The organism is Methylobacterium sp. Leaf361 (genome assembly GCF_001424445.1).
GTDB lineage: Bacteria > Pseudomonadota > Alphaproteobacteria > Rhizobiales > Beijerinckiaceae > Methylobacterium.
This window is the reverse complement of sequence record NZ_LMPY01000023.1, coordinates 391,632-610,630: the sequence shown is the minus strand read 5'-3', so window position 1 is coordinate 610,630 and position 218,999 is coordinate 391,632. Positions and strand designations below refer to the sequence as shown.

Below are 218,999 nucleotides of genomic sequence, written 5' to 3'. Positions count from 1 at the left end.
CTCGCTCGGCGACCACCTGGTCGAGCTGCTCGACGCCGCCATCGACCCGACCCAGGTCGCACCGACCATCCCGTGGTCCTACGCCAGCTTCCCGGAGGCCCTGCGCCGCACGGTCGACAAGGAGATCGACCTCGGCCTGGCCCCGCCGGAGCTGAAGGAGATGATCAACGAGATGCGCCGGCTCAACCGCGAGCGGGACATGCTGGAGCGCGACGACAATGATCACGACCGCCTCGCGGCCGTGCTCCTCTCCCTGACCGGCACCGACCTCAAGTCGGTCGCCAAGGACCCGACCCAGGGCGTCAAGACCGCCTGGAAGGAGTTCACGGCCAAGTATCCGCTGTTCGTCACCCTGCTGAACGCACTGTTCCAGTACCACTACACCAAGTGCGACGGCGACGTGCAGCGTAAGTTCGACCACTACTTTAGTCTCATCAACAAGTAGTCGTCCGCCAACGCACTGATCCTACGGGGTCAGTGCGCCTGCAATACATCGTCCGTTTCGTACCAACGGCCAGCCATATTGGATATGATCATGACCAACGCTGTTCGTCTTCCCTACACCATCTCGAACCAGTCGCTGACCTTCTTCGTGAAGGGCAAGCCGTACTCGCTGACCCGCGAGCACGAGCGCTACGCCGAGGCCAAGCAGCTCCTGCTCGCCCCGGGCGAGCACGACGCCGAGCACCTGATGGCGCTGGTCGACGTCCGCAAGGCGCTGCTGCGCGACAGCTTCGGCGCCATCACGTTCATCGGCCAGGACATCGTGTTCAAGGGCCAGGTGCTCACCGGCCTCTGGGTCGAGCGCATCCTGGAGTTCCAGAAGGCCGGCGAGCCCTTCGCCCCGCTCTGGAACGCGCTCGGGTCGCTCGTGCAGAACCCGACGCAGGCCGCCATCGAGCGCCTGCCGGTGTTCTTGGAGAAGTCGCAGCTCGGCTTCCTGGAGGACGGCCGGTTCGTCGCCTACAAGGCCGTGCGCGGCGACTACATGGACATCCACACCGGCAACTCGTTCCGCAACATGATCGGCGACACGCCGCACATGCCGCGCGACCGGGTCAACTCCGACCCGAACGCCTGCTGCTCGACCGGCCTGCATGTCGGCACGCCCGACTACGTGAAGGACTTCGGCCTCGGCGCCGATGGCCGCCGGGGGATGCTGATCGCCGTGTGGCCGCACGACGTCGTCTCCGTGCCCTACTCCTACGACGGCACCAAGATGCGGATCTGCGCCTACGAGGTGATCGACGAGCTGGACGAGGAGTACGCGGCCACCATCCTCGGCCGCCCGGTCCTCACGCCCCGCTCGCAGATGCCGGCGCCGAACGACGCCACCCTCGACGAGGTCGATCAGGACGAGGGTGTCGACGACACCGTCGAGGAGGAGGACGAGAACCAGATCGAGCTGCTGCCCGAGGAGGACGACGAAGACGCCGTCATCCATCAGCCCGGCACGGTGGTCGAGTACGTCGAGTTCGATGCCGTCCTCTACGGCGTCGTGGGCGACGCGGACCAAGTCCGCGGCCTCGATGGCGACCTGATCGAGCCGGATCGGATCAACCGGGTGCTGAAGGACCACGAGATCACGGCCGCCGCTCTGGTCTGCGAGGGTGCGCAGATCCGGGTCGAGAACGACCCCGTCATCAAGGACGGCGACTACACCGTGGTCGGCTACTCCGAGGATGACGACCACAACCAGATCGACACCGACAGCTGGTTCTGGCGGGTCGAGCTGCGCGATGTCGATGGCGGCGTGGCGGTGATCAACCGCGCCATCGTGGCCGTGACCGTCCGCGGTGAGCGGCTGTGGCCGCGCACCGTCGCCGAGCAGGTCGAGTTCCCGGTCGAGCCCGAGGCCCCGGCACTCGAAGCCAAGGTCGGCGACCGCATCGAGACCGTGGACGGCGGCTGGCCGCCGGCCGGCATCTACGAGGTCGCCCAGGTCGACGAGGGCGCCGAGTTCCGCCTGATCGTCCAGACCGAGCACGACGGCCTGCAGGGCGTCCTGAACCGCTACGTCAAGCGCATCGTCCGCGACTGACCGGCACCGCACCCCGCCTCTGGGCGGGGTGCTCGTACTAGCACTCCGAAACAGCCAAGCTTGGGAGAAGTTTGATGAGGATCACCGCACAGGCGGTCGCCTTCAGCTCCGTCGTGGGCTCCAGCATCACGCTGCACAACGAGGCCGGCGCCGTCGTCGGCATGCTCGGGCTGATGAACGCCACGCAGGCGCGGACGCCCGAGGAGATGACGGCGTTCGCCGAGCGCATCGCGGCGGCGATCAACGCCGGCCAGGCCGAGCGCCAGGTCCGGCACTTCAAGAACGGCCGCACCTACGACGTGATCGCCGAGAAGGCGCTGTTCCAGGTCTCCTACAAGACCGAGGAGATGGGCCGCGCCAACACCCGGGCCATCCACGATGGCCAGCCCGTCACCGTCTACCGCAACGAGCACGGCACCTTCGTCCGCTTCCCGGACGAGATGGTACCGCCGCGCTTCAAAGAGATTTGAACGTCAAGGGCGAAGTGCTTTGATCATGCTGTTGATTTTTGTCTGGGCTGCGAGATTAGACCCGTGCGCATACGGCATTTCTTTAGTTGCGTAAAAGCAATGCTCGCCCTCGCTGCTGCCGTTAAGACCTCTATCTGTCATACCTTGCGTGTTATCAATAATTGCCTTTAACTCGACTAAATCTTTTAGATCAACTGGCTTAAATAAAATTGCGAGCAAAGAGGGAAGCATGGACAATAAGAGAAGACATATGCCAGCAGTCCTAAAATAGATGATTTGCCGACGATCAAAATTGATCGAAATATTTTTCAGCTCAAGCTTGAAATCGGCGCCAGCTACTAGAAGGACAAAGGCCAGGAATGCTAACAACTTATCTATTTTATCGAAATAGATGACAAGCTGCTTAATAAGCTCAACGTGATCCATCAGTTCAATCACCTCTAGTTTAGGTGAAAGGACCTATAGGACTGAAATTGGCGGGAGACGACAGATGAAAAATGCTCCGATCTACATTGTTATGAACCGGCACATTATTGCCGCAAATCGCAAGCTTCCCGCTGACCAGCGCCAGCCCGCGGTCCGGGTCACCCGCGGCAAGCATGGCCAGCCCTACTACTACGACGAGGTCATCTTCCACGGCCCGTCGCAGCTCCTGAACGGCAACGGTGAGCCCGTCATGCCGTGCGGGGCTACCATCGCCATCATGACCGAGGGCGCAGTCACGCTGAAGGCCCGCGGCCGTGAGGACGTCCACCTCGCGGCATGCCAGCCGCTCGATATCGCCGCCTGACGCATGTCCACCACCCGCGGTCCGAAACGTACCGCCAGCCCATGAGGATCACCATGTTCTTCCACTTCCGCCGTGCCTCCCAGAACCGCAAGCTCGGACCGATGCCCGCCGTGATGGCTTCCGCCGCGACCTGCCCCGCCTCCTGCGGCCTCCGCGGCGCCGGCTGCTACGCCGAGCACGGGCCCGGCTCGATCTTCTGGCGCAACCTGACCGCCGGCACCGCCGTCAATCAGGTCACGCTCGACCAGCTCTGCCACCTGATCCGCGCCCTGCCGAAGAAGATCCGCTGGCGCTACGGCACGGCCGGCGACCTGCCGCCGGCCCACGACGACGTGCTCAAGCTAGCTCGGGCCAACGGCGGTCGCGAGGCGATTGTCTTTACCCATGGCCGACAGTACGAAACGTACCGTCAGGCCAGGAAGTTGGGCTTCCACGTCAACTGCTCCACCGACAGCGCGGCCGAGGCCGACCGCCTGCTCGACGAGGCACCGGACATGAGCGTCGTGACGGTCCTGCCGTCCGACGCCGGTCGAGGCCGCCACCGCACACCGGCCGGCCGCGAGATCGCGGTCTGCCCGGCCACCTACGCCGAGCGGGTGACCTGCTCGACCTGCAACCTCTGCTCTCGCGCCCGACCCCGAGGGGTAATCGTCGGCTTCCCGGCCCACGGCACGCGCAAGCGCATGATCGACCGGAGGCTCGCCCAGTCATGACGCCCAGCATCGCCAAGGTGCAGGCCCTCATTCTTGAGGGCCTGTCCCTCAAGGAGGTCCAGGAGGCGCTGCCGAACCTGAAGCCGACCAGCGTCCGCACCTACTACGGCACGGCCAACTCCGCGCTGAGCCCAGAGCAGCGCCTGCAGCGGGACAAGGCCCGAGCGGGCCGGCCGCAGCAGCGCGCGACCTACCACAAGAAGTTCCAGCAGCGCGAGGTGCTGGGGCCCGTGCATATCCGCATCGGCCGCAAGCTTCTGGCTGCTCGCCTCGCCGAAAGTCTCACACACGGTCAGTTCAGCGACCGCTACAAGTTCGCTAATCGCGTCGTTCTCGCCGCGATGGAGCAGGGATACCATGACTTCACAGTCTCAGAGGTCAGCGCCATAGCCGATATCGTGGACATGAATGTGGAAGAACTTCTCACACCGCCGAGTTTCGGAGCACTCCCCGAATGATCTTGCACACCAAGCCGTTCTTCAACCTGCTGCGCATCCACCACAAGCTGCCGCTCGCCCACCGCGCGGCCGACCTGACCGGCCGGCTCAGCACCATGGCCGATCCGGCGACCGGCGAGCGCATGCGGGTCGATCCCCTCACCCGCCGCTGCCTCGGGCTGTTCCTCGCCCGCCGGCTGCAGCCGTCCACCTCGAACCAGCAGGAAGTCGGATGATCCGGGCACCGGGCTACGGCCTGCACCGACACGACAACTTCGTCTTCCTGCACGAGCAGGACGGAGGCCGGTGCCTCATGCCTCGCCTCGCCGGGCTCGATAGCCCGTTCGAGGTCGAGAACCGCTGGTGGCTCCCCTGCCCTCACAAGTTCGGGGAGCCCGAGGCGGGCCCCGCGCTGGCGCACTCGTTCGTGCGGACCATGAGCCCGGCCCAGACCGGCGGGCTCTATCACGTCCGCCCGGCCGACGTGCGCTGGCTGTGGCGCCTGTCGGCGATGATCGGCGGCGCCCAGCGCGTCGTCGAGCCGTTCGGCTTCGTGAAGCGCCCACGCGCCCGGCGCGCCGCGCAGCTGCTGACGCTCACGAACGCCGCGCCGCAGTGCTTCATCGACATCGAGCCGTCCGACTACGTCGACCTGGAGACGCTCGCGCAGCTCCCACGCACCCGCAACCTGATCCTCTGCGGACCGATCCGGCTGCCGGGCGCGATCACCCTGAACCCTGACGGGCTCGACTGGGACCACGACTGGGCGGCCGAGGGCCGGCGCCAGCTCTACCACTTCATGAGGAGGCAGCCATGAACAACTTCCAGGCCCGATGCCAGGAATGGCTCGACGTCGTCACGGCGGGCGACCCAACCGACACGCCCGAGCGGATCGCCCGCTTCTTCGAGGAGGCGACCGAGTGGGTGCAGTCGCTCGGGATGACCCAGGCCGACGCGGAACAGGTCCTCCGCTACGTCTTCAGCCGACCGGCCGGCGATCCTCCGCAGGAGGCCGGCGGCATGCTCACCACCGCGGCCGTGCTCGCCCAGCACGTCGACCTCGATCTGCTGAGCTGCGGCGAGGCTGAGCTGGCCCGGGTGTGGGATCCGGCGGTGATCGAGAAGATCCGCGGGAAGCGCTTGCGCCGCCACGGCCGCGGGCCGCTGCCCGGCACCGAGGGCGACCTGGTGCCGGGGAGCTGAGCCGGACCAAGCTGTCTCCAAGCTAGAGCATCATCTAGTATTTGTAGCCACCGCGGCAGAGAAATGAAACAAAACAGCTTTATCGCCCGCCTTGTTCCATATGGTGGTGTTCAGTCCCCAAAATATGCGGTGAAGTATCCTGTCGTTGGCCTTGTCAGCGTAGCGCTCGTACGTGCCACGCCTTGTGTTTAGGACGACATATTCTCCCAAAAGTATCTTTTTAGGTGGAAACCAAAAGAAGTGCCGTTCTTTGTTGGACGGTTTGTCGTCGTGAACATAGGTACTATCGCAGATACCGTACTTAGATAGATCTGGAATGTCCGCATCAGCTCTGAGCATAACGTGCTCGGTTGCATTGTTGCCGTGATTAAAAATCTTGATTACACGCAGGTCCATTATTCACTCCCTAGCTACCGAGGGTTGTAGCATGCCAGATCGAGAACTTCGACCTGACCAGATCCAGGACCTGGGCCGCCTGTTCTTCCAGGAGCGGAAGTGCATCCACGGCGGCGAGCCCGGCACTGGCAAGACGCCGACCATCTGCGTCCTGCAGCGGGCTCGCTGGGACAAGCACGGCCATAAGAGCGTGTGGCTGATGCCCATGAAGCTGCTCGACAAGAACTTCGACGAGGCCATGCTCTGGGGCGAGTGGCAGATCGGCGACGTCGCCATCGTGGACGGCTCGCCGGAGGAGTGCTTCCAGGCCCTGAACAGCGGCGCGAAGCTGCTGCTCATGGGCTACAAGCGGTTCGAGATGTGCGCCGAGGACATCTCGCTCGACTACAAGGCCATCGACATCGACGAGTGGCACAAGGCTTTCGGGGGCCACGAGAGCAAGCGCACCCAGGCGCTGTACCGCTGGTGCCAGCGGCGCGGCGAGGACCTGTGGTTCGTGCCGATGACCGGCACGGCCTACAATGGCCGGCCGAGCACGGTCTACCCGGCGCTGCAGATCATCGAGCCCCGCTACTACGGGACGCCCGAGGCCTTCAGCATGATGCACGACATCGTGGATCCGTGGACCGGCAAGGTCACCGGCCACTGCAACCTCGACCGACTGGAGGCGATCCTCTCGAAGCACTCCATCAAGCGCCTCTGGACGGACGTCCACGGGCCCGAGGAGATCGTGGTCGAGGTGTCCCGCACGCCGATGAATGAGCGCCAGCGCGCCGCCTACGACCGCTTCCGCGACGAGGCGATCCTGGAGCTGGAGAACTTCTTCATCGACGGCACCAAGCCCGGCGTCGCCTTCACTCGGGCGCGCCAGATCATGGAGCACCCGAACGTCTTCCCGAACCTGATGGAGGGCGGGATCGGCACGGTGGACATCTGTCGCGGGGAGACGCCCGGCAAGCTCTCGGAGTTCATCGACGACTGCGAAAAGATGACCGGGCTCGGCCGGCCGATGCTGGCCTACGCGGCGCTCGTCCCGCAGCAGAAGCAGATGTTCGAGCACGCCGTCCGGCTCGGCCGGCGCGCCGGCATCATCAACGGCGAGGTGTCCCCGGCGCAGGCCGCCAAGATCGACCGTGGCTTCCGGTCCGGCGAGCTGGATACAATCATTGGCTCACCGCAGGTCGCGGACTGTGGGTACAACTGGCAGTTCTGTGGTGCAAAGGAAGTCCAGGACGTGTTCTTCGTCTCGATGGACTACCAGGACACTGCGTTCTTCCAGGCCTACAAGCGCGCGATGCGTCAGGCCCGGCGGTCTGCACTTCGCATCAAGGTCTACACCTATCTCGACAGCATCGACCAGCACATCATGCGTCTGACCAAGCGGAAGTCGCAGGATGCCACGCAGGTCGAGCGCGGTCGTGTCGCTTTGCCCTGGTAGCTTGGTCCGAAACGGACAGAATGCCGCGGCCTCACCAATCGCGGTAGACGGGCTGGACAACTAGCAGATCCCCGTCTATCTCGATGTCTGTCGGTACGAAACGTACCGGCAAGTTCCAGTCCGCAACGCAATCGAAGTTAGGAATTTCACATGACCGACGCCATCGCCCGCGCTCTCGCCGCCGCCGAGACCGCCGCCGCCGAGACCCCCACCCAGACTGCCAGTGTTCCTGCCGCCGCGCCCGCCGCGAGCGTCCCGGCCGCTGCTCCGGCCGCCCCGCGCTCCCTGATGCAGTTCATGGAGAGCGCCTCCATGAACGTGGAGGTCTACCTCTCGGTCTCCGACCTCGGCATCCGGTTCGGCAAGGACAAGCAGCTCCACGACGCCGTGGAGGTCGAGATGGCCTTCAAGGACGCCAAGGCCGGCTTCGTCCTGCGCGTGAACACCCCCTCGGGCGTGCAGTACCTCACCTCGTGGGACGGTGTGACCGAGGCCCGGTCGCGCCAGAACTGGTCCGCCGTGATCGCGGACGCGAAGAAGATGGACGGCAACTCCTACCCGTCCGATCTGATCGAGCTGCCGGTCCGGCTGCTCTCCGACTACTCCCGCAAGGAGGGTGGCCCGCTCGCCGCCGGCACCGTCGTCGGCCTCTCGCTCTCGTACATGAACGCCAAGGCGTTCGGCGCCTTCTTGAAGGAGCAGTTCCCGAAGGTCGGCACCGACACCCCGTTCAAGGTCCGGCTGATCGCCGTGCCGAAGAAGGGCTCGGGCCAGGACTACGGCGTGTTCGGCTACGAGGTGATCGACGAGGCCGGCGCCAAGGGCGGCAAGAAGGCTGCCTAAGCCCGACCGGCGGCTGACGCCGCCCTGACTGACAGCCCGTGTCTCGCCCGAGGCACGGGCTTTTTTGTCCGTCCGTTTCGTACCGAGGTGCCGCCGTGAACGAGAACCAGAAGCCATCCACCATCATCGTCGACCGCGAGACCTTCTCGCGCCTCTGCAGCGAGGCCTCCATCAACCGCCGGCCGCTCGCCCGGCACCTGTTCAGCGTGGCGAAGTACCTGGGCGTCGGAGCCCTGGTCCACGCCTGGCTGATCGGCCCGCGCTTCGAGGTCGAGAGCCTCTGGAGCTGGGCCTACCTGCTCGCCTGGCCCGTGCCGCTGACCGGCTGGGTGCTCACGAAGCTGGGCATCTTCTTCCTCTACGCCTTCGTCATCAGCGCGATCTGCGCGCTCCTGTGGTGGGCCGCCGTTGAGATCGCCGAGCGTCGGGGCGCCGCGCGCCGCCGCCGCGACCCGCGCTTCCGGCAGCCGCCGCGCAGCTGGGACGCCCGCCAATGATCCACATCTACGACGGCATGGCGGTCCTGCGCCGCCGCTTCGACACCGACCACCTCGGCCGCGGGCCGCGGACGGTGTTCACCGAGATGCTATCCCTCCCGGCCGCGGACGTGGCCGTGTGGGTCTTCGAGGGCGCCGGCTCGATCAAGGCCCGGCGCGAGATCTTCCCGGGCTACAAGGACCGGCCCTCGTCCCTGATGGACGGCGTGCGGTCGCTGATCGACCTGACCCGGGATGCCCTGCGCCACACCCGGGCGATCCAGGTGGCGGTCCCGGGCCGCGAGGCGGACGACGTCATCGCCCACCTCTGCCACACCTACGGCACCACCCAGGACGTCCGGGTCCACACCATCGACCGCGATCTCCTGGCGCTGCAGCAGGACCGCGTCCTGGTCGACGTGAAGCCGCTCAAGGTGGTGCTCGATCCGGCCGACCACTCCAAGGACGTGACGGTCCCGCCGGCCCGCATCCGCCTCTACAAGGCGCTGTGCGGCGACCCCTCGGACAAGATCCCGGGGATGAAGGGCTTCGGCCCCAAGGCCTTCGTGGCCTGCGACTACGCCGCCCTGCAGCTCGCCATGGACGCGCTCGTCGCCGGCCAGCCCGACGACACCCTGTTCGTCGCCGCGGGCGTGAAGGAGGCCATGGCCGCTCGGATGTGTCTGCCCGAGCAGGCCGAGCTGCTGCGCGCCTTCTGGCAGATCGTCGGCTTCCTGCCGATGCCGGACGACTGGCACCGCTACCTCGCCTCCGGGACCGAGGACGCCGCTGCGGGCGACGCGATCCTGCGCCGCTTCATGCACTGAGGAGGTCCCGATGAACGCCCACTCCCCCGTGGCCGTCGAGCCGCAAACCGTCCTGGTCGATGCCCGCAACCCGGAGGTGATCGCCGAGATCGCCGAGCTGATCCAGCGCTCCGAGTTCATCGGCTTCGATCTGGAGACCGAGGACAGCAACCGCCACGACGGCATCAACCGTTACTGCAAATATAACGACGAGGGCTTCAAGTCTAAGACCAGTCGAACCGTCTTCGACTGGCGCCGAACCATCATCTGTGGTGCCTCGTTCTACTCGGAAGAGCAGCCCGACCGGGCCTACTACATCAACTTCGGCCACGCCGACGTCGAGAACCGGCTGCCGATTGACGTCCTGGGCGACCTCCTGGGCTGCCTGCCCGAGGGCAGCTACTTCATCGCCCACAACTCGGCGTTCGAGCAGACGGTCTGCAAGGCCGTGCTCGACTTCGATTTCCGGCCCGGCTCGATCATCTGCACCATGACGCAGGCGGTCTCGGCCTACGGCCCGGACACCTACAGCATGGACGCCTGGCGGGCCGCCGGCCAGGGCGCCATCGGCACCCTCGTCGACCAGCTCATCCGCGCCTCGACCACCGGCTGGAACAAGGAGACCGGCGAGATGTCGCCGGCCCTCTCCGAGCTGGTGTTCAAGATCATCGGCAAGTCCTCGAAGGCCGCGTTCTCCTGGAACGGCTTCGTCAGCTCCATCGCCTACGGCTACGGCCTGAAGCAGGCGGTGAAGAGCCACTTCGGCGTCCAGATGCGGACGTTCGAGGAGACCCTGGACGGCGAGGCCCACATGGGCCTGGTGACCGGTGAGCAGGTCGCGGCCTACGGTGCCGACGACGCCTACTGGGCGGTGCGCCTGTTCCGGCACCTCCTCACCTACATGATCCGCAACGGCGGGACCCAGCTGGTCAACACGTTCTTCACCCAGGAGAACGTGATGCCGGCGGTGTTCGCCAGCATCGCCATCGGCGGCATGCGGGTGAACGCGCCGGCGATCCGGCAGCGCACCGAGACCGAGCGCGCGGTCGCGGCGCAGATCCTCCGGGAGATGAAGGCCGCCGCGCAGCACTTCACCTGGCCCGAGGGGCCGAACGAGAAGCTGCTGCGGTACGAGAAGTGGTACGGCCCCAATAAGGACGGGGTCATGGGCTGGCCCAAGTACCGCGAGCGCGTGCAGGCCTGGCTCGACGCGCCGGACAGCGACGACGACTACCAGCAGCTGCTGCAGGTCCGCGGGCCGGTGACGAACGGCTGGGCGGCCGAGAACGGCGTCAACGAGAAGACGCTCACGGGCGTGAACCTCGCCCACTACATGCCGGTCCGCACGGTCCTCTACGACCTGCTAGGCTGCCACGTCGTGATCTCGAAGGGCAAGGTGGCCTCGGACGGCGAGGCCCGCGGGCGCATCGTCGACCGGCTGAAGGACGGCAAGCACCTCTCGAAGGCCGAGCTGATCGACGCCTTCAACGGCATCCAGTCCGAGCTGGCGATCCGCATGCAGGCCGGCGGTGAGGACGCGCTGGCGGCCAAGGTGGTGTTCGACGAGAACGACGCTCGGTGGGCCCGCATCGAGGCGGCCGAGAAGCCGGCGCGCGAGGACCTGGAGCCGTTCGCAGTCTACCACAACCGCCACGCGCTCCAGGTGATCGACTGCCTGAACCGGCTGTCGGGCGTCGAGCAGCGCATGAAGCTGTTCCTCACCCCCTACGGCATGCTCACCGACCCCGAGACCGGGCGCATGTACCCGTCCGTCACGTCGCTGCTCGCGACACGCCGGATGGCGGGCTCGAACCCGAACCCGATGCAGCTCGGCAAGCGCGGCGAGGCCGCCTACGTCCGCGGCTTCTACCTCGGTGACCACGACGACCACCTCATCGTGTCGCTCGACTGGTCGGGCGTGGAGCTGGTGGAGATCGGCGAGTTCTCCGGCGACCCGGAGTTCTTCAAGGCCTTCGGCCAGATCCCGCACCAGGATCTGCACGCCGGCACCGCGACCGCGCTCCTGACGCTCGACTGCCCCGGCATGAACCTCGGACTGTTCAAGACGCTCAAGGGCATGTCGAGCTGGCCGGAGTGGCTGGAGGCGCACAAGGGCGAAGCCGACCGGCTGCCGCGCCTGATGACCAACCTGAAGGGCGAGCTGCTCGTGGCCGAGAAGGCCTACGGCTACTGGCGGACCGTCTTCGGGAAGGAGGCCAACTTCAACTACTTCTACTCCGGCTGGCTCGCCACCATCGGCGAGCGCGCGGGGTGGTCGCAGCAGAAGACGGCCGACGCGACCGAGGCCTACCGGGCCCAGTTCCCGGTGGCCGAGGCCTGGCGCGTCCAGCAGATCTCGGACGTGAACATGGCCGGGTTCGTCACGCTGCCGGACGGGCATCGCTACTGGCGCTACGAGGCGACCAACCTCTGGGCCCAGGACTGGTGCGACAAGTTCCTGCTGCAGACGCTCGGCAGCGAGAACTTCAACGCCGTGATGCGCTGGATCATGCGGAAGATCCAGAAGCGGGCCGGCAACCAGACGGTGAACGCCCTCATTCAGGGGACGTGCGCCACGCTGGCGAAGCGCTCCATCGTCCGCACGATCCAGCACTTCCGCTCGCTCGGCTGGACCGACCGCGAGTTCCGGTTCCTCGTCCCCATCCACGATGAGCTGGTCTGGTCGGTCCACCAGGACCTGGTGGTGCCGTTCGTCCGCGACGCGCACCGGATCATGGTCGACCACGGCGACATCTTCAAACGGTGCAAGCTCGACAGCTCGCCGGCCATCGGCGTCACCTTCGAGCCCTGGAACGGCAAGAAGGCCTTCGGCGGCCAGATCGAGCTGTTCGAGCCGGACGCCGCGGTCGTCGGCGAGGAGCGCGCCGGCAAGCGCCTGAACGACCAGGGGATCCTGGACGTGGTCGCATACCTCAAGGAGGCCCGCATCCGTATGCGGGAGGCCGCATGACCTGGCCGCATACGCAACGCCTGTTCGACGACGCCGTCATCCTCGCCCGCGAGGCCACGATGAAGGCGATGCCGGACCGGCTCTACCCATCGTCCGGTGATCGGGCGGCCCTCGCCGCCGCCCAGATCACCGCGACCGCCACCATCTTCGCGGCCCTCGTCGAGGCTGACCTCGCCGCGCAGATCCGATCCATCAGGGAGCAGCACGATGCACGGACCCAAGATCTACAAGCGTGACGCCAGCGGCGGCATCCGCGTCTGGCAGTACCAGGTCGACCAGGTGAGCGGCTGCTGGCGCTCGCAGAGTGGCCTGCTCGATGGCCAGCTGGTGACGTCCGGCTGGACGACCTGCGTGCCGAAGAGCCGCGACACGGCCGCCGCGCAGGCGCTGTTCGAGGCCGAGGCCGAGATGGGCAAGAAGCTCGATAAGGACTACGCGCTGACCATCGAGGGCGTGGACGAGCCCCGCGACTGCGGCGGCAAGGTCATGCTGGCGCACAAGTTCGAGGGCTTCCCCGTGTTCTCGGGCGCGGTGTTCTCGCAGCCGAAGCTCGACGGCATGCGCTGCAAGGTGAACCGCCACGGCATGTGGAGCCGGACCGGCAAGCCGATCCTGTCGTGCCCGCACATCTTCGCCAGCCTGGCGCCGGCCTTCATCAACACGCCGGACCTGGAGATCGACGGCGAACTCTACAATCACGAGCTGCGGGACAACTTCAACAAGCTGATGTCGGTCCTGCGGAAGTCGAAGCCCACGGACGCAGACATCGCCGAGGCGGCTTCTGTTGCCCAGTTCCATGTGTACGATCTGTACCGTCCCGGGAAGAACTTCGGTGACCGCTATCGCGCGCTGGAACTGTTCGTCGACAACCTCGGCGCGCCGGAGATCGTGCTGGTGCCGACCGTCGAGGTGAGCGGCATCGAGCAGCTCGACACCGCCTACGGCTCCTACCTGGCCGCCGGCTACGAGGGCCAGATCATCCGCCTCGATGCCGAGTACGAGCGCAAGCGCTCGAAGAACCTGCTGAAGCGGAAGGAGTTCGAGACTGCCGAGTTCCCGCTGATCGCCATCGAGGAGGGCAACGGCAACTGGGCCGGGCTCGCCAAGAAGGTCCGCTTCCGCCTGCCGGACGGTCGCGAGTGCGGCGGCGGCATCCGCGGGACGGCCGAGCAGGCCAAGGAGCTGCTGGCCCGGCCGAAGCCGAAGGTGGTGACGATCCGGTACTTCACGCCGACCCTGGACGGCATGCCGCGCTTCCCCGTGGCCATCGACTTCGACCGGCCGGATCAGGTGGCGGACGCGGCCTGATTTGCCCCCGGCGCACGGTACGTTTCGGACCGTGCGCCACCATATCTTGTGACCCTATCCAACCCCCAGAGCATCATGTTGACTAATCAGCTCCCATCGGTGCGCGCTCAGTTCGTGCATCGCCGTACCTACCTGCGTCCGCTGGACGAGGACGGTGTCCTGTTCGAGACCGTGGACCAGGCCATGGACCGCGTTGTCGGGCACCAGCGCTGGCTGTGGGAGACCCAGCTGCAGCGCGCCCTCAACGAGGCCGAGCTGGACGAGCTGTCCGAGCTGCGCGCCCTGATGGAGGCCAAGCGCGTCTCGGCGTCGGGCCGCGTGAAGTGGATGGGCGGCACCGCCCTCGTACGCGAGCGCGCCGCGGGCGCCTTCAACTGCTCGTTCTCGGTCGCCTACACCCCGGCCGACCTGGTCGACATCTTCTGGCTCCTGCTGAACGGCTGCGGCGTCGGCTTCAAGCCGGTGACCGGCCTGCTCTCGGGCTTCCCCAGCTCGATCAAGACCGTGACGGTGGTGCCGAGCACGCGCACCGACCGCGGCGGCCAGGAGCACAGCTCCGAGCACATCGACATGGCGGCCGGCACCTGGCGCATCGTCTTCGGCGACAGCGCCAAGGGCTGGGCCAAGGCCATCGGCATGCTGTTCGGCGAGAAGCCGCGCGTCTCCGAGCTGGTGCTCGACTTCAGCGAGCTGCGCCCCGGCGGGAAGCGCCTGCGCGGCTACGGCTGGATCTCTTCAGGCTGGGAGCCGCTGGCCAAGGCCATGGCCGCCATCGCGGCGATCATGCAGGCCGCCGCGCACCGGACGCTGACCAAGGGCGAGCTGATCGACGTGATCAACTGGCTCGGCACCGTGCTGTCGTCGCGCCGCTCGGCGCAGATCTGCCTCATCGAGACCGAGGCGACCACCTGGGAGGAGCTGCTGGCCGAGCTGGGCTGGTACGTCGACTTCAAGACGGATCGCTGGGAGCGCGGCCAGGGCCAGCGCGAGCAGTCGAACAACTCCATCGGTTTCATGAAGAAGCCCACGGCCGAGGTGATCGAGCAGCTGCTGCGCCGGATCCTGCCGACCGGCGAGCCCGGCTTCGTGAACGTCGAGCACGCCCGTCGGCGCGCCCCGGAGATGGAGGGGCTCAACCCCTGCGCCGAGATCCTCCTGTCCAACAAGGGCTTCTGCAACCTGATGCAGACCGTCTGGCACCGCTTCAACGGTGACCTGAAGGGCCTGATGCGGGCGCAGTACCTCGCCGGCCGGGCGAACTACCGCCAGACCTGCGTCTCGATGCGCGACGGCGTCCTGCAGCTGCAGTGGAACGACATGCAGAAGCTGCTGCGCCTGTGCGGCGTGTCGCCGACCGGCGCCGTCGCCTGGGAGGGCATCGAGAGCCCCGAGATGCTGGAGGCCGTCCGCGACGCGGCGATCTCCGGCGCCGACAGCATGGCCGACGACTTCGGCACGCCGCGCGCGCGGCGCGTCACCCAGGTGCAGCCAGCCGGCACGTCGTCCAAAGCCCTCGGGCTGGAGGGCGACGAGGTCCACGAAGGCGCGCACCTGTCCCTGTCCCGGTGGATCTTCAACTGGGTCAACTTCCCCGGCAACGACCCGATGCTGGAGAACTTCCGGGCCGCCGGCTACGACCTGAAGCAGAACCCGAACGACCCCACCGGCATGCTGGTGTGCTGGCCGGTCGAGTACCCGGCATCGGCGAAGTTCACCGAGGTGGTGACCGAGGACGGTCAGCACCTGGAGGTGAACCAGGAGCCGGCCGTGAGCCAGCTGGAGCGCTACCGGCTGCTCATGAACCACTACGTGCAGCACAACTGCTCGATCACCGTCAGCTTCGACGAGGCCGAGATCCCGGCCATGGTCGACTGGTTCATGGAGCACTGGGACGAGTACGTCGGGGTGAGCTTCCTGAAGCGCAACAACCCGCTGGCGACCGCCGAGGAGCTGGGCTTCAAGTACCTCCCGCAGGAGTGTGTCTCCCGCGAACGGTACGAAGCGTACGTCGCCAGGCTCTCGCCCATCGACATCGACGCGGACAAGTCCGCCGAGCTGTTGGAGGTCGAGGACTGCTCGACCGGCGCCTGCCCGGTCCGGTGACCGCATGACGATCCCGGAGATCATGCGCCGCCTTCGCGAGAAGGCGGCCGAGAGCGGCGACGCAGAACTGGAGCAGCTCGCAGACGAGCTGCGCCGCCGGCCCCCGGTCCGCCGGGCGCCCGTCACCTCGAAGAAGGTGACCCCGGAGCTGCGTATCGAGATCCATCGGTACGCGACGGACAATCCCAAAGAGAGCTACGCCGCCATCGGGCGCCGCTTCGGCGTCAACGGTGGGCGGGTCTCCGAGATCATGGCAGGGTTCCGCGAATGACGTGTAAGATCGAAGCCAAGGTGCTGCGCCGCTCGGTCGGCGAGGACGCACCGCCGCTCACCACCTTCCAGCTCCGCTACCCGCTGCAGATCCACGCGGAGCTGATGACCCACCGGGTGTTCTCCCGGAACGCCCGGTCCAGCCGGGCCGTGCCGACCGCGCGTATGCTGGAGGAGGTGCGGACCAATCCGTTCGTGCCCCGCTACTGGGGCGCCAACCAGAAGGGCATGCAGGCCGGCGCCGAGCATGACGCCCAGGTCCTCTCCAACGGCCGGTGGCAGTGCCGCGAGCGGGCGTGGCTCGATGCGCGGGACGCCGCCGCCCAGGTGGCCGAGGCCTTCGCAGAGGCCGGCTACCACAAGCAGACCGCCAACCGGCTCCTCGCCCCGTTCCTGCACATCGACGTGGTGCTCACCACCGTCGACCTGTCGAACTGGAACGCGCTCCGGGACGACAAGGCGGCCGAGCCCCACATCCGGGACCTGGCGGTGGCGATGAAGGAGGCCGTCGAGGACTTCGGCCCGGCGCAGATACTGGACCCGGGCCAGTGGCACCTCCCCTACGTCACCAAGCCCGGGGAGCGGCCCACCTTCCACGGCCCGCAGCACCGCCGGGTGAAGCAGTCGGTGACCCGCTGCGCGCAGGTCAGCTACACGCCGTTCCACGAGGCGAAGCTGACGCCCGAGGAGGAGGAGGCGCGCCACGATGCGCTCGTCGCCGCCCGGCCGATGCACGCCTCGCCGGCCGAGCACCAGGCGACGCCGGACCGGATCATCGGCCGTGACGCTGACGGTGAGCCGGTGTGGGAGCACCCGAAGCTCCACGGCAACCTGACCGGCTGGATCCAGTACCGGAAGACCCTCGCGGGTGAGCGCGCTCTGGCCAAGTAGTGTCGAAATCTTCAAGCCGACACTGGGACATCAACCGAGTATGCGGTTTGCAACCACATACTCGGTAATAACATAGATGGTGCTAGCGATCTGCGCAAAGCACAGCGCTGTGCGCCCCAATATCACTGCTCGATCAGCGCCACATACTCGGCCGAGAGCTTTAATTGATAACCAGTCTCCAAAAGGAAGCATCTGAGGTTTAATGCCCCACCATATTATCGGTGCGACGAAAGCGAGCAGAGCGGCGATGTAAGCAACGGTAGCGAGATTTAGCCGTAACAGTGATCCACCGAAATGCCACCAAACTGCAAATACACCAGCGTTGAATGCAATAACTGAAGCAAGCAGAAATATATTGACCGAAAATTTGGTCAGTTCATTTGCTTTTTCCGGCTCAGATTTTGAGCGAATTAAGATCGCGTCGGTGAATGCCTTGTTTGTAGATATTATCAAGGTCGCGACGGATATGAGTGAAGCCCAAATCATGCTTTATAGATCCTTATTACCATCGCGCTTAGTCAGATTGCCTATCGGCAGTAAATCAACTCCATAGTTGGGAACGTTGGACTATCAACGTTAGAATTATGCTGAAGGCCACTTAAGGATACCGACCGCATCTCACAGGTGATGTGAAAGGTCTGACCGGGCACCAATCTGCGCTTGCGTGCGTGCTAGTAGTTCGGTACGAAACGTACCGTCATGAAGAACACCGGCAAACCAACCGAGGCCCGCTTCGAGGCGTCCATCGCGGCGCTGGGCAAGGCGGGCTACTTCTACCGGATCAAGGACGCCGCCGCGGTGCGGGGCCTGACCGGCCGGGTCGGCGCCGGCATGGACGCTACCCCATCGGACTACATCTGCGCGGTGAAGGGTCAGACCTTCTTCTGCGAAGTCAAGTCGACCCAGCACCCAACCCTGTTCGAGTTCAAGCTCCTCAAGAAGGGGCAGAATGCTCACGGCGCCCGCATCGTTGCGGCCGGCGGCGGATACTTGGTGCTGGTCCACCGCCTGGAGACCGACGACTGGTATCTACTCGCCATGTCTCGGATCCGGGCTCACCAGAATGACACCGGCCGCAAGTCGCTGAGCTGGGACGAGATGAGGTGCTTCCAATGTACGACGGAGCAGACCCCCGCGGGAAGCCGCCCACTGTGGTGAAGGAAGAGCTGGTCCAGATCGGGCCGAACGAGGTGGCCATCGAGCGTGAGCACCGCACGGCCTTCCAGCCGCAGCCCGGCGCGCCGATGTTCGACTACATGATCGACGTGGAGACCACCGGGACCAACCCGGAGGAGAACGCGCTGATCCAGATCGCTGCCGTGCGCTTCAACCGGCACACGAAGGAGATCGACCCGAAGTTCTTCGACCGGGCCCTGCAGGTCCCGCCCGGCCGCTATTGGGCCGAGGACACCCGCGACTGGTGGATGAACCAGCCGGACGTGCTGCGCGGCATCCTCTCGCGCGCCGAGCCGCCGCAGATCGTCATCAAGGCGTTCTGGGACTGGGTCGCCGAAGGTTCGAGCCTGTGTCCCAGAGCATTTTGGGGCAAGCCAACCACGTTCGACTTCAACTTCATCGGCTCGTACTTCCGACAGTACGGCCTGATGCAGCCGTTTCACTATCGCGAGGCCATCGACCTGAACAGTTATCTGCTGGGCCGGGGACACGAGAACCGTCGCGAGTTCTGGAAAACCATCGAGCCGGTCGGGGACGCGCACAACGCGCTGCACGACTGCCTCTACCAGATCCGGGCCATCTTCAATGCGTGACGATGAGATCTACCGCCTCGGCGACCCGCACCTGGGTCGCCGTTTCCTCAAGGGCGTGCCGCTCGACCGCCGGGGCGAGCGCGAGAACCTGGTCCGCCTCGACCTGAACCGGCACCTGTCGGTCGACGGGCTCAAGGCGCACATCACCATGGGCGACCTGTTCGACAAGCCGCAGGTCTCCTACGAGGACCTGGCCTTCGCCGCCACCGCCTACACCACGGCGGCGCAGCTGAACCCGGGCACCACCTACTACATCCTCCAGGGCAATCACGACGACAGCCGGGACCTCGGCGAGGTCACCGCCTGGGACATCTTCTGCCGGCTGATGCTGGTGCTGCCGAACGTGAAGCCGGTCACCGACGTCCTCGTCGGTCCGCACTTCACTCTGTTCCCCTGGGATCCGGTCGAGCCGGCCGAGGCCATGGTGGAGAAGGCGGCCTGGCTCATGCGCGAGCAGGGCTGCACCGTCGCCTACGGCCACTGGGACGTCGATCCCCGGACGTCCGGCCACAACCTGATCCCGACGAAGGCGCTCGCTGCCGCCGGGATCACCCGGGCCTACACCGGCCACGTCCACCTCCCCACCACCTTCACCCGGGACGGCGTCCTGGTGGACGTCGTGGGCTCGATGCAGCCCTACGCGCAGGGCGAGGACGGCGGCCAGGGCCATATCCGATATGCCACCCTGACGCTGGCCGAGCTGGAGGCTGCCGGCGACCTGTCGAACACCGTCGTCCGGCTGCAGCTCGCGCCCGGTGAGCAGTTCGACGGCGAGCCGCCGGCCTGCCTGTCCTGGAACATCGAGCGGGTGAAGGGCGAGGACGACGAGGCCCCCGCCGACATCTCGATGGAGGGCTTCGACACCAGCGCAGCCGCGCGCGAGGCGCTCGATGCCCACGACATCATCCCAGAGGTCCGCGCTCAGATCGACGAGCGCCTTTCCGAGGTGTTCGGTCGTGACGGGTAACTTCTACCAGGTCGGACTGGGCCTCCTGATGAAGGACGTCCAGTTCACTCAAGACGAGCTGGCCATGCTGGCCTTCCTCTGCAAGCACGCCGCTCGTGGAGACGCAGAGTTCGAGGCTGCGCTCGACGTGATCCACAATGATCTGGCCGCGACCAAGGCGTTGAACCGTCTGAAGGACACGTTCCGCTCGCTTGGCAAGGCCCCTATTCTGCAGGCGCACTATGATCGAGCAAATCGCGTTTACGGTTAGGTTCCCGCCGACCGACCACTTCCCCCTCGGCCGGCACTTCGACCGCACCATCGACTTCAAGGCCGGCATGACCGGCATCGTCGGCCCGAACGAGGTCGGCAAGTCGCTGTGCCTAGAGATGATCGAGTTCCTGCTCTTCGGGAACAAGGCGCTCCGTGGCGCGGCGGCCGACTACAAGCACCTGAAGGCCTCCGGCACCGTCCTGATCCGGGGCGAGCGCTACTACATCGAGCGCACGGCGAAGAACGCCTCGCTCGGCACCGAGACCGGGCCGCTCGCGGTCGGCACCAAGCCGGTCAACGCCCTGCTGCTGAAGATCCTGGGCTACGGCCTGGACGTGTTCCGGGTAGCGAACGTCGCGAACCAGGGCGACGCCGAGCGCCTGTCGAAGATGCTGCCGACCGAGCGCAAGGCCATGGTCGACAAGCTGATCGGCGCCGACCAGATCGAGGCCATCGCCAGCTGGTGCGGCGAGCAGGCGCTGGGCCTGTCGCGCGAGATCGCCGGCCTGGAGGCGGGCCTGGGCGCGGAGCCGGTGAAGCCGGTGCAGCCGGAGGGCTACTGGCCGGCCGGCGAGCTGCACGAGCTGGTGCGCCAGCTCCGGGACGCCGCCGACGCGGTGGTCCGGGCCGAGGCGTTCCTGGCCAACGAGCCGGTGGTGCCGGTGGTGGGCCCGGCGCCCACCGACATCCCGCTGGCGACCCTGGAGAAGGCCGACCAGATCCTCGGTCTGCGCACCTACGACTTTAACCTGGCCGACGCCGAGCTGGCCGCAGTGGCGATGGAGCGGTGGGAACGCCGGCAGCGGTTCGTCGAGCGCTACTTCCCCCGGCCGGCGCTCACCCGCGAGCAAGCGGCGGCCGAGCAGCAGGCGCAGGGTCTGATCCGCGATCTGAAGCGCCTCAAGCAGACGCCGGAGATCCTGTGCCCCTGCGGGAAGCCGTTCACCACGGCCGATGCGGAGATCGCCCGGGTGGCGGCCGAGCTGGGCGGCCTCGACCGCCCGGATCCGGGCTTCGACCTCGACACCGAGCTGGCTGCCCTGAAGCGCTGGACCTCGGAGGTTCTGGCCCAATGGGAGGAGCTGGAGGGCGTCCAGCCGGCGGCCGAGCTAGTCCACGACCCGCGCGAGGCCAAGGGCGCCGTCCACGTCGATGACGTGCAGAAGGCGCTCCGCGAGTTGGGCGTGGACGGCAAGAGCCGGATGGAGATCCAGGCCCTGGCCGGCGAGCTGCGGGCCTACCAGGCGGTGTGCGCCGCCCGGGACGGCTGTGCGGCCCGCCATGCGGCCTGGGAGGCCGAGGCGGCCTCGGTGCGGGACACGCTGGCCGCCGCGCGCGCCGTCGCCTCCGCGGACCGGCTGGCGCAGGCTGAGACCCTGCTGGCAGCCGTGCAGGTCTACGACGCCCAGCTGGCGACCTACCAGCGCTCCTTCGCCGACTGGGCGCAGGGCCGCGACCGGCTCACCGATCTCCGGCGCGAGCTGGAGAGCTGGCGCAACGGCAAGCAGGCCATGAACGACCTGCGTGCCGACACCAAGACGTACCTCGTGCCCGCGCTCTCGCGCGTCGCCTCGCATCTGCTCAACCAGATGACCGGCGGTGCGCGCGGCCGGATCGCGGTCGACGAGGACTTCGAGATCCAGGTGGACGGGCAGCCGCTCAACACCCTGTCGGGCTCCGGCAAGGTGTGCGCGAACCTGGCTGTCCGCCTGGGCCTTGGCCGCATCCTGACCAACGGCGTCTTCCCCGTCTTCATGGGGGACGAGATGGACGCGTCCATGGACAACGACCGGGCCGGCCACCTCCACGACGCCCTGTGCGCCCTGGAGGGCAAGCTCAGCCAGATCCTGGTCATCACCCACAAGCGCCCCGCCTGCTCGCGGGTCATCACGCTGGAGAACTGAGGTGGTAAACCGTCAACTTCGGGCGATGGGCCTGCGCATCCGCGCAGCCGACGCCCCACCAGTGGACGACGGCGTCCGCCGGCCGACAGGCCGGCCGGCGCCGGCCCGGCCCGGCTGGGAAGACTTCCTGGTCGCGGTGAAGCCGGTCGGCGATCCCTGGCCACCAGCGGTGCGCGCTCGGATCCAGCAGGCCCGTGCCCGCTACGAGGCCGGCACCCACGAGATGGTGACCTGCACCACGAAGGACGGCTGGACCCAGCTCTACAGCCGTCCGCGTCGGGTGCCTGCCGGCCCCCGGCCGTATTTCACGGAGGCGCGGTCGTGATCCAGGTCGCCACACCCGCCCCCGCGTGCCCGTTCCCGGGCCCCCAGGTCTACTTCGGCTCCGGTCGGCGCATCGACGCCTACCACTTCGAGGCCGACGACCTGCCGCCGCCACTGATCGGCCGCGCCCTGTCCCGCCTGAACCGCTACGGTGGTGCCGGCGAGCGCGCCGTCAACGTCGCCCAGCACTCGCTCCTCCTGTCCCACCTTGTCGGTGACTGCCTGCACCGGAAGCGCGCCGCGCTCATGCACGACGTGCCGGAGATGTGGACCGGGGAGATCCCGCGGCCGATCAAGCGGATGTGCCCCGGCATCGAGGCGGCCGACGCCTGCATGATCGCCCGGATCAGCGTCGTGTACGGCATCCCCATGTGGGCGTTCGAGGCGATCAAGGACGCCGACACAGCCATCTCGTTCGACGAGCGCCTGTTCATGTTCGAGCACATGGACCCCGCCGACCGGGAGATCGCCGAGGAGAACAAGCTCGGCATCCACATCGTGCCCGTGACCCCGGAGATCGCCGCGGTGTCGTGGACGCGGCGCTTCTACCAGCTCTTCAAAGAGGACCTCATCTGATGGCCGACGAACCAGAGTTCATGATCCGCAAGCTGCCAGGACCGGACGACGCGCCGAGCTGCGGCCCGGATCCCGCGCTGGAGCGCATCCAGGAGCTGACCGCGCCGGCTGGACCCATCACCCAGGAGCACGCCGAGAAGATCATGGAGGGCATTGCTGTGCCCGCAGTTGACGGTACGGACCGTACCGTCGATGGCATGGACCGCTTCAACTCCGGCAAGCACCGCATGACGCTCATCCCGGCGAGCCTCGGCCGGTACACGGCGGCGGTGCTCGAATACGGGGCGATCAAGTACAACGCCAACAACTGGCGCAAGGGCGGCAGCTGGACGTCGGCCATCGACAGTCTCCAGCGCCACGTCGATGCGTTCCGGGAGGGCGAAGACTGTGACCCGGAGAGCGCTCTACCTCACCTGGCTCACATCGCCTTCAATGTGATGATCCTGATCGAGTTCTTCGACAAGAGCCGGGGCCAGGACGACCGCTTCCGCTACCCCGACCAGCCGCCGGGGCAGCAGCTCCCCGTCCGCGATCTCACCTTCAACCAGCCGCCGGAGAAGAAGTCGTGACGTCGATCAAGCTGAAGCGGCTCACCGAGACCGCGATCATCCCGACCTACGGGTCCGACCAGGCGGCCGGCATGGATCTCCATGCCGACATCCCGGCGCCGGTCCGCATCGAGGCCGGTGGCCGGGCGCTGATCCCCACCGGGATCGCCATCGCGCTGCCGGTGGGGCTCGCCCTGCTGGTCTGCCCGCGGTCCGGGCTGTCGGCCAAGAGCGGCGTGACGGTCCACAACGGGCCGGGCGTCATCGACGCCGACTACCGGGGTGGCATCGGCGTGATCCTGCACGCGACCGAGCGCGCCTTCGTGGTCAACCCGGGCGACCGGGTCGCGCAGGGCGTGATCGTGCCGGTGGCGCGGGCCGTGTTCGAGGAGGTCGACAGCCTCGACGAGACGGCGCGAGGCACCGGCGGCTTCGGCTCGACCGGCGTGGGGAGGGCCGCGTGATGAAGCTCTCTCAGCGCTACCGGGTCGACCAGCTGATGAAGGAGCGCGAGCGGCTGCGCACCAGCATCGCCGCCGCGCTCGGGGACGAGGACATCAAGGTGCAGATCCAGGGGAGCGAGGCGCAGGGCGCGGTCCGGCAGGCATGCCTGCGCGCCATCAGCCAGCTCTACAACGACCAGCTCGTGGTAAACACCAAGGCGCTGGAAGACCTCGGGGTCGACGCGGACGACGGGCCGGTTCATCCGGCCAAGCCGGACCGCGGTGTGATGGTGGAGGACCGGCGGCGATGAAGCTCGAAAACCTGTACGCGGTGAACCAGCTCACCAAGGAGCGCAGCGACGTCGTGTCGAAGCTGAGCGCCGTACGGAACCCGGACACCCGCTACTTCAACGTCCACTTCCACGGCATGGCCCAGGAGCAGGCCATCGCGGAGGCGGCGGCAGCCGGGCTGGTCCCCTACTTCGAGGATCGACTGTCCGAACTGGACCGTCAGCTCACAGCCCTTGGTGTGATCATCGAGGAGTGAGACAGGGGCCGGCGGGTGACCGCCGGCCTCTCGCGTTTCAGCTGTCGAGGTGGTCCGGCTCCAGCTGCGAGTTGACGGCCTTGGTGAGCCACTCTGCCGTCGCTTGCTGCACCGTGCTGCCTACGAGGCGGTTGTTGGCGTCGAAGACGAAGCCACCCTCGTGGCGCCATGGCAGCGGATGCTGGTCAGCGCCGGCAGGCGGCTTCGGCATCGGCTTGGCGCCTCGGAACGGGATGATCTTGGCACTCTCACTCATGCCGGCGTTCTAGCCGTCACGGTCCGTTTCGTCCAATCGCGCCTGCCGGTCGGCGACCCAGGCGACTACCGAGCAGGCGACGATCACCACGACCCAGACGGTGGGTTCTGTGAGGGTCCCGAACATCAGACCTTGTTCGAGATCATGCCGATCTGCATCGCCGCAGTCGACACGGTCTGCTCCCACACCTGGTAGTCCGTGTAGATGAACATCCGCAGCTTATCGCCGGCCGTGCATTTCGCGATCCGCGCGTAGCTGGCGGTGTAGCGCGAGGCGTTCGGCCGGAAGGTCCAGAGGAAGTGGGGGCCGTCGCCCTGCGCGGTGTGGACGCCGAACCCGAACTCGTACTGCTTGCCGCTTCCGTCCGGCGGGCGGAAGGAGGCGTTGATCAGGTAGAGCCCCGTCTCCGGGACCACGTACCAGTTGCTGGGCCCGTCGAAGAGGTTCTCCGCATCCGCCGTCTTCTGGTTCATCGGGACGCGCGGCCAGGCCGTGTTGCCGTCCGTCACGTAGGGCTTCACGCCCTGGCCCGACACGTCGCAGAAGTGCGTCTGCGGAAGGATCGCAGGGATCGCCCAGCCGAAGGAGTTGGCCGCATCGCTGGCCCGGATCAGCATCATGCCGCCCGCCCCTCCCGGGGGGAGGAGGCGGGGTGCGATCTTGTTATTGTACTGAGCCTGCATCCGCTGGGAGAACAGGATCAGTCGCTCGGCCAGCGAGGACATCTTACGCCGCGAGCCCCGTCTCGAAGATGGTCACCAGGTCGGTGTCCGGGTTGCCGATCTCCGACTTGGTGTAGGCGTCGGTGATGCCGTAGCCGGAGATGCTGGTGGGCCGGTTCGCGATGGCCGCCCACTCCGGGGTGATGTCGGCCAGCTGGATGTAGCTGCCCGCGGCGGTCTTCGAGCCCGAGCCCGAGTAGACCCACCGGAAGCCGTCCGTTGTGGTGACCACAGTGCCCTGGCCGATGGTGCTCTGCTGCGCGGCCGTCAGCGCGGTCAGATCGCCCGAGGACGCCACCTGGATCTGGGAGGCGATCACCGGCAGGCGGGCCGGGTCGATGGTGCCGGAGGTGATCAGCGAGGCGTCGTGCGCGCTCGGCGGGAAGCTGGCGGGCTTGTTCGAGACGTTGCCCCACGCGACCGCGTCCGCCGAGGCGGCCGACGCCGCCCGGTCGACGGTGCCGTCGCCGTTCGTGTCGTAGGTCGACTTCAGCATGTCGCCGCTGCCGGCGCCGGCCGCCTTGTCGAACAGCTCGTTGATCGCCGCCACCAGGTTGCCCTTGGCGGTCGTCTTCAGGGCGGCGTTCGTGCTCGCGTTGCCGTTGACCAGCGTGCGCAGCGACTTGAACTCGGTGGCGATGCGGGTGGTGAGGTCGGTGAGGCGGGTCGCCAGGCTGGCCATGATAGTCCTCTCAGATGAGCTTGTTGTCGAAGAGCAGGGTGAGGTCGCCGGGATCGGTCTCGGTGCCCTCACCGGGCGGGCCGGCCTGGCCCGGCGGTCCGGGCGGCCCTTCCCGGCCGGGCACGCCGACCTTGGCGACGACGTACTCGACGACCTCGGCGGCCGGCGGTGTCTGACCGGCCGTGGAGCGCGTCACGCGCCTCGTCGTCACCCGCCGCTGGATGCTGGTGGAGACGATCTCAACCACGCTGGGAGACCCCCCGCTTCAGCTCCAGGTTGATGATGTGCGTGACCAGGTCCCGGCCGCCCGTCAGCGTCACCAGCACGTCGCCCGAGTAGTTGCCGGGCGACATGACCTCGAACACCTCGCTCTCTGCCGCCGTCACCAGCTGCTTCTGGGCGGCGTCCACCGTCACCGGCAGCTCGATCCGCCCGCCGCTGGTGCTCAGCAGCGTGCAGATCGCCGTCGCCCCGACCAGGTCATCCATGTCGAGCGGCAGAACGAGGCTCCAGTCCTCGTTCGTGCGATGCACGACGTTCAGGATGAGATAGTCGACAGCGCCGGTCATGATCTTCTCGAAGTTCGATCAGGATATGGTGCCCGACATCTTGTAATGCCAGGCACGAACATCTTCAGAAGATCAGGGCGGCGAAGTGCTCGGCCCGTGCCCCGACTTGCTCTGCGAGGCCTTGACCCCGATGCCGTCGAAGCTGCCCGGCGCCGGCAAGGTGACCGTGTTCTCGGCGAACTTGAAGTTCAGGGTCCAGCTCTCGGCCTCGGACGGCACGACGTAGTCGAGCCACGAGCACCAGCTGTAGGCCTTCGAGTACATCTGGGCGTCGCCGAGCGAGGCCGCCGGGTCGGTCGGGACCGGCAAGATGTACTTGTCGCCCCCGAGCGGCCCGAAGTCCTCCTCGAACGCCTGCTTCACCGGGATCCGCTGGCCGGTCGACGTCTTGATGGTGCGCTTCACCACCACATCGCACTGCTCGCGGCGGTCGACGTGCTGGGCCAGCAGGATCGGGTCGCCGGGCTTGACCTCGGGCGTGAGGTTGACGCGCTCGATCATCGAGAGCGGGTAGCTCTTCTTCGAGATCTTGGTTCCCATCCAGCCGCCGCAGCCGCCGACCATCGCGATGAAGGTCCAGAAGGCGATCTTGTTCACCGTGTGCCTCATGGTTTGACGAGCTTCAGGGCGCTCAAGATCCAGCCCCAGATCTTCTGGAGATGCTCGCCGGCCAGCACGACCGCCGCCAGGCCGGCCAAAAACGATGCCACTGACCATTTGATGACCCTCCCGATGCCAAAGAGAATATTGATCAGCTTCAGGACGGTCTTGAGCCGGGTGAAGTCTTCCGGCTCAAACCGCACCAAGATGTTGATCCCTTGCTTGAGGTTCTTGGCTTCCTCATCGTCGATCCTGATCAGGATCTCTTGCAGCAGGGGATGGACCTGATCGAACTCGATCCGCGGAGACTGGTCGATCCGCGGGCCGAAATGACCGTGCGACAGCAGCTCGATGTCCGGGTCACGCTTCTCGTGAGGGACATCGGGCATGCTGCCGCGCTGGAAGCGCGAGCCCTTGGCCACGGGATCAGCCCTTCTTGACCGGCTTCCCGGGCACGAGGGCTGCCGGAGCCGGGCGCTGGATGACGCCGGCCAGCTTCTCCTTGGTCTGCTGCCAGGCGGTGACGCCCGCCACGGCGCCCGCCGGGATCAGCACGGTGGTGATCGACGCACCGAGGTTCACGACGTGCGTGAGCGCGGTCGGATCCTTGGTGACGATGGTGTTGATCGCCGCCGCGACGCAGACGAAGCCGTAGCTGAGCGTGACCGCCCCGACGCAGTACATATTGAAGGGCCGCGCCCAGCGCTGGAACCGGTCACCGGCCGTGATCTCGGCGCGCAGCGACAGGTTCGCCTGCTCGATCTGGACCTGCTTGGTCTGCTCGACCATCGCCTCCAGCTTCGCCTTGTTGTCCGCCTCGAACTGCACCGCGGCGGCCTGAGCCGCCGGATCTTGCAGCGTGGTCGAGATCGCCTCCGGCGTGGTGTCGGGGGCACCGATGGCCGAGGCCAGCGAGCCGATCAGGTTGCCGGCGATGGCGCCCGGGACGCCACCGATCACCGTGCCGAGGATCGGCGCGCCGATCTTCATGAGCTGGCCGGCGACTGGGCCCCACTCCACGTTCTTCAGCCCATCGAAGTTCATGGCTCAGACCTTTGCTGCTTCGGCCAGGAAGGCGTTGGCGCGCTCCTGGTGTGCTCGGATGAAGTGGAAGGCGACGAACAGCGCGATGCCGACCACGGCGACCGCGATGCCGACCTGCAGCCAGTCGACACCCTGCTGCGCCGCCGCGATGGTGCCCGTGCCGCCGCCGGCCGCCGTGGTGGTGGCGACGGTGGTCCCGGTCTTGACCTTGGTCTGGGACGTGGCGGCCTCGCCCTTCAGGGCGGTGTTCACCGCCACCGGGCTCGCGCCGGCAGCCGCCAGCGCCATCTTGATCGCGCCCGCCTCGATCTTCGCGACGCGGGCCAGCCAGCCCTTGCCGAAGGTCTTGAAGGTCGAGAGGCCCTGGTAGAAGGAGCGGCGCTGGCCGGAGATCGCCTTGATCCGGGTGACCGCGTCCGCGATGGCGGCGGTCGCTGCTGCGAACTTCTTCCCGCGGCTCGGGCCGGAGTTCACCGAGCTGTCGAAGATCGGCAGGTCGACGCCGTCCGGCAGCTGGTCGCAGCCGGCCGTGGTCCAGTATTTCGCGCGGTAGATCTCCGCGGCCTGGTCCTTGGTCAGGTTGGCGATGTCGAGCGTCGGGAACGATGCGGCGGCGATGCCGTACTTGGTGCCCTTCAGGACACCCTTGCCGACCTTGCCCCCGGTCCAGTTGCCGGGGTCCTTCGCGTTGTTGGTGTAGCCGCCCTCACCCTCGAAGATGTAGGGGAGGCAGCGCTCCAGGCGCACCGCGCTACTTGAGGCCGGCATGGATCTTCTCCGGGTCAGCTTCGCCATAGACGGCGGCGTATTCGGCCCGGATCAGCTTCAGCAGCCACTCGCTGGTCGACTTCTTCGCCAGCTTGGCCATGACGGCAGCACGCGCTCGATCAGCGCGGGTTCCGTAGGCCATGATTGCTTGGTTGCGGGGCATGCCCGCATATAGGTGCGTCTGCTAGTAGATTTGATGCCTTCCCCTAAGTCCTAGGGGAAGGTTCACGCGAACATCTTCAGATCAAGTCCCAACTTGTTCAAGATGTTAATCACGTCGGCGGCGCTGGCCGCCGCCTCGATGTCGACGTTGACCTTCATCCGGGCCAGCTCCAGGTCGGCGGACTGCTTGGCCATATCCAATATGGTCGTCGCCAGCTCGGCCGGCGTGACGCCGCGCAGCGCCGCCTCGCCCTCGATCAGCGCCGAGCTGCCGCCGGCCTGCACCGAGGCGGCCTCGGCCGCCTTCATCACGTACATGGCACGCAGGGTGGCCGGCGTGCCGTCTGCCTCGGCCCGGTCGACGAAGTGGCTCCTCGCCAGGTTCTTGGCGGCCTCGCGCAGCGCGGTGAGATCGGGTCCGAAGATCATGGCGTCACCGTCAGGTCGAAGCTGCAGGGCAGGTTCGGGAAGGCCTCGAACGAGATCCGGTAGGTGCCGGTCAGGGTGAAGCCGATCTTGAGGCTGCCGCCCGGGTGCTCGTGCGTGCCGCTCACCGGGCCGTCGAACCGGACGGTGCAGGCCGGCACGCGCGGGATCGAGACCTCGGTCCCCACCGACGCCGTGGCCTGCTCCGGCACGCCGGCCAGCACCGGGCGGTCCACCAGCTTCGGTGTCTTGCCAGTGAGCTTGACGTAGCGCGTGGTGCGGAACTCCTGTTGGTCCCAGCCGGCATCACCGATCAGGATCCGCTCACCGCGGTCCTGCCAGTCCTGGGTGAAGCCGATGGCCTGGTTCACCACCCCCGTGATCCGCCCTGTCTCGTCGTAGACGGCCGCCTCGGCGAGGGTCTTGTAGTCGCGCTCGCCGCTCATTTCGCCAGCTCCGTCACGGACAGGTAGACGCCACCAACGTTCTCGCCGTTCGTGTCGCGCACTCGTAGGATAAACGACCTGATGACGCCAGGCGTCCAGCTGAACACCAGCGTTGTCGGCATCATGAATAGTGAGCTTGCACTGACGTTTGGCTGATAGAGATACGAGAAGATGTTGACGATGCCGTTTAGATTGGCCCAGTTGTTGCCACCGTCGTCAGAGTAGTCGACGTACAGGTTGCCGTTCGTGGCCAGCGCCGGATGTGGCTGGCCGCCGTCGCCTCGCCGGAACGCGAGGATCTGGAAGGAGCTGGTCTCCGAGCGGCTGTCGATGGCGAGCTGTGCTGTCGGACCAGTCGAGGTAGCCGACACGGTCTGAGAAACGGCCTTGCCGGCGATCTTGATCGTGTCGACCGCGAGGTCGCCGATCTTGGCGTTAGTGATCGTGGCGTCGCGGATGAACGCGCCCTCGATCACCGCCTCCTTGTCGGTGACCTTCAGGACGTTCTGCCCGCGGCCGTCGCGCAGGGTGAGGCCGTAAGCGTCGGTCCCGTCGAACACGCCGACGTAGCCCATCGAGAGATGCTCGATGCCGTCGTTGCCGTAGAGGCGGATCAGCTGGTTGGCCGAGTTGATCTGGAAGTTGATGCCGCCCACGAAGATGAAGTCGGCCGTCAGCGTGCCGGCCCCGACCTTCTCGGCGGTGATCGCCCCGGCCTTGATCGCGTTCGCGGTCACGCTCTCGGCGCCAAGGTGCTTCGCCTGGATCGCATTGGCCGCGATCTGGTCAGCCTGGATCGACCCGGTCTGGATCCGGGTGCCGTCGATGATCGTGCCGCCCACTAGCACCGACAGCCCGGTCACGCCCGAGATGGTCGCGATCAGGATGGTCTCGGCGTCGTTCGAGATGTCGGGCCAGTTGTCCTTGCCGGCATGCAGACCGCTGGTCGGCTGGCGCTTGTCCCACCACACGTACCAGAAGCCGCCGTCGATCCCGACGAGGGCCGCCGGGACATCGTACGCCTTGGGCGTGCCATCGTCGGCCGTGATCAGGATCTGGCCGGCTGTCCAGCCGAGCTTGTTGGTGAGCGCGCCGTTGGCGTCCCGCTCAGCGTAGAAGTAGACGCCCACGAGCTGCACGCCGCGCGCACCGATCTTCAGGCTGTTGGCCTGGATCGAGTTGGCGGCGATGGCGCCGCCCTCGATCTTGGACTGGTCGGTGCCGTTCAGCCACGACGCCATGGTGGACGAGCCCACCGTGATCTTGTCGGCCGTGACCGCACCGGCCTTGATCCGGTCGCCCTCGATGGAGCCCGCCTTGATCCGGTCGCCCTCGATGCTCCCGGCCTGGATCCGATCACCCGTGATGGTGCCGGCCACGATCTTGGCGTTCGTGACCGAGCCGTCCGCCAGCTCGTCGCCGGAGATCGCCGGGTTCGTGGCGGTGGCCGGCGCCGAGTAGCCGTCCGCGGTGACGCCCGAGGTGGAGACCGAGCGCAGCCAGAAGGTCCGCTGCGTCTGCACCGGCACCGTGCCGTCGTAGGAGAAGGTGGACCCGGCCGACACCTTGCGCATCGCCGAGCCCGAGGGCGGCGACTGGGCGACGGAGGCGCGGTCGATGGACCACACCTCGATCCAGGCGAGGTCCTTGGCGGCCGGCGCCGTCCACGAGAGCGTGACGCCCTGGTAGGTGCCGGTCGCGACCACGCCGGTCGGGTTGTCGGGCTTGGCCTTGCTCGATGCCGTGGTGATCGAGGCGACCGGCGACCAGTCCGACTGGCCGAAGCCGGACGCGGCCACGGCCCGGACCTTCACCTGGACCGGGATGGCCGGCCGGAGCCCGTGCAGCTCGAAGCTGGCGTCGCTGACCGGGAACTCCAGGAAGCCACCACCGCCCTGCGCCACCGCTACGGTGTAGCGGCCGGCCGGGCCGTCCCAGGTCGCGCGCAGCACAGCCGTCACCGTGCCGTCCGCCGCCGTCTCTGCGTCGGAGGTCAGGGTGGGCTTGGCCGGCACCGGCGGCGGCGCGGCGTCGAACAGGGTGACGGTGGCCTTGCGGGACACCTCCCCGCTCACGTTCAGCCCGGTCTTCCCGTAGGCGTCGTAGCCGGCGATGCGGACGAAGTAGGTGGTCTCGGGGACCGCCGGCAGCGCGATGTTGGTGTTCGGCCCGTCGTAGGCCGGCGGCACCACGGCCGGGTCGTAGCCGGAGGCCGGCTCCATCCACACCAGCACGCCCGCGAAGTCGCCGGGCGGCGCGTCGTAGGAGATGAAGATCGTCTCCGACACGCTGTCGAGCACCGGGGTGATCGCGGGCGGCGCCGGGTGGCTCACCGACAGCTCGACCGGGGTCGAGAGCTGGCCGGTGGTGTCCCGGGCCCGCACGCGCACGGTGAAGGCGCGCAGCGCCTGGCCGTTCTCGGCCAGGTTCTGGGCCAGCGTGTAGGGGAAGACGAGCTGGCCCTGCACGGCCTCGCTGTGGACGACGACGCCGGCCGGGCTCACCACCTCGACCAGGTAGTCCTTCACCAGCGGGTCGGCCGAGGCGCCCCAGGAGAAGCGCGGGTTCACGGCGCGGAAGATCGGCGCCTCGGGCTCGTCAAGGAGCACGAGGTCGGTGGGCGGCACCACGGAGCGCACGGTGGTGCTGTCGGCCACCGTGTAGCTCAGCGTCACCGGGGCGCTCTCGGTGGAGCCGTCCAGGCTCACCGCGGTCACCATCAGGGCGTAGACGGCCGGGGCCGGCGACAGAAGCCGGAAGGTGGTGTCGCCGGGCTCGGCCACGATCTCGGCCGGCTGGCCGTTCACGGACTGCCGGACCCGGTAGCCGCGGATCAGCTTCGTCTCGGAGGCGTCCCAGTTCGCGATCAGGCTGAAGGTGCCGTCCGCCGCGAGGTCGGGCCCGATCCGGGCGTTGGTGACCGGGTAGACGAACTTCGAGAGCGGGCCGGTCTGCAGGCCGGTCAGGTCGCGCAGCTCGACGTCGCCGTCCACGAAGGCCCACTTCAGCCGGTTCACCTCGATGGCGGTGATGTCCAGCTGGTCGGGCTCATCGTCGGCCTGGCTGATCGACGTGATGCGGAACGCCTTCGGCGCGCCGATGGAGAACACGGCGTATTCCGGCAGCGTGTCGGCGAGCGCCTGGGCGAGCACCAGCTCGCTCTGCGCGCCCGGCTGATCGACCTGCAGCGGGTAGGTCACCACGCGCAGGCCGCCGGCCGCGTCCGACACGGTGAACTGGACGCTGTAGCTGATGCCGGCCTCCAGGTAGATCTGGTCGCGCAGCGGCAGCCGCAGGGTGCCGGCCGGCAGCGGCTCCATGTTGCGCACGCGCCCGGAGATGACGTTGGTGGACTGGTCGTCGGCGACCAGGATCACCTGGAACGGCAGCAGGTAGCGGCCGAGCCGGTTCGTCTTGAAGTTGACGATGATCTTCTCGGTCAGCGATGTGGCCAGCCGCAGCCGGCCGCGCTTCACCGCCTCGGCGGCATCCCGGCAGCCGACCGCCACGAACTCCTCGGGGTTGCGCCCGTGGACGTCGATGGCGTTCTGGTCCCACACCCGCACCCGGTCCTCGCGGTACTCCAGACCCGGGTTCTTGAACGACACCTTGAAGTCGTTCTTGCGCTCGGTGATGTCGGTGAGGCTGTAGTTGAAGCTCCCCTCGATGGTGTTCTCGGGCGCGAAGATCGCCACCGCCGGCTGGTCGTCGGCGTCCCAGATCACCGTCGAGAAGCCGTCGCCCCGGTCGACGTACCGACCGCCGGCGATGCCCACGACGTAGTTGATCAGCTCGTTCAGAGACCGAGCTTCCTGAATGTATTCGTTGAACCGGAAGCCGTGCGCGGAACAGTGCTTGCCGAACTCGTAGTAATCCCACTGGTCAGGGACCTCGGGATAGTAGGCGTTCTTGCCGTACCGAGCGTTCTTGATCAGGTTGTACGCATGCCAGGCCGGGTTGTTGGTGTAGGCCATCTTGAACGTGCCGTCCCACAGCCCCGGAAACTCGGACAGCTGGGTGGTCTCGTTGAAGACGTGGTTCGACGGCACCGGGATGATGACGCCCCGGTAGATGCCGGTGAACTCCGGCAGGCTGGTGAAGGTGTCGGTGGCGCGGATCGTCAGGTGCGCGAGCGCCAGGTCCGGGAAGCTGTAGACCTGGGCCACGACCTCCTGGATGCTCTCGAACGTGATGTCCTTGAAGTTGTCCTTCGTGGTCGGCGGATCGAGCCGGGTGACGCGCACGTCGTAGGGCTCGTTGATCCGGGCGACCGGGATCCGGTACTCCTTCGGGTAGTTCGAGCGCGTCAGGCCGGAGATGACCACGTTGCCGGGCGCCGCGATGGGCGTGTCCGGGAAGGTCTGCGTGCCGACCCAGCTGGTGTCGTTGTAGCTGTAGACGATCTCGCCGCTCTCGGGAGTGAGCAGCCAGTCGAACACCGTCACGCTGCCGGCCGGCGGCGCGGCGCCCGAGGGCGAGAACCAGGCGCGCCGGGTGTCGCCGACGTGGTCGGTCCACTGCCAGACCCAGAAGCCGGAGATGATCGAGCTGGTGAGGCCGGTGGGGACCTGCCAGGCCTTGCCGTCCCACGCGCGCGGCGCCCAGTGCTCCTCGGTGGTGATGAACCACATCGCCCCCTGCTCCTTGGCCTGGAGCGGCGGATCGGTCTCGGGCGCGAGGTAGGTCTCGTGCAGGGCGGCGTTGACCAGCGAGCCGGCCCGGACGCTGTCCGGGCGGTAGTTCGAGCCGCCGGAGGTGTCGGGCGGCGGGGGAGGCTCGTTGTCGAACGGGATCTGCCAGACGCTCGACGAGCGCGGCTTCACCTCGATCTTCATCGTCATGCCGTTGGCGAACTCGCCGCCGGTCGTGCTCACGACCAGCAGGCGGTTCACCACGAACCGGATGTCGATGTAGTCGATCTGGGTCTTGTCGCCCTGCGCCACCACCATCTGGTTCTGGGCGCGCATGGGCAGCCCGACGTTCTTCGACGAGGCGAAGCCGCCGAGGTTCGGCCGGATGCTGTCGGCGGGGTTGGTCCCCTTCAGCATCCGCAGCTCGAAGTTGGAGATGTTCGGGGTGCCGGTGCCCTTGTCGAGCAGCGGCACGTCGCCGACGTAGAAGCTCGACGCGCCGTCCTTCAGGCCCTGGATCGGGCCCTCGGACAGGGCGAGGATCAGCTCGACGGTGTCGGCGCCGAACAGGTTGTCGTCGTAGCGGGTGGCCGAGCGCGGCTGCGAACCGGTCAGGCTCTTCCGACCCTTCAGGGGCGCGTTCATCAGATCCCCCCGGTGTCGACAGCGTCGATCTGGAACGACAGGTACTGGCCGCCGATCTTGTCCTCGCCGCAGAGGATCGGGATGCGGGTGCCGATGTCGACGGTGTTGTGTGGCGTGCCCAGGTAGTGGCTCTTCTTCTCCACCTGGTCCTTGTTGTCCCGCTTGGGCGTGTTGAACATCTGCAGGATGCCCCCGAGCACCATGAGGATGCCGAGCTTCAGCAAGATCGGCGCGAACACCTGGCCGATGCCCGGGATGAACGAGGCGGCCACCAGCACGGCGCCGATCAGCACCTGGAAGAAGCCACCATTCTTGCCGCCGTTCAGCTGCGGGAAGATGTGCAGGTCCTGCACCTTGGACGGGGCGATCAGGTCCTCGATGGTCTCGTGACCGGCGACCTTCACCCGGAGCGGGCCAGACACGGCGTTACCGCGGAACCCCGGCAGCTGCCGGGTCACGGCCTTGATCGCCTCGGCGACCGTCGCCGCATGGACCACGATGGGCTCGGGATGGATGCTCTTCAGGCTTCCGTGGAGATGGATGCGTCGCTGCACGGATGACCTGCCCCCGCTCTACGGCGTAGCAGGCAACGCCGTCCGAGCCGATGATATAGTGTTGAAGGTGTGGGTAGTTCAAGAAACTGATAAGATCATCCCGGGTAAGGTTGCAGTCTGTCCCGGTATGTGTGTGCCATGAGGCGGCGGCGAGATCTTCGTACTTCAGGAGGTCATCGCCGGAGATGTCGAAGCCGTTGGCCGGGTCGTGGCACAGGTTCTTGACCTCGACCACCTCGCCGGTCTTCAGGACGAAGCCGCAGCGCTCGGGGGCCAGGAGGTCATCCTCGTACCGGCCAGCCAGATCGGATATGGTCGCCTCAGACATCGAGGCGGCCCTGGCGCGCGTCTTCGAGCTGGTCGCGGATCCGCTGCGGGACCAGGTCCCAGGCGTCGATCTCGGTCTCGGTGAGGAGCTTCGAGCCGTCGACCTGCGGATGCCGGAGCACGGCGACGGTGGTGTCGCGGAACAGCGGCCGGTTGTAGCTCTCGATGCACGACACCTGGCCGGCCAGGTGGTGCAGGATCTTCTCGCCCGGCAGCAGGATCGCGCCGTGGTTGGCGACCGGCGCGCGGATCGCCATCAGGATGACGTCGCCCGGCAGCCGGCTGCGTGGGTGCCCGTGGAACAGGTCGAAGCCCACCTCGTGGTAGAGATCGAGGTAGAGGTTGAGGTGCTTGCCCTCGGCGTCCGGCTCCCACCAGTTGTCTGGTCGAGCGACGTCGGGCACCTGGATGCCGAAGTTCGTCGCGTAGAACTCGCGCATCAGCGAGAAGCAGTCCGCCTCGCCGTGCTTGAACTCCCGCCCCAGGAGGCCCGCCGTCTTCATGGCGAGTAGATGGTACGTTTCGTACCGATCTGCTAGTGGGGATCACAGCGTTGCTCTGTCGACATTGAGGCCCAGCCCACATACGATGCGAGGCACAAACTGAGCCATAAATGTGAGATCTAAATGATGCCGGAGGCAGACGAGCCCGTTCAGTTGAATACCGTGTTTGGTAAAGATAAATATTATGATGATGTTAGATTTAGTTATGAGGCTATACGAGATGTAATGAAGGCATATGGCGAGAAGCTGAAGTCAAGATCTGACGAGGTTCGATATTTTAATGTGAATTTTACTGAGGGCGGGGATGATTTCTCAGTAACTAATCCCCGTCCAGCCCATACCCAGCGGGCGGTTAAGTCAAAGTACTTTACTATTCACGTCTATAGCGAAAGTAGCAAAACATCTTTTTCGTTACGATATCAAAAGAACACACTTCAGTGTTCAATTGGCGGATTTTCCGATGAGAGAGATTTGGACGAATTGTTTTATGTTTTGGATAAAAGATATGCCGAAAGTAAAATCGCGGTTGGAGAAGCTCTGAAAGACGTGACCATTTTTATTGGTCACGGCCGAAGCGGCTTGTGGCGCGATTTAAAGGACCATTTGCAAGACAAGCATCATTTTAAAGTCGAGGCTTATGAGACCGGCGCTCGTGCTGGTTATAATATTCAAGATATATTGAAAGAGATGTCAAGTAGAGCTTCAATGGCTCTTTTGGTTCATACGGGTGAAGACATTGATCGTGAAGGAAAAGAACATGCTCGTGAAAATGTTGTACATGAGACTGGTCTTTTTCAGGGAAAATTAGGTTTCAAGCGTGCGATAGTCTTGTTGGAAGATGGCACGAACGAGTTTAGTAACATAGCGGGATTGCAGCAATTGCGATTTCAAAAGGGAAATATCAAAGAGATCTTTGGGGATGTAATTGCAACCATCAAGCGTGAGTTTGCCCCTCGTTGAATAATAGACGCTTCACAGCGTCACGAACGGGAAGCCCTCACTCGGGAGGAACATGCGCGCGGGGATCAACTGATCCGGGCCGTCCGACAGCGAGCGCAGCTCGAACGAGATGCTCTGGCCCGAGATCAGGTCCTTTACCCGGCCGATGAAGTACATCTCGTTGTTCGAGATCACCACGCCCCGCTCCAGGTGGTCGCGCAGGACCGTGTAGCGCTGTAGCAGCGCGCCGTCGAAGCGGCCCTCGAAGGCGGCCTCGTTGAAGATCCCGACCGGGTTCATCAGGCGCAGCGTCGGCCGGCTCTTCTCCTCCTCGGAGGACCGGGAGTAGCCGGAGAACTGCACGGCCAGGTGGTCCCAGGTCTTCCCGTCCCACTGGGTCGAGGAGCCCATCGGGCCGTCCCGGAAGCGCAGCACCGCGCTCGCGCCGTCCGGCACGTTCATCAGATTGATCTCGTAGAGGATCACCTCGCCGTCAGCTGTGAGCTTCAGACCCTCGTCGACGTGGGAGCTGGGAACGGTCATGGCTGGATCAGCATCTCGATGTCGAAGGCTTCCATCTGGAAGACGCGCCAGCTCACGCCGTTCACGACGCGCCCGCCGATCTCACCCGGGCTGGTCTTGATCGGCTTGGGCATGACCAGGGGCTTGTTGAAGCGGCAGATGATCTGGCCCTGCCTTGGGTGCATGACGTAGAACGGCAGGTACATCCTGTGGAACTTGTAGAAGTCCTCCAGGGCGTGGATGTTGAGCTTTGGCTCGACGGTCGGATCCGGCGCCGCGCCGAACACCGCCTGGAAGGCGAACATGGCCGGGAAATTCAGGTGCAGGATCACCTCGTCCGGGCCGGTGGGCGCCGAGGCGAAGCGATACCCGCGCCCGAACTTGACCGTGGCGCCGGCGGGGTACTCGTCCTGGGGCGTCGAGTACGGGAAGTCGAAGGTCTTCAGTGCCATCTCAGCCTCGCGCCGCCACGCTCTTGATCAGCTGCCGGATCGCCCCGCCCCGCTGGATGTTGTCGCCGATCATGTGGACCACGTCGTTCTGGCTGGGCGGCGGGACCTGCTCGCGGTCGACGACGTAGACGTTCGCCGCCGCCGAGGCGCCGCCGAACCGCTGAGCGGCGTCGACCTTCGGCGCGCGGTTCACCATGGCGCCGCCCAGCGCGTTCACCTGGTCGAGCTGCTCCTGGCCGATGGCGTCCACCGCCGACCGGCGCAGCAGGTACTCGCCCGGCTGCGCCAGGATCATCTTGCTGTCGCGCATGGTCAGCGCCGCGTCCGCGCCCGGCACCGCGCCGCCGCCGGCCATGCGGATCGGGCCGCCCGAGTACATGCCGAACAGCGAGCCGATCCCCGACAGGATGCCGCCGCCGGCGGCCGCGCCGCCGCCCGTGAACAGCGACTGGAAGATCGAGTTCGTCAGGCTCTTCGAGATCTGGCTCATCAGCCCCGACAGGATCGAGGTCGCGAACTGCTTCAGGGCCTCGCCGGCCTTCATCGACCCGTTGAACAGGTTGGTGAAGAAGTTGTCGAAGGCGCCGCCCACCACGTTCAGGCTCTCGGTCAGGGTCTTCTGCGCCTGCACCACCGGGTCGACGACCTGGCCCTTGAAGTCGAGCACGCCCCGGCTCTTCAGGAAGCTGTCCATGGCGCCGGAGGCCGCCTCGCCGTAGGTGCGCTGCGTGCCGGCCTGCTGCCGCGACAGGTTCACGGTCGGCTCCAGGACCTTGTTCCGCTCGCGCAGCTCCAGGATGCGGCGCTGGACCTCGACACCGTCACGGTCGACGTCGAGCCCGGCGTCCTTCATCTGCTTGAGGGTCTCCTCCAGCGCGACGATCTTGGCCTGGTTGCTCTCGTAGGTGCCCTGCAGCTCCTTCTGCTTCTCCAGCTGGTTGATCTCCTCGCGGAGCACGTTGAGCCGGTCGGTGTTGCCGGCGCGGCCCTCGTTCTCGGGACGCTCCAGCTCCTTCTGCTCCGCGCGCAGCTGGGTCAGCCGGTCCTCGTAGGCCTTGAGGCTGTCCTTGCCGATGGTCTCCGCGGTGGCCAGGCCCTGCTGCTGGAACAGGCCGGCGAAGCGCTTGCGGGTCGCATCGGACTGGGCGGCGCGCGCGTCATCGTCCAGGCCCGGCTTGTTGCCGTCCTCCTGCTTCGCGATGTCGAGGAGCTGCTTCAGCGTGCCGTAGGCGTCCCGGCTGGCGCTCATCGCCGCCGCCGGGTCCTGGGCGCGCTTCACCGCCTCCAGCTGGGTGTCGTAGGTCTCGGACAGGGCCTTGTCGGTCCGCTTCAGCTCGGCCAGCTGGCGGGCGCGCTCGTTGGCCTGGGCCTTCTGCTCGTTCTCGGCCTTCTTCCGCTCCTCCTCGGCCGCCGTCTTGTCGTCCGTGGCCTGGCGCATGCGCTTGACCTCGGCGTCGCCCGTGGTGCCGAACGGGTTGCCGATCGCGGCCGAGGCCGCCCGGAACTTCCGCTCGATCAGCGCCACCAGCTCGTCGGCCGTCATGTCGGCCCGGCCACCGTTGCCGGTGATCGCCGCGCGCGCCTTCGAGGCGTCGCCACCGTAGACGCCGGTCAGCGCATCGAGCGCCGAGCCCGAGCCGGCGCGCAGCAGCGCCAGCGAGCCCGCCGCGCCCTGCTGGTGCATCAGGTACAGCTCCTCCGGCGTCGCCTCCCGGCCCATGTTCGAGCGGAAGGTGCCGGCGTTGCGGTCGGTGAACTCCTGGAAGGCCTTGATCTGGGCCGACAGGCCCGTGTCCACGTCCCGGGTGCCGTACATCTTCTGCCAAGTGGACGGCATAAACTGGAAGATGCCGGCCGCGCCCGCCGACGAGCGCCGGGCCCCGGAGATGACGTCGGGCGAGTAGCCGCTCTCGATCTGACCGGCGCCGAGCGCGTACCGGATCCGGTCCTCGCTCGCGCCGGCCGCGCGCAGCTGGTCGACGATGGTCTGCTGCGCCGAGCCGGCGCTGAACGCCACCGTGGGGCCGAGCGTGGACGGCAGCTTCAGGTCCACCTTGTCGGCGTTGATCCGGTTGATGCTCTGGCCGATCTTGGCCACCTCGCCGAGGAGCCGGTTGATCTCCTGCACGGCCGCGCGCATCTGCTCGGGCGTCGAGCGCACGTCATCGCGGACCTTCTCCAGGCCCTTGATCTGCTCCTGCAGCAGGTCGCGCCGCTCGGTCGCCCGGTCGCCCGGTCGGCCTGGAAGGTCAGCATCTGGGTCTGCACCCGGCGGTGGATCTCCGCGTAGGTGACGACCAACTTGTTCAGGTCGGCCTGGCCCTTCTCGGTCAGCTCCCGCTGCTTGTCCTTCAGCTCGGGCGAGTTGGCGATGATCTGGTCGGCGTTGACGCCCTGCTCGATCTTGAACAGCCGCTCGCGCGCGGTGTTGATCACCTCCTGGTAGTGGGTGGCCAGGCCCTGCAGCTCCGGCACCCGGGCCGGGTCCTGCGTGGTCGAGGCCTGCCGCTGCAGCAGCTCCATCTGGGACTGGGCGTTGCGGATCTGGGCGTTCAGGTCGGCCTTGGCGTCGCCGGACACCGCCTGGAACTTCTCGCGGATCTCCTTTGTCGAGCCCTTCAGCAGGGTGTTGAAGCTGTCGATCACGTCGCGGAAGGCGTCATCGACCGCCTTCGGGTCCATGCCGTCCGCCAGGGCGCGCCGCTTCGCCTCCTCGATCTCGGCCAGCTTGGCCTTCACGACGTCGTCGGTGGAGCGGGCAGCACGCTGCATCGCCTCGAAGGCGGGGAAGCCCTGCGCATTCCGGCCGGCCTCGGCCACAGCGCGATCCTGCTGGCCGTAGATGTCGTCGCGCGCGCTGCGGATCGCGCCGAAGTCGGGCGACGCCTGGATGGTCGCCGCCTGGAGCCCGCGGTTTACGCGCTCGGCCTCGATCACGATGGCCTGCTGGCTCTGGACCGAGCCGACCTTCTCGCCGAACTCCTTGATCGCCGTCTCGACGCGCCCGATGGTCTCTTCGAGCTGGCCGAGCATGGTCCGCCGGTCGCTGTCCGAAAGGCTGCCGTCGAGCGACACGTCGGTGCGCGACCGCTGCAGGTTGAGCAACATGGTCGACATCGCCGAGGCGATGGGCGCGGTCTGGGACCGGACGTTGCCGGGCCGCAGCCGGGTCTTGCCGGACAGGATGTCGGCGGCCTGGACGAACTCGGGCCCGAGGTCGCGCATCTGCGCCAGCGGGTCGAGGTCGACCGAGCCGGCGTCGCCGAGGCCGGAGAACTCGCCGCCCGGGATCACGACCCGGCGGGTCCGGTTCTTCTCCTCGCGCGCGGCCTCCAGCTTCGTGAGCTGGTCCATCTTCTCGGTGATGGCGGCGAGCTGCTGCGCGAGCAGGGCCGGCATCTCCTGGTTCAGCTCACCGCGCAGCTTCTGCAGCGCCTGGATCAGCTCGTCGACCGAGGTGCTGCTGCTGTCGACCACGAGGCCGAGATCGGCGAACGCCTTCTGCGCCTCGATCACCGCCGTCTGGCGCAGCAGGCCGTCGCCGTTCAGCTTGTCGCGACGGTCGATCAGCGTGGTGATGGTGCTGTCCAGGCTGCCGGTCTGCTGGGTCAGGGTCTGCTGCCGGCCGGTCAGCTCGTTCTGGATCTTCTGCAGCTCGTCGAGCTTCTGGCTGGCCTTGCCCGCCGCGTCCTGCACCGTGGATAGGTAGTAGACGAGCCCGGACACCGCGGCGATGCCAACGGCGCCGACACCGACCGGCCCCGTGAGGAGCCCGGTCAGGGCGCCCCCGCCGAGCAGACCGCCGGCCAGGTTGATGGCCTTCAGGGCAATCGCGGCGGCGGCCAGCGAGGCGACACCAGCGGTGATCACCGGCAGCACGGGACCGAGCCCGGAGATGTTCGAGGCGAACGTCGCCACGCCACCGGCGGCCAGCTGCAGGATCGCGACGAGCGGCCGGAAGCCGGTGTCCACCGCGCCGAAGATGGCGTTGGTGGCCCGCTGCATGGTGGCCGTCAGGCTCTCGTTGGCCTTGGCGGCGGCGTCGGTCGCCGCGGAGGTGAGCAGGAACTCCTGCTGCAGCTGGGTGATCTTGTCCGACTGGCCGGACAGGGCGGCGAAGGCCGACGCGGCGCGCAGGTCGAGGGCGCGCAGGGCCTCGGACGTGCCGAAGCCCTTGGCGCGCAGGTTCTCCAGCACGCCGGCAAAGCCCTGCGTGCGCAGATCCACGTCGGCCAGGTTGATGCCCAGCTCCTTCAGCACGCCGCGGAGCTTGTCCGTGGGCGCCGAGAACTCGGTGATGAGCTGCCGGATGCCGGTGCCGATGGTCGAGCCCGACTTCACGCCGGCCTGGGCCACCGCGCCGATGGACGCGGTCAGCTCGGAGAAGCTGATGCCGCTGTCGCGCGCGATGTTGGCCGCGTACTGGATGCCCAGCTGCAGCTGGTCCATCGTCAGCTTGGTCTTGTTCAGCGCCGCCACGAAGACGTCGGCGACCTCGGCCGAGCGTCCGGCCTCCAGGTTGTAGGCGCCGAGCACCCCGGTGATCGCCTCGACCGACTGCTGCAGCGTCGAGCCCGAGGCCGCTGCCAGATCGACGACCGGCTTCAGGGACTTCGCCACCTCATTGGCCGACAGGCCGGTCTGGCCGAGCGCCACCGCCACCTGGGTCAGCTCGCCTACGGAGAACTTGCTCGTGGCGGCCACCTCCAGGAGCTTGCCGCGGAAGCCGTCCATCTCGGCGTCGGCGGCCCCGGTGATGGCCTGGAACTGCTTCAGCTCCTCGTCGAACTGGACCACCGCCACGACCGCGCCGCGGATCGCGGCGGCGGCCAGGCCGAAGGTGGCGTAGTTCAGGGCGAGCTTCGACTGGAACGTGAACTGGTCCGCACCGCCGTTGAGGTCGAAGGCGGCGCTGCGCGCCTCGAAGCTCTTGCGGGCAGCCTCCTGCTGGCCCTGCGGGGAGGCGCGGTACTCGGCCCGCGCGTCGGAATACATCTGGGCCTGCTGGCGCCGGTAGGCGGCGTCGATGCCCTGGTTCTCCCGCTCGGCGTCGCGGCGGGTCCGGTTGGCGGCGAGCGTCCGCTGCCGGTCCTCGTAGACCGCATCGGCGCGCATCTTCGCCTCCGACGCCCGGTACTCGGCGTCGGCTGCCTTCCGCTTCTGGTCGAAGTTCCGGTTGTCCCAGGCGGCCTCGGTCTGGAGCCGGGACATGCGCCGGCTGCGCTCGGCGTCCTCGTAGGCCGCCTCGGCCATCAGCTTCGACTGGGCCTGGCTGGCGATCCGGTCACGCTCGGCGTTCTCGCGCTCGGCATCCCGGCGGATCCGGTTGGCGGCCAGCGTCCGCTGCCGGTTCTCCTCGGCCGCGTCCGCGTACATGCGCCGGCCGGCGTCGCGCTCGTCGAGCGTCGCGCCCGTGCCGGCGCGCCGGACAGCCGTCTCCGCGGCCACGCGCGCGTTCACGACGGAGGCATCGAGGTAGCCGGGCACGGACAGCTGGGCGTTCGTGCTCATGGCGCGGTTCGCCGCGAGCTGCACAGACTGCTCGACCTGCTGCGCGGTGCCGGCGATCAGGCGCTCCATGGCCTTGCCGGTGGCGATGCTCAGCCGGGCGGCGATCTGGTCCGCAGTGGTGTTGATGCCCGTGATGGCGTCGGCGACGGCGCGCTCGGTCAGCCGGACCTGGGCAATCTGCCGGCCGTCCGCAACGGTGCCGCCCTCGGCCGCGCGCTGGCCGGCGCCGCGGGCGAGCGACAGCTCGCGCTGGATCTGGACCTCGCGCTGCAGCTCGCGGTTCAGCGAGGCCTGCTGCTGCACCGCGGCGTTGAGCTGCTTCTCCAGGCCGATCTCGCCGGCCGTGCCCTTGGCGGCGGCCAATTTGGTGTTGAGGTCGGCGATGACGCCCGGCAGCTCGCGCGCCGACTTGGCCGTGCGCTCGAACCAGGTCTGCATCTCCTGGGCGGTCCTGAGACCACCCTGGAGCGCGTCGAACGTGCGCCGGAGGCTGGCCTCCAGGTCGTTCGTGCCAATCCCGAGGTCAACGTTCAGATCATCAGCCATTGACCGCTCGGGCAAACGCCATCATCTCGTTGAGCCCGTTCAGGTCCTCAGCCTCCGGCTCGGCCTTCCCGAACAGTTTCCCGGTGACGAAGAGCAAGCTCTCCGTGACCGACATGGCTTTGACCATCTCGTAGCGGATGAAGAGACCAGTCATCCGCCTGAGATCGTCGAGGGTGCGCTTCCAGTAGAGCTTAGGGAGATCGCTGGGCGCGCACCGGAAGACCAGGATCAGGCTGTCTTCCCAGGTAAGCTCGCCGAAGAAGTCAGAGATGATCCGGCTGCCGCTAGCTTGTCCGCCCTCGTCGCGAAGAGTGTCGCGGACTTCGCGAGGCGGCGGACGAAAAAATCCAGGACGTGCTCGCCAGCCCAGTCGAGCAGCTTCTCCGCGGTGTCGAGGTCGAGATCGAGCGGCACGGCCGGCTCGTCCTCATTCTCGGGCAGGATGTTGCCGCGCTTGTCGCGGGGAGCCAGCATCAGGTGCAGGGCGGCCGTCGACACGGTCGAGTTGAAGCTCAGCTCGGGGACGTTCTCGGGGCTCTGCACAAGGGCCGCGATCTCGTTCAGCAGCCCGAAGCTCATGAAGATAGTACGTTGCGTACCAGCAACATCGAGCGTGATGCGGGCTTCTGGCTTCTTATCCTCGGACGGCATCTCGACCCCTCGTTTCGCTGGGGGAGATGTGGGTTCCAGATGTCCAAAAGAAAAGGCCCCGGTTGCCCGGGGCCTGATCTTGTCGCCGACCCGGATTATCGGGTGAAGATCGAGAGCTTCTGGTTGAAGTCGGCCATGTAGCCTTCGTCGTTGGGCGTCGGCACCAGGGGCGTCCACTCGAACGGCATGTTCGAGAAGTTGTCCGAGCTGAAGCCCATCGAGAAGCCCTTGGTGATGCGGCACTTCGGGAAGTGCAGGGTCACCGGGGTGTTGCCGTCGAGCGCGATGCCGATCACGCGGACCGCGAAGTTGTTGTTCGCCTTGCCGGGATCGCTGTCGATCTTGTTCAGCAGGCCGACGCGGGCGTTGGCCGAGAACGACATGCCCTCGGGGACCGGGTAGCCGTCGAACGACAGGGTCGTGGCCGCCACCGCCGAGAGCTTGGCGATGTGGATCTGGTCGTCCTGGTTCTCCTGGATGTAGATCCAGGAGCCGGCCTTCGCGCCCACGATGGCGCTCGCCGACGTGACCTCGGTGGCTGCCGCCGCGACCGGGCCGGAGACGCCCACGGGCTTGGCCATGTCGACCAGGCCGGTCGGGTCCTGCGACAGGCCGTAGGCGAAGTTCTTCGCGGTGTACTCGTACACCTCGGCCGAGCCCGTCATCGGCATGCCGTTCACGACGGACGCCACGATGTCGTTCTGGATGCCCTGCGTAAGGTCGACCTTCGAGGTCGTCACGTCGACCTTGCAGTTCTTCACCAGGCCCACGGAGTGGAGCAGCGGGTTGATCTCGGCCTGCTCCGTCATCGGCGCGATGCAGAGGGTGGCGGTCGAGAAGTGGAAGCGACCACTCTTGGCGGTTCCCGGGTTCATGGCAAGGTCTCCAACAGTGGTCTGCAATCTGTCGCTTGCAATATGATGATGGATCCCCATTTGTCCAAAGACTTCCCCTAAAAATTAGGGGAGCTGGGGAAGATGTTATGCCGCGCGAATACAAGACCTCGGGCGAGAAGCCGATAACCGTGATGGTGAAGCCCGACCTGCACGAGATCCTGAAGCACCGCGCCGAGCAGAACCACCGCTCGGTGACGAAGGAGGTCGTCTACCTGATCGAGACCGCGCTTGGCTGCGCGAGCGAGAACGTGCGGGAGACGATGCACCTCCTCTACAAGGCGGGCGTCGAGTTCACTGAGGAGACCACTGACCAGCCTGCGTCACCCGCGCCGTGACCACCAGCTCGACGGTCGGGCGCATGTCGACCCGGCCCATCGGCGAGGCCGCCACGCCGTCGAAGGCCACGGCCTCGAACCCGGTGGGGGAGCCATCGTCGTTGAACATCGGCCACTTCGAGCGCGCCTGGAGCCGGCGGTAGAAGGCGTCCACGTAGTCGGTCGAGCGGGTCAGGCCCGGGTCCTGGACCGTCATCACCACGACGCCGAACGACAGGTCGTGGAACTGGTCGTTCTCCGTGCAGGAGAAGGCCACCAGGCCGATCAGGTCCGCGTTCGGCAGCTCGGTCGCCTCGGCGTGCGCGTCGAACTCGTAATACTGGGGCTCGCCGGGCATGTCGCGGATCGCATCCACGATCATGCGGACAGTCGAGTTGCGAGCGATCTTATACACGGGTCTTCCCCTTCTTCTTGGACTTGGCCACGGCCGAGCGCAGCGACTTGTCGAGAACGAGCGGCAGCCGGCGGCTGATCCAGTAGACCAGGGTGTTCTGCAGGAAGGGCCGGTGCGAGCCGCGGGGGTTCTCCAGCTTGTAGGCCAGCGGGTGCTTCGGATCGCGGTCCGGCGCGCCGGCCTTCTTCAGGTAGCGGACGAACAGGCTCTCCTCCCGCGCGATGCCGCCGCCGGCCGCGCCCGGGAAGCTCGCGCCGGTCACGCCGGCCTTCTCCCGGCCGGACGCCTGCGCCATCAGGCTCAGCGTCACCGACACGCGCCGCGGTCCCTTCCGCACGACGATCCGGGGATCGACCAGGGCGGCCATGGCCGGGCCGAGGTACTGGGTCAGCAGGGCCTTCAGCGCGCCCGTCTCCACGAAGAAGGTGGTGGGCGCGCCGGCCTTGCGCCGGCGCTTGTTCGCCACAGTCTGCTTCGTGAGGGCTAGCCACTCGGTGGTGGTCTTGCCCTGCAGCCGCTTCGACATGCTGTCGGACGACAGCACCCCGGCGTTCCGGCTGATGTCGTCGAGCGAGATGGTGACGGAGCCCGAGGACGGCGACTTCAGGCGCGTGAACACCCGCGCCGCCTGGCCGGCGAACTTCTCCGCGTCGGCGGTGATCGCCCCGACGATGGCCTTCTCGTCGGCGATCACGGCCTCCATCAGGCGCTCGATCCCCTTCGCCTCGGCGCGCTCGCGCAGCAGCTCGACGGCGCGCGCGGCCACGAAGCCGGGGTCGCCTGTCTTCGAGCCGCCGACCCGGAACAGGAGCTGCAGGTCGGCCGCCATCACTCGATCTCGGCGATGGTGACCCCGAGCGTCGGGTTGATCCGCTTCACGGTCTTGCCGTTGACCTGGTCGCCGAGCTGCAGCGGCGCGGCCGTGATGCAGCGGAGCCGGTCGGTGGCGATCCGGGCGCCGGGGTCCTCGTTCCCGTGGGTGTAGCTCTCGATGCTGACCCAGATCGGGCCCTGCTCCAGGTACGGGCCCTCCGACATCGGCAGGCCGGTGACCGGGTGCTTCACGGCCGTGCTGCGCCGCTGCCAGCTGACCTTGCCGGTCATCTGGAACAGCACGAAGCAGCGCGAGACCACATCGTCCAGCGCGAGCGGCAGCTCCCAGTTCCCGGCCAGCATGACGCGGCCGGCCGGGTCACGGAACAGATCCTTCGCCTGGACCGGCTCGCGCGGCCGGGTGCGGAGCCCCAGGCGCGGCAGCACGAACACGCTGGTCGGCAGCGCGGTCGGGTTGACCGGGAAGATGACGCCGCGGAACCGGGTGGCGGACGGCGGCAGCTTGCGGAGCCAGACCTCGTTCTGGGCCTGGATCCGCGACAGGAGCATCGGCATGGCTTAGCCTCCGGTGCTGGTCGCGGGCGCGGCCCCGGTCACGGGATCGGTGGTGATGGTGGTGAGCGCCAGCAGGGTCGGCAGGGCGTCGGCCGCCGACGTGTCGCCGGTCAGATCCTGCGTGATCTGGCGCAGCTCGTCCGCGGTCGCGGCGACCAGGCCGTCGAAGGCGGCGGCGTCCTTCAGCCGCTCGAACTTCAGCGTCCCGTCCGTCTTCGCCTGGGCGATCCGGTAGCGGAGCGACGGGAACAGGGCGGTGGCCGCCGTCAGCATGACGGCGCGGCTCGCGCGCACCTCCACCAGCGTGCCGGCGCTCAGCGCCGCGTCCAGCCGGTCCTTCCCGACCGCGCTGGCCAGGGTGAGGTAGGCGGTGAACAGGTCGACCTCGTCGTCCCGCAGTTCGTCCTCGTTGAGGGCGAGGTAGGTCCGCACGTCGACCGGCATCACGCCGTAGTTGGGGAGGTCGATGATCCGGTAGCCGGCGCGCGCAGTGTAGCCGCGCCCATCGGCGACCCAGCTCACCAGCGCGGTGCGGCGCTCGAAGTAGCGGTCCGGGGCGATCACGTTGTTGATCGCGAGGACCTGGATGGAGACCCCGGTGGCGTCAGCCTCCGGGGTCAGAGCCTGGTCTACGACGAGTGGGACACCCTGGCCGTCATACAGGCTGTAGGACACAGAGCCGACATCGGGGATCACCAGTCCCTGTGGCGCCTCGAAGTCGACCCAGAGCGTCACGGGGGTTGAAGATACGATGTCCACAGCTCAACCCTACTTCTTGTGCGGGGCGCCCCGGCGGTTGTGCGTGACCTGGGCGGTGGTCTGCGGCTTCGGTGCGGGCTCGGGCCGGCGGGCGCTCTCCTCGTCGACCGGGAAGCGGTCGAGGAAGCTGGCCAGGGCCAGGTCGCGGTCGCCGTCGCTCTCTTCGAGCGTCTTGAGCCACTCAGCATCGGAGGCCTCGTCGTTGAGCTGCGCCGAAACGAGGAGCTGGCCAATCGAGACCTTCTCCTGCGCCCACTGGGACTTCTCGATGACGGTATCGCCGGTCGCGCGGATGTGTTCGTGCTGCTCGGAATGCACGAGCTGGAACGCGCCGGTCGTAGAGACCAGGATCTTCATGGTGTTCGGGCTCCGGCGTCAGGTGGCCCCCGGGTTTTCCCGGGGGCCGGCGGGATCGGCCGACTACTTGGTGTAGTCGTAGATCTCGCGGGTGTCGCCGAAGACCAGCCGGAAGCCCGAGACCTCGGACTTCACGTACGTGATCGACTGCGTCTGGACAGCGCGCTCGCTCTCCGAGATCAGCGACCCCGCCTCGATCAGCTGCTCCAGGGTCTCGCCCTTGCGGAAGCCGAGGAGCTGGCCGGCCGGCATCGTGGTCGAGAGCACGAAGTTGATCTGGCCGTTCAGGATCGGCACGCCGCCGATGCGGAAGCCGGTCGCCGCGAGGTTCTCGGCGTCGGTGCGGGTCGTGGCGTTCGCGGTGGGCAGCGCGAACAGGAACAGCCAGTCGAGGTAGGCGTCCCAGTTGCCGACGACGGTGTCGATGGGCACACCGGCCTTGGCCCGCGCCACGAACCACTGGAGGAGGTTCTTGTAGGCGATCCGCCCCTTCTCCGCGACGCCCGCGCCGTGCAGGTTGTCGAAGGACGACTGCGGCACGACGTTGGCCGGCACGTTGACCGTGTCGCCGTTGATCAGCAGGTCCGTGGCGAGCCCGACCTTCGAGAGGTTCAGCTCACGCTGCATGCGGTTGGCATACGGGGTGAGCAGATCCAGGCGCGAGCGGCGCTGGAACTCGTAGGAGGTGCGGTAGCCGCCACCGATCTTCCACATCTTGACCCGCGTCTCGCTGGTCTTGATGCTGCCGATGCGGAACCGGCCGAACTCGGAGACCGGGCCGAAGACCTTGTAGTCCTCGGGGTTCTCGTCGTTCACGACGGTCGAGATCATCTCGACGCCGTTGATCGTCCGCGTGGAGGCGATCAGGCTCTCCAGGTTCTCGTAGTCGACCTGGCGTGAGGCGAAGCGCACGACGTCGTCGACCACCTCGGGGAACAGCGCACGGGTGCCGGGGCTGTACTCGAAGGTGTCGGAGGCGAGGTCGAGGACCACACCGCTGTCGTAGTCGTTGCCGACCGGCAGGTTGAGGAACTTCAGCGCGGCCTCGTAGCCGTTCAGGCCCTCGTACAGCTCGGGCTTCTCGGCGGCCATCGGGTCGACGGCGAGGCGCAGGAAGTCGCGCATCTCCAGGCCGTAGGAGCGGGCCTCGTTGACGAGCTGCAGGCCGGCGTCGGCCGACGCGCGCTTGTTGTCCCGCACGGCCAGCGCGGCGAGCAGCCCCTCGGGCGCCTTCCGGTTGGCGGTGAGCTGGGTGAGCGGCTTGAGATCCATGTCCCGTACTCCTCGGGGGTCTGTTGGTGGTACGAGACGTACCGTTGAAGATGAGCCTGGTAGTTCTGCCGCCCCGGCCCGCGGTACGATCCGTACCGCTGGCAAAAGGCGTAGTTCTGGTGACCGGCCGGGAAGCTTAGAGCTTCACGACCGAGGCGTACTTCACGCCCTTGACCGTCAGGACCTCGGCGACGAAGGCGCCGACGTCGTCCGCGCCGCCCTTCTTCACGAAGCCGTCGCCGCCGCCGACCGCCGTGTCGCCCTGCGCGAGGGGATCACCGTCGAGGATCGGGACCAGGTCCGTGAACTGGAACTGGGCCGTGATCACGCCGCCCGCGCCGGGGCCGCGGTTCTCGAACACGTCGATGCGCGCGACGCGCGGGCCGATGGCGGTGCCGGCCTCGACCAGCTTCATGCCGCACGGCACGGCCGGATCCGGCTCGACCAGGCGACCCTCCAGCTGGGCCTTCGTGAGCCCGCCCGGGTTGGCGAACGCCATGGTCCGGTTGGACATCTCGTTCTTGATCGAGTGGACGTGGACCTTGGTGTGGAAGGGCGTGCTCATCGCCGGGTCTCCTGTTGCGGTGTCGGGTGGAGCCGGCGATTAGGCGCGGCGCTTGAAGGCGGCGTTGCCGCCCGTGCGGGGCGCGGCGCTGCCGAGCGACAGGCCACCCGAGAGCCGGGCGCCGAGCGCCTTGAGGCTGTCGAGGGCACCGGTCACCTGGGTGACCGCCTTGGCCTCGTCCTCGTCGAGCGTCGCGGTCGGCTGGCCGATCATTGCGAACAGCGGCGACAGGAGCTTGCCCGGGAGCGCCTTGGCGTTGTCGAGCTGGGTCTTGAGGGCGTCACGCTCGGTCGTCAGGTCGGCGACCTGCTTCTGGGCGTCGGAACCCTTCAGGGCGTCCAGCTCGGTCTTCAGCGCGTCACGCTCGGTCTTGAGCGCGTCGCGGGCGGCCTCGGCCGCCGCCTTGGCGCTCTCGGCGTTGGCGAGCTTCGTGGCGTTCTCGGCGACGATGCCGGCGAAATCCTTGGCGTCCATGTCGAACGTGTCCTTCTGGGGCGCCGGGGCCGGCGGCTTCGGGGTCGGTGTGGGCGCAGGCCCGGTGGAAAGTTCGAGGGTCATGGAGGGGACCTCCTGACCCGAAGCGGAGAGCTGCAGCTGGCGGCCCTTGATCCGGGCCCCCTGCGCGCCGCCCTGGCCGACAAGGCTCATCTCGAACCAGCCATCCAGCTCGTCCACGATGACGTGGGCGCCATCGACGCCCATCTTGTTCCCCTTGTCGTCGACCCCGAGCCAGATGTTCTCTAGATCGGCGTCCGGGCCCATGAAGTCGAAGCCGGTCTTGTTGGACTTGGCCGACTTCCCCAGGATCGCGACGCTCACCTGGTCGATGGTGCCCGAGTTGACCTTGGCGATCAGGCTCTCGTGCTCGTTGTCGATCCAGAACAGGGTCAGCAGCTCGGTCGCGCCGTCGACACCCGTCCCTTCGGAGATCGAGCCGTGGAACACCCGCCCGATGGGCAGCTGGTCCCCCTCCGACGACCCGTGCATGATTTGCAGGGGCCGGCTCTCCTTCTGCAGCTCGCCCATCATCTGGGCGAGAAAGTTCGCCGTATGCACCGCGCCCTGGTAGACGGGGTGCTTCTTGCGAACCGGAGCAGTCGAGAGCGCGGCGGCCTCGAACACAGCCACCTTCTCAGGATCGGTGTCGGGTGCAGCTGCTTTCAGCTTCGCTCGCAGATCGTCGTTGAGGGGTAGCTGCTTCACTGCAAGAAGTCCGCTCTTTTCTTGCGAGCAGATAGGAATGATCGCAGATTGCTGCAACAATCGGCGCCGTGCTGTCCCCTAAATCTTAGGGGATGAGCTTCACGGTCTGCGTGTCTCGTTTGAGACATGGTACATGCTGGGTACGCAGCAATCACATCCGATGGGCGCAACAAACACAGTCAACACGATAGATGGATCCGTTAACGTGTAAATATGTCACACATATTTACTTTTTTCGTGGGCGGCTTGCGATTTCGAGTTGGGCCGTGATCTTCTGCCCGCCGATTTGAGGGCGCTGAGCCATGAATTTAGGTAGATCGAGCTTGATTGCTTTGGCCGCTTGCCTGTTTCTCGGACAAGCGGAAGCCAGGCCGAAAGAGCGTACTATAGTCAAGCGGCATACTACCAAGGCTTTGAAGCATCGGCATGGTGTCACGCCTAAGCATGCTGCTGAACGTCAAAAGCCCAAGCGGCCGGTTAGTGGTGATGTGATTGATAGACATACTGGACTACCAGTTCCTGGTGGCAAAGGAGGGTTTGCTACGCTTACCCACCGCATGAGTGGGCTAAACCTTTCGATCCAATCTGAAGATACAGGTATTGATCCTTCTTTTGCTGAAAATCTAGGAGAAGATGCGAAGTTATTTAAGGTTACGCCCCGTGGGTTGGAAGCTGATGCGCTGTCCAGCGGCGATGCGAAAAGAATAATAAAAAACCTAGTTCCGAATGCGTCGCCTTCGAAGGTCGACGCTATAGTGGATGAAACAAAAACATCTCCAATCGGCGGCGGCTACAGTGTTAATGTGAAGTAAAATCAATGAAAATAAGCCAAGTTTTATTTGCGCTTATGGTCGCGCCGTGCAGCTTTTTTCTAAATTCTTGTGGCGTTTCGCCCCCTCAGATTGCTGAAGCTTGGGAGGAGAGGGATATAAATAACAATATGTCTTCTCGTATAAAGCAAAAGATCTTCTGTGAGCTGGTCGACGCGCTGTATAACGTCAATAGCGATTTATCTTATGGCAATGTGCCGATCATTCCGCCGTCTTACTCGGTACAAATGGTTACAACTCTCACAGTTGAGGAGAATACCGGCGTTAACTCAACAGTGACATACAATAATGCGTTACCTAATGGCACTGACGCCGGTATGAATATATCGCAAATGTTTAATCTGGGATTTGGTGGCAATATATCGTCATCGGCGACAAGGATTAACACGGCTTATACATTTTTCATTGTTGGTCGTATTATGGATGTCAGAAATGTCGAAAGATGCCACAATTATTTTGACCCGATAGATACTCGGGGCAGCTCGTTGTTGCTGCAGTCAGATTTAGGTATCTATGACTATTTGAAAAATGAGATTACTGCAGCCCGCGTTCTTCCATCCTCTATTGGGGGAAAAGAGGGTCAAAAACCTGATGTGTTTAGTTACGAAGTAAAATTTATTGTTGTTACGAACGGCAGCATCAATCCGACTTGGAAGCTCGTTAGAGTTTCTGGCGGTGGGAGTGCGCCATTTTTAACTACGGGACGAACTCGAACTCACGATCTAATATTGACCTTTGGCCCAAGTAAAGGTGGTCTGGTTCCATCTGATACTGCGCAACAGCAGGCATTGCTTCAGCAGCAGGGATCAATTATCAATCGTAGCATTCAGGGCCGGTGACACTTATCTGGTGATCACCTCCCCGGCTGAAGCGACCAGCGGGGTGTTGACCAGCCGGCGGGTCTGGCGCCGGTTCGTGGCGGTCGCGCGGGTGCGCGCCGGGCTCGCGGCGCGGCCGACGCTGTCGGTCTTCGGGCTCACGCTCTCGGGCTTCGCGCCGCCGCCCGTGTTCGAGCCCGCGGCGCCGGAGGCGTCGGCCACCTCGGTGAGGAAGCCGGTGCCGGACAGCTCCGGCGCGCCGTCCGGCGGCAGGCGCTTGTAGACCCACAAGTGGTACTCGACGTCGGTGATCAGCCCGTCTGACAGGTCCTGGCGCAGCCGCTGCGAGCGCAGGGTGAGCTGGGGCTCCAGCTCGGTCCAGGGACGCAGCTCGGCCGGGTCGAACTCGACCTTGGCGAAGCCGGCGTAGCCGCCCTGCTGCAGGATGAAGGAGAACATCCGGGACAGGAGGTCGGCCAGGGGCTCGTTCAGCTGGTCGGCGTAGAGCGCGGCCAGACGCGCCTCGACGGAGCCAGTGTTCACGCCGGAGGTCCCGCGGCCGAGGATCGTCGACATGGTCTTCAGCGCCGCCTGGTTCTGGGCGTTGAGGACGTTGATGATCGGCTCGACGTTGAGCGCTAGTCCCGGCGACTTCTCGTTGATGATCTTCAGCTCGATGCTGTCCGAATGGACAATCGACTGGTCGACCGCGATGTTGTCGAACGAGGTCTGGATCTCGGCGAAGCGCGCGTTGATCCAGTCCTGCCGCGCGCCCTCCTGCCCCGGCTGGTTGAAGTTGGCCGGCATGTTCTTGCGGAGGATCTCCTCCAGGACCTTGATCTCGATGCGCGGGTAGCCGTTCACGCGCATGATCCGGTAGAGGTCGTTGATGACCTGCTGCCGGGCTGCCACGGTGTTGATGACCGAGACGAAGGGCGAGTTGGTGTAGATCGCGGTCGGATCGCGCCGGTAGAAGCCGACCATGAAGGCCGGCGTGTCGATGGGGACCGGGTCCGAGCGGCCGGCCACGACTTGGCCGGGCTTGTACTGGCCCGGCTGCTTCTCGGTCCAGCGGATCGAGGCCATGTCGACGTTGCGGATGTTGTCCGGCAGGCCGGCCTTGTCGAAGACCAGCTCGGCCCCGATGGCGCCGCGCATCAGGAGCATGTAGCGCAGCTCCTCGCACTGCCGGTACATGCCCTGCTTCAGCTGGAAGCCCTGCGTGAAGTCGGTCTGGTTCGAGAGCTTGGCGATGAGCTGCTGCAGCTCGCGGCTCTTCTCGACGTCCACGTTCCCGTCGATGTCCTCCACGTAGGCGATCATCTGGGTGTCGGCGAGCGTCAGGTAGCCGTTGACCGTCCCGGACACGTCCGGGTCGGCCTGCATCAGCGTCCGCATCAGCGTCTGGCTGTTGTCGGCCTGACGCGACGTGAAGATGTCGTCGAGGTGATCGCGGTACGTCGGCTGCGTCAGGACCTGGTCCGCCGCAGTCGGGTTGTACGTCGAGGTGATCGAGGAGCCGCCGGCCTTCGCCTTCTTCTTGAAGGGGATGATGGACAGCAGCTTGCCGGAGAGATTGTCGGCCACTAGCGTAATACTCCGGCGTTGTCGGCCCCGCGATACATGGGTCGGCCTGTGGGCAAGAACAACCGAGAGCCGGCGCCGAGGAAGACAGCACTGCGCTGATCGGTGGTGAAGTCGATGCCAGCCTTGAGCCGGACCGCGGTTTGCTGCAGCGCTGCGGCGTGCAGGAAGTGGTCGTCGCCGTTGATCTTGTTCCAGACCGGCGGTTCGTCCGGCGCCTCAATGCGGATCATGTCCCGGAAGTGGGTCTTCACCAGCGAGGCGTAGGGGCCGTAGCCGGCGAGCTGCCAGGAGCGGTTCCGACACTGCTTCGCGACCAGGTCGAGGGCGTTCGTCCGGTTGATCTGGTAGTGGGTGATCTTGTCGAACTCGTCCGTGACCTCCTTCATCGGGGCCGCGGTCTTCGAGGTCGAGTAGGCCATCGGCATGACGATGCCGTTCGTGGCCTCGCGCACCGCCTCGGTGGTGGGGGTGTAGGGGTAGTAGTCCATCGCCCCCTGGACGATCCCGAGGCTCTCGACCCGGCCCTTGATGAACTCGACAATGTCGGCCTGCTGGACCTGGTGGAACTCCAGGATCGCGTGGGGCTTCCCGATCACGACGTGGCAGGTCTGGCCGACGTCGCAGCCGAGGAACAGATCGCCGTTCGCCAGCTCGCCGGGCTCGACCTGCCGGGGGTTCATGATGGCGGTCAGGTCCTCCTCGGAGATCCGGGCGTTGCTGTCGTTGAAGGCCTCGCCGATGACGGTGTTGAACCAGCCGCGCAGGTTGTCCTTGCGCTGGTACTCCAGCAGCTGCCGGAAGATGTACGGGATGGTGATGTTCGAGATCGAGAACGGCCGGACCCGGTAGCCGCGCGCGCGGCGCGATGGGTACTCGGCGACCCACTCGCGCTGGCCGCCGTCCAGGTCGAGCGCGCGCGAGCACCGCTCGCAGCGCACGTAGGTCCCGTCCATGTCGATGGCGTCGACCTCGTCCTGGCCGAGCTTCGACAGGTCCTCGTGGTCCCCGACCAGCCCCGGCAGGCAGAGGAAGCGCGGGTGGAAGATCGGGGTCTGCCAGTGGCCGCAGGCGCAGCGGATCGGGTACTCGTGCTTGTCCGATGCCTGGTAGGCGGCGTCGATCCCGTAGCCGAGGTAGGTCGGCGTCGAGAAGCGCTGCGTGATCTTCCACTTCGAGCCCTGGAGGCGCGACTGGAACAGCGAGCGCATCGCCTGGTCGGCCAGATCGACCTCGTCCTCCATGAGGATGTCGGCCGAGATCGAGGTGGCCTCGCCCTCGGTGGTGCCGGTGATGTAGCCGTAGCTCTCGTCGACCTGATAGAGCGCCTTCTGCCGGACGGGCTTGGCCACCATCGGGCCGTTGAAGATCGGCTCGTTCTCGATCAGCGTCTTGATCCGGGTCTGGGACAGCCGGTCGCGCATCGGCTGGGTCGGCATCGAGAAGATCCCGGCCGTGCCGACGTTGCGCTTCAGGAAGCCGAAGAACTTCCGCATCTGGACCTCGGTGAGGCCGATCTGCGAGAGCTTCATGCACGTCAGGTCGGGGTGCATGTCGTCCACGATCTGACGCTGGAACTCGTAGCCCTTGAAGCTGAATTTCTTCTGGCGCAGCCGCGTGTTCGTGGTGATCCACTCCGACATCGACATGCTGGTGCTGTCGTCGGGGAACCGCTCGTCGAGCCCGCCGATGAAGCCGGTCAGGTGCGGGTTGGTCATGACCGGTGGTCCGGGTGGTTCCACCAGTCGGCCGGGCCGAGCGCCTTCTCCCGGTCCTCGGCGTCCAGCTCCTGCACGGCCTCGGTGAGCGGGCAGCTGTCGGACCAGAGCGGCGGCAGCTGCCGGGGCAGCGGCTCGATGATCCAGGCGATGTGCTGGCCGAGGTGCGCGCGCCGGTAGAGGTCGGCGTCGGCGCGCCGGGCGAACTGCAGCGCGTCCTCGGCGCGCTCGGACCCAGCAACCAACCCCGGGTTGACGGGGCTGGTTTCATCACTCACTTCCATGGGAAGCAGGGCCACAAACCACGGCGCGAGAGGGCTCGCGTCGGGGTGCCTTATGACCCATGGTCCACGGTACGTTTCGGACCGGGCGGTTTTGGCAGCAAGGTCAGACATTTAGCCCAGCCAGTACATCTTCCGTTCCCTCTATGTGGTGATGACGTCGCAAAGAGAAAAGACGGCGAAATCAGGCACATTATCACTAATGTGTCGATATAGCCCGCCTGGAAAACGGATTTGGCAACAACTATGTTCGGTCCCCCACGAGGAATGGCCACGATGACAGACCGGGTGTTTCCCAACCTCCCGCAGACGCTCGGCTTCAGTTTCGAGGCCATTCGCCAGCAGATGGAGGTCGACCCCGGCTTCCTGACCGATCCGGCCTGCCCGTACCCGGACCAGCTCAAGGGCTTCCTGCGCAAGCTCGTGGCCCCGGCGCGCGGCGCCGAGATCGACCCGGAGGACGCGATCTTCCGAGAGGGCCAGGGCCTCGACGACGAGGCCGACAGCCTGATCCGGGAGGTGAAGACGGCGATCAACTCGATGAAGCGCCTCCAGCGGGACATGGAGAGCAGCGACGACATCGGCGAGCGCCTCCAGTTCCTGAAGAATTACTCCTCCCTGATGGACCGCTACCTGGGCATCCAGGAGAAGGCCCACGGTCTCAAGCAGATGTACGAGTTCCAGCGCCTGGTCATCGAGATCATGGAGCAGGTTCTCGACAAAGATGCCCGCCTCGATTTCAAGGAGAGATTGAAAAAGATCAATGCCGGCTGAGCTTTTCTCAGTCCGAGTTCACGGTACGAAACGTACCACTCTGTCCGTATGAGGTTGGAGAAGAGCCAGATGTCTGCCGAGACTACGAAGCCGGTGGAGAATATCTTCGCGGAGCACTGTGAGCGGTTCTGGACCGCCGGCCTCCCAGTGATGCCCCTCCAGCGAGGGGACAAGAAGCCGATCATCATGAACTGGCAGTCCCTGCAGAGCAGGATGCCGAACGAGGCCGAGCGCACCAGCTGGCGCGCCTTCCACCGCCACGCCAACATCGGCCTGCCGCTCGGGCCGCAGTCCGGGCTGGTCGCCATCGACGTCGACACGGACGATCCGACCGTGCTCGGCGTCCTGCAGAAGGTCCTGCCGCCGTCGCCCTGGCGCCGGATCGGCCAGAAGGGCTTCGTGCTGATCTACAAGTACGACGGCCAGCCGATCATCCGCATCAAGCACCGCGATGCCGAGGGCAAGATCCAGTCCCTGGTCGAGATGCTCGGCGCCGGCTCGCAGATCGTGCTGCCGCCCTCGATCCACCCGAAGACCGGGCAGCCCTACTACGCCAACAAGGACCTGCTGGACTGCCTCGCCGACATCCGGTCGCTGCCGCCGAACATCGAGCAGATCCTGCGCGACGCGCTCGGCCAGGCCGGCGTCCAGGTGGGCTCGGCGGCCTTCGGCGCGGTGACGAACTACATCTCGACCGGCAACCGGGACAACTCGCTCGTGTCCATGGCCGGCCTGTTCGCCCGGGACGTGCTCCGCGGCCAGCGCACGCTGCTGGAGGCCTGCCGCGAGATCGAGGTGGCGATCAGCCAGTTCATGCAGAAGACGTACGGGGACAACATCGACCCCCAGAAGGGCCCGCAGAAGCTGATCGAGTTCCTGATCCGCGACGTGACCGGGCCGAAGGCCAAGTCGCTGCCGAAGGGCTGGGACGAGGGCCTGTCGGACGAGCAGCGCTCGGCGTGGCACCTCGACGCCTTCTCGTCGGACAACGAGACCTGGGATGCCGGCGAGATCTTGAACTACTTCAACGCCCACATCGAGAAGGCCGGCGTGAAGGACAGCGCCGAGCAGTTCACGACGGTGGTGAAGCACGTCCTGAACCGGATGGCGGCCTCGAACCTCGAACCCATCGAGGAGGACCAGATCATCAACTACGTGGCCTCGGTGTCCGGCAAGAAGCTGACAGTGGCCGCGGTGCGCCGCCAGCTCGCCGCGCTCCGGCAGGGCGAGATCGCCGGCACGAACCACGCCGAGATTGCCGAGGCGGTGGCCCGGGACCTGGAGGAGCTGGGCGGCGAGATCCGCTTCCACCAGGAGAAGCTGTGGCAGTGGCGCGGCTCCTCGTGGGACGAGATGGACGAGGGCGAGATCCTCAAGCACATCATCAACGAGTACGGCGCCTACAAGACCGCCGTGCGCGCCTCGGACCACGTCGGGATCCTGAAGACGATCCGGGGCAAGAGGAAGGGCGACCTGAAGCGCCGGGCCGAGACGGGCATCAACTTCGTCAACGGCTTCCTGACCGAGGACCTGGAGCTGCGCGAGCACCATCCCGACTACGGGATGACCTACACCCTCCCCTACCCCTACAAGCCCGAGCTGGCCGGCAAATGCACCCGCTGGCAGCAGATGCTGAACGACTACTGGGGCGACGACCCGGACTACAGCGAGAAGGTCACCGCGCTCGGCGAGGTGATGGCGCTGACCATGTTCGGCAAGATGACCGAGGTGCAGCTCGCGGTCTGCCTCTACGGCGTCGCCCACTCGGGGAAGAGCCGGATCATGGAGATCATGCAGGCCATGATGCCGGCCGAGGCGCAGACCTCCCTGCCCCCGACCCTGTGGGGCGACAAGTTCGGACCGGCGCAGCTCGTGGGCAAGCTGCTCAACTTCGCGGGTGAGCTGTCCGAGAAGCAGGTCATCGACAGCGCCAAGTTCAAGCAGATCGTGTCGGGCGAGGTGATCGAGGCGCAGGAGAAGAACAAGCCCATGTTCAACTTCCGCCCCCGGGCGGCGCACTGGTTCGCCTCGAACCACACCCCGAAGAGCCAGGACAGCTCGGACGGCTTCACCCGGCGGTGGCTGTTCCTGGTGTTCACGAAGGCGTTCCCGAAGGACGCCCGCAAGATCAACGACTACGACAAGATCGTGGTGGCCGAGGAGCGCGAGGCCATCGCGGCCTGGGCCGTGGCCCACATGAACCGCCTGCGGGTGGAGAACTTCAAGGTGACGGACCCGCCCTCCTCCATCGAGCAACGCGAGATGCTGGAGAACGAGCTGAACTCCGTCCGGGATTTTATTTGCGGCTTCCGGGAGCACGGCTGGATGCGCCTGGGAGCCGAAGCGAACAAGGACTTCAGCGACCAGCACAACTACACCACATTCACGACCCTCTGGAACGAATATCGGTCGTATTGCGTCAGTCAGAGTGTCTCGCCTGTTGGGTCAAAGGTGCTCGCAAAGCGTATGGCGCAGCTCCAGGGTCAGTTCGGGTTCAAGGTGGACAAGGTTTCTGGTGCGCAGGGCCTTCCGATCTCAGTGTTCCGATACCTCACACTTGTGGCCAATCGAAAAGCCGCAGCGTGATGATCGCGAAGACGGTCTGGGATCGGATCAAGGGCGAGTACGAAGCTGCGAGCTGGAGAGAAAAGCGGTAGGCGATACTTTGCCTGCCCGGTTTTGATGGTCCGAAACGTACCAATGAAGGTTCCCAGGACATGGCCGTCATCGAGAGCACTGCGCGGATCACCCGCAAATACCTAATGAACAAGACGAAACACGAGATCTGCGACCTCGTGTTCGACCTGCTCCGGCAGAACGACCGGCTGGAGGCCGACGTCAAGCGCCTCCGGCTCGCCGCCGGCCCGGCGCCGAAGAAGGGGGCCAGCCGTGGGAAGTGACCTGCCCAACATCGCCGAGGAGCCCGGCTTCCGCCGCCGCATGGAGGCGAAGGAGGACCCGCTCAAGCGCTTCGATCCGGCGAGCGCCTACGCCACCGGCCGGAAGGCATTCGAGCAGATCTTCCGCTCGCCGCTGCCGAGCCCGAGCGCGATCCGGGACAGCCTGGCCAACCGTGTCGGCGCGATCCGGGAGCGCCTCGACCGCGGCGAGCGCGTGGTGATCACGGCCGGCGGGAAGCGGCTCGCCGTGTTCGAGCCGGCGCCCGGGGCGGTGCTCGCCGCCTGCCTGCGCCGGGACTACGCCACCGCCGGCCGCGTCACCGACGAGATGGTGGATGCGGCTCGATCCTTCCTCCCGGGCGTTGACCGGGAGGCCCTGCGGCTCGCCATCGACAGCGCGCTGATCGCAGAAAGCAATCTGAAAGCATCAGGAGAGCACTGAGATGCGTACCCGTGTGATCGACAAGACCGGCGTCGAGATGGCCGGCCCGGACACGCCCGGCCTCGCGGCGGCCGAGGCCCGGGAGGGCAACACCGTGCTGATGGCGGGCTCGGCCGGCGCGGTGAGCCGCGATCAGGCGGGCATCCTGCCGATGCGCGGCATGGAGCTGACGCCCGAGATGGTCGACGCGGCCGTGAATGCGGCGGCCGGGCTCGGCCGTGCCTTGGATCCGAGCGAGGCACGCGCCATCTTGAAGGCCTCGCTGTCGGCGCGTTCGCGCGCCTGAACCCCTTCGTCCGAAACGTACACTGGAGATCACGATGTCCACGAGCTTCAAGCCCCGTTCTCCCTCGGCCCTCAAGAAGGCCGGCGATCCGCGCTGGTCCGCGCGCGTGAAGGACGGGATCGTCCTGGTGAAGGACATGGCCTCCGGTGAGGAGGTCCAGGCCACGGCCTACACGGTAGACGGCGACGCGGTGCGCTTCGCGCTCCCGGGCGACAACGGCCTGCGCCAGGTCCTCCGCGAGGAGCCCGGCTTCGACGCCCTCGTGAAGGTGCTCCAGAAGTCGCCGATGGCGGCCCCGGCCGCCGACACTTCGGTGAAGGGCCCGGCGGCCGGCGCCAAGGCCGCCTGACCTACGGTGGTCTGCCTGATTGCCCGCCACTCGAAAGGGTGGCGGGCTTTTTATTGCCTGAACAAGGCGCGGGCAGCCAACTTCTTGCCGCTTTGTTCAGAAACCTATGGTTGCCTCACGGAGCTGTGATGCCTCTATAGGAACGAAATTTCCGATGTTGGCGCGAAGGAAACTGCCCCTAGCCGTAGTGACGATGGTCTACAATGAGGCCGTTCTGCTGCCGGTCTGGCTGAGACACTACGGCCGCCAGGTTGGATCCAAGCACTGCTACGTGCTCGATGACGGATCCTCGGATGGATCGACGCGCAACATCCCTGCCAGGGTCTTCCACCTCGCGAGAGCGCAACCAGATGAGAACCGCCGGGCGATCATCGCCAACGAGTTCTGCGCGGGGCTGCTCGAAGGCTATCACCATGTCCTGTTTACGGATGTGGACGAGCTGGTCGTGGCCGACCCAGGTCGGGCCCCGACGCTGAAGCATTGGGTCGCCTGGAACCGGAAGCTACCGCCTGTGGTCAGCCCGTTCGGCGTCGATCTCCTTCATGATCATGAGAACGAGCGAGAGATCGACTGGGCAAAGCCGATTTCGAAGCAGCGCAAGCTGATCCGCCCGTTTTCAGCTTTGTGCAAGCCGACACTCGTTTCCGAAAAGCCGAATTGGGGTGCTGGCTTTCATTTCACTCAGCATGTAACAAAGGCATATATCGGAGAACTGTATCTTTTTCACCTCGCATTCTGTGACAACCGGATGCTCGAAGATCGGCAGTTGCGCAGAAATGCTGTGGCAAAGGACAAGCCAGTGATGGACCATCATGGCATACCCCCAAGTGCCTTGTTGCGGCACGTCCAAGGTTATGTCCAGTCTTTGCCTAGGACCGGTTCGAGGCTTGGATCTGGGGAGTTTTTCTTCGAATGTACCAAGCGGATGTTTGCGGCGAACCTCAATAATCGCGAATTGGTGCAGGCGGAAGAGCTTTGGGAGCTTCCGAAACGCTTCCGCGGGGCATTCTGACGAAGATGGGCCGGCACCCTTTCGAATGCCGGCCCCGTAGGTACGGAACGTACCGTGTGCTCCAGGCACAATTCGAGTGTGATCAGACGATGATGTTGCCACCGCCGTCGATCACGGCGCCGGCCAGGAACTGGCCGTTGCCCTGCCGGACGTTGTGGTGGGCGCGGTTCGCGCCACCGTTCGAGGCGTTGTAGACGCAGGCCGAGCCGGCATCGAAGCCGAGGAACTCGTTGTCGTGGACGTTGGTGAACGAGCCACCGCTCTGCATCGCCACGCCCCAGATGCCGATGCCGTTGGCCGGGCCGTCCGCGCGGGTCGGGAAGTGCAGCATGTTGCAGTCGTGGACGTTGATCTGGGTCGAACCGTTCACGTAGACGAAGCCACGCTTCCGGGCCGAGCCGGCGTCCAGGTAGAAAAGGCCGTCCGAGATCTTGAACTGCGCCCAGCTCTCCAGGTCGAAGGCGAGACCGTCACAGTTGATGTGACCGCCCTTCCAGGAGTGGCCCGGCGACTGGTAGCCGGACGCCTGCGCCCGAAGACCGGTCTCGGCGCCCTGGATCACGCAGTCGGTGAACGAGCCGCCCTCGACCGTCTGCTGGCCCGCCGCGCCCGTGCCACCGCTCATCAGGATGCCGGTCTGCACGCCGTAGCAGTTGAAGCCCACGACCGAGAAGTCGCCGACCGCCGATCCGTTCGAGGCCGTGTCTCCGAACAGGTACAGGCCGCGGTTGCCCTTGGACCCGTAGCTCTCGTTCTCGAACGCCACGATCCCGACGCCGTTGATGCGCGCGAAGGCGGGGTTCTGGATGGCCAGGAAGTTCGACGGATCGGACCCTGGTCGGCCTTCGAGCACGACGTCGCGGACGGAGATCGTCTCGAACAGCGAGCCGAGCGGCGCGGCGCCGCGGATGTAGAGCAGCGAGCCCTGGTTGATGTTCGGGGCACCCGACGCGATCATGCTGATGCCTTCGCAGGTCATCGCACGGCCGTTCAGGATCGTGCCGTTCTGCATCCCGCCCGTGAACACGAGGCGTGAGCCCTTGTCCGTGCCGTAGAGCTTGGCGCTCACGCCGTCGTTGTTGATCTGGAAGGTGTCGTTGAGGGTGTAGTCGCCGTGCGGGACGACGAAGGCACCGCCCCCGTTGGCGACCAGCTCGCTGGCCGCTGCCGCGAACGCCGCGGTATTCTGGGCACCGCCAGCGTTCGGGTCGGCACCGTAGTCGATGGGGTTGTACTTGCGCTCGCGGAAATTGATGGCCTCGGGCATGAAAGCTCTCTCTTCTGGACCGCAGGCTCTGTGTCCTGCCCCGACGGTACGAAACGTACAGTCGGGGCAGGACACACCTCCCCCTTTGAGTGGGGAGGTGCGCCTTAGACTTGCGAAGACTTAGTTGTTGTAGATGTAGCCCAGCGGGCCCTCGACGGTCTGACCCTCACAGTTCGCGTCGTTCGACGCGAAGTGGTGGTTGCCGGCGAGGCAGCGGTAGACGGCGTGGGTGTTCGGCTCGTTGTTGTTGAAGAACTCGCCGGTCACGCCGAGATGCTGCTGGCCCTCACAATTGGCGGCCGTCGACAGGAAGTAGTCGCCGCCCGTGAAGCACGAGTAGACCTTGTGCGTGGCCGCGGTCGCAGCGACCAGGGCACGGCCGAGGGTCTGCTCGTAGTTGAAGCCCGGCCCGGCGTAGCCGGACGTCACCTTGTGGATCGAGCCGTTGTAGTAACGGTTGATCGGGGCGAACGGGTTGTCCTTGTTCAGCAGCGAGAAGGTCAGCTTCCAGGTGGTCGGCGACGGATCACCGCCCGAGTGGAAGATCTGGATCGTCGGGAAGAACGGTGTGATGTTCCCTGACGGGTCACGGTTGAAGCCCGGCGAGTGGTTCAGGTAGTAGCCGGTCTGGTCGCTGGAGAGCTGGCCCAGCGGGGTCCACTGGAACGGCTGGCCCGAGAGGAACTGCGAGATGGGCATCTTATAGAGCGCCATCTGGTAGGTCTCACGGTCCGGGTTGTGCGCCGGATCCTTGCAGGGCTCGGCGTTGCAGTTCCGGCCCGGCAGCGACGACATCATGTAGACGTCGCCCGTCGCGTAGTCGTAGGCGAAGTCCGAGTTCGGGCCGACCGTGGTGCCATCGGTGGCACGGCCGGGGACGCGGACGGGCGCCTCGAAGTTCACGCCATCGTTCGTGTGACGCACGAAGATCTGCGCGAAGTTCGGATCCGCCGGCACGGAGGTGTCGGTGGTGATGACGAACAGGCTGGACTGGCCGTCCGCATTGAAGGTCGAGGGCTGGCCCAGGCCGTAGTTGTCCGAGGCATTACCGATCGGCTTCAGGACGCTGTCGCCCTGGTAGTCGACCCAGTTGATCTTGTCGTTCGAGTAGGCGAGGCCGAGCTGGTTGTTGTTGCCGGGCGTGTTGTCGGCGCCCGAGTAGTACATGATGTACTGGTAGTGCTGGCCGTCCTGCGGGTTGGTGAAGTTGCCCTTCACGACGCTCGGATCGCAGGTGTAGCGGCTGTTCCAGGTCTGCCGCGGGTACAGGACCTGGGAGATCGGCGAGAAGCCGCCCGAGGCCGAGTAGGAGCGGTGGTAGATCACGTCGGTCGACGCACCCTGGCCGCACCACCACACGTCGGTCGTGCCGTTCTCCGAGATCACGGAGGGGGCGTAGTTGTAGCCCTGCGGACGGACGTAGTTCTCGAACCACGGCTGGGCGTTGGGGCCCTGCCACTCGGCGACAGCCGGGGACAGAGACAGGACGGCAGACGCCGCCAGAGCCAGGCCGAGGCCCAGCTTGCGAAGGGTGGATCTCACGGGAGCCTCACGATGTAGGTGGTGGAGGGTGGTCTCGGGTTGAGAGGCACACGTCTCCCGTGGTGAGAGGCGCGTGCCCCTCACGATCAAGCCGCGGTCAGCGTGGCGGGGCGGACGGACCGCTCCTTGGCCTTGCCGTCCCCGAGGTCCTCGCGGGTGTCCACGAAGATCGAGAAGCCCTTGGTGCCGGGCTGGCCGGCCTGTCGCACGCCCGTGACCTCGGCGATCACGCGGGTGGGCGAGGTCTTCCCCGGTACGAAGGACACCTTGGTCCCGACTGGGTATCGCTTCTGGGCTTCTTCGAGGGTGAGCTTAGCCACGGTACGTCTCCGACTGCTGCCGTCTGGCGGCTCGCTGAAGATGGTACGAAACGGACCATGGACAAGGGGCAAAAAACATCTTACCCCGGGGCTATCCGAGCTTGTTCATAAGATCTGAGATAGCTATCTGCGACCTCGCTGTGGGATCGCGGAGAGATCCCTGGGAGCAACAAGATGATCTTGGTGGTCGGAAACACAAAAGGTGGCGTCGGCAAGACGACGCTCGCAGTACAAATCGGACTGTCGAGGGCGCGCGCGGGCCGGCGCGTTTGGCTGGTGGATGCCGACGTACAGGGCACGGCCTCGTCCTCGATCCAGTGCCGGGCGGACGCCGAGATCGAGCCGGCGCTCGCCTGCTCCTCCTACTCGGATCCGCGCCAGCTCCGCAGCCAGGTGAAGCAGCAGGGCTCGAACTGGGACGACATCATCATCGACGTGGGCGGCCGGGACACGGGCGCGCTGCGAGCCGCCCTCATGCTCGCCGACGTGGTGCTGGTGCCGTTCGCGCCGATGTCCTTCGACCTCTGGGCGATGGAGGACATGGCGAAGGTGATCGAGGAGGTGAACGCCGAGCGCGACGGCCTGGTCTCGCTCGCGGTGATGAACCAGGCCGAGCCCCGGGCGGCGTCTGTCGACAACGCTGACGCGGCGCAGGCGGTCCGGGAGATCGAGACCTTCACCCTGCTGGAGCCCCGGCTCGTGAAGCGCAAGGCGTTTTCCGCATCGAGCGGGTCCGGGCTGGCGGTTGCCGAACAGAAGCCGGTCGACCCGCGGGCGGTGGCTGAGCTAGATCGGTTGGTGAAAGCTATCTACGAGCAGCAGGAAGGATCGCATTGAGATGGCCCTCAACACGAAGCGCCCGACGCCGCGTACTCCGCGGTCCCAGGCCGAGGAGGATGCCGCGTTCGAGCGCGTGGTGGGAGCCGCGCCTGACGCGCCGCCCAAGCCCAAGCCCGGCCCCAAGGCCGGTTCGAGCTATGGTCTCGGGATCGCGACCAAGAACGCCAGCCGGCGCCAGCTCACGGTGACGTTCCCGGTCGAGGTGCTGGAGCGCCTCAACCGGGTCGCCGAGCGCACGCATCACCAGCGCGCCGGCCTGATCGTGCTCGCGGTCCAGCGCCTGCTGGACGGGGACGATCCGACCTTCTCGGATCGCGGTTGATTGCTGCGTCGCAACGTAAGATCTTAGTGTTCGACGGGCTGCGGTCCAGCCGCTGCACGTCATGTCACTTCGTGACGTTTCCTCCCAAGACTTCGGGCCGCTCCTTCGGGAGTGGCCTTTTTTGTGGTTCCGATCCTGCGGGGTGACCTACAAGCGGGTCATGCAAAGTGCGGGAAGCTGAATTCGATGTTAGGGCCTCCGTGAGACGATGGGCCTATGAGCTACACGGTCAAGTTGGCGATCTTCCCGCCTTGGAAAGCGCCTATCCCTTACGAGACCCTCATCGGAGTGTTTGCTACTGCCGCGGAAGCCGCCGGCGCAGGTGCCAAGGCACTTGAACCCGTCACTGAACGTGAACTCGCCGATCTGGCCTCCAGCATAACACCGAGGTCGCAGCGCGTGGGCGAGGGATGGGCCACAGCAATCGAGGTGCCCGATTGGCCAATCCACGGATACCTAATCTACGACAAGATTGGCGTTGAAGTGCACAACTGGACAACGCTGGATGTCGCCGTGGAGCGCGCCGCCAAGGGCTGACTGGGGTCGGAAGCGGAAAGCCGGCCTTCCGGTGCCTTACGTTCGCGCATTCGCCGCTTTCCAGAGTATCATTCCATACATTTGTTACTGAAGTGCAACATAGCTACTCAAAGCTCAATAACCAAGGTTGCGTACAATCGAATTGTGCTAACAGCCGGTCGTCTCGCAACTGGTGGGGGCACCATGATTGAAAACAGGATAACGGAAACGTGTTCGAGGGCCGATTTTGGCCGTCTCGCGGCCAAAATCGCAAGTGCCTACGTCCGCTACAATAATGTGCCGGCGTCGGAGCTGCCAAATCTGATTGAGAGCACCGCCGATGCTCTTATCAATCTCTTAGAGCCGGATGATCCGATTGCTCTGGCGTCTTCAAAAATCCCGCCTGCTCAGATCCGCGGTTCGATTACGCCTGAGGCACTTATCAGTTTTGAGGACGGCAAAGGCTATAAGACCCTCAAGCGGCACTTGACGGCCGTAGGGCTAACGCCAGAAACCTATCGAGCTAAGTGGGGACTGCCGACCGACTACCCGATGGTGGCCCCTGCCTATGGCATCAAGCGGTCCGCTATAGCCAAGAGCTTGATGCACAACCGATACGGTCGTGAGAAGGCCGCTCTGTAGGTCGGTTCAGCACGAGAACTCGCGCCAGCTCCCACGCGAGCTGGCGCGCTTGCCGCTACGGAGGCGAAACGGACCGCTTGGGAACGGCAGCAGCCCCTCGCTGCGGGCACGGAGCGGCATGCGAGCGCCACTAGGGTTTGATCATGGGAGCGAACCAGGGTTCGCGTTGACGCCAGCCCTGGGCTCGGACGTAGCGGACCCAGCCCACCGGGTCCGGGTAGACGGTGTGGCCGCCGCGCCGGCCACAGCCCGAGCACCGCAGCCGGTGCCCGACCTGGTCCATGTCCAGATCGGGCGGCAGCGGGAGACAGGTGGCGGCCAGCTCCAGCGTGTGACGGCAGCGCGGACACGTCGCCGAAAGCGTCAGGCCGGCGTCACGGACCTCGCCCAGCAGTATCGGTGGAACTGGATCTCGGCCCATGCGGTCAAGCTAGGGCCAGAACGTAAAGTGAACAGACGCGGATCTCCGCCATTCGTGCGCTGAGGTGCGAACTGCCTCCTGTCCAGGCTCACGTACCCGGGCCTCTTCCAGTCATTGACACCATGCTAGGCCTCAAAATAGCCTAACCTACCCTTGGGCGATTATAGGTCAGCGATGTCGAGTGATCCGCTAATCACGATATATCGGAATGAGGGTTGTAACAACGATGATGATCAAAGAACATTTCACGAGTGGGTCCCTGATCTAAAAGAAGTGCCGAATGGTTATTTGGGTAATTGGAGGGATGAAACATCCTCAGTTAAGGTGCATCGCGGTACTTGGGAATTGTTCGAGCATCATAATTACGGCGGTGCTAGGACCGTTTTGACCCCGGGGACCTACAATACCCTTAAAGGAACAGAAGTTGGTGACGGTAGGTTGTCGTCATTGAGATTTATTCCTGGGACTTAAGACTTAAAATCTATTGAAGTGATTATTTGATCTTTGCCAGCTCGGGGAAAGGTCGCATGACAACCCCGGGCTGGTAGCAGGTCAGATTGGTGACGCCGCCGAGGCCGTGGATGGCCGGGCGCAGTCCCGCCGGGGTCCAGACGAAGCCCATGCGGTCGATGCCGGTGTAGCCGCCGAGCGCGTTGCGGGCGTTGTACTCGATGCACACCATGCCGCGCCCGTCCGGGCTCACGAGCGGCGCGCTGATGCCAGTGGAGCGGAGCGAGTAAGGATCCGCCAGCACCGAACGGGCCCAGTCCAGGATCACCGCCTTGTCCGAGGCCATCACCGGCGCTGGCGCGCGCGGAGCGGCCTGTGCGGTGGCAGACAGTACGATCAGGACGAAGAGGCTTCGCATCCGCGCCCCCTATCGCTGATCGGATCGTACCGCAAGCGAGGCCGGATTATGGTAATGATACATTCATTAATGGATGGGTACGTCAACCCGAGGTAGAGGAAATAACCTCCGCGACAGGCCTTGACGATCTTGTTAGAAGGCTCGCCGTTCGCGCACCCCCAGGTTCTGGAGGAAGGGTTCAGCCATGAGCCAAGAAATGACCAAGGCCCAACTGCCACATTTCGAGCAGCCGCGGGTCATCACTCCAGAAGACAACCTCTACTGGTATCACTCTATGCAATTCCCGGACGGAACTAGCGTCAAGGGAAGCTGGACGATCCACGATTTCGATCAGTATATCGGCGGGTTTGACCTCGCAGGAAAGACTTTGCTCGACGTCGGGACTGCCTCGGGCTACCTGGCGTTCCACGCTGAGAAGGCCGGGGCGGTTGTGACAGGGTTGGACGCTTCGTCCACTCACGAGTTTCGGCATTTCCCGTTCGCACAGTCCTTATCGTACCAGGACATCGTCGAGAGCCGGCGGCAGTGGGAGGTCCAGAACCTCAACCCGATCAAGAACTCCTGGTGGTACGCCTGGCACAAATTCAACAGCAAGGCGAAGTGCGTCTACGCGCCGATGGCGCAGCTCTACGAGTGGGAGGCCCAGTCGTTCGACGTCGTGCAGGCAGGCGCCATCGTCGAGCACCTCTCGGACCCGGTCTACGCCATTGGTGCCTGGGCGCGTCTCGCGCGCGAGGCGGTGCTGATCCCGTTCACGGACGTGCTGCCGCTCGCTGAGATGCAGATGCGCCCGATCACGCAGCTCGACACGGGCGCGTTCTGGGTGTGGTGGCACCTGTCTCGGGGCCTGTACGAGAAGCTGTTCGACAACCTGGGCTTCGACGTCCACTTCACGACGGCCCACGCCGATCACCACGACGACGAGAAGGTCGAGACTGAGCACGCCACGCGGCCCTCGATCATCGCGATCCGGCGCGGCTCGGCCTCTGAGCGCACCTTCGACACCTCGAAGCTCGTCGACCCGGTCCGCGTGACGCCCGTGGCGCCCCCTGCCCCCGAACCCGAGGCTCCGAAGCCGCGCAAGAGCGGTCTTCTGAGCGGTCTGCTGCGGAGGTGAGCCCATGCAAGCCAATCCGCAGGCGAAATACGAGCGGTTCAGGGGGATATTGGCCCCTCCCTTGGACAATCACCCGAGTGGGGCCTTCCCGATCACCGCTGGTGACCGGCACTTCGATCTGAGCCAATACCAGAGCGAAAGTGCCGGCGCGAACGTCGATATCTTCGACGATTTGATAAAATCGCACCCGAACGAGCTTTTTCTTGATCTCGGGTGCGGAAAACGAGAGAAAACGTACGATAATTGCCTCTATTTGGAAGTTTATCCGTCAAATTCTGCCGATTTGATAGTCGAACCGGACTGTTATTATCCGATCCGAGACCAAAGTCTGTACGGAATTGGGTGCTTCGCGGTGCTTGAGCACGTCCCCAAGCCGTGGGTGGTGGTCCGGGAGATCCACCGGATGTTGAAGCCGGGCGGTTACGCGATGATCGACTGGCCCTTCCTGCAGCCAGTCCACGGCTACCCGTCGCACTTCTTCAACGCCACGCGCGAGGGCCTGACCACGATCTTCGAGGATGCGGGGTTCACGGTCGATCAGGCCTTCACAGGCGCCCACCAGAGCGCCGCCTTCACGGTGCGCTGGATCCTGCAGATGCTGCTGTACCGGCTGCCGGAGGCTGAGCGGCGCCGGGTGAAGAAGATGCAGCTCCACGAGATCGTCTCGCTGGACCCGATGGGGCCCGAGTGGACGCGCCTGGTGAACGCCCTCCCCGCGGCGGCGCAGTCGGAGCTGGCGTGCGGCAACATGCTGGTCGCCCGCAAGGGTGGCGAGCCCATCGAGGCGGGCGATCCGCCTCTGCTGATGGGCGTCGACGAGGATCCGATGCGGGTCGGCGGCCACCTCCGCTCGATCCTGGATCGGATGCGGGGCCGCCTGTAGGTCTCGCGCTCAAGGCCTGCCCCCGAGCCCGGTGGGTTCCCTGGGCCGGGTCTCGGTGGGCGGGCCTTGAGCAACTGATGGGCCTACCCCGCGGGCCTGGTCTCGGTGGGCGGCGCTTGCCTCGCAAGTATTCGAGTGCTAGTACCCAAATATTGAAATTTTCCGGAAAAACACAGGGGCAATAGTGTTCACCAAGGCCTGAAATATTCCACAGAAAAGGGCCCACCCATCGCACTATTCGCTTGACGGTTGTATTTGTGATTATTTGCAAAATAACCTATTTATTCCTACGATAGGAGTTGACAGGGCACAGGCCCGTCTGTATGGTCTTAATGTGCCCTCATATAGAGGGAGTGAGTGAGGCGGCCGCCTCGCCCAACTAGCCATATCGGATATGGCTCACACCCCCCGCACCGGCCTCCGGTGCCAGCCTACGAGGATGTCATGGCCCTGAACAACGCTGCTGTCGCCGATATCGGTTTCGCTTCGCTCGTCGGTGCGGAAAGCATGAAGCTGCACGCCTATAGTGCCTTCACGCTCCTGTTCATGATGAACTCGGGCACCGACACCAAGGTCATCCGCAAGCACCTGGCCGCCCGCGCCCATGATACGGGGCTGATCGCCGAAAACACCTGGCAGAGCTACGTCAAGGGTGTGGAGACGGCGGCAACCATGTTCCACACCCACGCCACGGATGAGGTGGCGGCCATATTGGATATGGCGGCCGATGAGGCGGTGGACGCGGTTCGCCAGCTTTACGAAGGCCTCAATATCCTGTCCGGGTCGGATATCCGGGCCTGGGCCACGGCGGGCGAGTTCCTGCCGCTCGACAAGGCGGCGGCCAAGGCGGCCAAGGCGGCGGCGGCCAAGGCCAAGGCGCTGGGCCGGGACGCCAGCGCGGCGGCCCTGTTCTTCTCCGGCAACGCGGCGGACAGCAGCGCCATATCCGATATGGCTCCCGCGGCCCCGGTTTCGGCCCTGGACGCGGTTCTCGCCGGGATCGCGGCCCTGACCACGGCCGACGCGATGACGGCCCTGGCGGCCCTCAATGAGCGGATCGGCGCCCTACAGGCGATGGTCGACGCCGCCCCGGCCCCGACCACGGCCCCGGTGCTGGCCGACACCGTCGAGCCGGAGGCCCTGTCGGCCCTGGCCAAGCACTTCGCCAAGCAGGCGGCTTAAAGCCCACACCGGGCGCCCTACGGGGCGCCCACCCACGCTCACGCGCATCGGCGCGCACCGAGGCCCTGTCTCGGTGTGCGCCCATGCGCGCGCTCGTGCGCGCCATGCCGCCCGGCATCCAGCCATATCCAATATGGCGCCCTCCCCACATCACGGAGTTTTCCGATGGCCCACGCCAATCCCGAGTTCGCGCTCGGCCTCATGCGCCATGAGGCGAGCCCGGTGCGCTTCCAGACACGCCCGCCGGCGAGCCTGGTCTCGCTGCGCTACGCGATGCAGGCGCTAATCGCGATCCCGACCGAGGAACGCACGCCCGCGCAGCAGCACCAGATCGACCTCTACTTCACGGTCTCGCGCCAGACGCGCCACGCGACCGCACGCGGGCGCAGTCTCGTGGACGCCATCGCGGAGCCGGTGGGCGGCATGCACGGCGCCGACAAGCGCGCCGAGCGCTTCATCGAGCCCAAGCGCCGCTATCCCGCGGACGTCCAGGCCGGCCGCGAGAAGATCAGGCGCGGCACCCTACCGCGATGACGCACTGGAGCGCGCACTGGCCCACCGGGCCACCATGCGGGCACGCGACAACGCCCGAGATCCGTCTCGGGACCTCACGACCATATCCGATATGGAGGACATCATGGACACGAACGCGGACAAGATCATTTTCCTGGTCGGCACCGTGCTGCTGACCCTGTACGTGGTGCTCGGCGAGGTCCTGGTGCCGGGCGCGCCGGGCATTTTCTAGCGTGTCTCGGGCTCACGGTACGGAACGTACTTCCTAGATGGTAGTTGGTGGGGTATGCGGTCGCCCGTCGCGCCATCTAGGAGCTGCCAGCGCACGCGCAAAACGCGGTCCTGGTCTCGTGATCGGTGCGGGGCACGTAAGTTCTTGTCTTTCTTCTTCTTTTCCCTTCTTCTAGGGTGTAGGAGAAAAACTAGAGCTTATAAATTCCGACCCTAAGTAGCTGGAAATCCGAACATTAGGAACAATGTTATTGTTCTATAAGGGGTAAGAGGCGAACTCGTAAGCCTTAGAATTGGTACGAAACGGACTAGAGGGCCATGACCGACACACCGACACCGCTGAGCCTCACCGAGCTACCAACCAGGATCAGGAATAAGATCCGGCTCGACCACGAAAACGAACGCGAGGCTTGCTGGGAGTGGACAGGCTCATTTCGTGCGCCGACCCGCTACCACAAGGAGTACCCGGTGAAGGAGGACACCTCGCGCTTCCGCCACACCACCGGCTGCATGGTGAACGCACGCGGGACACCGACCGTGTGGGTGAGCGCGCTCGGCTACCCGGTGGCCGCCTATCGTGTGGTCTACGGCCTGGTCCACGGGATCGACCTGAAGGCCGTGCCCAAGCTCGGGCGCTGCCACAACGACCGGTGCGTGAACCCGCACCACACGCAGGACATGGGCGCGGTGCCGGACACCCGCCCGCTGCTGGGCGCCATGCGGGTGCTGGAGCAGTTCACGCCCGGCGAGCCACATCCGCAGCCGCAGCTGGTAGGCGACCCGAACGTCGAGACGCCCCTGGAGACCCTCCAGCGCGTGCGCCCGGCAGCCGAGCAGACCATCGAGAGCGCCGAGGATGAATGCGAGCTGCCGCCCGGCTCGGTCACGCCTGACACATGGGCCGCATATCTCGCCTGGGACGAAGCCAACCCGGATTGACGTGTGCCCGGTTCGGACTGTACGGAACGTACCGAGATGTTCGCCGCGACAGCGCGGACGCGTCATTGGTTCGGTACGTTACGTTCCATTTTGCTGGGACATTATGCAAAATTAGCAGGTGGCCAACTCATCCAGAAGTGGATATGTGACGCCTGTAATATGAGGGAAACGAATGCCAGGACGCTCGCTCGGACGCTCGCTCGGAACCGTGCCGAAGCGCCTGCTCGCCCTCCAGTCGACCGTGGTGGAGAGCGCCCCCGGCATCACCTCGCCCGAGCTGCGGGCCTTCCTCTTCGTCGCGGACAATGAGGGCGCCTGCCAGCGCGACGTCCGCGACTTCCTCGACATCCCTCAGGCGACCGCCAGCCGTGTGGTGGGCAACCTCAAGGCGGGCAACTTCGACCTGATCCACTGCGAGCCGAAGGGCCGCCAGCACGAGCTGCGCCTGTCCCCGAAGGGCCGCCAGCTGCTGGCCCGCCTCGCCTGCCTCCTCGGCTGCTTCTGCGCCACCCCGGCTGCCAACTCGATCCTGAACCAGTTCGAGGTCGGACCGCCGCTATCCAGCTTCTCGCATGCGTACGACGCATGCCGTGATCGGCATGTGTTCAGCTGCGATGTGAGCTGATCCCCAGGTCAGTAGCTGCCCCGGGGTGAAACCTGGGGTTGGCGCAACTAGAACAGAATGAGAACATCGCTGCGCGTCGCGAGCCCGACGTGTGGGCGCACCGAGCCAGTTTGGTAAGGAGGACCATATCCAATATGGGCATGCCACGAACGCACACCGACTTCGGGCCACAGAACGTGGCCAACGTCCTCGACGGTATGCACGCCACGCTGCGGCTGCCGCACGAGTGGAGCCGGCGCGCTGGCTCGCACACCAGCGAGGGGATGCCCTGCGACCCCTGCTCGCCCGCCGCCCGGTCCTGGTGCCTGTCTGGCGCGCTGGACCGCATGCTGGGCCAGATCGTGGACCCGGTCCTGCGGGCTCGCCTCGCCGAGGACACCGAGATCCTCCTCCTCGACACCGCGCGCCGCATCTTCGGCACGCCCTGCCTTGAGAGCCTGCAGCAGCTCAACGACAGCCGCAGCACCAGCCACACCGACGTGCTCGACGTCATCGCAGAGGCTCGCGCCACCCTGCCGGCCTATCGCGCCCGGCCCTCGCAGATCGAGTATTTCACGCCGCGCGCAGTCATCGACTACGCGGCGGCGCTCAGCCGTTCCGTGAACGCCTGACGGCCGTGGAACAGGCTCGGCCACGCCCCCTCGACCCGAGCCCGCAGCGCGTGCTCGTTCAGCACCTCGATCCGGCCTTTGTCGACCTGGCGCAGCACGCCCTCGTTCGTCATGGCCGTGAGCGCTTCCGTCACGGACGGGCGTCTGCAGCCCAGGCGTTTCGAGATGTGGATGTGCGTGAGCGGCAGCGTCTGCTCACGCAGCAGGTTCAACGTCTCCAGCAGGTAGGCCGCGACCCGCTCGGGCACGCCAAGCCGTTGCTGACCGGCGGCTTGCTGCGCCAGCTCTTCCAGAGCCAGCGCCGTGAAATTCAGCAGCAGCTCACGCGAGGCCGGCGAGCTGTCCATCATGCGGCGCGCCGCCGAGATCTGGCAGCGGAGCGCTTGCCCGCCGTGATCCACCACGGTCATGCGCGAGGACAGGCTGTTGGAGATCAGGGCCTGGATGCCAACCATGCCAGCGTCACCGTGCATGGCGACCTGGACAGTGTTGTCCTTGTTCTCGCCGGCCACAGAAGCTGGAGCGGCGCTCGGGCTCCATCCTGTGGGGCTTACAAGGTCGACGCATACGCTGTTGATGGGAAAGTGAAGTAGTGCCGGCCGGGTGCCGCCATGAACCAAGGTCTGGCCCGGTCTAACTGTTACACGCTCGAATACATCTACCCAGCTGTCATCAATCTGTACCAGCGCGGCAACTATCTTATTCGTGTGCCCGCTGTAGTACAGCTCACCTCGATTGTCAGTCATGTCGGTCAGATCCTCGGACCGGCTATTGTGGCAGCGGATGCACGCATGTTAAGCCACTTCACCGACAAAATACTTTTGCTGATACAAAGCTGCAGTCGCAGTCATCGCTCAGCTCTGGTCGGTGATTTACTATCATCTTAGGCAAATATTCCGAGTAACGTGACCGTGAGCACTGGATAAATCGTACCGACGCTCGCCCAACGCAGGCTGTCGATATGGTACGCTGATCCACCATTTTCGTTGCACGAAAGTCAACGCCTTCGGCACATATCCCCGTGCGTGTTCTTGTCCTGTTCTCACTGTGCAGTGCGGAAAAATGCGGCGAAGGCCTCCCAACGTCCACTACCAGACCGTGTCCACGCTAGAACTAGATGGTACGGATCGGACTAACAAGTCAAAAGTCCGGCAACAAGTTCGAGGTCGCATTCCATATCGGATATGGGAGAACAAGCCTATGCAGCAGCCACCCAGAGAGACGTCCCAGCAGCGCGCAGATAGGCTGCTCGCTCAGCACCAAGCCCGCCGGGCCGAGCGGAGCTACCCTCAACCCACCACAGTCGCGCATTCGCACGCCTGACCCGCACGGTCCGAAACGGACCCAGCCGATAAGGAGTACCCCCCTATGGCCCTCGTGATTACCGCGACGCCCGCGACGTTCGACCGCCCCGGCCCTCTCGTCGTCATGACGGTGCTGTTCGGCCACAAGATCGAAGGCCTAGCGTGAACCGGGCCCACAACCTGCCGCTCGTCCACGCCCTCGTGGGCGTGGCCTGGGCCCACGACGAGGCTCAGCTCCAGACGGAGAACCCGAAGGTGATCGAGCGACTGCGTCATGCTTCCAATGAAGTACATGAGTGCGCTATGGCTATAGAGCGCGATCTGCCACTTACCGAGCGTCAATCGAGATTGATAGAAGAACTAAATTCGGAAAAATGACACGATAATCAGCACGAATGTAACTTAAGGCGCTTAGAATTAATTCCCGGGCGCGGGCATTCGGAATGATTGCGAGATTATCGATTGCTACACATTAAAAAATGCCAATGCTCGCTCTCCGACAGTAATCGTGTCGCTAAATTTTGGGTCGCTATCCGGATCGGCAAATTTTAGCAGTTCAATCGCGGGAAAATAAAAGTTTCTAGTTACAAATCTCATAAATTTTGCCGGCGATAGGGGAGCGCTAGCGGGTATTCGACATCCTTTGTATTGTCCTAGTGAAAGATGCGATCTAGGATGATCGAACTCGACAAACTCGCTATCCGAGGCAGAGAAATCAAATCTGACCGGAAACTTGACGAGATAATTAGCAGTAATTTCATTGAAAAGAGTGTCATTGATGTATGATTGCGGATCAGCGTCAAAATTCTCCAAACTCGGAGACGGAAATAACGCAAGTCGGTGGGTTTGAATTGTGTTGCGCTTGAAAGTATATAGCATTTGGATCAATGATCCGTCGACCAGTCTTAGATTGTAGGCGCCCGCCTCTCCGAGAGATTTATATATCTCTGGGTAAGGAAGATTTTTTAAACTGATCGACAAATCTGGAGATCCAGTGATATAAATTTCTTGCTCGTGAGTGCCAACGTTTCGGAGCGCTGGAAAATTTTGATGATCCGACAGGCCGGATCTGATAACCCGGCTCATCACGTCACGAATGTTCTGCAGCGTCTGTTGCGGCGTCATATTAGGACCTCAGTATCGCCGCCAACCGCTTCCGGAGTGAAACAGGTAGGTCCTCTAGTTTAACGTCCCCCTGGTCGATCGCGCTTACAACATCAGTAAGATCCGCAACTTTTTTCGAGAGAGTTTCTTGCTCAATTCTCGTGAGGTCCCTGTTAATAGTTCGCATTTCTTTGCGACGAGCCTCATCGGGATATATAAAATTCAGGCAATAGTTATTGTCTTTAACCCGCTCATATTCTTCGATCAATCGATCCATCTTCGGGCCTACACCAAGAACCCTGACCCAGGCTTTGGATCTTGTGATGGCGGTAAACAGCTGGCTCCTGATGCGCGTTAACTTAGCGGGCAGATATGCGCTGTAACAATCGTGTGCATTGATAATGTAGACCATTCCGGCTTCGTTGCCCTTGGCGCGAAAAATCCCGGTAAAAGTGACTACATCATTTTCGAAAAATACATCCGGAGATCCGGAAACGCCAGCAAGGGAGCTATTGATATTCTTCTCGAATAACGCTCCTCTCGCAGCAGAAACAGCACTTCGAGTTGTCATGGGGTCGGGATTGATTACGATTATGTCATCTGGAGATAGATCGTCGACCGAAAGATTTGCCTGGATGGAGTCGACCAGCCAAGCAGTTTGCTCGTCTGCGCTTTCAAAACGTTTGAAAGAAATTAGATCGTCCAAACTCGAATGATTTTCCAGAAATGGGGGACTTGTTTTCTGAGTGCGAGCTAGTGAAACATACTGATTGTCTTTAAGGTCGCCCTCTTTCACCGAGTAGCCGACGTCTCGCCAAAGATGGGCCTGATCAAATGTGGCGATCAAACCGTCAGGCTGGCGGTAAATCCCAAAGCCTAAGGCGTGAGCAGTCGCGAGAATGGGGCGCGAGTTACGATAGCAGACCCGAAGAATAATATCTTGACGAGGTTGGCCTGGCGCCGCTTCGGCGAATTTTACGTGAGCGCGCCCTTTCTTATCTACTCCAAAAAGCTCTTCTGGAGGTGGTAGGGTCGCGTTATTCAAGCTCTGAAGCTCATCGTACGCATAGACTAATCTTTTAGGTGCTTTGAGTGAATGATAGCATAACTGCAGAAAAGAGGGCGGAAGGTCCTGGGCCTCGTCAACTAATATTGCATCGTATAATTGGATAGGGTTTGGGCTGTGCGTCAAGGCGTTCTTACAGGCGCCGTCGAATTCGCGTTCGCTCCCGAAAGCATCTTTTGCTGCACGAAAATCAAAGTACGGAGTATTGTTGTCCTTCGTAAATTGATAGTACATGCCCGCAGGTGTATTAGGCGAGCCCCAAGAGTGAATGATATCTATCTTTTCCCAATCTGGTTCTTCATTAGTCTGCTCGTAGACGAAATTGGTCACTAGTCTTGTGAACTGATCGCGCAATGACCTTGTATTGAAGGTAATCGCAATTCGCCATTCCGGGTGCTGGGCGTGTAGATATGCCACTTTCAGGGCCAGCACGATAGTCTTACCTGATCCCGCTAAACCCCGAATTCTCTGAACTCCGTCGACAGTCTCAATAACGGCGGCGCTCTGATGAGCGTCGAGATTGGCAATTGAGTCATTCAAACGCTGCAACTTGTCGCCGCGAGTGTCAGGGCGCTTCGCTTCGCGCTTTCTCCTGCCTTTTTTTATGGTCGTTAAGGCTTGTATGGCGGAGGCCATAGCTTCGTAGGAGCTCTCTCCCGTCCATTCAATATTGTTGATAAATTTTAAAATCCTGTTCGATGAAAAAAGAGGATGGTCACCGTCAACAATTTCATCTTCAGAAGATGCAGGTGCGAATGTAACTGTCGTGAGCGTTGGGAGCAGTTGCCTTCTCTTCACAAGCGGCTGATGCTGAATTAGTTTGGACTGAAGCTTCGAAAACATATTGTCTTGACGCGCCGCAAAATCGCCGGCCGACTTTCCTTCGACTATATCAAATAAAACTGCGCCATGGTCGGGGCTTAGAAGCACGGCATCAAACGGAAAGGCACCGTCGGGCGTTCCGAGAACTGGATATCCGATGTACAGAGTGCCGTTGATATCTTGATCACTCTCCACCATCGCGGCCAAATGACGGGCCGACATAGGTTTTGTTGTGCTGCCCCAAACCGTTGTCGCCATAGCCGCTCGAAACTCCGCGTAGTCGCCATTTTATCGCATGGAGATGCAGTTGGCGATCTCGAACGCCTCTCCGCGCTTCCCGCCAGCGCCAGATATCTGGCTTCATAACGGCGTAGGCCGTAAACCGCTATATCGGCTGACAACGGCTCGGTTCGGAATGCCACGTCAAAGGAGAAGGCTGCCGCGCTGTTCGGCTACCTTAAGGCTCCCGCGTCAGGATTGGCCTGACGGGCATAAGTGTGTTGCCCACTCTGATGACCATTTCCTGCAGGCGGCGTATCCCTCAGCGGTAATGCTGGACGCTCTCGGCAGATCCGCCGCGACTGCAGCTGGAGGCCAGCTGAGTACCAATCTCGGAAAGTGAGTACCCCGTGAGTACCCCGACCCCAATCCGGTACTCACCGGGACCGAGGTCCCGCCGGATTATCCAACGGATTGAATGGGATGCTTGGTGGGCGCACTAGGGTTCGAACCTAGGACCCGCTGATTAAGAGTCAGCTGCTCTACCAACTGAGCTATGCGCCCGATCGCTTCTGCGACCGCCCGGTGGCCACCAAGTCCGTCCGGGGTGGCGGGCTGATACCAACGCGGCCGGGGCCTGTCCACCCCCGGCCGCCGCTTTTTCTCATTCCGCCGCCGCATGCTGTGCATGCACGCGCACGGAATGAGCCGACAGCTTGTTCAGCGCCGACAGATACGCCTTCGCCGACGCCACGAGCGTGTCCGGATCGGCTCCGCGCGCGGTGACGCTGCGCTCGCCGTCCCGTAGGCGCACCGAGACCTCGGCCTGCGCGTCCGTCCCGCCGGTCACGGCATGGACCTGATAGAGTTCCAGCTGCGCCTGATGCGGGACCAGCGCCGAGATCGCGTTGAACACCGCGTCCACCGGCCCGTTGCCGTCCGCCTCCTCGATCCGCGTTCCGGTCTCGTCGGCGATCCGCAGCGTGGCGCGCTGCGGTCCGCGGGTGCCGGCGATGACCGACAGCGAGACCAGCCGGATCCGGTCATGGGCCGTGGCGAGGTTCTCGTCGACCAGTGCCTCGATATCCTCGTCGTAGACGTGCTTCTTCCGGTCGGCCAAGGCCTTGAACCGGTCGAAGGCGTCCTGGAACTGGTTGTCCGACAGGTGCAGGCCGAGATCCTCCAGCTTGGAGCGGAACGCCGCCCGGCCGGAGTGCTTGCCCATCACCAGGGAGGTCTTGGTCAGCCCCACGGAGGCCGGCGTCATGATCTCGTAGGTCTCGGCGTTCTTCAGCATGCCGTCCTGGTGAATGCCGCTCTCGTGCGCGAAGGCGTTGCGGCCGACGATCGCCTTGTTGAACTGCACAGGAAAGTTCGTGGCGTGGCTCACGAGCTTCGAGGCTCGGGTCAGCATGGTCGACTCGACGCCGGTCTCGTAGGGCAGCACGTCCGCGCGGGTGCGCAGCGCCATCACGATCTCCTCGAGTGCGGCGTTGCCAGCGCGCTCGCCGATGCCGTTGATCGTGCACTCGACCTGCCGGGCGCCGCCCTCGATGCCGGCCAGGGAATTGGCGATCGCGAGGCCCAGGTCGTTGTGGCAATGGACCGAGAACACGGCCTTGTCGGCGTTCGGCACGCGCGCGCGGACGTTCGCGAACATGTCGCGGTACTCCGACGGCGTGGCGTAGCCGACTGTATCGGGGAGGTTGATGGTCGTAGCGCCGGCCTTGATCGCCGCCTCAACGCAGCGGCACAGGTAGTCGAGCGGCGTGCGGGTCGCGTCCATGGCCGACCACTCCACGTCCTCGACGAGGTCGCGGGCCTGGGCCACGGTCTTGAGGATGATCTCGACGACCTCGTCCTGGCTCTTGCGCATCTGGTGCGCGAGATGGATCGGCGAGGTGGACACGAAGGTGTGGATCCGCGCGCGCTTGGCGTGGCGCACGGCCTCGCCGGCCCGGGCGATGTCGGCGGGGATCGCGCGGGCGAGGCCCGCGATGGTCGCGCGCTTGGTCCTCCGGGCGATCTCCGAGACCGCCTCGAAATCGCCGTTCGACGCGATGGGGAACCCGGCCTCGATGATGTCGACGCCCATCGTGTCGAGCAACTCGGCGACCGCGAGCTTCTCGTCGAAGGTCATGGTGGCGCCGGGGCACTGCTCGCCGTCGCGGAGCGTCGTGTCGAAGATCAGGATCCGGTCGCGGGCGGAAGCGGTGCTGGTCGTAGTCATGGCATTACCCTGTCGCGGGCCGCCCGGCACGTGATGGCGCGGCGCGGCGTGGTGCCCTCGCGGGCGGATTCGCGATTGAAAGAACTCCCCTGAAGGCCCAGGCGCGCGCCCGGACGGCCCTCAGGGGCGGGTAAGCAGAAGCGGAAGAAGGAGCCCGGAGCGGCGCGCACGGGACCGCAGCGCCGTAGAGGCGGCGCGGACGGTCTCGATCGCTGAGCCGGCTCTGGCCAAGGCTCGTCTCTCCTGTCGGCGACCCGCGCGGGACGTTCTCACGGCGCGGTGCCGCCCGTAGGTATCCCCGGATCGACCGGAACACAAGCGAGACCGACGTGTCCGGAGGCGCCGGCCGGGACGGGCGCGGCCGGCGCCTCCGCGAGGATCGCTGCCGCGAGATCGTCGTAGAACAGCATCTGCCCCGCGGCCCAGACCTCGAACTCCGCCAGCAGCGTCGGGTCGAGGCCGTGTCAAAACGCGTTGCTCGTGGCTGGCAGCGTCGCTTGGCAGGATGATGACGGCGGCGCGGTGGGCCGCTTCAGGCTCGAATGGCCTGGATGAGCCAGGCTGCGCCGAACAGGCGGATCATCCGCTTCACGTTGTAGGCAAGAATCGCGAGGCTCATCTCGGTTCTCACGCCTTTCAGGCCCTTCGTCAGGAAGGGCGTGCTGCCCATCCAAGCTTTCAGCGTCCCGAAGACATGCTCGACCGTGGCACGCCGGATCGCCATGGCGTCCGGCATGGCATCGAGCCGCCTCTGCATGGCCTCCAGAACCGCCTCGTGCTTCCAGCGCTTGAAGCGTTTGAACTTCTCGGTGGTACAGCGCGCCCGCATCGCGCAGGCATGACAGGCCTCCAGGTTGCGGTAGTGGTCGATGTCACCGTGTCGATCGGAGCGCGCATTAGACTTTGTCAGCACAGCGCCGGCGGGACAGACGTAGTGATCGGCCGCGGGGTCGTAGACGAAGTCGGCGCGCACGAAGAGCCCCTTCTTGGCTCGACCCGACGTGTCGGCGCGCGGCATGGCCGGCAGGATGCCCGTGCCCTCGCAGGCCAGAACCTCGTTACCGCTGTAGTAGCCGCGATCGGCCAGGACCACGATCTCGCCCGCGTCGATGGCCTGCTTGGCCCAATCGCCCATCGGCACGAGCTGGGTCCGGTCGTGGCCCTCGTTGATGACCTCATGGGCGACGACGAGATGATGCTCGGGGTCAACCGCAATCTGGACGTTGTAGCCGACGATGCCGGTGCCGCGCCCGCTCGTCGCCATCGAGCGGGCGTCCGGGTCGGTCAGCGAGACCTGCCCGTCGTCCGCGATCTCCACCTGCGCCTGAATCTCGCGCAGGAAGGCCATCTGTCGGCGCAGGGCGGCGATCTTCTCACCGATGCGCTGCGTGCGTGCCTCGGGGACGTCGCTGCCCTCCCTGTCCGCCCGGTCGAGCGCCGCGAGGTAGCGGGCGATGCTGGCCTCAACCTGTTCCAGGCGCTTGGCGACCTTGGCCACGGTGTAATTGCGGTCCCGGTTGTTGACCGCCTTGAACTTCGACCCGTCCAAGGCGACGGTCGCCCCGGCGAAGAGCTGCAGATCCCGGCACAGCATCACGAACTGCCGACAGGCCGCCTGGATCGCAGGCCCGTTGTCGCGCCTGAAGTTGGCGATCGTCTTGTGATCGGGCGCCAAGCGACCGGTCAGCCACATCACCTCAATGTTGCGCTGTGCCTCACGCTCAAGTCGCCGGCTCGACGGCACTCGGTTGAGGTAGCCGTAGAGGTAGAGCTTCAGCAGCGTGGCCGGATCATAGGCAGGCCGTCCCGTCGCAGCGGGCTCGAAGCGGGTGAAGCCGAGGGCGCCCAGATCGAGTTCGTCGATGAAGACCTCGATCACCCGAACCGGATTGTCGGCGGTGACGTAGTCATCCAGCGAACTGGGCAACAACCAGGACTGCCGACGGTCCTGCCCTTCGACGAACCGACCCATGCTGGACTCCGCAGGTGAGGCCGCAAGTCTATCTCAGGAGGGACTTTTGACACAGCCTCGGTCGAAGGCGGTCAGGTGGCCGCCGGCGATCCGGATCCATCCCGCGGTCTCGGCCTCGCCGAGCAGGTTGCCGACATGGGCCCGCGACACGTCCAGCCGCTCGGCGAGGCTGCGCAGGCTGAGCGACACCGCCGCCGGCGCGCCGGGCACCGTGGCGGCATAGTGGGCCCCGACCAGGGCCGTGAGCAGCGGGTAGCCGCAGTCCCGTCCGGCGAAATGGAGCACCCGCGGGAACGGCGCGATGAGCGTGCCGTGCCGCAGCACGTGGGCGGCCGAAAGGCGCACCAACTCCCCGAGCCGGTCGGGGCCGTCGAGCATCCCGGCGTGGCCCGGGTCGCGACGGGTCACCGCGTCCATGGCGGCGACGAACAGGCGCCCGCTCCGCGCGATCTCGGTCACCAGGGCCGGTGCCGCCTGCAGGCATTTCACGCGCCCGTCGCCCCGATCCGCCACCGCGGTGACGAATCGCCCGGCCTTCAGGGCCGACACGAAGCCGGCCGTCTGCCTCGGGCTCGATCCCACCATCGCCTGGAGGACCGTCAGGGTGGGACGCGGGCCCCCGTGATGGCGCCACGCGTAGTCGTTGTGGATCAGCATGAACGAGACCACGTAGCGCCCGATCTGATTGAGCAGCTTGTGGCTCGGCCAAACAATCTGCGCCGGTTCGATCATGCCCTGGCAGTAACCGGCGACCGCCGGGCGGAAATCGCGCTCGGATCGAAGCAGAGTGATCCGCGCCCGGAAATGATCGTCCAACATCCGCGCCCCGACTCAGCTGGATCCCGGCCGAAGGGATGCCGCGCACCCGGCCTTCGGTCCAGGATTCCCTGCAAAGTTTGGACTCGGTGGTGAAGAACGCGCCGGGATACGACTCGCAGTGCTTGTCTCAGCGCTGCCGGAGCGAGCGGTCCGCCGGGCCTGGCCGGCGTCAGATGCGAAGGGGACCGTCCACCGTGTGCGATCTGCATCGACCCTCTCTCTCCCGGCGCGGCCTGCTGGCCGCGGCCGCGGCCGGTACCATGATGGGGGCTTCCGCCGGGATCCGGCGGGCCGAGGCGGCCCCGACGGCGCGCGATCGAACGCCATCACGCCCGAGGCGGCCCTCACGCGGCTGCGCGACGGCAACGGCCGCTACGTCGCCAACACGTCGACGAACCGGGACTTCTCGGCCGGTCGCGCCGCGCGGGCCGCGGCGCAGTATCCGATCGCGTGTATCGTCGGCTGCGCCGATGCCCGGGTCGCCCCGGATTTCATCTTCGACCAGGGACCGGGCGATCTGTTCGTCGTCCGCGTCGCCGGCAACTTCGTCACCACCGACGGTCTCGCCAGCCTCGAATACGGCGTGTCGGTCCTGGGCGCGCCGCTGATCCTCGTCCTCGGCCATTCCGATTGCGGGGCGGTGAAGGCGACGATCGACGTCATGAAGACCGACGCGTCGCTCCCCGGTCATCTCGCCGTGCTGATCGAGGCGATTCGCCCGGCGGTGGATCTGGCCGAGAAGGCGCGTGCGCAGGATCCCCTCGCAGAGGCCATCGCCCAGAATGTCCGGCACAGCGTCCGGCGCCTCGAGCAGGCCGGCCCCATCATCGCGGAGGCCGTCGCCGCCGAGCGGGTGAAGGTCGTGGGCGGCTTCTACGACATCGGCACCGGCCGGGTCGTGATCCTCTGACCGCGGTGCCCGATCCGTCCCGGCCTGCGGGCCGGCGCTTCGCCGATGCTTGCCAATGACGGTGCAGCCTCGATAAAGCCCGCCGGCACGTCGAGACCAGAACCGCGAGACCGTCATGGCCAGCTACAAGCTCCTGCTCCTCCCCGGCGACGGGATCGGCCCGGAGGTCGCCGGCGGCATGCAGGTGGTGCTCGACACCCTCAAGGAGACCGGTCTCGCGACCTTCGAGACCGAGACCGACCTCGTCGGCGGCAGCGCCCTCGACGCGCACTGCGTACCCCTGGCGGACGCGACCCTGCAGCGCGCCAAGGACGCGGACGCGATCCTGCTCGGCGCGGTCGGCGGACCGAAATGGGCCGGTGTCGCCTACGAGAACCGCCCCGAAGCCGGCCTGCTGCGCCTGCGCAAGGAGCTCGACCTCTTCGCCAACCTGCGGCCGGCGATCTGCTACCCAGCGCTGGCGGAGGCCTCGGCGCTGAAGCGCGAGCTCGTCGAGGGTCTCGACATCATGATCGTGCGGGAGCTCACCGGCGGCGTCTATTTCGGCCAACCGAAGGAGATCACCACGCTGGAGGACGGCTCCAAGCGGGCGGTCGATACCCAGGTCTACACGACCGCGGAGATCGAGCGGATCGCCCACGTGGCCTTCGATCTCGCGGGCAAGCGCTCGGGCCGAGTCGCCTCGGCCGAGAAGCACAACGTGATGAAGTCGGGCGTCCTGTGGAAGGAGGTCGTCACCAAGGTGCACGCCGAGCACTACGCCGACCTGCAGCTGGAGCACATCCTGGCCGACAACTGCGCCATGCAGCTGGTGCGCCGGCCCAAGCAGTTCGACGTGCTGGTGACCGACAACCTGTTCGGCGACGTGCTCTCCGACATCGCAGCCATGCTCACCGGCTCGCTGGGCATGCTGCCGTCGGCCTCCCTCGGCGCGGTCGACGCGAGCGGCCTGCGCCGCGCGCTCTACGAGCCGGTCCACGGCTCGGCGCCCGACATCGCCGGCCAGGACAAGGCCAACCCGATCGCCATGATCGGCTCGCTCGCCATGTGCCTGCGCTACTCCTTCGGGCTCGGCGACGCGGCCGACGCCCTCGACGGCGCCATCACCGACGCCCTCGCGGGCGGCGCGCGCACCGCCGACATCGCCGGCGAGGGCACGAACCTGATGGGCACGCGCGCCATGGCCAGCGCGGTGGCGGACGCGCTCCGCATCCGGGTCGGCTGAGACACGGCTTCGGCGCGTCGCAGCACCGGGGTCGGTCCCCAGCCGCGTGTTTCGACGCATGGCGGTCGGGCGCGACCTTCGCTATGACGCGCCCATCGAGGATTGGGAGCGTCATGAAGGCCGGAGACGGGGCGTCTGAGCGCGCGAGCGCGGATTTCGGCTTCGAGCGCGTGGCGCTCGACGAGAAGCAGGGGCGCGTCGACAGCGTCTTCCACTCGGTCGCCCGCCGCTACGACATCATGAACGACCTGATGTCGGCGGGCCTGCACCGGGCCTGGAAGGCGCAGCTCGTCTCGATGCTGCGGCCGCCGCAGAACCGCGCCTTCGCGCATCTCGACGTGGCCGGCGGCACCGGCGACGTGGCGTTCCGGGTGCTGGCCGCGGGCGGTCCGCGCACCCGCGTCACCGTCCTCGACATCAACGAGTCGATGCTGCGCGTCGGCGCGGAGCGGGCGCGGGAGCGCAAGGTCGACGAGGCCGGCGACCGGATCGCCTTCGTGACCGGCAACGCCGAGGCCCTGCCGCTGCCGGACGCGTCCTTCGACGCCTACACGATCGCTTTCGGCATCCGGAACGTGCCGCGGATCGAGACGGCGCTGGCCGAGGCGCGGCGGGTGCTGAAGCCCGGCGGGCGCTTCCTCTGCCTGGAATTCTCCGCCGTCGACATCCCGCTGCTCGACCGCATCTACGACGCCTACTCGTTCAACGTGATCCCGCGCATCGGCGCCCGGGTGGCCGGGGACGCCGAGTCCTACCGCTACCTCGTGGAGTCGATCCGGAAGTTCCCGACCCGCGGCGCCTTCGCGGGCATGATTGAGCGCGCGGGCTTCCGGCACGTCACCGACCGGGCGCTGACGGGCGGGATCGTGGCGATCCATTCGGGCTGGAAGGTCTCTTGACCGCCGCCGCGCGCGACGGGAGCCAGCACCGGTGATCAGCGCCGCCGTCAACCTGTTTCGCGGCGCGCGGGTCGGCTTCGTGCTGGCCCGCGAGGGCGCCCTCGCCCTCGTCGACCCCTCTGAGCTGCCCCCGCACCTGCGCCTCGCCCTGCGGATCGGCCGCTCCCTCGAGCGGCCCGGCCTCGACGACGGGGCGGCCCGGCTCTCTGCGGCGATGACGCGCCTCGGCCCGTCCTACGTGAAATTCGGCCAGTTCCTGGCGACGCGGCCCGACATCGTCGGCATGCGCGCGGCCTTCGACTTGGAGAAACTGCAGGACCGGGTGCCGCCCTTCCCGCAGGCGGTCGCGCTTCGTACCGTCGAGGCCGCCCTCGGCAAGCCCGTGAGCGCCCTGTTCGTGTCGTTCAGCGAGCCGATCGCCGCCGCCTCGATCGCGCAGGTCCACAAGGCGATCGTGCAGGATCCCGACGGCACGCAGCGCGCCCTCGCCGTGAAGGTGATGCGGCCTGGCGTCCGCGAGCGCTTCATGCGCGACCTCGAGGTCATGCGCTTCATGGCGCGGGTGGTGAACGCCCTGTCGCCGCAGGCGGAGCGGCTGCGCCCGCGCGAGGTGGTGGAGATCCTCGCGCGCTCGGTGCTGATGGAGATGGATTTCCGCCTGGAGGCGGCGGCCGCCTCCGAGCTCGCCGAGAACACCAAGGACGATCCGGACTTCCGTGTGCCGAGGCCGGAATGGGAGCTGACCGCCCGCGAGGTGTTGTCGGCCGAGTGGATCGAGGGGACCCGCCTGCACAGCGCCGCGGAGCTCGCCGCCCGGGGGCACGATCCGCAGACAATCGGCCGGACCGTCATCCAGAGCTTTCTGCGGCACGCGATCCGCGACGGCTTCTTCCACGCGGACATGCACCAGGGGAATTTGCTGGTCGATGCCGAGGGCCGGCTGGTCGCGGTCGATTTCGGCATCATGGGCCGCCTCGGCCCGAACGAGCGCCGGTTTCTCGCCGAGATCCTGCTGGGCTTCATCCTGCGCGATTACCGCCGGGTGGCGAAGGTCCATTTCGAGGCGGGCTACGTGCCGGCCCACCACTCCGTGGAGGATTTCGCGCAGGCGATCCGCGCCATCGGCGAGCCGATCCACCAGCGCCGGGCCGACGAGATCTCGATGGCCAAGGTCCTGACCCTGCTGTTCGACGTCACGGCCCTGTTCGACATGAGCACCCGCACCGAGCTGGTGATGCTCCAGAAGACCATGGTGGTGGTGGAGGGCGTCGCCCGCTCCCTCGACCCGCGCCTCGATATGTGGACCACGGCCGAGCCGGTCGTGCGCGCCTGGATCGCCCGCAACATGGGGCCGGTCGGCCGGGCGCAGAGCGGCCTGGACGCCCTCAAGGTCGTCTCCGACGTCGTCGGCGACATCCCGGACCTTGCCATGCGGTTGAAGCGCGTGCTGGTCCGCCTCGACGAGGCCGGCACCGGCGATGCCCGCCGGCTGGAGCGCTTCGCCCGCAACGAACGCTACCGCGCGATCTGGTCGACGCTGGCCCTGTGGGGCATCGCCGTCGGCGCGCTGATGCTGGCGTTCCGGGGTCTCTGACGCGGCACCATCCCCGATCCGGGCCCGGGACCGCGCGTCGTCCGCGGGCGCTCAGCCGGGCTCGGGTCCCTGGGCGGGCGCGTCCTCCGTCGCGGGGACCAGGGCACGCAGCTCGCGGGCCAGCTCCTTGAGCCCGGTCGAGCCCTTGGCGAGCACCCGGTCGGCCTGACCGGCCAGACGTCGCCGGTCCTCGGCCGTGATGTCCTTGGCGGTGAGCACGACCACCGGCACGTCGCGGCTGTCAGGCCGGGCCCGTAGCGCCCGGAGGAACGCGAAGCCGTCCATCTCGGGCATCATCAGGTCGAGCAGGATGAGGGACGGACGCTCCGTCTCCAGGGCTGCCAGGGCACGCAGGCCGTTCTCGGCCTCGCGGACCGGGTATCCCTCGCGCCCGAGATAGGCGCAGACGTGCTCGCGGACGTCGGCCTCGTCCTCGACGACGAGGATCGCGCCGTCACCCGAGGCGAGGCGGAAGCGGTCGACGATCTGGCGCAGGCTCCCCCAGTCGATCGGCTTCTGCAGGTAGTCGGTGGCGCCGAGGGAGAAGGCGAGGTTCTGCTCGTCCAGGACCGTCACCATCACGATCGGCGTCGCGCCGATCTCGGGATCGGCCCGGATGGCCCGCAGCACCGCCCATCCGTCCATCTGCGGCATGGTGACGTCGAGGAGCACGGCCCGCGGATGCAGGCTGCGAGCGAGATCGAGCCCGCGCCGCCCGTCCTCGGCGACCGTCACCGAGAAGCCCTCGCGCTCCAGGAAGCGCGCCAGCAGATCGCGGGTGGCGGCGTCGTCGTCGACCACCAGGATCGTCCCGCGGTCGCCGTCTCCCGATGCGGCCAAGTCCGCGTCCTCGGCCGAGGCGGCCTCGAAACGGTCCGGCAGCGTCAGCGTGAAGGTGGTGCCCTGCCCCTCGCAGCTGTCCACGGTGATCGAGCCGCCCAGCATCTCGGCGAAGGCCCGGGTGATCGCGAGGCCGAGCCCGGTGCCGCCGAACCGGCGCGTCGTGGAGGCGTCGGCCTGGGTGAACCGCTCGAAGAGCTTGCCGACCTGCTCCCGCGTCATGCCGATGCCGGTGTCGGTCACGGAGAAGCGCAGCGCACCGTCCGCCCGGGCGACCGCCAGAGTGATCCGGCCGTCCTCGGTGAACTTCGCGGCGTTGCTCAGGAGGTTGATCAGGCACTGCCGCAGCTTGGTCACGTCGGTGTGAGCGCTGCCCAGGCCCGGCTCCAGCTCCAGCGCCAGGGTGTTGCCCTTCTTGGCGACGAGACCCTCGACCGTGACCGCGACCTCCTGCACCACGGCGGCGACCTCGAAATCCTCCGCGTAGATCTCGACCCGGTCGGCCTCGATCTTCGAGATGTCGAGCACGTCGTTGATCAGACCGAGGAGGTGGCGGGCGTTGGTCTCGATCTTCTTCATGTCGGTGACGAGATCGGCCTCGCCGATATCCTCCAGCTCCTCCTGCACCATCTCGGAATAGCCGATCACCGCCGAGAGCGGGGTGCGCAGCTCGTGGCTCATATTGGCCAGGAACTGGCTCTTGGCCGCGTTGGCGGCCTCGGCCGCCACGCGCGCCGCCTCGATCGCGGCCTCGGCCTCCTTGCGCTCGGTGATGTCCGTGTGGGTCCCGACCCACTCCCGCAGGGTGCCGTCGGGTTCGAGGATCGGGACGGCGCGCACGCTCATGTGCCGGTAGGTCCCGGAGGCGGCGCGGATCCGGTGCTCGGTGGCGTAGGGTTCCAGGCTGGTGACAGCGCGGGTCCACGCGGCGCGGGTATGCGCACGGTCCTCCGGGTGGACCGCGTCGAGGAAGCCGAGCCCCGCGTAGGCGGCCTCGTCCTGGCCGGTGAAGCGGGTCCAGGCCGTCTGGCGGCGATGGAGGCTCCCTTCCGGGTTGGCGGTCCAGACGATGGCGGCGCTCGCCTCGATCAGCGAGCGGAAGCGCTCCTCGCTCCGGCGCAGCCGGGCCTCCGCGAGGTGGCGGATGGTCTCGTCGACCACCACGAGGCCGACGCCCTCGACGCTCTGGTCGGCCGCCGCGCTCTCCTCGCCCCGGAGCGGATAGAAGCTCATCGAGAAATGCCGCACGCCGCCCGGCGCCGAGGGGGTCGGCACCGCCACCGGCACGTTCGGCGAGACCAGGCCTTCCGTCAGGGCCGCGGCCAGCTTCGGGGCCAGCTCCTCCCGCAGAGTCGGGAGCATGGCCCAGATCGGCGCGCCGAGATCGGCCCCGAAGCCGCGCTCGCTCATGGTGGCGAGCGCCCGGTTCATGTGCCGGATCTTCAGGTCACGGTCGAGGAAGCCGAGCCCCACCGGCGCGTTGGCCAGCACCCCGTCGAGGAGGCGGGACATCCGCAGGGATTCCTGCCGTCGCACCAGGGCGAGGCGCGCCAGCAGCACGATCGCTCCGAGGGCCGCCGCCGCGGAGAGGAGGAACAGAAGGAGTCCGCGCCACGCTTCGCGCGCCTGGATGGTCGCGAGCTGCTCCAGGGTCGCGGCCTGCCGGGCCGCCGACTCGGCGCGGATCGCGTCCATCAGCTGCTTGCCCTCGCCGGTGCGGACGAGGTCGATGGCGGCGTCGAAGCCCCGGTTCCGCCGCGCCTCCACCACCCGGGCGGCGAAGTCGCGCTTCTGCGCGATCAGCCCGGCGAGCGACGGGCCGCCGGCCCGGACCGACTCCTGCGCGGCGGTGCCGAGGCCGGTCAGCTCCGTGTCGATCTTGGTGAGGGCGGTCGTGTAGGGACGGAGGTAATCCTCGCTGCCGACCAGAACGAAGCCGCGCTCCCCGGTCTCCAGGTCCTTGACCTCGGAGATCAGGCGCTCGATCCCGGCGATCGTCGCGTTCGCCCGGGCGGTCGCGGCCCGGTCGGTCTCGCCGGTCACGTAATTGGCCGTGCCGCTGCCCAGGGCAACGATCAGCAGGATGAAGGCGACGGGCGAACCGAGGAGCCAGCCCAGCGGGCCGGCGCCGCGCCAATTGCGCCGGCGCAGGCCGAAGATCGATCCGGCGCGCGACGGGGCGCTCACGTCTCCACCAGCCCGGTGGTGGCGCCCGACGCCTCGGAATCGGGTCGGCCGTGCGGCTGGCCGAGATATTCCCGCGACCGCATCTCGATGAGGCGCGAGACGGTCCGGTCGAACTCGAAGGCCTCGCGGCCGGTCCGGGCGGTGTAGAGGTCCTGCGCTTCGGCGGCCGCGGAGGCCACGAGCTTCACGTGCCGGTCGTAGAGCGTGTCGACCAGCGTGATGAAGCGCTTGGCCTCGTTCCGCTCCGCCTCGCCCATCACCGGGATCCCGTCGAGGATCACCGTGTGGTAGGCGCGGGCGAGTGCCATGTAGTCGGAGGCGCCGAGGGGCTGGCGACAGAGATCGTCGAAGCCGAACCGGGCCACGCCGGTCGCCTGCTCGGGAACCGCCACGGCCCGGCCGTGGACCGTGACCGTCGCCGGGAGGCCGCGAGCCTTGCCGGTCAGGGCCTTGAAGGCGGCGTCGAGGGCCGCGCGCGCCGCCGCGTCGGCGGGGACATGGTAGACCGCCGCGCCGCCGAGCTTCTCGAGCCGGAAATCCGTCCGGGAGTCGAGGCGGACGACGGTCACGCGTTCCTGGAGGTTCGCCACGAAGGGCAGGAACAGCGCCCGGTTGAGGCCGCCCTCGTAGAGTCGGTCGGGCTCGACGTTCGAGGTCGCGACGACGGTGACGCCGCGCCGGAACAGATGGTTGAACAGGCGACCCAGGATCATCGCGTCGGCGATGTCGGTGACAGTGAACTCGTCGAAGCACAGCAGGGTCGCCTCGTCGGCCAGCTGGTCGGCCACCGGTCCGATCGGGTCGTCGCCCTTGACGGTGCCGGCCTTCAGCGCCTGACGGTAGGCGTGGATCCGCTCGTGCGCGTCGGCCAGGAAGCCGTGGAAATGGACGCGCCGCTTCGGCTCCGGCGCCGCCTCGTGGAAGAGGTCCATCAGCATGGTCTTCCCGCGCCCGACCGAGCCCCAGATGTACAGGCCCTTGATCGCCTCCGCCTCGTCCTTGCGGCGGAACAGCCACCCCAGGGCGCTCGTCTTGCTGGCCCGCTTGCGGCGCTGGAGGTCGACGACCAGCCGGTCGAGGGCGCGCACGAGGTGCGCCTGGGCGGGATCGCGCTCGATGGCGCCGGTGGCGACCAGCGCCTCGTAGCGCTCGTGGACCGGGCCGGGCGAGACCGCACCGGCGAGCGCCGCCGGCGACGGAGCGATGGGCTTGCCGGATCTGTCGTTCACGCCGCCGGTTCCTCGCTGCTGATCGCGGTACCGGTTCGGCACCCCCTGCACCCGCATCGGCGGTCAACGACCCGGGGCCTGTTCCAGTGCCGCGCAAGCTCGGCCTGAATCAAGCCTGCGGCCGAACAGCCGCGGGCAAGCGTCCCATTGAGGCGTCCCATCGAAGACTCCCATCGGTCCCACGCATGGCAGGCCCGCGGCCGGCCGGCCCCGCACTCTGCTGCATTGCACAATGAATACGGGGATGCGACATCCCGGCGGTCTCTTGGGAGGAGCGTCCGGATCACCCCGCGCGGCAGCGCGCACGAACCGGAGCTTCATCATGGCGGTACAAGCCCTCGATGGGCCGACCCACACCATCCGGCGTCTCTGGCCGGCGGACCGCGCGGCGGTCCTCGACTATTTCCTGCGGCTGGATCCGGAGACCCGGGCGAGCCGCTTCATGGGCAATGTCAGCGAGGCCGGAGTCCGGGCCTACGCCGCGCAGGCGCTGACCGCGGAGGGCGTGATGTACGGCGCTTTCGTGGGCGGCGTGCTGCGCGGTCTCGCCGAGCTGCGGCCGATGGGGCCGGGCGCGTCCCGCTACGCCCTGGGGCCGCACGCTGAGGCAGCCTTCGCGGTCGAGCAGACCTTCCGCCGCAAGGGGATCGGGGCCGCCCTGTTCGCCCGGATCGCCCGCGCGGCGCGGCATCGCGGCGTCAAGGATCTCCACGTCCGCTGCCTGTCGGGAAACGGGCCCATGCTGCGGCTCGCGGCCAAGCACGGGGCGGCCCTCCAGCACGAGGGGCGCGAGACCGAGGGCGCCCTGCACCTCGCGCGTCCGACGCCGTTCTCGCTCTGGTACGAGGGGATCGCGGAGGCGTTCGACTTCACCCTGGCGGCGGGCTTCCCGGAGCGGGTGCAGGCCGGGCGCTGAAGGCAGGCTCAGCCGGCGATGTCGCCGACGAGGGCGAAGGTCAGGAGATCCACGGACGTCGCCCCGCCGCGCAGGAGCGCGCGGGCGGCGGCGTTGCCGGTGGCGCCGGTGGTCATGACGTCGTCCATGAGAAGGACCCGGCGCCCGCGGACGCGGTGCTGCTCGGCGGAAGCGACCCGGAAGGCGCCGCTCAGGTTCTCGGCCCGCGCCGCGCGGCTCAGGCCGACCTGGGATCGCGTGGCGCGCACGCGCACCAGGGCCGTGGCGACGCACGGCCGCCCCGCCGCATCCGCGATCGTCCGCGCCAGCAGGGCGGACTGGTTGAAGCGCCGCCGCCACAGGCGTCCGCGATGGAGCGGTACCGGCACGAGGCACTCGGCCTCGGCGATCAGGGTCCGGCCGCTCGCGGCCATCATCCGGGCCATCACGCCGGCGAGATCGAGCCGGTCCTCGTATTTCAGGCGATGGACGAGCCGCCGCGCCACGGAATCGTAGAGGGCGACCGCCCGGGCGCGGCCGAAGACCGGCGGTTCCGCGATGGCCCGGGGCGACACCAGCGGGCCGACCCCGAGGTCGACCGCGAAGGGCGTACCGTAGCGCTGGCACACCGGTTCCTCGATCAGGCGCAGGCTCGACCAGCAGGACGGACAGAGGGCGCCCGGGTCGGCGGTGGCGCCGCCGCAGCCCGCGCAGGTGGGCGGGTAGATCAGGGAGACGACCCCGCGCGGCAGACCGCGCAGGGCCGTGGCGACGGCCTGGACGGCCGTCATGCGCGCGACGCGCTCCCGCAGACCCGGCTTACTGGGCCGAGACGGGGCGCGCCTGCGGCGCCATCTGCTGCCGCTCGACCTGACGGTCGCGAGCGTTGGCGCGGTGGCGGCCGATGGCGCAGCCGGCCGCGGCGCCGACGAGGCCGTGATGGCCGGCGTAGTGACCCGCGATGCCGCCGACGATGGCGCCCTTGATGCAGCCCTTCGCCTCGGCGCCGCCCGCGGCGGCCAGGGTGGTGAGGGCCACGGCGGCCCCGACGAGCATGCGCTTCATGATGTGTGCTCCCTGAGGAATCTCGGCCGTTGGGCCGGTTGCAGCAGGAACAGCGACGCTCCCGAGTCGTTCCAGCATCCTAGCGCAGCTCACGAGACCGTGCGCGGCGACGGTGGCGCGACGCGACCGCAGATGCCATCTGACCCCCGATGGATGCTCCCGCCGCCCTGTTCGACACGCGCCTCGCCCGCCGCCGCCTCGCCCGTGCCGGGCGCCTCGGCTACCCGGGCTTCCTCCTCGACCGCCTCGCCGAGGATCTCGACGACCGGCTCGGCGCCGTCCTGCGCAGCTTCGTCTCGGTTCTCGACCTCGCCACGCCGCGTCCCGTGGCGACCCGGCTGCTCGCCGCCCGCTATCCGGCGGCGCGGCATGTCCGCCTCGCGGCCCTTCCGGAGCCGGGCGGCGACCTGATCGTCGGAGATCCCGAAGCGCTGCCGCTGGCGACCGGGAGCCTGGACCTCGCCGTGTCGCTGCTGGCCCTCCACGCCGTGAACGACCTCCCCGGCACGCTGATCCAGCTGCGCCGCGCCCTCCGTCCGGATGGGCTGTTCGTCGGCTGCCTGCTCGGCGGCGCGACGCTGACGGAGCTGCGCCAGAGCTTCGCCCAGGCCGAGAGCGAGGTCGAGGGTGGGGTCAGCCCCCGCGTGGCGCCCTTCGCGGCGGTGCGCGAGGCCGGCGGCCTGCTGCAGCGGGCGGGCTTCGCGCTGCCGGTGGCCGATACCGACACGCTGACGGTCCGCTACGCCGACCCGTTCGGCCTGATGCGCGACCTGCGGGCCATGGGCATGACCAACGTGCTCACCGAGCGGCGGCGGACGCCGCTGCGGCGGGCGACGTTGCTGCGCATGGCCGAGATCTACGCCGAGCGGTTCTCGGACCCGGACGGTCGCGTGCGGGCGACCTTCGAGGTGCTGTGGCTCTCGGGCTGGGCGCCGCACGAGACGCAGCAGAAGCCCCTGCGGCCCGGGACCGCGAAGACGCGCCTCGCCGACGCGCTCGGGACCGTCGAGTTGAAGCCCGAGGGAGGGAACACGCCATGAAGCTGCCCGGACCGGACCACCCGATCACCGTCGAGCCCGAGTCCCGCCGCGTCCGCGTCGTCGTGGCGGGCGCCGCGGTCGCCGAGACCCGGAACGCCCTGCGGCTGCAGGAGGCTCAGTACCCACCGGTCTTCTACGTGCCGCGAAGCGACATCCGCGCCGATTGTTTCGTCGCCTCGGCGCGGACGAGCCACTGCCCGTACAAGGGCGACGCCCACTATTTCGACCTCGTCGTCGACGGCGATCGGCGCCCCGACGCGGTCTGGAGCTACGGCGACCCGTACCCGGCCGTCGCGGCAATCCGCGACCACGTGGCTTTCTACCCGGACCGGGTCGACGCCATCGTGCTGGAGGACTGAGCCGGCCGCGCGTCCGGTTCAGTCGCGCACGAGGCTCCAGAACCCGTGCTTGCGGCCGTGCGCCCGCCGCAGAGCAGCGCGGTAGGCCTGCGGATCCGGATCGACGTCGCCGGTCGCGATGCGCCCCGCCAGGGCGTCGAGCTCCGCGAGGTAGCGCGCGCCGTGCGGGTAGGCGGCGCTGCGGCCGGTCTCGAGGATCGAGTCGAGGAGCCGGCGATACAGGATCGTCGCGGCCCGGGGGTGATCCTGCGCCAGCGCCTCGGCGACCGGCGCCAGCACCGCGTACTGGTCGCCCTGCCAGGTCTCAGGCCGCGCGACGACCAGCGCGGCCGCACGGCGTAGATCCGGCCAGGCCGCCAGGAAGGCGAGCGCCCGGTGCGGCTGCGGGAAGGCCTCGGCGTGGTCGAGGGCGCGCTGGAGCGCCTCCTCGTCCTCGAAATCCGGAAGCTTGGCGAGGAAGGTGCGCAGCATCGGCGCGTCGAGTTCGCGCTCGAACCGCCCCCAGCGCAGGGCCTGCGCCTCATCGCCCCGGCCGAGCGCGTCGAGGATCTCGATCTCCAGCGCCTGCCGTTCCCGCTCAGGTCCGCGCAGGTCGAAGCCGGCGATCAGGTCGGCCCGCGTGGCGATGCGCAGGCCCGGGTCCTGCATGCGCCGGATCCAGTCCAGCGCCTCGGTGGCGCGCCCGGCGTCGAGGAGCCGCCGGGCGATCGCCACGCGGTTCTCCCGCCCCGGCAAGGTCGCCCGCTCCAGGGCGATGAAGGTGTCGGTGTCGCCGCGCCGGTCGGCGACGGCCTGGCGCAGGCGCAGGATCTGAATCCGGGCCGCCTGCCGGTGGTGGGTCGCGTCGCGGCGGGGATCCCCGCCCAGCGGCAGGGCCGCCTCGGCGGCGGAGAGCCGGTCGTCGATCTCGGCGAGGGCTTGCTCGGGCAGCGCCGGGATCATGTCGCCGAGGACGGTTCCGAGGGGGCCGAACGGATCCGTGGCGAACGGCTCGACGAGGCGCGCGGCCACCCCGGCGGCGTCCTCCGGCGGCAGGGCGCCGGCGATCTCCACGAAGGCCGTGGCGGCGCGGTCGAACACCCCCTGCACGGCGCCGGTGCTGTCGTCGACGCGGTTCAGTACCGCGTCGGCGCCGTCGAGGAAGCGGCGGAGCCGGTCGAGCGCGGCCCCCGGATCGAGGGGCCGCAGCTCGTCGAGGATCACCGTCACGGTCGTGTTGAGGTCGGCCGCGAAGGTCCGGCGCTTCTGCCAGTCGATGTAGCCCTGGGCGCCCTCGAGGCCCGTCAGCCGCCGGTCGACGATCGCCGCGACGGCCTCGGGGCCCTGGAGCGAGGCGAGCGCGGCGCTCACCAGCTTTTTGAAGGCCGGGTTGCGCCCGGTCTCGCCGAGGATCAGCGCGATCAGCCGGTCCGGGCCGAGCGCCGCCAGCGTCTCCGGCGACGGGGTCGTCCGCCGCGCGCCCTTCGGCAGGGCGGGCGCCCTGCGACCGGCCGGCGCCGCGGCCGGGGTCACGCGCCGCGCACGCGCCACGAGATTTCCCGCCGTTGCGGACGATCGCGCATGTCCGTCCCGTCCGCCGCGGCTACTCCACGACCCGGGCGCGGGGCCGGTCGCTGCCCTGCGCGGTCTCGTCGTGCCAGCCGCCGGCCTGATCCTGGTAGCGGATCCCCTCGGTCGACCCGGGGACCTGCTGCTCCGCCGCCGCGGCCTGCGCCGCCTGCAGCGCCTCCTCGCGGCTCGGGAACGTCTCGGAGAACACGTCGCCGACCTTGTAGGCGAAGCCGCCGTCGTGCTCGACGATGCGATAGGTTACCTCGGACATCACGCCTCCTGTACGCGCCCTCATCGTTGACCGCGAACCCGCCGGACGCGCCGGGGTTCCAGGCGACGGGGACTCGGCCTCCGATCCGCCGGAAAGTGGCCCTAACCCGGCACGGTCCCGGCACGCAGACGACGACGATGCAGCTTCGCCCGATCCTCGCCCTCGCCCTTCTCCTGGTCGCCCGACCCGTGAGCGCCGAGGAGGGCTTCCTCGACAAGCTGTTCGGCGGCTCCGGGCGCGGGGCGCCGCCGAACCCCTTCGCGTCGAACTATCCCTCGGCGCCGCCGACCGCGGAGGAGGCGCGCGCCGCCCGAGAGCGGCGCTCGGTCGGCGGCGAGCGCGGTTCGCCGGCCGGTCCCCTGCCCCCGGGGCGCATCCCGGAGGAGTGAGGCGCCTCAGGCGTCCCCGACGACGCCGGCCTCGTCTTGCGCCTGCAGCACGTCCGGGCGCGGCATCGAGATTATGTTGTAGCCGGCATCGACGAAATGGACCTCGCCGGTGACGCCGCCCGAGAGCGGCGACAGCAGGTAGAGGGCCGAACCGCCGACATCCTCCAGGCTGACCGTGCGCCGCAGCGGCGCGTGCGCCCGCTGGTGGTTGAACATCAGCCGCGCGTCGGCGATCCCGGCGCCCGCCAGCGTCCGCATCGGGCCGGCGGAGAGCGCGTTCACCCGGATCCCGTCCGGGCCCAGGTCGCTCGCCAGGTAGCGCACCGAGGCCTCGAGTGCTGCCTTGGCGACGCCCATGACGTTGTAGTTCGGCATGACCCGGGTCGCGCCGCCGTAGGTCAGGGTCAGCAGCGAGCCGCCCTGGTTCATCCGCTTGGCCGCGCGCTGCGCGATCTCGGTGAACGAGAAGCACGAGATCGTCATGGTGCGCACGAAGTTCTCGCGCGTCGTCACGTCGACGTAGCGGCCCTTGAGCTGCGCCTTGTCGGAGAAGCCGATGGCGTGGACCACGAAGTCCAGGCCGCCGTCGAAGCGCGCGTCGAGCGTCTCGAAGGTCGCGTCGACGGAGGCGAGATCCTCGACGTCGCAGGGCAGAACGATGTCCGAATCGAGCTTGGCGGCGAGGGGCGCCACCCGGCGGCCCAGGGCCTCGCCCTGGTACGTGAAGGCCAGTCGCGCGCCCTGGGCGTGCAGCGCCTTGGCGATCCCCCAGGCGATCGAGTGATCGTTCGCGACGCCCATGATCAGGCCGCGCTTGCCCGCCATCAAACCCGTCATGCCGACTCACATCCTGACCGAGCACGCCAGACCCGCGAAGCGGGTCCGGACCGCGGTCGCGACCAGCGAACCGCGGCAGGCTGCCTTAACGCGGCTCGCGCCGCGATCCAAACGCGGCGGTGTCCGGCAATGGGCAAAAAAAAGCCCCGCCGGCGGGCGGGGCGTTTGTGGCGTCGTGGGCCGGGCTCAGAAATGCCCGTCCGTGTGGGAATCCGCTTCTTCCAGCGCGGCCTGCTTCGCGTAGATCGCCGCGACACCGGCGATCATGAGGCCGCCCAATGTTCCGAAGATGAAAGTCCCCATCGCCACCACCAGATCTCAACAGCGGGTAAACGCCGGCCCGCGGCCGGCGGTTCCGCGCCGGGCGATCAGGCGTCGACGTGCTTCAGGACCAGGGTGGCGTTGGTGCCGCCGAAGCCGAAGGAATTGGTCAGCACGTGGCCGAGCTGCGCGTTGTCCCGGCGCTGCTGCAGGATCGGCATGTCGGCGAAGGCCGGATCGAGGGTGTCGATATGCGCGCTCTCGCAGATGAAGCCGTTGTTCATCATCAGCAGGCTGTAGATCGCCTCCTGGACGCCGGTCGCGCCCAGGGAGTGGCCGGTCAGCGACTTGGTGGCCGAGATCGGTGGGCAATCCTCGCCGCGGCCGAACACCTCGCGGATCGCCTCGATCTCCTTGTCGTCACCGACCGGGGTCGAGGTGGCGTGCGGGTTGATGTAGTCGATCCGCGCGCCCTTCAGCCCGTCCAGCGCCTGGCGCATGCAGCGCACGGCGCCCTCGCCCGACGGGGCGACCATGTCGTGCCCGTCCGAGGTGGCGCCGTAGCCCGCGACCTCGCCGTAGATCCGGGCGCCGCGCGCCTTGGCGTGCTCCAGCTCCTCGAGGACCAGCACGCCCGCGCCGCCCGCGATGACGAAGCCGTCGCGGTTCGCGTCGTAGGCGCGGGAGGCCCGGGACGGCGTGTCGTTGTACTTCGACGACATGGCGCCCATGGCGTCGAACAGCACCGAGAGCGTCCAGTCGAGATCCTCGCAGCCGCCCGCGAAGATGATGTCCTGCCGGCCGCCCTGGATGATCTCGGCGGCGTTGCCGATGCAGTGATTCGAGGTCGCGCAGGCGGAGGAGATCGAGTAGTTCACGCCGCGGATCTTGAACCACGTCGCGAGCGTCGCCGAGGCGGTCGACGACATCGCCTTCGGCACGGCGAACGGGCCGATGCGCTTGGGACCTTTGTCCCGCGCGATGCCGGCGGCCTCGACGATCACGCGGGTCGAGGGACCGCCCGAGCCCATGATGATGCCGGTGCGCTCGTTCGAGATGTCGCCCTGATCCAGGCCGGCATCCTGGATCGCCTGATCCATGGCGACGTGGTTCCAGGCGGTCCCGCCGCCGTGGAAGCGCATCGCGCGCCGGTCCACCACGCCCTCGGGATCGAGGGTGGGCGCGCCGGAGACCTGGCTGCGGAAGCCGTGCTCGGCGTAGCTGGCGTCGCGCGCGATGCCCGAGCGGGCCTCGCGCAGGGAGGCGAGCACCTCCTGCGTGTTGTTGCCGATGGACGAGACGATGCCCATCCCGGTGATGACGACACGGCGCATGATGGTGACACTACCTCCGTCGCGGTCCCGGTCGCCCGGGCCGCGTCACGGTCAGCTAAGGTGACGCGGACACAATCTCAACCGCCGAGACCGTCCGGCGTTGCGGCCAAGCCGCGAACCGGACGCGCGGCGGCTGCGGCTCAGCTCTGGAACAGGCCGACCCGCATGTCCTGGACCTGATAGACGCGCTCGCCGTCGGCCTCGAGCCAGCCGTCGCCGATGCCGAGCACGAGCTTGCCCTGACGGACCCGCTTCACGTCGACATTGTAGACGACCTTCTTGATCGTCGGCAGCACCTGGCCGGCGAGCTTCACCTCGCCGACGCCCAGGGCGCGGCCGCGGCCCGGCGAGCCCAGCCAGCCGAGATGGAAGCCCAGCATCTGCCAGAGGGCGTCGAGGCCGAGGCAGCCCGGCATCACCGGGTCGCCCTGGAAATGGCAGGGGAAGAACCAGAGGTCCGGCCGGATGTCGAGCTCGGCCGTCACGTGCCCCTTGCCGTGGGCGCCGCCCTCGGTCCCGATGGACGTGATCCGGTCGAACATCAGCATCGGCGGCAGCGGCAACTGCGCGTTGCCGGATCCGAAGAGTTCGCCGCGCCCGCAGGCCAGAAGATCCTCGTAGGAATAGTGCGACCGGCGGCTCGCACCCTGCGCTTGTGTCTCGGCGTCTGGCGGCATTGCGTTGGCTGTTTCCTCGGATGTGCGCGATCTTCGCGTCGCGGGCGACTATACTCGGCCCATCGGCTGGCGCGCGGGTTAGCACGGGGCGCCGCGCCTTCAAAGCCTGCAGCCGCGGGTATGCGGCAACGCTCGGGTTGCGACTGTCCGACCACTTCAATATACTGAGGAGACATCCGTTCCTTCAGGCCCCTCGTCGAGCGTTCAGTCCAGCGATGTCCGAACCGGTGCCATTCCAGGCCGTCTTCAACGGCCGGGTCCCCGCCCCCCAGTTGGAGGCCAACGGGACTCCGCGCCGCGGCTGTCCGCTGTCCGACCTGCGCGACCGTCTGCGTCGGGCCGGCCTGCGCCCGACGCGGCAGCGCCTGTCCCTGGGCTGGCTGCTCTTCGGCCGCGGCGACCGCCACCTGACGGCGGAGATGCTGTACGACGAGGCGATGCGCGCCAAGGTGCCGGTCTCGCTGGCGACCGTCTACAACACGCTGCACCAGTTCACCGAGGCCGGGCTCCTGCGCCAGCTCGCGCTCGACGGGTCGAAGGCCTATTTCGACACGAACCCGACCGAGCACCACCATTTCTACCTGGAGGACGAGAGCCAGGTGATCGACATGCCGGATTGCGGCATCACGGTCGATTCGCTGCCCGAGGCGCCCGAGGGCATGGAGATCGCCGGGGTCGAGGTGATCGTGCGCCTGCGCCGCAGCCGTCCGGCGGGCCGCCGCCAGGGCTGAGGCCCGCGTCCAACGCAGTAAGCGAGCGACGCGAGGCCCGGCATCGTCCGGGCCTTCGCTTTTTCGGGCTGCCGGCGTGCCGGGAGCTGGCGCGCCGCTACCCGGAATGACGGACGGGCGCCGTCGGGGCGCCCGGACCGCTATTCCACGACCTCGTTCGGGTAGACGCCCCACAGGCGATTCTGGCGAATGTAGCCGTCGACGTCCCGCTTGTTGGGAAGCGCGACGATCATGCGGCACCACGTGCCGGTGCAGCTCTTGACGCTGCCGATCACGCCGGTCTGGAGCTTGGCCTCGTCGTCGGCGCCGTCGTCGGCCTTGGCCCGCAGCGACACGGCCGCCTTCTCGACACCCTTGTCGGGGCCGGCATTCACGATGGCGGTGCGGCGCCCGGACAGCAGCGAGTGCAGCACCCAGCCCTCGGTGCCCTCCGAATCGCGGATCCTGCGCCAAGTTTCGAACTCGCCCACGATCTCGACCGGCAGGCCGGCCCGCTGGAACACCCAGAGCGTCCGGTGATCCTTCGAGGGGCCTTCGCGGAGGTTGACGCGATCGGTCTTCAGGCTCGCGTAGCGCGGCAGCGGCAGCTTGGTCACCGGCCCGACCCCGGCCTCGGGGCCGGTCGGCGGCGCCGCGCGGGCACCGGTCGCGAGGCCGCCGGCCAGCACCGCCGCGACGGCGAGGCTGAGGCATGACACGCGCATGGTCGTCTCCCTATCCAGACGTGGGGTTGCTGGGCGCCGGACATGTCGAAAGCGGGGCCGGTTCGACACGCGGACCGGTCCGCATCCGATTGTGTTCCGGCCCACCTCTGGTAGAGAGGCCGATGGGTCGGAACAGGCTCCGGAACCGGCGCCCCGTGACCGATCCTGTCTGGCCGAGTTCGGTTAACGGACGCTTTCGGGACGCGGTCCGGGCGGGAGCCGCCGGGCGCGAGCCGCAATCAAGGCCGCTGGGCTGACGGGGGAGAGAGACGTGTCGAAGCGCAAGCCGCTGGTGGTCGTGACGCGGCGCCTGCCGGATGCCGTCGAGACGCGGATGCGCGAACTGTTCGACGTCCGGCTCAATTCCGAGGACGCGCCGATGGCGCCGGATGCGATGGCGTCCGCCCTGCGCGAGGCCGACGTGCTCGTCCCCACCGTGACCGACGAGATCGATGCCGGGCTGATCGCCCAGGCCGGCCCGAACCTCCGCCTGATCGCCAATTTCGGCAACGGCGTCGATCACATCGACGTGGCGGCGGCACTGGAGCGCGGCATCACGGTCACCAACACGCCCGGCGTGCTGACCGAGGACACCGCCGACATGACCATGGCGCTGATCCTCGCGGTCGCCCGCCGGGTCACCGAGGGCGCGCGGATCATCCCGGACGACGAGTGGACCACCGGCTGGTCGCCGACCTGGATGCTCGGCCGGCGCATCACCGGCAAGCGCCTCGGCATCGTCGGCATGGGCCGGATCGGCCAGGCGCTGGCCAAGCGCGCCCGCGCCTTCGGACTGCAGGTGCACTACCACAACCGCCGCCGGGTGCCGGCCGCCATCGAGAGCGCGTTGGACGCGACCTACTGGGAATCCCTCGACCAGATGCTGGCGCGCGTCGACATCGTGTCGGTGAACTGCCCGCACACGCCCGCGACCTACCATCTGCTCTCGGCCCGGCGCCTCAAGCTGCTCAAGCCCGAGGCGATCGTGGTCAACACGGCCCGCGGCGAGGTGATCGACGAGAACGCCCTGGCGCGCCTGATCGAGGGCGGGGAGGTCTCGGCGGCCGGCCTCGACGTGTTCGAGCAGGAGCCCGCCGTCAGCCCGCGCCTCGTCAAGCTCGCCCGCCAGGGCAAGGTCGTCCTCCTGCCCCACATGGGCTCGGCGACCTACGAGAGCCGCACCGACATGGGCGAGAAGGTCATCATCAACATCAAGACCTTCATGGACGGACACCGGCCGCCGGACCGCATCCTGCCGAGCATGCTCTGAGCGGCGGACACTGAGCAGCGGACGGCGGCGCCTCACAGGGCGTCGCCGGCCACCGCCTGGGGCTTGGACATGCCCTGCACACCCTGGAAGAGCCGCTCGCTGGTCAGCTTGAGGAAGTAGAACCCGAATTCGGGGTTCTGGTAGTAGAGCTGCTTCACGTCCGAGTAGGACACGCACAGCGCGTGTCCCGCCTCGACGCAGACCAGCGAGGCGGTGCGGGCGTTGCCGGGCGACAGGAGCCCGAGCTCGCCGACGATCCCGCCCTGGCGCACCTCGAGGTCGACCTCCGGGATCCGGAACACGCCGCTCTCGATGTAGTACATCTCGGTGGCGAGATCCCCCTTGCGGAACACCACCTCGCCGATGCCGAACGGGCGTCGGGAGCCGAAGGGTCGGAGCCATTCCAGGGACAGGTCGTTCTCGGCGGCCGTCTCCACGTCCCGGACGAGGCGCAGCATCTGCCAGAGCCGGTAGGCGTTGAACGGCATCTGGATCAATTCGGTCAGCACCACCGGCATGCTGCCGATCATGATGCCGTAGGTGATCACGGCGCAGCTCGCGCAGAGCGAGATGATCCGCAGCGGGATCATCGTGCTCATGGCCGTCGCCGTGATGGTCAGCGCCGTCCCGAGATAGCCGATGCCCTCGACCCAATCCATCGCCGCCCCCTGTCGCGTTTCGGCGGGGGGATGCCTGTCTTGTCCGGCTGCGGCAAGCGTTCCGGCAGGTTCCGCGCCGCGCGCGCTTCAGCCTGTGCCCGCCCGGATACGCTCGCCGGCGCCCGTCTGTACGACGGCGGACACGGCCTCGGCGGCCCGGACGCCTTCCGCGTAGGCGCCCCCGACCGTGCCCCACTGCTCCCGGGACAGCGCCTCGCCGGCGAACCAGACGGTGTCGGCGGCGGCGGCGCGGAGGGCCTGTCGCGCCGGCGCGTGGCCCGGCGGGACCACGGCCCACGAGCCGCGCGACCACCGGTCGTGGCGCCACGCGCTCACCGCGGGGATCGTCAGGTCGCGCAGCCGCGCCCGGCCGAAATGCTCGCCCAGGACCGCGCGGACATGGCGGCGCACGCCGTCCGCGCCGGATCCTGCCGCGTCGATCGCCGCCGCCTCGTGCAGGTCGAGTTCGTAGTAGTGGAACGGCGTGTCGTCGATGCGGGTGAGGAGGCCCGGCGGGGCGCGCCGCCCGCCGTGGATCGCCGCCAGCCGGTCGCGGCCGCGGAACGGGCTCGATGGCCAGTGAAGCACCGCGTGCTCGTAGATGCCGGTGGTGAAGCCGTCGATGGCAGCGCGGACTGCGTTCGGCAGCGGCGGCGTGAAGGTCGGCCCGTCCCGGAGCACCATCATCGGCACCGTCACGATCACCGCGCGGGCGGCGTAGACGGTCCCATCCGCGCCGGTCGCGCGGACGCGGCCGCCCGACCAGTCGATCCGGGTCACCGGCGTCGCGAGCGCCACCGGCAGGCCGTCAGCCAAGCGGGCGACGTAACTGCCGTAGCCGTCGGCCAGGAAGTAGTTGTCGCCGTATTCCAGGCTGGGGAAGTCGTGGAGCGAGACCGCCTCCAGCGGTCGGCCCGAGACGAGGCCGTGGACCTGCGCGACCCGGTCGCCCCAGGCACCGAGCCCGGGCGGCAGCGCGCTGGCGGCCGGCCGGTCGGGGCCGGGCTGCGCGGCGCCACGGGTCATGGCGCGGTCCGCGCGGTCGAAGGCGCGCGCGTCGGCCCGGACGTCGTCGGCGCGGCCCGGCCGGCCCCGGACCCAGACGTGGCTCTCCTGCGCGGCCCGGCGGAGCCGCTCGCCGCGCGCCCGGCCGAGCGCCACCAGGGGGTTGATCGGCCCGGCATGGAGCCAGTGGGCCCCGAGATCGAGGGCGTGGCCGCGCAGGGTCACCGTCAGGGCGCGGCCGCCGACGCGCTCCCGCGCCTCCAGCACCGCGACGGACACGCCCCGGGCCGCGAGGGTGTGGGCCGCGCCGATGCCGGCGGCGCCCGCGCCGATCACCAGCACCTCGGGCTTCTCGGGCAGCGGCGCGAGGCGCGGCCTGTAGGTGGGCCGGACGACCGGGTCGCTCCACCGGTGATCGGGCGCCCGCGGCGCCGAGACCTGTCCTGTCGTGTCCTGCACGCGTGCTCCCCGCACCCTGCCGCCCCTGCGACGGAGCCCGATCTTGCACCGGTCGCCGCACCGCTCCACAACGCGCCAGCGCCGCTTCCGGCGCAGGCCGGAATTCTCGCCCGATGCTCGTCGAGTCCGCCGCGGCGGCTTTGCGCCAGACCTTCTCGCCGCCGCTGCGCGCGATCCTGTGGAAGTCCCTCGGCCTGACGGTCGGGCTCCTGCTCCTGATCTGGCTCGGCCTGACCCGGCTGATCCAGGCCTTCCAGGCGAGCCACCACATCTCCGCCAAGTACCCGATCCTCGACAGCCTCGCCTACTACCTCGCGGGTTTCGGTCTGGTCGTGGCCCTCGCCTACCTGATGCCGGCGGTCTCGATCCTGGTGGCGGGCTTCTTCCTCGACGACGCGGCCGAGATCGTCGAGCGCACCGATTTCCCGAACGAGCCGCCCGGACGCGCCATGCCGTTCGGGACCGCCATGCTCTACGCCCTGCGCTTCGCCGGTGTGACGCTGCTGGTGAACCTCGCGGCCCTGGTGATCTTCTTCGTTCCCGTCATCGGGATCGCGGCTTTCTTCGCCGCCAACGCCTACCTGCTGTCCCGCGAGTACTTCGAGATGGCGGCGGCCCGGTTCCGCCCCCTTCCCGAGGCCGCCGAGATGCGCCGCGCCTTCTCGGTCCGGACGCTCGGCGCCGGTTGCCTGCTGGCCGGCCTGATGATCGTCCCGGTTCTCAACCTGCTGACGCCCCTCTTCGGCATCGCCCTGATGGTCCACCTGCACAAGCGCCTCAGCCGGCGCCTGCTGGTGGCCGGGCCGGCGCGTTAGGCCGGCGCGCCGATGCGGCCAATGCACACGCTGGCGGGCCGGGCCGCCGGCCGCTACCCTCACCGTGACCCGGCCGGATGTCCGGGGCGGAGAGCCGATCGATGAAGGCGCACGACGCGGGCTCGGACGTCCCTCCGCCGCCCGGCAAGGCCCCGTTCCTGCTGGTCGGCTTCGCCGGACTCGGCCTGCTCGCCTGGGGTGCCTACGGTCACTGGCAGCGCGACGTGGAGGCGACCGCGACGCTGGAGCGGATCAGGATCCTCGTGCCGCAGGTGCGCACCGTGGCCGCCGAGCGGGCCGAGGGCCCCCTCGATCTCGTGCTTCCCGGCGAGATCCAGGCCTTCACCACGGCGGCGATCGCCGCGCGCGCCACTGGCTACATCGCGGAGCGCCGGGTCGATATCGGATCCCGGGTCAAGGCGGGCGACCTCCTCCTGCGCATCGCCGCACCGGATCTCGACCAGCAGCTCGCGCAGGCCGAGGCGCAGGTCGGCCAGCTGAAGGCGCAGCTGCTCCAGGCGCAGGCGCAGGTCGAGCAGGCCCGCGCGAACGTGAACCTCGCCAACCTCACCAACAACCGCACCAGCACTCTGGCCGTGCAGGGCTGGGCCTCGCGGCAGAACGCCGACAACACCAAGGCGGGCGTGCTGAGCCAGGCCGCCGCGCTCGCCGCCGCCGAGGCCGGCGTGAAGGTCGCCACCGCCAACATCAAGGCGCAGGAGGCCGTGGTCGACCGCCTGAAGGCGCTCACCGCCTTCGAGCGTGTCGTGGCGCCGTTCGACGGGGTCGTGACGGTGCGCAACGTCGATGTCGGCGACCTCGTCCGCGCCGACAACGGGGGCACGCCGCTGCTGACCATGGATCAGGACAGCCTGCTGCGCATCACCGTCAACGTGCCGCAGAAGGATGCCGTCGGCGTCAAGCCCGGCGTCCGTGCCGAGATCACCGTGCCGCAGATGCCGGGCCGGCGCTTCGAAGGCTACGTGGAGCGCAGCTCCGTCGCGCTGAACGCGGCGTCGCGCACGCTGACCACCCAGGTGGACGTCCCCAACGCTGACCGGGCGCTGCGGGCCGGGCTGTACGCCTACGTCACTCTCAAGATCCCCCGGACCGAGCCCGGCGTGTCGATCCCCGCCGAGGCGACGGTGTTCGACGGCAACGACCTCAGGGTCGCCACCCTCAGCGACGACGACCGGGTGACGTGGCGGACGATCCGCGTCCGGCGCGATCTCGGGCGCACGCTGGAGCTCGACTCGGGGCTGCCCGCCGACAGCCGGATCATCTACAGCCCCGCCCCGGATCTGCGGGACGGCCAGTCGGTCGAGCCCCTGAAGTCACCGCCCCCGCCCGGGCCGCTCCGCTCGGCGCAGCGGTGAACGCGGGAAACACTCGACCGCGGGAATCACTCGACCGCGGGAATCATTCGGGCGCGCCGGCCGCGGACCGCGTCGCGACGGCGCGGCCGGCGCGCGGATACGGCCTCTGAGCTGTCGGAAACCGGTCGGTATATCGGTGCCGAGCTGGCGACATGAGCATCGCGCCGGTCGGATCCGTTGCTCAAATGCGCGCCACTCGTAATGAAAGGTTGCGTTCAATCGACGGAATCCGCTCGCCGGCAGAAGCGCGGTGCCGAAGATTTCACCGATCGTGCGGTCGACTGTGCACGATCCGCCGATTGCTCCGTGAAGGTCGCGCGCAGCTGATCCGTGATCTGAGACAAGCCAGCTAATTGCCTCTTAACAAGTGACATTTATCGCTGGCCGGACGTGTGACCCAGCGACCTGTGCGATGCGAGATCCCGAGACACCGACGGCGTGCGCGGACCGAGCCGGGCACACCCACGCGGCCGCGACGCGGACGGGCCGTATCACGTCGATTCGCGCCGCGGTCAGCGTCGCCTTCCTCTGTGTCGGTCTTCTCCTGGGCGCGCTCGCGCTCTCGGCTGGCTTGGCGATCACGCAGGTCGGGACGCTCGTCACACGGACCTACGACGAATCCCTCACCTCGATCAGCTTCGCCCGCGCGGTGGCGGCCGACTTCGCGAAGATGCGCGCTGCCCTCGTCCGGCGGATGCAGACCGGCGACGCTGCCGAGGTGGCGAAGCGGGATGCGGACATCACCGACCTCTCGGCGATCCTGGCCGAGGATCTCACCATCGCGGCCGAGCGGGCCCAGTCCGAGCGGGCGGCGCGGACGGCCGAGGCCGTCCAGACCAGCGTGGCGTCCTGGGAGAGCCTGCGCCGCGCTTTCGATCCCGTGACGGTTCGGCCGGATCAGAAGGCGGCTCTCGAACGGCAGGCCGACGCAATCGAAGGCCAGATCGATCTCCTGATCAACGTCATGGCCGGCGACGGCTTCACCTTCCGACAGGCTGCGCGGCAGCGCGTGCGGGGCTTCGTCCAGTGGCACGCCATCGCGGCGGCCCTCGTGATCATCGCCTGCGGGCTGATCGCCTGGCTGCTCATGCGCCACATCGGCGGATCGGTCGGCGCGGCGGCCAAACGGATCGCGGGCGGCCAGCGCGACGATCGGATCCCCACCGGCGGCCGCGACCGGTTGAGCCGGCTGCTGAACGCCGTCGCGGCGATGCGGTCGACCATCCGGGCTATCACGCTCCGCGAGGGCAGCCAGCGCCGGGGCACCGAGACGCAGGTGACGGACGCGCTGCAGACAGCACGGGAAGGCGTCGTCGTGGTCGATGCCGACGGCCGGATCACCCTGGCCAACGCGCAGGCCCTGCGCTTCTTCGACGGGCTCGACGCTGCCATCGAGGCCGGTCTGTCGCTGACGAAGGTTGCGCACGAGCCGCAGGACTACCGCTCGGATGTCCCGGAGGATCGCTTCGGAGCCCTGGCCCGGGACGGCGACGTCCGGTTGGCCGACGGCCGCTGGCTGCGGGTGAGCCGCACCGCGACCCGGCAGGGCGGCTTCATCGCGGTGTGCAGCGATATCAGCTTGCTCAAGGAGCAGGCGCATTTCCTGACCCGGACCAACCTGCGCCTCGATGCGGCCCTCGACACCATGTCCCAGGGGCTCTGCCTGTACGACGCGCAGCATCGGTTGATGGTGGTCAACCGGCGCTACGGCGAGATCTACGGCCTGCCGCCCGGCACGGTCGTACCCGGCATGACGGCCCTCGAGGTCCTGAGCGCCAGTCTCGCGGCCGGCAACCATCCCGGCTGCGATCTCGAAGCGCTGCTGCGCCAGCAGCGGGACGCCTTCAGCAACGGCGTTTGGCAGACGCATTTCCAGGAGCTGAGCAACGGCCGCATCGTCGCCATCGACCGGCGCGAGGCCGCCGATGGCGGCTTCGTGGCCACCTACGAGGACGTCACGGAGCGCCGCCGGGCCGAGGCTCGCATCGCCTTCCTGGCGCATCACGACCTGCTGACCGGCCTGCCCAACCGGGTGGCTGTGGGGCAGCAGATCGACGTGGCCGTGGCGCAGGCCGGGCGCGACCAGGGCTTCGCGGTCTTCGCCATCGACCTCGACGACTTCCGGCCGGTCAACGAGACCCTGGGCCACGGGATCGGCGACGAGCTGCTCGTCGCGGTCGCGAATCGGCTCACCGCCTGCGTGCGCGAGATCGACTGCGTCGCGCGCCTCGGAGCCGACGAGTTCATCGTGGTCCAGCGCGGCGTCGACCGGCCCGAGGACGCCGCCATCCTCGCCCGGCGCATCATCGAGGTCGTCGGCGCGCCCTACAGCCTGACCCATCACACGATCTGCGTCGGGCTCACCATCGGCATCACCCTCGCCCCGAGCGACGGGTCCGACGCGGACAAGCTCCTGAAGAACGCCGAAGTCGCCCTCGACCGGGGCAAGGCCGAGGCGCGGGGCGCGTTCCGCTTCTTCGAACCGGCCATGGATGCCCGCCTCATGGCCCGGCGGATCATGGAGCGCGACCTGCGTGACGCCCTCGCCCGGGAGGCGTTCGAGGTCTACTACCAGCCGATCTACAGCCTCGAGACGGACCGGATCTGCGGCTTCGAGGCGCTGCTGCGCTGGAACCATGCGGTCCGCGGCTCCGTCTCGCCGGCCGAATTCATCCCGATTGCCGAGGAGCTCGGGCTGATCGTGCCGCTCGGCGAGTGGGTGCTGCGCCGCGCCTGCGAGGAGGCCGCCCGCTGGCCGGACGAGCTCAAGGTCGCCGTCAACGTCTCGGCCGTGCAGTTCACCTCGGCGAGTCTCGTCACCGCCGTGCGCGAGGCGTTGCGGCGGACCGGGTTGCCGGGCCGGCGCCTGGAGCTGGAGATCACCGAGACGGTCCTGGTGGCCAATCCCGGTGCGACGACGGCGATCCTGCATAGCCTGCGCGCGCTGGGCGTGCGCGTGGCGATGGACGATTTCGGCACCGGCTACTCGTCGCTCAGCTACCTGCGCTCCTTCCCGTTCGACAAGATCAAGATCGACCAGTCCTTCGTGCGCGACCTGTGCGTGAAGGACGGGACCGATTTCATCGTTCGGGCGGTGATCGGCCTCGGTGCCAGCCTCGGCATGACGACGACCGCCGAGGGCGTCGAGACGGAGGCGCAACTCGCGCATCTGCGCGCGGAGGGCTGCGACGAGGTCCAGGGCTACCTGTTCAGCCGCGCCGTCCCCGTCTCGGAGGTCGCCTCGGTCATCCGCCGCTGGAACGGCACGCTCCGGGCGATCGCCTGACCATCGTGGCGTCCGGCGGTGCGCGCCGCCCCCGCGAGGTGACAGCGCGCGTCGTTGGCCGGTCGGATGACCGGTCGGTGCTCCGCCCTACTCGGCCGCGTCGAGGCGCGGGCGCTCGATGTGGCTGCGCTCGGCCTTGACCAGCTCGGCCGTGCGGAACGCCACCTCCAGCGCCTGCTCCGCGTTGAGACGCGGGTCGCAGTAGGTGTGGTAGCGGTCCTGCAGGTCGTCCGCCGTCAGGGCCCGGGCGCCGCCCGTGCACTCGGTCACGTCCTTGCCGGTCATCTCCAGGTGGATGCCGCCCGCGAAGGTGCCCTCGGCGCGGTGGACGCCGAAGAAGCCCTCGATCTCCTGCATCACCCGCTCGAACGGCCGGGTCTTGTAGCGGCCGGCCGGGATCGTGTTGCCGTGCATCGGATCGCAGATCCACACGACCGAGCGCCCTTCCCGCTCGACCGCCCGAATCAGCGCCGGCAGGTGGTCGCCGACCTTGTCGGCGCCGAAGCGGCAGATCAGGCTGAGGCGCCCCGGCTCGTTCTCCGGGTTGAGCAGGTCGATGAGCCGGATCAGGCCCTCCGCCTTCATGGACGGGCCGCACTTGAGGCCGATCGGGTTCCTGATGCCGCGGGCGTACTCGACGTGGGCGTGGTCCGGCTGCCGGGTCCGGTCGCCGATCCACAGCATGTGGCCGGAGGTCGCGTACCAGTCGCCGGTCGTCGAATCGACGCGGGTCAGCGCCTCCTCGTAGCCGAGCAGCAGGGCCTCGTGACTGGTGTAGAAGTCGGTGGTCCGCACCTCCGGATGGGTCTCCGGATTGATGCCGATCGCCCGCATGAAGTCGAGCGCGTCGGTCATGCGGCCGGCCACGTCCTGGTAACGCGAGGATTGCGGCGAATCCTTCACGAAGCCCAGCATCCAGCGATGCGCATTCTCGAGGTTCGCGTAACCGCCGGTTGCGAAGGCGCGCAGCAGGTTCAGCGTCGCGGCCGATTGCCGGTACGCCTCGAGCTGGCGGCGCGGATCCGGCACCCGCGACTCCTCGGTGAAGCCGATGCCGTTGATGATGTCGCCCCGGTAGCTCGGCAGGCTCACGCCCTCGAGGGTCTCGGTCGGCGACGAGCGCGGCTTGGCGAACTGCCCGGCGATGCGCCCGACCTTCACCACGGGCGAACCGCCCGCGAAGGTCAGCACCATCGCCATCTGCAGGAACACCCGGAAGAAGTCGCGGATGTTGTCGGCAGAGTGCTCGTCGAAGCTCTCGGCGCAGTCGCCGCCCTGGAGCAGGAAGGCCTGGCCCGCGGCGACGCGCCCGAGCGCGGCCTTCAGCTTGCGGGCCTCACCGGCAAAGACCAGCGGCGGAAAGCTCGCGATCTGCGACTCGACGGCACCGAGGCTGGCGGCGTCCGGATAGGTGGGGACTTGCTCGATCGGCAGATGTCTCCAGCTCTTCGGTGTCCAACGCTCGCCCATGGTCTCTCTCCGCGCACCTCTTCGTGCGATCGCGCCTACGCGCGAAGCGCGGCTTATAGAGAGGTTCCTCTACACTGGCGAGTGCCGTGAACCGGAGGGCAGGCGCGTCCCGGATTCAGGTCTCGGATCAGGCCTCGCCGTCCTCGACCTCGATCCCGTGCTCGGCCAGGATCCAGAAGATCGCCTCCAGATCCTCGGCCGAGACGTCTCGGGGCGGCAGCGCCTCCTCCAGGTCGTCGTAGGTCAGGTTGCGGCTGCGCTGCGCCTCAGCCTTGGCGAGGAGGCGGTCGATCGCCTGCCGGATGTCCGGTGACAGGGCCTCGTGGCTCGGCGGCCGGTGGAAGGCCGGCCGCAGGGCGTCCTCCAGCAGGCCGTCGATGATCGCCTGCCGCCGCGCGTGCGCGTCGTCCTCGCGTCGTCCCTTGCCGGTGCCCTGCTTGCCCATGACCCTGATATGGCTCGGTCGCGCACCGCGTCGAGCCCCGGCCGCGGCGCAGGTCTCAGCCGACGCCGACCGGGTGCTTGGTGACCTCCGGGACGCGCATGGTCACCAGCTCCTCGGCGGCTGTCGGGTGGACCGCGATGGTCCGGTCAAAATCGGCCTTCGTGGCGCCCATGGTCACGGCGATGCCCACCGCCTGGATCACTTCCCCGGCATCGTGGCCGAAGATGTGGACGCCGACCACGCGGTCGCTGGCGCAGTCGACCAGCACCTTCATGAAGATCCGCTCCTCGCGGCCGGACAGGGTCGCCTTCATCGGGCGGAAGCGCGCCTTGTAGACGTCGATCTTGCCGTAGATCGCCCGGGCGGCCGCCTCGTTGTGGCCGACGACGCCGATCTCGGGGGTCGAGAACACCGCGGTCGGGATCAGGCGATGGTCGACGCAGGCCGGCTTGCCGCCGTAGACCGTGTCGGCGAAGGCGTGACCCTCGCGGATCGCCACCGGCGTCAGGTTGGCGCGGTTGGTCACGTCGCCCACCGCGTAGATCGACGGCACCTTGGTCTGCGAGTAGGCGTCGACCGGGATCGCGCCGGCGGCGTCGGTCTCTATGCCGACCCGGTCGAGGCCGAGGCCCTCGACGTTCGGCCGCCGCCCCGTGGCGACGAGCACCTCGTCCACCAGGATCTCGCCGCTGTCGTCGAGCTGCGCGCAGAGGCCGCCGTCTCGGCGCTCGATGCGCCGCAGCGTGCGCCCGAGTCGCAGGTCCATGCGCTGGGCGTAGGCTTCGGCCAGAGCGTCGCGGATCTCGTCGTCGAACCCGCGCAGCAACCTGTCGCCCCGGTGCAGCAGCGTCGTGCGGCTGCCGAGCGCCGCGAAGACGCCGGCGAACTCCACCGCGATGTAGCCGCCGCCGATCACCAGGATCCGGTCCGGCAGACGCTCGAGCTCGAACACCTCGTTGGAGGTGATCGCCAGGTCGATGCCCGGCACCGCCGGCTCCTTCACGGGGTGCGCGCCGACCGCCACCAGGATCCGCTCGGCCCGGATGGTGCGGCCGGACGCGACGAGGCGGATCGTGTGGGGATCCTCGATCACCGCCCGCTCTGGCACAATCTCGACGCCGGCGCGGATCAGGTTGGTGTCGTAGATGCCTTCGAGCCGGGTCACCTCCGCGTCGCGCCGCGTCTTGAGCGTGCCCCAGTCGAAGCGGGGCTTCTCCACTGTCCAGCCGAAGCCCGCGGCATCCTCGAACTCGTCGGCGAAGCGGCCGGCATAGACCATCAGCTTCTTCGGGACGCAGCCGCGGATCACGCAGGTGCCGCCCACCCGGTACTCCTCGGCCAGCATCACCCGCGCGCCGTACCCGGCCGCGATCCGCGCCGCGCGGACACCCCCGGACCCGCCGCCGATGACGAAGAGGTCGACGTCGAACGCGCTCATGCCGGACCGTCCCGCTCGGATCTCTCGATCACGCCGCCCCGAGGGGCCGCGCGCATCCAGGTGATGGCAGCGCCGAGCCCCGCCGTCCACCAGGCGGCCCAGCCGTTGTGCTCGACGAAGGCGATCGAAGCCGCGCAGGCCACGAGGCCGAGCGCCGCGGCGCGGTCCGGCTGCGGCAGCCGCGCGATGCGGTCGAGCAGCAGCATCAGCGTCAGGGCCGCGAGGATCGCGCCGGGCAGGCCGAGCTCGGCCCAGACCTGCAGGAAGCTGTTGTGCGGGTGTCCGACCCCGAGGAGCACGCGCATCTCCGGCGGCACCGTCTGCGCGACGGCCGTCTCGGCGAAGCGCGCGCTGATGCCGACGCTCACGCCGCGCCAGGGATCGGCTGCCACCGCGGCCCCGAAGCTGCGCGCGATCGCGACCCGGGCCCGGGACGAGGACTGGACGAGGCGCTCGTGGGCGGCTTCCGGCATGGCGCGGGCGAGGAGGTCGCCCTCGACCGGGGCGAGGACCAGCGCGAGGCCGAGACCGAGTCCGGCGAGGCCTATGCCGACCCGCCTGGGCAGCGAAAGCGCGAGGGTCGCCATCGCGGCGCCCGCCAAGAGGCCGAGCTGGGCGGCGCCGCTGATCGAGCGGACCACGCCGAGGCTCGCGAAGGCGAGCGTCGCGGCGGCGAGGCCGCGGGCGCGGTCCTTCCAGAGGACGAGGGCCAGCGGGCCGGCCACGAGGTCGAGGGTCAGGGCCGGCCGGTTGTGCACGAAGGCCGCGACCCGGCGCCCGAGGGCCCGCTCCAGGGCCAGATCCGAGGCGAGATCCACCGCGATCAGGAGTCCCGCCAGCGCGACCGCGATCGCGCCGAGCCGCGGCGCGAAGGCCGGGATCCGGCCGGGCGCGAGGCAGGCCAGCAGGTAGGCGGCAAGCAGCGTCGGGATGAACTCGCCCAGCACCCGCAGGGAGGCCGCCAGGAACGGGCTCCAGGCCAGCGAGACCAGCGCCCAGGTCAGGAAGGTGAGCGCCGCCCCGGCGAGCGGCGTCCGCAGCGGGGACAGCAGCGCGCGGCGCAGGGCGGACGCGTCCTCCGCCCATCGTCCGGCCAGGAAGGCGAGCGCCGCCAGCCCGACGACCAGCGGGCTCGACCGGTTGGCCAGCACCATGGCGAGCGGCATGGCCGCGAGGAGCGCGCCGCCCGCCGCGTACATGCGGCCGGCCGCTCTCATGGACGACCTCTCACGGCGATCCGCCCCCGGGAGCGGCTGCCCTCACTGCATCTGGTGTCCGCGCTTGCCCATCTCGGCACGGACGCGGACCATGACGTATTCGGAGACGTCCTGCGTCCAGTCCTGCATCTCCTGCACCATCTCGTCGAGGAGCTGCGGCTGCGCCTCGACGTAGTGCTTGCCGGCGGGCGAGCGGAAGAAGGTTGCGATCTCCTTCAACTCGGTTTCCGAGAACTTCGACGCGTAGGTGCGCGCCGCGATGTCGATCATGCGCTGCTTCTGCAACTCCATCTCCGGCTGCAGCGAGGCCAGGACCTCCTCGAGGTCCTTGGACAGTTCGGGACGGGTGACCGCCTGCTTGCGGATCTGGTCGGCGAAGGCCGGCAGCACCGAGTCGAACGACCGGGCGATGCCGGAGCTGAGCATCACCTCGCGGGCCAGGGCGAGGTGAGCCGGCGTGTAGGTGGCCGCGGCCGGGCTGTTGGCCGCGGGAGCGCCGGCGGCCGGCTGCGCCGCCGGCTTGGCCTGGGCGGCCTTCTGCGGCTGCGCAGCCGCCGCATGGGGGAGCGCCAGGAGCGCGAGGCCGAGCGCGAGGCTGAGCGCGAGGCCTGGCACGGCGGTGAGGCGACGGGACATGCTGGACTTTCTTGCGAGGATGGCCGGCGATGGAGGGCGGCGCCTCAGGTGAGGCTGCCGAGAACGGTGACCTCGGCCTGCCCGTCCCGCGCCGCCGCCAGGATCGCGGCGTCGGCGATGCCGAGGAACAGACCGTGCTCGACGACGCCCGGCACGGCCCAGAGGGCGGCGCCGAGGGCCTCCGGATCAGGAATCGCTCCGAGGCGCGCGTCGAGGATGTAATGGCCTCCGTCGGTGACCAGGGGCTTGCCATCCGTCAGGGCGCGCAGCCGGACCTCGCCGGAGCAGCCGGTCCCGGCGATTGCGGCCTCGACGGCCCGGTGCGTGGCCTTGAGGCCGAAGGGATTGACCTCGATCGGGAGCGGGAAGGCGCCCAGCCGCGCCACGTGCTTGGCCGCGTCGGCGATCACCACCATGCGATGGCTCGCGCAGGCGACGATCTTCTCGCGCAGGAGTGCCGCGCCGCCGCCCTTGATCAGGCGCAACCGGTCGTCGACCTCGTCGGCGCCGTCGATGGTCAGGTCGAGCTCGGGCTGCTCGTCCAGGGTCGCGAGGCGGATGCCCAGGCCCTCGGCCTGCGCGCGCGTGGCCTCGGAGGTCGGGACGCCGACGATGTCGAGGCCGGCGCGGACGCGCTCGCCCAGCATCGCCACGAACGCCGCCGCCGTGGAGCCCGTGCCGAGGCCGAGCCGCATGCCCGGTTCGACGAGGTCGAGGGCGCGGGCGGCCGCGGCCCGCCGCAGGTCCGGCCCACTCACCGGGACACGGCCCGGCTGGCAAGGGGGAGCGAGGGAGCGCGGGTCATGGGCAGCCGGTCTTTCCGTGGGCGTCGGGCGGCCCCTAGCACGGGACCGGGCCGACCGGAACGCCCCGCCCGCACGGCCGCGTCACGGACGGCCGCCCTGTGTCGGGGTGGCGCTGGCGCCCGCGCGACCCGGGGCCGGACCGGTCAGCGGCGTGTCGGACGCGCCCTCGGCGCCCGGCTTGCCCTGCTGGGTGCAGACGACCTGCTCCTTCTTCACCAGCACGAAACAGATGCTCATCTCGCCGGTGCGGTAGTTCACCCGGAAGACGCCGGCCTCGCGGGTATGCCGGCTCGCCACCAGCCCGTATTCGGACGGGGTCTGCGGCCCGGCGCCCTCTCCCGATCCGAAGCACACCGTCTGGCCGATGCCGCCCGCCGATTCCTGGAGGCCGTACTGGCAGGAGGTCACCTCGCCGGTCACCTTGTCGACTCGGTACATCCGGTTCAGGTCGGTCTGCGGGGCGGGCACGAACTCGAAGGAGGTCGCCGCTGCCGGCAGGGCTTGCAGCGCGGCGCAGGCGGCCAGGAGGGGCAGGAAGAGTTTCATCGCGGGTCCCGGGGCTGGTACGCGCTGCGTTTCGCTGCGCTTTCGGGCGAGTCTGGGGCGCCCGGTGAGACGATCCGCGCATCCGGCCTGCCGCGCCGGTCGGCTTGCCCCGGGTGCCCAGCCCCGATAGCGACGCCGTTCGAGATCCCGCCGAGCACGGAACCGCCCAGGCATGTCTACCGAATCGACGCCCAAGCCCCCGATCGCCGTTTTCGACCTGGACGGGACGCTCGCTGAGACCGCGGGCGACCTTATCGGCACCCTCAACGTGCTGATGAAGCGCGAGGGATTGGCCGAGCTGCCCCTCTCGCAGGCGCGCGGGCTGATCGGCGCCGGCGCCCGGGCGCTGATCCGGCGGGGTTTCGAGGCCGAGGGCCGGCCACTCTCGCCGGAGGACCACGACCGGCTGTTCGACGCCTTCATCGCCCATTACGGGGCGCACCTCGCCGACACGTCCCACCTCTTCCCGGGCGTTGTCGAGGCGCTCGACGCCCTCGAGGCGGCGGGTTTCCGGCTCGCGGTCTGCACCAACAAGTACGAGGGGCAGTCGGTCGAGCTGCTGCGCCTCCTCGGCATCGGCCACCGCTTCGCGGCGATCTGCGGTCGGGACACCTTCCCGCAGTCGAAGCCCGACCCCCGCCACCTGACCGGCACCATCGCCCGCGCCGACGGCGATCCGGCCCGCGCGGTGATGGTGGGTGATTCCCGCACCGACATCGACACCGCCAAGGCCGCCGGGATCCCGGTGGTGGCGGTCACCTTCGGCTACACCGACCGCCCGGTCGCCGAGCTCGGGCCCGACCGGGTGATCGAGCACTTCTCGGAGCTGGTCGAGGCGGTCGGCGCGCTCGTGCCGGCGGCCTGACTTCTCAGCGCAGCCACGCCTTCAGGCGCCGCGCCGCCTCACGGCACTCGGTCTCCGAGCCCGCGAAGGAGAAGCGGACGTGGTGGTTGCCCACGTCCGGATCGAAATCGAGGCCCGGCGTCGCCGCGACGTGCGCCTCGTCGAGCATGCGCCGGCAGAAGTCCGAAGCGTCGTTGGTGAGGTTCGAGACGTCCGCGTAGAGGTAGAAGGCGCCGTCGGCCGGGTGGACGCGGCCGAGGCCGAGGGCCGGCAGCGCGTCCAGGAGGATCGCGCGGTTGCGTGCGTAGCCGTCGCGAACGGCGTCGAGTTCGTCCGTCGCGTCGAAGGCTGCCAGGGCGCCGACCTGCGACAGGTACGGCGCGGAGATGTAGAGGTTCTGGGCCAGCCGCTCGATCGGGCGGACCAGCGCCTCCGGCACGACCATCCAGCCGACGCGCCAGCCGGTCATGCAGTGGTACTTCGAGAACGAGTTGATCACGACCGCGTCGGGGTCGAAGCGCAGGGCCGTGACGGTGGGCTCGCCGTAGCTGAGGCCGTGATAGATCTCGTCGGAGATCAGCGGCAGGCCGAGGCCGCGCGCCGCCGCGCAGAGATCCTGCAGGGCGCCCTCCGTGATGACTGTGCCGGAGGGGTTCGCCGGGCTCATCACCAGTGCCCCGGAGACCGGCGTGCGGGCGTGGGTCTCGCGCAGCAGGGCGGCGGTCGGCGCGAAGCGGTCATCGGCGCGCAGCACCATCGGCGCCGGCACGAGGTCGAGGGCGGCCAGGATGCTGCGATAGGCGGGATAGCCGGGCTGCGGGACGGCGACCCGGGCGCCGGAGTCGAACAGGCTCATGAAGGCGAGGATGAAGCCGGCCGAGGATCCGGTGGTGATCACCACGCGCTCCGGGCTCACCGCGACGCCGTGCCGCTCCGCGTAGTCCCGGGCGATGCGGGCGCGCAGGGACGGCAGGCCCAGGGCCTCGGTGTAGGGCACGCGGCCGGTCGCGAGCGCCCCCTGCGCGGCCGCGATGACCGCCCGGGGCGCCGGCGCCGACGGCTGGCCAACCTCCATCCGCACCACGTCGCTGCCGGCCCGCGCCTTGGCGGCGGCGGCGGCCATGACATCCATCGCGAGGAACGGCTGGACGGCGGCGGCGCGCCGGGAGATCGGGATCATGGGGTCTGCTCTGAGCCGGACGACGCTGGAGCCTCCGGGGGTTAGACGCTCCCCCTTCCCGCCTCAAGCCGGCGGCGCACGCCGCCCTCGCCGCGGGAATTGACCGGACGCCGCGAAAACGCCTAACCCAGCCCCTACCGCTCGCGCCACGCGCGGGCCGCCCCGCCGCGCAAGCGAGGATCTATGCCCTTCATCCGCCCCCTGCCCGCGCTGGTCCTGGCGCTCGGCCTCGTCGCCGTCCCGGCCCTCGCGCAGACCGCGACGCCCCCCGCCGCGCCGTTCACCGACGCGCAGCGCGCCGGCATCGAGGCGATCGTCAAGGACTACCTGATCAAGCATCCCGAGGTGCTCCAGGAGGCCCTCGCCGAGGCCGAGAAGCAGCAGGCCGAGACGCAGCGCCTGGCCCAGGCCGCCGCCCTCAAGGAGTCGCGCGAGGCTCTCCACAACGGTCCCCACGACGTCGTTGCCGGCAACCCGTCGGGCGACGTCACGCTGGTCGAGTTCTTCGATTACAATTGCGGCTACTGCCGCAAGGCCCTGGGCGACATCCAGGCGCTGATCAAATCCGACCCGAAGCTGCGGGTGGTCATCAAGGACTTCCCGGTCCTCGGCCCCGAATCGCTGGAGGCCAGCCAGGTCGCCGTGGCGGTGCGCCAGCAGCTGAAAGGCGACAAGCTGTTCGAGTTTCATCAGAAGCTTCTGGAGACCAAGGGCCGGGTGAACGGCGCCCGCGCGATCCAGGTCGCCAAGGACATGGGCGTCGACACGGCCAAGCTGCAGAAGGACATGGCCTCCCCCGAGGTGAAGGCAGCGCTCAGCGAGAACCGCGGCCTCGGCGACCGCCTGGGCCTGTCGGGCACGCCGGCTTTCATCATCGGCGACGAGGTGATCCCGGGCGCCGTCGGCGTCGAGCCGATGCGCAAGACCATCGCCGACGTGCGCCAGTGCGGCCACGCCTCCTGCTGAGCTGACGGATCGGGCCGAGGAACCCCGAAGGCGGTCCGCGCAGCCTTGTCGCGCCGGGGCGCCTTCGTCTAAGAGCCGCCAGCCGCAGGGCCGCGGTGGGGTCCAGGGCCGAGCCCGGATGGACGCACCGACGTGCCGCGAGACGAAGTAGGCCGGATGCCAAAGAACGACGCCATCGATCCCGAGCTCGTGCGCGAGCTCGCCAACCTCGTGACCGAGACCGGCCTGTCCGAGATCGAGGTCGAGAAGGGCGACCTGCGCATCCGCGTGGCGCGGCGGCTCGAGCCCGTGAGCGTGCAGGTCGCGGCGCCCGCGCCGCTCGCGGCCGTCGCCCCGCCTCCGGTTTCCGCGCCCGCCGCGTCGTCTCCCCTCGCCCCGGCCGAGCCGGCCCGCGCGCAGCCCGGCACCGTGCCCTCGCCGATGGTCGGAACCGCCTATCTCCGACCCTCGCCCGACGCCAAGGCCTTCGTGGATGTCGGCTCGACGGTCGCGGTCGGCGACAAGCTGCTGCTGATCGAGGCGATGAAGACCTTCAACGAGATCGTGGCGCCTCGCGCCGGCACGATCAGCGCCATCTTCGTCGAGGACGGTCAGCCGGTCGAGTTCGGCGAGGCCCTGCTCGTCATCACCTAGGACGTCCGCCGGGCGCCCGCCGCCCAGTCCCGGACGACGCCGCAACACGAGAGGATAGAGCATCCTGCGCGGTCCGGGATCGCCAGGACGCCCTAACGGGTCCGATGTTCGACAAGATCCTGATCGCGAACCGCGGCGAGATCGCCCTGCGCATCCTGCGGGCGGCGAAGGAGCTCGGGATCGCTACCGTGGCGGTCCACTCCACCGCCGACGCGGACGCGATGCACGTGCGCCTCGCCGACGAGAGCGTCTGCATCGGGCCGCCGGCCGCCCGCGATAGCTACCTCAACATCCCGTCGATCATCGCGGCCTGCGAGATCACCGGGGCCGATGCCGTGCATCCCGGCTACGGCTTCCTGTCGGAGAATGCCCGCTTCGCCGAGGTTCTGGCCCATCACCAGATCGGCTTCATCGGACCCAAGGCGCAGCACATCCGCACCATGGGCGACAAGATCGAGGCCAAGCGCACGGCGCTGAAGCTCGGCATCCCCTGCGTGCCGGGTTCCGAGGGCGGCGTCGACGACATCGACACGGCCAAGCGCGTGGCCGCCGAGATCGGCTACCCGGTGCTCGTCAAGGCGGCGGCCGGCGGCGGCGGCCGCGGCATGAAGGTCGCGCGCTCCGAGGCCGAGCTGGAGCAGGCGATCGGCATGGCCAAGTCCGAGGCCAAGGCCGCCTTCGGCGACGACGCGGTCTATCTCGAGAAATACCTGGAGAAGCCCCGGCACATCGAGGTGCAGGTGCTCGGCGACGGCCGCGGCGGCGCCGTGCACCTCGCCGAGCGCGACTGCTCCCTCCAGCGCCGCCACCAGAAGGTCTGGGAGGAAGGCGGCTCGCCGGCGCTCAACGAGTCGATGCGCGCCGAGATCGGCGGCATCTGCGCCAACGCCATGAAGGAGCTCGGCTATCTCGGCGCCGGGACGATCGAGTTCCTCTACGAGGACGGGCGGTTCTACTTCATCGAGATGAACACCCGCATCCAGGTCGAGCATCCGGTGACCGAGATGATCACCGGGATCGACCTCGTGATCGAGCAGATCCAGGTCGGGTCGGGCGGCCCGCTGTCGGTGAGCCAGGCGGACATCAAGGTCGAGGGCCACGCCATCGAGTGCCGGATCAACGCCGAGCACCCGGAGACCTTCCGGCCCTCGCCCGGCGAGATCACCCACTACCACACGCCCGGCGGCCTCGGCGTCCGCGTCGATTCGGCCGCGTTCCAAGGCTATCGGATCCCGCCGAACTACGATTCGCTGATCGGCAAGCTGATCGTCCACGGCCGGACCCGCAACGAGTGCCTCATGCGGCTGCGGCGCGCCCTGGACGAGTTCGTCATCGACGGGATCGACACGACGCTGCCGCTGTTCCGGACGCTGGTCCGCAACCCGGACGTGCAGAACGGCCTTTACGACATTCACTGGCTGGAGCATTTCCTGGAAGACGGCGGCATGAAAGCCTGACCGGACCTGGGCGGGGCTGCGGCGAGCGCGGCGCGCGCGGGATCTGGTCTTCGCGCCGTCCGCGCGCGACATTCACGGCATGCACGACACCGCCCGCGTGGACATCACCCCCGAGATCCTGCTGAAGGCCTACGCGGCGGGCATCTTCCCGATGGCGGAGGATGCCGACGACCCCACGCTCTACTGGGTCGAACCCAAGGCGCGCGGCGTTCTGCCCCTCGACACGTTCCGCGTTCCCCGGCGCCTCGCCCGGACGGTCCGGTCCGACCAGTTCGTGGTCCGCTGCGACACCGATTTCGACGGGGTGATCGACGGCTGCGCTGCGCCCCGGCGGGACAGCGAGCGCACCTGGATCAACGGGCGGATCCGCGAGCTCTACGGCGCACTGTTCGACATCGGCCACGTCCACACGGTCGAGGTCTACGCGGGCGCGGACGGCCGGCTCGTCGGCGGCCTGTACGGCGTCTCGCTGGGGGCGGCCTTCTTCGGCGAGAGCATGTTCCACGAGGTCCGCGACGCCTCGAAGGTCGCCCTCGTCCACCTGATGGCCCGCCTGCGCGCCGGGCGCTACCGGCTCGCCGATACCCAGTTCGTCACCGAGCACTTGTCGCAGTTCGGTGCCGAGGAGGTGCCGCGCCACGTCTACAAGCGCCGCCTCGCCGAGGCCCTCGATCAGGTCGCCGACTGGAACGTCTGGCCCGGCGACGGTTCGGTTCCGGGTACGCGGGTCCTCGAGGCGCTCGAAGCTCCGGATCGCCGTTAGTGCAGTGACGCGGGCCGGTGGCTGCTAGCGCCGACGCCGGTGGCGGTAGCCGGTCGAGAACGAGGCGTATTGACGGCCGCGCACGGACCGGTAGCGTCGACGCCGGCTGGTGCTGGCCTCGACCGTCTCCTCCACCTGCGGGATCGGCTCGGCCATGGCTGCCGCGGGCGTCGCCGCCATGGCGACCGCCGTATCGGCCGAGGCGTAGCCCCCGGCGACGTTCTTGGCCGCCGGTCCGAACATCGCGAGACACTGGTTGTAGGCGAGGTCGTTCTTGAGACGCTCGCATTCACCGATGGAGCGCGGTGTCCCCTGCGCCAGGGCCGGCAGGGGCGCGAGCAGCACGACGAGAGCGGCCAGCGGCTTGAGGCAGAGAGTCGGGCGGTGCACGGAGGGGGTCTCGAGCGGCGACGGCAGGCTTGTGATCCCCGAGTGCGGCAAAATCGAGGGTTGGGCCTCAGCGATCGGGTCGCTCCATCCACCGGATCAGCGGCATCAGTGGGAAGATCCACGCGATGCCGAGGATCGAGTAGATCACCGCCTGCACCGCCGCCGGTGTCTCCGAGATGCGGCTATCGGCCAGGGTCATCGCCAGCGGCCCGTAGAGGCAGACGAAGACCAGGATGGCGAGGGTGCCGATCAGGGTCCGGGTGCGGCGGCGCATTGCTGTGTTCCTGGACCGTGCCTTCGAACAGTGCTCCTGGTCCCGCGGGCGGCGCCGCGGGCTCGGACGGGCGACGGCTACCGTCCTAGAACCCGGTTGGCAACGCGCCCGCTGACGCGGGCTGCGGCGCCGGCGCCGTTGATGGGCGCTCGGACATCCCCTAACCCGGGCACTGCGGGGGGCATCTCGGCATCCGCGGAAGGGACGTGTATGGACATGAGCGGCGCGGGCGACCGGCGGTCGGGGGCGGTGCGAACCTGGCTCTACGTGGTCGCGGCCCTGGTGGTCGCCATGGTGGCGGTCGGCGGCGCGACGCGGCTGACCGGGTCCGGCCTGTCGATCACCGAGTGGCGCCCCGTCACGGGCGCGATCCCGCCGCTCACCGAGGCCGACTGGGCGGCCGAGTTCGCCAAGTACAGGGACACGCCGCAATACAACATCCTCAACCAGGGGATGGGGTTGTCGGCCTTCAAGGTGCTCTACGGCTGGGAATGGGGCCATCGCCTGCTCGGCCGCGTGATCGGCCTCGTGTTCTTCCTGCCGCTGATCGTGTTCTGGTGGCAGGGCCGGATCAGCCGGCGGCTCGGCCTCGGCCTGCTCGGTCTCGGCGCGCTCGGCGGCCTCCAGGGCGCCATCGGCTGGATCATGGTCGCCTCGGGCCTCCAGCCCGGCATGACGGCCGTGGCGCCGCTCAAGCTCGCCCTGCACCTCACCACCGCGAGCCTGATCCTGGCCGGGCTGGTCTGGCTGGCCGCGGGCCAGCGCCCCGGCGTCCTGGCGCCGGCCCCGGCGCGCCTGCGGGCGACCGCCCTGCTGCTGCCGATCCTGGTCCTGGTACAGATCTTCCTCGGTGGCCTCGTTGCCGGCTCGCATGCCGGCCTCGTCTACAACACGTGGCCGACCATGGACGGCCACCTCGTCCCGCCGCTGGACAGCCTGTTCGCGATCCGGCCGTGGATCGAGAATTTCATCGACAACCACGCCTTGGTTCAGTTCGACCACCGGGTGATGGCCTACCTCGTCTTCGTCGTGGCGGTGCTGCACGCCGTCGACGCCTGGCTCACCGGCCCGAAGAGCGCGGCTGGGCGGGCCACGGGGGTCGTCATCCTCGTCCTCGCCCAGATGGCGCTTGGGATCGCGACGCTGCTCCTCGCCGTGCCGCTCTGGGCGGCGCTCGCGCATCAGGTGCTCGCCATGGCGGTGCTCACGATGGCCACCGTCCATGCCCGCCTCGGCCGGGGATCCGGCTTGGTCGAGCCCGCAGCCGCCGAGCCGCCGCTGGGCTTCGAGGGGCTCGCCGCCGGCCGCATCTAGGCTCTCGTGCGGTGCAGCGGCCTTGCTGCGCCGCACGAGACTTTTACCGCTTTCAGTGGAACCTTGGGATAACTCACCATCAGCAATCTGCACATGGAACGACTAAGACTTCTCAAGCTTTAAGCTGCACGCGTGGCAGGAGGCTTCAAGATGTCTCTCGCGGAGGATGGTCGACCGCTCTCCCTGACCTGGCACTACACGCCGCGGGAGATCATGGCGGATGGCGTGATCCATGGTCTCGGCGTGGTGTTCGGCCTCGCCGGTGCCGTGGCCCTGGTGGCGACCGCGGTCACGGCGCATCTCGGGCTCGGCGAACGTGCGGCCGTTGTCGTGTACGCCACGGCCCTCGTCCTGATGCTCGGCGTCTCGGCGGTCTACAATCTCTACCCTGTGAGCCCGCGCAAATGGCTCCTGCGCCGCGCCGATCACGCGCTGATCTACCTGATGATCGCCGGGACCTACACGCCGCTGGTGGCCCTCGTCGGGTCGGGCCCGCGGGCCTACGCGCTCCTGGCGATGATCTGGGTCGTGGCCCTCATCGGGATCGCCGTGAAGCTGTTTCTGCCGGGCCGGTTCGACCGCCTGTCGATCGGGCTCTACCTGTTGCTCGGCTGGAGCGGGTTGTTCGCCTACGAATCAGTGATCGCGGCGCTTCAGCCGACCGCCCTGTGGCTCTTGGGAATGGGCGGAGCGCTCTATTCGATCGGCGTCGTGTTCCACATCTGGCGGACCCTGCCCTTCCAGAACGCGATCTGGCACGGCTTCGTCCTCGCCGCCACGGCCTGCCACTACGGGACGATCTGGGCCAGCCTGAACGGCTCGCCGATGACGTAGCGTTGGGATCGATTGCGATCGTGCGCGTAAAATTCCGGTTACCGTCCTGGTGGAAAGGTCGAGACGCGGCGACCTGCTTTAAGTTTCCTGCGACCACGGGTGAACCACAACCTAGGGACTGATATTCCCGGGAGCTGGACCGTGATCCCGAAGACGAACGACTCTGGCATCGCTCAGCGTTACCGGATCCTGCACGTGTTCCGCGCGCCGGTGGGCGGCTTGTTCCGGCACGTGATGGATCTCGCTCGCCTCCAGGCGGCCGCGGGGCACCATGTCGGTCTCATCTGTGATTCCAGCACCGGCGGCGACCGCGCTGCGGGCGCCCTGGCGGACCTGGTGCCCTGCCTGGACCTCGGCCTTGTCCGGCTGCCGATGCGCCGCAATCCGCATCCGTCGGACTGGTCCTGCCTCCGGGCCGTGGCGCAGAGGGCCGCGGAGGTCGGCGCGGAGGTCCTGCACGGACACGGCGCCAAGGGCGGCGCCTATGCCCGGCTCGCCGCGGCGGGTCCGGCGATCCGCGCCTACACGCCGCACGGCGGCAGCTACAATTACCGGCCGGGCAGCCCGCTGCACCGCCTCTACATGGGCGCCGAGGCGGTGCTCGCCCGCCGCACCGACGCGTTCCTGTTCGAGAGCGAGTACGTCGCCGGCCGCCATCGGAGCTTCGTCGGCGGTCCCGAGCGGGTGACGCGGATCGTGCACAACGGCATCGCCGAGGCCGAGTTCGCGCCGCTGGACCGCGTCGCCGAGCCCTTCGACCTGCTCTACGTCGGCGAATTGCGGGAGGCCAAGGGCCTGCCCTACCTGCTCGAGGCCCTCGTCCGGCTGCGGGCCGAGGGCCGGGCGCTGCGTCTGCTCCTCGTCGGGTCAGGACCGGATGCCGAGATCCTTCGCGACACCGTGGCGCGGCTCGGCCTCGCCGACGCAGTGGCGTTCGAGCCGCCGCAGGCGATCCGCTCCGTGCTCGCCCGCGGCCGCATCCTCGTGGTCCCGTCGCTCGCGGAGTCGCTGCCCTACGTCGTGCTAGAAGCTGCCGCGGCGGCGCAGCCCCTGGTCGCTACTCGGGTCGGCGGAATCCCGGAGATCTTCGGCGCGGCCGCGCGCGACCTCGTGCCGTCGCGCGACCCGGCGGCGCTCGTGGAGGGGATCCGACGGGTCCTCGACGCCGCGCCGGAGGCCCTGGCCGAGCGGACGCAGAGTCTGAGCGCCTCGATCCGGCAGCGCTTCTCCCTGGAACGCATGGGCAGCGAGGTGATCTCCGGCTACGCCGCGGCCTTCGAGGCCCGCGCGGAGCGCCGCGATCCCGCACCGCGCGCGATCACCGGGGCCCGGACCGCCTGACGACGAGACCAGCAACAAGAGGAACGGGGGCCTGTGCGCCACGGTGGAAAAGGCGGCGGCGCCCGCGCTCTTAAATGTTCCCACAACGCCCCGTGCCAGGGTTTCGCCGAGGCAGCGACCGCAAGGCTCGGGGGGAGCCGATCGATGAGCGCGTTCGACATTCGCGATCTTCTCGAGGCCGCCGTCCCGATGGAGGCGTCCTCGACCCCGGCCGCGGGCAGCGTGCCCCTCGCCGAGACCGCCGTCCCCGGCCCGACGGCGATCTCGCCCGTCGTGGTGGCCGGTCTGGTGCGCGGGCTGGAATGCGCGCTCATTTTCGGCTTGGGCGCATTGCTGCACGTGCTGATGCTCCGCGGCCGCGTCCCGTTCGGACTGACCTACGCGGGCGCGATCGGCATGATCGCGGTGATCACCGTGACGCTGATCCAGGCGTCCGGCGGCTACCGGGTCGCTGCCTTCCGGAGCTTCTTCAAGACCGCCGTCCGGCTGATCGCGGCGTGGTCGATGACATTCTTGATGGTCGCCGCCGGCCTCGTGCTGGCCAAGGTCGCCGACCACTACTCGCGCCTCTGGCTCGCGACCTTCTTCGGCACCGGCCTCGCGATGCTGCTGGTCGGCCGCTTCGTCCTGTTCCGCATCATCGATGCCCAGACCCGGGCGGGACGGTTCGACCGGCGCACCGCGATCGTGGGCGGCGGACAGCCCGCGGAGGACCTGATCGCCGCCTTGGAGACGCAGAGTGAGAGCGGCATCCGCATCGTCGGGGTGTTCGACGACCGCAACGCCGATCGCTCCTCAGACGTGGTGGCGGGGCACCCGAAGCTCGGCAACGTCGACGACCTCGTCGCCTACGCGCGGCACGCACGGCTCGACCTGATCGTCTTCACTATCCCGATCACCGCGGAGGCCCGGATCCTCCAGATGCTCGCCAAGCTCTGGGTCCTGCCGATCGACATCCGCCTCTCGGCGCACGCCGCAAAGCTGCGCCTGCGCCCGCGCAGCTACTCGTATCTGGGCTCCGTCCCGGTGCTGGACGTGTTCGACCGTCCGATCGCCGACTGGGACGTCGTGGTGAAGGCGCTGTTCGACCGCTGCGTCGGACTGATGATGCTGCTGGCGCTGTCGCCGCTCATGCTGGTCATCGCCCTCGCGGTCCGGCTGACATCGCGCGGGCCGGTGCTGTTCCGGCAGAAGCGCCACGGGTTCAACAACGAGCTGATCGAAGTCTACAAGTTCCGCTCGATGTACGTGAATCAGTGCGACGCCGGCGCAACCAAGATGGTGACACGGGGCGATCCCCGGGTCACGCCGGTCGGGCGCTTCATCCGGAAGACCTCGCTCGACGAGCTGCCACAGCTGTTCAACGTGCTCAAGGGCGACCTGTCGCTGGTCGGCCCGCGCCCGCACGCGCTGCAGGCCAAAGCCGCCAACACACTCTACGACCAAGTGGTCGACGGCTACTTCGCGCGCCACAAGGTGAAGCCCGGCATCACCGGATGGGCGCAGGTCAACGGCTGGCGCGGCGAGACCGACACCTCAGAGAAGCTGCAGCGGCGCGTCGAGCACGACCTCTACTACATTGAGAACTGGTCGGTGCTGCTCGACCTGCAGATCCTGCTGACCACGCCGTTCGCGCTGTTCAAGACCGAGAACGCCTACTGAGAGGAAGGGCCGGCACCGGAGCGGTGCCGGCCGGAAGCCCACTACGGCAGCGCGCCGGCCTTCTCCTTGGCCTTCAGGATCGTGTCGCGGCAGCCCTGGGCGTCGCCGGCCTTGTCCTGCTGGCGCGCCTGGGCGACCAGCTTCTTGGCCTCCTCAACGCCAGAGGCGGTGGGCTTCACGGCGGCGTCCGACTTGGTGAGCGCCGGCGGCGTGTCGAGCGCCTTGGGCGAGTTCGAGGACGTGGTGCCGCCGGGCGGCGTCGTGCCGGTCACCGAGGCCGCGCCGGCGCTGTCCAGCCGCCGCTGCAGCGTGTCGACCTCGTCGGCGCACGGGGTCGCCAGGGCCGGCGTCGCGGCCGCCAGGGCCAGGGCTGCGACGGCGAAACGCATGATCATCGGGACGAGCTCCACGGTGTCGGGATGCGGCCGGTGCCGACCCCTCATGCATGAGCGGACGGTGATGCGCCGGTGCGGCTACCGGGGAGACGCCGGGCGAACGGGCCCGTTCCCGAGACAGGAGGCCGCATGCGGTAGCGCGGAAACGCGACGGGCGCCCCGCGCGGCCTTCTGGCCGCGGGAGGCGCCCGCCTCTCGACGCCTCTGACGGATCAGTACTTCCGGATGATCGGCTCCGGCGACATCGGCACCGGATCGGCGCCGAAGGCGTAGCGGATGCCGGCGTAGACCGAGAAGGGCTGCGCCAGGGTCGTGGTCCGCGGATCGCTGATCCGCAGGTTGCCCGCCACCGCGCCCGGCTCGGCGTAGGTGCCGAACGTGGTGTAGCGGTTGTTGGTCAGGTTGGTGATGAGGCCGAAGACCTCGAGGTTCTTCGTCACCTGATACTTCGTCTGGAAGTTCAGAACGTAGTATGGCGGCAGCTTGCGGTTCAGGTTCGACTCGTCGCCGCGGAAATAGGACGAGGAGAAGGCCTGGAGGTAGAGGCCGAACTGCCAGTTGGGCGTGACGAAGTAGTCGAACCCGGCCTTGATCTGGTGGGTCGGCACCAGCGGCACGACGTTGCCCTTGCGGACCTGGATCGCGCCGTCATCCGCGAGCGGGTTGTTGGGCGACGACAGGGTGCCGTTGAACTGGAAGGTCGCGTCGACCAGCGCGTAGTTGGCGTAGACCCGCAGGTAATCGGCCGTGTACTCGCCGCCGACCTCGATGCCCTGCCGCTGCGTCGACGGCACGTTGACGAAGTAGGCGCGGGCGGTGTTGCCCGGGGTGGCCAGCGACAGGATGTCGTTGGCGAGATCGGTGCGGAAGGCGCCGATCTTGTAGGTGATGATGCCGCCGTCATAGGTGTTCGGCAGCTGGCCGCGGAAGCCGACCTCGTAGGTCCGCCCGGTGACCTGCTTGAGCGGCGGGTCGGCCACCAGCGAGTTCGGCAGCAGGCACGGCCGGTCCGGGTTGGCGCAGGCCAGCTCCAGCGGGGTCGGGGCGCGGTTCGACTCCGAGTAGCTGCCGTAGAGGTTCAGCGCGTCGAAGAACCGGTAGGTCAGGCCAGCGACCGGGTTGATCTTGTTGAAGTAGTGCGTGCCGGTCACGTCCGGCGAGAAGCCGGTCAGGTCCTCGCTCTGGATGCGCGCGAAGTTGAGCCGGGCGCCGGCGGTCAGCGACAGCCGGTCGGTCACGTCGAGCGTGTCGAGGGTGTAGAGGCCCATGTAGAGGTTTGAGCCGTTGACCGAACTCGGCGCGATGCCGAGCGCGCCGGCGGTCCGCAGCTGCGGCGTGCCGAGGCCCGGGACGTTGCCGTAGAACGGGTTGCTCGGGTTGGTGGTGATCGACAGATCCGGGTTGATGACGCCGAGCGTGCTGGACGACTTGAACCCGTAATTGGCCGCATCGATGCTGCCGCCGACCACGAAGGTGTTGGACAGGCCGAAGATCCGGTCGCGGTTGGCGGCCTGGAGCGAGCCGCCGAAGCCGGTGGCTTCCGTCCGGGTCGTGTCCAGCGTGCCGTACGGGATGCCCGCCCGGAACGGGATGCGCTGGTTCTGCTGGCCCAGGATCAGGAACTGGTTGCGGAAGGCGAGCTGCGACTGACCGGCGGCCGGGCTGAAGCCGTCATCCTCGAAGCAGAGGTTGCCGCGGAAGCTGGAGCGCGTGCTGCAGTTCTCGAAGTTACCGTCGTTGCCGTCGACGTAGGTCTGGCTGAAGCGGCGGAAATAGGCGTTGCCGGCGAGGTCCCAGGTCGGCGAGATGTCGACCCGGCCGGTCAGCTGGAGCGTGCCGACCTCGGTCGTGGTGGTCTGCGGGAAGGTGAAGATCGCCCGCGGGTCGCGGTGGGTGAAGTCCACCGGCGTGGCCGCGGCCGCGCCGAAGAAGCTGCGGGCGGCGAGCCCGATCAGGTGGAACTCCGCATCCTGCGAGCGATAGCCGATGTCACCGTAGAGGCGGCCGATCGTGCTCGGGCTCTCGTAGCGCCAGCCGCGGTCGTTCAGGCCGTCGCCGGTGAAGTAGACGCTCCACGGGCCGGAAACCTTGCCGTACTCGAGATAGCCGGCGGTGCGCGCGTCCGAGCCGCCCCAGGCCGAGATCTCGGTGCCCTGCCAGGTGAAGCCGTTCTTCATCTGGATGTTGACCGCGCCGCCGAGCGCATTGAGGCCGAAGACCGGGTTGCCGGTGACGACGTCGATGCGCTGGATCGCCTGCGGCGGGATCAGGTCGAAATTGACGATGTCGCCGAAGGCCTCGTTGATGCGCACGCCGTTCTGGTAGACGGCGAGCCCCTGCGGCACGCCCTGCACGGGCGAGGCCGTGAAGCCGCGATAGGTGATGTCGACGCGGTTGTTGTTACCCTGCGAGTCCGAGACGTTGATGCCGGGCGTGCGCCGGGCCAGCGTCGTGGTCAGGTTGTCGCTGGCGCGATCGATCGTGATATCGCTCGCCGTGACCGATTCGACGGTGCTGGGGATCTTGTAGAGCGGCTGCTCGGAGCCGCGCAGCCGCACGCCGGTGCTCGGTCCCAGGGAGCCGGCCGGCGGCACCGGTCCGGGACCGTTGAAGATCTGCGCCTGGCTCGAATTTCCGCCGCCGGACCCGACCGGCGACGTCGAGACGACGCTGATCTCGCCGAGCGTGACCGATTGCTGAGCCTGCACTACCGCCGGAACGACAGTCCCGGCGAGAACCGACGCCGACGCGACCAGGCTGCTCCGAAGCGCCCGAAGTGACATCCCCAACCCCCTCAAACCCAAACACGTGCTCGTGACTGCCGAGCTTGGGTCTTTCTTGGCGGGTGCCGGGAACGCGCACAATTGGTTCAAGAACACGTGAGACGCGTTTCGGCCTCATTTCCGGGCCGCGCCGACCGAAGCCGCCGCCACGTGGTTAAACAGCAACAGTTTCGGTAAAGATTTCAGGCACTTAAGGATATTTCGGCAATCTGCCCGGGATAGTTTGGCAATGATCGCTGGCGCGGGGTCAGAGCCGCGCCTGAATCAGGCGCGCGATCTCGCCGAGCCGCTGCTCGAGCAGCTGCGGAACCTCGCAGACATAGGTCAGCGACTGGCTCCGCTCCTGAAAGATCCGGCGATCCCAGGCGAACTTCGTCTCCAGTTCGGACTGGTCCTTCGGGAGTTCCGTGGCGTCGGAGGCGCTCGGCGCGTCCTTCACCTGACTGATCTTGTCGGCCTCGTCGCGGATCCGCTCGGCCATCCGGCGCTGGCCCTGCGTGTAGCGCGCGATGCCGCCGACCACCTTGTTGCGCTCGCCGTTCAGCACCTCGAACACGCCGGCGTAGACGCGGGTCAGGGCCTTGTCCTTCGCGTCCTTGTCGGAGCCGAACTTCTCCGCGAACGTGTCGAGAAGCGGGCCGACCTGCGAGAGGTCGGTGCGGCGCGACGCGATCTTCTGCGCCAGGACGGCGGCGTCGTTGTCGCTGCCCCAGTCGCCTGCGGCCTCCACGTCGGGGCCGGTCCAGAATTGGCCGGGGCTGAGTGTGGCGACCTTGCGCTGGACGCAGGGCCAATCCGGATCCTGCTTCGGCTGCGCCAGGGCGGGACCGGCGAGGATCGCGAGCCCCAGCGCCGGGCCGACGATGCGGGTCAGGAGGACGTTCATCGGGCGGACTCCATCAGGTGTTGTCGCCGGCCGGGCCGCCGCGCCGGGCCATGATGCCGCGGCCGGGGTCGTAGGCGACCACCGCCATGCCGAAGAAGGCGAGCCCCACGCCCACCACAACGGCGCAGGCGACCGGCTCGAACTGAAGGTAGAGGGCGAAGCGGACAAGCTGGACCGCGTGGCTGAACGGGTTCAGCTCGCAGATCCAGTAGAGGGTCTCGGAGGATTCGCGGATCCGCCACAGGGGGTAGAGGGCCGACGAGGCGAAGAACATCGGGAAGATCACGAAGTTCATCACGCTGGCGAAGTTCTCGAGCTGGCGGACCAGCGAGGACAGGAACAGCCCGATCGCACCCAGCATCAGCCCCGTGGCCAGGAAGGCCGGGAGCGCCGCGAGGTAGCCCAGCCACGGGATGTCGCTCTCCCAGAAATACGCCACGGCCAGGAACGCGTAGGCCTGCACGATCGACACGGCGACGCCGGCGATCAGCTTGGCGAGCAGGAGCAGCCATCGCGGATAGGGCGAGGTGAGCAGCACCTTCATCGAGCCGACCTCGCGGTCGTAGACCATGGACAGTGACGATTGCATGCCGTTGAACAGCTGGATCATCACGGCGAGGCCCGGCACCACGTAGACCTCGTAGAGCACGTAGGTCTGGTAGGGCGGCTCGATGGACACGCCGAGCGTGTTGCGGAAGCCGGCCGCGAAGATGAACAGCCAGACCAGCGGCCGGACCAGCGCCGAGAAGAACCGCTCCTTCTGATTGAAGAAGCGCAGCAGCTCGCGGCGGACGATGCCGCCGAGGCAGATCAGGTAGCCGACCGCGTCGAGGCGGCCGATCCGCGCGGCCTGTCCGCGCGGCGGGGCGGGGCCGATCCGGGTGGCGAGGGGCGTCGGGTTCGTCATGCCGCCGCCCTCCCCGGCTCGGCGACCAGGCGGCGGAACGCGTCGGCGAGGGCCTCGCCGGGCCTGCCGATCCCGCCGGCCCGGCCTCGGGCGACGATCCGGCCCCGGTGCAGCACCACGGCGTCGTCGTCGTCCGCGATCTCCTCGAAGATGTGGGTCGCCCAGAGCACCGACAAGCCCTCCTCCCGGACCAGGGCGCGGACGATCGCCACGATGTCGGCCCGCGACTCGAGGTCGAGGCCGACCGTGGGCTCGTCGAGGAGCAGCAGGTCCGGGCGGTGGATCAGCGAGCGGGCGATCTCGATCCGGCGCGACTGGCCGCCCGAGAGCGTGCGCACCTTGTCGTGGCGCCGGTCCGCCAGACCGACGCGGTCGAGCAATTCGCCGACACGCACCTTGGCGGGACCGCGGGCGATGCCGTGCAGGCTCGCGTGGTAGAGGAGGTTCTGCTCGACGGTGAGATCGGTGTCGAGGGTCCGGGCCTGGAACACGACGCCGAGCCGCGCCAGCGCCCGGGACGGCTCGCGATCGAGGGCGTGGCCGAAGATCGAGACCCGTCCCGTCTGGTTGTTGTAGAGCCGGGTAATGACCGAGAACAGCGTCGTCTTGCCGGCACCGTTCGGTCCCAGCAGCGCGGCAAAGTGCCCGCGCTCCACCGTGATCGAAACGTCGTCCAGCGCGGCGCGGGCGCCGAACTTGTGGCCGACATGCTCGATCAGGAGCGCCGCCGGCTCGGGCGCGCTCATCGGCCCAGCACCTTCCGGGCGTCGGCCACGGCGTCGAGGCACTCGTCGAACTCGCCCTCCTTCTGCTCCCGCTCGGCGACCCGCAGGGCCTTCCTGAGCTTCGGCACCGCCGTCTCGGGCGGGTTCAGGGCGAGGGCGTCGCGGATCATCGTGATGCCCTCGGCGCAGGACGAGGCGTCGTCGGCCGCGAGGGCCGGGCCGGCGGCGAGCAGGCAGGCGGAGAGGAGGAGGATGCGCATCACTTCACCGTCAGGGTGCCGGTCATGCCCTTGGATTCCAGGCCGTGCACCGACCACGTGTAGGTACCGGGCTTGATCGCGACGAACTCGATGGCGATCTCGCCGGGATCGTCGAACTCCAGGTGATCGGGCGGCCCGCCGCCGTGGATCTCCTTGTGCTCGATCACGATCTGGTTGAACCAGATGTAGCGGAAGAACTCCGGTGCGTAGAATTTGTATTCCTGGCGCCCCTTGGCGACGATCCGCAGCCGGTAGGCCTTTCCCGATTCCAGCGTGATGTCCTTGTTCTCGACCACGAAATCGTTGCCCTGATCGTCGCCCAGGACCAGGTCGGGCAGGTTCTCCCGCTTCTTGGTCAGGTCGAGGGCACTGGCGGGTGCCGCGGCGAGCAGCCCTGCCAGGCCGAGGGCCGCCGTTCGAAACATGCGCGTCATGTCGTGTTCCACCCTATGGCCGCTAGGTCAGCGGCAATCCTCGCTCGGCGCCCGTAGGTCGCGCGGATCAGTTCGGCGAGATCGCCACGCCCCAGGGCAGGAGCCCGACCGGGATGCTCTTCACCACCTTCTCGGCGGCGACGTCGATCACCGAGACGTCGTTGGAGGTGCCGTTCGTGGTGAACAGCTGCTTCTGATCCGGCGTGAAGGCCAGCTGCCAGACGCGCTGGCCGACAGGCAGGTACTTCTCGACCGCGTAGGTCTTGGCGTCGATCACGGCAACGCGGTTCGCCGGGCCGAGGGCCACGAAGGCTTTGCTGCCGTCCTTGGTGATCCGGATGCCCACCGGCTGAATCGCCTCGTCGTTCACGCTCGGGATCTTGAAGGTGATCTTCTTGATGACGCGGCGCTGGGCGACGTCGATCACGCTCACCGTGCCGCCGACCTCCGCGGAGACCCACAGGAACTTGCCGTCGGCGGTGAACTCGGCGAAGCGCGGCCGGGCATCGACCAGCACGTTGTCGATGACCTGGAACGTCTTCGTGTCGATGAAGTGGGCCATGTTGGTCGTCTCGGAGGTGTTGACCAGGATCTTCCCGTCCGGCGACAGGCCCATCCCCTCCGGCTCGACGCCCACCGGTACCTCGGCGAGCACCTTGTTCTTCTCGATGTCGATGATCGTGACCTGGCTGTCGTCCTCGTTGGCCACGTAGAGCGGGTTCCCGGTGGCGTCGAGGATGAACTGCTCCGGATCCGGCCCGGAGCGCAGCGAGCGCACCACCTTTCCGGAACTGGTGTCGAGCACGTCGATCCGGTCGTCGTCGCTCGCGCAGACGAACAGCTCCTTGCCATCCTTGGAGACGGTCACACCGCGCGGGCGCCGCCCGACCTTCCACGTCGCCGTCACCGCCATCGTGTTGGTGTCGATGACGCTGACCGAGTTGCCCTTCTCATTCGTCACGTAGGCGGTGAAGGCGGCGGCCGGCCCGCACAGGGCGAACCACGCACCGAGGGCGACCCCACTCAGACATGCCTCGACGCGGCGGCTCATACGGTTTCCTTCCCTTGCGACGGCCCGGCGCCCTGGGCGGACGTTCTCGGGGGACGTTTGTAGTGCGATTTCCGCGCGTTGCGAGGGCCTTGGCCGCTCGCCATCGCCGCAGGCCGCGGGTTCACTTGAACTTGCAGGTGGTCTCGGGGAGGTCGACGCCCAGCGTGTCGAGGGGCGTGCGCTGGTGCAGGAAACCCTGCTCCGGCGCGACGGAGACCAGCGCCTTCGGCTGTACCACGATGATCGCCTGCCGGAGCTGGTGGTCCCAGGGCCGGAAGCTCAGCGGCACGCCCTTGTAGGCCGGCAGCGTGAAGGCGGGCTCGACGAGGTACGGGGCGATCACGGCCGGGTCGTTGGTCTTCTTGGCCGTCACGGCCTCGCCCACCGTCCGCACCGCGGCCCAAACCTGATAGTCCAGCGGGCGCATCAGCCGGGAGGCGAGCCGCCGGAACCGGTTCTGGGCCTGCGCGGCACCCCAGGTCTCCAGCACGGGGGACCAGGTCGTCGGCGTCAGCGCCTGCGTGCCGCCGACGGGGCGCGGATCGACGGTGCGGTAGGGCACGTAGTCGCCCCAGTCGCCCTCCTCGTCGGCCACGATGGCCATGTCGTAGTCGAGGCCTCGGGTGAAGACCATCGCCTCGGCGCGGGTCGGCGTGTCGCCGCGCGCCTTGGCGAGGGGGCCGAAGGTCCAGGGCTTCTCGGCGGTGATCTTCAGCGCGAACTTCCGCGCCGAGTTGCGCATCGCGTCGGCGTAGGCCTTGTCGGCGTCGGTCGGGCCGACGATCAGGAAGAGCTTCCGCCAGCGCATCACGGTCAGGTACTGCGCCAGGGCGTCGGTGAGCATCGCCCGCGACGGCAGGATGTGGAACACGTTGGCGCGGCACTCGGCGCCGCGCAGACGATCGTCGGGCGCCCCCGCGTTGAGCACGACCGCGCCCGTGTCCTTGACGGCGTCGGCCACGGCCAGAACCGCGTCGGCGGGGAGCGCCAGGACCAGGTAGCGCACGCCCTTGCCGATCAGCTCCTTGGCCGCCGCCACCGCGTCCGGCTTGTCGTCGGTCAGGGCGACTTCGTCCAGGACGTACGTCTGCTTGGTGAAGCGGCCGGTGGTGTTGTTGTCGGCGATGCCCATCTTGGCGCCGGCCAGGCCCTCGTCCTCCGGCGCCGCCTCGGCATCGTACGAGGACGGGGCGGGCTGCGGCCGGTAGATCAGGCCGACATGGGTCTCGAGCGCCTGCGGAGCGGCGGCCTGGGCCGGCTGCGCCGCCGCGGCCGGCGCCGGGTCCTCGGCCCGCGCCGCCGCCGGGGCGATGGCGAGCGCGACGGCGACCGCGCGCAGCCAGGACGGGCGCGTCTTGCGCCGGAGGGCCGTGTCGGGTGCAGGATGGTGCATGCGCGCGGCCTCTATCAGCTTCCGCTCAGGCCGCTCAACCGCGGCGTCTCGTCCCGACGTTCACGTTACCGTCGTGGGATAGGCGGGCGCGGAAGTACATTGCCAAATTGTCCCTTCGCCCGACCTATGGCGGGAACGATGCCGCCGCCTCGGGCGGTCGCACGCCTCGAGAGGAAGCTCCCGCCGATGCGCCACACGTCTCTCCGCGCCGCGCTCGCCTGCGGCGTCGTCCTGTGGACCGCCCTGCCCGGTGCGGCCGGCGCCGCCGAGAAGGCCGCCGTCTTCCCGGTCGAGCTGTTCGATCCCGGTGCCGCCTACGGATCCCGGACGCGGCCGATGGACGCCCGGAAGCTCGCCCTCGTCACCGACGAGTTGCGCAACGCCCTGCGCGACAAGGCCGGTCTGGACATCGTCGATACCGCGCCCAAGGCCGACGTCGTGGCCAAGGAGGGGCCGCTCTACAAATGCAACGGCTGCGCGGCCGACATCGCCAAGAGCCTGGGTGCGGACCTCGTCGTGACCGGTTATGTGGAGAAGGGGTCCGGCCAGATCTTCAACCTGAGCGTCGCGATCGCCGAAGCCGATACCGGCAAGGTGGTGCGCGGCGGGCAGGTGACGATCCGGGCCGACACCGACGATACCTGGGCGCACGCGATGCGTTGGGTGGTGAAGAACCGCCTGCTCGCCGAGCCGCTGCCCGGGAAGTCCTGAGACGGCCCGTTCAAGTTCGAGTGTTTCGTGCCCGCGTCCACCATCCAGCAAGACACCCTGCCTCGGCTCCTCGTCAGCGTTCGCGATCCGGCCGAGGCCGAGGCAGCCCGCCTCGCCGGCGCCGACCTGATCGACGCCAAGGACCCGGAGCGCGGGGCGCTCGGCGCCCTGGACGAGGACGTCGTGCGGGAGATCGTCGCCCGCGTGTCCGGCGGTGCCGCGACGAGCGCGGTGGCCGATCCGGCGGCCGGATCCGTTGCCGCCCTGGCCCGGACCGGCGTCGACTGGGTGAAGGTCGGTCTACGTCCTGCCGAGATCCGGGACGCGGCGGCGCTGGCCGATCGCGTCGCGGCCGCGCCGGGCCGGCTGATCGCCGTGCTGTTCGCCGAGGACGGGCCGGCGGCCCCGCATGTGCCCGCCCTGGCGGCGGCCGGCTTCGCCGGCGCCATGATCGACACCGCCGGCAAGACCGGCGCCCGCCTGCCCGACCTCGCCGCGCCCTCGGACCTCTCGGCCTTCACCACCGCCTGCCGGGCGAACGGCCTGATGAGCGGCCTCGCCGGGTCGCTGCGGGTCATTGACATCCCCGGCCTCTGCGCGCACCGGCCGGATTACCTCGGCTTCCGCGGCGGCCTGTGCCGGGACTTCGACCGCCGCAACGGCATCGATCCCCTGCGCGTGGCCGAGGCCCTGCGCGCCCTGCGGCCGAGCCGGCAGGACGCGGCGTGACGAGCGTCATCAAGATCGGCGGCAGCCTCGAGGCGGATCCGCATCGCCGCCGCGCCCTGCTGGAGGCGATCGGCGACGGCACGCACGGGCGCTGCATCGTGGTGCCGGGCGGCGGCGCCTTCGCGGACGCCGTCCGGGCCGCGCAGGCGCGGGAGCGCTTCGGCGACGCCGAGGCTCATCGCCGGGCGCTCGACGCCATGAGCGACGCGGCCGGCATCTTCCGCGGGATCGAGCCGCGGCTCGTGCAGAGCCTGGAGCCCTGGGCTGAGACGGCGCCCGCGCGGATTCGGGTCTGGAACCCGCGCGCTCTCCGAGCCGGCCACCCGGACATCCCGGAGACCTGGGACGTCACCTCGGACAGCCTCGCCCTCTGGCTCGCCGCGCGGGTCGGGGCGGAGCGCTGCGTCCTGGTGAAATCCGTCGATGCGCCGCCGGGCGTCGACCCCGCCGCGCTGGCGCGGGACCGGATCGTGGACGCCGCCTTCCCGGGCTTCGCGGCATGTTTCGGGGGTACGATCGAGGTCTGGGGACCGCACCGCCGCGTCGCGGTCGAGACGAGGGCCGCCGCGTGAGCACCGCCGAGCACATCGTCTTCGTCACCGGCCGCCTCGCCCGGGCGCGGCTCGAGAAGGTCGCGGCAGGGCTTCCGCAGACCCTCCACTGGAGCATCGCGGATGCCGGCGTGAAGGTCGCGGCGCTGATGACCGAGGAGATCATCCGCCGGCGGGTCGTGCTGCCCGAGGGCGCCACGCGGATCGTCCTGCCGGGCCGGTGCCGGGCCAATCCCGAGCACCTCGCGGCGCATTTCGGCGTCCCGGTGGAGCGCGGACCCGACGAGGTGGTCGACCTGCCGGCCTGGCTCGGCCTGACCGCCCGCAAGGTCGACCTGTCCCGGCACGACCTCCGGATCTTCTCGGAGATCGTGGACGCGTCGAAGATGAGCGTCGACCAGATCCTCGCCAAGGGGCTCGATCTCGCCGGGCGCGGCGCGGACGTCATCGATCTCGGCGGCCTGCCCGATACCCCGTTCCCGCACCTCGAGGATTCCGTGCGGGCCCTGAAGGGCGCCGGCCTGAGGGTCAGCGTCGATTCCTTCTCCCGCGAGGAACTGGTCCGGGGCGCCGGCGCCGGCGCCGACTTCCTGCTGAGCCTGAACGAGGAGACCCTCGATCTCGCCTTCGAGACCGACGCGATGCCGATCCTCGTGCCGATGCGGCCGGACGACCTGCCCTCCCTCGATCGCGCGATCGAGCGCATGCTCAAGGCGGGGCGGCCGTTCCTGGCCGACCCGATCCTCGAGCCGATCCACCACGGCTTCGTCGACTCGATCGCGCGCTACCGCGACACCCGCGCCCGCTGGCCCGAGATCGACATGATGATGGGCACCGGCAACCTCACCGAGCTGACCGAGGCCGATTCCCTGGGCATCACGGCGCTGCTCGTCGGGATGTGCTCGGAGCTGTCGATCCGCAACGTGCTGATCGTGCAGGTCTCCAACCACACCCGCCGCACCGTCGAGGAGCACGACGCCGCCCGGCGGGTCATGTACGCGGCCAAGGCCGATTCGGCGCTGCCGAAGGGCTACGGCCGGGCGCTCCTCGCCCTTCACGACAAGCGCCCGTTCGTGCAGACCGCCGACGAGATCGCCCAGGCCGCCGCCGAGGTGCGTGACCCGAATTACCGGATCGTGATCGCCGAGGACGGGATCCACCTCTACAACCGCGACATCCACAGGGTCGGCACCGACGCGATGGCCTTCTTCCCCGACCTCGACGTGGCGAGCGACGGCGCCCACGCCTTCTATCTCGGCGCCGAACTCGCCAAGGCCGAGACGGCGTGGCGGCTCGGCAAGCGCTACGTTCAGGACGAGGCCCTCGACTGGGGCTGCGCGGCCGACGCCGACGTCGAGGATGCCACCGCCTTCAAGAAGGCCGGCCACACCCGCCATTCCGGACCCGACGCGCCGCCGCCCGGGACCCGCGACGCGCGCCTGGCCGGGCCCGAAGCCGGCGCGAGCCCGCCCGAGACCGTCCCGGAGGCCGCGGCGCGCGCCGCGGTCGCGCCCGAGCGCCCGCAGGATCCGCCGTCGAAGCTGGTCTGCGGGCGCCTCGTCCCCGCCGACAAGGCGTGAGGCCATGCCGCTGATCCTCGAGACCATCGTCACCACCCTGTCCCCGGCGGGCGAGCTGCACCTCGTCCCGTTCGGGCTGATCGGCGAGGATGAGGGCTACGTCCTCGCGCCGTTCCGGCCATCGCCGACGATCGTCAACTTGGAGGCCAATCCCTGCTTCGCTGCCTCGAGCCCGCGCGACATCCGCGTGATCGCCGGCGCGGTGACGGGCCGGCGCGAGTGGCCGACGCTGCCGTGCGCGGCGATCGAGGGCCGCCGCCTCGCCGACAGTTTCGGCCACGCGGAATTCGCGGTCGCCTCCGTCGAAGCCCACGAGACCCGGCCGCGCTTCCGGGGCCGGATGGTCCACAGCGCCGCGCACGCGCCGTTCATCGGCTTCAACCGCGCGCAGGCGGCGGTCCTCGAGGCCGCCATTCTTTCGACCCGGCTCCACATGCTGGAGCCCGGGAAGGTGTTGACGGAGATGGCCTACCTCGCCATCGCCATTGGCAAGACCGCGGGACCGCGCGAGCGCGAGGCCTGGGGTTGGATCGAGGACAAGGTCGCGGCGGCCCTCGGCCCCGAGGCGCGCGTCCTCGATCGCGACGACCGCTGAGGGCGGGAGGAGAAGGACAAGATGAAGAAAATCACCCTGGCCCTGGCGGCCACGGCGGCTCTGGTGGCGGCGACCGCGCAGGCCCACGGCCCGACCCGGCGCAAGATCACCGAGTCGATCGAGATCAACGCCCCCGCCGACAAGGTCTGGGCCGTGGTCGGCGACCTGAAGAACGCCGACTGGATGCAGAACGTCACCAAGACGGAACTCAACGGCGACCCGGCCGGCAAGTTCAAGCGCGTGCTGACGCTCAAGAACGGCAATCAGATTTCCGAGACCAGCAACAAGTACAAGCCCGAGGACAAGATGTTCTCCTACTACATCGACAAGGTCGATGTGAAGGATCTTCCGGCGAACGACTACTCGGCGACGATCACGGTCGAGCCCGAGGGCAACGCCAAGTCGAAGGTCGAGTGGAAGGCCGCCTTCTATCGCGGCTACATGAACAACGACCCGCCGCCGGATCTGAACGACGAGGCCTCCGAGAAGGGCGTCGGCGACTGGATCAAGGCGAGCCTCGCCAACCTGAAGGCCAAGGTCGAGAAGGGCTCGTGAGCCCAGCACGGGGCCGCGCGGCCCTCGCCGCCGGCCTCGTCCTCGTGGCGACGGCCTCCCGTGCCGAACCGGCCCGGGAGGCCGTCGTCACCGCCCAACTCGGCGGCGCGGTCGAGATCGTCGATCTGGCGGCCAGGAAGGTGGTGCGCCGCATCCCCGTCGACGGGGCCCCGGCCGGGATCGCCCTGTCGCCCGATCGCCGGCTGGCCTACGTCACGCGCCCGGAGGGGCACGGCCTCGCGATCCTCGACCTCGACGCTGGCAAGGTCCTGTCCGAGGTGCCGCTGCCCGGCGGCCCGCTCGGCGTCGCTTCCGACCCGCGGGGCGGCGCGGTCTACGTGGCCGACTGGTACGGGCACCGCCTGTTCGTGCTGACCGAGCGCGACGGCACCCTGGTGCCGGACGGCGAGATCGCGGTCGGCGCCTCGCCCTCGGGAATCGCCGTCAGCCCCGACGGGGCGACGCTCTACGTTGCCAACCGCGAGGCCGACACGGTCTCGGTCGTGGACGCCGCGACCCGGCGGGAGACCAAGGTCATCCCGGTGGGGCAGCATCCGTTCGGAATCACGCTCGATGCTGCGGCGGGGCGCGCCTACACGGCCAACGTGACCGGCGACGACGTCTCGGTGCTGGATCTGAAGACGGGGCGCGAGATCGGCCGCATCCCGACCGGCCGCCGGCCCTACGTCATCGCCCTCGCCGGCGGGCGCGGCTTCGTGACGGACCAGTATGCCGGCAGCGTCACAGCGTTCGACCTCGCCACGCTCAAGCCGATCGCCGACGTCGATGTCGGCGACCACCCGGAAGGGATCGCCGCGGATCCCGACGGACGCCTCTACGTCGCCAACTGGGGCGACAACACGCTGAGCGTCCTCGATTCGAAGACGCTCAAGGTGCTGGCGACCATCCCGACGGGCAACGGCCCGCGCTCGTTCGGCGCGTTCCTGCGCTGAGCGTCAGCCCGGGCGGCGCTGGGGCGCCCGCCGGTAGGCCGCCCGGGCCATCAGGAGTGCGCCGCCGACCTGCAGGAAGCCGGTCTCGCCGAGATCCGAGGGGGCGAGATGCGCCTGGATCAGCAGCCGTGTCAGCGCGTTCAGCGCGAGCAACGTCAGGCAGAAGGCCGCGGCGGCGAGCAGGCTGGCGACTAACTCGGGCATGATCTCCCTCCCGTGTCGAACGGGACGAGATTAGCAAGCCGCGCGCCAAGGCCAAGCTGTCGAGACGTCCGATCTCAGCGCTTGCGTCCGGGGGGTGTGGGCGCCGGAGTCCCGGCCTGAGCGGCCGGTGTGGGCCGCGGCGTCTCGACGGCGAGCCGCTTCACCGGCCAGCCGTCGCTCCAGCGCTCCATGTCGGCGAGGCGCGGATTGTTCTTCAGCGCCGCCGCATCCGACCCGGCGAAGGCCGCCGCGGCAGCGAGGTCGAAGGTCTTCCAGAAACCGAGATAATCGAGCGCGTCGACCCGGGCGAGGTTGATCTGCGAGACCAGGGTCTGCTGCTCGCCGGACAGCGCCATGTCGGCGGACCAGCGGAACGGCGGCGGCTTCGCCGCGTCCTTGGTCGCGTCCTTCGGCTCTGGTCCCGGCTTGATGGCGCCGCCGTCATAGGCCGTGTCCACCCCCGCCGGGGACGCGAGGGTCGCCGTCAGGGCCGGAAAGCCGTGATCGTCCGACAGGGCCCTTACGAAGAGCTTGCGCTCCAGCGGCACGGCACTCGCCTCGTGCAGGAGGCGCTTGGCCGCGAGATCGGCGGCCCGCGTGTCCTTGTCGCCGACCATGGTCACGATCAGCGTCGCGGGATCGATCGCCGACAGGTCGGTGAGGGCGATGCCGCGGGATTTCGGCCCGCTGGCGATGCCACCGGGCATCACCGCGAAGATCAGCTTCGGCACCGGCAGGCCCTGGGCCTTGGCCGCGGCAGCCAGATCCATGGCGAGCGGAGCCCCGGCGAGATGGCCGATCATCGCGACGCGGCCGAGGTCGGGCTTCGCCTCGCCGTCCGTCGCGATCTCGGCGAGGGCCGCCTTGACGAGGGATTCCGCGATGGCCGGGGCGTCGGCCGGGCGGGTCCGATTCACCTCCTGAAATCGTGGATACAAGACGAGCCAGCCCTGGCGGGCGAGATGATCGATCCAGCCGCCGTAGCTCTGCGGATTGACCGCGCCCCACCCGTGCAGGACGATCGCGACCGGCCGGCCCGTCTCGGGGGCCGCGCCCGCGGCGTAGAACGCGTAAGTCGAGGCCGTGCCGCGCCCGAGCAGCCGCTTGGTCACCGTCGCCTTGCGGTCACCCACACCGCCCGCGCCGTCGGCGGGCTGGGCGGGCGGGGTCGCCGCCTGAACGGACGCGAGACCGGCCAGGGTCATGATCGCGGCGGCGGTGAGCGATCCGCGAAGAACTGTGAGACGCATCCGGGACTCGACTGAGAGACGCACTGCGTCGGCAGGTCAGAATGCGCTGAATAGCAGATTCTCTCGTCTTGGCGACCCGCTGGCGCAGTCTCCTGTCAAGGTTCCGCGGCGGAAGCTAGGTCGGGCCGCAGCCCGTGGGACCCGGACGGTCGAGCTGCCGCGCCAGCGCCGCCAATTCCGCCGGCAGGTCGCGATCCGCCGTGCCGTAGACACTGAGCAGCCCCTCCCGGACCGTGTCGAGAACGGCGGATTCGGCCGAATCCCGCGAGCCGGGGCGTCGGAGTGAATCGGCGTGGTTGGTTGCGACAATCTTCATGGCGGCGTCGGGGATCGGTTGTACTGCGGAAGTCCGGGCGCAGCGCGCTCCGGAGTGGCGTACAACTGTGCGGCCGCCTCAGGTTTCCAAGCCGGACGGGATTATTTTGCCGCCCGGTCCTATAACGGACGGTCCCGACCCGGCCGAGGGTCGCCCGGCCGCCTGCTCCACCCAGGCGAGGATGTCTTCGGCGCGCCACGGCTTCGGGATGAAGGTCGCCGAGACGCGCAGGTCGCTCGGCTGGTCGCCCGCGTCGCCCGAGGTCAGCAGGACCCGCACGCGCGGCCAAGTCACGCCGATGATCCGCGCGAGCTCGAAGCCGCCGATCGGTCCGGGCGTGCGGACGTCCGAGAAGACGACACTGACCTCGTCCGCGCGATCGTTGAGGATCGCCAGGGCGCGATCGGCGGTCTCGGCCTCGATCACCGTGAAGCCGGTATCCTCCAGCAGCGTGGCCGCGAGGAAGCGCTCGTCGGGCTGGTCCTCCACGACGAGGATCACGGGCTTCTGGCCAGGCTGTACCGAATCGCTCATGGACCAGGACACTCTACAGGGGCTGAACGGCGGTCGCTTCGATCGGTTCAACGCCCGAGCGCCGCGAAGGGCCAGACCCGCGCGGGCACAGATCCTCCTTGGATCCTTGCACGATTGTGAAGTTGTGGCCGTGTCTTGGGTAACACAGCCACCCCGGAACGCGCCCGATCGGGCGTCCTAGGCCGACTATTCAGCCGACGCCGTGCGATTTCAGGAAGGCCAGTGCGCGCTTCCAGCCGTCCTCCGCCGCCTCGCGGCGGTAGCTCGGACGATAATCCGCGTGGAAGCCGTGCGGCGCGTCCGGGTAAACCACGAGTTCGACGCTCTTGCCGGCCGCCCTGGCGCGGTCGCGCGCCTCCTCGACCGCCGCCACGGGGATGCCGGTATCGGCTCCGCCGTAGAGGGCGAGGAGCGGCGCGTGGATCTCGGCCGCCACGTCGCCGGCGGTGCGCGGCTGGATGTCGGTCCGCTCGCCACCGACCGGCCCGTACCAGGCGACGGCCGCCTTCAGGTCGCGACGATGCGCCGCGTAGAGCCACGTGGCGCGCCCGCCGCGGCACCATCCCATGACGCCGAGGCGGTTCGGGTCGCCTTTCGCCGCCGAGGCCGCCCAGGCCACCGTCGCGTCGAGATCGCCGATCCACTGCGCGTCCGGCGTCTTCGCGATGACGTCGCGGATGATCTGCTTCGGATCCGACATGGTCGAGAGGTCGCCCTGGCGGGCGTAGAGCTCGGGGGCCACGGCGCAGTAGCCGGCCTTCGCGAGCCTGCGGCAGATGTCCTTGATGTAGTCGTGGACGCCGAAGATCTCCTCGATCACCAGGACGATCGGGAACGGGCCCGCGCCCTCCGGAACCGCGCGGTAGGCCGGCATCGGCCCGTCCGCGGCCGGGATCTTCACCTCGCCGGCCTCGATGCCCGCACTGTCGGTGTGGATCACCTGGGCCTCGACGCGGGTGGTCGCGAGCGTCAGCCCACTCATCAGGCTCGTCATCACGAAGCCCCGTCGCGACAGGGGCGGCGTGATCAACCCGTCGAGTCCGGCCCGGTCGTGATCCGCCATCGTGCTCTCTCCCTCGTTCCGAGGCTGAGGGCTATCCGCGGGCGGCCGCCCGGGTCAAATCGGCCGCCGTCGCCGGGCCCTCAGGCGCCGGCGGCCGCCAGGGCCCGGACGGGCCGCGGGCTGGCGGCGCGCGCCGGCTCGGCGATCTCGCGGGGCTTCAGCATGTCGCCCAGGCTCACGAAGGTCTCGGCGGCCGGCGAGATCACAGCGCGGATGCCGTAGCCCAGCGCGAAGGACCGGATCAGCTCGGCGTCCCGCGGGATGCCGAACCGGTCGAGAGCGGCGAGGAACGCCTCGCGGAACAGGCTCGGCCGGCACCAGCGCTTCTCGGCCATCTGCAGCGGCCAGTCCCACAGGCCCTCCGCCCGGCGCGTCGCGAGCGCCGAGCGGGCGATGAAGTAGCCGGTCTGGCGGTGCTCGATACCGTCTGCCTGCACCGACCAGTCGTCGTTGCCGAACAGTTCGACCTCAGCCGCGTCGCCCATCGGGTCCTCCGCCCTGAACCAGCCTTCCGGCGCACCGGAACATTGCCGGAACACTGGAGCGGAAATCGGCGGTGGTCAAGGCGCTTGTTCCCGGTGCGTTCGCGAATCGCGCGGGCGCGCCTCAGCGGTCCTTGAACATGGCGTGCTCGATCCGGTCGCCCGGGGCGATCCCGAGCTTCGCCGCGGTGCCGGCGTTCAGCTCGAGCACCGCCACGACCGGGCCGCCCGACGGGATGATCGCCGTGGAGAGCGGCTCGGTGTCGGCGGCGATCCGGCTGATCGTCCCGTCAGGCCGGATGAACACCATGTCGAGCGGCAGGTAGGTGTTCTTCATCCACATCGTGACGGGCTGGTTCTGCTCGAAGTCGAACAGCATGCCGTGGTCGGCCGCCATGTGCCGGCGGAACATGAGGCCGCGGGCGCGGGCGGCGTCGTCGCGCATCACCTCGACGTCGAAGCGCTTCGGCCCGGCCTTCGTGACGATCGTCAGCGGCTCCGACTTGGTCGCGGCGGCCCGGGCGGCCGCCTGCGCCACGACGGCGGGCGCCGGGGCGATCGCGGTCAGGGCGAGGCAGGCGATGGCGGCCGCCCGGGCGGTGCGAAGGAGGGATCTCACAGGCTCATGCCTCTCGTGGGATGGCGCGCGGACCTTGAGGCCCGTCGCCCGGTGATAGACCAGGACATGCCGAAGGGGAATCAGGCTCCGGATTTTCCGAGCATCGACAAGGAGATAGGGCGGAGTATGCCGGGCTGGGGAAACGCGGCCTCAATGGGACGCGGGCATCGTCCCGTCGATCAGCCGCACCTCCGCCGCCATCACGCCCTTCGAGCCGTCGCCGTAGCGCACCAGGACGGACTCGCCGGGCTTCAGCTCGGCGATCCCGTAGCGCCGCAGCGTCTCCATATGCACGAAGATGTCCGGCGTCCCGTCGCCGCGGGTCAGGAATCCGAACCCGCGCAGGCGGTTGAACCACTTCACGACGGCGGTCTCGAGCCCGCTGGTCGGCGTCACGGTGACGTGCGTGCGCGGCATCGGCAGCTCGGAGGGATGCACCGCCGTCGCCTGATCGAGGGAGATGACCCGGAAGGCCTGCCAGCCGCGGGGCCGCTCGACGGCCTCCACGACGATGCGGGCGCCCTCGCTGGCCGCCTGGTAGCCGTCGCGCCGCAGGCACGTGACGTGGAGCAGGATGTCGGGCGCACCGTCGTCGGGCACGATGAACCCGAAACCCTTGGAGACGTCGAACCACTTGATGCGGCCGGCCACCTCGACGAGGTCGAGCGCCTCATCCTCGTGCTGATCCAGTTCGCCGGTTCGGGCGACAATCCCCCGTTCGGGGTTCTCCGGCCCGGATCCGCGTTCGTCAGACATGGCCGAGCAACCTACACCGAATCACGCCGCGCGCTCTCCCAGCAAGATTAACGAAGTCCTGATGTCCGGGAAGCCCATTTGGCCGGCAGAACAGTGACGCCAAGTTGCAATCTTGGCGCAAGGAGGCGGGGCCGCAACAGTCGATCGGTCGCAGGCTCGGGCGAAACCGGCGTTTAAGCGTCGGGGCTGCCGAGGGGTTTTCCGGATGCCGGCTCTCCCTCCCGGCACTCCCGAGCACGCCGCGTCGGCGTTCACGTTTCCGAGAGCCGACGCACCCGCTTCGGGCTCGGTCGAAGCGTCCGTCGCACGGCGCGATGGAAAGGGCGGCCCCGACATGGTTTGGGTGCACCATCATGTCCGTTGACGTCACCCTCGACCGTTCCGTCGCCGTCTCCCCGGTCGCGCCCGCCTCGCAGCGGCGCCGCCTGCCGGTCATCGACGCGGCGCGGGCGGCCGCCCTGCTGGCGATGGCGAGCTACCACACGCTCTGGGATCTCGGTCACCTGCGGCTGACCGCGGAGAACTACGCGCTGACGCCGACGGGGCGGCACGCCGCCGAGGCGATTGCCGGCACTTTCCTGGTCCTGGTCGGCATCGGCCTCGTGCTGATGAACGGGCGCGGGGTCCGGCTTCGACCGACCCTGCTGCGGTTCGCTCGGATCGGCGGGGCGGCGCTGCTCGTGACCCTCGGCACCTGGGTCATGTTCCCGGACGCCTTCGTGTTCTTCGGCGTGCTCCACTGCATCGCCGTCTCGAGCCTGCTCGGGCTGCCGTTCCTGTTCCTGCCGGTCCCGGTCACCGCCGTCGCGGCCGCGGCCGTGCTCGCCGCGCCGCACGTGGTGCACGCGCCCGTCCTCGACGCGCCGGCCCTGTTCTTCCTCGGCCTCGGCTCGGTCGTGCCGCGGACGAACGACTACGTGCCGCTCTTCCCCTGGTTCGGGCTTGTGCTGGCCGGCATCGTCCTGGGTCGTCTGGCCCTGCCGCGCCTCGCCCGGTCGCGGCTGGGAGCCTGGGCGCCGCGCACGCGGCTCGGCCGCGCCGCCACCTTCGCGGGCCGGCACAGCCTCGCGATCTACCTCATCCACCAGCCGCTGCTGCTGGCGCTGCTGACCGGGCTCGTCACGGTGGTCGGCGCCAATCCGCGCGCCGGGCTGCGGGCGTTCCGCGCCGATTACGTGACGATCTGCGCGCGCACCGGCGGCGAGCCGCCGCTCTGCCGCATCGCCGCCCGCTGCACCTCGGAGGCGCTCCTCCGCGAGGACCTGTTCCGGGAGGATGGCCGTCCCTTCAGCGGGACGGAGCGCCTGCGCGCGCAGGCGATCTCGCAGGGCTGCTACGCCACCCTGGAGGCCGCCACGCGATCCGCGCGCTGAACGCGGCGACCGACCTCGCAGGGTTGGTCGCCGGCGCGGACCGGATCAGTCCTTGGCGCGCTCGACGTAGGATCCGTCGGCCGTCATGACGACGACGCGGGTGCCGGCGGCGATGTGGGGCGGCACGGTCGTGCGCACGCCGTTCGACAGGGTCGCGGGCTTGTAGGACGACGAGGCGGTCTGGCCCTTCAGGACCGGCTCGGTCTCGGCGACCTCGAGCGTGACACGCTGGGGCAGCTCGATGGTCAGCGGGACGCCGTTATGGACGGAGAGCATCACCGCCATGCCCTCCTGCAGGTACGGGGCGGCGTCGCCGACCACGTCCTGCGGCACCGCGATCTGCTCGTAGTTCTCGGGGTTCATGAAATGGAACCCCTCGCCGTCGCTGTAGAGGAAGGTGTGCTCGCGATCCTCCACGAAGGCGCGCTCGACCTGCTCGGTCGTCCGGTAGCGCTCGGACACCTTCACGCCGTCCGTGATCCGGCGCATGTCGAGCTGGGTCACCGGGGTGCCCTTGCCGGGGTGGATGTTCTCGGCGAACAGGATCACGTAGAGCTTGCCGTCCTTCTCGACGACGTTGCCCTTGCGGAGCGTTGAGGCGATCACCTTCACGGAATTGCGTCCTGCATTGACATGGGGGCCGGCACGCGCCAAGCGCGGGCGCTGCATCTCGGACCCCGCCACTATCGCATCTGCGCCGCGGTTGCCAGCGGGCGGGCGCGGACCGTCGATGGCAACCGGCATCGGCCGCGGCGCGTCCCCGCGGTCCGGACCCAGTCAGGGCCGAGGATGAGAGTGCTTAAGAACGCGACGCGTCTCCGTCGGAGCCGGCCGGTCCCACCCCGGCGAGGAAGCCGGTCGTGAGCGGATCCGCCTCCCCGTGGTGGTCGGCCGGCCGCCACGCCGACCGGCGCCCGGCACTGCTCCTGCGCAACCGCATCCTCGCGGCGTTCCGCGCGTGGTTCGCGGACCGCGACTTCGTCGAGGTCGAGGCCGCCTGCCTGCAGGTCTCGCCCGGCAACGAGGCGCATCTGTCGGCCTTCGCCACGGAAGCCATCGGCGCGAGCGGCGCCCGCACGCCGCTCTACCTGCACACCTCGCCGGAATTCGCCTGCAAGAAGCTCCTGGCCGCGGGCGAGACGCGGCTGTTCAGCGTCGCCCGGGTGTTCCGCAACCGCGAGCGCGGGCCGCTGCACCATCCCGAGTTCACGATGCTCGAGTGGTACCGCGCCGGCGACCCCTACACGGCGCTGATGGCGGATTGCGCCGCCCTGCTCGCCGGCGCGGCCGAGATCGCCGGCGCCCGCCGCTTCACCTTCCGCGACCGGGAGACGGACCCCTTCGCCGAGCCGGAGCGCCTCACCCTGGCCGAGGCCTTCGACCGCTTCGCCGGGATCGACCTGCTGGCGAGCGTCGCGCCGGGCGGCGAGACGGACCGCGGGACACTGGCCGCCGCCGTGGCGGAGTCCGGGCTCCGTCTCGCCCCAGACGATACCTGGGCAGACCTGTTCTCCCGCGTCCTCGTCGCGCGAATCGAGCCGCATCTCGGCCTCGGCCGCCCGACCATCCTGTGCGAGTACCCGGTCAGCGAGGCCGCCCTCGCCCGTCCGGCGGCGCACGACCCGCGGGTGGCCGAGCGGTTCGAGCTCTACGCCTGCGGCGTCGAGCTGGCCAACGCGTTCGGCGAGCTGACCGACCCGGCGGAGCAGCGCCGCCGGTTCGAGGCCGAGATGGCCGAGAAGCAGCGGGTCTACGGCGAGCGCTACCCGATCGACGACGAGTTCCTCGCGGCGCTGGCCGTCATGCCGGAGGCGTCGGGAGTCGCTCTGGGCTTCGACCGCCTGGCGATGCTGGCCTGCGGGGCTACCCGGGTCGAGGACGTGATCTGGACTCCCGTGGCGGAGACGCGGCCATGAACCGGGTCCTGCGCAGCGCGGACGACCTCCTCACCGCCGGCCTGATCTCGGGGGCGGAGGCCGAGGCCCTCGGCGCCGTCCTCGCGCGCTACGCGGTGTCGGTGACGCCCGACATGGCCGAGCTGATCGACCCGCAGGACCCCGACGACCCGATCGGCCGCCAGTTCGTGCCCCGCGCCGCGGAGGCCGTGGCGACGCCGGAGGAGCGCGCCGACCCGATCGGCGACGCCGCCCACGCCCCGGTGACGGGGATCGTGCACCGCTACCCGGACCGCGTGCTCCTGAAGCCGCTCCACGTCTGCCCGGTCTACTGCCGCTTCTGCTTCCGCCGGGAGATGGTCGGACCCGACGGACTCGGGACCCTCACCGACGCCGAACTCGACGCCGCCCTCGCCTACATCGCGCAGGATCCGCGGATCTGGGAGGTGGTGCTCACCGGCGGCGACCCGTTCGCGCTCTCGCCGCGCCGCCTCGGCGCCATCGCGGAGCGCCTCGCCGCCATCCCCCATGTCCGGGTCATGCGGGTCCACACGCGCGTGCCCGTGGTGAAGCCCGATCTCGTCTCCGACGCCCTCGTTGAAGCGCTCAAGCGGTTCGGGCGCGCGGTCTTCGTCGCCGTCCACGCCAACCATCCGCGGGAATTCACCCCCGCCGCCAGCGCCGCCTGCGCCCGCCTGGTCGATGCCGGCATTCCCCTGGTCAGCCAGTCGGTGCTCCTGCGCGGCGTCAACGACGAGGCCGCGACCCTCGAGGCGCTGATGCGGGTCCTCGTCGAGAACCGGATCAAACCGTACTATCTCCACCACGGCGACCTGGCCCCCGGGACGGCCCACCTGCGCACGGACGTGCCCGAGGGGCAGGCGTTGATGCGCGCCCTGCGCGGCCGCCTCTCTGGCCTCGCCCAGCCGACCTACGTGCTCGACATTCCCGGCGGCCACGGCAAGGTGCCGATCGGACCGGGCTACCTGCACGACACCCCCGACGGGGTGCGCGTGACCGATCCGGGCGGGCAGGACCACGCCTACCCGCCGAAGGCGTGACGGAGACTCTTCGATTATGCGCAGGCTTTGGGGCCGCCTCACCTCGGTGAACGTGCAGAAGGCGGTGTGGGGACTCGACGAGACGGGCCTGCCGTATGAGCGGGTCGAGGCCGGCGGCGCCCACGGGGTCGTCGACGACCCCGGCTACCGCGCGATGAACCCGAACGGCCTCGTCCCGACCTTGGAGGAGGACGGCTTCGTCCTGTGGGAATCCAACGCGATCCTCCGCTACCTGGCGGCGGTGAGCCCGGCCCTGGCCCTGCCGGCTGACCCCCGGGCGCGCGCCCACGCGGAGCAGTGGCTCGACTGGCAGGCCACGAGCTTCACGCCGGCCATGCGCGACGCCTTCTGGCAGCTCTACCGCGCGGCCGACCCGGACCGCGGCCTGATCGCCGCATCGCTGAAGAAGAGCGAGGCCATGGCGGAGATCCTCGACCGCCATCTCGCGGACCGGACCTACGCGGTCGGCGACAGCTTCGGCATCGCCGACATCGCCCTCGGCTGCGCGGCGCATCGCTGGCTGAACCTTCCGGCCGAGCGGATCGAGCGCCCGGCGCTGCGGCGCTGGTACGACCGGATCGCCGCCCGGCCCGGCGCCGCCCGGGCGCTCGGCGAGCCCATCGCCTGACGGCCGCCGCGGGCGCCCGGAGCCTTGCCGGCACGCCCGCGCGATCCACCTTCCCCGACCGCGCCGCCCGGACCGGGACCGGCCTTTCACGGAGCCCCCGATGGCGATCGACCCGACTCTGCGCGACGCGCTCTCCGCCGTGACACCGGCGAGCCTCGCCCGCGCTCTTGCGCGGACCGGGGTGAAGGCCTGCACGCCGCACGGGCTCTCGGCGCGGGGGAGCGGAACCGTGGTCGGGCCCGCCTACACAATGCGGATGATCCCGGCCCGCGACGACGCCGCGGGCGATCTCGCCGCGGCCATCGATGCCGTCCCCGAAGGCGCTGTGGTCGTGATCGATGCCGCGGCCTCCGCCCTCGCCCTGCCATTCGGAGCGATCCTGGCGGCACGCTTCGCCCAGCGCGGCGCCGTCGGTCTGATCACCGACGCGGCCCTGCCCGAGGAGATCGGCCTCCCCGCCTGGTGCCGGCCGGCCGCGGCCACAGGGGCCCTGGCCCTGGTCGGCACGCAGGAGCGCGTCGCCTGCGGCGGCGCCGCCATCCATCCCGGCGATATCCTGGTCGGCGACTCGAGCGGCCTCGTCGCCGTGCCGGCGGCGCTCGCCGAGCGGGTCGCCCTGGAGGCCGTCGAGCAGCAGCGCCTCGATCTCTGGATCCAGCGCGAGGTCGAGCGCGGCGCCGACCTCGCGAGTCTCCTTCCGCCGGACGCCGCGGCGCTAGCCCGGTTCGAGGCCGAGACGAAGCCGGCCTGAGCACCGTGTTATTCCCCGTCTCGAAAGTGATCTTCTTCCTGATCACCCCGTCGAACTTCTGCATCTTCGCGATCTTGCTCGGGATCGCCGTCGCGGCGGTGACGCGGTGGCGGAGGGCCGGCCTCGGCCTGGCGCTGCTCGGCACCCTGCTGCTCGGCGCGGCCGGGCTGGCGCCCCTGTCGGACGTGGCCCTGATCCCCCTCGAGCAGCGCTTCCCCGCCTATCCGGATGACGGGCCGGCCCCGGCCGGGATCATCGTGCTGGGCGGCGGCATCGAGACGGGCCTCTCGGAGGCGCGTCGCCAGATCGTCGTCAACGATGCCGGCGAGCGGCCGATCTATCTCGCCGACCTCGCCCGGCGCTACCCGGCGGCGCGGCTGGTCTTCTCCGGCGGCAGCGGCTTCATCGCGGGCGGCATGGCCGAAGCCGACATCGTGAGCCGGCAGGCGGACGTGATCGGCGTGCCGCGGACGCGCCTTATCCTGGAGAACCGCTCGCGCAATACCCACGAGAACGCCGCCTTCTCGGCGGCCCTGGTCCAGCCGAAGCCCGGCGAGCGCTGGCTGCTCGTGACCTCGGCCTGGCACATGCCCCGGGCGGTCGGCTGCTTCCGGCAGGCCGGTTTCACGGTGGACGCGTTCCCGGTGGATTACCGGACCCGAGGCTGGAGCGACGTCGCGCATTTCCACGGCTTCGCGTCGGACGGGCTGCTCCAGTTCGATCTGGCCGTGAAGGAGTGGATCGGCCTCGTCGCCTATCGCCTGTCCGGCTACACGCCGGACTGGCTGCCGGGACCGGATTCCAGGGGGGCTTCCGAGGCCGCATCGGAGGCCGGCAGCGACAGGCGGTAGATCCCGCGGAAATCGTCCGGGTCGACGGGCTTCCCCTTCCGCAGGATCGCGATCCGCCCGGCATGGGCGAGCCGCACCGCGACCCGGCGGACCGGCTGCATCAGCGGGCCCCAGCCGTCCGGGTGCGGGCCGCCGAGGGCGCGGGCGACCTCCGAGGGACAGACGGTCTTGTCGGCGCCGCGCTCGGCCACGAGGCGCAGCATCGCCGTCTCGATCGCGGCGTCGTCGGGTCGTGGGTCGGTCATGTGCGGGCCTCTTCGGCGGGCGACAGGAGCGGCGCCTCGAGCGGTCCCTCGTGAGGCCCCTCCCCGGCTTCGAGGAGAGCCTTGCGGATCTCCGAGGCAAACTGGCGGCGCCACATGATGATCACGACGGCCGTCGTCGAGACGAACAGCACGTAGGGGCTGATGAACCAGCCGAGATAGGCCAGCGCGAAGAAGAACGCGCGCTGACCGCGGGCGAAGTGCCGCCCGGCGCTGACGTTCATGGCCGCGAGCCGCCGCACCGCCCGCAGCATCTCGACGTCGCTCGTGCCGGACCCCTTGTGCGGCACGGCGCCCAGGAGGATCGCCGTGTAATTGAACAGCCTGTAGGCCCAGGCGAATTTGAAGAACGCGTAGACGAAGATCAGCGCGAGGCCGGCGACCTTCAGCTCCCAGGTCAGGCGATTGGCCACCGTCCCGAAGGGCAGCGTGGCGAACAGGTTCAGGACGTCGTCCCCGGAGCGCGACAGGGTCAGGACCGAGCCAAGGGCGATGAGCGAGGTCGAGGCGAAGAAGGCCGTGCCGTTCTGCAGCGAGGCGTTGATCTGCGTGTCGACCACTCGGTTGTCGCGGCCGATGACCTGGCGCGCCCAGTTGGCCCGGTGGCCGTTCATGATCTGGCTGAGGGAGACCATCCTGCCGCGCAGCCGGCCGACGGACAGGCCGTAGGCGATCCAGGCGAGGACGAAGTAGAGCAGCGCCGCGAGATCGAGATGCGAGAAGGCGGCGCTGCCGGCGGACAGGTCGGTCATGGTCTCCGGATGGCGGATACGCGAAGGGGCCGTCCGCCATACCAGTCCGCGGGCGCGCGCTGAACCCGCGGCGGCGATCTCACTCGCGCAGGATCCGGAATTCGCCGCCGCGCGGCACGTCGCCGCCGTCCCGCGCGGCCACGTCGGTCACGCGCGCACCCGGCGGACCCGACCGGCACAGGGCCGCCATCTCCGCCACGGCCTCCGGCGCGCCGCTGAAGACCGCCTCGACCGTGCCGTCGTCGCGGTTGCGCACGGAGCCGGCGAGGCCGCGGGCACGGGCCTCGGACTGCGTCCAGGCCCGGTAGGACACGCCCTGGACGCGACCGGTGACGATGACGGAGATCGTCTGGGTCTCGCTCATGCGGGCGCGGTCTCGCCTGGATGGGCCCGCGCCGGCGGCGCGGGCCGGGATGGCCTCACTCGGCCGCGATCGGGCGACGCATGCCGGCGCCGAGGGCCGGGGTCCGCGTCGCGCCGGTGCGGACATGCGTGGAGTAGAGCATCAGGCCCGTGAAGGCGATGCCGCCCACGATGTTACCGATCAGCGTCGGGATCTCGTTCCAGAGCAGGTAGTCCATCACCGTCAGGTGGCCGCCCATGAGGATCGCCGACGGGAACAGGAACATGTTCACCACCGAGTGCTCGAAGGTCATGAAGAAGAACACCGTGATCGGCATCCACATCGCGATGACCTTGCCGGGCACCGAGGTCGACAGCATGGCGCCGATGACGCCGGTCGAGACCATCCAGTTGCACAGCATGGCGCGGACGAAGAGCGTCAGCATCCCCGAGGCGCCGTACTTCTCGTAGCCGAGGGTGCGCGCCTCGCCGATCCCGGCGATGAGCTTGCCGACGGCGTTCGGCTCGGTGGCGAAGCCGAAGGTGAAGACGATCGACATCATCACCGCGGTGGTCAGGGCGCCCGCGAAGTTGCCGAAGAAGACCAGCACCCAGTTGCGGGCGACGCCGGCCACGGTGACGCCGGGGCGCTTGTCGATGAGGGCGAGCGGCGTGAGCACGCAGACGCCGGTGAACAGGTCGTAGCCGAGCAGGTACAGCATCGAGAAGCCGACCGGGAACAGCAGCGCCGCGACCAGCGGCTGGCCGGTCGCCTGGTTGACGCTCACCGCGAAGGCGGCGGCGAGCGCCAGGATCGCGCCGGCCATGTAGGCTCGGATGAACGTGTCCTTGGTAGCCATGAAGACCTTCGCCTCACCGGCATCGACGGCCTTCTTCACGAAATCGGCGGGCGCCAGATACGACATGCACAACTCTCCCTCGCGAACGCACGCCGATCGTCGTTGACCGACGGGCGCGCCGCGCAATCACGGATGGCCGGACGGGCGCGGTGCTGCCGCTCGCCATCCAGCTCGCTCGTGGGCAAGCATGTCGCGTACCAACTGCGCGACGCTCAGGCGGGCAGGCCGCGGGCCCAGGTGCCGAGTTCCCGAAGATAGGCGGGCGGCAGCTGCGCCGCACGCGCCGCCGCGACGACCGCCTCCAGGTACCCGGGCCTCGGACGCCCGGGCGCGGTCGAGCATCCGCGATAGATCAGGGCGCGCTTGACGCCCTCCCCGGTGCGGACCGGCAGCGCCGCCTTGGTGTAGAGACCCCCGGCGACGCCCTCGTAGCGGTCGAGGGCCGGGATGTCGTCGGGAGCGAGTTCCCACAGGACACCCCAGACGGTGCGCCTTGGATCGGGCACGACGGACGCGTAGCCCTCGCGCATGATGATGAAGCGGTGGTTCGGCAGATGTCCGCCGCCGATCAGCCGCGAAACCGGGCAGCGCAGCGCCATCGCGGCGGCATCCATGTTGGCGCCGTAGGCGAAATAGAGGGGCATGCCGGAGCTGTGAGAGCCTACTCGCCCGCGGGAGGATCGAGGCGCCGCGCGGCCCGCTCGTTCGCGCGCACGGCCGCGTAGGCGATCGCCAACGTGATCGCCGGAATGCCGAACGTTACGAAGATCCAGTCGTAGTTCACGGCTTCAGGCTCCGGAGGGCACGCCTCGCGCCGTAATGTAGTGCGCAGCCGGTCCCCAGCCGAACGAGCGTGAAGATCGCGTTCTCGACGCGCAACGCCGGTGCACTCGGCACACCGAAGCTCGCGGCCGTCATCGGCGTGACGAAGCCGATGACGACGTAGGCAACCGCGATGTTGTTCAGCGCCGTCGCCAGCAGCTTGGTCTGCTCGTTGTGAACCGCAGTCACGGCCGCGAGCGCGACGCGTGCCCCGCGATCAGGCGAATTCCAGGATCACCGCGTCGACCGCGAGGCTGTCGCCCTCCTTGGCGTGGATCTTCCCCACCGTCGCGTCGCGCTCGGCGCGGAGGACGTTCTCCATCTTCATGGCCTCGACGACCGCGATCGGCTCGCCGTTCTTCACCTCCTGGCCCTCGGTGACGAGGATCTGCTTCACGAGGCCGGGCATCGGGCAGAGCACCTGCTTGCCCGAGCCGGCCTGCTCCTTCACCGGCATCAGGGCGGCGAGCTCCGCCTCGCGGCGGGTGTAGACCCGAGCCTCGGCGGCCGCGCCGGCGTGCTGCAGGAACACGCCGTTGAGCAGGCTGCGCACCTGGATCGCCACGCGCTCCGAGCCGATCGTGCCGATCCAGACCGGCTCGCCCGGGCGCCAGGCGCTCGCCACCGTGAGCGCCGTGCCGTCGTCGCGGGTGACGAGGATGTCCTCGCCCTCCGGCTCGACCGTCACCGGGAAGGAGTGACCCGCCAGGATCACCACGCGCTCGCGCTCGAAGGCGAAGAGGCCGGGGGCGCGCATCTGCCCGGAGATGCCGCGCTTGCGCTGGTTGAGCTTGTGGTCGATCGCCGCCGCCGCCGCCATCATGCGGATCGCCACCGGGCCGGCGGGCTCCGGAGCCGTGAAGCCCTCGGGGAATTCCTCGGCGATGAAGCCTGTGGACAGCCGACCCTCCTGCCAGCGCGGATGGGCCATCAGCGCCGAGAGGAACGGGATGTTGTGGCGGATGCCGTCGATGGCGAAGGCGTCGAGGGCCTCGCCCTGCGCGGCGATCGCCTCGGCCCGGGTCGGCGCCCAGGAGACCAGCTTGGCGATCATCGGGTCGTAGTGGATGGCGATCTCGCCGCCCTCCTCCACGCCGGTATCGTTGCGGATGATCGCCGTGCCCTGCTGGCCCTCCTCCGGCGGACGGTAGGTGGTCAGCCGGCCGATCGAGGGCAGGAAGTTGCGGGTCGGGTCCTCGGCGTAGACCCGGCTCTCGACCGCCCAGCCGTTCAGCTTCACGTCGTCCTGGGTGATCGGCAGCTTCTCGCCGGCCGCGACGCGAATCATCAGCTCGACGAGGTCGAGGCCGGTGATCATCTCGGTGACCGGATGCTCGACCTGCAGACGGGTGTTCATCTCCAGGAAGTAGAACGACTTGTCCTGCCCGGCGACGAACTCGACCGTGCCGGCCGAATCGTAATTCACCGCCTTGGCGAGCGCGACGGCCTGCTCGCCCATCTTGCGGCGGGTCTTCTTGTCGAGGAGCGGCGACGGCGCTTCCTCGATCACTTTCTGGTTACGGCGCTGGATCGAGCACTCGCGCTCGCCGAGGTAGACGACGTTGCCGTGCTTGTCGCCGATCAGCTGGATCTCGATGTGGCGCGGGTCGGTGATGAACTTCTCGATGAAGACGCGGTCGTCGCCGAAGGAGGAGGCCGCCTCCGACTTGGCGCGGGCGAAGCCCTCCGCCACTTCCTCGCCCGAGTAGGCGATGCGCATCCCCTTACCGCCGCCGCCCGCGGAGGCCTTGATCATCACCGGGTAACCGATCTCGTCGGCGATCTTCCTGGCGTGCTCGGGTGATTCGATCACGCCGAGGAAGCCCGGAACCGTCGAGACCTCGGCGGCGGCCGCCGCCTTCTTCGACTCGATCTTGTCGCCCATGGCGGCGATGGCCCCCGGGTTGGGGCCGATGAAAACGATGCCGGCGGCCTCAAGCGCCTTCGGGAAGGCCTCGCGCTCGGAGAGGAAGCCATATCCCGGATGGACGGCCTGGGCCCCGGTCTTCTTGCAGGCCTCGACGATCTTCTCGATCACGAGGTACGATTCGGAGGCGGCAGCGGGCCCGATATGCACGGCCTCGTCGGCCATGGCGACGTGCACGGCGTCGCGATCGGCATCCGAGTAGACCGCTACGGTCTTGATGCCCATCCTCCGGGCCGTCTTGATCACCCGGCAGGCGATCTCACCCCGGTTGGCAATCAGGATCTTGTCGAACATCGCTGGCGCACTGCTTTCGAGATCGCCGGATTGCGCACCGGCTTGACTGTCCCGATAGATCAGTTGCGCCGCGGACGGAAGCTGCGCCTTGGTCTGAGGCTCAGGCGGCCAGGGCGAAGGTCATGCGCGGGGCCTGGACCGTGTCGCGGGCGCGACGGTTGGCCTCGAGGGCGAAGGCCACCAGTGATTCGGCGCTGCTCTCGGCCTCGCGGACGACTTCCATGGCGATCCGGGCACCCACCGCGCTCGGGCCGTCGCGGCCGCTGAGCGAGGCGGCGAGCCACGCGGCGACGTCGCGGTCGATGTAGCCGGTCGGGCGCGAGCCCCACACGGCGAAGTCGACGACCGAGGCGACCAGGAAGTCGGCGAAGGCGTCGGAACCGATCACCGCCCGCTCGAGGGCGATCAGGAGGTCGGCCTCCTCGCGGTTCATGAGGCCGTCCGGGAGAACCTCGCGCTTCAGGACGAGCAGGTCCTCGTCGCTGATCGTGCCGGCCGAGACAGCATGGTTGCAGAACTGTTGAACGGAAATGGTGGTCATGATCGCCTGCCTCCCCGACCTTTGTTGCGGTCGGCTCTAGTCCCTGTGTGTCTTCAACTTACGGGACCGCTCCCCTTCCAGAGGTTAATGGCGAGATCTGAACGGAAGTTCAGGTAAACACCCCCCGAGCAAGCAGGCTTATTGGGACGTTGACCGGTTGCGTTACCGGACGATGACCGTGGCTCCCGCGGGCACCCGGTTGTAGAGGTCGACCACGTCGATGTTGCGCATTCGGATGCAGCCCGAGGAGACCGCTTGGCCGATCTTCTCGGGCTCGTTCGTGCCGTGTATCCGGTACAGCGTGTCCCGACCGCGATCCGACAGGTACAGGGCGCGGGCGCCGAGCGGGTTCATCGGGCCGCCCTGCATGGCGTGGACGTGCGGCCAGCGCCGGATCATCTCGGCCGGCGGGTTCCAGGCCGGCCACTCCGCCTTGCGGTCGATCCGGGCCGTGCCGGTCCAGCCATACGCCTCGTCGCCCACCGACACGCCGTAGCGCATCGCCCGGCCGTTCGGCAGGACGAGGTAGAGCTGGCGCTCCTTGGTCTCGACGACGATCGTGCCGGGCGCTTCCCGGGTCGGGTCGGCGATCTCGTAGCGGGCGAAGTGCGGATCGAACTCGGCCTCGGGCACCAGGGCCATGTACTCGGCGTCGCGGGCCGAGAGCGCCGGATCGGGCACGCCCTTGAAGGTGCAGGCCGCCAGCAGCAGGACGCAGCCGAGTCCCGAGATGATGCGCATATCCCCGCCTCGAAGGTCGTCGCGGCCGCGGACAGGGCGCGCGGATCGCCGATCCGGGTCCGTCCCGTGGAAGAATCACGCAACCATAAGGGGGCAACGGCACCCCGCCGTAGTCCGCGCGTTGGGCCCGTGGCACATTGCCGGCCCCTGTTGCCGGTGCGCGACAGGCGAGCATCCCGGGAGCGACCCTCGTGACCACCCTCTACGTGAGCCATCCCGCCAGCTTCGATCACGAGGTCCCCGAGGGGCATCCGGAGCGACCGGCCCGGATGCGCGCGGTGGAGCGGGCCCTGGAGGACGAGCGCTTCGCGGGCCTCGTGCGGGCCACGGCGCCCCGGGGCGAGATCGAGGCCGTCACCCTCGCGCACCCACGCGAGTACGTGGACGCGCTGGTGGCGGCGGTGCCCGAGCACGGCATGGTCGGCATCGATTCCGACACGATCCTGTCGGCGGGCAGCCTCGAGGCGACGCTGCGGGCCGTGGGCGGCGGGATGCACGCCGTCGACGCCGTCGTCGGCGGCGAGTGCCGCAACGCCTTCGTGGCCATGCGCCCGCCCGGCCACCACGCGGAGCGGACCCGCGCGATGGGCTTCTGCCTGTTCAACCACGCCGCCATCGCGGCGCTGCACGCCCGGAAGAAGCACGGCGCCGAGCGGGTGGCGCTCGTGGACTGGGACGTCCACCACGGCAACGGCAGCCAGGACATCTTCTGGAACGACGCTTCTGTGCTCTACTGCTCGACCCACCAGATGCCGCTCTATCCCGGGACCGGATCGCCGTCCGAGCGGGGCGAGAAGGACACGATCGTCAACGTGCCGCTGCGGCCGAACGACGACGGCGAGGTGTTCCGCGAGGCGTTCGAGACCGGCATCCTCTCCCGCCTGGAGGCGTTCCGGCCGGACGTGATCGTGATCTCCGCCGGCTTCGACGCGCACCGGCTGGACCCGCTCGCCAACCTGCGGCTGGAGGCCGAGGATTTCGGATGGGCGACCCGCCGCCTGATGGACCTGGCCGAGCGCTGCGCGGGCGGACGGGTCGTCTCGATCCTCGAGGGCGGCTACAGCCTCGAGGGCCTCGGCAAGTCGGTGGCCGCCCACGTCGATGCGCTGATGGGCCGCTGACGGCGGCTGCATTGCGGTCGTCCGGCGGCACGCGATAATCGGCGTCTCGGAGGAGATCGCCGCCATGCCGCCACGGAGCCGTCTGCGCCCACCCCTACGGAGCATTCCCGTCCCGGCCGCGGGCACCGCTCGATGACGCTCGCGGGCTTCCTGACCTACGCGCTGGCCCTCGGGGTCGCCGCCGCGATCCCCGGGCCCGGCGTCGTCGCTCTCGTCGCCCGGGCCCTGGGCGCCGGTTTCGGCGCCGCGATGGCCTTCTCGCTCGGCCTGATCCTCGGCGACCTGACCTATCTCGCCGCCGCGATCTTCGGCCTGTCGCTGATCGCGGAGGCGCTCGGGGCGGTCTTCGTCGTCGTCCGCTACGGCGCGGCGCTCTACCTAGCCTACCTGGCGTTCCGGCTCTGGCGCGCGGCCGGAGCCGCAGCCCGGGTCGAGGCGGAATCGCGGGACCGGCCGTGGACCAGCTTCTTCGCCGGGCTGACCATCACCTTGGGCAATCCGAAGACGATCGTCTTCTACCTCGCGATCCTGCCGACGCTCGTCGATCTGCGGGGCGTGACGGCGGCGGATTGCGTCAGCCTCGTCGTCATCACGGCCGCGATCCTCTTCGCCGTGATGACGCCCTACGCGGCGCTGGCGGCGCGGGCGCGCGAGTCTCTCCGGCGGCCGGCCTTTCGCGCGCGGCTGAACCGCGGCGCCGCGGCGATCATGGCCGGTGCGGCTTTCTGGACCGTCCTGCGCCGCGCCTGACCGGGGCGCTCTTCCGGGCCTCAGCCCTCCAGGGGCTCGTCGCCCAGGAGCTCGATACCGAAGCCCGAGAGGCCGACATAGGAGCGGGACGAGGTGGCGAGGTTGCGGATCGAGACCACGCCGAGATCGCGCAGGATCTGGGCGCCGAGCCCGACCTCGCGCCACTGCCGCGCCCGGAGCGCCTCCGTTCCCTCGTCGGTGACGCTCTTGACCGGGACACCCGCGGTGCCGTCGCGGAGATAGACCAGCACGCCGCGCCCGGCCGCCGCGAAGCGCTTGAGCACGGCGTCGATCTGCTTGCCGCCGCCGATCACGTCGGCCGCGACGTTGGAGCGGTGCAGGCGCACCAGCACGTCGCGGCCGTCGCCGATCTCGCCCATCACGAACGCGAATTGCTGGATCGACTCGAAGGGTGTCGAGAAGACGTAGGCATTCAGGTCGCCGTGGTTCGAGCGCACCGGGAAGTGTCCGACCCGCTCCACCAGACGATCGCGGGCCTGCCGATAGGCGATCAGGTCAGCCACCGAGACCTGCTTGAGGCCGTGCTTCTCGGCGAAGGTCTCGATCTGCGGCCCCTTCATGACGGTGCCGTCGTCGTTGGCGAGCTCGCAGATCACGCCCACGGGTGGCAGCTCGGCGAGGCGGCACAGGTCGACGGCGGCCTCGGTGTGGCCCGAGCGCATGAGCACGCCGCCGTCGCGGGCGATCAGCGGGAAGACGTGGCCGGGCCGCACGAAGTCGCCGGCGCCCATGTTGCCGTTGGCCAGCGCCCGCACGGTGTTGCAGCGCTGCTCCGCCGAGATGCCGGTCGTCAGCCCGTGCTTGACGTCGACCGTGACCGTGAAGGCCGTGCCCAGCGGCGCGTCGTTCGACGCGACCATCGGGGCGAGGTGCAGGCGCCGTGCCTCGCTCTGGGTGATCGGCGCGCAGACGATGCCGCAGGTGTTGCGGATGATGAACGCCATCTTCTCCGGCGTGCAGAGCGAGGCGGCGACGACGAGGTCGCCCTCGTTCTCGCGGTCGTCGTCGTCGGTGACGACCACGATCTCGCCGCGGGCGAAGGCCGCGATGGCCTCTGTGACGGTGCAGTGGGGCACGGGCATTCTCGAATCGTTGGGACGGACCCGGATCAGGGCTGGGATCCGACCTGTCCGCGATGGCGCAGATAGTGATCGGCGAGCACGCAGGCCATCATGGCCTCCGCGACCGGCACGGCGCGGATGCCGACACAGGGATCGTGCCGGCCCTTGGTGACGAGATCGACCTCGCCGCCGTCGCGGGTGACGGAGCGGCGCGGGGTCAGGATCGAGGAGGTCGGCTTCACGGCGAACCGCACCACGACCGCCTCGCCGTTGGAGATGCCGCCCAGGATGCCGCCCGCGTGGTTCGCCAGGAAGCGCGGCCGGCCGCCGTTGCCGGCCCGCATCTCGTCCGCGTTGTCCTCGCCGCGCAGGGCCGCCGCCGCGAACCCGTCGCCGATCTCGACGCCCTTCACGGCGTTGATCGACATCATCGCGGCGGCGAGGTCCGCGTCCAGCTTGCCGTAGACCGGTGCGCCGAGACCGGGCGGCACGCCCTCGGCGACGACCTCGATGACGGCGCCGACCGACGAGCCGTCCTTCCGGAGCCCGTCGAGATAGGTCTCGTAGAAGGACGCCGTCTCGGCATCGGGGCAGAAGAACGGGTTGTTGCCGACCGCGTCCCAGTCCCAGCGGGACCGGTCGATGGCGTGCGGGCCCATCTGTACCAGGGCAGCCCGGATGGTCACGCCCGGGATGACCTTGCGGGCCACGGCGCCGGCCGCGACCCGCGCGGCGGTCTCCCGCGCCGAGGAGCGCCCGCCGCCGCGATAGTCGCGGATGCCGTACTTCACGTCGTAGGTGTAGTCGGCGTGGCCGGGGCGGTAGCTGTCGCGGATCTCCGAGTAGTCCTTCGAGCGCTGATCCGTGTTCTCGATCATCAGCGCGATCGGCGTGCCGGTGGTGAGCTGGCGGCCGCCGGTGCGGTCGTCGGCGAACACGCCGGACAGGATCTTCACCTGATCGGGCTCGCGGCGCTGCGTCGTGAAGCGCGACTGGCCGGGCTTCCGGCGATCCAGCTCGGCCTGGATCTCCTCGGCCTCCAGGGGCAGGCCGGGCGGGCAGCCGTCGACGACGCAGCCGAGCGCGATCCCGTGGCTCTCGCCGAAGGTCGTGACGCGGAACAGGTGGCCGAAGGTGTTGTGCGACATGGCGCGGCTGCCTTAGCGCGGGAGCGCCGGGGGCACAAACGCGGTCCGCGCAGGGCGGCCGGACAGACCCGCGCGCGGTGACGGGTCGGAGCGCCCGGCAGCCTCACCGGGCCTTCGGCGAACCGGGCAGATCGAGCCCGCCCCGCGCCTTGAGCGCCCGGTACGCCGCGACCGCCGCCGCGAGATCCCGGTGCAGCCGGCGCTCGTCGCCGAGATCGGCGAGGGCGTAGGTGAGGCCGAGGATGTGGGCGGCCTCGTAGCCCTCCGGCAACTCGCCCGCGCTGCCGAGGGCGATCGTCGCGTTCGGCAGCGCGTCGGCGAAGTCCGACAGCCGCGTCCTGAGCGCGGCGCCGCTGGCGCGAAGATGGGCACCGGCCGCCGCCGGACCGTGGCTGCGGATCGCCACCACCGTTCCCTGCGCCAGCGACAGATGCACCGCCTCGCGGTGCGCCGGAAACAGGTAGACGAGGTAGTAGCCCCGCGTGGCGCTGGTGGTGACGGCGGGATCGAACACGGCGATCCAGGGGATCGCGGCCCAGCGGCTCCCGCGCCCCGGGCTGCCCTTCACCAGGAACGGCCCGTCGATCGGCTCCAGGGCGGCGCGCAGCTCGTCCGGCGCACCCCTGCGGATGACGGCGGCGAGCGGGTGGCCGGCCGGTGGGTCGAGCCGGGCGAGCGGGTATTCCTCGACGATCCGCCGGAGCGCGTAGCCGAGGCTCACGGCCGCGCCAGCACCCCGCCGGTGATGGCCTCGCGTACCCCGGTGGTCGCCGGGAAGGTGATCGGCAGGCCCTTGAGCGAGCGCACCGCGAGGTACGCGAAGGCCTGCGCCTCCAGATAGGCGGAGGACCAGCCGATCGCGTCCGCGGTCGTGATCTCGGCGCGCAGGTGGTAGTTCAGGAGCCGCACCAGCTCGCCGTTGCGGGCGCCGCCGCCGGCCACGATCCAGCGGGTCGGGACCTCCGGGGCGTGGTCGAGTGCGCGGGCCACGGCCCGGGCCGTGAAGGCCGTGAGCGTCGCGGCGCCGTCCTCGGTCGAGAGTTGCCCGGCGAGCTTGTGTGAGAACCAGTTCCGGTCCAGCGACTTCGGCGGTTTGCGGAAGAAGAACGGGTGCGTCAGGAGCCAGGCGAGCAGCTGCTCGTCCGGGCGGCCGCGGGCCGCCGTGCGGCCGCCATCGTCGAGGTTCTTGCCCTCGCGCTCCTGCATCCACTCGTCGATCAGGGCGTTGCCGGGACCGGTGTCGAAGGCGATGACGCCGCCCTTCGAGTCGATCAGCGTCGCATTGGCGACGCCGCCGATGTTGAGGATGCCGAAGGGCCCGTCGAAGCCCGACGCCTCGGCGAGCGCCTTGTGGAAGACCGGCACCAGCGGCGCCCCCTGCCCGCCCGCCTCGATATCGGCCCGGCGCAGGTCCGAGACGACCGGGATGCCGAGCCTGGTCGCCAGCGCTTGCCCGTCGCCGATCTGGATCGAGATCCGCTGGTCCGGGCGGTGGATCACGGTCTGGCCGTGGAAGCCGATCACGTCGATCTCGGAGGCATTCAGGCCGTGCTCCTCCAGGAAGCGCTCCACGGCCTCGGCATGAGCGAGGGTGACGAAGGCCTCGGCCTCCGGCAGACGCCCCGGCCGGTCGGCGGGATGGAGGACGGATTCGGCGTCCTTGGTGGCCGCGCGCAGCAGCGCCTTCTCGTCGTCGGCGTAGCCGCGGTAGCCGGTGGGGCCCAGCGGCTCGAGGAAGTTGTTGTGGCCCTTGACCACGTGGACGCGCTCGCCGTCGGTCTCGATCAGCGCGATGTCGACGCCGTCCAGCGAGGTGCCGCTCATCAGTCCGATCGCGCGCATCATCGCCATGCCGTGCTGCCCCGTGCCTTTCGGCCAACGCCCTGCTAAGAGCGCGCCGTATCCTGAACCCATCGCGAGCTAGCATGCGGGGCCTCGGCCTGTCGCGCCAGCGCGCGACCCGAGATGGCATCCATGACCGCCGAGAGCTTCGCGCCGAAATCCGACTTCCTGCGGATCCTGACCGAGCGCGGCTATATCCACCAGACCTCGGACCTCGCCGGCATCGACGCCGCGGCCCTCGAGGGCCGGCTGACCACCTATGTCGGCTACGACTGCACGGCGCCCTCGCTCCATGTCGGGCACCTGCTGTCGATCATGATGCTGCACTGGCTGCAGGCCACCGGGTGCAGGCCCATCGCCCTGATGGGCGGCGGCACGACCCGGGTCGGCGACCCGTCCGGCCGCGACGAGACCCGCAAGATCCTCACCGTGGAGCAGATCGACGCCAACAAGGCCGAGATCCGCAAGACTTTCGACCGGTTCCTCCGCTTCGGCGACGCGGCCGGCGACGCCGTGATGGTCGACAACGCCGAGTGGCTGACCAAGCTCAATTACATCGAGATGCTGCGCGACGTCGGCCGCCATTTCTCGGTGAACCGCATGCTGTCGATGGACAGCGTGCGCCTGCGCCTGGAGCGCGACCAGGAGCTGTCGTTCCTCGAGTTCAACTACATGATCCTCCAGTCCTACGACTTCGTGGAGCTGAATCGCCGCTACGGCTGCGTCATGCAGATGGGCGGATCGGACCAGTGGGGCAACATCGTCAACGGCATCGATCTCGGCCGCCGCATGGGCACGCCGCAGCTCTACGCCCTGACCTGCCCGCTGCTGACCACGTCGTCCGGCGCCAAGATGGGCAAGACCGCGGCCGGCGCCGTCTGGCTCAACCCGGACATGCTGAAGCCCTACGATTACTGGCAGTTCTGGCGGAACACCGAGGACGCGGACGTGGCCCGCTTCCTCAAGCTGTTCACCCTGCTGCCCATGGAGGAGATCTCGCGCCTCTCCGCCCTCGCCGGCTCCGAGATCAACGCGGCCAAGACGGTGCTGGCCACGGAGGCGACCGCGCTGATGCACGGCCGCGAGGCCGCCGAGGCCGCCGCCGAGACCGCCCGCAAGACCTTCGTCGAGGGGACGCTGGCCGCCGACCTCCCGAGCGTCACCGTGCCGACCGCCGCCCTGGAGGCGGGCCTCGGCGTGCTCACCGCCTTCGGGCCGGAGGTCGCCAAGCTCGTGCCGTCCACCAGCGAGGCGCGCCGTCAGATCAAGGGCGGCGGCCTGCGCGTCAACGACGTGCCGGTCACGGACGAGAAGGCTGTCCTCGGCCGCGGCGACGTGACCGCGGACGGGGTCATCAAGCTCTCTTTCGGCAAGAAGCGGCACGTGCTGCTGCGGCCCGAATAGGCCGCCCGAGACCGCCACGAGGGACGGAACGCGTGAGCATAGCCCGCATCCTGGTGATCGACGACGAGCCGCCGATCCGCCGGCTGCTCCGCACCGGTCTCGGGACGCAGGACTACGCGGTCGTCGAGGCCGCCGACGGGGCCGCGGCGCTCGCCGCCCTGGAGGCCGGCGGGGTGGATCTCGCGCTCCTCGACCTCGGCCTGCCCGACATGGCCGGCCACGCGCTGCTGGCGGCGATCCGCGAGCGCTGGCCCGACCTGCCGGTCGTGATCCTGTCGAGCCGCGACGACGAGCGCGGCAAGGTCGAGGCTCTCGATCTCGGCGCCGACGACTACGTCACAAAGCCCTTCGGCATGAACGAGTTGCTGGCGCGCATCCGCGCGGCCCTGCGCCATCGCCTCGCCATGCAGGGGGAGCGGCCGGTCTTCCGGGTCGAGGACCTCTCGGTCGACCTCGTCCGCCGCATCGTCCGCGTCGGCGAGCGCGAGGTGAAGCTGTCGCCGCGGGAATACGAGTTCCTGCGCGTGCTGGTGCAGCACGCCGGCAAGGTGCTCACCCACGCGCAGCTCATGCGCCACGCGCCGGCCTCGTCGGACCCGCAGTACCTGCGCGTCTACATCCGGCAGCTGCGCCAGAAGCTCGAGCCCGATCCCGAGCGCCCGCGCTACCTGCTCACCGAGACCGGCGTCGGCTACCGACTGCGCGCGCCGGACTGAGCTCGGCGCGCCGGCTCACGGCTCCAGCCCCTCCTCGACGCGCCGCGCGGCGCGCAGCTTCTCGACCCGCGCCACCGAGAACACCGAGGCCTCGTAGAGGAGTAGCATCGGGATCGCGAGGGAGAGCTGCGAGATGACGTCCGGCGGGGTCAGGATGGCGGCGGCGACGAAGACCAGCACGATCGCGTAGCGACGCTTCTCGCGCAGGAACGCCGCGTCGATGATCCCGATCTGGCCGAGGAGCGTCAGGATTACCGGCAGTTGGAAGGCGATGCCGAACGCGAAGATCAGCGTCATGATCAGCGACAGGTACTCGTCGACCTTCGGGAGCAGCTTGATCGTCGGCTCCCCGGCGACGCCCACCTGCTGGAGCGACACCGAGAATTTGATCAGCAGCGGCATCGCCAGGAAGAACACCACGAGCGCGCCGAGCAGGAAGAAGATCGGGGTGGCCACGAGGTAGGGCAGGAACGCCTTGCGCTCGTTGCGGTAGAGGCCGGGTGCCACGAAGGCGTAGATCTGCGTCGCGATCACCGGGAAGGCCAGGAAGGCCGCGCCGAAGACGCTGAGCTTGATGTTGGTGAAGACCTGCTCGAGGAAGTGCGTGGCGATCAGCTCGGCGTTCTGCGCACCCACGATCGAGACGTAGGGGTAGACCAGCACGTTGTAGATGTCGCGCGAGAAGAAGAAGCACGCGAAGAACATCAGCACGAAGGCGATGAGCGACTTGATCAGCCGCGACCGCAATTCGATCAGGTGCTCGAGCAGGGGCGCCCGGGACGCCTCGATCTCGGCCTCGTCCGCCTCGCTGATCATCGGGCAGCCGTGCCGTTCTTGGACTCTTCGGTGGCGGGATGCGCGGCGGGCGGGTCGGGCGGAGGGCCGAACGGATCGTCCACCGAGCCGGGCACGGGCAGGGGCGCCTCCGCGACCTCGGTCGCCGCGCCATGGTCCGACGCGCCGGCGGGCGTCACCGGATGCGTATCGGCGGCGTGAGGCGCCGCCGCGGCTTCCTGCTCGGCCTTCAGCTGCGCCGTGGCGTCGGCCAGCGACCGGGTCTCGACCGGGGGTGTCTCGGGGCCGGGCATCTCCGGTCCCATCTTCTCCGGACCCATCTTGGCCCGGCCCTCGACGGCGCCCTTCAGTTCGTCGCGGATCGTCTGCACCGGATTGAAGGTCGAGCCCGCCGTGCGGACGGTGTTGCGGATGCCGTCGACCTCGCGCCGGACGTCGTCGAGCTCGGCCTCGCGGATCGCCTCGTTGAACTGCATCTGAAACTCGCCGGCCATGCGGCGCAGCTTCGTGGTGATCTGCCCGACGGTGCGCAGCGCCTTCGGCAGATCCTTCGGCCCGATGACGATGAGGGCGACGCCGCCGATCAGCATCACCTCGCCCCAGCTCATGTCCAGCATGTCGTCGACGGTCCTGCTGCCCCGAGATCCGGCACAGCGGCCGGACCCCGTCAGGCTCTACACGAGCGCGCGCGCTCTGACAGTCCTACAGTCAAGCTCGCCGTCAGACCGGCTTGCGCTCGCCGCCGGGGATATGACTCGCCGGGATCGCGGTGCCGGGGCTCGTCTCGGCGGTGTGCGGGATGGTGCGGACCGGCTCGGCCGGAGGCGGCGCGGCCTGGGCCGCCGGCGGGGTCTCGTCCTCGGCCATGCCCTTCTTGAAGGCCTTGATGCCCTTGGCGACGTCGCCCATCAGGTCGGACACCTTGCCGCGTCCGAAGAGCAGCATCACGATGACCGCGACGATGACCCAGTGCCAGATACTCATGCTGCCCATGGCAACCTCCTGCGGGCGCCCCGAAGAAGCGGGAGCGTGACGCCACGTCCGGTTGAGGATTTCGGGGCGAACCTAGGGATCGCGCCGCCCGAACACAAGCAGAGGCGATGCCACGGCCGGTGGAAGGCCGCGATGGATCGCCGCGCGGTGTCGCAGGTCAGGCGGCGGCGAGGGCCGCGGCGAAGCGGTCGCGGGCTTCCGCGACGTCGAGCCCGTCGCCGGCGGGATCGAGCCGCGCCAGCGCAGCGGCGGCGCGCCGCGCGGCCTCGCCGGTCAGTTCGGGCGCCGCCTCGGCCACAGCCTGCATCTCGTCGCGCGCGCCGTTGCAGTGAAGGCCGATGTCGATCCCCGCCGCGAAGGCGCGCTCCGTCCGGTCGCGGAACGTGCCGGTCAGCGCGTGCATGGACAGGTCGTCGGTCATCAGCAGGCCGTCGAAGCCGATGGCGCCGCGGATGATGTCGCGGATGACGGTGTCTGACTGGGTGGCCGGCCGGTCGGGATCGATGGCGGTGAAGACGACGTGCGCGCTCATCGCCATCGGCAGGTCGGCGAGTGCCCGGAAGGTGCGGAAATCCTGCCCGGCGAGATCCGCGCGGGTCGCGTCGACCACCGGGAGGCCGTGGTGGCTGTCGCAGGTGGCGCGCCCGTGCCCCGGAATGTGCTTCATCACCGGCAGGACGCCGCCGGCCATCAGGCCCTCGGCGACGGCGCGTCCGATCTCGGCGACCCGTTCCGGGCTCGTCGCGTAGGCGCGGTCGCCGATGATGTCGTGCGAGCCCGGCGCCGGCACGTCGAGGACGGGGGCGCAGTCGACGTTGATGCCGACCTCGGCGAGGTCGTGCGCCATGAGGCGCGCGCCGAGCCGGGCAATGGTCGCGGCGCTGCCGTTCAGGCGGCCGTAGCGGCCGCCGGCCGGATAGGCCGGCCAGTGGGGCGGACCCATCCGCTGGACCCGGCCGCCTTCCTGGTCGATGAGGATCGGCGCCCGGTCGGACCCGACGCAGTCCCGGAGTGCCCCGGTGAGGGCGCGGACCTCGTCGGGCGTCCCGATGTTGCGCTTGAACAGGATGAAGCCCCAGGGCTTCACGTCCCGGAAGAAGGCCCTCTCCTCCGCCGTGAGCGACGGGCCGGTGCAGCCGAGAATCAGGGCGCGGGAGGTCATCTGGAACGACTCGGGGACAGCTCGGTTGCGGCGCGAAGACGGCGCGAGAACGGCGGCGAAACCGCCGGACGGCGCGAATCGATGGCGACAGAGTCGGGCGGGAACGGGGAGCCGGCAAGACCAAACCGGGGCCCCGGACCGGTGGCCGGGGCGATCGCGCCGCCCGTGTTGCCTAGGGGACTCGGTCGGACGGGCGACGCGGATCACCGCGGACGGGCACGCCGTCCCGTCCGCGAGGTGCCGTCAGGAGATCAGTTCTTGGCCACGAAACACTGGCCACCCGCGCCCTGCAGGGCGCTGCACAGGCTCGCGGCCTGGGCCTTCTCCAGCGGTCCGACGCGGACGCGGTAGATCGTCTTGCCGTTGACCTCGGCCTGCCGGATCAGCTCGGGCTTGCCGGCGAGCTGCGCGTACTTGGCCTGCAACTGGTGGAACGCGGCCTTGGCCTCGGCGGCGGAGCTGCGCACCCCGAGCTGGACCGAGAAGCCGCTTACCGGGCCGGACTTCACGGCGTCGTCGTCCGTCGTGGTGCTGGCGGTGGTGTCCGGCGCGGCCGCCCCGGCCGGAGCGACGGCGGCGATGCGCTGGGCGGCCTTCGGCGGCGGCTTCACGGCCACCGGTTTGGGCGCCGGCTGCTCGACCGCGGCTTCCGGCTGCGCGTCGACGGGCGTGGCCGTGGTCGCCGGCATGGCTGCGGCGGTCTGGCGGACGGGCCTGGACTTGGGGGCCGGCGGGGCGGGCGGCTCGTCGCTCGGCAGGACCATGGTGGGGATCGGGGCCGGCCCGGCATCGGCGGCCTGCTGCTCGCGCGGCGGCGGCGCGGGCGGCGCTTCGGGCTTGACCGCCACGGTGCGGACGCGGCGCGGCTCCCCGAAGGCCTCGAACGGTCCGCTGCCCGGCGTCGTGCCGCCCTGGGCGCCGCTCGGCTGCGACGGGCCCTGGGCCGCCCGCGCGGCCTCGGCCACGTCGAGGGGCTGCTCCTCGCGGTTCACGATCTTGATCTGGCCGTCCTTCTTGCCCTTCGGGTCGTAGATCTGCCGGTTCTGATCCGGGATCTCGACGCCGTCGGCGACCTTCGGGGCGACTTTGAGGGGCGTGGAATCGGCCTGGACCACCGGCACACCGCCGTGGCCCGAATTGCTCAGGCCCTTGTAGGTGAGCGCCCCTGTGACGGCGAGCGCCACCACGGCGACGCCGGCACCCACCGAGACGAGCCGCCGCCGCGGATTGGCGCGCCGGAGCGCGCGGCTGTCCGCGTAGGTCTCCTCGTCGCCGGTCGAGGTCGGGCCGCCCTCCGGAGCGTAGCCGGCGCCCTCGCGGTGCGTGTCCTGCTCTACCGAGGCGAGATACTGGTCGAACGCGTCGGCCGGCGTGGCCTTGGCGGGTTCCGGGGCGAAGCTCGGCTCGACCCGGGCATTCCAGGCGGCCTGCTGCGGGGCGGCGGGCGCGACGGCGCGCATCTCGTCGCGGGCCGCGAGCAGCGCCCGGAACGGGTCGTCCTGGCCGACGATGCGGGCGAGTTCCGCCAGCGGGTCGCCCTTGCCGGACGCCTGCGGCGCCTGGCCCTTCTCCTGACGCAGATCGCGCGCGAGGGCGTCCAAATCGACCTGAGCGCGCGAAGCGTTCGTCATGGCAGCATCCTCACATCAACGCCGAAGACCGGCCCGATGCACTCGGGCCTATCGCATCTCGTCCGGCGCGGTCACACCGAGAATCGCAAGGCCGGCCGCCAGCGTGCTCCGCAGAGCTTCGACGAGCGCCAGCCGGGCCCACGTCGACTTTCGGTCGGTTGCATTAACAAACCGTAATTGCGGCAAGTCTTTGCCCTTGTTCCAGAAACTATGCAGCGCGGAGGCCAGTTCATAGAGGTGGAAGGCGATTCTGTGCGGCTCGTGCGCCAGCGCCGCGGATTCGAGGACCCGCGGGTACTGCGCGATGAGGCGCATCATCTCGATCTCGCCCGGGTCGCTCAGCACGGAGAAATCCGCCTCGCGGGCCAGCGCCGCGGCCGAGAGGTCGGCGTCCGGGAAGGCCTCGCGCGCTTGCCGCTGCACCGAGCGGACGCGGGCATGGGCGTACTGGACGTAGAAGACCGGGTTGTCCTTCGTTTGCTCCACGACCTTGGCGAGGTCGAAATCCAGGGTCGCGTCGTTCTTCCGGTAGAGCATCATGAACCGGATCGCGTCGCGGCCGACCTCGTCGATCACGTCGCGCAGGGTCACGAACTCGCCGGCCCGCTTGGACATCTTGACCGGCTCGCCTGCGCGCAACAGCCGCACGAGCTGGCAGAGCTTGACGTCGAGCGTGGCCTTGCCGTCGCTGACCGCCTTCACGGCAGCCTGCATGCGCTTCACGTAGCCGCCGTGATCGGCGCCCAGGACGTCGATCAGCTCGGTCGCCCCGGCGAGGTACTTGGCCCGGTGGTAGGCGATGTCGGAGGCGAAGTACGTGTACGAGCCGTCCGACTTCAGCAGCGGGCGGTCGCTGTCGTCGCCGAATTCCCGGGTGCGGAACAGCGTCTGCTCGCGGTCCTCCCAATCCTCCGGCAGCTGCCCCTTGGGCGGCGGCAGGCGGCCCTCGTAGACGAGGCCCTTGGCGCGCAGTTCCGCGAGCAGGGACTTCACGGCCCCGCTCTCCTGGAGCGTGCGCTCGGAGAAGAACACGTCGTGGCGGATGCCGATTGCCGCCAGGTCGGCCCGGATCATGTCCATCATCATGCCGAGCGCGGTCTCGCGCACCGCGGGCAGCCACTCCGCCTCCGGCTTGTCGAGGAGCGCGCGGCCGTGGGTCTCGGCCAGCGCGGCGCCCACGGGCTTCAGGTAGTCGCCCGGGTAGAGGCCTTCGGCGATCGCGAAGGGCTCGCCCAGGGCCTCGCGGTAGCGCTGGAAGGCCGAGCGGGCCAGCACGTCGACCTGAACGCCGGCGTCGTTGATGTAGTATTCCCGCGTCACCTGCCGGCCGGCGGCGACGAGCAGGTTGCACAGGGCGTCGCCGAACACCGCGCCGCGGCCGTGCCCGACATGCATCGGCCCCGTCGGGTTCGCCGACACGTACTCGACGTTGATCGGGCCGCCGGGCAGCCGCGCGCGGCCGAACGCCTCCGGCGCCGTCAGCGCGTCGCGCACGACCGCGTGGAAGATCGCGGGGTCGAGCCGCAGGTTGATGAAGCCCGGCCCGGCGACGCTCGCCTCGACGATCCGCGGGTCCGCGCGGAGTTCCTCCGCCAGTGCCTCGCCGAGCGCCTTGGGATTGGTCCGCGCCTCTTTGGCGAGCACCAGGGCGGCGTTCGTGGCGAGATCGCCGTGCGACGCGTCGCGGGGCGGCTCGACGACCACGCGGCCCAGGTCGAGGCCCTCGGGCAGGTGGCCGGCGCGGGTCAGCGCCTCCACGGCCTCGCGCACGCGCGCCTCGAACAGGGCGAAGATGTTCATGGGTCTCGATCTCGCTCGCGCGGGGGTCTCGTCGCCCGGCCCGTCCGGCCTGCGCCCGCCCCGGCGGTCTAGCAAGGGGGCGGGAGGGTGTCACGGCGCCGGGCCGCGCACCGACCGCGCGGAATCCGCGGTCGCGGCATCGCTCCGGTAACCACGTGCGCGTCGCCGACGGGTTATCCCGCGCGACGAATACGGATTGCCCAGTGTCCGTCTTGTCTCGATCGAGACGACACGGTGTCATCGTCGGCGATCGTGAGTAGGCCGATCGCGGAGTTACTGATGAAGACCTTGACGATTGCGGGCACGGCGCTCTGCGCGCTCATCCTGGCCGCGCCGAGTGCCGAGGCGGGCGGGTTCCGCGGCGGCGGATTCCACGGTGGCGGATTCTACGGCGGCGGCTTCCGCGGCGGTTACCGGGGCGGCTACGGCTACCGCGGCGGCTACGTGGCCCGCGGCTTCTACGGGCGCGGCTACGGTTACGGCTACCGCGGCGGCTACGGTCGGGCCCTCGGCTACGGGCTGGCCGGCGCGGGGATCGGCCTCGGGCTCGGGCTCGCCGCCGGCAGCGTCTACGGCGGCTACGGTTATGGCGGCTACGGCTACGGCTACCCGGCCGCCTACGGCGGTTACGGCTACGGTTACGGCTATCCCGCCGCCTATAGTGGCTACGGCTACGGCGGGTGTTACGGCAGCTTCACCTGCGGCTGCGGCTGCTGACACGCGCCGGCCCCGCGCCGGGCCCTCAGGGCTCGGCGAGGGGCAGGCCCCGGCTGGGCAACTCCCAGTGGAGGTCCGGCGTCGTCGCGTAGAGCTTGCGGTGCGCCAGGACCGCGTAGGTGTCGGTCATGCCGGCGATGTAGTCGGCGACACGGCGGGCGACACGGGCCTCGGTGGCCCCGTCGAGACCGGCGCTCCACTCCTCCGGCATCCGGGACGGCGCCGCGGTGAACGCGGCGAACAGGTCGTTGACGATGGCGTCGGCCTTCTTCCGCACGGCCACCACGCCGGGATGCCGATACATCCGCTCCCACAGGAAGCGCATGATCTCGGCGTCGGCCGCCGCGATCTCCGGCGAGAACACGATGACCGGCTGATCCGCGTTGCGGATGTCCTCGACGCGCTGCGGATCCAGGGCGGCGATGCAGCGGCCGCCCTCGCGGATGACGTCCTCGACGAAGCGGGTGATCACCCGGCGGGCGAGCTCGTGGATCATCCGCGACGGCTCCAGGCCCGGATGCAGCCGGTCGATCTCGTCGAGCAGCCCGGCCAGGAACGGGACTGCCCGCAGCTCCGGGATCTCGAACAGGCCGGCGCGCAGCCCGTCGTCGAGGTCGTGGGCGGCGTAGGCGATGTCGTCCGCCAGCGAGGCGGCCTGGGCCTCGGGGCCGGCCTGGCTCCACAGGTCGAGGGGATTCAGCGCGTCGTATTCCAGGATCGCCGCCGGGATGCCGCGGGCGGCGTAGCGGGGCGTCGGGTGGCCGTCCGCGGTGAGCAGCGGACCGTTGTGCTTGACGAGGCCCTCCAGCGTCTCCCAGGCGAGGTTCAGCCCGTCGAAGCCGGCGTAGCGCCGCTCCAGCCGGGTGACGATCCGCAGCGCCTGGGCGTTGTGGTCGAAGCCGCCGTGGCGCGCCATGCAGGTGTCGAGGGCGTCCTCGCCGGTATGGCCGAAGCAGGTGTGGCCGAGGTCGTGGCTGAGGGCCAGAGCTTCCGCGAGGTCCTCGTCGAGCCCGAGGGCGCGCGCGAGCGCCCGGCCGATCTGGCTCACCTCCAGCGTGTGGGTCAGGCGGGTGCGGTAATGGTCGCCCTCGTGATGCACGAAGACCTGCGTCTTGTGCTTCAGCCGCCGGAACGCCGTCGAGTGGATGATCCGGTCCCGGTCGCGCTGGAAGTCGCTGCGGGTCGGCGAGCCGGCCTCCGGGATCAGGCGGCCCCGGGTGCGGGCCGGGTCGGTGGCGTAGCGCGCGCGCCAGCGCTCACCGTTCGGTCGCACGGCATCCGCTCTGTAACTCACGCACCCTGCTCATGACGGCTCCCCGCCCGGCGCGTTGCGGCGCGGGCTTGCGGCTCATATCTTGTGGGTCGAGGCGCCCTCGGCAACGGGCCGGGCGCGCCGTCCACCGAACGAATGCGTGGCCAGAGACCGATGGCTGAGATTACCCTGACCGCCCGCGCGGCCAAGCGCATCAACGAGATCATGGTGGCGGAGCCGGCGGGCTCTTCGCTGCGGATCAGCGTCAACGGCGGCGGCTGCTCGGGCTTCTCCTACGCCTTCGACATCACCCGCGCCCGCGAGGCGCAGGATGTCGCGATCGAGCGCGACGGCGCCACCGTGATCGTCGATCCGGTCTCGCTCGAGTACATGAGCGGCTCGACCATCGATTTCGTGAACGACCTGATCGGGCAGTCCTTCAAGATCGAGAACCCGCTCGCCACCGCCTCCTGCGGCTGCGGGACCTCCTTCTCGTTGTAGCGCCCGCCCCGGCGACGCCGCGCCGTTGCGTCCGTACGACACCTTTCCCGGCTCGATCGCCCGGGCCGGCGCGCGCGATTGCCTCGCCCGGCAAAACACGGCACGGCTAGGGCATCCCCGCGAGAGCCCTGGTCCGGACGCTGCCATGAACCACCCGAAGGCCCGTTTCCGCCTCCGGTCGGCCTGGGCGGCGACCGTCACGCTCGCCCTTCTCGGCCTCGCGCCCGCGCCGCTCGCCGCGCAGGAGGGCGCCGCCGCCGTCCAGGACGTGACGGTCAACGACGTGGTGATCCCGCTGGGCGGCACGCTGCTGAAGGCCCCAAAGCTGACGGCCAGCGGCACCCGCCTCTCCAAGGAGGATCTCGCGGCGATCCTGCGCCCGGATTCCAACGTGCCCTGGGAGCAGCGCCTCGCCCGGCTCGACGCCGGCAGCCTGACCGTCCCGGTCCTCGTCTCCGAGAACGCGGGTCCCGGCGAGAACCGGCAGACCGTCACCTACCGCGATGTGGTCGCCCGCGACATCCGGGCCGGCCGCGTCGGCGAGCTGACGGCGGCCGGCGCGACGGTCAGTTCCGTCGCGGGGCCGAACCGCGGGTCCGGGACCTACGGTCAGGTGCGCGCCACGGACCTGGATCTCGCCGCGCTTAGCCGGCTGTACACGGTGCCCGGCGACGGCAAGGGAGCGGTCCAGCGCGTCTACGGCACCATCCAGGTCTCGGACGTCACCTACTCGGACGCGCGCGGCACCACCGTGAAGATCGCCCGCCTCGACGGCCGCGATCTCGGCGGCCGGCAGGTCCCGGACGGCTGGAGCGGCGCCTTCGCCATCGTGGCGAACGGCTTCGACGGCGCCAGCGACCGCCGCCCCCTGGCCGCGGCCGCCGCCGATCTCATCGACGCCACCTCGGTCGGCAGCCTGGAGATGCAGGGCCTGAGCGTCAGCGACACCGATCCGAAGGGGCCGGTGCTGTTCGAGATCGGCCGGGCCGCCTACACCTCCTCGGGCTCCGAGGGCGGTACCACCCTGGACAACCTGTCGATGACCCGCGGCGCGCTGCGGATCCATGTCGGCCGCGTGGCCGCGCTGGGGACCTCCCTGGCGCCGACCGTCGCGACCCTCCAGGGCATCGCCGCGGAGCCGACGGGCGGCGCCGGCTTCTCCGACGTCGAGATGCGTCGCCTGACGCCGAAGCTCGGCACGCTCACCCTCACTGACCTGTCGATCGACCTGCCGCCCGAGGCCGAGGCCGAGCGGGCGGCCCCCCGCGACGTCCGGCCCCCGGCCCGTGGCGCCCTGCCCGATCCGGGCCGGTCGGCGCGGACACCCGAGCCCAGGCCGGCCGACAGGACCGCGGATCCCCTGGCGGTCACGGTGTCGCCGCGGCCGTCCCCCCGCGTCGCGCTGCGCGAGGCGGCCCTGGCCTTCGGCCCGCTGACCGATGGCGTGCCCAGCGCGACCCGCATCAGCCTCACCGGCCTGAGCCTGCCCGCCGACCTGCTCGCGGGCGCGCCGCTCCTCGGCCTGCTGCCGGCCTACGGCTACCGAGACCTCGACCTCGACCTCGTGGCCGACGCGAGCCTGGACGAGAAGGCCCGCGACCTCGCCCTGCGCGAGGTCACGATCTCCGGGCGGGACATCGGCACCGTCCGCCTGTCCGGCACGCTCGGAGGCATCGGGCCCGAACTGTTCTCCGGCACCCTGCCGGCGGCGACCATGGTGATGTTCTCGGGCAGCGCCAAGACCCTGAACCTGACGGTCGAGAACGCCGGCCTGTTCGAGCGCTTCCTGGCCGCGCAGTCGAAGGATCTCAGCCTCAAGCCGGACGAGCTGCGCAAGGAATACGTCACCGCCAGCCTGCTCGGCGTGCCGATCATCCTGGGCAACAGCGCGGCCGCCAAGGGGATCGGCGCCGCCATGGGCCAGTTCGTGATGAAACCCGGCAAGCTCGTGGTTCACGCCAAGTCCAAGGAGCCGGCGGGGATCGGCTTCATCGACCTGGGCGCGGCGCGCTCACCGGCCGCCGTCCTCGACCGGCTTGAGGTCGAGGCGAAAGCGAACTGAGGGACGCCGCGATCGGCCGAGGCCGTGGCCCGGCTCCGAAGGCGACGCCCGCATATCTGGAAGGGCCGCCCATGCTCGCCGTCCGCCTCTCGAAGGCCGCCCTCGTCGGCGCCCTGGCCCTGACCTGCACGCTGGTCGTGTACGGCAACGTCACGGAGCCGGCGGTGAACCTCGCCTTCGTGCAGCACGTGCTGTCGATGGACACGATCCTGCCGGGTTCGGGCATCGCCGACCGCGCGATCACCGATCCGGCACTGCAGCGCGGCGCCTTCGCGATGATCGTCGCCGCGGAGGCTGTCACGGCGCTCCTGCTCTGGATCGGCGTCGCGCTGATGCTGGCGCGGCTGCAGGCCCCGCGCGGCGACTTCGACCGGGCCAAGACCTGGGCGATCGCCGGCCTGAGCGTCGGCTTCCTGGTCTGGCAGGCGGGCTTCCTGGGCATCGGCGCCGAGTGGTTCGGCATGTGGATGTCGAAGGTCTGGAACGGCCAGCAATCCGCCTTCCGCTTCGCCATGACGGTCCTCGGCGTGATGATCTACGTCGCCCTGCCCGAGGCCGAGGATCCGGAGGCGGGCCGCAGAGACTGAGATCGCGCGGCCGGCACTGTCCCAACGCGGGGGCTGTCGTGCCGACCGCCATCTCGAAGTTTGCCGCGCTGCGTCGCAAAACGATCGGGAATCGCGATCAGTTCGTTCCATAAGTTCTGTTGGGTTGAACACTCGGCGAGAGGGATGGTGGCTCCCTGTTCCGGAGCCGAGCCGTGTCGCGCAGGACCAACCCTCTTTCGATCGCGTGCCGCATCCACGGTTCGGTAGCCAGGCTTAGCTCCCGCCTCGCGGTCAACCCCAGAGCCGTCGGCCCGAGGCGGTCGAGGTCGCGATCGTCGGCCGGGTCCTGAACCTGCACCCTCGCTCGCCGCGCTCACCGCCGTCAGCCTCCACCTGATCCGCCTTCTCGGCATCGCGTGATGCCCGGGTCCAGTTCGAGGAGCGTCAGGAGAGAGATCGGACCGCGGAATCGCGATCTGCAAACCGCAGAGCAACGGTCATCGAGTTACCCCACGCCGTTGAGGAGACATTGCCGTGAGCCAATCCGCCCTTCCCCGCCGTGCCGTGCTGGCCGGCCTCGGCCTCGGAGGCCTCGCTGCGGCCGCCCCGGCCTGGGCCGCCGGCACGGTCAGACTCCCCCTGCCCGGCGGTCCCGAGCAGCGGGCGGTCACGACCGCCTTCCCCGGGAAGGGCGCGATGATCCTTCAGCGCACCCGGCCGCCGCTGCTGGAGACACCCTTCGCGGTGTTCGACGAGGGCGTGTTCACCCCCAACGACCGCTTCTACGTGCGCTGGCACTGGGCCGAGATCCCGACCGCGATCGACGTGCCGTCCTTCCGACTGACAGTGCGCGGTCACGTCGAGACGGCCCTGTCGCTGTCCCTCGACGCACTCGCCGACATGCCGCGATTCGAGATCGCGGCGGTCAACCAGTGCTCGGGCAATTCGCGGGGCCTGTTCGTGCCGCGGGTCCCCGGCGCGCAGTGGGCCAACGGCGCGATGGGGAACGCCCTCTGGACCGGCGTACGCCTGAAGGACGTGCTCGACCGCGCGGGCGTGAGGGCCGGCGCCGTGCAGGTGCGCTTCGCCGGCCTCGACGAGCCGGTCGTGAGCGACGCGCCGCACTTCCGGAAATCCCTCGCCCTGGACCATGCCCGCGACGGCGAGGTGATGATCGCCTACGCGATGAACGGCGCGCAATTGCCGCTGCTGAACGGCTTCCCGCTGCGCCTCGTCGTTCCGGGCCGGTACTCGACCTACTGGGTCAAGATGCTGTCGGACATCGAGGTTCTGGACAGGCCCGACGATCAGTACTGGATGGAGACGGCCTACCGCATCCCGGACGTGCCGGGAGCCAACGTCCGGCCCGGCCAGACCGGCTTCAAGACGGTGCCGATCGACCGCATGGTGCCGCGCGCCTTCGTGACGAACCTGCAGGACGACGCCCGGGTCGCGGCCGGCGCGCCGGTGGCCGTGCGCGGCATCGCCTTCGGGGGCGATTGCGGGGTCAGGTCCGTGGAGATCTCCACCGACGGCGGCGCGTCTTGGACGCCGACGCGGCTCGGGGCCGACGCGGGCGCCTACAGTTTCCGCCGTTTCGACGTCGGCTTGCCGGCCCTCGCGACCGGCACCCGCGCCGTCAAGGTCCGCTGCACCAACACGAACGGACTCGCGCAGCCGATGGACCCCGTCTGGAACGGCGCGGGCTTCATGCAGAACGGCGTCGAGACCGTGACGCTCCAGGTCGCCTGAGGAGGAGTTTCATGTCCCTGACGCCAATAGCGCGCTTCCTGGCCGCGCTCGCCCTGATCCCCGTCTCCGCGGCCGCCGCGCCGGAGCCGATGCGCTTCACGTCGCAGCAGGTCGAATGGCCCACGTCCGATCAGGTCTTCCCGGCGGGACCGGGCGCCGAGGCGATCAGCAACACCTGCCTCGCCTGTCACTCGGCCGGGATGATCCTCACGCAGCCCGCCCTGTCGAAGGCGCAGTGGAGCGGGATCGTCGACAAGATGATTCACAGCTACAAGGCCAGCGTGGATCCCGCCGACCGGCAGGCCATCATCGACTACCTCGCCGCGCTCAAGCCGCGGCCCTGACGGCGCCGCTCACGGCGCCCCGTCTCGGATCAGGCCGAGCAGGGCGTCCGCGGCGCGGCTCCTATACCGCTCCCTATGGCGCAGCATCCGGAAGGTCCGTGCCGGCAACGGGAACGGCGGCGCGACGAGCGCGCCGGCGGCCAGCTTGCTCGCCACGACCGCCTCCGACAGGACGCTCGCACCGGCCCCGGCCTCGATCGCGGCGAGCACGGCCTCGTTGGAGGGCAGCTCGAGCGACACCGCCACATCCGCGAGCGCCAGCCCCGCCGCCGCGAGCGCCGCCTCGAAGGCGGAGCGCGTTCCGGAACCCGCCTCGCGCAGCACCCACGGGTGGCCCGCGAGATCGGCGGCCGTCAGGGTCTCCCGGGCCGAGAAGGGGTGGCCGGCCGGCACGACGAGCACGAGCCGATCCTGCGCGACCGCCGCGCTCGCCAGGATTGGATCCTCGACCTCGCCCTCGACGAAGCCGAGTTCGGCCGAACCATCGGCGACCGCCCGCGCCACCTCCGCGGTGTTGCCCACGGCGAGCCGGATCGTGATATCCGGATGGGCGGCCCGGAACGCGACGAGATGGCGGGGCAGCCAGTGGCTGGCGATGGTCTGGCTCGCGTGAACGCGCAGGCTTCCCCGCCGCAGGCCGCTCAGGTCGGCCAAGACCCGCTCGGCCGCCTCGGCGCGGGCGAGGACCGCACGGGCCTCTTCGAGGAAGACGCGACCGGCATCGGTCAGCTCGATCCCGCGGCCGACCCGGTGGAACAGCTTCACCGCGTGGCGCTCTTCCAGCCCGGACACCGCGGCGCTGACCGCGGACTGCACGATGTTCAAGGCCTCGGCCGCGCGGGTGACGTGCTGACGCTCGGCGACCGCCACGAAGATGCGCAACTGATCGAGGGTCATCGACGGGCTCTGCGACCGCGAGGGACGATCCAGGCTACCACGCCTTCGCGCCGCGCCCTGTCGTGAGCGCGAGCGCCGTCGCGGCCAGCGCCAAGGGCGCGAAGGACACCCAGAGAACCGTGTCCCAGCCGTAGCTCGTCAGCAGGCCCCCGGACGAGAACGAACCGACCGCCACCATTCCGAACACGATGAAGTCGTTGATCGACTGCACTCGCGTCCGCTCCTCCGGGCGATGACAGTCCAGCACCATCGCGGAGGCGCCGACGAAGCCGAAGTTCCATCCGACGCCGAGGAGGATGAGGGACAGCCAGAAATGCCCGACGTCCGCGCCCGCGAGTCCGACGAGCGCGGCCGCCCCCGTCAAGGTGAGGCCGGTCGCCACCACGCGGGACGCGCCGAAGCGCGTGATCAGCCGCCCGGTGAAGAAGCTCGGGCCGTACATGGCGATGACGTGCCACTGCAGGCCCAGATTGGCTTCCTCCTGCGCGTGGCCGCACAGGCGCATGGCCAGCGGGGCGGCCGTCATGACGAAGTTCATCAGGAGGTAGGACACGGCCCCGCAGATCACCGCGATCACGAAGCGCGGCTGCGCGAGATTGACGGCCAGCGGTCGTCCGCCCGAGACGGACCCGGCGGCCGGCCGCGGCAGGCGAACGCCCGCCAGGATCAGGGCGGCCGCGGCGGCGACGGCGGCCTGGGCCAGGAAGGTGGCGGCGAACAGGTAGGGAGGCCACAGGTCCATAGTGTGGGTGACGAGCTGCGGCCCGATCACCCCGCCGAAGACACCGCCGGCCATGACGGCCGACAGCGCCCGCGGGCGGCGGTCGGCCGGAACGCAATCCGCGGCGGCGAAGCGGAACGAGAAGACCACGGCCGCGTAGGCGCCCCCGAGGAACATCGCCGCGCAGAACAGCCAGAAACTGGCCGCGACGATCGCCCAGGCCGAGAGCAGGCCGACGAGCACGCCGCACCCGGTGCCGACCATGAAGACGGTGCGGCGCCCGTGGCGCTTGGCGATGCTGCCGGTCGGAAGGGCGCAGGCGGCCATCCCGACCACGAAGATCGAGATCGGCAATGTGGCCAGGACCTTGCTGGGCGCGAGCATGTTGCCGACGACCGCGCCCGTCGCGAACACGACGGTCGAGTTCGCGCCGGCGAGGGCCTGCGCGACGGCCAGCCTGACCACGTTGCCGGTGCCCGACCGGTCGGCGACGGGCGCGCGGTCGATGGCCGAGGGGGATGTGCGGGACATCGGGACGCTCTGGATTCGACAAGGCTCCGCGGCCGGCCGGTCCGGCGTTCGTCGCGGCGCGGGGCCGACCTCGGGTGGGCCGGTTCGACGAGGGCACCGGTATAGCGGCGGCGTTCTCGTCCGTATCGCGACGCGATGACAAACCGTGCCGCCCGGTCCTTCGCCGCGACTCGCGTATTCGGGTCGATCGTCGCATGCTCGCCGCAGGATCGCCCGCTGTGCGGCAGCGATCCCGAGCGGTCGCGCCTGCCGCGGCTCTTCCGCCCTGTGGGCTTTCGCCTCGCTGCCCGACACGGCCTCCGCCGCGTCGCTGGAGGTGCCGCGTTCCAGCGCCTCCCGCGCCGCGTGCGCGAGACCGCCGAGGGCCGCCCGCGCGAACGACCTGCCGACACTGATCCCCACCTCCCTCGGGCGACCCTACGCCGCTCGGGTCCCGCGGGGAGATGGCCTGCCCGGCCGGGGATCGTCCGAGGTTGAGATGGAGGGAGGTTCAACGATCCGTTCGGGAGGCGCGCTGAACGCAGTGGCCGACCTGGACCGATTGCATCGGCCGAACGGCCGGCGCGACACGCGTCACTGCGCGATGATCTCCGGATGCTGCGCGGCGAGGTTCGCCCGCGTCGCCTCGGCCCAGGCGCGGTCGCGTTCCCGGCGCGGCCGGTCGAGGCGGACGTCGGCGATGAGACTGGCCGGGCGCCGCGACACGAGGAGCAGCCGGTCTGCGATCCCGATCGCCTCGGCGACGTTGTGCGTCACCATCAGCACGCTCATGCCGGCCCGGTCCACCGTGTCCACTACGAGGCCGCGCAGCTCCGCGGCGGCGGCGTCGTCGAGGGACACGAACGGTTCGTCGAGGACGAGGACGCGCGGGCCATCGGCCAGGGCGCGCGCCAGCGCCACGCGCCGCTGCATGCCCAGCGACAGTGCCTTCGGGTAGCGCGTCCGCCACGCCGCCAGGCCGAGCCGCGCGAACAGATCGTCGAGATCGCGCCCGCGCCGTGCCCGGGGCAGGCCGAGGCGGACGTTGTGCTCGACGCTGCGCCAGGGCAGCAGCCGCGGCTCCTGGAACACGATGCCCGCCCGGTCCGCGCCGGAGACGCGGCCCTCGAAGGAGGTGTCGAGGCCGAGCAGGATCCGCAGGGTGGTGGTCTTGCCGGCGCCCGACGGCCCGATCAGGCAGACGATCTCCCCGGCGCCGACGCCGAAGGTCAGGTTCCGGACGGCCTCGACCGCCTCGGCCCGGGCGGGCCGGTACCATTTCGACGCGATCGCGACCTGGAGGACGGGCTCAACGCCAGCGACGGACATAGGCTTCGAGCCGCTGGAGGAGGAGGACGTCGATGCCGATCATCACGGCCATGAAGACGAGGCTGTAGCCGATGATGGCCGCCACGTCGGTGCTCTGGACGAAGTAGTAGTTGATCGCGAAGCCGACCCCGTCCGGGCGCCCGAGCAGCTCCACGACCAGCACGATCTTCCAGGCGAGCGAGAGACCCGACCGCGCCGCCGTGACCATGTAGGGCTGGAGCTGCGGGATCAGGATGTCGCGGGCCCAGCTGCGCCGGTCGAGCCGGTAGGCGCGGGCCATCTCGTCGAGCCCGGGATCGAGATTCCGCGCGCCCTCGCGCACGATCACCGCGACGTTCGGCAGCTTGTTGAGCACCACCGCCAGGATCGCGGCGGTCTCGGTGAGGCCGACCCAGACATAGGCCAGGACCGTGATCACCAGGGCGGGCGTGTTCAGGAGGACGAGCAGCGGCGTGTCGAGGGTGAGGTCGGCGGCCTTGGACCGTCCGAGCGCGACGCCGAGGAGGACGCCGAGGACCATCGCCACGGTGAAGGAGATCGCCACGCGGAGCAGCGTCATGCCCACGTTGTGCGCGAGGTCGCCGCGCTCCGCCTCCTGAACGATGAAGCGCAGCACCGCGAGGGGCGCCGGCAGCAGGCGGGAGCCCGCCTCCATCGCGGCGAACTGCCAGGCGGCCAGGAGCACGGCCAGGGACGCGATACGGGTCAGCGCGCCCATGCGGTCCCGATGATCCTGATAGTCTTGACGGTCGACACGCGCGCCCGCCGGGCGGCCGCCTCAACCATTGCGGCCGGTGTAGTAGAGGTCCGGCGGGAGCGCGTTGCCCTTTCCGACGAGGCGGGCGCCGCCGAGCCGCGCCATCACCGCGTAGAGCTTCTCGGCGTCGGCGCGCTCCTCCGCGATGGAGCGGCGCGGAATGCCGGCCAGGAAATCGTGCTTCAGGGCCTCGAAGGTCGCCTCGTCCTCCGCCGCCATCAGCGGGCGCACGATCTCCCACGTGCTCGGGTCGGAGGCGAGCATGTCCTTGGCGGCGCGCGAGGCCCGGGCGAAGGCCGCCACGGCCGCGGGCTTCTCCTTCACGGTGGCGTCCTGGAACAGGTAGCCGATCAGCGCCACGTCGCCCGGGACCCCGAGGGCGTGCATGATGTCCTCGGCCCCGACCAGCTGCCGATAGCCCTTGGCCTTGAGGCGGGCGCAGTAGGTCCAGTAGGTCAGCGCCGCGTCGAGGGCGCCCTGCTCCAGCTTCAGCGTGATCAGCGGCGGGGCGCCGTAGGCGATCTCGGCGGCCTGCTCGAGGTCGATGCCGGCCGCGTCCTTGGCCTGTGCCCGGAGGAGGAGCCAGTTCTTGTCCAGGGGGCCGCCCGCCACCCCGAGGCGCTTGCCCGTGAGATCCTTGAGGCTCTTCACCGGGCTGCCGCCCGGTACCATCACGCCGCCCTCGGAGGTCGAGTACGGGATGAAGCGGACCGCCTGGCCGTCGTTGCCGAGGCGCGCGGCCCAGAGCAGGTCGCCGATGATCGTGTCGACCTGCCCGCCGATGAAGCTGATCCGGGCCGCGTCGTTGCCGGCGAGCTTGACCGCGTCGAGCTCGAAGCCGTTGGCCGTGTCGAGGCCGCGGGCCTTGATCACCGCCGCCTCCCAGGTGGACGTGCCGAAGGGCAGGCTGCCGAGGCGGATCGTCGGCACGTCGGCGCGCGCCGCCCGCAGGCCGAGGCCGCCGAGCAGGCCCCCGGCGAGCATCGCGCGCCGTGACAGCATCACGCCTTCTCCCATCGTATTGCGCAGTCTTCAGCGGCGGCAGACTGGAGTGCCGATCGAGCCGGACGCCATTGCCAAAAGGTCATAGGGCTCACACCGGTTTCCGTCCACCGCGGCAAACACGCTTGCGCGCAACCGGCCGCGGCGGCACCCTCGGCCGCGACGGTTTCATCGGAGATGGATCATGAGCGAGCGACGCGAGGGCGCACTGGACGACGCGACCGTGGAGGCGCGGCTGAAGGCCGAGCTGCCCGCCTGGCGGCTGGAGGACGGGTGGATCCGGCGCACCTACAAGACGTCCGGCTGGAAGAGCACCCTGATGGTGATCAACACGGTCGGCCACCTCGCCGAGGCGGCGTGGCACCATCCGGACATCACGGCCTCCTACGCCTGGGTCGAGGTCCGGCTGATGAACCACGCGGCCAAGGGCATCACCGACAAGGATTTCGCCCTCGCCCGGAAGATCGAGGAGGTCGTCTCCTGGCAGCCGGGCCTGGAGGGACAGGGGCTCGAGGGCACCCCGACCGATCCGCGCTTCGCCTACATCAAGTACGAGAAGTAGCGGCCGCCGCGTTCGTCACCGCGGCTCCTTCACCCGGCGGCACTCCGTCTTCAGGTAGGCGGTCTTGCCGATCTCCTCGCGCAGCTCGGTGCGGGCGATGATCTCCTGCCAGCCGGTGGCGCAGCCGAGTTCGTTGGCGACCCGGACCTTGCGGACCTCGAGCGCCTGGGCGTCCGTGCAGGACTCCTGGGCGATCCCGTTGGCGCAGACCAGGACGACGGCGATGAAGGCGTTCATGGGCAAGACGGTCCTCGGTTCCGTCGCACCCTACGCGCGGGAGTACCGCCGGGTTTCCGGCGGTGCGGTCCAGCCCGCGTGAAACTTGGTCACGGTCGGCCCGCCCTGAGGGGGCGGAGGGGCGGGCCGACCGTTCCTCGCGGCGCCCGCGGGCGCCGCGATCGCGTGATCCGGCCGATCAGCCGGCGTGGGCCGCCGGCGCGCCGCCCGTCTCCGGGCGGATGCGGTAGCAGCCGATGTAGAGGGCGGGCAGGAACAGGAGCGTCAGGAAGGTCGCCGCCAGGATCCCGCCGATCATCGCGAAGGCCATCGGCCCCCAGAACACCTCGCGGGCGATGGGGATCAGGCCCAGGCTCGCCGCGGCGGCGGTCAGGAGGATCGGCCGCATACGGTGGTGGGTCGCCTCGAAGACCGCCTGCCAGGGCGCCATCCCCTCGGCCCGGAACTCCTCGATCTGGCTCACCAGGATCACCGCGTTGCGGATGATGATCCCGATAAGCGCCAGGATGCCCAGGATGGCGACGAAGCCCATCGGCTTGTCGAACAGGAGCAGCGCCGGCACCACGCCGATCAGGCCGAGCGGCGCCACGGTGAAGACGAGGAGCATCCGGCCGAAGCTCTGGAGCTGCATCATCAGCAGGAACGCCATGGCCAGCAGCATGACCGGGACCACGGCCGCGATCGGGCCCTGGCCCTTGGCGGATTCCTCGACGGCGCCGCCGGTCTGGACCGTGTAGCCCTCCGGGAGCGCCTTGATGAAGGCGTCGAGGCCGGGCTGCAGGGCGGCCACGATGGTGGCCGGCTGGGTCGCGTCGTGGATCGTGGCGCGCACCGTCACGGTCGGGAGGCGGTCGCGGCGCCAGACGATCGGTTGCTCGAGATCGTAGCCGATCCGCGCGAAGGCGAGCACCGGCACCACCGTGCCGTTGGCGAGACCGACCTGAAGCGACTGCAGCGTGTCCAGCGAGGACCGCTCGGCGGCGCGGGCGCGGCCGACGACGTTGACGAGGTAGATCGAGTCCCGGACCTGCGTGATCGCCTGCCCGCCCTCGATCCCGTTCAGGATGCCGGCGACGTCCTGGCTGGTCACGCCGAGCTGGCGCGCCTTGTCCTGGAGGATCTCGACGCGCAGGACCTTGCCGGGCTCGTTCCAGTCGAAGGTCGGCACGTCGAGGCGCTTGTCGGCCGCCACCACGTTGGCGAGGTCGAGCGACAGGCGGCGCACCGTCTCCATGTTCGGGCCGCTGAGGCGGTACTGCACCGGCCGGCCCACGGGCGGACCGAGGCTCAGGGGCTGCACCAGCACGTCGGTGCCGACGAAGTCGCGCAGGCCGATCGTCTGCAGGCGCGCCATCACGCGGTCGCGCACCTCCAGCGACTTCGTGACGATGACGATCTGGCCGAAGAACGCGTTGGCGAGCTGTTGATCGAGCGGGAGGTAGAAGCGCACCGCGCCCTCGCCGACGTAGGACGACCAGCTCGTCACGTCCGGATCGTCCTTCAGGTTCGCCTCGAACCGGTCCATCTGCGCCCGGGTCTCGGCGATGGTGGCGTTCTGCGGAAGGGTCAGGTCGACCAGCACCTCGGACCGGTCCGAGGACGGGAAGAACTGCTGCTGCACGTGACCCATCCCGACGATGGCCGCCGCCATCAGCCCGAGGCAGACCACCACCGTCGTCCAGTGCCAGCGCATGGCGAGCCGCAGCGCCCAGACGAACAGGCGCGTGAAGATCCCCTCCTTCTCCGTGTGGTGCTTCATGGTCTTCGGCAGGAGCGTGACGCCGACGAGCGGCGCGAACAGGACCGCCACGACCCAGGAGACCAGCAGCGAGGCCGCGATCACCACGAACAGTGAGTAGGTGTACTCGCCGGCGCCGGAGCCGTTGAAGCCGATCGGCAGGAAGCCCGCCACCGTCACGAGCGTCCCGGTCAGCATCGGGAACGCCGTCGACGTGTAGGCGAAGGTGGCGGCCTTCCGCAGCGTGTCGCCCCGCTCCAGGCGGGCCACCATCATCTCGACGGTGATCATGGCGTCGTCGACGAGGAGGCCGAGCGCGATGATCAGCGCGCCGAGGGAGATGCGCTGGAGGGTGACGTCCATGATCTGCATGACGACGAAGACGATCGCCAGCACGAGCGGGATCGACACCGAGACGACGAGGCCGGCCCGGACGCCGAGGCTCACGAAGCTCACCCCCAGCACGATGATGACGGCCTCGACCAGCGCCTGGGTGAAGCCGCCGACCGCGTGCTCGACCTGCTTGGGCTGGTCCGACACGAGATGGACGCCGACACCGAGCGGCAGGGTGGCCTCGATGGCGCGCATGCGCTCCTTCAGGGCCTCTCCGAAATGCAGCAGGTTGGCGCCCGGACGCATCGCGATGGCGAGGCCGATCGCGGGCTTGCCGTCCACCCGGAACAGCGGTGCCGGCGGATCCTCGTAGCCGCGGCTGATCTCGGCGATGTCGGCGAGGCGGAAGAAGCGGTCATTGACCCGCAGGTTGAAGTCCTGGAGCGAGGCCTCGGAGGCGAAGGAGCCGCTGACCCGCAGCGAGATGCGCTCCGGCCCGGCCTGCACCACGCCGGAGGCCGAGACCGCGTTCTGCGCCTGCAGGGCCTTGATCAGGGCCTGGAAATCGATGCCGTAGCCGGCGAGCTTGCGGGTGGAGAAGTCGAGGTAGATCGTCTCGTCCTGCGTGCCGATCAGCTGGGTCTTGCCGATATTGGGCACCCGCAGGACCTCGGTGCGGATGCCCTCGACGTAGTCGCGCAGCTGCCGGTGCGTCAGGCCGTCGGCCGTGAACGCGTAGATATTGCCGTAGACGTCGCCGAACTCGTCGTTGAAGAACGGACCCTGCACGCCCTCCGGGAACTGACCCTTGATGTCGCCGAGCCGCTTGCGGACCTGGTAGAAGGCCGGCTGGATCTCGTTCTTCTTGAGCGTGTCGCGGAACTGGACGAAGACTGTCGACGATCCGGGCGTCGTGTAGCTGCGGACGAAGTCGAGGCCGTTGAGCTGCTGGAGCTCCTTCTCGACCCGGTCGGTGACCTGATCGAGGGTGTCCTTGATGGTCGCGCCCGGCCACGTGGTCTGCACCACCATGGTCTTGATGGTGAAGGGCGGATCCTCCTCACGGCCGAGGCGGGTGTAGGCCATCAGGCCCGCGATCAGCGAGACCAGCATGAGGAACCAGACGAACGAGCGGTGCCCGAGCGCCCAGTCGGAAAGGTTGAAGTCCTTCACGCGAAAACCCCGTGCGGCCGGATCAGACGGCGCCGTCGGTCAGGCGCACGGCCTGGCCTTCCTTGATGACGTGGACGCCCGCGACCACGACGCGCTCGCCGGCCTTCAGGCCGGCGACGACCGCGACGCGGCCGTCCTCGGCGTTGTCCCGCGCCGCCACGGTGACGTCGCGGCGCGCTACCGACTTCCCGTCGGGCGAGACGACCCAGACCGAGCGGCGGTCACCGTCCTCGAGCAGCGCCGAGGCGGGCAGAAGGACGGTGGGCGCGACCTTGCGCATGAGCGACACGTTGATGGTCGCGCCGAGCCGGAAGGCCGGGCCGGGATCGTCCAGGGTGATCCGGATGCGCTTGGACCGCGTCCCCGACTCGGCGAGGGGCGCGATCTCGCGGACGCGCCCGCGCGCCGTCAACTCCGGCGCGCTCTGGAGCGCGACGGTGAACACGCCGTCCGACGGCAGAGCTCCGACATGGGCCTCGGGAATGTCGACCACCGCCTCGCGGACGTCGGGCCGCGCCACTGTCACGACGCCCTGGCCGGCGCTGAGCACTTGGCCGACCTCGGCGAGGCGCTGGGTCACGACACCGTCGAATTCGGCCTTCAGCTCGGTGTAGCCCATCTGGTCGCGGGCCTTCTGGAGACTCGCCATCGCCTGATCCACCCGGGCCCGGGCGGTCTCGCGCTTGGCGACAGCCTGGTCGAGCGTCGCCTGGGAGACGGCGTTGCCGGTCATCAGGCGCCGGGTCCGCGACTCCGCGGCCTCTGCGTTCTCGGCCTGCGCCTTCGCGTCGGCCAGGTCGGCCTCGGCGCGGGTCAGGTCGAAACGGGTCACGATGGTGTCGAGAGCCGCGAGGCGCTGGCCGCGGGTGACGAGGTCGCCGATCGTCACGTCCCGCGCGACCATGCGCCCGGGGATCTGGAAGCCGAGCTGCGCCTGGTAGCGCGGCTCGATCGTGCCGGCGAACGGCCCGAACGTGACGGTGTCGCTCGGTACGACAACCTGCGTCAGCACCGGACGGACCGGGGCCGCCGCGGCCTCGCCCCCCTCCTCGCCGTGACCGTTGCACCCGGCCAGTGCCGTCGCGAGGAGGCCCAGGACGAGATACGCGCGCGCCGTCATGGGCGGTCTCCGATCTCGGCGGCCGCGACCGTCTGGCCGGGACGCAGGAACTGGATGCCGGCGACGACCACGCGCTCGCCCGGCTCGACGCCGCGCTTCAGCGCGATGATATCGGGGCCGAAGCGATCGATCTCCACCGCGCGGACCGAGACGGTCTTCCGGTCCGGATCGTAGACCCACACCGAGGGCTTCCCGTCGTAGCGGTAGAGCGCCGACCAGGGCAGGATCACCGATTCGTGCGGCGCGAAGCGCCCGCGGCCGATCACGACGGCGCCGAGCCCCATGGCGGCGGGCGTCGACTTAAGGCCGATCTTGACCCGCACCGTGCCGCTGGCGGCATCCACGGTGGGAGAGATCTCCCGCACGGTCCCGACCGCGGTGACGGACGGGTCCGACTGCAGCGCCACCGCGACGGTGTCGCCGGCCGGCGGCTGGGCCAGCAGCGATTCGTAGACGTTGAAGACCGCGTCGCGGGGCCCGTCCTGCGCGACGACCAGCACGGTCTGGCCCGACTGGACCACTTGGCCGACCTCGAAGCTGCGGCTCGTCACCACGCCGGACACGCCCGCGCGCAGCTCGGTATAGGAGAACTGCTCCTGCGCGGTTCCCAGCGCCGCCTTGGCCGAGTCGACCGCCGCCTGCGTGGTGCGCAGCTCCTGCTCGGCGTTGTCGTAGGTCGAGCGGGTCGTGAAGCCGCCGGCCAGGAGCTGCTTCTGGCGCTCGTACGACATCTTCGCCTGCGTCAGCAGCGCCTCGGCCGAAGCCAGGGCGGCCTTGGCGTTGTCGAGATTCGCCTGCTGCGTCAGGGGTTCGAGGACGGCGAGGACCTGATTGGCCGAGACGTGGTCGCCGACCTCGACGCGCCGCTCGGCGACCTTCCCGTTCGTCCGGAACGAGACGTTGACCTGCGCCTGGGCCTGGACGTCGCCGGTCACCACCACGTCGAGCGCCATCGGTGTGCGACGCGCCTGCACGACCCGCACGCGCGCCACGGCGGAGTCGAGCGCCGTCTCGGGCGCGGCCTGGGCGCACCCGATCGACGCGAGCGCGGTTAACATCAGCAGCGCGGATGCAAATGGAAGGAAGGCGATGCGGTTCATGCGATCGACCGTGTCGGCGCGACTCGTGCGAATTGCGTGGCGCGTTCCTACGCCATCCGCTACATACCGTCCAGACGGTTTTTAGTGCAGGTCCGTGATGCAGGCGAAGCGACAGCGACTGGCGGCGCGCCCCGAGATCATCCTGGAGGCGGCCGCGGCCGTTCTCCTGAAGGGAGGCGTCCGCGGCCTGACCATCGACGCGGTCGCGGCCGAGGCCGGGCTGAGCAAAGGCGGCGTCCTGCACCATTACGCGTCGAAGGACGCCCTGGTGGGCACGCTGGTCGCCCGCAAGCTCGCGGACGTGCGCGCGGAGATCGACGCCTGCGCGCGGGAGATACCGGCCGGCCCGTCGCAGCTTCCTAGGGCGATGGTGGCGCATATCCGCGGGCATTACTGCGACGACAACGAAGCGGCGCGCGCACTCCTGCTGGCATCGATGGAGTCACCGGAGGCGCAGAAAGACTTTCAGGCGTTCGTCGCGGATCAGCTGGACCAGCTCGGACGGATCGAGGGCGCTCCCCCGGGCGAGGGCTCCGTCCTGTACTTCGCCATCCTCGGTCTGTTCATGAGCCGGGCGCTGGGCTTCCAGCAACTCGACGAGGACGCCCTGGCGCCGATGCTCGAGGCCCTCGACCGCATCGCCGGGCGAGCCGGCGGCTAGATCCGGACGCTCAGGCCTGGAACGCGAGGACGGCGCGCGTCCCGGCGCTTCGGGGGGCATACGACAGGGCCGAGCGCAGGTTCGACGCCATGGCGCGCACGATGCGCGACCCGAGACCGGTGCCGCGGACCTCGCCCTCCCCGGTCCAGCCGATACCGTCATCCTCGACGGCGAGCAGCACGGTGTCGGCGGCGTCCCGCTCGACCGCGACGCGGATCTCGCCCGACGTGCCGACCGGGTAGGCGTACTTGTAGGCGTTGGTCACGAGTTCGGTCACGACCACGCCGACCGACACGGCCTTGTCGGTCGAGAGCCGCACCGGCGCGGCACGAAGGCGGATCGCGTGGTCGCGCCCGCTCGCCCGCATGGCGGCCTGCAACTCCTCGACCAGGCTCTGCAGGTAGGCGTCAAGCTCGACGGATTCGACGTCGTCGGACGTGTAGAGGCGGCGGTGGATGCCGGCGATCGCCGAGATCCGGGCCTGCATCTCGTCGAGCGCCGCCTTGGCGGCCGGGTCCGTGACGGCGTTGCGCTGCATGTGCGCCAGGGCGGCGACGAGGGCCAGGGAGTTGGCCACGCGGTGGTTGACCTCGCGCAGCAGCAGCTCGGCGCGGTCGCGCGCCTCGCGCATCTCGGCCTCGGCCCGCTCCTTGTCGCGCCGCAGGCTCTCCTGCCGGAGGGCGGTGGCGACGGCCTCGCCGAGCAGCTCGCGGAACTGACCCTGGACGTCCTTCCAGACGTAGTCCACCGCTCCGGCCTTCAGGGCCGCCACGGCAACGCGGCTGTCCTCGGAGCCGGTCACGTAGATGACCGGCGGCGCCTCGGGCAGCGCGCGGATCTCGGGCAGCAGGTCGAGGCCCGTCTGTCCCGGCATGTGGTGGTCGAGGGCGACGGCGTCGATCCCGCCTTGGGCGAGCCGCGCCAGCCCCGCCGTGCCGTCGGGACAGAGCTCGACCGCGTAGCCGCGCGCCTCGAGGGCGCGCCGGACCAGGCGGCCGAGGCCGGGATCGTCGTCGATGTAGAGGATGCGTGCCGCCGCGGCGGTGCCGTCCCCGCTGGCATGCCGAGCAGTCATGGGTTCTGCGGAACCTGCATGACCGAGAAGAACAGACCGAGCTGGCGGATCGCGTTCGCGAAGCCGTCGTAGCTCACCGGCTTGGTGATGTAGACGTTGGCCCCGAGGTCGTAGCAGCGCTGGATCTCGCGGCTGTCGTCCGTCGTGGTCAGGACCACCACCGGGGACCGACGCGTGTGCGGGTTCGCCTTCACCTTCTCGAGGATGTCGAGGCCGGTCATGTCCGGCAGGTTGAGGTCGAGCAGGATCAGCAGGTGCCGTCGGGCGCTCGCCTCGCCGGAGCCGTCAGGCCCGAGCAGATAGTCCAGCGCCGAAGTGCCGTTGCGAAACGGCACGATGTCGTTGTTGACGCCGGCGCGTCGGATGTTGCGCTCGATCAGGCGCGCATGGCCCTCGTCATCCTCGATCATCACGATGCTGACGGGGTGCACGGGCCGCTCCACGCTCATTAGGCGGCGATGGGCGCCGGTTCGGGGTCGATCCGGACCGCTGTAGCTGTCCCGTGCGGCAAGGTCACGTCGAACGTCGTGCCCACACCGAGTTCTGAACGGATCTCGATCCGGCCCCCGAACGAGCGCACCAGCGCCTTCACGTGGGCGAGACCGATCCCCTCGCCCGGGCGGTCCTGGGCGCCCGATCGGCGGAAGAGTTCGAAGACGCGGGCATGGTCCCGCGCGGCGATCCCCCGGCCGTTGTCGGCGACGGAGAAGCAGACGCCGCGTTCGCCCACGGCCTTGGCCGTGACGGTGATCCGTCCGGGCCGGCTCGGGTCGAGGTATTTCACGGCGTTGTCCAGCAGGTTGCCGAAGACCTGCTCGATCGCGAGCCGGTCGGCGACGATCTCGGGCAGGTCGCGGGCGATCGTCACCGTGGCCCCGACCGCCTCCGCCTGATGCCGCTGGGCATCGGCCACGCCGCGGAGCACGCTCGTCATGTCGAGGGCCTCGGGCGAGAATTGTCGCCGGCCCTCTCGCGAGAGCTTGAGGATGGCGGCGATCAGCCCCTCCATCCGGTTCACCGCCGCCTTGATGAAGCCGAGCGCCTCGCCGAAATCGGCGTCGAGCCGCTCTGCCGCGGGGTGATCCCGGAGGGCCGCGGCGACCTCGGTCCGGGTCGCCTCCAGCTCGCTCGTGAATCCCATCACGTTGACCAGCGGCGCGCGCAGGTCGTGGCTGACGATGTAGGCGTAGCGCTGGATCTCCTCGTTGGACTCGCGCAGGTCGGCTTCGGCCTGACGCTGCTCGGTGATGTCCGTGTGGACGCCGACCCACTCGCGGATCTCGCCGCGCGCGTCGAGGACTGGGATGGCGCGGATCGCGAAGTGTCGCCACGTCCCGTCGCGGACCCGGACCCGGTGCTCGTGGACGTAGGTGCGCCGCGCCCGGACGGTCGCGTTCCACGTCTCGACGGAGGCCTCCATGTCGTCGGGATGGACCGCGTCGGCCCAGCCGTAGCCCTGATACTCCGCCCGCGTCTGACCGGTGATCGCGCTCCAGCCCGGCTGCTCGCCGAGCATCCGGCCCGCCGCATCGTTGGTCCAGAGCACGCCGCGCACGGCCTGCACGGCGGCCCGGAACCGCGCCTCGCTCGCCTGGAGCTCGCGCTGCACGCGCTGCTGGTCCAGCGACGAGGCGAGCATCGCCAGGAACAGGATGAGGAACGTGGCACCGGCGACGTAGAGGGCGAGGTTCTGCTGAGCCGGGGCGCCGGTCACCGCGTGGGCGGCGTGGGCGCCGCCCGCCTCGGCGGTGATCGTCGCCGCCGCCATGCCGGTGTAGTGCATGCCCGCCACCGCGAGGCCCATCACACAGGCCGCGACGAGCTTCTGCCAGACGCCGTGTTGCCGGAAGGAGAGCCACAGGGCGGCGGTCGCCGCGGTCACGGCGATCGCCACCGAGAGCGCGATGATCGCCGGGCTATAGGCGAGATCGCCGGGGATCCGCAGCGCCGCCATGCCGGTGTAGTGCATGCCGGCAACGCCCAGGCCCATCAGCGGGCCGGCGACGAGAAGGCTGCCGGTCCCCTCGCCGACGCGCGCCACCCACAGGAAGGCGGCGCCGGTCGCCGCGACGGCGATCGCGAGGGACAGGAGCGTGAGCCCGGTATCGTAGGCGGCCGGCAGGCCCATCTCGAAGGCCAGCATGCCGATGAAGTGCATCGACCAGATGCCCCCGCCCATGGCGAGGGCGGCGCCGGCGATCCACGGCCAGCGCGGTCCCGAGACGGGCCCGCGGATCCGCGCGCCCAGGTCCAGCGCGGTGTAGGACGCGAAGACCGCGAGGCCGATCGACAGGGCGACCAGCGCCGGATTGTAGCCAGTATGGACCATCGACTGCGATCGACGCGTGAAGGAGCCTTCTCGCGATGTATCCCGGGTGATCCGTCGGCGCCATCGCGATTCCGAGACGCATGAAGCTCCCGAACATCGAGCCGCGTCGGCGAGCTCCGAGACCGGCGCCGGGACCAGAGCGGATCGGCCGCCGCGATCGGCATCCCGGTGCGCACCACACAGGCTCAGGCAAGCAGGGTCAGCGATGATGCACCGCGACTCCCGTCAGACGAGACCGGCAGACAGGATGCGCGCCAGAGGCTGGATGACGGCGACGCTGGCATCCCGGCCAGAATGCCTCGGTGGACAGGCGCGTATCGCCGCCGCCGCGCGGCCGAGCCGCGTCGAAAAAAAACGCGTTCGTCACACAGCGACGGTCTCACCCGGCGGGCGCGCGCGTTCTAGGTTCTGTCGATCGCTCAACGCGAATGCAGGTTCATGAACGGACACGCCGCGGCACGATTTCCGGACGACCTGCGCGAAGCCCTGGCGCAGGCTCTGTACGATTGCGAGCGGACGGACGGGGAGGATCGCGCCGCCTGGACCGACACGGACCTTGAGGCCCGCCACCCGGGCCTGCGCGAGCGCTATCGCCGATCCGCCGACGCCCTGGCGGCCGGTCCGCTCGCGGACCTGATGGCCGCCCGCCATGCCGACGAGGAGGAACTGCGGGTGCTGCGCCGGCAGCGGATGTCGCCCGAGCGCGAGCGGGAGCTGCTTGAGGCGAACAACCGCCTCGTCGCCCGCGCCGAGGCCGCCGAGACGGCGCGGCACACCGCGGAGGAAGCGCTCGCGACGCTGCGCCGCGAGCGGGATGTCGCGCGGGAAGCCGAGGCGTTCTGGCAGCAATTCGCCTTCGACGCCGACGATCTCGCGACCCGGCGCCTCATCGAGCAGACCGACGCCCGCGCCGAGGCCGAGCGGCGGGCGATCGAGGAGCGTTGCCGACGGGAACGCGCGGAGGCGGCGCTGCGCCTGTTCGCCGACCGGGCCGACGTCATGCCCAAGGAGGGATGGGCGTCGGAACTGGCGAAGGCCAATCGCGACATCCCGCTCTGGTGGTTCCACGCGGCCCGCGTCGCCCTCGAGCCGCCGGACCTGTCCCGACCGACCGAGGGCGGCGAGGCCTGAACGCCTCAGGCCGCCGCGGGCTGCTTCGCGGGCGTGTCGCGGAACAGAGCCGTACAGCCGGAGCCGCGATGCATGCTCAGGATCGACGCGCGGTCGATCTCCGGGTGCGTCTTGAGCACCTTCTGAACGCAGGCGAGCACCCGCTCGTACTGCGCGGCGTCGTAATTTGGTTCGAGCGGGCTGACGGCGATGTAGGTCTCGACCACCAGGACGCGCTCGGCGCGGTCGTGGGCGACGTCGACGGCGATCCAGGACGACTTGATCAGGCTGGTGCTGGCGAGCATGGGCGTTCCTCGTGCAGCGTTACATCGTTTCACCCACGGCCGCGACGCGTTTTTCATCCCGCGGCTGGGGCAATTTTGGCGAAATCATGGACCGCCTGTCGGCGAATGCCAAGGGGTCGCCGCCCCGGACCCCATGCACGCTGTGCAGCGTGTTGAGCGCGAGCCCGCACCGGCTTACGGTCGGCCATCGGCCGGTGCCGGAGGTGTCCACAATAGGCACTCGCATCCGGCAAATGGCATGTGGTATACAAATTGGCGGACTCGTCACCCCGGGTCCGCGTGACGGTGTCGCGATACGACGGGACCGCGCTGTGGGAGGGAGAACAGACATGATCCGTTCGAGGATGGAAGGCCTCTGCTCCTCAGTCGCGGCACGCGCGACACGGGCCCGTGCAGGCATCGAACCGATATCCCGCGCGGCCTGAGCCGCCCTCCGACATCCCCAAATCGACTCCAGCTCCGAGACCGATCATGACCAAGGCCCTCGAAGGCGTCCGCATCCTGGACTTCACCCACGTTCAATCCGGCCCGACCTGTACGCAGCTCCTGGCTTGGTTCGGCGCCGACGTCATCAAGGTCGAGCGGCCGGGCGCGGGGGACGCCACGCGTCAGCAGCTTCAGGACATCCCGGACGTGGACAGCCTCTATTTCACGATGCTGAACCACAACAAGCGGTCGATCACGCTCGACTCGAAGAACCCGAAGGGCAAGGAGGTTCTCTGGCGGCTGATCAAGGAATGCGACGTCCTGGTCGAGAATTTCGCGCCCGGCGCCCTCGCCCGCATGGGCCTGACCTGGGAGAAGATCCACGAGGTCAACCCGCGGATGATCCTGGCCTCCGTGAAGGGCTTCGGTCCGGGCCGCTACGAGGATTGCAAGGTCTACGAGAACGTCGCGCAGTGCGCCGGCGGCTCCGCGTCGACGACGGGCTTCCGCGACGGAATCCCGATGGTGACGGGCGCGCAGATCGGCGATTCCGGCACCGGCCTGCACCTCGCCCTCGGCATCGTCACGGCGCTCTACCACCGGACCCAGAGCGGCCTCGGCCAGAAGGTCGACTGTGCCATGCAGGACGGCGTGCTCAACCTCTGCCGGGTCAAGCTGCGCGACCAGCAGCGTCTCGCGCACGGGCCTCTCAGGGAGTACAGCCAGTTCGGCGAGGGCATCCCGTTCGGCGAGGCGACCCCGCGTGCGGGCAACGATTCCGGTGGCGGCCAGCCGGGCCGGATCCTGCGCTGCAAGGGCTGGGAGCAGGACCCGAACTCCTACATCTACGTCATCACCCAGGCCGCCGTCTGGGAGCCGATCTGCGACATCATCGGTGAGCCGGATTGGAAGACCGATCCGAACTACGCGACCCCGAAGGCCCGCTTGCCGCATCTCAACGAGATCTTCACGCGGATCGAGGCCTGGACGATGAAGGTGTCGAAGTTCGAGGTGATGGACACCCTGAACAAGTACGACATCCCCTGCGGCCCGATCCTGTCGATGAAGGAGATCGCCGAGGACGAGTCCCTGCGGAAGACCGGCACCATCGTGGAGGTCGATCACCCGACCCGCGGCAAGTACCTGACGGTCGGCAACCCCATCAAGCTGTCGGCGAGCCCGAGCGAGGTCACCCGCTCGCCGCTCCTCGGCGAGCACACCGACGAGATCCTGCGCTCCGTGCTCGGCTACTCCGAGGCCGAGGTCGGCGAGATCGCCGAGTCCGGCGCGATCGGCGCGGTCCAGAAGATCGCGGCGGAGTGATCGGTCTCCGGCGATCCGGGGGCGAGATCCCGGATCGCCGATGTTACAATCCGGGGGCGTGCGTGAAGCGCGGCCCCGGATTCCGGGTGACGCCGTTCGATAGCCGGGGCACGGTCGCGCCGCCGAGCCCGCGTTCGGTCCGTTTCTCCCCGGTCCCGCTCAGGGTCCGGATGACACCCAGGAGCCTGCATGCGCATCGCCTTCATCGGTCAACAGGATTTCGGAAAAGCGGTCCTGGAGGCGTTCCTCAAACGAGGCGATGAGGTTGCGGCGGTGTTCTGCGCGCCCGAGAAGCCCGGTGCCAAGCCGGATGTCCTCAAGACGGCGGCCGTCGAGAAGGGACTGACGGTCTTCCAGTTCCCCAGCCTGAAGAGCCCCGAGGCCGAGGACGCGATGCGCGGCCTGAACGCCGATATCGGCATCATGGCCTACGTGCTCCAGTTCGCGCCGCAGAGCTTCGTCAACATCCCGAAGCACGGCACCATCCAGTATCATCCGAGCTTGCTGCCACGTTACCGAGGCCCCTCCTCGATCAACTGGCCGATTGCCCGGGGCGAGTTGCAGACCGGCCTGACGATCTTCCGGCCTACCGACGGCCTCGACGAGGGGCCGGTGATCCTGCAGAAATCCTGCCCGATCGGCGCCGACGCGACCCTGGGCGACGTCTACTTCGACAACCTGTTCCCGATGGGCGTCGAGGCCATGCTCGAGGCGGCCGACCTCGTCGTGGCCGGCCAGCATGTCGAGATCGATCAGGACGAGGACGCCGCGAGCTACGAGGGTTGGTTCCGCGCCGCCGAGGCGGAGATCCACTGGTCGGCCCACGTCGAGCAGATCTACAACCTGATCCGCGCGGCGAACCCGGCGCCCGGTGCCTGGACCACGCACGACGGCAAGAAACTCCAGATCTTCGACTGCAGCCTGCATCGGATCCGCAAGCTCGCCGACGTCGTCGGCAAGCCCGGAGAGGTGATCGCCGTCGACGACGAGTGCTTCAGCGTGTGCGCGCAGGGCGGGCGGCTCGAGATCCGCAAGGTCAAGGCGGAGGGCGGCAAGAAGGTCGCGGCCGCCGAGTACGCCCGGGAGGCCGGGCTGGCGGTCGGTCAGTTTCTCGGGCGCTAGGTCAGCCGCGCCTCAGGTCGTCTCCGGCGCGGTCGGCCGCGCCGCATTCAGACCGTAGCCGCGGAAGCGCTCGACCGTCGTGCCGATCTCGTCGTCGGACAGGATGATCGGCGTCCCGATCTGCCGCGCGACGGCGTATTGCTGGCAGAGCGTCTCCAGCTCGACGGAGAGCCACAGGGCCTTCTCCAGGCTCGCCCCAGCCGCGATCATGCCGTGATTGGCGAGGAGGCAGACGTTGCGGTCGACGAGCGCCGCGAGGGCGAGGTCCGAGAGTTCCGCGGTGCCGTAGGGCGCGTAGGGCGCGCAGCGTACCGTCGGGCCGCCGAAGGCCGCGATCATGTAGTGGATCGCCGGGATGGCCTCTCCGCAGATCGCGAAGGCGGTGCAGTAGACCGGATGCGCGTGGACCACGGCGTGGAATTCCGGACGGGACGCGAGGATGTCCCGGTGGAAGCGCCATTCCGATGACGGCTTCCGATCCGGCGCGTGGGTGCCGTCGAGACCCATCCGGACCACGTCGTCCGGTTCGATCCGATCCGTGGGCACGCCCGATGGGGTGATCAGGAGCCCGTCGCGGAAGCGCACCGACACATTGCCCGACGTGCCGCGGTTCAGCCCCTGTGCGTCGAGTGTCCGCGCCGCCGCCACGACGCCCTCGCGCGCGATCCGCTCGTCCCTGTCCATGCCCGATCTCCGGAAAGCCCGGTTCCCGGTATGCAGGAAGCCCGGCGCCGTAAAGACGGCGCCGGGCTCACTCGTGTCTGTGCGGCGCCGAGCGATCGGGGCCTGCTACTGCGCCAGCACCGGCGCGAGGCCCGCCTCGGGCTTCTTGGTGTAGGCGGCGCGCATCGGCTTGAGGACGAACAGCGCCAGCAGGGCCGCGAGGATGTTGAGGGCCGCGGCCGCGAGGAACACCGTGTGCCAGCTTCCGGTCATGGTCGTGAGCACGCTGGTGTAGGGAACGATCAGCGCCGCGGTGCCCTTGGCCGTGTAGAGCAGCCCGGCATTGGTCGCCGCGTACTTCGAGCCGAACGTGTCGCCGCAGGTCGCCGGGAACAGCGAGTAGATCTCGCCCCACGCGAAGAACACGAGACCGGTCAGCAGCACGAAGGCGATCGGATTCTGGCCGAACTGGCTCAGCGCGTAGATGCCCAGGCCCTCGATCGCGAAGGACAGGAACATCGTGTTCTCGCGGCCGATATGGTCGGAGACCCAGCCGAAGAACGGGCGCGTTACGCCGTTGAGAACCCGGTCGAGCGTGGCCGCGAAGGTCAGCGCCGGCAGCGTGATCCCCAGGAGCGAGACCGGGACGTCGGCGATCTTGAAGTCCTTGGCGATCGGGCCGAGCTGCGCGGTGGCCATCAGGCCGCCGGCGGCCATCATGACGAACATCGCGTACATGACCCAGAAGATCGGGGTTCGGACCATCTCGGAGGGCTTGTAGTCCCGCTTCGACTGGCTGACCCGGGCGACTTCCGGAACCTGGCCCTTGGCCGGCGCGCGCAGGAACAGGGCGATCAGCATGACGATCACGCCCTGCCCGATCCCGAAGTAGAAGAAGGCCGCCTCGTAGCCCTGGGACTTGATCATCGCCTGGATCGGCACGACCGTGAGTGCCGAACCCGCGCCGAAGCCCATGGCGGTGATGCCGGCGGCCAGGCCGCGGCGGTCGGGAAACCACTTCAGCGAGTTGCCCACGCAGGTCCCGTAAACCGCGCCTGCACCGGTGCCACCGATCGCGGCCGCGATGTAGAGCACGGTGAGCGAGTCCGCGTAGGAATTGATCACCCACGCGACGGCGCAGAGCAGGCCGCCGAACAGCGTGACGATGCGCGGGCCGTACTTGTCCACGAACCAGCCCTCGATCGGGACCAGCCACGTCTCGGTGACGACGAACAGCGTGAACGCCACCTGGATCGCCGCGCGATCCCAGCCGTGCCGCTCCTGCATCGGGCTCACGAAGAAGGTCCAGCCGTACTGCATATTGGCAATCATGCACATGCAGACGACGCCGAAGGCGAGTTGCAGCCAGCGGCCGCGCCCAACCGGTTTGACGATCTCGGACATACCGTTCCCTCTTGGCAGTATTCTTGTCGGCTTTCGCGCTCGAGCCGGGCTTATGCCCTGCCACGGCGCAGCTTGTCGGAACAACGTGATCGGAATTCTTCGAAAAATTCTTGGCCCGCAGACAAATAATCTCTGCAGTACAGCAGCATCCGGCGCCGAGTCGGCCTTGATGTCCGATGGTCGACGGTATGCCAGCAAGATGGTGCTGATTTAATCCCGGGGTGTCAATCAAACCTGCAAAAAAACACAGGTTCGCGACCGGGGATTAAATCGCCTTACCGAACGTGTCTCGCTAGGCGACGGGTGATGGTCGCGCCGCGGCCAATTTTTCAGGTGCCGAGCGCCGGCAATGGTCACAGGTCTGTGGGACCGCTCCGCGATCGACTAGGATCTCGCAAAGGTTTGGGTTAGGTCGTTTGAGAGCGCACGACAGAGAATGCGTGCGAGACATCATGCGTGTGAGCTGACTGGACGAGGGATGTCGAATTCCGAACCGCTGAGCGTGAAGCCCATCGTCGCCAGCTCCAGTCTCCGGACATTGGCCTACGAGGCGCTCAAGACGGCCATCACCAACATGGACATCTACGGGCGTCCGGACGAGGTGCGGCTCGACGAGCGCAAGCTGTCGCAGGATCTCGGTGTCAGCCGCACCCCGGTGCGGGAGGCCCTGACGGTTCTGGAGCAGGAAGGCTTCGTCCGCTCCGAGGCCCGGCGCGGCGTCTTCGTGATCAAGAAGAACAAGCGCGAGATCGTCAGCATGATCCACGCCTGGACGGCGCTGGAGAGCATGGCGGCACGACTCGCCTGCGCGCGCGCCACCGACGGCCAACTCCGCTCGCTGCGCGAATCCTTTCCCGAGTTCTTCGAGGGCCAACCGTCCGAACACATGGACGAGTATTCGGACGCGAACATCCGATTTCATCAGCGGATCATCGCGCTGGGTCACTGCGAGGCGATCGCCGATCTGACCAGCAATTTGCTCATGCACGTGCGCGGCATCCGCAGCACCGCGCTCCGGCAGGGCGATCGGGCGGAGCGCTCCATCCGGGAGCACGTCGCCATCATCTCGGCGCTCGAAGCCCGTGATGCCGATCTGGCCGAGAGACTCGTGCGCGAGCACGGTCTGGGCCTCGCGCAGCACGTCGACACCTACGGCGATTATCTGGATTGAGCGACCGTTCAGTCCTCGCCTGACGGATCGCCCGGCCCGGACGACACCTCGTGCCTGTGCGGCATGATGATGGGCCAAGGGCGCGAGCGGCGCTCGGGGGGAACCCTCGTTCGCCGCGCCGGCTATCACACGAGCTCGACACGCGCCTGAATATAAATCGCGCGCAAGCGTTGATGCACTGCAGAACATGTTCGGCGAGGCCACGACCTTCCAAAGCTGATCAGTTGTGCATTTTCATGCATGGCTGGGCAACAATCCGAACTTTGTGGGCTCGATCTGCGCGCCCCATGCATGTTCGACATAATCGGTATTCGTAATCTGGCATACCAAGTTGCGCAGCAGCATGGCACGCATTGCGTCGCAACATGAGGCGGTTCCAGACCGCGCCGGAGAATCCGATGATCGCCAGCTTCCTCGCCATCTTTGTCGCCTTCGCCGCCTGCCAGGCGCTGCTCACCGTCAAGTTCGCGGACTTCCTCTCCGCCGACCGGGCCCGGAACACTGTCGAGCCGACCGCCGACGTCGCGAACGCCAAGCTCGCCTGAAGTCAGTGCTGGATCCGCGAAACCAGAGAGTGCGTAGGGGTAACGCTTTCCTCAAATTTTACGCGTAGGGTGAACCGATCGTTGACCGTGCGGGCGAGGAGCTACCGCGTTGGCCCTCGGCGCAGCCTCGGTTTTCTCGGACGGCCCCTTCGTCCTCCTCGTATCGGACCGCCCGTCCGAACGATCGGCCCTTGAGCGTGCCATCGCGCTCGTGATGAACTGCTGGGCGATCCCGCCCGGCGCGCCGCTACCGTCAGGCCGCCCGCACCTCGTCATCCTCGACCTGCCGCCGGCCCAGACCGCCAGAGTGCAGTCGACCCTCCCCCACCACGGACCGCCGGTTCCGCGCCTCGTCCTCGTGCGCGGCGATCCCATGCCGGCTACCCGCTATCTGCGTCAGCTGCCGGCCGCCTCGCCCCGGCAACTCGTTCTGGCGAACGTCTTCGCCATGATCGAGGAGGCGACGCGGTCCGCAGAGCTGCGGCAGCGCCGGCTCCTGGAGCGCGTCTCGGGCGCGACCGCCGTCGTCGCCGAGATCTTCGACAGCGCCGCCCTCGGGGCCCGGCTGCAGCGCGCCGACGCGGATCGCGGGACCGAGCTCGTTCTGGCGGCCATCTCCGAGGTCGGGATCTCCGAGTGGCTTGCCGAGGTCTGGCGCCACGAGATCGGCGTCTATCAGCACACCCTCGGCGTCGCGGGCCATGCCGCCACGTTCGGCTCGCAGATCGGGCTCGGTCAGACCGATCTCGCACTGCTGGTGCGGTCGGCGCTCCTGCACGACATCGGCAAGGCGCGCATCCCGGTGGAGATCCTCAACAAGCCGGGGCCGCTCAACGCCGAGGAATTGCGGCTGATGCAGCGCCATCCCGACATCGGCGCCGATCTGCTCCGGGCGCACGGCGATTTCGAGGACGCGGTGATCGACGTGGTCCGCCACCACCACGAGCGTCTGGACGGGAAAGGATATCCCGATCGGCTGTCCGGCCCCGCGATCTCCGACCTCGTGCGGATCGTGACGATCTGCGACGTGTTCTCCGCGCTGACCGAGCGGCGGACCTATCGGCAGCCCGCCTCGCCCGCCGAGGCGCTGTCGATCATGACGGACAGCGCCGGGCATCTGGATCCGGATCTCCTGCGGGCCTTCGCGCCCTCCATGCTCAAAGGCAGCGCCCTGGCGGCCTGAATCCGTAGCTTGAATTCGCGGCCTAATCCGCGGCCGGGCGTGGCTCTGGTGCCACGCCGGTCGGCGGGATCCTGCAGGCGCGCCGCGCGCCGCGCTTTCGCCGCAACCGCGCCAGAAGCAAGCGATCCCGTCTCACGCAACGCCGTCCGGACCGTGCCCAAACTCAGTCGCGCCATCGCCGCCGCCCTCCTGCTGGCCCTCACCGGGTGCGGCGGTCTCTCGGTCCTTCCCGAGTCCTCTGTCGAGAACGCGACGCACACCGCCGTGCTCGACGAGGTCGCGGCCGCCGCGGCGATCTCGGCCTACCGGGTCCAGCACGGCCTGAGCCCGGTCGTGGTCGATCCGGCTCTCGTGAAGGCGGCGGCCTTCCAGGCCGGTAACAACGCCCGCCGCGGCCAGCTCAGCCACGATGTCGGCGGCAGCTTCACCTCGCGCATGGCGTCGGCCGGTCTCGCGAGATCCTGGGCAGCCGAGAATCTCAGCGCCGGATCCGAGACCCTGGAACAGGTGCTCGCCCGCTGGAAGGCGAGCCCCGAGCACAACAAGAACATGCTGCTCCCGCAGATCCGCAGGATCGGGATCGCCCGGGTCGATGCCCCCACGACGCGGTACAAGCGCTTCTGGGCGCTCGTGATGGCCGGGACCTGACGCCGGGGCGTCTCAGGGTTCGGACGGCGCGAGATCGACGATCCGGAGCTGGGCGCGCTCGGCGCCGCGCCAGCGGTCGCAGGACAGGGTCCCGGCCACGTGCATCTCCCGGCCGATCCCGTTCAGGAGGGCGAGGCCGAGCGGCCGTTCGGCCGCGCGGAAGCAGATCGCCCCGACCACCTGACCGTCGCGGCTGCGCAGTCGCGCCCTGACATGGTTCGAGCCGACCACGCCGGCATCGACGAGGCGATGCCGGCCCAGCGCGAAGAGCGGCTCGGGCGCGCCCTGGCCGAACGGGCCGGCCTGCTGCAGCAGCCGGACCGTCTCCGCGGTGGCGCCGCCGGCGCTGAGGCCGCCGTCGATCAGCAGGGCGTCGGCCGCGCGGGCCACCGCGACGCTCGCCCCGAGCAGCATCGCCAGGTGCGCCTCGAAGCGCGGGATGTCGTCGGCCCGCACGGTGACGCCGGCCGCCATGGCGTGGCCGCCGCCCTTGCTGGCGAGCCGGGCCTCGACGCAGGCGCGGACCGCGAGCCCGAGATCCGCGCCCGGGATCGAGCGCCCAGAGCCCGTGGCGGTGCCGTCCGGGCGGATCGCGAACGCGAAGGCCGGGCGGTTGAAGCGCTCCTTCAACCGCGAGGCGATGAGGCCGACGATGCCGGGGTGCCACTCGGCGCTGGCGGTCACCAGCACGGTGCGGGCCGGATCCAGCGTCAGCGCCCGGTCCATCTCGGCCTCGGCCTCCTGGACGGCCTGCGCCTCGATCGCCTGGCGCTCGCGGTTCAGCCGATCGAGGTCGGCGGCGATCCGGGCCGCCTCGCTCGGGTCCGCCGTGGTCAGCAGGCGGGCGCCCAGTGCCGAATCGCCGATGCGGCCCCCGGCATTGATGCGCGGCCCGAGGACGAAGCCGAGGTGCCAGGCTTCCGGCGGCTCGCCGAGCGAGGCGGCGTCCAGCAGCGCCGCGAGCCCGGTGCGGCCGCGATGGCGCATCACCGTGAGGCCCTGGGTCACGAAGGCCCGGTTGAGGCCCGTGAGGGGCACGACGTCGGCAACGGTCGCCAGGGCGACGAGATCGAGGGCGTCGGTGAGCTGCGGTTCGGGACGATGGCCGCCGAAGAAGCCGTCCTGCCGCAGGGCGCGGTTCAGCGCGACCAGGGTCAGGAACACGATGCCGGCGGCGCAGAGATGGCCGAGGCCCGAGAGGTCGTCGAGGCGATTCGGGTTGACCACGGCGCGAGCCGGCGGGAGCACCTCGGAGGCCGCGTGGTGGTCCAGGACGATGACGTCCAGGCCGGATTTCTCGGCCTCCTCCAAGGGCGCGTGGCCGCTCGTCCCGCAATCGACGCAGACGAGGAGCGTCGCGCCCTCAGCCGCGAGCGCGGTGATCGCCGCGATGTTGGGTCCGTAGCCCTCGGTGATCCGGTCGGGAATGTGGATCGGCGCGCGCAAACCCAGCTCGCGGAGGTATCCGGCGAGCAGGGCCGCGCTTGCGGCCCCGTCGACGTCGTAATCGCCGAAAACCGCCACGGTCTCCCCGCGCTTCACCGCCCGAACGAGTCGGCGGACGGCCGCCTCCATGTCGAGCAGCGTGTCCGGATCCGGCATCAGGTCCCGCAGGCGCGGCGCGAGGTGGCGGGGCGCCGCCTCCGGTACGATCCCGCGTCCCGCGAGCACCCGGGCCAGCAGTTCCGGCAGGCCGTGGGCCTGGACCATCTTGGCGATGTGATTCTGGACGGCCGCGCCGCCGCAGCGCTCCTGCCAGCGCCGGCCGGTCACGGAGGCGGCCACACCCAGGAAGGGCGGCAATTCGGCGAGGAGCGGAGCGGACGACACGGGCGCCACCCTACACCGGCCGGCGCGGGGAATCTTGCGCCCCGCCGCAACAGCGACGGCGAACCCGATCGCCACAACGAGAAAGGGCGGGCATCGCTGCCCGCCCCTCGACGCTGCCGGAGACCTGGGTCTCAGAGCGACTTCAGCACGCTGTCCACGACCTTCTTGGCGTCGCCGAACAGCATCATGGTGTTGTCGCGGAAGAACACCTCGTTCTCGACACCCGCGTAGCCGGAGCCCATGCCGCGCTTGATGAACAGCACGGTCTTGGCCTTCTCCACGTCGAGGATCGGCATGCCGTAGATCGGCGAGGCCTTGTCGGTCTTGGCGGCCGGGTTGGTGACGTCGTTGGCGCCGATCACGAAGGCGACGTCCGCCTGCGGGAACTCACCGTTGATGTCCTCCAGTTCGAAGACCTCGTCGTAGGGCACGTTGGCCTCGGCGAGCAGCACGTTCATGTGCCCTGGCATGCGGCCCGCCACCGGGTGGATGGCGTACTTCACGTCGACGCCCTCCTTCTTCAGCATGTCGGCCATCTCGCGCAGGGAGTGCTGCGCCTGGGCGACCGCCATGCCGTAGCCCGGGACGATGATGACCCGCTCGGCGTTCTTCATGATGTAGGCCGCGTCGTCGGCCGAACCCTGCTTCACGGGCCGGGTCTCGACCTGGCCGGTGCCGGCCGCGGCGGTGTCGCCACCGAAGCCGCCGAGGATCACCGAGATGAACGACCGGTTCATCGCGTGGCACATGATGTAGGACAGGATTGCGCCCGACGAGCCGACCAGCGAGCCGGTGATGATCAGCGCGAGGTTGCCCAGGGTGAAGCCGATGCCGGCCGCCGCCCAGCCCGAGTACGAGTTGAGCATCGACACGACCACCGGCATGTCGGCGCCGCCGATCGGGATGATGATCAGGCCGCCGAGCACCAGCGAGGCGATGACGATCAGCCAGAAGATCGCCTTCGACTCGGTGCCGATGAACAGGGCGATCAGCAACACGAGGCCGGCGGCCAGCAGCGCGTTGATGAGGTGGCGCTGAGGCAGCATGATCGGCTTGCCGGACATGCGCCCGTCGAGCTTGGCGAAGGCGATCACCGAGCCGGTGAAGGTGATGGCGCCGATGGCCACGCCGAGACCCATCTCGAACAGCGACTGCTTGTGGAAGTGCCCGTTCTCGATGATACCGAATGCCTGCGGTGCGTAGAGGGCGCCCGCGGCCACGAAGACGGCCGCGAGGCCGACCAGCGAGTGGAAGGCCGCCACGAGCTGCGGCATCGCGGTCATCGGCACGCGCTTGGCGATCACCGCGCCGGCGCCGCCGCCGAGCCCTAAGCCCAGCAGGACTAGGATCCAGGCGCCGGCACCCGCCGGCGGGTGGCCGACCAGCGTGGTCAGGATGGCGAGCCCCATGCCGACCATGCCGTACAGGTTGCCCTGCCGGGAGGTCGTGGGGTGCGAGAGCCCCCGCAGCGCCATGATGAACAGGACGCCGGCGACGATATAGAGAAGGGAGGAGACGTTCTCTGACACCGGCTCAGCCCTTCTTCTTGTACATGCCGAGCATGCGCTGCGTGACGAGGAAGCCGCCGAAGATGTTCACGCTGGCGAGTACGATGCCGATGAAGCCGAAGAACCGGGCGAGGCCCGTGCCCTTCTCGATCAGCGGAACGCCGACCGCCAGGATCGCGCCGACGATGATCACCGACGAGATCGCGTTGGTCACCGACATGAGCGGGGTGTGCAGGGCCGGGGTCACCGACCAGACCACGTAGTAGCCGACGAAGATCGCCAGCACGAAGATCGCGAGCCGGAACACGGTCGGATCGACCGCGCCGCCGGTGGCGGCGCTGAGCCCGTGGCCCATGCCGTCGGCGATGACCTGCGCCTGGTCGGCGGCGTTGCGCGCCACCGCGGCCGCGGCGCGCGCGGCGTCGGCCAGCACGCGGGCCTGATCGGCCGCCTGATCGGGAGGGACGATGACGTTTGCCATTCTGCTACTCCTCTCGGCCAGGCTTCACTGCGCGCCCGCCGGGGTGGCCGCACCGGACGCCTTGCTGGCCTCCGACTTGGCCAGCCCCACGGAGGCGGCTTCCGAGGCTGCGCCATCGGTCTTGGGCTGGAAGGATGCGTGGACGACCGAGCCGTCTCGGGTGAGGTTCGTGGCCTTCACCAGCTCGTCGTCCCAGTTGATGGCCAGCGCTTTCGACTCCTTGTCGATCAGGGTCTCGACGAAGGCGTAGAGGTTGCGCGCGTAGAGGCTCGACGAGGTGGCGGCGAGCCGCCCCGGCACGTTGACATGGCCGACGATCTTCACGCCGCGATCGTTCGTGACGACCTCACCGGCCTTGGCGCCGGCGACGTTGCCACCGCGCTCCACCGCGAGATCGACGAGGACCGAACCGGGCTTCATCGACGCCACCATCTCTTCGGAGACGAGCTTCGGCGCCGGCCGGCCCGGGATCAGCGCGGTGGTGATGACGATGTCCTGCTTGGCGATGTGGCCCTTGACCAGCTCCGCCTGCTTCTTCTGGTACTCGGCCGACATCTCCTTGGCGTAACCGCCGGCCGTCTCGGCCTGCTTGAATTCGTCGTCCTCAACGGCGACGAATTTGGCGCCGAGCGATTCGACCTGCTCCTTGGTGGCGGGCCGGACGTCGGTGGCGGTGACGACCGCGCCGAGCCGGCGGGCTGTCGCGATGGCCTGGAGGCCGGCCACGCCGACGCCCATGACGAAGACGCGGGCGGCCGGCACGGTGCCGGCGGCGGTCATCATCATCGGCATGGCCCGCCCGTACTCGGCGGCGCCGTCGACGACCGCGCGGTAGCCGGCGAGATTCGCCTGCGAGGACAGGACGTCCATCACCTGCGCGCGGGTGATGCGGGGCATCAGCTCCATGGCGAAGCCGTCGATCCCCGCCTCGGCCATCGCCTTGAGGGCGTCCTCGTTGCCGTAGGGGTCCATGATCGCGATCACGGTGGCGCCGCGCTTCAGCTGCGGCAGCTCCTCGGCGCTCGGGCGCCGGACCTTGAGCACGAGGTCGGCATCCCCGGCAGCATCCGCGGTGCTCCCAGCGATGCTGGCGCCGGCGGCCTCGTACTCGGAGTCCAGAATTCCGGCCTTCTGACCGGCCCCGGACTGCACCACGACGTCGGCACCGAGAGTCTTGAACTTCTTGACGGTCTCAGGAACCGCGGCGACGCGCGGCTCCGCGGAGTCCGTCTCGGACAGCACAGCAATGCGCATGCGAGGGTTCCCCTGGAAAAGCTCGGCCTTTCGAATGCGCGAACCGGCGCAGCTTTTCGAGAGGCGGATCTACGATACCGCGATGGATGCGGCCGGAATGTAACTTGCGCCCAATTTAATTGCCAACAATGTGTCAGCGTCCCGCTCGGCGAACGCGAGCGGGTTCGTCATCCGCGGCGACGCTCGACGCCGCCGCCCACGGCCCTCTCAGGCGAAGAACAGGTAGAGGACCAGGAGAATGCCGACGACCAGCGGGGCCTTCCACCCCACGGCCGGCGCGAGGGCGCCCACCGCGCCCGCGGCTCCGGAGGCGATCACGCCGACGATGGCCAGCAGCCACGCCTCGCGGATCCCGCCGATGGCGAGGGCCAGCACCCAGCAGATGACGACGCCAGTGGCGATTTCGACGAACCGGACAAATCCGCGATAGGTCTGCTCGTGCGTCGTCGCGTCCATCGCCGGGCTGTAGGTGTGCCCGGCCACCGTGTCACTCTCGGCCATCGTGCGCTCGTTTCCCTAAGACGCGACTTCTTGCGGTCGCGGTCGGATGTAGCTCAAGCGTTTACCTGCCGCAATCGGACGCACGCAAGTTGATCGCTCTCCCGGTGGATCTTCGCGTCGAATCAGGCCGGTTTCGGCAGACCGGCTTCGGTGAGTGCCCGGCCCTGGCGTTTCGTGAGTTCGTCCAGCGAGAAATGCTCGATCTCGGCCTCGAACAACCGGTGGTAGTTGAGCTCAGATCTAAGGTGGAGGAACACGGCGCCCAGCCCTACGGCCGCGCGATCCATGAAGACGAATTCCTGCGGGACAGTCACGGGCCCGCGCTCCTTCAGGGCCTGATGGACCTGGAAGGCCTGTCGGCGACCGTACTCCCCCGGCTTCACGCCGTCGGCGACGGTGCGGGTACGGTCTTCGAGCAGCGGCCCGTAGATGAAGCGGGCCCAGATGTTCAGGATCTCGATCTTCTCCTTGTCGAGATCCTTGAATCCCCAGACCTCGTAGGCGTGGACGATGCGGGCATCGTCGTTCTCCAACAGGCCGCGGTAGAGATCCACGACGCCGCCGACGAAGCGCGGATGGAAGATCCGGACGCAGCCGTAGTCCAGCAGGTTGATTCCCGCGGCCTCGCCGGCGTCCGAGAACACGGTGTAATTGCCCAGATGGGGGTCGCCGTGGATCACCGCTGCCCGGCTGAACGGGTGCCACCACGCCTTGAACATCGCCTGGGCGATCCGGTTGCGCACCTCGACCGGCTCGTCGGCGAAGCCCAGGATCTTGTCCCCGTCGAGCCAGCCGAGCGTGAGCAGACGCTTCGTCGAGAGCTCCGGAAAGACGCGCGGCACGCGCACCACCGCGATGTCCTTCAGCACGGCCCCGTAGAGCGCCGCGTGCTTGGCCTCGCGCTCGTAGTCGAGCTCCTCGCGCACCCGGGCGCCGATCTCCTTCGCGATCTCGCGCGTGTCGAGCCACGTGTTCATCCGGCGGTGCAGCGCGAACGCGACCTCCAGCTGCTTCAGGTCGGCCTCAACGGCCGATTGCATGTCCGGGTACTGGAGCTTGCAGGCGAGCCGTTCGCCGTCCTTGGTGGTCGCGCGATGGACTTGGCCCAGCGAGGCCGCCGCCGCGGGTTTGAGGTCGAAGCTGCCGAAGCGCTCCTGCCAGCCGGCGCCGAGCTCCGACTGCATCCGGCGCCGGACGAAGGCCGCGCCCATCGGCGGGGCGTCCGCCTGAAGCTTCTGCAACTCGGTCGCGTATTCGGGCGGGAGCAGGTCCGGAACGGTGGCCAGCAGCTGGGCCACCTTCATGATCGGGCCCTTCAGGCCGCCCAGCGCCTGCGCCAGGGCGGCGGCGTTGGTGGTGCCCTCCTTTCCGAACAGCCGTGCCACGGCCATCCGGGCGGCGACGCCGCCGACGTTGGCGCCCACGCTGGCGTAGCGCCCGGCGCGGGCGGAGAAGCGGTTGGC

Annotated in this window: 234 protein-coding genes, 1 tRNA gene and 1 pseudogene (2 of these 236 cut by a window edge); 106 read left to right on the top strand and 130 right to left on the bottom strand. The window is 68.7% G+C overall.

All coding sequences use genetic code 11. The annotated features are described in order from the left end of the window. The 3 genes from ASG32_RS18795 to ASG32_RS18785 all read left to right on the top strand — a co-directional run. Positions 1 to 445, top strand: partial view of a hypothetical protein gene (locus tag ASG32_RS18795; protein WP_157862014.1) — the final stretch only. It extends 1,667 nt beyond the left edge of the window; 445 of the gene's 2,112 nt are visible here — the last part of the coding sequence; the start codon falls outside the window, past its left edge; the stop codon is at positions 443 to 445. 90 nt (positions 446 to 535) lie between these two features. Continuing rightward, positions 536 to 2,041: a hypothetical protein gene (locus ASG32_RS34000; protein WP_056529187.1), complete on the top strand. Its 1,506-nt coding sequence runs from the start codon at positions 536 to 538 to the stop codon at positions 2,039 to 2,041. Between the two features lie 74 nt (positions 2,042 to 2,115). Continuing rightward, positions 2,116 to 2,511, top strand: coding sequence for a hypothetical protein (locus tag ASG32_RS18785; protein WP_056529184.1), 396 nt, complete (start codon positions 2,116 to 2,118; stop codon positions 2,509 to 2,511). A gap of 3 nt (positions 2,512 to 2,514) precedes the next feature. On the opposite strand, the gene ASG32_RS33995 is transcribed toward ASG32_RS18785, so the two are convergent. Next, complete coding sequence (locus tag ASG32_RS33995) at positions 2,515 to 2,937, bottom strand: hypothetical protein (protein WP_157862013.1); 423 nt, start codon at positions 2,935 to 2,937, stop codon at positions 2,515 to 2,517. Between the two features lie 64 nt (positions 2,938 to 3,001). On the opposite strand from ASG32_RS33995, the gene ASG32_RS18780 reads away from it, so the two are divergent. The 6 genes from ASG32_RS18780 to ASG32_RS18755 are packed head-to-tail and all read left to right on the top strand — an operon-like array spanning position 3,002 to position 5,654. Then, entirely contained in the window at positions 3,002 to 3,301 is a 300-nt protein-coding gene (locus ASG32_RS18780) for a hypothetical protein (RefSeq protein WP_157862012.1), read from the top strand. A gap of 53 nt (positions 3,302 to 3,354) precedes the next feature. Continuing rightward, positions 3,355 to 4,014, top strand: a complete 660-nt coding sequence (locus ASG32_RS18775) for a hypothetical protein (RefSeq protein ID WP_056529178.1) — start codon at positions 3,355 to 3,357, stop codon at positions 4,012 to 4,014. Further along, a complete protein-coding gene (locus tag ASG32_RS18770; RefSeq protein WP_056529174.1) occupies positions 4,011 to 4,472 on the top strand; it encodes a transcriptional regulator in 462 nt (153 codons plus the stop codon). The genes ASG32_RS18775 and ASG32_RS18770 overlap by 4 nt, the downstream gene beginning before the upstream one ends. Continuing rightward, positions 4,469 to 4,687: a hypothetical protein gene (locus tag ASG32_RS18765; protein ID WP_056529171.1), complete on the top strand. Its 219-nt coding sequence runs from the start codon at positions 4,469 to 4,471 to the stop codon at positions 4,685 to 4,687. The genes ASG32_RS18770 and ASG32_RS18765 overlap by 4 nt, the downstream gene beginning before the upstream one ends. Continuing rightward, positions 4,684 to 5,268: a hypothetical protein gene (locus ASG32_RS18760; protein WP_056529168.1), complete on the top strand. Its 585-nt coding sequence runs from the start codon at positions 4,684 to 4,686 to the stop codon at positions 5,266 to 5,268. The genes ASG32_RS18765 and ASG32_RS18760 overlap by 4 nt, the downstream gene beginning before the upstream one ends. Continuing rightward, the gene (locus ASG32_RS18755; protein WP_056529165.1) at positions 5,265 to 5,654 is read left to right on the top strand and encodes a hypothetical protein; all 390 of its coding nucleotides are present in this window, start codon (positions 5,265 to 5,267) and stop codon (positions 5,652 to 5,654) included. The genes ASG32_RS18760 and ASG32_RS18755 overlap by 4 nt, the downstream gene beginning before the upstream one ends. A 30-nt stretch (positions 5,655 to 5,684) precedes the next feature. Here the strand turns inward: ASG32_RS18755 and ASG32_RS33990 are convergent, their stop codons facing one another. Then, positions 5,685 to 6,050: a hypothetical protein gene (locus ASG32_RS33990; protein WP_157862011.1), complete on the bottom strand. Its 366-nt coding sequence runs from the start codon at positions 6,048 to 6,050 to the stop codon at positions 5,685 to 5,687. Positions 6,051 to 6,081: 31 nt separating this feature from the next. Here ASG32_RS33990 and ASG32_RS18750 point away from each other — a divergent pair, with 31 nt between their 5' ends. The 10 genes from ASG32_RS18750 to ASG32_RS18705 all read left to right on the top strand — a co-directional run bounded on the left by ASG32_RS18750 (position 6,082) and on the right by ASG32_RS18705 (position 17,156). After that, positions 6,082 to 7,488 (top strand): hypothetical protein, encoded by a 1,407-nt coding sequence (locus ASG32_RS18750; RefSeq protein WP_056529162.1) that lies wholly within the window; start codon positions 6,082 to 6,084, stop codon positions 7,486 to 7,488. A 150-nt stretch (positions 7,489 to 7,638) separates the two neighbouring features. After that, positions 7,639 to 8,331 carry a hypothetical protein gene (locus tag ASG32_RS18745; RefSeq protein ID WP_056529160.1) on the top strand — a complete coding sequence of 231 codons (693 nt, stop codon included), beginning with the start codon at positions 7,639 to 7,641 and terminating at the stop codon, positions 8,329 to 8,331. 95 nt (positions 8,332 to 8,426) lie between these two features. Further along, positions 8,427 to 8,828: a hypothetical protein gene (locus ASG32_RS18740; RefSeq protein WP_056529158.1), complete on the top strand. Its 402-nt coding sequence runs from the start codon at positions 8,427 to 8,429 to the stop codon at positions 8,826 to 8,828. Further along, positions 8,825 to 9,634: a hypothetical protein gene (locus tag ASG32_RS18735; protein WP_056529155.1), complete on the top strand. Its 810-nt coding sequence runs from the start codon at positions 8,825 to 8,827 to the stop codon at positions 9,632 to 9,634. Before ASG32_RS18740 ends, ASG32_RS18735 begins: the two co-directional genes overlap by 4 nt. A 10-nt stretch (positions 9,635 to 9,644) precedes the next feature. Further along, positions 9,645 to 12,584, top strand: a complete 2,940-nt coding sequence (locus ASG32_RS18730) for a DNA polymerase (RefSeq protein WP_056529153.1) — start codon at positions 9,645 to 9,647, stop codon at positions 12,582 to 12,584. Continuing rightward, positions 12,581 to 12,820: a hypothetical protein gene (locus ASG32_RS18725; protein WP_056529150.1), complete on the top strand. Its 240-nt coding sequence runs from the start codon at positions 12,581 to 12,583 to the stop codon at positions 12,818 to 12,820. Before ASG32_RS18730 ends, ASG32_RS18725 begins: the two co-directional genes overlap by 4 nt. Beyond that, complete coding sequence (locus tag ASG32_RS18720; protein WP_056529147.1) at positions 12,792 to 13,892, top strand: hypothetical protein; 1,101 nt, start codon at positions 12,792 to 12,794, stop codon at positions 13,890 to 13,892. The genes ASG32_RS18725 and ASG32_RS18720 overlap by 29 nt, the downstream gene beginning before the upstream one ends. A gap of 114 nt (positions 13,893 to 14,006) precedes the next feature. Further along, complete coding sequence (nrdJ, locus tag ASG32_RS18715; protein ID WP_157862010.1) at positions 14,007 to 15,995, top strand: ribonucleoside-triphosphate reductase, adenosylcobalamin-dependent; 1,989 nt, start codon at positions 14,007 to 14,009, stop codon at positions 15,993 to 15,995. Between the two features lie 4 nt (positions 15,996 to 15,999). Continuing rightward, the gene (locus ASG32_RS18710) at positions 16,000 to 16,266 is read left to right on the top strand and encodes a hypothetical protein (protein ID WP_056529140.1); all 267 of its coding nucleotides are present in this window, start codon (positions 16,000 to 16,002) and stop codon (positions 16,264 to 16,266) included. Continuing rightward, on the top strand, positions 16,263 to 17,156 hold the full coding sequence (locus ASG32_RS18705; protein WP_056529137.1) for an FAD-dependent thymidylate synthase: 894 nt from the start codon (positions 16,263 to 16,265) through the stop codon (positions 17,154 to 17,156). Before ASG32_RS18710 ends, ASG32_RS18705 begins: the two co-directional genes overlap by 4 nt. A gap of 30 nt (positions 17,157 to 17,186) precedes the next feature. Here ASG32_RS18705 and ASG32_RS33985 read toward each other — a convergent pair whose 3' ends face one another. Further along, the gene (locus tag ASG32_RS33985; RefSeq protein ID WP_157862009.1) at positions 17,187 to 17,642 is read right to left on the bottom strand and encodes a hypothetical protein; all 456 of its coding nucleotides are present in this window, start codon (positions 17,640 to 17,642) and stop codon (positions 17,187 to 17,189) included. A 213-nt stretch (positions 17,643 to 17,855) separates the two neighbouring features. On the opposite strand from ASG32_RS33985, the gene ASG32_RS18700 reads away from it, so the two are divergent. Genes ASG32_RS18700 through ASG32_RS18650 form a run of 11 tightly spaced genes read left to right on the top strand, consistent with a single transcriptional unit; the run spans position 17,856 to position 24,486 of the window. Continuing rightward, entirely contained in the window at positions 17,856 to 18,314 is a 459-nt protein-coding gene (locus ASG32_RS18700; protein WP_056529134.1) for a Holliday junction resolvase RecU, read from the top strand. Continuing rightward, positions 18,311 to 18,925: a 3'-5' exonuclease gene (locus ASG32_RS18695; RefSeq protein ID WP_206780037.1), complete on the top strand. Its 615-nt coding sequence runs from the start codon at positions 18,311 to 18,313 to the stop codon at positions 18,923 to 18,925. Before ASG32_RS18700 ends, ASG32_RS18695 begins: the two co-directional genes overlap by 4 nt. Beyond that, positions 18,918 to 19,892, top strand: coding sequence for a hypothetical protein (locus tag ASG32_RS18690; RefSeq protein WP_056529128.1), 975 nt, complete (start codon positions 18,918 to 18,920; stop codon positions 19,890 to 19,892). Before ASG32_RS18695 ends, ASG32_RS18690 begins: the two co-directional genes overlap by 8 nt. Then, positions 19,882 to 20,142, top strand: coding sequence for a hypothetical protein (locus tag ASG32_RS18685; protein WP_056529125.1), 261 nt, complete (start codon positions 19,882 to 19,884; stop codon positions 20,140 to 20,142). Before ASG32_RS18690 ends, ASG32_RS18685 begins: the two co-directional genes overlap by 11 nt. Then, positions 20,114 to 22,048, top strand: coding sequence for an AAA family ATPase (locus tag ASG32_RS18680; RefSeq protein WP_082557941.1), 1,935 nt, complete (start codon positions 20,114 to 20,116; stop codon positions 22,046 to 22,048). The genes ASG32_RS18685 and ASG32_RS18680 overlap by 29 nt, the downstream gene beginning before the upstream one ends. A gap of 1 nt (position 22,049) precedes the next feature. Beyond that, the gene (locus ASG32_RS18675; protein WP_157862008.1) at positions 22,050 to 22,373 is read left to right on the top strand and encodes a hypothetical protein; all 324 of its coding nucleotides are present in this window, start codon (positions 22,050 to 22,052) and stop codon (positions 22,371 to 22,373) included. After that, entirely contained in the window at positions 22,370 to 22,948 is a 579-nt protein-coding gene (locus ASG32_RS18670) for a hypothetical protein (protein ID WP_056529116.1), read from the top strand. The genes ASG32_RS18675 and ASG32_RS18670 overlap by 4 nt, the downstream gene beginning before the upstream one ends. Then, entirely contained in the window at positions 22,948 to 23,517 is a 570-nt protein-coding gene (locus ASG32_RS18665) for a dATP/dGTP diphosphohydrolase domain-containing protein (protein WP_056529113.1), read from the top strand. The genes ASG32_RS18670 and ASG32_RS18665 overlap by 1 nt, the downstream gene beginning before the upstream one ends. Beyond that, entirely contained in the window at positions 23,514 to 23,960 is a 447-nt protein-coding gene (gene dut, locus ASG32_RS18660) for a dUTP diphosphatase (RefSeq protein WP_056529110.1), read from the top strand. Before ASG32_RS18665 ends, dut begins: the two co-directional genes overlap by 4 nt. Beyond that, positions 23,960 to 24,250: a hypothetical protein gene (locus ASG32_RS18655; RefSeq protein WP_056529107.1), complete on the top strand. Its 291-nt coding sequence runs from the start codon at positions 23,960 to 23,962 to the stop codon at positions 24,248 to 24,250. The genes dut and ASG32_RS18655 overlap by 1 nt, the downstream gene beginning before the upstream one ends. Further along, on the top strand, positions 24,247 to 24,486 hold the full coding sequence (locus tag ASG32_RS18650; RefSeq protein ID WP_056529104.1) for a hypothetical protein: 240 nt from the start codon (positions 24,247 to 24,249) through the stop codon (positions 24,484 to 24,486). The genes ASG32_RS18655 and ASG32_RS18650 overlap by 4 nt, the downstream gene beginning before the upstream one ends. A 37-nt stretch (positions 24,487 to 24,523) precedes the next feature. On the opposite strand, the gene ASG32_RS18645 is transcribed toward ASG32_RS18650, so the two are convergent. The 15 genes from ASG32_RS18645 to ASG32_RS18580 form a co-directional block, all read right to left on the bottom strand. Next, positions 24,524 to 24,742: a hypothetical protein gene (locus ASG32_RS18645; protein ID WP_056529101.1), complete on the bottom strand. Its 219-nt coding sequence runs from the start codon at positions 24,740 to 24,742 to the stop codon at positions 24,524 to 24,526. Positions 24,743 to 24,867: 125 nt separating this feature from the next. Then, positions 24,868 to 25,362 (bottom strand): hypothetical protein, encoded by a 495-nt coding sequence (locus ASG32_RS18640; RefSeq protein ID WP_157862007.1) that lies wholly within the window; start codon positions 25,360 to 25,362, stop codon positions 24,868 to 24,870. A 106-nt stretch (positions 25,363 to 25,468) separates the two neighbouring features. Continuing rightward, entirely contained in the window at positions 25,469 to 26,146 is a 678-nt protein-coding gene (locus tag ASG32_RS18635) for a hypothetical protein (protein WP_056529095.1), read from the bottom strand. 10 nt (positions 26,147 to 26,156) lie between these two features. Continuing rightward, entirely contained in the window at positions 26,157 to 26,393 is a 237-nt protein-coding gene (locus ASG32_RS18630) for a hypothetical protein (protein WP_056529092.1), read from the bottom strand. Further along, positions 26,386 to 26,715, bottom strand: coding sequence for a hypothetical protein (locus tag ASG32_RS18625; RefSeq protein ID WP_056529089.1), 330 nt, complete (start codon positions 26,713 to 26,715; stop codon positions 26,386 to 26,388). Before ASG32_RS18625 ends, ASG32_RS18630 begins: the two co-directional genes overlap by 8 nt. Positions 26,716 to 26,787: 72 nt before the next feature. Then, a complete protein-coding gene (locus ASG32_RS18620) occupies positions 26,788 to 27,312 on the bottom strand; it encodes a hypothetical protein (protein ID WP_157862006.1) in 525 nt (174 codons plus the stop codon). A gap of 8 nt (positions 27,313 to 27,320) precedes the next feature. Beyond that, complete coding sequence (locus tag ASG32_RS18615; protein ID WP_056529083.1) at positions 27,321 to 27,737, bottom strand: hypothetical protein; 417 nt, start codon at positions 27,735 to 27,737, stop codon at positions 27,321 to 27,323. A 4-nt stretch (positions 27,738 to 27,741) separates the two neighbouring features. Then, entirely contained in the window at positions 27,742 to 28,359 is a 618-nt protein-coding gene (locus ASG32_RS18610; protein ID WP_056529079.1) for a hypothetical protein, read from the bottom strand. 3 nt (positions 28,360 to 28,362) lie between these two features. Next, positions 28,363 to 29,127 carry a glycosyl hydrolase 108 family protein gene (locus tag ASG32_RS18605; protein ID WP_082557940.1) on the bottom strand — a complete coding sequence of 255 codons (765 nt, stop codon included), beginning with the start codon at positions 29,125 to 29,127 and terminating at the stop codon, positions 28,363 to 28,365. After that, positions 29,111 to 29,269 carry a hypothetical protein gene (locus ASG32_RS33980; RefSeq protein WP_157862005.1) on the bottom strand — a complete coding sequence of 53 codons (159 nt, stop codon included), beginning with the start codon at positions 29,267 to 29,269 and terminating at the stop codon, positions 29,111 to 29,113. The genes ASG32_RS18605 and ASG32_RS33980 overlap by 17 nt, the downstream gene beginning before the upstream one ends. A gap of 83 nt (positions 29,270 to 29,352) precedes the next feature. After that, positions 29,353 to 29,718 carry a hypothetical protein gene (locus ASG32_RS18600; protein ID WP_056529073.1) on the bottom strand — a complete coding sequence of 122 codons (366 nt, stop codon included), beginning with the start codon at positions 29,716 to 29,718 and terminating at the stop codon, positions 29,353 to 29,355. Further along, complete coding sequence (locus ASG32_RS18595; protein WP_056529070.1) at positions 29,715 to 30,161, bottom strand: hypothetical protein; 447 nt, start codon at positions 30,159 to 30,161, stop codon at positions 29,715 to 29,717. The genes ASG32_RS18600 and ASG32_RS18595 overlap by 4 nt, the downstream gene beginning before the upstream one ends. Next, on the bottom strand, positions 30,158 to 35,437 hold the full coding sequence (locus ASG32_RS18590; protein ID WP_056529067.1) for a phage tail protein: 5,280 nt from the start codon (positions 35,435 to 35,437) through the stop codon (positions 30,158 to 30,160). The genes ASG32_RS18595 and ASG32_RS18590 overlap by 4 nt, the downstream gene beginning before the upstream one ends. Further along, the gene (locus tag ASG32_RS18585; RefSeq protein ID WP_056529064.1) at positions 35,437 to 35,991 is read right to left on the bottom strand and encodes a tail assembly protein; all 555 of its coding nucleotides are present in this window, start codon (positions 35,989 to 35,991) and stop codon (positions 35,437 to 35,439) included. The genes ASG32_RS18590 and ASG32_RS18585 overlap by 1 nt, the downstream gene beginning before the upstream one ends. A 320-nt stretch (positions 35,992 to 36,311) precedes the next feature. Then, entirely contained in the window at positions 36,312 to 36,821 is a 510-nt protein-coding gene (locus ASG32_RS18580) for an NlpC/P60 family protein (protein WP_056529061.1), read from the bottom strand. Positions 36,822 to 36,944: 123 nt separating this feature from the next. Between ASG32_RS18580 and ASG32_RS32705 the strand changes: the two genes are divergently transcribed. Further along, positions 36,945 to 37,781 (top strand): TIR domain-containing protein, encoded by an 837-nt coding sequence (locus tag ASG32_RS32705; RefSeq protein ID WP_082557939.1) that lies wholly within the window; start codon positions 36,945 to 36,947, stop codon positions 37,779 to 37,781. Between the two features lie 12 nt (positions 37,782 to 37,793). On the opposite strand, the gene ASG32_RS18575 is transcribed toward ASG32_RS32705, so the two are convergent. The 7 genes from ASG32_RS18575 to ASG32_RS18555 all read right to left on the bottom strand — a co-directional run bounded on the left by ASG32_RS18575 (position 37,794) and on the right by ASG32_RS18555 (position 46,317). Next, a complete protein-coding gene (locus ASG32_RS18575) occupies positions 37,794 to 38,303 on the bottom strand; it encodes a hypothetical protein (protein ID WP_056529058.1) in 510 nt (169 codons plus the stop codon). Then, positions 38,300 to 38,734, bottom strand: coding sequence for a hypothetical protein (locus ASG32_RS18570; protein ID WP_056529054.1), 435 nt, complete (start codon positions 38,732 to 38,734; stop codon positions 38,300 to 38,302). Before ASG32_RS18570 ends, ASG32_RS18575 begins: the two co-directional genes overlap by 4 nt. A gap of 1 nt (position 38,735) precedes the next feature. Then, positions 38,736 to 40,895, bottom strand: coding sequence for a hypothetical protein (locus tag ASG32_RS33975; protein WP_157862004.1), 2,160 nt, complete (start codon positions 40,893 to 40,895; stop codon positions 38,736 to 38,738). Next, positions 40,778 to 44,791, bottom strand: coding sequence for a phage tail tape measure protein (locus ASG32_RS18565; RefSeq protein ID WP_056529051.1), 4,014 nt, complete (start codon positions 44,789 to 44,791; stop codon positions 40,778 to 40,780). The genes ASG32_RS33975 and ASG32_RS18565 overlap by 118 nt, the downstream gene beginning before the upstream one ends. Next, positions 44,784 to 44,945 carry a hypothetical protein gene (locus tag ASG32_RS33970; protein ID WP_157862003.1) on the bottom strand — a complete coding sequence of 54 codons (162 nt, stop codon included), beginning with the start codon at positions 44,943 to 44,945 and terminating at the stop codon, positions 44,784 to 44,786. Before ASG32_RS33970 ends, ASG32_RS18565 begins: the two co-directional genes overlap by 8 nt. A 74-nt stretch (positions 44,946 to 45,019) precedes the next feature. Then, on the bottom strand, positions 45,020 to 45,442 hold the full coding sequence (locus tag ASG32_RS18560) for a hypothetical protein (protein ID WP_056529048.1): 423 nt from the start codon (positions 45,440 to 45,442) through the stop codon (positions 45,020 to 45,022). Positions 45,443 to 45,537: 95 nt separating this feature from the next. Further along, the gene (locus tag ASG32_RS18555; RefSeq protein WP_056529045.1) at positions 45,538 to 46,317 is read right to left on the bottom strand and encodes a hypothetical protein; all 780 of its coding nucleotides are present in this window, start codon (positions 46,315 to 46,317) and stop codon (positions 45,538 to 45,540) included. Between the two features lie 107 nt (positions 46,318 to 46,424). On the opposite strand from ASG32_RS18555, the gene ASG32_RS18550 reads away from it, so the two are divergent. Then, positions 46,425 to 46,673 (top strand): hypothetical protein, encoded by a 249-nt coding sequence (locus ASG32_RS18550; protein WP_056529042.1) that lies wholly within the window; start codon positions 46,425 to 46,427, stop codon positions 46,671 to 46,673. Here the strand turns inward: ASG32_RS18550 and ASG32_RS18545 are convergent. The 8 genes from ASG32_RS18545 to ASG32_RS18510 all read right to left on the bottom strand — a co-directional run bounded on the left by ASG32_RS18545 (position 46,630) and on the right by ASG32_RS18510 (position 52,612). Further along, on the bottom strand, positions 46,630 to 47,067 hold the full coding sequence (locus tag ASG32_RS18545) for a hypothetical protein (protein WP_157862002.1): 438 nt from the start codon (positions 47,065 to 47,067) through the stop codon (positions 46,630 to 46,632). The two genes, ASG32_RS18550 and ASG32_RS18545, sit on opposite strands and share 44 nt — an antisense overlap. Then, the gene (locus ASG32_RS18540; protein WP_056529037.1) at positions 47,060 to 47,896 is read right to left on the bottom strand and encodes a hypothetical protein; all 837 of its coding nucleotides are present in this window, start codon (positions 47,894 to 47,896) and stop codon (positions 47,060 to 47,062) included. The genes ASG32_RS18545 and ASG32_RS18540 overlap by 8 nt, the downstream gene beginning before the upstream one ends. Continuing rightward, on the bottom strand, positions 47,896 to 48,456 hold the full coding sequence (locus ASG32_RS18535) for a hypothetical protein (protein ID WP_056529033.1): 561 nt from the start codon (positions 48,454 to 48,456) through the stop codon (positions 47,896 to 47,898). Before ASG32_RS18535 ends, ASG32_RS18540 begins: the two co-directional genes overlap by 1 nt. 3 nt (positions 48,457 to 48,459) lie before the next feature. Continuing rightward, positions 48,460 to 49,191 (bottom strand): hypothetical protein, encoded by a 732-nt coding sequence (locus tag ASG32_RS18530; protein ID WP_056529029.1) that lies wholly within the window; start codon positions 49,189 to 49,191, stop codon positions 48,460 to 48,462. Between the two features lie 33 nt (positions 49,192 to 49,224). Continuing rightward, the gene (locus tag ASG32_RS18525; protein ID WP_056529026.1) at positions 49,225 to 49,572 is read right to left on the bottom strand and encodes a hypothetical protein; all 348 of its coding nucleotides are present in this window, start codon (positions 49,570 to 49,572) and stop codon (positions 49,225 to 49,227) included. Positions 49,573 to 49,635: 63 nt separating this feature from the next. Next, entirely contained in the window at positions 49,636 to 50,844 is a 1,209-nt protein-coding gene (locus tag ASG32_RS18520; RefSeq protein ID WP_056529023.1) for a hypothetical protein, read from the bottom strand. Positions 50,845 to 50,980: 136 nt separating this feature from the next. Continuing rightward, entirely contained in the window at positions 50,981 to 51,409 is a 429-nt protein-coding gene (locus ASG32_RS18515; RefSeq protein ID WP_056529019.1) for a hypothetical protein, read from the bottom strand. Positions 51,410 to 51,448: 39 nt separating this feature from the next. Continuing rightward, entirely contained in the window at positions 51,449 to 52,612 is a 1,164-nt protein-coding gene (locus ASG32_RS18510) for a hypothetical protein (RefSeq protein ID WP_157862000.1), read from the bottom strand. A 302-nt stretch (positions 52,613 to 52,914) separates the two neighbouring features. Here ASG32_RS18510 and ASG32_RS33965 point away from each other — a divergent pair, with 302 nt between their 5' ends. Both ASG32_RS33965 and ASG32_RS33960 read left to right on the top strand, forming a co-directional pair. Next, positions 52,915 to 53,424 carry a hypothetical protein gene (locus tag ASG32_RS33965; RefSeq protein ID WP_157861999.1) on the top strand — a complete coding sequence of 170 codons (510 nt, stop codon included), beginning with the start codon at positions 52,915 to 52,917 and terminating at the stop codon, positions 53,422 to 53,424. Between the two features lie 5 nt (positions 53,425 to 53,429). Next, complete coding sequence (locus ASG32_RS33960) at positions 53,430 to 54,281, top strand: hypothetical protein (protein WP_157861998.1); 852 nt, start codon at positions 53,430 to 53,432, stop codon at positions 54,279 to 54,281. 3 nt (positions 54,282 to 54,284) lie between these two features. Here the strand turns inward: ASG32_RS33960 and ASG32_RS18505 are convergent, their stop codons facing one another. Genes ASG32_RS18505 through ASG32_RS18495 form a run of 3 tightly spaced genes read right to left on the bottom strand, consistent with a single transcriptional unit; the run spans position 54,285 to position 57,846 of the window. After that, positions 54,285 to 55,847 carry a hypothetical protein gene (locus ASG32_RS18505; protein ID WP_056529013.1) on the bottom strand — a complete coding sequence of 521 codons (1,563 nt, stop codon included), beginning with the start codon at positions 55,845 to 55,847 and terminating at the stop codon, positions 54,285 to 54,287. Next, positions 55,847 to 57,562 carry a phage terminase large subunit family protein gene (locus tag ASG32_RS18500; RefSeq protein ID WP_056529009.1) on the bottom strand — a complete coding sequence of 572 codons (1,716 nt, stop codon included), beginning with the start codon at positions 57,560 to 57,562 and terminating at the stop codon, positions 55,847 to 55,849. The genes ASG32_RS18505 and ASG32_RS18500 overlap by 1 nt, the downstream gene beginning before the upstream one ends. Further along, positions 57,559 to 57,846 carry a hypothetical protein gene (locus ASG32_RS18495; RefSeq protein WP_157861997.1) on the bottom strand — a complete coding sequence of 96 codons (288 nt, stop codon included), beginning with the start codon at positions 57,844 to 57,846 and terminating at the stop codon, positions 57,559 to 57,561. The genes ASG32_RS18500 and ASG32_RS18495 overlap by 4 nt, the downstream gene beginning before the upstream one ends. 273 nt (positions 57,847 to 58,119) lie before the next feature. Here ASG32_RS18495 and ASG32_RS18490 point away from each other — a divergent pair, with 273 nt between their 5' ends. The 7 genes from ASG32_RS18490 (at position 58,120) to ASG32_RS32700 (ending at position 63,606) form a co-directional block, all read left to right on the top strand. Continuing rightward, positions 58,120 to 58,617 (top strand): hypothetical protein, encoded by a 498-nt coding sequence (locus tag ASG32_RS18490; RefSeq protein WP_157861996.1) that lies wholly within the window; start codon positions 58,120 to 58,122, stop codon positions 58,615 to 58,617. Positions 58,618 to 58,686: 69 nt separating this feature from the next. Next, entirely contained in the window at positions 58,687 to 61,203 is a 2,517-nt protein-coding gene (locus ASG32_RS18485) for a phage/plasmid primase, P4 family (RefSeq protein WP_199866134.1), read from the top strand. A gap of 131 nt (positions 61,204 to 61,334) precedes the next feature. After that, positions 61,335 to 61,517, top strand: coding sequence for a hypothetical protein (locus ASG32_RS18480; protein ID WP_056528998.1), 183 nt, complete (start codon positions 61,335 to 61,337; stop codon positions 61,515 to 61,517). After that, complete coding sequence (locus tag ASG32_RS18475; RefSeq protein WP_056528995.1) at positions 61,507 to 61,959, top strand: hypothetical protein; 453 nt, start codon at positions 61,507 to 61,509, stop codon at positions 61,957 to 61,959. Before ASG32_RS18480 ends, ASG32_RS18475 begins: the two co-directional genes overlap by 11 nt. A gap of 1 nt (position 61,960) precedes the next feature. Further along, a complete protein-coding gene (locus ASG32_RS18470; protein WP_056528992.1) occupies positions 61,961 to 62,245 on the top strand; it encodes a hypothetical protein in 285 nt (94 codons plus the stop codon). A gap of 34 nt (positions 62,246 to 62,279) precedes the next feature. Beyond that, the gene (locus tag ASG32_RS18465) at positions 62,280 to 62,594 is read left to right on the top strand and encodes a hypothetical protein (RefSeq protein WP_056528989.1); all 315 of its coding nucleotides are present in this window, start codon (positions 62,280 to 62,282) and stop codon (positions 62,592 to 62,594) included. Positions 62,595 to 62,787: 193 nt separating this feature from the next. Continuing rightward, positions 62,788 to 63,606 carry a glycosyltransferase family 2 protein gene (locus ASG32_RS32700; protein WP_157861995.1) on the top strand — a complete coding sequence of 273 codons (819 nt, stop codon included), beginning with the start codon at positions 62,788 to 62,790 and terminating at the stop codon, positions 63,604 to 63,606. Positions 63,607 to 63,688: 82 nt separating this feature from the next. Here the strand turns inward: ASG32_RS32700 and ASG32_RS18460 are convergent, their stop codons facing one another. The 3 genes from ASG32_RS18460 to ASG32_RS18450 all read right to left on the bottom strand — a co-directional run bounded on the left by ASG32_RS18460 (position 63,689) and on the right by ASG32_RS18450 (position 66,735). Further along, positions 63,689 to 64,873 (bottom strand): hypothetical protein, encoded by a 1,185-nt coding sequence (locus tag ASG32_RS18460; protein WP_056528986.1) that lies wholly within the window; start codon positions 64,871 to 64,873, stop codon positions 63,689 to 63,691. A 120-nt stretch (positions 64,874 to 64,993) separates the two neighbouring features. Beyond that, entirely contained in the window at positions 64,994 to 66,415 is a 1,422-nt protein-coding gene (locus tag ASG32_RS18455) for a hypothetical protein (protein WP_056528983.1), read from the bottom strand. Positions 66,416 to 66,501: 86 nt separating this feature from the next. Then, positions 66,502 to 66,735, bottom strand: a complete 234-nt coding sequence (locus tag ASG32_RS18450) for a hypothetical protein (protein ID WP_157861994.1) — start codon at positions 66,733 to 66,735, stop codon at positions 66,502 to 66,504. A 174-nt stretch (positions 66,736 to 66,909) separates the two neighbouring features. On the opposite strand from ASG32_RS18450, the gene ASG32_RS18445 reads away from it, so the two are divergent. The 4 genes from ASG32_RS18445 to ASG32_RS32695 all read left to right on the top strand — a co-directional run bounded on the left by ASG32_RS18445 (position 66,910) and on the right by ASG32_RS32695 (position 69,055). Further along, positions 66,910 to 67,572 carry an AAA family ATPase gene (locus ASG32_RS18445; RefSeq protein ID WP_082557936.1) on the top strand — a complete coding sequence of 221 codons (663 nt, stop codon included), beginning with the start codon at positions 66,910 to 66,912 and terminating at the stop codon, positions 67,570 to 67,572. Between the two features lies 1 nt (position 67,573). After that, complete coding sequence (locus tag ASG32_RS18440; protein WP_056528977.1) at positions 67,574 to 67,897, top strand: hypothetical protein; 324 nt, start codon at positions 67,574 to 67,576, stop codon at positions 67,895 to 67,897. A 216-nt stretch (positions 67,898 to 68,113) separates the two neighbouring features. After that, positions 68,114 to 68,434, top strand: a complete 321-nt coding sequence (locus ASG32_RS18435) for a hypothetical protein (protein ID WP_056528974.1) — start codon at positions 68,114 to 68,116, stop codon at positions 68,432 to 68,434. A 183-nt stretch (positions 68,435 to 68,617) separates the two neighbouring features. Next, positions 68,618 to 69,055, top strand: a complete 438-nt coding sequence (locus tag ASG32_RS32695) for a MucR family transcriptional regulator (protein WP_082557935.1) — start codon at positions 68,618 to 68,620, stop codon at positions 69,053 to 69,055. A gap of 914 nt (positions 69,056 to 69,969) precedes the next feature. Here ASG32_RS32695 and ASG32_RS18430 read toward each other — a convergent pair. Next, positions 69,970 to 70,344 (bottom strand): hypothetical protein, encoded by a 375-nt coding sequence (locus ASG32_RS18430; protein WP_056528970.1) that lies wholly within the window; start codon positions 70,342 to 70,344, stop codon positions 69,970 to 69,972. Between the two features lie 196 nt (positions 70,345 to 70,540). Between ASG32_RS18430 and ASG32_RS18425 the strand changes: the two genes are divergently transcribed. From ASG32_RS18425 to ASG32_RS18395, 7 genes are all read left to right on the top strand, one after another. Beyond that, a complete protein-coding gene (locus ASG32_RS18425; RefSeq protein ID WP_157861993.1) occupies positions 70,541 to 71,461 on the top strand; it encodes a methyltransferase domain-containing protein in 921 nt (306 codons plus the stop codon). 4 nt (positions 71,462 to 71,465) lie between these two features. Next, positions 71,466 to 72,344, top strand: coding sequence for a methyltransferase domain-containing protein (locus ASG32_RS32685; protein WP_082557933.1), 879 nt, complete (start codon positions 71,466 to 71,468; stop codon positions 72,342 to 72,344). A gap of 444 nt (positions 72,345 to 72,788) precedes the next feature. Next, a complete protein-coding gene (locus ASG32_RS18415; protein WP_056528961.1) occupies positions 72,789 to 73,526 on the top strand; it encodes a hypothetical protein in 738 nt (245 codons plus the stop codon). 165 nt (positions 73,527 to 73,691) lie between these two features. Next, complete coding sequence (locus ASG32_RS18410) at positions 73,692 to 74,060, top strand: hypothetical protein (protein WP_056528958.1); 369 nt, start codon at positions 73,692 to 73,694, stop codon at positions 74,058 to 74,060. 528 nt (positions 74,061 to 74,588) lie between these two features. Continuing rightward, on the top strand, positions 74,589 to 75,209 hold the full coding sequence (locus ASG32_RS18405) for a hypothetical protein (protein WP_157861992.1): 621 nt from the start codon (positions 74,589 to 74,591) through the stop codon (positions 75,207 to 75,209). 172 nt (positions 75,210 to 75,381) lie between these two features. Beyond that, entirely contained in the window at positions 75,382 to 75,834 is a 453-nt protein-coding gene (locus ASG32_RS18400; RefSeq protein WP_157861991.1) for a MarR family winged helix-turn-helix transcriptional regulator, read from the top strand. 140 nt (positions 75,835 to 75,974) lie between these two features. Continuing rightward, complete coding sequence (locus ASG32_RS18395; protein ID WP_157861990.1) at positions 75,975 to 76,445, top strand: hypothetical protein; 471 nt, start codon at positions 75,975 to 75,977, stop codon at positions 76,443 to 76,445. On the opposite strand, the gene ASG32_RS18390 is transcribed toward ASG32_RS18395, so the two are convergent. From ASG32_RS18390 to ASG32_RS18370, 7 genes are all read right to left on the bottom strand, one after another. Continuing rightward, a complete protein-coding gene (locus tag ASG32_RS18390) occupies positions 76,409 to 77,191 on the bottom strand; it encodes a Crp/Fnr family transcriptional regulator (protein ID WP_082557932.1) in 783 nt (260 codons plus the stop codon). The two genes, ASG32_RS18395 and ASG32_RS18390, sit on opposite strands and share 37 nt — an antisense overlap. A gap of 1,023 nt (positions 77,192 to 78,214) precedes the next feature. Next, entirely contained in the window at positions 78,215 to 78,874 is a 660-nt protein-coding gene (locus tag ASG32_RS32680; protein ID WP_082557931.1) for a DUF2290 domain-containing protein, read from the bottom strand. Position 78,875: 1 nt separating this feature from the next. Beyond that, positions 78,876 to 80,999, bottom strand: coding sequence for an ATP-binding domain-containing protein (locus ASG32_RS32675; RefSeq protein ID WP_082557948.1), 2,124 nt, complete (start codon positions 80,997 to 80,999; stop codon positions 78,876 to 78,878). A 449-nt stretch (positions 81,000 to 81,448) separates the two neighbouring features. Then, positions 81,449 to 81,524 (bottom strand) — tRNA-Lys (locus ASG32_RS18385). A 100-nt stretch (positions 81,525 to 81,624) separates the two neighbouring features. Continuing rightward, positions 81,625 to 83,190 (bottom strand): 2-isopropylmalate synthase, encoded by a 1,566-nt coding sequence (locus ASG32_RS18380; protein WP_012319619.1) that lies wholly within the window; start codon positions 83,188 to 83,190, stop codon positions 81,625 to 81,627. A gap of 532 nt (positions 83,191 to 83,722) precedes the next feature. Next, entirely contained in the window at positions 83,723 to 85,162 is a 1,440-nt protein-coding gene (locus tag ASG32_RS18375; protein ID WP_056528943.1) for an IS1182 family transposase, read from the bottom strand. Between the two features lie 33 nt (positions 85,163 to 85,195). Next, positions 85,196 to 85,981 carry a hypothetical protein gene (locus ASG32_RS18370; RefSeq protein WP_244492020.1) on the bottom strand — a complete coding sequence of 262 codons (786 nt, stop codon included), beginning with the start codon at positions 85,979 to 85,981 and terminating at the stop codon, positions 85,196 to 85,198. 173 nt (positions 85,982 to 86,154) lie between these two features. Between ASG32_RS18370 and ASG32_RS18365 the strand changes: the two are divergent. From ASG32_RS18365 to ubiB, 4 genes and pseudogenes are all read left to right on the top strand, one after another. After that, positions 86,155 to 86,891, top strand: a pseudogene (locus ASG32_RS18365) (carbonic anhydrase). 115 nt (positions 86,892 to 87,006) lie between these two features. Beyond that, positions 87,007 to 88,116 (top strand): 3-isopropylmalate dehydrogenase, encoded by a 1,110-nt coding sequence (leuB, locus tag ASG32_RS18360; RefSeq protein ID WP_056528940.1) that lies wholly within the window; start codon positions 87,007 to 87,009, stop codon positions 88,114 to 88,116. Positions 88,117 to 88,229: 113 nt separating this feature from the next. After that, the gene (gene ubiE / locus ASG32_RS18355; RefSeq protein ID WP_020092132.1) at positions 88,230 to 89,015 is read left to right on the top strand and encodes a bifunctional demethylmenaquinone methyltransferase/2-methoxy-6-polyprenyl-1,4-benzoquinol methylase UbiE; all 786 of its coding nucleotides are present in this window, start codon (positions 88,230 to 88,232) and stop codon (positions 89,013 to 89,015) included. A 31-nt stretch (positions 89,016 to 89,046) separates the two neighbouring features. Further along, complete coding sequence (gene ubiB, locus ASG32_RS18350) at positions 89,047 to 90,609, top strand: 2-polyprenylphenol 6-hydroxylase (RefSeq protein WP_056528937.1); 1,563 nt, start codon at positions 89,047 to 89,049, stop codon at positions 90,607 to 90,609. Positions 90,610 to 90,660: 51 nt separating this feature from the next. Here ubiB and ASG32_RS18345 read toward each other — a convergent pair whose 3' ends face one another. Both ASG32_RS18345 and zapE read right to left on the bottom strand, forming a co-directional pair. Further along, entirely contained in the window at positions 90,661 to 93,636 is a 2,976-nt protein-coding gene (locus tag ASG32_RS18345; protein WP_056528934.1) for a response regulator, read from the bottom strand. Further along, the gene (gene zapE, locus ASG32_RS18340; protein WP_056529318.1) at positions 93,633 to 94,865 is read right to left on the bottom strand and encodes a cell division protein ZapE; all 1,233 of its coding nucleotides are present in this window, start codon (positions 94,863 to 94,865) and stop codon (positions 93,633 to 93,635) included. The genes ASG32_RS18345 and zapE overlap by 4 nt, the downstream gene beginning before the upstream one ends. Before the next feature lie 322 nt (positions 94,866 to 95,187). Here zapE and ASG32_RS18335 point away from each other — a divergent pair, with 322 nt between their 5' ends. Further along, positions 95,188 to 95,781, top strand: coding sequence for a GNAT family N-acetyltransferase (locus ASG32_RS18335; protein WP_020092128.1), 594 nt, complete (start codon positions 95,188 to 95,190; stop codon positions 95,779 to 95,781). Positions 95,782 to 95,789: 8 nt separating this feature from the next. Here the strand turns inward: ASG32_RS18335 and ASG32_RS18330 are convergent, their stop codons facing one another. Continuing rightward, positions 95,790 to 96,551 carry a ComF family protein gene (locus ASG32_RS18330; protein ID WP_056528931.1) on the bottom strand — a complete coding sequence of 254 codons (762 nt, stop codon included), beginning with the start codon at positions 96,549 to 96,551 and terminating at the stop codon, positions 95,790 to 95,792. A gap of 28 nt (positions 96,552 to 96,579) precedes the next feature. Beyond that, positions 96,580 to 96,825: a hypothetical protein gene (locus tag ASG32_RS18325; RefSeq protein WP_020092126.1), complete on the bottom strand. Its 246-nt coding sequence runs from the start codon at positions 96,823 to 96,825 to the stop codon at positions 96,580 to 96,582. Between the two features lie 149 nt (positions 96,826 to 96,974). On the opposite strand from ASG32_RS18325, the gene ASG32_RS18320 reads away from it, so the two are divergent. Both ASG32_RS18320 and ASG32_RS18315 read left to right on the top strand, forming a co-directional pair. Beyond that, entirely contained in the window at positions 96,975 to 97,865 is an 891-nt protein-coding gene (locus ASG32_RS18320) for a methyltransferase domain-containing protein (RefSeq protein ID WP_056528928.1), read from the top strand. Continuing rightward, positions 97,862 to 98,224 (top strand): DUF427 domain-containing protein, encoded by a 363-nt coding sequence (locus ASG32_RS18315; protein ID WP_056528925.1) that lies wholly within the window; start codon positions 97,862 to 97,864, stop codon positions 98,222 to 98,224. Before ASG32_RS18320 ends, ASG32_RS18315 begins: the two co-directional genes overlap by 4 nt. An 18-nt stretch (positions 98,225 to 98,242) precedes the next feature. On the opposite strand, the gene ASG32_RS18310 is transcribed toward ASG32_RS18315, so the two are convergent. Then, the gene (locus ASG32_RS18310) at positions 98,243 to 99,754 is read right to left on the bottom strand and encodes a DUF6880 family protein (RefSeq protein ID WP_056528922.1); all 1,512 of its coding nucleotides are present in this window, start codon (positions 99,752 to 99,754) and stop codon (positions 98,243 to 98,245) included. Positions 99,755 to 99,806: 52 nt separating this feature from the next. Then, complete coding sequence (locus tag ASG32_RS18305; protein ID WP_020092122.1) at positions 99,807 to 100,046, bottom strand: hypothetical protein; 240 nt, start codon at positions 100,044 to 100,046, stop codon at positions 99,807 to 99,809. A gap of 137 nt (positions 100,047 to 100,183) precedes the next feature. Between ASG32_RS18305 and ASG32_RS18300 the strand changes: the two genes are divergently transcribed. Continuing rightward, positions 100,184 to 100,435, top strand: a complete 252-nt coding sequence (locus ASG32_RS18300) for a hypothetical protein (RefSeq protein ID WP_056529316.1) — start codon at positions 100,184 to 100,186, stop codon at positions 100,433 to 100,435. Positions 100,436 to 100,441: 6 nt separating this feature from the next. On the opposite strand, the gene fabI is transcribed toward ASG32_RS18300, so the two are convergent. From fabI to fabA, 4 genes are all read right to left on the bottom strand, one after another. Next, positions 100,442 to 101,272: an enoyl-ACP reductase FabI gene (gene fabI / locus ASG32_RS18295; RefSeq protein ID WP_056528919.1), complete on the bottom strand. Its 831-nt coding sequence runs from the start codon at positions 101,270 to 101,272 to the stop codon at positions 100,442 to 100,444. Positions 101,273 to 101,458: 186 nt separating this feature from the next. Beyond that, positions 101,459 to 101,584: a hypothetical protein gene (locus ASG32_RS35640; protein WP_272481342.1), complete on the bottom strand. Its 126-nt coding sequence runs from the start codon at positions 101,582 to 101,584 to the stop codon at positions 101,459 to 101,461. Positions 101,585 to 101,640: 56 nt separating this feature from the next. Continuing rightward, on the bottom strand, positions 101,641 to 102,867 hold the full coding sequence (gene fabB, locus ASG32_RS18290) for a beta-ketoacyl-ACP synthase I (RefSeq protein ID WP_056528916.1): 1,227 nt from the start codon (positions 102,865 to 102,867) through the stop codon (positions 101,641 to 101,643). 140 nt (positions 102,868 to 103,007) lie between these two features. Then, positions 103,008 to 103,544 (bottom strand): 3-hydroxyacyl-[acyl-carrier-protein] dehydratase FabA, encoded by a 537-nt coding sequence (gene fabA, locus ASG32_RS18285; RefSeq protein WP_056528912.1) that lies wholly within the window; start codon positions 103,542 to 103,544, stop codon positions 103,008 to 103,010. Between the two features lie 215 nt (positions 103,545 to 103,759). Between fabA and irr the strand changes: the two genes are divergently transcribed. Next, on the top strand, positions 103,760 to 104,275 hold the full coding sequence (gene irr, locus ASG32_RS18280) for a Fur family transcriptional regulator Irr (protein ID WP_012319639.1): 516 nt from the start codon (positions 103,760 to 103,762) through the stop codon (positions 104,273 to 104,275). A gap of 140 nt (positions 104,276 to 104,415) precedes the next feature. Here the strand turns inward: irr and ASG32_RS18275 are convergent, their stop codons facing one another. After that, on the bottom strand, positions 104,416 to 104,979 hold the full coding sequence (locus ASG32_RS18275; protein ID WP_020092117.1) for an SH3 domain-containing protein: 564 nt from the start codon (positions 104,977 to 104,979) through the stop codon (positions 104,416 to 104,418). Positions 104,980 to 105,250: 271 nt separating this feature from the next. Between ASG32_RS18275 and ASG32_RS18270 the strand changes: the two genes are divergently transcribed. Next, positions 105,251 to 106,249 (top strand): D-glycerate dehydrogenase, encoded by a 999-nt coding sequence (locus tag ASG32_RS18270; protein WP_020092116.1) that lies wholly within the window; start codon positions 105,251 to 105,253, stop codon positions 106,247 to 106,249. 32 nt (positions 106,250 to 106,281) lie between these two features. Here ASG32_RS18270 and ASG32_RS18265 read toward each other — a convergent pair whose 3' ends face one another. Next, positions 106,282 to 106,908 (bottom strand): cyclic nucleotide-binding domain-containing protein, encoded by a 627-nt coding sequence (locus ASG32_RS18265; protein WP_056528908.1) that lies wholly within the window; start codon positions 106,906 to 106,908, stop codon positions 106,282 to 106,284. A gap of 87 nt (positions 106,909 to 106,995) precedes the next feature. Continuing rightward, on the bottom strand, positions 106,996 to 108,255 hold the full coding sequence (locus ASG32_RS18260) for an NAD(P)/FAD-dependent oxidoreductase (protein WP_244492032.1): 1,260 nt from the start codon (positions 108,253 to 108,255) through the stop codon (positions 106,996 to 106,998). 230 nt (positions 108,256 to 108,485) lie between these two features. Here ASG32_RS18260 and ASG32_RS18255 point away from each other — a divergent pair, with 230 nt between their 5' ends. From ASG32_RS18255 to ASG32_RS18245, 3 genes are all read left to right on the top strand, one after another. After that, positions 108,486 to 109,187 carry a sulfate transporter family protein gene (locus ASG32_RS18255; protein ID WP_056528905.1) on the top strand — a complete coding sequence of 234 codons (702 nt, stop codon included), beginning with the start codon at positions 108,486 to 108,488 and terminating at the stop codon, positions 109,185 to 109,187. Positions 109,188 to 109,288: 101 nt separating this feature from the next. After that, a complete protein-coding gene (locus ASG32_RS18250) occupies positions 109,289 to 110,563 on the top strand; it encodes an efflux RND transporter periplasmic adaptor subunit (protein ID WP_056528903.1) in 1,275 nt (424 codons plus the stop codon). A 412-nt stretch (positions 110,564 to 110,975) separates the two neighbouring features. Beyond that, positions 110,976 to 113,849, top strand: coding sequence for an EAL domain-containing protein (locus tag ASG32_RS18245; RefSeq protein ID WP_056528900.1), 2,874 nt, complete (start codon positions 110,976 to 110,978; stop codon positions 113,847 to 113,849). A gap of 87 nt (positions 113,850 to 113,936) precedes the next feature. On the opposite strand, the gene ASG32_RS18240 is transcribed toward ASG32_RS18245, so the two are convergent. From ASG32_RS18240 to ASG32_RS18210, 7 genes are all read right to left on the bottom strand, one after another. After that, positions 113,937 to 115,319 (bottom strand): 3-deoxy-7-phosphoheptulonate synthase class II, encoded by a 1,383-nt coding sequence (locus ASG32_RS18240; RefSeq protein WP_056528897.1) that lies wholly within the window; start codon positions 115,317 to 115,319, stop codon positions 113,937 to 113,939. A 127-nt stretch (positions 115,320 to 115,446) separates the two neighbouring features. Continuing rightward, a complete protein-coding gene (locus ASG32_RS18235) occupies positions 115,447 to 115,764 on the bottom strand; it encodes an RNA polymerase sigma factor region1.1 domain-containing protein (RefSeq protein WP_056528894.1) in 318 nt (105 codons plus the stop codon). A gap of 55 nt (positions 115,765 to 115,819) precedes the next feature. Then, positions 115,820 to 117,202: a glutathione-disulfide reductase gene (gene gor / locus ASG32_RS18230; RefSeq protein WP_056528890.1), complete on the bottom strand. Its 1,383-nt coding sequence runs from the start codon at positions 117,200 to 117,202 to the stop codon at positions 115,820 to 115,822. Next, a complete protein-coding gene (locus ASG32_RS18225) occupies positions 117,199 to 118,419 on the bottom strand; it encodes an O-antigen ligase family protein (protein WP_244492019.1) in 1,221 nt (406 codons plus the stop codon). Before ASG32_RS18225 ends, gor begins: the two co-directional genes overlap by 4 nt. A gap of 42 nt (positions 118,420 to 118,461) precedes the next feature. Further along, positions 118,462 to 119,055 carry a DUF2059 domain-containing protein gene (locus ASG32_RS18220; protein ID WP_056528884.1) on the bottom strand — a complete coding sequence of 198 codons (594 nt, stop codon included), beginning with the start codon at positions 119,053 to 119,055 and terminating at the stop codon, positions 118,462 to 118,464. 44 nt (positions 119,056 to 119,099) lie between these two features. After that, positions 119,100 to 119,813, bottom strand: a complete 714-nt coding sequence (gene rpiA, locus ASG32_RS18215; RefSeq protein WP_056528881.1) for a ribose-5-phosphate isomerase RpiA — start codon at positions 119,811 to 119,813, stop codon at positions 119,100 to 119,102. A gap of 129 nt (positions 119,814 to 119,942) precedes the next feature. Beyond that, on the bottom strand, positions 119,943 to 120,407 hold the full coding sequence (locus ASG32_RS18210) for a hypothetical protein (RefSeq protein ID WP_056528878.1): 465 nt from the start codon (positions 120,405 to 120,407) through the stop codon (positions 119,943 to 119,945). A 172-nt stretch (positions 120,408 to 120,579) separates the two neighbouring features. Here ASG32_RS18210 and gph point away from each other — a divergent pair, with 172 nt between their 5' ends. Next, the gene (gene gph / locus ASG32_RS18205; protein ID WP_056528875.1) at positions 120,580 to 121,272 is read left to right on the top strand and encodes a phosphoglycolate phosphatase; all 693 of its coding nucleotides are present in this window, start codon (positions 120,580 to 120,582) and stop codon (positions 121,270 to 121,272) included. Between the two features lie 4 nt (positions 121,273 to 121,276). On the opposite strand, the gene ASG32_RS18200 is transcribed toward gph, so the two are convergent. Continuing rightward, positions 121,277 to 122,431 carry an aminotransferase class I/II-fold pyridoxal phosphate-dependent enzyme gene (locus tag ASG32_RS18200; protein ID WP_056528872.1) on the bottom strand — a complete coding sequence of 385 codons (1,155 nt, stop codon included), beginning with the start codon at positions 122,429 to 122,431 and terminating at the stop codon, positions 121,277 to 121,279. 183 nt (positions 122,432 to 122,614) lie between these two features. Between ASG32_RS18200 and ASG32_RS18195 the strand changes: the two genes are divergently transcribed. The 4 genes from ASG32_RS18195 (at position 122,615) to aat (ending at position 126,250) form a co-directional block, all read left to right on the top strand. Beyond that, positions 122,615 to 123,397, top strand: a complete 783-nt coding sequence (locus ASG32_RS18195; protein ID WP_020092101.1) for a DsbA family protein — start codon at positions 122,615 to 122,617, stop codon at positions 123,395 to 123,397. Between the two features lie 156 nt (positions 123,398 to 123,553). Beyond that, positions 123,554 to 124,030, top strand: coding sequence for an acetyl-CoA carboxylase biotin carboxyl carrier protein (gene accB, locus ASG32_RS18190; protein ID WP_020092100.1), 477 nt, complete (start codon positions 123,554 to 123,556; stop codon positions 124,028 to 124,030). Between the two features lie 104 nt (positions 124,031 to 124,134). Beyond that, positions 124,135 to 125,487, top strand: a complete 1,353-nt coding sequence (accC, locus tag ASG32_RS18185) for an acetyl-CoA carboxylase biotin carboxylase subunit (RefSeq protein WP_056528868.1) — start codon at positions 124,135 to 124,137, stop codon at positions 125,485 to 125,487. 79 nt (positions 125,488 to 125,566) lie between these two features. Next, positions 125,567 to 126,250 carry a leucyl/phenylalanyl-tRNA--protein transferase gene (gene aat, locus ASG32_RS18180; protein WP_056528865.1) on the top strand — a complete coding sequence of 228 codons (684 nt, stop codon included), beginning with the start codon at positions 125,567 to 125,569 and terminating at the stop codon, positions 126,248 to 126,250. Positions 126,251 to 126,274: 24 nt separating this feature from the next. On the opposite strand, the gene ASG32_RS18175 is transcribed toward aat, so the two are convergent. After that, positions 126,275 to 126,640: a hypothetical protein gene (locus tag ASG32_RS18175; RefSeq protein WP_020092097.1), complete on the bottom strand. Its 366-nt coding sequence runs from the start codon at positions 126,638 to 126,640 to the stop codon at positions 126,275 to 126,277. Between the two features lie 67 nt (positions 126,641 to 126,707). Beyond that, on the bottom strand, positions 126,708 to 126,914 hold the full coding sequence (locus tag ASG32_RS18170) for a DUF2842 domain-containing protein (protein WP_012319661.1): 207 nt from the start codon (positions 126,912 to 126,914) through the stop codon (positions 126,708 to 126,710). Between the two features lie 210 nt (positions 126,915 to 127,124). On the opposite strand from ASG32_RS18170, the gene ASG32_RS18165 reads away from it, so the two are divergent. The 4 genes from ASG32_RS18165 to ASG32_RS18150 all read left to right on the top strand — a co-directional run bounded on the left by ASG32_RS18165 (position 127,125) and on the right by ASG32_RS18150 (position 132,065). Next, the gene (locus tag ASG32_RS18165) at positions 127,125 to 128,228 is read left to right on the top strand and encodes a COX15/CtaA family protein (protein WP_056528862.1); all 1,104 of its coding nucleotides are present in this window, start codon (positions 127,125 to 127,127) and stop codon (positions 128,226 to 128,228) included. Positions 128,229 to 128,378: 150 nt separating this feature from the next. Then, on the top strand, positions 128,379 to 129,062 hold the full coding sequence (locus ASG32_RS18160; RefSeq protein WP_056528859.1) for a hemolysin III family protein: 684 nt from the start codon (positions 128,379 to 128,381) through the stop codon (positions 129,060 to 129,062). 141 nt (positions 129,063 to 129,203) lie between these two features. Continuing rightward, positions 129,204 to 130,403 (top strand): glycosyltransferase family 4 protein, encoded by a 1,200-nt coding sequence (locus tag ASG32_RS18155; protein WP_056528856.1) that lies wholly within the window; start codon positions 129,204 to 129,206, stop codon positions 130,401 to 130,403. 144 nt (positions 130,404 to 130,547) lie between these two features. Next, positions 130,548 to 132,065 carry an undecaprenyl-phosphate glucose phosphotransferase gene (locus ASG32_RS18150; RefSeq protein WP_056528853.1) on the top strand — a complete coding sequence of 506 codons (1,518 nt, stop codon included), beginning with the start codon at positions 130,548 to 130,550 and terminating at the stop codon, positions 132,063 to 132,065. 41 nt (positions 132,066 to 132,106) lie between these two features. On the opposite strand, the gene ASG32_RS18145 is transcribed toward ASG32_RS18150, so the two are convergent. The 9 genes from ASG32_RS18145 to ASG32_RS18105 all read right to left on the bottom strand — a co-directional run bounded on the left by ASG32_RS18145 (position 132,107) and on the right by ASG32_RS18105 (position 140,899). Next, positions 132,107 to 132,460 carry a hypothetical protein gene (locus tag ASG32_RS18145; RefSeq protein ID WP_082557930.1) on the bottom strand — a complete coding sequence of 118 codons (354 nt, stop codon included), beginning with the start codon at positions 132,458 to 132,460 and terminating at the stop codon, positions 132,107 to 132,109. A 212-nt stretch (positions 132,461 to 132,672) separates the two neighbouring features. Next, on the bottom strand, positions 132,673 to 135,243 hold the full coding sequence (locus ASG32_RS18140) for a TonB-dependent receptor (protein ID WP_056528850.1): 2,571 nt from the start codon (positions 135,241 to 135,243) through the stop codon (positions 132,673 to 132,675). A gap of 247 nt (positions 135,244 to 135,490) precedes the next feature. Beyond that, positions 135,491 to 136,129 (bottom strand): hypothetical protein, encoded by a 639-nt coding sequence (locus ASG32_RS18135; protein ID WP_056528847.1) that lies wholly within the window; start codon positions 136,127 to 136,129, stop codon positions 135,491 to 135,493. 13 nt (positions 136,130 to 136,142) lie between these two features. Continuing rightward, a complete protein-coding gene (locus ASG32_RS18130) occupies positions 136,143 to 137,036 on the bottom strand; it encodes an ABC transporter permease (RefSeq protein ID WP_091976459.1) in 894 nt (297 codons plus the stop codon). Then, on the bottom strand, positions 137,033 to 137,782 hold the full coding sequence (locus tag ASG32_RS18125) for an ABC transporter ATP-binding protein (RefSeq protein WP_056528844.1): 750 nt from the start codon (positions 137,780 to 137,782) through the stop codon (positions 137,033 to 137,035). Before ASG32_RS18125 ends, ASG32_RS18130 begins: the two co-directional genes overlap by 4 nt. Next, positions 137,779 to 138,021 carry a hypothetical protein gene (locus tag ASG32_RS18120; RefSeq protein ID WP_056528841.1) on the bottom strand — a complete coding sequence of 81 codons (243 nt, stop codon included), beginning with the start codon at positions 138,019 to 138,021 and terminating at the stop codon, positions 137,779 to 137,781. The genes ASG32_RS18125 and ASG32_RS18120 overlap by 4 nt, the downstream gene beginning before the upstream one ends. Then, positions 138,021 to 138,455, bottom strand: a complete 435-nt coding sequence (locus ASG32_RS18115; RefSeq protein WP_081636452.1) for a hypothetical protein — start codon at positions 138,453 to 138,455, stop codon at positions 138,021 to 138,023. Before ASG32_RS18115 ends, ASG32_RS18120 begins: the two co-directional genes overlap by 1 nt. A 67-nt stretch (positions 138,456 to 138,522) precedes the next feature. Further along, on the bottom strand, positions 138,523 to 139,506 hold the full coding sequence (locus tag ASG32_RS18110) for a YVTN family beta-propeller repeat protein (protein ID WP_056528838.1): 984 nt from the start codon (positions 139,504 to 139,506) through the stop codon (positions 138,523 to 138,525). Between the two features lie 121 nt (positions 139,507 to 139,627). Then, positions 139,628 to 140,899, bottom strand: coding sequence for an ABC transporter substrate-binding protein (locus ASG32_RS18105; RefSeq protein WP_056528835.1), 1,272 nt, complete (start codon positions 140,897 to 140,899; stop codon positions 139,628 to 139,630). Between the two features lie 186 nt (positions 140,900 to 141,085). Between ASG32_RS18105 and ASG32_RS18100 the strand changes: the two genes are divergently transcribed. The 7 genes from ASG32_RS18100 to ASG32_RS18070 are packed head-to-tail and all read left to right on the top strand — an operon-like array spanning position 141,086 to position 146,573. Beyond that, positions 141,086 to 141,610: a DUF3280 domain-containing protein gene (locus ASG32_RS18100; protein WP_056528832.1), complete on the top strand. Its 525-nt coding sequence runs from the start codon at positions 141,086 to 141,088 to the stop codon at positions 141,608 to 141,610. A gap of 27 nt (positions 141,611 to 141,637) precedes the next feature. Continuing rightward, the gene (locus ASG32_RS18095; RefSeq protein WP_056528829.1) at positions 141,638 to 142,339 is read left to right on the top strand and encodes a (5-formylfuran-3-yl)methyl phosphate synthase; all 702 of its coding nucleotides are present in this window, start codon (positions 141,638 to 141,640) and stop codon (positions 142,337 to 142,339) included. Further along, on the top strand, positions 142,336 to 142,911 hold the full coding sequence (locus ASG32_RS18090) for a uridylate kinase (RefSeq protein ID WP_020092081.1): 576 nt from the start codon (positions 142,336 to 142,338) through the stop codon (positions 142,909 to 142,911). Before ASG32_RS18095 ends, ASG32_RS18090 begins: the two co-directional genes overlap by 4 nt. Then, positions 142,908 to 144,470, top strand: a complete 1,563-nt coding sequence (locus tag ASG32_RS18085; protein ID WP_056528826.1) for a DUF6513 domain-containing protein — start codon at positions 142,908 to 142,910, stop codon at positions 144,468 to 144,470. Before ASG32_RS18090 ends, ASG32_RS18085 begins: the two co-directional genes overlap by 4 nt. 4 nt (positions 144,471 to 144,474) lie before the next feature. Beyond that, a complete protein-coding gene (locus ASG32_RS18080; protein WP_056528823.1) occupies positions 144,475 to 145,065 on the top strand; it encodes a DUF447 domain-containing protein in 591 nt (196 codons plus the stop codon). Between the two features lie 21 nt (positions 145,066 to 145,086). After that, on the top strand, positions 145,087 to 145,620 hold the full coding sequence (locus tag ASG32_RS18075; RefSeq protein WP_056528820.1) for an SRPBCC family protein: 534 nt from the start codon (positions 145,087 to 145,089) through the stop codon (positions 145,618 to 145,620). Beyond that, positions 145,617 to 146,573: a YncE family protein gene (locus ASG32_RS18070; protein WP_056528817.1), complete on the top strand. Its 957-nt coding sequence runs from the start codon at positions 145,617 to 145,619 to the stop codon at positions 146,571 to 146,573. Before ASG32_RS18075 ends, ASG32_RS18070 begins: the two co-directional genes overlap by 4 nt. A gap of 3 nt (positions 146,574 to 146,576) precedes the next feature. On the opposite strand, the gene ASG32_RS18065 is transcribed toward ASG32_RS18070, so the two are convergent. The 8 genes from ASG32_RS18065 to ASG32_RS18030 all read right to left on the bottom strand — a co-directional run bounded on the left by ASG32_RS18065 (position 146,577) and on the right by ASG32_RS18030 (position 151,797). Then, positions 146,577 to 146,777, bottom strand: coding sequence for a hypothetical protein (locus ASG32_RS18065; protein ID WP_056528814.1), 201 nt, complete (start codon positions 146,775 to 146,777; stop codon positions 146,577 to 146,579). 74 nt (positions 146,778 to 146,851) lie between these two features. Next, positions 146,852 to 148,027 (bottom strand): hypothetical protein, encoded by a 1,176-nt coding sequence (locus ASG32_RS18060; protein ID WP_056528811.1) that lies wholly within the window; start codon positions 148,025 to 148,027, stop codon positions 146,852 to 146,854. 115 nt (positions 148,028 to 148,142) lie between these two features. Continuing rightward, positions 148,143 to 148,343: a hypothetical protein gene (locus ASG32_RS18055; RefSeq protein ID WP_056528808.1), complete on the bottom strand. Its 201-nt coding sequence runs from the start codon at positions 148,341 to 148,343 to the stop codon at positions 148,143 to 148,145. Between the two features lie 78 nt (positions 148,344 to 148,421). Further along, a complete protein-coding gene (locus ASG32_RS18050) occupies positions 148,422 to 148,877 on the bottom strand; it encodes a response regulator (protein ID WP_042675510.1) in 456 nt (151 codons plus the stop codon). A gap of 190 nt (positions 148,878 to 149,067) precedes the next feature. Beyond that, positions 149,068 to 149,940, bottom strand: coding sequence for a dienelactone hydrolase family protein (locus tag ASG32_RS18045; RefSeq protein ID WP_020092072.1), 873 nt, complete (start codon positions 149,938 to 149,940; stop codon positions 149,068 to 149,070). Positions 149,941 to 150,020: 80 nt separating this feature from the next. Next, positions 150,021 to 150,425: a hypothetical protein gene (locus ASG32_RS18040; protein WP_020092071.1), complete on the bottom strand. Its 405-nt coding sequence runs from the start codon at positions 150,423 to 150,425 to the stop codon at positions 150,021 to 150,023. A 121-nt stretch (positions 150,426 to 150,546) separates the two neighbouring features. Then, positions 150,547 to 150,981 carry a DUF192 domain-containing protein gene (locus ASG32_RS18035; protein WP_244492031.1) on the bottom strand — a complete coding sequence of 145 codons (435 nt, stop codon included), beginning with the start codon at positions 150,979 to 150,981 and terminating at the stop codon, positions 150,547 to 150,549. A gap of 210 nt (positions 150,982 to 151,191) precedes the next feature. Then, entirely contained in the window at positions 151,192 to 151,797 is a 606-nt protein-coding gene (locus tag ASG32_RS18030) for a cold-shock protein (protein ID WP_056528802.1), read from the bottom strand. Between the two features lie 353 nt (positions 151,798 to 152,150). Here ASG32_RS18030 and ASG32_RS18025 point away from each other — a divergent pair, with 353 nt between their 5' ends. Then, positions 152,151 to 153,170 carry a heparan-alpha-glucosaminide N-acetyltransferase gene (locus tag ASG32_RS18025; protein ID WP_082557929.1) on the top strand — a complete coding sequence of 340 codons (1,020 nt, stop codon included), beginning with the start codon at positions 152,151 to 152,153 and terminating at the stop codon, positions 153,168 to 153,170. 45 nt (positions 153,171 to 153,215) lie between these two features. Here the strand turns inward: ASG32_RS18025 and efp are convergent, their stop codons facing one another. After that, positions 153,216 to 153,839: an elongation factor P gene (gene efp, locus ASG32_RS18020; RefSeq protein WP_199778764.1), complete on the bottom strand. Its 624-nt coding sequence runs from the start codon at positions 153,837 to 153,839 to the stop codon at positions 153,216 to 153,218. Between the two features lie 191 nt (positions 153,840 to 154,030). Between efp and epmA the strand changes: the two genes are divergently transcribed. The 5 genes from epmA to ASG32_RS17995 all read left to right on the top strand — a co-directional run bounded on the left by epmA (position 154,031) and on the right by ASG32_RS17995 (position 158,356). Further along, the gene (gene epmA / locus ASG32_RS18015) at positions 154,031 to 155,086 is read left to right on the top strand and encodes an EF-P lysine aminoacylase EpmA (RefSeq protein WP_056528799.1); all 1,056 of its coding nucleotides are present in this window, start codon (positions 154,031 to 154,033) and stop codon (positions 155,084 to 155,086) included. After that, positions 155,083 to 156,126 carry a lysine-2,3-aminomutase-like protein gene (locus tag ASG32_RS18010; protein WP_056528796.1) on the top strand — a complete coding sequence of 348 codons (1,044 nt, stop codon included), beginning with the start codon at positions 155,083 to 155,085 and terminating at the stop codon, positions 156,124 to 156,126. The genes epmA and ASG32_RS18010 overlap by 4 nt, the downstream gene beginning before the upstream one ends. Before the next feature lie 16 nt (positions 156,127 to 156,142). Continuing rightward, positions 156,143 to 156,754: a glutathione S-transferase family protein gene (locus ASG32_RS18005; protein WP_042675274.1), complete on the top strand. Its 612-nt coding sequence runs from the start codon at positions 156,143 to 156,145 to the stop codon at positions 156,752 to 156,754. 100 nt (positions 156,755 to 156,854) lie between these two features. After that, positions 156,855 to 157,505, top strand: a complete 651-nt coding sequence (locus ASG32_RS18000; RefSeq protein ID WP_056528793.1) for a dimethylmenaquinone methyltransferase — start codon at positions 156,855 to 156,857, stop codon at positions 157,503 to 157,505. 5 nt (positions 157,506 to 157,510) lie between these two features. After that, on the top strand, positions 157,511 to 158,356 hold the full coding sequence (locus tag ASG32_RS17995) for a YdcF family protein (protein ID WP_056528790.1): 846 nt from the start codon (positions 157,511 to 157,513) through the stop codon (positions 158,354 to 158,356). Here the strand turns inward: ASG32_RS17995 and ASG32_RS17990 are convergent. The 10 genes from ASG32_RS17990 to ASG32_RS17950 form a co-directional block, all read right to left on the bottom strand. Beyond that, positions 158,275 to 158,601 carry a DUF3253 domain-containing protein gene (locus tag ASG32_RS17990; protein WP_056528788.1) on the bottom strand — a complete coding sequence of 109 codons (327 nt, stop codon included), beginning with the start codon at positions 158,599 to 158,601 and terminating at the stop codon, positions 158,275 to 158,277. The two genes, ASG32_RS17995 and ASG32_RS17990, sit on opposite strands and share 82 nt — an antisense overlap. Further along, a complete protein-coding gene (locus ASG32_RS17985; RefSeq protein WP_020092060.1) occupies positions 158,598 to 159,371 on the bottom strand; it encodes a DUF599 domain-containing protein in 774 nt (257 codons plus the stop codon). Before ASG32_RS17985 ends, ASG32_RS17990 begins: the two co-directional genes overlap by 4 nt. A gap of 79 nt (positions 159,372 to 159,450) precedes the next feature. Further along, complete coding sequence (locus ASG32_RS17980) at positions 159,451 to 159,735, bottom strand: acylphosphatase (protein ID WP_056528785.1); 285 nt, start codon at positions 159,733 to 159,735, stop codon at positions 159,451 to 159,453. Positions 159,736 to 159,790: 55 nt separating this feature from the next. Continuing rightward, complete coding sequence (locus ASG32_RS17975) at positions 159,791 to 160,639, bottom strand: formate/nitrite transporter family protein (RefSeq protein WP_020092058.1); 849 nt, start codon at positions 160,637 to 160,639, stop codon at positions 159,791 to 159,793. A gap of 146 nt (positions 160,640 to 160,785) precedes the next feature. Next, on the bottom strand, positions 160,786 to 161,217 hold the full coding sequence (locus tag ASG32_RS17970) for a gamma-glutamylcyclotransferase family protein (protein WP_056528783.1): 432 nt from the start codon (positions 161,215 to 161,217) through the stop codon (positions 160,786 to 160,788). Positions 161,218 to 161,234: 17 nt separating this feature from the next. Further along, positions 161,235 to 161,357: a hypothetical protein gene (locus ASG32_RS35635; RefSeq protein WP_273564484.1), complete on the bottom strand. Its 123-nt coding sequence runs from the start codon at positions 161,355 to 161,357 to the stop codon at positions 161,235 to 161,237. Next, on the bottom strand, positions 161,354 to 161,584 hold the full coding sequence (locus ASG32_RS17965) for a hypothetical protein (protein ID WP_056528780.1): 231 nt from the start codon (positions 161,582 to 161,584) through the stop codon (positions 161,354 to 161,356). The genes ASG32_RS35635 and ASG32_RS17965 overlap by 4 nt, the downstream gene beginning before the upstream one ends. Before the next feature lie 28 nt (positions 161,585 to 161,612). Next, positions 161,613 to 163,616, bottom strand: a complete 2,004-nt coding sequence (locus ASG32_RS17960) for an acetyl/propionyl/methylcrotonyl-CoA carboxylase subunit alpha (RefSeq protein ID WP_056528777.1) — start codon at positions 163,614 to 163,616, stop codon at positions 161,613 to 161,615. Between the two features lie 100 nt (positions 163,617 to 163,716). After that, positions 163,717 to 164,157 (bottom strand): hypothetical protein, encoded by a 441-nt coding sequence (locus ASG32_RS17955; RefSeq protein ID WP_020092054.1) that lies wholly within the window; start codon positions 164,155 to 164,157, stop codon positions 163,717 to 163,719. A 162-nt stretch (positions 164,158 to 164,319) separates the two neighbouring features. Then, the gene (locus tag ASG32_RS17950) at positions 164,320 to 164,898 is read right to left on the bottom strand and encodes a L,D-transpeptidase (protein ID WP_056528773.1); all 579 of its coding nucleotides are present in this window, start codon (positions 164,896 to 164,898) and stop codon (positions 164,320 to 164,322) included. A 191-nt stretch (positions 164,899 to 165,089) separates the two neighbouring features. Here ASG32_RS17950 and ASG32_RS17945 point away from each other — a divergent pair, with 191 nt between their 5' ends. After that, complete coding sequence (locus ASG32_RS17945; RefSeq protein ID WP_020092052.1) at positions 165,090 to 166,019, top strand: histone deacetylase family protein; 930 nt, start codon at positions 165,090 to 165,092, stop codon at positions 166,017 to 166,019. Positions 166,020 to 166,151: 132 nt separating this feature from the next. Continuing rightward, complete coding sequence (locus tag ASG32_RS17940; RefSeq protein ID WP_056528770.1) at positions 166,152 to 166,769, top strand: LysE family translocator; 618 nt, start codon at positions 166,152 to 166,154, stop codon at positions 166,767 to 166,769. A gap of 20 nt (positions 166,770 to 166,789) precedes the next feature. Here the strand turns inward: ASG32_RS17940 and ribB are convergent, their stop codons facing one another. The 4 genes from ribB to ASG32_RS17920 all read right to left on the bottom strand — a co-directional run bounded on the left by ribB (position 166,790) and on the right by ASG32_RS17920 (position 170,850). Then, a complete protein-coding gene (gene ribB, locus ASG32_RS17935) occupies positions 166,790 to 167,866 on the bottom strand; it encodes a 3,4-dihydroxy-2-butanone-4-phosphate synthase (RefSeq protein WP_042675272.1) in 1,077 nt (358 codons plus the stop codon). A 32-nt stretch (positions 167,867 to 167,898) separates the two neighbouring features. Further along, positions 167,899 to 168,999, bottom strand: coding sequence for a chorismate synthase (gene aroC / locus ASG32_RS17930; protein ID WP_056528767.1), 1,101 nt, complete (start codon positions 168,997 to 168,999; stop codon positions 167,899 to 167,901). Between the two features lie 103 nt (positions 169,000 to 169,102). Continuing rightward, entirely contained in the window at positions 169,103 to 169,720 is a 618-nt protein-coding gene (locus ASG32_RS17925) for a DUF3578 domain-containing protein (RefSeq protein WP_056528764.1), read from the bottom strand. Further along, complete coding sequence (locus ASG32_RS17920) at positions 169,717 to 170,850, bottom strand: anhydro-N-acetylmuramic acid kinase (protein ID WP_020092047.1); 1,134 nt, start codon at positions 170,848 to 170,850, stop codon at positions 169,717 to 169,719. The genes ASG32_RS17925 and ASG32_RS17920 overlap by 4 nt, the downstream gene beginning before the upstream one ends. A 123-nt stretch (positions 170,851 to 170,973) precedes the next feature. Between ASG32_RS17920 and tyrS the strand changes: the two genes are divergently transcribed. Continuing rightward, the gene (tyrS, locus tag ASG32_RS17915; protein WP_056528761.1) at positions 170,974 to 172,245 is read left to right on the top strand and encodes a tyrosine--tRNA ligase; all 1,272 of its coding nucleotides are present in this window, start codon (positions 170,974 to 170,976) and stop codon (positions 172,243 to 172,245) included. A 32-nt stretch (positions 172,246 to 172,277) separates the two neighbouring features. Then, entirely contained in the window at positions 172,278 to 172,961 is a 684-nt protein-coding gene (locus ASG32_RS17910; RefSeq protein ID WP_056528758.1) for a response regulator transcription factor, read from the top strand. A 15-nt stretch (positions 172,962 to 172,976) separates the two neighbouring features. On the opposite strand, the gene tatC is transcribed toward ASG32_RS17910, so the two are convergent. The 6 genes from tatC to argS form a co-directional block, all read right to left on the bottom strand. After that, positions 172,977 to 173,777 carry a twin-arginine translocase subunit TatC gene (tatC, locus tag ASG32_RS17905; RefSeq protein WP_020092044.1) on the bottom strand — a complete coding sequence of 267 codons (801 nt, stop codon included), beginning with the start codon at positions 173,775 to 173,777 and terminating at the stop codon, positions 172,977 to 172,979. After that, complete coding sequence (gene tatB, locus ASG32_RS17900; protein WP_056528755.1) at positions 173,774 to 174,373, bottom strand: Sec-independent protein translocase protein TatB; 600 nt, start codon at positions 174,371 to 174,373, stop codon at positions 173,774 to 173,776. The genes tatC and tatB overlap by 4 nt, the downstream gene beginning before the upstream one ends. 103 nt (positions 174,374 to 174,476) lie before the next feature. Beyond that, complete coding sequence (locus ASG32_RS17895; protein WP_020092042.1) at positions 174,477 to 174,749, bottom strand: twin-arginine translocase TatA/TatE family subunit; 273 nt, start codon at positions 174,747 to 174,749, stop codon at positions 174,477 to 174,479. A gap of 157 nt (positions 174,750 to 174,906) precedes the next feature. After that, positions 174,907 to 175,911 (bottom strand): beta-N-acetylhexosaminidase, encoded by a 1,005-nt coding sequence (gene nagZ, locus ASG32_RS17890; protein ID WP_020092041.1) that lies wholly within the window; start codon positions 175,909 to 175,911, stop codon positions 174,907 to 174,909. Positions 175,912 to 176,162: 251 nt separating this feature from the next. Beyond that, the gene (locus ASG32_RS17885; RefSeq protein ID WP_056528752.1) at positions 176,163 to 177,542 is read right to left on the bottom strand and encodes an SPOR domain-containing protein; all 1,380 of its coding nucleotides are present in this window, start codon (positions 177,540 to 177,542) and stop codon (positions 176,163 to 176,165) included. A gap of 48 nt (positions 177,543 to 177,590) precedes the next feature. Then, positions 177,591 to 179,342, bottom strand: a complete 1,752-nt coding sequence (argS, locus tag ASG32_RS17880; RefSeq protein ID WP_056528749.1) for an arginine--tRNA ligase — start codon at positions 179,340 to 179,342, stop codon at positions 177,591 to 177,593. Positions 179,343 to 179,621: 279 nt separating this feature from the next. Here argS and ASG32_RS17875 point away from each other — a divergent pair, with 279 nt between their 5' ends. Continuing rightward, positions 179,622 to 180,059, top strand: coding sequence for a hypothetical protein (locus ASG32_RS17875; protein ID WP_056528746.1), 438 nt, complete (start codon positions 179,622 to 179,624; stop codon positions 180,057 to 180,059). 25 nt (positions 180,060 to 180,084) lie between these two features. Here ASG32_RS17875 and ASG32_RS17870 read toward each other — a convergent pair whose 3' ends face one another. Next, positions 180,085 to 181,332 carry a deoxyguanosinetriphosphate triphosphohydrolase gene (locus ASG32_RS17870; RefSeq protein WP_056528743.1) on the bottom strand — a complete coding sequence of 416 codons (1,248 nt, stop codon included), beginning with the start codon at positions 181,330 to 181,332 and terminating at the stop codon, positions 180,085 to 180,087. Between the two features lie 153 nt (positions 181,333 to 181,485). Here ASG32_RS17870 and ASG32_RS17865 point away from each other — a divergent pair, with 153 nt between their 5' ends. The 5 genes from ASG32_RS17865 (at position 181,486) to ASG32_RS17845 (ending at position 186,518) form a co-directional block, all read left to right on the top strand. Then, entirely contained in the window at positions 181,486 to 181,812 is a 327-nt protein-coding gene (locus tag ASG32_RS17865) for an iron-sulfur cluster assembly accessory protein (protein ID WP_020092036.1), read from the top strand. 145 nt (positions 181,813 to 181,957) lie between these two features. Then, on the top strand, positions 181,958 to 183,874 hold the full coding sequence (locus ASG32_RS17860) for a hypothetical protein (RefSeq protein ID WP_056528740.1): 1,917 nt from the start codon (positions 181,958 to 181,960) through the stop codon (positions 183,872 to 183,874). A gap of 71 nt (positions 183,875 to 183,945) precedes the next feature. Further along, complete coding sequence (locus tag ASG32_RS17855; protein WP_056528737.1) at positions 183,946 to 184,461, top strand: DUF2165 domain-containing protein; 516 nt, start codon at positions 183,946 to 183,948, stop codon at positions 184,459 to 184,461. A gap of 495 nt (positions 184,462 to 184,956) precedes the next feature. Further along, positions 184,957 to 186,174 carry a molybdopterin-dependent oxidoreductase gene (locus ASG32_RS17850; protein ID WP_056528734.1) on the top strand — a complete coding sequence of 406 codons (1,218 nt, stop codon included), beginning with the start codon at positions 184,957 to 184,959 and terminating at the stop codon, positions 186,172 to 186,174. An 11-nt stretch (positions 186,175 to 186,185) separates the two neighbouring features. After that, positions 186,186 to 186,518 (top strand): sulfite:cytochrome C oxidoreductase subunit b precursor, encoded by a 333-nt coding sequence (locus ASG32_RS17845; RefSeq protein ID WP_107351966.1) that lies wholly within the window; start codon positions 186,186 to 186,188, stop codon positions 186,516 to 186,518. 9 nt (positions 186,519 to 186,527) lie between these two features. Here the strand turns inward: ASG32_RS17845 and ASG32_RS17840 are convergent, their stop codons facing one another. The 5 genes from ASG32_RS17840 to ASG32_RS17820 form a co-directional block, all read right to left on the bottom strand. After that, positions 186,528 to 187,415, bottom strand: coding sequence for a LysR family transcriptional regulator (locus ASG32_RS17840; protein WP_056528731.1), 888 nt, complete (start codon positions 187,413 to 187,415; stop codon positions 186,528 to 186,530). 34 nt (positions 187,416 to 187,449) lie between these two features. Next, positions 187,450 to 188,667 carry an MFS transporter gene (locus ASG32_RS17835; protein ID WP_056528729.1) on the bottom strand — a complete coding sequence of 406 codons (1,218 nt, stop codon included), beginning with the start codon at positions 188,665 to 188,667 and terminating at the stop codon, positions 187,450 to 187,452. A gap of 573 nt (positions 188,668 to 189,240) precedes the next feature. Further along, on the bottom strand, positions 189,241 to 189,975 hold the full coding sequence (locus tag ASG32_RS17830; protein WP_056528726.1) for an ATP-binding cassette domain-containing protein: 735 nt from the start codon (positions 189,973 to 189,975) through the stop codon (positions 189,241 to 189,243). Beyond that, positions 189,956 to 190,693 (bottom strand): ABC transporter permease subunit, encoded by a 738-nt coding sequence (locus ASG32_RS17825; protein ID WP_056528723.1) that lies wholly within the window; start codon positions 190,691 to 190,693, stop codon positions 189,956 to 189,958. The genes ASG32_RS17830 and ASG32_RS17825 overlap by 20 nt, the downstream gene beginning before the upstream one ends. A 60-nt stretch (positions 190,694 to 190,753) precedes the next feature. After that, positions 190,754 to 191,734: an ABC transporter substrate-binding protein gene (locus ASG32_RS17820; protein ID WP_056528721.1), complete on the bottom strand. Its 981-nt coding sequence runs from the start codon at positions 191,732 to 191,734 to the stop codon at positions 190,754 to 190,756. A gap of 184 nt (positions 191,735 to 191,918) precedes the next feature. On the opposite strand from ASG32_RS17820, the gene ASG32_RS17815 reads away from it, so the two are divergent. After that, complete coding sequence (locus tag ASG32_RS17815; RefSeq protein ID WP_020092026.1) at positions 191,919 to 192,296, top strand: 4a-hydroxytetrahydrobiopterin dehydratase; 378 nt, start codon at positions 191,919 to 191,921, stop codon at positions 192,294 to 192,296. A gap of 15 nt (positions 192,297 to 192,311) precedes the next feature. On the opposite strand, the gene ASG32_RS17810 is transcribed toward ASG32_RS17815, so the two are convergent. The 4 genes from ASG32_RS17810 to ASG32_RS17795 form a co-directional block, all read right to left on the bottom strand. After that, complete coding sequence (locus tag ASG32_RS17810; RefSeq protein ID WP_020092025.1) at positions 192,312 to 192,533, bottom strand: hypothetical protein; 222 nt, start codon at positions 192,531 to 192,533, stop codon at positions 192,312 to 192,314. 178 nt (positions 192,534 to 192,711) lie between these two features. Continuing rightward, a complete protein-coding gene (locus tag ASG32_RS17805; RefSeq protein WP_056528718.1) occupies positions 192,712 to 195,777 on the bottom strand; it encodes an efflux RND transporter permease subunit in 3,066 nt (1,021 codons plus the stop codon). A gap of 22 nt (positions 195,778 to 195,799) precedes the next feature. Continuing rightward, positions 195,800 to 196,897 carry an efflux RND transporter periplasmic adaptor subunit gene (locus tag ASG32_RS17800; protein WP_056528714.1) on the bottom strand — a complete coding sequence of 366 codons (1,098 nt, stop codon included), beginning with the start codon at positions 196,895 to 196,897 and terminating at the stop codon, positions 195,800 to 195,802. Continuing rightward, the gene (locus tag ASG32_RS17795; protein ID WP_244492017.1) at positions 196,894 to 197,955 is read right to left on the bottom strand and encodes an efflux RND transporter periplasmic adaptor subunit; all 1,062 of its coding nucleotides are present in this window, start codon (positions 197,953 to 197,955) and stop codon (positions 196,894 to 196,896) included. Before ASG32_RS17795 ends, ASG32_RS17800 begins: the two co-directional genes overlap by 4 nt. A gap of 139 nt (positions 197,956 to 198,094) precedes the next feature. Here ASG32_RS17795 and ASG32_RS17790 point away from each other — a divergent pair, with 139 nt between their 5' ends. Continuing rightward, complete coding sequence (locus ASG32_RS17790; RefSeq protein ID WP_056528709.1) at positions 198,095 to 198,658, top strand: TetR/AcrR family transcriptional regulator; 564 nt, start codon at positions 198,095 to 198,097, stop codon at positions 198,656 to 198,658. A gap of 10 nt (positions 198,659 to 198,668) precedes the next feature. On the opposite strand, the gene ASG32_RS17785 is transcribed toward ASG32_RS17790, so the two are convergent. From ASG32_RS17785 to ASG32_RS17775, 3 genes are read right to left on the bottom strand one after another with little or no spacing between them, the layout of a single operon-like run. Further along, entirely contained in the window at positions 198,669 to 199,733 is a 1,065-nt protein-coding gene (locus ASG32_RS17785) for a response regulator (RefSeq protein WP_056528706.1), read from the bottom strand. Then, a complete protein-coding gene (locus tag ASG32_RS17780; RefSeq protein WP_020092019.1) occupies positions 199,730 to 200,182 on the bottom strand; it encodes a response regulator in 453 nt (150 codons plus the stop codon). Before ASG32_RS17780 ends, ASG32_RS17785 begins: the two co-directional genes overlap by 4 nt. Beyond that, positions 200,182 to 202,062 (bottom strand): MHYT domain-containing protein, encoded by a 1,881-nt coding sequence (locus ASG32_RS17775; RefSeq protein WP_056528703.1) that lies wholly within the window; start codon positions 202,060 to 202,062, stop codon positions 200,182 to 200,184. The genes ASG32_RS17780 and ASG32_RS17775 overlap by 1 nt, the downstream gene beginning before the upstream one ends. 438 nt (positions 202,063 to 202,500) lie before the next feature. On the opposite strand from ASG32_RS17775, the gene ASG32_RS17770 reads away from it, so the two are divergent. Next, positions 202,501 to 203,193, top strand: coding sequence for a hypothetical protein (locus ASG32_RS17770; protein ID WP_020092017.1), 693 nt, complete (start codon positions 202,501 to 202,503; stop codon positions 203,191 to 203,193). Positions 203,194 to 203,198: 5 nt separating this feature from the next. Here the strand turns inward: ASG32_RS17770 and ASG32_RS17765 are convergent, their stop codons facing one another. After that, positions 203,199 to 203,477: a hypothetical protein gene (locus ASG32_RS17765; RefSeq protein WP_012319741.1), complete on the bottom strand. Its 279-nt coding sequence runs from the start codon at positions 203,475 to 203,477 to the stop codon at positions 203,199 to 203,201. A 471-nt stretch (positions 203,478 to 203,948) separates the two neighbouring features. On the opposite strand from ASG32_RS17765, the gene frc reads away from it, so the two are divergent. Further along, the gene (gene frc, locus ASG32_RS17760) at positions 203,949 to 205,226 is read left to right on the top strand and encodes a formyl-CoA transferase (RefSeq protein ID WP_020092016.1); all 1,278 of its coding nucleotides are present in this window, start codon (positions 203,949 to 203,951) and stop codon (positions 205,224 to 205,226) included. Between the two features lie 189 nt (positions 205,227 to 205,415). Then, entirely contained in the window at positions 205,416 to 206,348 is a 933-nt protein-coding gene (locus ASG32_RS17755) for a methionyl-tRNA formyltransferase (protein WP_056528700.1), read from the top strand. 12 nt (positions 206,349 to 206,360) lie between these two features. Here the strand turns inward: ASG32_RS17755 and ASG32_RS17750 are convergent, their stop codons facing one another. Then, a complete protein-coding gene (locus ASG32_RS17750; protein ID WP_056528698.1) occupies positions 206,361 to 207,032 on the bottom strand; it encodes a class II aldolase/adducin family protein in 672 nt (223 codons plus the stop codon). Between the two features lie 105 nt (positions 207,033 to 207,137). Beyond that, complete coding sequence (gene oxlT / locus ASG32_RS17745; RefSeq protein ID WP_020092013.1) at positions 207,138 to 208,415, bottom strand: oxalate/formate MFS antiporter; 1,278 nt, start codon at positions 208,413 to 208,415, stop codon at positions 207,138 to 207,140. A gap of 478 nt (positions 208,416 to 208,893) precedes the next feature. Between oxlT and ASG32_RS17740 the strand changes: the two genes are divergently transcribed. The 4 genes from ASG32_RS17740 to ASG32_RS17730 all read left to right on the top strand — a co-directional run bounded on the left by ASG32_RS17740 (position 208,894) and on the right by ASG32_RS17730 (position 211,962). Then, positions 208,894 to 209,586, top strand: coding sequence for a GntR family transcriptional regulator (locus ASG32_RS17740; protein ID WP_020092012.1), 693 nt, complete (start codon positions 208,894 to 208,896; stop codon positions 209,584 to 209,586). A gap of 398 nt (positions 209,587 to 209,984) precedes the next feature. Continuing rightward, positions 209,985 to 210,131: a hypothetical protein gene (locus tag ASG32_RS34530; protein WP_020092011.1), complete on the top strand. Its 147-nt coding sequence runs from the start codon at positions 209,985 to 209,987 to the stop codon at positions 210,129 to 210,131. Between the two features lie 109 nt (positions 210,132 to 210,240). Continuing rightward, the gene (locus ASG32_RS17735) at positions 210,241 to 211,314 is read left to right on the top strand and encodes an HD-GYP domain-containing protein (protein ID WP_056528695.1); all 1,074 of its coding nucleotides are present in this window, start codon (positions 210,241 to 210,243) and stop codon (positions 211,312 to 211,314) included. A gap of 153 nt (positions 211,315 to 211,467) precedes the next feature. Continuing rightward, positions 211,468 to 211,962, top strand: a complete 495-nt coding sequence (locus ASG32_RS17730) for a CAP domain-containing protein (RefSeq protein ID WP_056528692.1) — start codon at positions 211,468 to 211,470, stop codon at positions 211,960 to 211,962. 12 nt (positions 211,963 to 211,974) lie between these two features. On the opposite strand, the gene recJ is transcribed toward ASG32_RS17730, so the two are convergent. The 6 genes from recJ to ASG32_RS17700 form a co-directional block, all read right to left on the bottom strand. Continuing rightward, positions 211,975 to 213,792 (bottom strand): single-stranded-DNA-specific exonuclease RecJ, encoded by a 1,818-nt coding sequence (gene recJ / locus ASG32_RS17725; protein WP_082557928.1) that lies wholly within the window; start codon positions 213,790 to 213,792, stop codon positions 211,975 to 211,977. Between the two features lie 131 nt (positions 213,793 to 213,923). Next, on the bottom strand, positions 213,924 to 215,321 hold the full coding sequence (locus ASG32_RS17720) for an NAD(P)(+) transhydrogenase (Re/Si-specific) subunit beta (protein ID WP_020092007.1): 1,398 nt from the start codon (positions 215,319 to 215,321) through the stop codon (positions 213,924 to 213,926). A gap of 4 nt (positions 215,322 to 215,325) precedes the next feature. Then, positions 215,326 to 215,781, bottom strand: coding sequence for a proton-translocating transhydrogenase family protein (locus ASG32_RS17715; RefSeq protein WP_020092006.1), 456 nt, complete (start codon positions 215,779 to 215,781; stop codon positions 215,326 to 215,328). A gap of 24 nt (positions 215,782 to 215,805) precedes the next feature. Then, positions 215,806 to 217,035 (bottom strand): Re/Si-specific NAD(P)(+) transhydrogenase subunit alpha, encoded by a 1,230-nt coding sequence (locus tag ASG32_RS17710; RefSeq protein WP_056528687.1) that lies wholly within the window; start codon positions 217,033 to 217,035, stop codon positions 215,806 to 215,808. Positions 217,036 to 217,242: 207 nt separating this feature from the next. Next, positions 217,243 to 217,536 (bottom strand): aa3-type cytochrome c oxidase subunit IV, encoded by a 294-nt coding sequence (locus ASG32_RS17705; protein WP_020092004.1) that lies wholly within the window; start codon positions 217,534 to 217,536, stop codon positions 217,243 to 217,245. A gap of 122 nt (positions 217,537 to 217,658) precedes the next feature. After that, positions 217,659 to 218,999, bottom strand: the 3' portion of a protein-coding gene (locus ASG32_RS17700; protein WP_056528674.1) for an AarF/ABC1/UbiB kinase family protein. 21 nt of this gene lie beyond the right edge of the window; only the last 1,341 of its 1,362 coding nucleotides appear in the window; its start codon lies off the right edge, out of view; it ends in the stop codon at positions 217,659 to 217,661.

What these genes read in the sequence shown, in the direction of transcription:
- ASG32_RS33990 (WP_157862011.1), bottom strand. Translation starts at nt 6,050, where the DNA reads ATGGACCTGCGTGTAATCAAGATTTTTAATCACGGCAACAATGCAACC.
- ASG32_RS18250 (WP_056528903.1), top strand. Translation starts at nt 109,289, where the DNA reads ATGAAGGCGCACGACGCGGGCTCGGACGTCCCTCCGCCGCCCGGCAAG.
- ASG32_RS17785 (WP_056528706.1), bottom strand. Translation starts at nt 199,733, where the DNA reads ATGACTGCTCGGCATGCCAGCGGGGACGGCACCGCCGCGGCGGCACGC.
- ASG32_RS18080 (WP_056528823.1), top strand. Translation starts at nt 144,475, where the DNA reads ATGCCGCTGATCCTCGAGACCATCGTCACCACCCTGTCCCCGGCGGGC.
- ASG32_RS18390 (WP_082557932.1), bottom strand. Translation starts at nt 77,191, where the DNA reads ATGACTGACAATCGAGGTGAGCTGTACTACAGCGGGCACACGAATAAG.
- ASG32_RS17775 (WP_056528703.1), bottom strand. Translation starts at nt 202,062, where the DNA reads ATGGTCCATACTGGCTACAATCCGGCGCTGGTCGCCCTGTCGATCGGC.
- ASG32_RS17970 (WP_056528783.1), bottom strand. Translation starts at nt 161,217, where the DNA reads ATGCCCCTCTATTTCGCCTACGGCGCCAACATGGATGCCGCCGCGATG.
- ASG32_RS18775 (WP_056529178.1), top strand. Translation starts at nt 3,355, where the DNA reads ATGTTCTTCCACTTCCGCCGTGCCTCCCAGAACCGCAAGCTCGGACCG.
- ASG32_RS33960 (WP_157861998.1), top strand. Translation starts at nt 53,430, where the DNA reads ATGAAAATAAGCCAAGTTTTATTTGCGCTTATGGTCGCGCCGTGCAGC.
- ASG32_RS18005 (WP_042675274.1), top strand. Translation starts at nt 156,143, where the DNA reads ATGCGCAGGCTTTGGGGCCGCCTCACCTCGGTGAACGTGCAGAAGGCG.
- ASG32_RS18065 (WP_056528814.1), bottom strand. Translation starts at nt 146,777, where the DNA reads ATGCCCGAGTTAGTCGCCAGCCTGCTCGCCGCCGCGGCCTTCTGCCTG.
- ASG32_RS18495 (WP_157861997.1), bottom strand. Translation starts at nt 57,846, where the DNA reads ATGGAAGTGAGTGATGAAACCAGCCCCGTCAACCCGGGGTTGGTTGCT.
- ASG32_RS18645 (WP_056529101.1), bottom strand. Translation starts at nt 24,742, where the DNA reads ATGAGTGAGAGTGCCAAGATCATCCCGTTCCGAGGCGCCAAGCCGATG.
- ASG32_RS18625 (WP_056529089.1), bottom strand. Translation starts at nt 26,715, where the DNA reads ATGACCGGCGCTGTCGACTATCTCATCCTGAACGTCGTGCATCGCACG.
- ASG32_RS17705 (WP_020092004.1), bottom strand. Translation starts at nt 217,536, where the DNA reads ATGGCCGAGAGTGACACGGTGGCCGGGCACACCTACAGCCCGGCGATG.
- ASG32_RS17865 (WP_020092036.1), top strand. Translation starts at nt 181,486, where the DNA reads ATGGCTGAGATTACCCTGACCGCCCGCGCGGCCAAGCGCATCAACGAG.
- ASG32_RS18330 (WP_056528931.1), bottom strand. Translation starts at nt 96,551, where the DNA reads ATGACGGCCGTCCAGGCCGTCGCCACGGCCCTGCGCGGTCTGCCGCGC.
- ASG32_RS33980 (WP_157862005.1), bottom strand. Translation starts at nt 29,269, where the DNA reads ATGGCCTACGGAACCCGCGCTGATCGAGCGCGTGCTGCCGTCATGGCC.
- ASG32_RS18075 (WP_056528820.1), top strand. Translation starts at nt 145,087, where the DNA reads ATGAAGAAAATCACCCTGGCCCTGGCGGCCACGGCGGCTCTGGTGGCG.
- ASG32_RS18770 (WP_056529174.1), top strand. Translation starts at nt 4,011, where the DNA reads ATGACGCCCAGCATCGCCAAGGTGCAGGCCCTCATTCTTGAGGGCCTG.
- ASG32_RS32695 (WP_082557935.1), top strand. Translation starts at nt 68,618, where the DNA reads ATGATTGAAAACAGGATAACGGAAACGTGTTCGAGGGCCGATTTTGGC.
- ASG32_RS17975 (WP_020092058.1), bottom strand. Translation starts at nt 160,639, where the DNA reads ATGTCGTATCTGGCGCCCGCCGATTTCGTGAAGAAGGCCGTCGATGCC.
- tatB (WP_056528755.1), bottom strand. Translation starts at nt 174,373, where the DNA reads ATGCTGGACATGAGCTGGGGCGAGGTGATGCTGATCGGCGGCGTCGCC.
- gph (WP_056528875.1), top strand. Translation starts at nt 120,580, where the DNA reads ATGTCTACCGAATCGACGCCCAAGCCCCCGATCGCCGTTTTCGACCTG.
- ASG32_RS32680 (WP_082557931.1), bottom strand. Translation starts at nt 78,874, where the DNA reads ATGACGCCGCAACAGACGCTGCAGAACATTCGTGACGTGATGAGCCGG.
- ASG32_RS33995 (WP_157862013.1), bottom strand. Translation starts at nt 2,937, where the DNA reads ATGGATCACGTTGAGCTTATTAAGCAGCTTGTCATCTATTTCGATAAA.
- ASG32_RS18375 (WP_056528943.1), bottom strand. Translation starts at nt 85,162, where the DNA reads ATGGGTCGGTTCGTCGAAGGGCAGGACCGTCGGCAGTCCTGGTTGTTG.
- ASG32_RS18465 (WP_056528989.1), top strand. Translation starts at nt 62,280, where the DNA reads ATGTCCACGAGCTTCAAGCCCCGTTCTCCCTCGGCCCTCAAGAAGGCC.
- ASG32_RS34530 (WP_020092011.1), top strand. Translation starts at nt 209,985, where the DNA reads ATGATCGCCAGCTTCCTCGCCATCTTTGTCGCCTTCGCCGCCTGCCAG.
- ASG32_RS18480 (WP_056528998.1), top strand. Translation starts at nt 61,335, where the DNA reads ATGGCCGTCATCGAGAGCACTGCGCGGATCACCCGCAAATACCTAATG.
- ASG32_RS17825 (WP_056528723.1), bottom strand. Translation starts at nt 190,693, where the DNA reads ATGGGCGCGCTGACCCGTATCGCGTCCCTGGCCGTGCTCCTGGCCGCC.
- ASG32_RS18525 (WP_056529026.1), bottom strand. Translation starts at nt 49,572, where the DNA reads ATGAAGATCCTGGTCTCTACGACCGGCGCGTTCCAGCTCGTGCATTCC.
- ASG32_RS32705 (WP_082557939.1), top strand. Translation starts at nt 36,945, where the DNA reads ATGATGCCGGAGGCAGACGAGCCCGTTCAGTTGAATACCGTGTTTGGT.
- ASG32_RS18110 (WP_056528838.1), bottom strand. Translation starts at nt 139,506, where the DNA reads ATGAGCCGCCGCGTCGAGGCATGTCTGAGTGGGGTCGCCCTCGGTGCG.
- ASG32_RS18410 (WP_056528958.1), top strand. Translation starts at nt 73,692, where the DNA reads ATGGCCCACGCCAATCCCGAGTTCGCGCTCGGCCTCATGCGCCATGAG.
- ASG32_RS18725 (WP_056529150.1), top strand. Translation starts at nt 12,581, where the DNA reads ATGACCTGGCCGCATACGCAACGCCTGTTCGACGACGCCGTCATCCTC.
- ASG32_RS17810 (WP_020092025.1), bottom strand. Translation starts at nt 192,533, where the DNA reads ATGAACGCCTTCATCGCCGTCGTCCTGGTCTGCGCCAACGGGATCGCC.
- ASG32_RS18765 (WP_056529171.1), top strand. Translation starts at nt 4,469, where the DNA reads ATGATCTTGCACACCAAGCCGTTCTTCAACCTGCTGCGCATCCACCAC.
- oxlT (WP_020092013.1), bottom strand. Translation starts at nt 208,415, where the DNA reads ATGTCCGAGATCGTCAAACCGGTTGGGCGCGGCCGCTGGCTGCAACTC.
- ASG32_RS18705 (WP_056529137.1), top strand. Translation starts at nt 16,263, where the DNA reads ATGACGTGTAAGATCGAAGCCAAGGTGCTGCGCCGCTCGGTCGGCGAG.
- frc (WP_020092016.1), top strand. Translation starts at nt 203,949, where the DNA reads ATGACCAAGGCCCTCGAAGGCGTCCGCATCCTGGACTTCACCCACGTT.
- ASG32_RS18595 (WP_056529070.1), bottom strand. Translation starts at nt 30,161, where the DNA reads ATGAGCGGCGAGCGCGACTACAAGACCCTCGCCGAGGCGGCCGTCTAC.
- ASG32_RS18160 (WP_056528859.1), top strand. Translation starts at nt 128,379, where the DNA reads ATGTCTCTCGCGGAGGATGGTCGACCGCTCTCCCTGACCTGGCACTAC.
- ASG32_RS17790 (WP_056528709.1), top strand. Translation starts at nt 198,095, where the DNA reads ATGCAGGCGAAGCGACAGCGACTGGCGGCGCGCCCCGAGATCATCCTG.
- ASG32_RS18405 (WP_157861992.1), top strand. Translation starts at nt 74,589, where the DNA reads ATGACCGACACACCGACACCGCTGAGCCTCACCGAGCTACCAACCAGG.
- ASG32_RS18125 (WP_056528844.1), bottom strand. Translation starts at nt 137,782, where the DNA reads ATGAGCGCGCCCGAGCCGGCGGCGCTCCTGATCGAGCATGTCGGCCAC.
- ASG32_RS18000 (WP_056528793.1), top strand. Translation starts at nt 156,855, where the DNA reads ATGGCGATCGACCCGACTCTGCGCGACGCGCTCTCCGCCGTGACACCG.
- ASG32_RS18045 (WP_020092072.1), bottom strand. Translation starts at nt 149,940, where the DNA reads ATGGCGGATCACGACCGGGCCGGACTCGACGGGTTGATCACGCCGCCC.
- ASG32_RS18560 (WP_056529048.1), bottom strand. Translation starts at nt 45,442, where the DNA reads ATGCCGTCCGAGGATAAGAAGCCAGAAGCCCGCATCACGCTCGATGTT.
- ubiE (WP_020092132.1), top strand. Translation starts at nt 88,230, where the DNA reads ATGAAGGCCGGAGACGGGGCGTCTGAGCGCGCGAGCGCGGATTTCGGC.
- tyrS (WP_056528761.1), top strand. Translation starts at nt 170,974, where the DNA reads ATGACCGCCGAGAGCTTCGCGCCGAAATCCGACTTCCTGCGGATCCTG.
- ASG32_RS18010 (WP_056528796.1), top strand. Translation starts at nt 155,083, where the DNA reads ATGAACCGGGTCCTGCGCAGCGCGGACGACCTCCTCACCGCCGGCCTG.
- ASG32_RS17990 (WP_056528788.1), bottom strand. Translation starts at nt 158,601, where the DNA reads ATGACCGACCCACGACCCGACGACGCCGCGATCGAGACGGCGATGCTG.
- leuB (WP_056528940.1), top strand. Translation starts at nt 87,007, where the DNA reads ATGGCCAGCTACAAGCTCCTGCTCCTCCCCGGCGACGGGATCGGCCCG.
- ASG32_RS17765 (WP_012319741.1), bottom strand. Translation starts at nt 203,477, where the DNA reads ATGCTCGCCAGCACCAGCCTGATCAAGTCGTCCTGGATCGCCGTCGAC.
- ASG32_RS18235 (WP_056528894.1), bottom strand. Translation starts at nt 115,764, where the DNA reads ATGGGCAAGCAGGGCACCGGCAAGGGACGACGCGAGGACGACGCGCAC.
- ASG32_RS18575 (WP_056529058.1), bottom strand. Translation starts at nt 38,303, where the DNA reads ATGACCGTTCCCAGCTCCCACGTCGACGAGGGTCTGAAGCTCACAGCT.
- fabA (WP_056528912.1), bottom strand. Translation starts at nt 103,544, where the DNA reads ATGCCGCCAGACGCCGAGACACAAGCGCAGGGTGCGAGCCGCCGGTCG.
- ASG32_RS18460 (WP_056528986.1), bottom strand. Translation starts at nt 64,873, where the DNA reads ATGCCCGAGGCCATCAATTTCCGCGAGCGCAAGTACAACCCCATCGAC.
- irr (WP_012319639.1), top strand. Translation starts at nt 103,760, where the DNA reads ATGTCCGAACCGGTGCCATTCCAGGCCGTCTTCAACGGCCGGGTCCCC.
- ASG32_RS18565 (WP_056529051.1), bottom strand. Translation starts at nt 44,791, where the DNA reads ATGGCTGATGATCTGAACGTTGACCTCGGGATTGGCACGAACGACCTG.
- ASG32_RS17750 (WP_056528698.1), bottom strand. Translation starts at nt 207,032, where the DNA reads ATGGACAGGGACGAGCGGATCGCGCGCGAGGGCGTCGTGGCGGCGGCG.
- argS (WP_056528749.1), bottom strand. Translation starts at nt 179,342, where the DNA reads ATGAACATCTTCGCCCTGTTCGAGGCGCGCGTGCGCGAGGCCGTGGAG.
- accC (WP_056528868.1), top strand. Translation starts at nt 124,135, where the DNA reads ATGTTCGACAAGATCCTGATCGCGAACCGCGGCGAGATCGCCCTGCGC.
- ASG32_RS32700 (WP_157861995.1), top strand. Translation starts at nt 62,788, where the DNA reads ATGGTCTACAATGAGGCCGTTCTGCTGCCGGTCTGGCTGAGACACTAC.
- efp (WP_199778764.1), bottom strand. Translation starts at nt 153,839, where the DNA reads ATGCAGCGCCCGCGCTTGGCGCGTGCCGGCCCCCATGTCAATGCAGGA.
- ASG32_RS18380 (WP_012319619.1), bottom strand. Translation starts at nt 83,190, where the DNA reads ATGACTACGACCAGCACCGCTTCCGCCCGCGACCGGATCCTGATCTTC.
- ASG32_RS18735 (WP_056529155.1), top strand. Translation starts at nt 8,825, where the DNA reads ATGATCCACATCTACGACGGCATGGCGGTCCTGCGCCGCCGCTTCGAC.
- ASG32_RS18780 (WP_157862012.1), top strand. Translation starts at nt 3,002, where the DNA reads ATGAAAAATGCTCCGATCTACATTGTTATGAACCGGCACATTATTGCC.
- ASG32_RS18025 (WP_082557929.1), top strand. Translation starts at nt 152,151, where the DNA reads ATGTCCGTTGACGTCACCCTCGACCGTTCCGTCGCCGTCTCCCCGGTC.
- ASG32_RS18255 (WP_056528905.1), top strand. Translation starts at nt 108,486, where the DNA reads ATGCTCGTCGAGTCCGCCGCGGCGGCTTTGCGCCAGACCTTCTCGCCG.
- ASG32_RS17875 (WP_056528746.1), top strand. Translation starts at nt 179,622, where the DNA reads ATGAAGACCTTGACGATTGCGGGCACGGCGCTCTGCGCGCTCATCCTG.
- ASG32_RS18165 (WP_056528862.1), top strand. Translation starts at nt 127,125, where the DNA reads ATGGACATGAGCGGCGCGGGCGACCGGCGGTCGGGGGCGGTGCGAACC.
- gor (WP_056528890.1), bottom strand. Translation starts at nt 117,202, where the DNA reads ATGAGCGCGTTCGACGTCGACCTCTTCGTCATCGGCGGCGGGTCCGGG.
- ASG32_RS18540 (WP_056529037.1), bottom strand. Translation starts at nt 47,896, where the DNA reads ATGGCGGCCGACCTGCAGCTCCTGTTCCGGGTCGGCGGCTCGAAGACA.
- ASG32_RS18120 (WP_056528841.1), bottom strand. Translation starts at nt 138,021, where the DNA reads ATGCGCATCCTCCTCCTCTCCGCCTGCCTGCTCGCCGCCGGCCCGGCC.
- ASG32_RS18150 (WP_056528853.1), top strand. Translation starts at nt 130,548, where the DNA reads ATGAGCGCGTTCGACATTCGCGATCTTCTCGAGGCCGCCGTCCCGATG.
- ASG32_RS18240 (WP_056528897.1), bottom strand. Translation starts at nt 115,319, where the DNA reads ATGGGCGAGCGTTGGACACCGAAGAGCTGGAGACATCTGCCGATCGAG.
- ASG32_RS17840 (WP_056528731.1), bottom strand. Translation starts at nt 187,415, where the DNA reads ATGACCCTCGATCAGTTGCGCATCTTCGTGGCGGTCGCCGAGCGTCAG.
- ASG32_RS18570 (WP_056529054.1), bottom strand. Translation starts at nt 38,734, where the DNA reads ATGGCACTGAAGACCTTCGACTTCCCGTACTCGACGCCCCAGGACGAG.
- ASG32_RS17770 (WP_020092017.1), top strand. Translation starts at nt 202,501, where the DNA reads ATGAACGGACACGCCGCGGCACGATTTCCGGACGACCTGCGCGAAGCC.
- ASG32_RS18750 (WP_056529162.1), top strand. Translation starts at nt 6,082, where the DNA reads ATGCCAGATCGAGAACTTCGACCTGACCAGATCCAGGACCTGGGCCGC.
- ASG32_RS18470 (WP_056528992.1), top strand. Translation starts at nt 61,961, where the DNA reads ATGCGTACCCGTGTGATCGACAAGACCGGCGTCGAGATGGCCGGCCCG.
- ASG32_RS18490 (WP_157861996.1), top strand. Translation starts at nt 58,120, where the DNA reads ATGACAGACCGGGTGTTTCCCAACCTCCCGCAGACGCTCGGCTTCAGT.
- ASG32_RS18500 (WP_056529009.1), bottom strand. Translation starts at nt 57,562, where the DNA reads ATGACCAACCCGCACCTGACCGGCTTCATCGGCGGGCTCGACGAGCGG.
- aroC (WP_056528767.1), bottom strand. Translation starts at nt 168,999, where the DNA reads ATGTCGCACAACACCTTCGGCCACCTGTTCCGCGTCACGACCTTCGGC.
- ASG32_RS18265 (WP_056528908.1), bottom strand. Translation starts at nt 106,908, where the DNA reads ATGGATTGGGTCGAGGGCATCGGCTATCTCGGGACGGCGCTGACCATC.
- ASG32_RS33985 (WP_157862009.1), bottom strand. Translation starts at nt 17,642, where the DNA reads ATGATTTGGGCTTCACTCATATCCGTCGCGACCTTGATAATATCTACA.
- ASG32_RS18700 (WP_056529134.1), top strand. Translation starts at nt 17,856, where the DNA reads ATGAAGAACACCGGCAAACCAACCGAGGCCCGCTTCGAGGCGTCCATC.
- ASG32_RS18755 (WP_056529165.1), top strand. Translation starts at nt 5,265, where the DNA reads ATGAACAACTTCCAGGCCCGATGCCAGGAATGGCTCGACGTCGTCACG.
- ASG32_RS33970 (WP_157862003.1), bottom strand. Translation starts at nt 44,945, where the DNA reads ATGACTGGTCTCTTCATCCGCTACGAGATGGTCAAAGCCATGTCGGTC.
- ASG32_RS17980 (WP_056528785.1), bottom strand. Translation starts at nt 159,735, where the DNA reads ATGAGCGAGACCCAGACGATCTCCGTCATCGTCACCGGTCGCGTCCAG.
- ASG32_RS18030 (WP_056528802.1), bottom strand. Translation starts at nt 151,797, where the DNA reads ATGTCTGACGAACGCGGATCCGGGCCGGAGAACCCCGAACGGGGGATT.
- fabI (WP_056528919.1), bottom strand. Translation starts at nt 101,272, where the DNA reads ATGACGGGTTTGATGGCGGGCAAGCGCGGCCTGATCATGGGCGTCGCG.
- ASG32_RS18100 (WP_056528832.1), top strand. Translation starts at nt 141,086, where the DNA reads ATGCGCCACACGTCTCTCCGCGCCGCGCTCGCCTGCGGCGTCGTCCTG.
- ASG32_RS17855 (WP_056528737.1), top strand. Translation starts at nt 183,946, where the DNA reads ATGCTCGCCGTCCGCCTCTCGAAGGCCGCCCTCGTCGGCGCCCTGGCC.
- ASG32_RS18415 (WP_056528961.1), top strand. Translation starts at nt 72,789, where the DNA reads ATGGCCCTGAACAACGCTGCTGTCGCCGATATCGGTTTCGCTTCGCTC.
- ASG32_RS18690 (WP_056529128.1), top strand. Translation starts at nt 18,918, where the DNA reads ATGCGTGACGATGAGATCTACCGCCTCGGCGACCCGCACCTGGGTCGC.
- ASG32_RS18220 (WP_056528884.1), bottom strand. Translation starts at nt 119,055, where the DNA reads ATGTCCCGTCGCCTCACCGCCGTGCCAGGCCTCGCGCTCAGCCTCGCG.
- ASG32_RS18680 (WP_082557941.1), top strand. Translation starts at nt 20,114, where the DNA reads ATGATCGAGCAAATCGCGTTTACGGTTAGGTTCCCGCCGACCGACCAC.
- aat (WP_056528865.1), top strand. Translation starts at nt 125,567, where the DNA reads ATGCACGACACCGCCCGCGTGGACATCACCCCCGAGATCCTGCTGAAG.
- ASG32_RS18550 (WP_056529042.1), top strand. Translation starts at nt 46,425, where the DNA reads ATGCCGCGCGAATACAAGACCTCGGGCGAGAAGCCGATAACCGTGATG.
- ASG32_RS18590 (WP_056529067.1), bottom strand. Translation starts at nt 35,437, where the DNA reads ATGAACGCGCCCCTGAAGGGTCGGAAGAGCCTGACCGGTTCGCAGCCG.
- ASG32_RS18640 (WP_157862007.1), bottom strand. Translation starts at nt 25,362, where the DNA reads ATGATGCTGATCCGGGCCAGCGATGCGGCCAACTCCTTCGGCTGGGCG.
- ASG32_RS18305 (WP_020092122.1), bottom strand. Translation starts at nt 100,046, where the DNA reads ATGTCCGAGGTAACCTATCGCATCGTCGAGCACGACGGCGGCTTCGCC.
- ASG32_RS17955 (WP_020092054.1), bottom strand. Translation starts at nt 164,157, where the DNA reads ATGACCACCATTTCCGTTCAACAGTTCTGCAACCATGCTGTCTCGGCC.
- ASG32_RS17710 (WP_056528687.1), bottom strand. Translation starts at nt 217,035, where the DNA reads ATGCGCATTGCTGTGCTGTCCGAGACGGACTCCGCGGAGCCGCGCGTC.
- ASG32_RS17740 (WP_020092012.1), top strand. Translation starts at nt 208,894, where the DNA reads ATGTCGAATTCCGAACCGCTGAGCGTGAAGCCCATCGTCGCCAGCTCC.
- ASG32_RS18040 (WP_020092071.1), bottom strand. Translation starts at nt 150,425, where the DNA reads ATGGGCGACGCGGCTGAGGTCGAACTGTTCGGCAACGACGACTGGTCG.
- ASG32_RS34000 (WP_056529187.1), top strand. Translation starts at nt 536, where the DNA reads ATGACCAACGCTGTTCGTCTTCCCTACACCATCTCGAACCAGTCGCTG.
- accB (WP_020092100.1), top strand. Translation starts at nt 123,554, where the DNA reads ATGCCAAAGAACGACGCCATCGATCCCGAGCTCGTGCGCGAGCTCGCC.
- ASG32_RS18055 (WP_056528808.1), bottom strand. Translation starts at nt 148,343, where the DNA reads ATGAAGATTGTCGCAACCAACCACGCCGATTCACTCCGACGCCCCGGC.
- ASG32_RS18210 (WP_056528878.1), bottom strand. Translation starts at nt 120,407, where the DNA reads ATGAAACTCTTCCTGCCCCTCCTGGCCGCCTGCGCCGCGCTGCAAGCC.
- ASG32_RS17860 (WP_056528740.1), top strand. Translation starts at nt 181,958, where the DNA reads ATGAACCACCCGAAGGCCCGTTTCCGCCTCCGGTCGGCCTGGGCGGCG.
- ASG32_RS18050 (WP_042675510.1), bottom strand. Translation starts at nt 148,877, where the DNA reads ATGAGCGATTCGGTACAGCCTGGCCAGAAGCCCGTGATCCTCGTCGTG.
- ASG32_RS18745 (WP_056529160.1), top strand. Translation starts at nt 7,639, where the DNA reads ATGACCGACGCCATCGCCCGCGCTCTCGCCGCCGCCGAGACCGCCGCC.
- ASG32_RS18245 (WP_056528900.1), top strand. Translation starts at nt 110,976, where the DNA reads ATGCGAGATCCCGAGACACCGACGGCGTGCGCGGACCGAGCCGGGCAC.
- ASG32_RS18200 (WP_056528872.1), bottom strand. Translation starts at nt 122,431, where the DNA reads ATGATCCCGATCTCCCGGCGCGCCGCCGCCGTCCAGCCGTTCCTCGCG.
- ASG32_RS18320 (WP_056528928.1), top strand. Translation starts at nt 96,975, where the DNA reads ATGGATGCTCCCGCCGCCCTGTTCGACACGCGCCTCGCCCGCCGCCGC.
- ASG32_RS18135 (WP_056528847.1), bottom strand. Translation starts at nt 136,129, where the DNA reads ATGAACGTCCTCCTGACCCGCATCGTCGGCCCGGCGCTGGGGCTCGCG.
- ASG32_RS18325 (WP_020092126.1), bottom strand. Translation starts at nt 96,825, where the DNA reads ATGAAGCGCATGCTCGTCGGGGCCGCCGTGGCCCTCACCACCCTGGCC.
- tatC (WP_020092044.1), bottom strand. Translation starts at nt 173,777, where the DNA reads ATGATCAGCGAGGCGGACGAGGCCGAGATCGAGGCGTCCCGGGCGCCC.
- ASG32_RS17820 (WP_056528721.1), bottom strand. Translation starts at nt 191,734, where the DNA reads ATGCTGTCACGGCGCGCGATGCTCGCCGGGGGCCTGCTCGGCGGCCTC.
- ASG32_RS18435 (WP_056528974.1), top strand. Translation starts at nt 68,114, where the DNA reads ATGAGCTACACGGTCAAGTTGGCGATCTTCCCGCCTTGGAAAGCGCCT.
- ASG32_RS18275 (WP_020092117.1), bottom strand. Translation starts at nt 104,979, where the DNA reads ATGCGCGTGTCATGCCTCAGCCTCGCCGTCGCGGCGGTGCTGGCCGGC.
- ASG32_RS18430 (WP_056528970.1), bottom strand. Translation starts at nt 70,344, where the DNA reads ATGCGAAGCCTCTTCGTCCTGATCGTACTGTCTGCCACCGCACAGGCC.
- ASG32_RS18130 (WP_091976459.1), bottom strand. Translation starts at nt 137,036, where the DNA reads ATGACGAACCCGACGCCCCTCGCCACCCGGATCGGCCCCGCCCCGCCG.
- ASG32_RS17895 (WP_020092042.1), bottom strand. Translation starts at nt 174,749, where the DNA reads ATGGGCAGCATGAGTATCTGGCACTGGGTCATCGTCGCGGTCATCGTG.
- ASG32_RS18515 (WP_056529019.1), bottom strand. Translation starts at nt 51,409, where the DNA reads ATGAGCACGCCCTTCCACACCAAGGTCCACGTCCACTCGATCAAGAAC.
- ASG32_RS17985 (WP_020092060.1), bottom strand. Translation starts at nt 159,371, where the DNA reads ATGACCGACCTGTCCGCCGGCAGCGCCGCCTTCTCGCATCTCGATCTC.
- ASG32_RS18115 (WP_081636452.1), bottom strand. Translation starts at nt 138,455, where the DNA reads ATGACGCGCATGTTTCGAACGGCGGCCCTCGGCCTGGCAGGGCTGCTC.
- ASG32_RS33965 (WP_157861999.1), top strand. Translation starts at nt 52,915, where the DNA reads ATGAATTTAGGTAGATCGAGCTTGATTGCTTTGGCCGCTTGCCTGTTT.
- ASG32_RS18145 (WP_082557930.1), bottom strand. Translation starts at nt 132,460, where the DNA reads ATGATCATGCGTTTCGCCGTCGCAGCCCTGGCCCTGGCGGCCGCGACG.
- ASG32_RS18300 (WP_056529316.1), top strand. Translation starts at nt 100,184, where the DNA reads ATGCAGCTTCGCCCGATCCTCGCCCTCGCCCTTCTCCTGGTCGCCCGA.
- ASG32_RS18580 (WP_056529061.1), bottom strand. Translation starts at nt 36,821, where the DNA reads ATGAAGACGGCGGGCCTCCTGGGGCGGGAGTTCAAGCACGGCGAGGCG.
- ASG32_RS18730 (WP_056529153.1), top strand. Translation starts at nt 9,645, where the DNA reads ATGAACGCCCACTCCCCCGTGGCCGTCGAGCCGCAAACCGTCCTGGTC.
- ASG32_RS18400 (WP_157861991.1), top strand. Translation starts at nt 75,382, where the DNA reads ATGCCAGGACGCTCGCTCGGACGCTCGCTCGGAACCGTGCCGAAGCGC.
- ASG32_RS17940 (WP_056528770.1), top strand. Translation starts at nt 166,152, where the DNA reads ATGACGCTCGCGGGCTTCCTGACCTACGCGCTGGCCCTCGGGGTCGCC.
- ASG32_RS18650 (WP_056529104.1), top strand. Translation starts at nt 24,247, where the DNA reads ATGAAGCTCGAAAACCTGTACGCGGTGAACCAGCTCACCAAGGAGCGC.
- ASG32_RS18395 (WP_157861990.1), top strand. Translation starts at nt 75,975, where the DNA reads ATGCCACGAACGCACACCGACTTCGGGCCACAGAACGTGGCCAACGTC.
- ASG32_RS18600 (WP_056529073.1), bottom strand. Translation starts at nt 29,718, where the DNA reads ATGATCTTCGGACCCGATCTCACCGCGCTGCGCGAGGCCGCCAAGAAC.
- ASG32_RS18170 (WP_012319661.1), bottom strand. Translation starts at nt 126,914, where the DNA reads ATGCGCCGCCGCACCCGGACCCTGATCGGCACCCTCGCCATCCTGGTC.
- ASG32_RS17800 (WP_056528714.1), bottom strand. Translation starts at nt 196,897, where the DNA reads ATGACGGCGCGCGCGTATCTCGTCCTGGGCCTCCTCGCGACGGCACTG.
- ASG32_RS18440 (WP_056528977.1), top strand. Translation starts at nt 67,574, where the DNA reads ATGGCCCTCAACACGAAGCGCCCGACGCCGCGTACTCCGCGGTCCCAG.
- nagZ (WP_020092041.1), bottom strand. Translation starts at nt 175,911, where the DNA reads ATGACCTCCCGCGCCCTGATTCTCGGCTGCACCGGCCCGTCGCTCACG.
- ASG32_RS18485 (WP_199866134.1), top strand. Translation starts at nt 58,687, where the DNA reads ATGTCTGCCGAGACTACGAAGCCGGTGGAGAATATCTTCGCGGAGCAC.
- ASG32_RS18370 (WP_244492020.1), bottom strand. Translation starts at nt 85,981, where the DNA reads ATGTTGGACGATCATTTCCGGGCGCGGATCACTCTGCTTCGATCCGAG.
- ASG32_RS18610 (WP_056529079.1), bottom strand. Translation starts at nt 28,359, where the DNA reads ATGAACTTCGATGGGCTGAAGAACGTGGAGTGGGGCCCAGTCGCCGGC.
- ASG32_RS18665 (WP_056529113.1), top strand. Translation starts at nt 22,948, where the DNA reads ATGGCCGACGAACCAGAGTTCATGATCCGCAAGCTGCCAGGACCGGAC.
- ASG32_RS18225 (WP_244492019.1), bottom strand. Translation starts at nt 118,419, where the DNA reads ATGAGAGCGGCCGGCCGCATGTACGCGGCGGGCGGCGCGCTCCTCGCG.
- ASG32_RS18060 (WP_056528811.1), bottom strand. Translation starts at nt 148,027, where the DNA reads ATGCGTCTCACAGTTCTTCGCGGATCGCTCACCGCCGCCGCGATCATG.
- ASG32_RS18605 (WP_082557940.1), bottom strand. Translation starts at nt 29,127, where the DNA reads ATGCCGGCCTCAAGTAGCGCGGTGCGCCTGGAGCGCTGCCTCCCCTAC.
- ASG32_RS18720 (WP_056529147.1), top strand. Translation starts at nt 12,792, where the DNA reads ATGCACGGACCCAAGATCTACAAGCGTGACGCCAGCGGCGGCATCCGC.
- ASG32_RS17780 (WP_020092019.1), bottom strand. Translation starts at nt 200,182, where the DNA reads ATGAGCGTGGAGCGGCCCGTGCACCCCGTCAGCATCGTGATGATCGAG.
- ASG32_RS18555 (WP_056529045.1), bottom strand. Translation starts at nt 46,317, where the DNA reads ATGAACCCGGGAACCGCCAAGAGTGGTCGCTTCCACTTCTCGACCGCC.
- ASG32_RS18105 (WP_056528835.1), bottom strand. Translation starts at nt 140,899, where the DNA reads ATGCACCATCCTGCACCCGACACGGCCCTCCGGCGCAAGACGCGCCCG.
- ASG32_RS17885 (WP_056528752.1), bottom strand. Translation starts at nt 177,542, where the DNA reads ATGACGAACGCTTCGCGCGCTCAGGTCGATTTGGACGCCCTCGCGCGC.
- ASG32_RS18140 (WP_056528850.1), bottom strand. Translation starts at nt 135,243, where the DNA reads ATGTCACTTCGGGCGCTTCGGAGCAGCCTGGTCGCGTCGGCGTCGGTT.
- fabB (WP_056528916.1), bottom strand. Translation starts at nt 102,867, where the DNA reads ATGCGCCGTGTCGTCATCACCGGGATGGGCATCGTCTCGTCCATCGGC.
- ASG32_RS17795 (WP_244492017.1), bottom strand. Translation starts at nt 197,955, where the DNA reads ATGTTAACCGCGCTCGCGTCGATCGGGTGCGCCCAGGCCGCGCCCGAG.
- ASG32_RS18445 (WP_082557936.1), top strand. Translation starts at nt 66,910, where the DNA reads ATGATCTTGGTGGTCGGAAACACAAAAGGTGGCGTCGGCAAGACGACG.
- ASG32_RS17835 (WP_056528729.1), bottom strand. Translation starts at nt 188,667, where the DNA reads ATGTCCCGCACATCCCCCTCGGCCATCGACCGCGCGCCCGTCGCCGAC.
- ASG32_RS18635 (WP_056529095.1), bottom strand. Translation starts at nt 26,146, where the DNA reads ATGGCCAGCCTGGCGACCCGCCTCACCGACCTCACCACCCGCATCGCC.
- ASG32_RS18335 (WP_020092128.1), top strand. Translation starts at nt 95,188, where the DNA reads ATGGCGGTACAAGCCCTCGATGGGCCGACCCACACCATCCGGCGTCTC.
- ASG32_RS18520 (WP_056529023.1), bottom strand. Translation starts at nt 50,844, where the DNA reads ATGGATCTCAAGCCGCTCACCCAGCTCACCGCCAACCGGAAGGCGCCC.
- ASG32_RS18655 (WP_056529107.1), top strand. Translation starts at nt 23,960, where the DNA reads ATGAAGCTCTCTCAGCGCTACCGGGTCGACCAGCTGATGAAGGAGCGC.
- ASG32_RS17715 (WP_020092006.1), bottom strand. Translation starts at nt 215,781, where the DNA reads ATGGCAAACGTCATCGTCCCTCCCGATCAGGCGGCCGATCAGGCCCGC.
- ASG32_RS17950 (WP_056528773.1), bottom strand. Translation starts at nt 164,898, where the DNA reads ATGCGCATCATCTCGGGACTCGGCTGCGTCCTGCTGCTGGCGGCCTGC.
- ASG32_RS18535 (WP_056529033.1), bottom strand. Translation starts at nt 48,456, where the DNA reads ATGCCGATGCTCCTGTCGCGGATCCAGGCCCAGAACGAGGTCTGGCTC.
- ASG32_RS18760 (WP_056529168.1), top strand. Translation starts at nt 4,684, where the DNA reads ATGATCCGGGCACCGGGCTACGGCCTGCACCGACACGACAACTTCGTC.
- ASG32_RS17845 (WP_107351966.1), top strand. Translation starts at nt 186,186, where the DNA reads ATGTCCCTGACGCCAATAGCGCGCTTCCTGGCCGCGCTCGCCCTGATC.
- ASG32_RS17815 (WP_020092026.1), top strand. Translation starts at nt 191,919, where the DNA reads ATGAGCGAGCGACGCGAGGGCGCACTGGACGACGCGACCGTGGAGGCG.
- ASG32_RS18315 (WP_056528925.1), top strand. Translation starts at nt 97,862, where the DNA reads ATGAAGCTGCCCGGACCGGACCACCCGATCACCGTCGAGCCCGAGTCC.
- ASG32_RS18425 (WP_157861993.1), top strand. Translation starts at nt 70,541, where the DNA reads ATGACCAAGGCCCAACTGCCACATTTCGAGCAGCCGCGGGTCATCACT.
- ASG32_RS18195 (WP_020092101.1), top strand. Translation starts at nt 122,615, where the DNA reads ATGCCCTTCATCCGCCCCCTGCCCGCGCTGGTCCTGGCGCTCGGCCTC.
- ASG32_RS17920 (WP_020092047.1), bottom strand. Translation starts at nt 170,850, where the DNA reads ATGGCGATGATGCGCGCGATCGGACTGATGAGCGGCACCTCGCTGGAC.
- ASG32_RS17960 (WP_056528777.1), bottom strand. Translation starts at nt 163,616, where the DNA reads ATGTTCGACAAGATCCTGATTGCCAACCGGGGTGAGATCGCCTGCCGG.
- ASG32_RS17755 (WP_056528700.1), top strand. Translation starts at nt 205,416, where the DNA reads ATGCGCATCGCCTTCATCGGTCAACAGGATTTCGGAAAAGCGGTCCTG.
- ASG32_RS18710 (WP_056529140.1), top strand. Translation starts at nt 16,000, where the DNA reads ATGACGATCCCGGAGATCATGCGCCGCCTTCGCGAGAAGGCGGCCGAG.
- ASG32_RS17830 (WP_056528726.1), bottom strand. Translation starts at nt 189,975, where the DNA reads ATGTCCGTCGCTGGCGTTGAGCCCGTCCTCCAGGTCGCGATCGCGTCG.
- ASG32_RS32685 (WP_082557933.1), top strand. Translation starts at nt 71,466, where the DNA reads ATGCAAGCCAATCCGCAGGCGAAATACGAGCGGTTCAGGGGGATATTG.
- ASG32_RS32675 (WP_082557948.1), bottom strand. Translation starts at nt 80,999, where the DNA reads ATGGCGACAACGGTTTGGGGCAGCACAACAAAACCTATGTCGGCCCGT.
- ASG32_RS18785 (WP_056529184.1), top strand. Translation starts at nt 2,116, where the DNA reads ATGAGGATCACCGCACAGGCGGTCGCCTTCAGCTCCGTCGTGGGCTCC.